Origin of the sequence: Leisingera sp. ANG-S5 (assembly GCF_000813925.1) — a bacterium.
In the GTDB taxonomy this organism is placed as follows: domain Bacteria; phylum Pseudomonadota; class Alphaproteobacteria; order Rhodobacterales; family Rhodobacteraceae; genus Leisingera.
Window position 1 is genome coordinate 331,437 of record NZ_JWLH01000003.1, and the last position, 227,257, is coordinate 558,693.

The window sequence follows — 227,257 nt, forward strand, 5'->3', positions numbered from 1 at the left end:
CTCGCTGTGCAGAGACCTTGGTGCCTCGAGCTGACATTGCTGCCAAGCTGGCGGCCGGTCTGCGGCAGTTTCCACAGAAAAAGTCCCGTTCAGGCAATGAAAACCTGAACGGGTTTCGGAGTTCACCCTACCGTGCTTCCCAGCCAAAGGGTCAGGGCAGGGAAGGCGATCAGCAGAGCCAGCCTGGCTACATCGGCGACGATGAACGGCACCAGCCCTCTGAAGATCTTTACCACCGGGACTTCCGGCAGCACGGCCTTGAGAACAAAGACGTTCATACCGACGGGTGGCGTGACAAGGGCAATTTCAGTCACCACGATCACAATGATGCCGAACCAGACCAGGTCAAAGCCTTGGGAAACCACCACCGGTGCGAACAGAGGCACGAAGATCAGAATGATGGCCATAGAATCCATCACGCAGCCCAGCACAAGGAACACCGCCATGATAACGAAAATCAGCGCGATGCCTTCGAGCCCGGTCGACTCAACGAGCCCCAAAACACCCGCGGCAAGCCCAGACAGAGTGAGCAGCTTAGACAGCATCAGTGCGCCGAAAAGCACAGTGTAAAGCGATACCGAGGTATAGGCGGTATCAATGATAATGGTGCGCAACACGCTCCAGCCGAGCCGCCCGTGAAAAGCCGCTATCAGGATGGCAAGACCAGCTCCCATGCCAGCGGCCTCAGTGGGGGTGAACAGCTTGGCATACAGCCCGCCGATGATCAGCCCAAACAGCAGCAGGAAAGGCCAGACGCCGGACAGCGCACGGAGCTTTTCCGGCCAGGGGGTGTTTTCCCCGCGCGGCGCATGGCTTGGGTCAAGAGCCGCAACGATGCGGATCGCCACCATGTAGGCGACCAGACCGATCAGCCCCGGCACAACTCCGGCGATAAACAAGTCGCCGATGTTGGTCTGGGTCAGAATTCCGTAGACCACCATGATGATCGAGGGCGGGATCAGGATGCCGAGTGTGCCGCCGGCGGCAATGGTGCCGGCCGCCAGCTCGTCGGAGTAGCCGTATTTTTTCATGCTCGGATAGGACACCTTGGCCATGGTGGCGGCGGTGGCATAGCTGGAGCCGCAGACTGCGGAGAAGCCGGAGCAGGCGGCCATGGCGGAAAGCGCCAGCCCGCCGCGCACGTTGCCCACAAAGGCATATGCGGCGCGGAACAGATCGTGGGCGATGCCGGTCTTGGAGATGACGTTGCCCATCAGGATGAACATAGGCACTACGGCAAGGTCATAAGATAGCACCGCGTCCGAGATCGTCAGCGGCACCAGCTGCAGCGCAATGTTCCAGTTGATCGCCAACCCGATACCTATGACCGAAACAGCGAGCAGCGAAAAGGCCAGCGGGATCCTGAGGAAGGCAAGCAGGATGGCCGCAGCCATGGATAGAGAACCGGCAATCATAACACTTCCTCCTTATGGGTGTTTTTGGCGTCGGCCAGCGGCCTGCCGAGGACCACGGCAAAGGCGGCCAGTGCAGACAGTGCGCAGCTCAGTGCCATGAAGAAATAGAGCGGTGCGCGCGGCACCCAGAGCGCCTGGCTGACTTCAGAAATGCTCGAGGCATTGAGGCCGTGCTTGACGAACAACCAGGCCATCAGACCGAGCACAGCTGCCACCAGAAGCCCGGTCAGCACACGCCACCATGCCAACCCAGGGCGGTCCAACAGTTTGTCGAGAAGATCGATTGTCAGATGCGCCCCCGCGGAGGTCACCAAAGGCAGGCCGGAAAAGACTACCAGCGCCATCAGGTGTTCGGTGATGTCGTTTGCACCGTAAACCGGTTCGCCGAACAGGCGCCGTCCGATCACATCGGTGAAGGTTAGGGCCACCATGGCCAGCAGAAACAGTGCCATTGCCGTTTCTACTGTCCGGCGGATTTTCAAAGCTAAAGCACGCATCCTGCGGCCTCCTCTTGCAGAAAGGGGGACGGTCACACCGTCCCCGAGTGGATTGCCCGGAGAGGGCTATTCTGCAGCCAATTCGGTGTAGGTCTCTCTGTAGAAGCCAAGCATCGCAGCCGGGTCTTCCACGCCGGCAGCCTTTGCCTTTTCGGTCCACTCCGACACCATCTCGTCGTAGATACTGTTCACCTCGGTAATCAGCTCGGGAGTGGCTTCGGCAATTTCGTGACCTTCAGCGGCCAGCTTCTCCGATGCAGCTGGGTTTTGGTGATCGAAGTTCTTTCCCCATGCAGCCGACAGGGCCTCACCGGTGACGGCTTCGATCGCCGCTTTGTCGGCATCACTGAGCCGGTCCCATTTGGCGCCATTCATGATCACGAAGAAGGTTGCGTCATAGAAACCGTTCGGAAAAATTGTATGATGCTTGAGGCTGTCCTCGAGCCTGAAGTTGACCACAGATTCCATGGTGTGGAGCGAGCCATCGATGACGCCGCTTTCCAGCATTTCGTAGGCTTTTGTGGCGGGCGCCGCGACGGGAACCGCCCCCAGTTTGGTCAGCAGCTGCTCCTGGATCGGGCCACCCATGCGGAACTTCTGGCCGCTCACATCCTCGGGTGTGGTCACAGCGGCGCTGCCGTGGTGCAGCTGCCCGCCTCCAAACATGCCTACGGCCAGCATCTTGACCCCATCAAAAGCAGGGTTGCCGGCCAGAAACTTCTCGTAGGTTTGCCACAGCGCCCGGCTTTGTGCCTCGGCGTTGGTGCCGGCGTTGGGGAATTCCGCGAACCACAGCGGTACGAAACGCTCCGGCTCGTAAGTGAAATTACCCCAAGTGATGTCGGCGACGCCGTTGCGGGCCAACTCCCAGTGCTGCGGCGGGCTGGCCAGCGGCGCGGGCAGGATGGTTACGGTGACACGGCCTTCGGTGACCTCGGTGACCTTTTCAGTGAAGGGCACGAGAAAGTCGGTATGCACGAAATGGGTCGGCGGCACCCAGGACGACATTGTCAGCGTTTCCGCGCTGGCGGCTTGAACCGTTGCGGTCAGGATTGCGGCGACAGCGGCCGCGCCTTTGAGCAGTTTGATGGCAGGGTTGATCATTTGTTTCCTCCCTTGGATGAATGATCGTGGTTATTCAGGCTTGTGGATGCGGATCGGGCACCCCGCGGGTCCGGCTTTTGGCCAGGTCGGCAAAAATCGCAGCGCCGAGCGGAATGACCGACGGGTCAAATACGAATTCGGGGTGGTGCGGCGCACGTCCGTCCTGGCCGATGAAGAAGTAGCTGCCCGGCACCCGGTTCAGAAATTCTGAGAAATCCTCGGAGGCCATCAGATTTCGGGCATCCGCAATAACTTTGTCTGCTCCGGCGACCCGCCTGGCCGAGGCCGTCACTGCGGCGACGGCGTCACTATTGTTGAAAGTCACAGGAGCAACTTTGGTGACCTGAAGCTCTACCGCGACGCCGTAGAGGTGCTCGGCCGCAGTGGCGGCTTCTTGAAGCAGGGTGGCCAGCCTGTCGCGTACCTCGGGCGCGTTGGTGCGCATTGTGCCTTCGATGGAGACCTCAGCAGGCAACACATTGCGAGCCGTGCCACCCGTGAGAACGCCAAAGGAGATCACACCGGCTTCCCGCGCATCGATGATCCGGGTCGACGTTTGCTGTACCAAACCGATGAAGGCCGAGGCCGCAGCAATGGCGTCCTCGCCAGTATGCGGCATCGAACCGTGGGCACCATTGGCGCGAATGGTGACGTCGATGTTGTCAGCTGAGGCCATTGCTGCAGTTGATGGTATACCGACTTTGCCCGCCGGCAGGCCGGGCAGGTTGTGCAGGGCGTAGATCTCGTCGCAGGGAAAACGCTCGAACAGGCCGTCGGCCAGCATTGCGCGGGCACCGGTCAGCAATTCCTCGGCAGGCTGGAAGATGAAATGCACGGTGCCTTCGAAATCTGGGCTGTGCGCCAGATAGGCGGCTGCAGTGAGCGCGGTGACGGTGTGGCCGTCATGGCCGCAGCCGTGGAACCTCCCTTCCACCTTTGAGCGGTAGGGCACGTCGGCCTCTTCTGCCATCGGCAGTGCATCCAGTTCGGCGCGAAAGCCGATGCGGCGGCCCGGTGCAGCATCACTGGCGCCTGCACCGTGCAAGGTTCCGACGACACCAGTGCCACCGAGGCCAGTGGCAACTTCATAGCCGAATTCCGTTAGACGGCTTGCTACGAAGGCAGCGGTCTTGGTTTCTTCGAAGCCAGTTTCGGGATGGCTGTGAAGATCGTGCAGCCAGCTCTCAGAAATGGGCTTCTGGATGCTATACCACTCTGCAAACATGCGACGGGTCTCCATTATATCTTACGGCAAGATGGTTGTGCCGTGAGATTAAATTTGCAAACTAGTTGGAGTTTAAGAATATTGCTTGATGAAATCAGGGTATCGCTTGATACTTTTCCTGCACCGCGGCTCAGTAAATACGGATCTAAATGAAAATGAACAAAGCCTTCAGGAACGAAAGATTGACTTACCGGCTCGAGCTCGTGGCGCAGGAAGCGATCAGCGCCAATGACGAGATATTCTTGCGCGAAACGGGCTTCCGGATCCGGGAATTGCGGGTTTTAAGGCTAATTGACGACACACCTGGCACCACATTTGCGGAGATAGCCAAGGCGACGGGATTGGAGCGCAGCCTTACGTCGAGGATCATTCGAACCCTGTTGGGCGACGGCCTGATTGCGAGGGAGAACTCTCTCGAAGACGCCCGGGTGTTTCTGCTGACTACAACGCCCAAAGGGCAAAATATCCGTCGCATCGCCCGCCAGTTATCTGACCGTCTTGAGGTAATTCTGACTGAACCTCTGTCGGAACAAGAGCTTGCAACGCTTGACGGAATTCTCGACCGGCTCGGCAGCTGGATCACCTCGGAAGAATACCGGACTGCTTTGGCTATTGATTAGGCAGCCTGTTCTGACGTTTTTCCCATAGAACCCCTCAGTAAACGTTGCTGCTCGATCCAACCGGCCTTGCGGCGGCGCAGCGCCTGCGGTTACCTCCGCGGCGAGGCCATCTCGCGGCGGGCGACGGCAGACAGCCCAGTTGAGGGGCCAGACAACGAACGGTAACCTCTCCGGGCGTCCAAGTAAGGTGGGCAACTTCCAGCTATTTACTGCAAGAGCAAACAGGCCTCTGATCAGAGCAAGAGGCAGACCTTCACAGTGAGTGCGTTAGACTGTTCATTCGCCAGGCAGAACGTGACAATGCTCCGGCAGCCAGTGAACCAGAAGTCTCTGTCCTGCTCTGATGTCTACCGTCTTAAGTTCGTCATGTCCTTTTTGCACTTTAAGTTCCTGACCCTGATCGGTTTCCAGGAAGACAGTGGCAGAGGCCCCTGCAAATTCGCCGCCGACAACCGTGGCTTCAATGCTGTTTGCTGTCCAGGGCGTCCCAATGGCGGCTAAGGACATGTTCTCAGAACTCACCGCAAAAGCCAGCGAAGATCCTTCAGTCTTTTGTACTTCTGAAGACGCTTTCAATGTGAATGCCGAGTGTTCTGATGCGACTTGCCAAACTTCATTTCCGCCCGATTTGAGGCTGCCGGCAAACACGTTGGATGAGCCCAGGAAGTCCGCAACAAAGCGGTTGTGCGGTTCGCGGTATATTTCCTCGGGCGTACCGATCTGTTCAATCTTACCGCGGCTCATGATCACCACCCGGTCGGCCATGGAGAAGGCCTCGGACATCGAATGGGTAACGTAGACGAAAGTGATGCCCAGATCCTTTTGCAGGCCCGAAAGTACCGACTGCATACGGACTTTCAAATGGGCGTCAAGAGCGGAAAGCGGCTCGTCCAGCAGTAGGATCTTAGGTTCGGTCACCAGCGAACGGGCGAGCGCGACACGCTGGCGCTGGCCGCCGGACAGCTGCGAGATGTTGCGGTCAGCAAACTCCAGGATACCAAGCCGGTCCAGCCACTTGCGGGCCCGTTCACGCCGTTCACCCTTAGAAACTTTGCGCATCTTAAGGCTGAATTCGACATTCTCCTGCACCGTAAGGAAAGGGAACAGGGCCAGGCTCTGCCAGACCATCGGCGTGTCCCGCTCCCAAGTCGGCCTGCCGTTGATCTTCTCCCCGTCCAGAAAAATGCTGCCTTCGGTCGGATCCTCAAGTCCGGCCAGCATCCGCAAGGTGGTTGTCTTGCCGCAGCCCGAAGAGCCCATGATTGCCAGGAATTCGCCGCGGGCTATTTGGAAGTCGGCCCTTTCAACAGCGGTGAAGCTGCCGAACTTTTTAACAACGTTGTCAAAATGCACGATTGGAGTGTCCAGCATGGCTCTGTCCTGTCTGTTAAGAGGTTTTGGCGTTTGGATTGCGCATCAGAAGCTGGGCAATCACGATGAAGGAGATTGAGCTGACAAAGGCGAGCGAGCCGATGGCATTGATCCGGGGGCTGACCTGGCCCTGAAGGAAGCCCAAAACCTTGACTGGCAGGGTCTCGTTCAGGCCCGACACAAACCAGGCCACCGCGAACTCGTCAAAGGAAACAGCCATGGTGATGAACAAGGCGGCATAGATTGCGGGTTTGGTAAAGGGGATGATCACATGGCGCATTGTCACCCATTCATTGCCGCCCAGGTTCCAGGCTGCGGCTTCCAGATCCGGGTCCATCTGCGACAGGCGCAATCGGATGATGGCCATGGCAAAGGGGCTGCACATCACGCCGTGGGCAATGACGACTGAGACCACGTTGCCGGAAAGGCTGATACGGGAGAGGAAGGCCAGCATCGCCAGGCCCATGATTACCACCGGGATGGTGGGCGGCAGCAGGGCCAGGGCCAGGTAGGCGGTTTTGCCAAAGAACTTGTAGCGGAAGTCGGTGTAGGCGCCGCCAAATCCCAGCAGCGTGGCAATCGCTGCAACGCAGGCGCCAACCAGCAGAGTGTTGAAGAAGCCGGCCCAGACCAGCGGATCTTCCCAGATTAGCCGGTACCATTCAGTTGAGAACGAGCCGAGCGGCAGCGAAGGAAAGCGGTCCGAGTTTAGTGAGAAAACAAAGCTGCCGACAATCGGTGCAAAGATGAAGATCAGGCACAGCGTGATATGCAGCTTCAGAAGGCCGTCGATAATGGGGTTGCGGTTACCGGTCATTTTCCAGCCTCCCTGTAAGCGAATTTGATGGCGGCAAAGGCTACTGTCAGGAGTGTGGCGATCATCGTTAGAGCCACTACCGCGGCGCGCGGCCATTGCTGCCCGGATTTGGTGATGTCGGTGATCATGATCGAAAGGGTCGGCGGGTTGCCTCCGCCCAGGTAAAGGGGGCTCACAAAGTCGCCAAAGCTGAGGATGAAGGCGAAGAGACCCGCGATCACCAGACCGGCTTTGGCGGAAGGTATGATCACTTCCAATACTGTCCGCAGGCGGCCGCAACGCATGTTGTGGGCGGCCTCGACCAGATCACGGTTCACAAAATTCAGGCTGAAGACTTGCAACAGGATTACCAGCGGCAGGCACAGGGTGGCATAACCGGTGAGGGTGCCAAAGCTGTTGTTGAGCATCGGATACGGGCCGAGGCCAAAGTAACCCAGGAAGGCATTAAGGATGCCCGCGTCGGACAGGAAAACCTGCAGCGAATAGACCCGGACCAGATAGCTGGTGAAGAAAGGGATGATCAGGACGAAGATCATCCAGCGTTTCGCATTTTCGCCCAGTTTGAACGAGATCGCATAAGACGCCGGGAAAGCCGTCAAGCTGATCAGCACCGCACTGGCAGAAGCCAGCAGCAGGGTCCTAAAGTAGGCATCCCAGAACACGCTGCGGGAATAGATCTTGACCCAGTTCACAGTGTCAAAATCGGGCTGCATTTGAAAATTCCGCACCGTCCAGAAACTGAGCGCCACCAGAAACGCCAGAGGAAACAAAAAGAAGGCCAGCTGCCAGATAAGTAGAGGCAGCGAGAACGTCAGTGAAAACAGATTCGGCCGTGTATTCATTGGTCTTTCAGCGCCGGGAGGCAGCTGACCTTCAGTTGGGCACCGGTAGCCGGGGGAAGAGACAGCTCCGGTGCTGGTGGGGTTAGGCGCCTTTGTAATCGGACCAGAAGTCGTTCCAGTCCTCGAGGCTTTGCTGCACTGGCAGCTGGCGGTACTTGATGCGGTCTTCGCGGATCAGGTCCATGGCGTTGTGCTGGCCCAGCACCATGTTCTGCCTCTTGGCTTCGGCCGGGTTCGCCTCATTCAGAACGACCCAGCCCTTCTTGTTGGGGATCAGCGCCGGGTAGGCCGCCATGTCCGCCGATTTCGCCTGACCTTCCGGCGAGGTGATGTACTGGATCCACTTGCGCGCCATCTCCTGATTGCGAGAACCCTTGCCGATCGAGAAGCTCTCGGTCCACTGCAGGCCACCTTCCTCCGGAATGGCGGTGCGCACATTGGCGCCGTTTTTTTCGAGCACGCCGGTGATCCAGTCGCCAATGCCCGCAAAGGCAGTCATCTGACCGTTCTTCAGCGACGAGAAAGTACCGCCATAGTCAAAGAATCCGCCCACCTGGCCGCGCAGCGCCATGGTGCTGTCCTGCACTTGCTGCCAAGCCTCGTCACTCAGGTCGAAGGGATCAGAATTGCCGTTCAACAAGCTGATCTGCCCCAAATTTGGAAGGTGCCAGTCGAAATGGCCTAGCTTGCCAGTCAGACGGCTGTCGCTGAAGATGTTGTAACTGGCTGCATCGCTCTCGCTCAGCACATCGGCGTTATAGGAAATGCCCAGGAAGCCGAACCGGGTGATCACTGAATAGAGCTTGTCGTCTTTCCAGTGGCCTGGGAATTGCTGGAACTCCGGGAAGAAGTCGTCAAAGGCATAGTCATTTGAGTCCAGTTCCTCAATGTAGCCGGCCGCGTTCAACTGCTGCACATATTCGGCGTCGGACAGGATGACGTCATATGTGCCCGGCGGCGACTGGGCGATCAGCCCCAGCATGTTGTCGCCTCCGGTGTAGTATTTCGGGGTGAACTTCACATTGTGCTGCTCTTCAAATTCGCCAACGATATCAGGCTCCGCGTGGCCGTACCAAGCCAGCATCGACAAGTTCACGGTTTCCGCCGCAGCGCGGATGGACAGGAACGGGGTTGCGAGCGCCGCGCCTGCGGCCGACTTCAGCAGCGCCCGCCGGGTGGGATGGGTGAGTTTGGCAGTCATGTCAGTCTCCTTGCTGGTTCTATTGCGCAGCTGTTGCCGCAGCGCTTGCCGGAGAGCGATCTCCGAATTCTTTCCGCAGCGCTTTGACGATCCCTGCGGTGCAGACATTGAGAAGCAGCTCGCCCTTTTCGGCCGAGGCATCCTTGGGGGAAGACAGGGTGCCGGTTGCGGGCGTCCAGTCCTCGTGCGGGGGGTAGACGTCATATGGCGGGAATTCGGCCGGCGCATGGTCGATTGCGTCCTGCAGCCACACCAAATCCGGGTAAAGCTTGAGCATCAGTGAAGTTTCCAACACACCGCCGTGTTCGATGTCCCAACCCAGGAAGCCGTCCGGGTAGAGCTTGGCGATTGAGTCATCGCTGACAAAATCCCAGTAGGACAGCACCACAATTTTCAAATCGGTAATGCCGTCCCAGCGCAGTTCCCGCAGGGCCAGATCGATGCCCTCAACGATGAACCAGGAGTTCTCAAAATGGCCGTTCACCAGGCAGATCTGGCGGTTGCCGTGGCGGGCGAATTCCTTGATCACGTCTTTCAATGCGTTGACCAGACTGCTGCCATCCAGACTGGTAGTGCCGGGAAAGAAGTTCCCGCCTCCGGATTTCTGGTGTGATTTGTATCCATAGGTAAAGGGCGGAGCGACAAGGCTGCCGGTCTCTGACGCCACCCTGCGGGCAAACTCGGTCGGCAGCAGCACGTCTACATGCATTGGCATGTGATGCCCGTGCTGTTCCATCGATCCGATCGGGATCAGAATGGGGGTGCTGCCACCTGTGACGCGCGATTTATACTCCGGCCAAGGCAGCTCGGCGGCAAAAACTGAAGCTTTCTTCATGGGGAGGCTCAATCCGGGAAGTTAAGGTTGGCTTTACTTTGACTCCAGATGCGCCATGTGGGAAATTGATAGTGGCAATGATAGAATAAGATTTGTAAATGTCTCGAAAGTTCACGAACCTGCAAACTGACTTGCTGCGCACCTTTGTGACGGCAGTCGATCTAGGGAATTATACTGAAACCGGACAAACTCTTGGCCGAACCCAGCCGGCGATTTCCTTGCAAATCCGTCGCCTGGAAGAGCTCAGCGGCTGCAAACTGATCGTGCATCAGGGCAAGGAGTTGACGCTTACGGAAGATGGCCATGCTCTGATCGGGTTTGCCCGTGAAATACTGCGGCTGAACGACAGCGCTGTGGCTCGGCTGTCGCGTTCCAGCATTCAGGGCGTGCTGCGGGTCGGCCTGCCGATCGACTATGCAATTGGTTTCTTTCAGGAGATCATTTCGGACTTTGTTTCTGAAAACCCGGCCGTCACGCTGGACATTCGCTGCAATTGGAGCCGCGATCTTTTGAGTAAGCTGCATGCGGACGAGTTGGATATGACAATTGCCATTACCGACTCCATGCCGGCGCCATATGTCTCGCACTACTGGTCTGAACGTCCCAAATGGGTTTGCGCAAAGGGGTTTCATTTCAATCCGGATGAGCCGTTGCCGCTGGTTCTGCACCCGGAGGGATGCGTTTACAGGGGTCGGGTGATCGAAGCGCTGAATGGTGAAGGACGCAAATGGCGGATCGCTTTTGAGAGCCCCGGCATCTCGGCACTGCAGAACGCGGTGGCCAGCGGCTGGGGCATTTCTGCCCTTACAACTAAGACCCTGCTCCCGGGCATGCGTATCCTGACACCGGACATCGGATTTCCGCAGCTGGCGCGAATACATGTCGGGTTGTTCTACAAACATGTGCGCCAGAGTGAGGCTGCACTGAAATTGATCGAACAGATAGCTGGAGGCGTTGGGGGCTTCCGTAAGACTCTGAAGCCGACGTCCGGGTAGGATGGATTTGGGTTATTTATAGTAGGATCATATCTATTAATTTTTTGAGATCTTTTTTCGGTGTTACCGACTGGGACACGCTCCGAAGAAAGGATCAAACATGTCTGAAGATATGCTCCACGTCATGGAATGGCACAATGGCGAGAAGGATTTTTCGCCATTCTCTGACCAGGAAATGAAACGCCGCCAGGACGAGCTGCGCGGCTGGATGGCAAAACAAAACGTCGATGCGGCGCTGTTCACGTCCTACCACTGCATCAACTATTATTCTGGCTGGCTGTACTGCTACTTCGGGCGCAAGTACGGTATGGTAATCGACCAAAAAGATGCGACCACGATTTCCGCGGGCATTGATGGCGGTCAGCCTTGGCGCCGCAGCTTCGGAAACAACATCACCTATACCGACTGGCGCCGCGACAATTTCTATCGGGCTGTGCAGGAGCTTACCAAGGGGGCTAAGCGAGTCGGTATCGAGTTCGACCACGTGTCGCTGGACTATCGCCAAGCGCTGCAGGATGCGCTGCCGGATGTGGAATTCGTCGATGTGTCTGGCCCCTCCATGTGGATGCGGACGATCAAATCCGATGAGGAGCTGAAACTGATTCGCGAAGGCGCGCGGATTTGTGATGTGGGCGGCGCAGCGGTGGCCAATGCGGTGAAGGCAGGTGTGGCCGAGCATGAAGTGGCAATTGCCGGAACCAATGCGATGATCCGTGAAATTGCAGCTTCGTTCCCCTTTGTTGAACTGATGGACACCTGGACCTGGTTCCAGTCCGGCATCAACACCGACGGCGCCCACAACCCCGTCACCAACCGAATTGTGCAGTCCGGCGATATCCTCAGCCTCAACACCTTTCCCATGATCTTTGGCTACTACACTGCGCTGGAGCGGACCTTGTTCTGCGACCATGTGGACGACGCCAGCCTGGACATCTGGAAAAAGAACGTCGCCGTGCATGAGCGCGGGCTGGAGCTGATCAAGCCCGGTGCAAAGTGCAAGGATATCGCGTTGGAGCTAAATGAGATGTACCGGGAGTGGGATCTGCTGAAGTACCGCTCATTCGGTTACGGTCACAGCTTTGGGGTGCTAAGCCACTATTACGGCCGCGAGGCCGGGGTCGAGCTGCGCGAGGATATCGATACCGAGCTGAAGCCCGGCATGGTGGTGTCGATGGAGCCAATGGTCATGCTGCCAGAAGGCACGCCGGGCGCGGGCGGCTATCGCGAGCATGACATTCTGATCGTAGGCGAAGACGGTGCCGAGAATATAACCGGATTCCCCTACGGCCCGGAGCACAACATTGTCGGCGGTAAGGCCTAAGATGCAGGGGAAGGCCGGAATACTGCTGCAGGGGCTGACCTGTTTGGTTGTCCTGGCTGGGTCCATTAGCCTGCTTTCGCTGGCCCCGGATCCGCAGCGGACCAGCGAAAGCGCCGCCAAATGGGTCTATTTGCGTCTGGCCTTCCCCGTCCCGCAATAACAACACACCGCGCCCGCGTGTGCGTTGCTTGAAAATGCCTGAATATCAAAACCCGGACAGAAGCTTGCTTTCTAATGTCCTGGAGACCGCCCATGCAAGACAACCGCTTCCTTCCGAAAGGCGCTGCCACTGTACGCTTCGACAGCGACGCGCCACCGAAGAAATTCCATTTTCTTCTGCTGCCCAAAACTACGATGTTGGCCTTCAGCGCCGCAATCGAACCGCTGCGGATTGCCAATCAGCTAACGCAGAAGGCGCTGTTTGAATGGCATGCGCTCAGCCCGGATGGCCTTCCGGTAACCTGCTCGAACGGCATTCCGATACAGGTTGATTCCGGGCTGGTCGACCTGGACCGCAATGCTTCGCTCTTTGTCTGCGCAGGGACGGAGCCAGCGCAATCCTATGACAGCCGGGTTGTCAGCTGGATCAGTCGCCAGAAAGCACATGGTGCAAGCGTTGGAAGCATCTGCACCGGCGCCTTTGCTTTGGCGGCAACAGGTGTTCTGACCGGTCGGCGGTTTACTCTGCATTGGGAAAATGCCCCGGGTTTTGTCGAGCTGTTTCCTTGTCTCAAGCCGTCCGGCAACTTCTATGAATCCGACCGCGGGCTCTACACCTGTGGTGGTGGCCATGCCGCAACTGACATGATGCTTGAAATCATTGAGGCCCAATGCGGCTCCCACCTTGCTTCCTGCGTTGCCGACATGTGCCTGCACAAACGCCCAGGAGCAGGCATGTCGCGGCAGATTTCGCCGGTGTCATCAATGCTTGGCTGCCGCAATCAGAATCTGATCCGTGCCGTGCGCTTGATGCAGGCGAACCTGGAAGAGCCGCTGGACATGGATAGAATTGCCAGTGCGCTGGCTGTCTCTCGCCGCCAACTGGAGCGCCTGTTCCAGAAATATGTCGGACAGTCGCCCTGGCAGTTCTACTTCGGCCTGCGGCTGGAGCGGGCCTTTTCCTTGCTGAACGAAACCGACCTAAGCGTGCGCGAGGTCGCCATGGCCTCAGGTTTTGAAAATGCCTCGTACTTCTCTAGGCAATTCAAGCGTAAGTTTGACCGTTCACCGCACAGTTTCCGCAAATCCTGGTCGCTTAGCAGCTGCGCGCCATAAGCATCCTTAATCCAGGTATTTGCAGTTCTCATTACCTGCCTCCCCACTGCTCAGCTAAGGTCTCAGGCTGAACATCTATTGCCTGTTGGCGGCTCAGGAGGCCGGTTCATGGCTGGCCCGCCCAGGTTCAGCCGAAACTCAATAACAGGGAGAAACTATGTCACTCGAACAGGGCTTTGACGGCCACTACCCCTATAACGCCGTCGCCAAAGTCGGCCTGTTGAAAGGCGTCCACGCTCGGATGAGCATCGCCTCGAAACTCATGGTCATTGCCTTTGTGTTGTTCACGGTATCCAATGTCGAACTCGCCTCCGGTGTGTTCGACGGGATCAAGCAGTGGATCACCGGCACTCTTAGCTGGTATTACATCCTGATGATCAGCATCTTCCTGCTGTTCAGCATCTGGCTGGCCTTCAGCCGCTACGGCCACATCCGGCTGGGCAAGGACAACGACCGGCCGGAATTCGGAAATTTCTCGTGGTTTGCCATGCTGTTCAGCGCAGGCATGGGCAATGGTGTGCTGTTCTGGAGCATTGCCGAGCCGATGTATCACCTGCAAGGCAACCCGTTCATCGAAATGGCCGGAACTGAGGCGAACTCGGCGCTGGCCGCCAGCACGGCAATGCTGATCACTGCCTTTCACTGGGGCGTCCACGGTTGGGCGGTCTATGTGATTGTTGCATTGTCTCTGGCCTTTTTTGCCTACCGCAAAGGGTTGCCGCTTTCGATGCGGTCCACCCTTTATCCGCTGATCGGCGACCGGATCTACGGGTTCTGGGGCCATGCCGTTGACCTGCTGGCAATCTTTGGCACCATTTTTGGCGTTGCCACCACACTGGGGTTGGGTGTTCAGCAAATGAACACGGGGCTAAACCTGCTTACCGGAATTGCCAATTCAACTACCAATCAGATCATCCTGATTGCTGTAGTGACCGGCATTGCCACGCTTTCGGCCGTCTCGGGCGTGTCCAAAGGTATCCGCATTATCAGTGAATTGAACATGTGGCTGACATTTGCCATCCTTGCCTTCTTCCTCTTTGCCGGCCCGACCGTCTATCTGCTTGGTCAATACGTCAATCTGGTAGGTAACTACGTGCAGAGCTTCGTGCCGATGGGCCTGTGGGTGGACGAAGAGCCGGGGCGGCAATGGCAGGGCTGGTGGAGCGTCTTCTACTGGGGCTGGTGGATAGCCTGGTCGCCGTTTGTCGGCCTGTTCATCGCCCGTGTCTCCAAGGGCAGGACCCTGCGCGAGTTTGTGGTTGCCTTGCTGATCGTCCCACCGCTTGTCACCATGTTCCTGCTGGCCATGTTCGGCGGCAACGCGGTCAGCATCGAATTGCAAGGCGCTGGCGGTATCATCGAAGCGGTTAATGAAAGTCCGACCCTGGCACTTTATGCAACGCTTGAGGGCATGGATGTTGGTCTCTGGGGCACTGCCTTTGCGGCAATCGTCACCTTCCTGATTGCCTCATACTTCATCACCTCGTCGGACTCCGGTACCTTGGTGATCTGCACCATGCTCGCGATGGGCAGCCAGCACCCGCCGCGCCTAGTCCGGATCTTCTGGGGCGTCACCGAAGGCGTTGTCGCCAGCGTGCTGCTGGTCGCAGGGGGACTTGTTGCACTACAAACGGCGTCGATCGCTGCTGCTCTGCCATTCTCCTTTGTGATACTTCTGATGATGATCAGCTTGTATCGGGCTCTGAAGGATGAGCTTCCGCCCAAGTAGCGCAGCCTTTTCAAAGACCCGCACGCCGCATCCCACAGACTGCGGCGTGCAACTTGCGAAGCCGCCTGCAGGACCCCGCTTTTGCTCAGTAACCATTTTTTGAGCCGTGACCATTCTCTCCTGCGGTGCAAGCCGCTGACCGTCTTGCTTAGACGACATATTCTGAAAAACCACTGTTCTGACCCACTGTAAAGCCGCATGCACTTTTAGTGCGGTACCATGCTTGAACTCAGCCCGTGAACAGATGGCATGGCAAGACATTGGTGTTGTTCTCCGTGACTTGCTAGATTTCCACCGCGTCCGCGAATGTCTTCAGGAGAGGGCTGTGAGGGATCTTTCGCGCGTGGTGCATGATCGCACGCGGTGCGCATAAGGTACCATTTGCAAGGTCGGTCTCACTTGGCGTGCCGGATAGCATTGGACGGCCCTTTGCTGCCGTTCGCATTATGCAAAACCAATGACCGCTCCCGGATCAACTCATCAATAGATTTCGCTCTCCAAAGAGCGGTTCACACCGTCCAGCATTGTAGCTGCCCAGTCTCCGAGTACCGCATCACTACCCCAAGAAGCGAGCGGCTCTGTGAAGATCATTAGATGTGGTTTCAGCGAGCCGCTCCAAGAGCTGGGATATATGCGCTGGCGCAAAGCATCACGGAACCGCTTTCTGTCGCCATACAGTTTGGCGAGTTTCTGGAGCGCGGGGTGCCAGGTCCATTTGCCACTCTTCTGTTGGAGTATCGGGAAGAAGGTAAGGAGAAATGTAATGCGACCGTCCGGATCGACCGCAACCCATTCAAGCATCAGTTCGATCGGGATATCGAATAGGGCTCCAGAGCCGATGCGCGAGAGGTCACTTGCGAAGGGCTTGGTAGCGGAAGTGATGGCGTTCATCCGATCACGTTCGACCCGTGTTGCGATCTCGTAAAAGCTTGCGAGTACAGGCCAGACTGCAGCCGGAGCGCGTGGAATTATAGTATCGAGGGCACCGCGTAGCACCTCCGGAGGACCGCGGCGTCTCGATCCTGAGGTTCGGCAGGCAAACACAAGCTGATCGGCAAACCTACGAGCGAAGGTGTCGTCGATCCCGTTAGAGGCGTCGACCAAACGGAGTAACCGATCGTAGGAATGATCGGCCATGGTAGAATTGCCATCTGCTTCTTCGGCGATCGATTGTGAAAGGATCGTGAACTTTACCAGATCGACGATTTTGGGCGGAAGAATCTTCTGGCCGTGTGTATACATGGACAAGATCTCGAGTGCAGCCCATGCTCCTCCGTCAGAGCCACGCTCAACGAGCGCCTCGATAAACGTTGAAAGGGCAGCGTGACCGACTTCCTCGAGGCGACGTCCATAGGAAACCGAGATACTCTGAGCCGGAGTCACTCTGCCGTCTCGAACGTCGTTCGCGAGATTGTTGAGGCGTTCATCAGTGACGCGGAGCGAGTTCACAATATACATCGGATTGGCCGCAAGCACCGCAGATGTCTTGGCGATGTCTTCAAGCTTACCGACGCGATCGGGCCGATGCTGAAGGTGTGAATCGAGAGCAGACAAGAGGGAGGCTACAAAAGTCGCGCCTGCGTGTGTGCCGCTCTCATCCAACGCTGTGACGGCTTGCTTGAACGCATCCAACGGGTCGGGCAATTCGGGGGCTAAGGCAATCGCAAAAGCCTGTGGCGCGTTCATCTCTTCTGTCGCCATGGCGTGGATGGCGCGGTAAAGCTGCTTCGGATTTTTCGCGATCACGGGCGCAAGTTCTCGCACGCGACGCGCCGAATATTCGTAGTCGGGGTCTTCCTGATCCTGGGCGTAGCGTTTCGCGGGATCGTGCAGGTCCGCCCCCCAGAAGCGGCTATGGAGGCGGACCAGATCTACCGGGTCGGTCGGTAGGGTCGCGTCGAACAGCGCTCGCACAGCGAGCGAGAAGTCGTTCGGCTCTTCGGGTCGATCGAAATACAGCCAGTCACCTATCCCGTGAGTGGCGTCGAACCAATGACCAGAGTAGGCAACTACTTCTTTGACGAATATCTCGAGGGTGGGCAAAAGTTCCGGCGAGAGGAGATTGCGGATGTCGCCAACGACATGGTCTTCGATTACCCGGCGCAGTTCGGTGTGCTTGCGCCAAAGTCCGAGCAGGTGCTGGAGAGCCCAGTCGAAATAGGCGTTGATAGTGCCATGATCGGCAGGCACCCATTCCGGGTGATAGGCTTCAGCGCCGATCTGCTCGAACTGTTCTGACCGAGAGACACGGGTCTGGATCATCGCTCCGAGCGCTTCGACACCAACGCGGCGGATACGCGGATCGTCTTCGTCGAGGGCCTGTTCCAGGGCAACACGACGGAGGCGATCATCGGCCTGCGAGCCTGCGAGCGCAACCTGGAAGAGCTGGCGTAACAGCTGCAAGATCGGCTGTGAGCTCTCGAAAGGGGCGACGGCCGCGAGCCGTAGAACCATCTGCGCGGCGGGGCCGAAGCTCTTCTGGCGCGAGGCGAGAAGACGCAGCGCGTCAACGAGTTCTTCAGTGACGTAAATTTCTTCGACATCGGAAAGCGGTACTTGCGCAATCGCCCAATATAGGGATGTCCCTGTGCGATCAGGTTCGACATGAACGAAAGCACTGAGATAGGGCGCGACGTCGGGTTGGACGATGTTTGCGCCAGCGAACCGTGTGCGCAATAGTAAATGGATGGCCTCGCTCAGCGTGCGGGACCGCGCGAGGAAGCGCCAGCGTGAGAGCATGGCGTCTCGGTGATGACACAGCGCGCTATCCAGAAACGCTACCAATGTTGAGGGGCGCAGATAATCGAGGCGGCGCAGCGCGAGGAAGTTAGCGATCGGACGGGGCTGAACGACCATTGCGCCATGATTGCGTTCGACCAGATGCTGCCGAGTGGCGATGACGAGATTCTCGTACATTAGTTCACCCTTCATATGAACCAGCATCTCGGCGAGTTTGTCGAAGGCGGCTGGATCCTCATCGGGCAAAAGGCTGTCGAACAACGAGAGGCATTCGAGCGCCCGCACGGTTTCGCGATCAGTACCGACCGCATCCATGATCTGCTGTGCAACATCGTCGACCGACTTTAGGATCGCTCTTTTCTCGTAGCTCTCGGTGGCGAGTACAGCGATGCGAGGAAACCCGTCGCAAAGGTCCGCGATATAGTCAAGTTCATCGGCCTTGGCCTTGGTTAGCTTGGTCGTAAGGATGCCCCTAATCGTCGTGCGATCGGCCTTGGAGGGCCGAACCATGACGCACTGATCATCATGTTCGAGCCCGTCGGCGCCGATTGTGATGATGCGAAGCTGGCTACCTTCAGTAAGAGCGAGCGCGTTCAGTTCGCGAGCTTTATCGAGCGGGCATCCGTCCACGACAAGAACCGCGGCCGAGCCCTCCTTCACGATCTGGTTCGCTACGTCCCAGAGGCGATCTCCAACCTGGCTAAAGTCGCAGAAAATAAAGTTGGCGGCAGCAAGTCCCTTGAGTAGACCGGTGCCGGTGCGAAGCGCATGATACAGTGCTCGGGTCTTGCCGATTCCTGAGGCACCCCAGATGCGAACAGAAGCCCCAGGCTCTTCCAATTCGACGAAGAGGCGCTCGGCAAGTTGAGAAAACTCGATCGCATCGGCCTCATGGGGGCCGAGCGAGAATTTGCGGTCAGGGCTCTCAATGAACGGTGGCGCAGCGATGTCCGCGCGTTTGCCCCAATGATCGATGGTCGAGAAGCCAGCAAGGTCGATCGCAGCGTGCCGCTGCTTGATCCAGACAGCGACGCCGGGGTGCGCGCTCGCCCATGCGGCGAGCTTATTTCCCTCGTATACATCGACCATCGCGAGATTGGTTGGGTCGCCACCGCCGGTCTTGATACCTTGCTTTATCGCGTTGACGCGATCCGCCGGTTTGTTGCCGACGAGCGCCGTGGTAGTAATGCCGATGTAGCTACCGCCGCGAGCGAGGACATCGCGCACAGTGTCATTTAGAATTTTGGCCGTAACTTTTTTCTTTTGGGTGGGTTTGGTCCAAACCTCTTTTTTCCACTGAGCGTCGCCCGCATCCTTCGCCTTGCATTGAAAGGTGATGTCGCAGCTTGGGAGAAAATTTGTTGATTTTGCGCCACCGGTCCAGGCAATTCTTGCGTCCTGTCCGCCGTCGGCGACGGTGATTTGGAGCGGAACGTCCACGCCTCTCAGTGGAACGTTGGCATTGCGAGCTTCGGCGTAAAGAAGACGGCGCAACAACTCGACGAGCTCGTCTCCAGTGAAGTCTTTGATCTCGTTAGGATGGACTGTAAACATATTGCCTTTCTAATGTGTCTGCATCGTCGGCAAATCGACAAGATGACCTAACAGCAAAGGGTTGGAAGGAATAACGTCGCCGGGGTGGTTGATCTCATGCCAAGGCGTTAGCTTTTAAGCATAGGTTCGTATCAGCAGTCCAATTAAAACGGGCAGAAAAATGAGCTCGTAGGATGAAGAATAATCTGTTTTCAGAAAGTGGTCTCGATCCGCGACAGGCTCTGCTTCGTTCGTGTTGCCGACCTTGGTGGAGAGCGCAGCGAAGGTCCGTTCCCCGCCCTTCCTGGGGGAGAGAAGTAGGTCGGAAGGAAGAAATGGTCGTGTCCGCTTCGGGCTGAGGCTGTGTGAAAACGGGAGCCCGCGATCTCTCTCGTCGAACTCATTTCCGCAAATTATCCAGGGAACCATTCAACTGGACGAGAGATTGCAGACATTTGGAGTTTCCGGCTGAACAAGGGGAACGATCAGAGTTTTCACACAGCCTCCGCTGGTTGCCGCCGTCTGCCGGGGTGTTTGCAACTTGATGTGATGCCCAAGCAAGGTGGTCTAAGCGTTATGCTGCTAGAAGAGCTATTTACGGACGCAGAACCCGAGCATTCGTGAGCTACTCATACATCAGCAGGATTCTCTCGCCGGCTCTGCGTTTAGTTTGTCCATATGGTCACTCCTTCGTACTTTCGCACTTCAAATGGAGCAAACTCGAGTTCGGTCATCTTCTTTGAGACGGTCAGTTTTTTTCTCAATGAGGGGTGACCGCTCTCCATCAAAAGGGCCGTAGGTCACCCCTCATTGCATGCCGCGTAAGCGGCATTCTGTTCAAAAAGACGCAGGCTCTAGCATGTTGGGCTTTTACTGTGGCGATCACTTTGTGAACAAAAACAATGAATGAAGTAGCGCCAGGTATGTTGTTGAATATTAAGTATAAAAAATGGATGTGGGCAAAGTTCAGTTTGTATTTGGCATGGCTGCATCTACTGTTTTGCGCGGCCGACACATGCTTATCTGGGGCTGTCGCCTGGGATGGATTTTGAGACCCGGCTGATCGCACGCCCAAATGCTGCAGCGGTTCTGCGCAAGGAACTGTCGGCGCCGCGCTACAAGGTGGCCGCGATTGCGCTTGGCACCAACACGGACCCCTATCAGCCGTGCGAGCGGGATCTGCGCATTTCGCGCGCCTGCCTGGAGGTGCTGCGCGACTTCAACCACCCGGTGGCCATTGTGACCAAGGGCGCCATGGTGGAGCGGGACCTGGACATCCTGGCGCCGATGGCGGCCAAGGGGCTGGTAAGAGTGGGGATTTCCGTCACCACGCTGGACCCGGATCTGTCCCGCCGGATGGAGCCGCGGGCGCCGCTGCCCGCCCGCCGGCTGGCGGCGATCCGGCGTCTGACGGAGGCCGGGGTGCCGGTGCGGGTGATGACTTCGCCTGTGGTGCCGGGGCTGACGGATCATGAGCTGGAGGCGCTGCTGGCCGCCGGGGCAGAGGCGGGCGCGGATGCTGCCAGCTGGATCATGCTGCGGCTGCCGCGGGAGGTGTCGGAACTGTGGCAGGAATGGCTGTCCGAGCATGAGCCGGGCCGGGCGGCCAAGGTGATGGCGCGGCTGAGGGAAATGCACGGCGGGCGCGATTATGACCCGCGCTGGGGCCACCGGATGCGGGGCGAGGGGCGTTATGCCGAGATGATCGCGCAGCGGTTCAAGGCCGCCTGCAAGCGGCTGGGCCTGCAGGAGCGGACTGGACCGCTGCGCAGCGATCTGTTTGCCCGGCCGCCGCAGCCAGGCGACCAGCTGGCGCTGTTCTGACCGGCTCTTGATCAGCAGGCGCTGCGTTTTTGTGGTATGCTTGGGCCCTTCATGACGGAAAGGAAGGTTCCCAATGACCACTGTTGCTATGAAAGCGCGTGTCACGGGACGCGTGCAAGGCGTGGCCTTCCGCACCTGGGCGCGGGCGGAGGCGCTGCGCCACGGGCTGACGGGCTGGGTCCGCAATGAACCTGATGGATCGGTCCGGGCCTTGCTGATGGGGCCGTCGGACAGCGTCGCGGATATGGTGCGCCACATGGGCCGCGGCCCCGGTGCTGCTTCGGTCAAGGATGTTCTGACGGAACGGACCGATCCGGACCCGGGGATCAGCGGTTTTAGTATCACCGGATAGGCCAGGCCCGCGGGAAAAATTTGGCGCCGCGTTTTAAAAACGCGGCGCCATACGTCATTCCGATGACTGCTGCAGGGTCAGGCGCGGCGGCGTCCGCGGCGTCCGCGGCGCTCGCCGCCAGCGTTCGCATCCTCGCCGGTGCCATCGCTTTCAGAGGTGAAGGGGCCGAGCACCTCGACGATTTTCTCCAGCGCCGGAGCGTCGCCGCGCGGGCGGCTGTCCAGTGCGTCGCGCATGGAGCGCAGATGCGCCGGCATGGTGCCGCAGCAGCCGCCGATGATCTTGGCACCGGAGTCGCGCGCCATCACCGCATATTCACCCATCAGTTCCGGGGTGCCGTCGTAATGGATGTGGCCGTCGACATATTTCGGAATGCCGGCGTTGCCCTTGGAAATAATCGGGCGTTCAGTGCCTTGTGCGGCGAAGCCGAGCACGGTGCGCAGGATGTCGGAGGCGCCGGTGCCGCAGTTGGCGCCAAAGGCCAGAGGCGCATTTTCGAACTCTTCCACCAGCTGCGCCAGGTCTGAGGAGGTCACCCCCATCATGGTGCGGCCCGCGGTGTCAAAGCTCATGGTGCCGCACCAGGGCATGTCCGCCAGCTTGAAAGCCTCCGCTGCGGCGCGGAATTCTTCCGGGGCGGAAATGGTTTCCAGCCACAGCACATCGGCGCCGCCTTCCTTGAGGGCATCGGCCTGCTCGTGGAACATCTCAACCGCCAGGGCGTGGGACATCTCGCCGACCGGTTCGAAGATTTCGCCGGTTGGGCCGACGGAGCCGGCAACGGCGATCTTGCGCTCTGCCTTATCGGCAACCTCGCGGCCCAGTTCGGCGGCGATGCGGTTCAGCTCGCGCACCCGGCCCTGCGCGTCATGCAGTTTCAGGCGCGCGGCGGTGCCGCCAAAGCTGTTGGTCAGGAACAGGTCGCTGCCGGCATCCACCGATCCCTGGTAAAGCGCCAGGATTTTCTTGGGTTCATCGACGTTCCACAGCTCTGGCGCGTCGCCGGACTGCAGGCCCATGGCGAACAGGTTGGTGCCGGTCGCGCCATCCGCCAGCAGCACGTCTTTTGTTTCCAGAAGCTGTTTGAAAGTGTTTGTCATCGGTTGAGTCCCGTGTCAGCAGGCCGCCCCGGCGGACCGGGCGGCAAATTGGTCTGCTTCCCCTGTCTCACGCCGGGCGGGCAAGGGCAATTTCATTTTCTTCATCTTCATTATGAGAGTGCTGCCCGGCTGCCGCAAAGCCGCAGGCACAGGGGCGAATGCGGCGTGGCGCCACGAATTTCGCAACACACCGCGCGGAAAGTTCCGCAGGGGCAGTAAAGAAAATGGCGGAAACAGCCGTTGGCAGGCTTCAGTCTGCCTCGCTCAGGATTTGGTCCTTGGCCTGCGGCAGCAGTTCCGCGCGTTTCGCCCGGATTTCATCGGCAGAGGCTTTTCCTTCCAGCTCGCCTTCCAATTTGCGCACCACGTCCTCGTGGCCGGCTTCTTCCAGATCGGCTGCAACAACCGTTCCGGCAAAGGCATCAGCATCCTTGCCGCTCAGCCCCAGAAGGTTTGCGGCCCACAGGCCCAGCAGCTTGTTGCAGCGCGCCTGCGCATTGAACTGCATCTCCTCATCATGCGCGAACTTCGCTTCAAAGGCCTGCTCACGCTCGTCAAATGTCGTCATATCGCGTCCTCGTTTAACCTGTTGCACCCCTCTGTATGATAGGAGCATGATCCCGGTGCAGGGCAAGAAAAAACTGTTCCTTGCAAGGCCCTTGTGCTGCGGTGGGCAAGGTTCCGGGGGCTGCGCTGCGTCCCCGGGGGAAGGGAACGTCTTTCTGCGGGCAGGGGCGGCGTTCATCTCAGCCGTGCAGCACGCTTGCGGCTGAGGCCCCCTTGCACTATGAGAGCGGCACATCGCAGGGCCGGATTCCCGGCATTGACCCGAAAGGTTCCCAATGGCGCGTCGCAAGAAGATTTACGAAGGCAAGGCCAAGACTTTGTATGAGGGCCCCGAGCCCGGCACCATCGTGCAGTACTTCAAGGATGACGCCACCGCCTTCAACGCTGAAAAACACGACGTGATCGAGGGCAAGGGTGTCCTGAACAACATCCTGAGCGAGTTCTTCATGCTGGGGCTGGCGCAGATCGGCGTGCCGACCCATTTCCTGAAGCGCCTCAACATGCGCGAGCAGCTGGTGCGCAGCTGCGAAATCATTCCGCTGGAAGTGATCGTGCGCAACTATGCGGCCGGCTCGATCTCCAAGCGCCTGGGCATTGACGAGGGCACCCAGCTGCCGCGCCCAGTGGTGGAATACTGCTACAAGGACGACGCCCTGGGCGATCCGCTGGTCACCGAAGAGCACATCGCCGCCTTTGGCTGGGCCAGCCAGCAGGACATGGACGACATCCTGAGCCTGGCGCTGCGCGTGAACGACTTCCTGTCCGGTGTATTCCTGGCTGTGGGCATCCGTTTGGTCGACTTCAAGATCGAGATCGGCCGGATTTACGAGGGCGACTTCCAGCGCCTGGTGATCGCCGATGAGATCAGCCCGGACAGCTGCCGCCTGTGGGACATCAACACCGGCCAGAAGCTGGACAAGGATGTGTTCCGCCGCGATCTGGGCAGCCTGACCGACGCCTACAGCGAAGTGGCACGCCGCCTGGGCGTGATGCCGAACAATCCGCCCGCGCCGGGCAAGCCGACGCTGGTGAACTGAAATAGGGACCCGCAGCGCCTGCCGCGCTGCGGGTCTTTGAGTATTTTTGGAAAGATGAAGCCCGGCAGGGCTTCGCCATCGAAAACCTGAGGGATGATGCGATGAAGGCACGGGTGCATGTGATGCTGAAGAACGGGGTTCTGGATCCGCAGGGCGAGGCTGTGCGCCACGCGCTTGGCGCTCTGGGCTTTGACAAGGTCGAAGGCGTGCGTCAGGGCAAGGTGATTGACCTGGATCTGGCCGAAGGCGCCACCGAGGCCGATGTGACCGCGATGTGCGAGAAGCTGCTGGCCAACACCGTGATCGAATCCTACAGCATCGAGATGGCCTGATGAAGGCGGCGGTAGTAGTCTTCCCGGGTTCGAACTGCGACCGCGATCTGGCGGTGGCGTTTGAACAGGCCGGTTTCGACGTGTCGATGGTCTGGCACAAGGACAGCGCGCTGCCCGAGGGCGTGGACATCGTCGGCGTGCCGGGCGGTTTTTCCTATGGCGATTACCTGCGCTGCGGCGCCATCGCGGCGCAATCGCCGATCTGCAAGGCGGTGATCGCGCACGCGGACCGCGGCGGCTATGCCATCGGCGTTTGCAACGGCTTTCAGATCCTGACCGAAACCGGCGTTCTGCCGGGCGCACTGCTGCGCAATGCGGGGCTGAAGTACATCTGCCGCACCGTGAACCTGAAGGTGACAACGTCCGAGAGCGTCTTTACCCAAGGTTACAACGCCGGTGATGTGATCGGCGTGCCGATTGCCCACCACGACGGCAACTACTTTGCCGATGCGGACACGGTGAAGGCACTGCAGGACCAGGACCGGGTGGCCTTTACCTATGAGGACAACCCCAACGGGTCTGTTGCGGATATCGCGGGCATTCTGTCGGAAAACCGCCGTGTTCTCGGCATGATGCCGCACCCGGAACGGGCGGCGGACGAGGGCCATGGCGGCACCGACGGCGCGGCAGTCTTCCGCGCATTGGCGGGAATGGTCACCGCTGCGTGACTTGAGGATAAGCGGCGGCGGTCATAGGGTAAGTCTATGACCGCGCCGCGAAATGATTTGAGCAAACCCGAACCCAGAACGCGTTCCCGCACGATTTCCTGGCGGGCGCGGCTGGCGCTTGTGCTGTTCATGGCGGTGGCGGCTGTCACGGTCTGGACCACCAATCGGGCGCTGACCCACCGGTTCACCGAAAGCACCCGCAACCGGGCAGAGCTGCGGCTGGCGCTTTATTCCGGCAACCTGCTGAGCGAGCTGCGCCAGCATGCCATCGTGCCGCAGCTGCTGGCCCGCGACCAGACGCTGATCTCGGCGTTGCAATCCAGCGACTTCTCCCTGTCCACCCAGCGGCTGATATCCTTTGTTGACGAAATCGGGGCCGCCTCGATCATGCTGCTGGCGCAGGACGGGCGCACAGTGGCGGCCACCGACCGCAACCGGCTGGGAGAGAGTCACCGCAACGCGGCCTATTTTGTCGATGCGGTGCGCGCCAAGTCGACGGTGTTCTCGGTGATCCCGCGCGAGGTGGGCGGCTACCGCTTTACGTATTCGCGGCGGATAATCGACGCGACCGGCGTGCTGGGTGCAATTGTGGTCGAGGTCGACCTGCAGAAATTCGAACGCGCCTGGGCGGGGATTTCAGACGCGGTGCTGGTCACCGACAGCACCGGCAACATCATCCTTGCAACCGAGGCACGCTGGCGCGGCCTGAAAGAAACCGACGCGCTGACCCTGCAGACGCCGGAGGGGGCCATTCAGCGGGCGATCCGTGCCACCACTGACTGGACGGCGCTGCCGCCCGATGCCTACCTGCAGGGCGAGGCGGTGATGCGGCTGGAAACGCGGGTGCCGTTTCAGGGCTGGCGCATGGCGACCTTCACCACCTATTCCTCTGTCCGCGAGCGGGTGAATGCGGTGCTGGCGCTGGAGATTATGGGATTCGCCATCCTTCTGGCACTGGCGTTCTACTTTCTCAGCCGCAAGACCGCGCTGCGGATGGCGCTCTTTCAGCGCGAGTCGGCAGAGCTTCGCGTATTGAACGCTCGCCTGCAGCGGGAAATTGCCGAGCGGGAACGCATGCAAAAGACCCTTGCTGTGGCCGAGCAGAGCCTGGCGCAAAGCTCCAAACTGGCCGCCTTGGGCGAGATGTCCGCGGCTGTCAGCCACGAGCTGAACCAGCCGCTGGCGGCAATGAAAACCTATCTGGCCGGCGCCCGGCTGCTGCTGAACCGGAACCGCCCGGACGAGGCGCTGGCCTCCTTCGGGCGCATTGATGATCTGATCGAGCGGATGGGCGCGATCACGCGCCAGCTCAAGTCGTATGCGCGCAAGGGCGGCGATGCGTTCAGCCCTGTAAACTTGGGTGATGCGCTGGCTTCCAGCCTGTCGATGATGGAGCCGCAGCTGCGCCAGCGGCATGTGAAAATAACCCGCATCCTGCCGGAAGAACCTGTTATGGTGATGGGCGACCGGATGCGGCTGGAGCAGGTGATGGTCAACCTCTTGCGCAATGCGCTGGACGCCACCAAATCAGTGGCCGACCCGGAGGTGGAGATCCTGCTGGCGGCGGGTGAGACGGCAACCTTGTCGGTGCGTGACAATGGGATGGGTATCAAGGACTTCGACAACCTGTTTGAACCTTTTTACACCACCAAGCAGCCCGGCGACGGGGTTGGATTGGGGCTTGCCATCTCCTCGGGGATCGTCAACGACCTTGGGGGACGGCTGACCGCCCGCAACGGGCAGAACGGCGGGGCGGTCTTTGAAATGCAATTGCCGGTCCTGGTGGACGGTATCGAAGCTGCCGAATAGGCGGCGCGGAGTGATTAGGAGTGAACGCGCATGGCCCAGGCTATGAAAATCGCGATCGTGGACGACGAACAGGATATGCGGCAGTCGATCAGCCAGTGGCTGGCACTGTCAGGCTATGACACGGAGACCTTCTCCAGCGCGGAAGAGGCGCTCAAGGTCCTGGGGCCGGATTACCCGGGCATCGTGATCTCTGACATCAAGATGCCGGGCATGGACGGGATGCAGTTCCTGAAGAAGCTGATGGGCAGCGACAGCGCTTTGCCGGTGATCATGATCACCGGCCACGGTGACGTGCCGATGGCGGTGGAGGCGATGCGCGTCGGCGCTTTCGATTTCCTGGAAAAGCCCTTCAACCCTGACCGCATGTCGGAGCTGGCCAAGCGCGCAACCGGCGCCCGCCGCCTGACGCTCGACAACCGTGCGCTGCGCCGCGAATTGTCCGACGGCGGCCAGATCATGAAAAAGCTGATCGGCCAAAGCCCGGTGATGGAGCGCCTGCGCGAAGATATTCTGGATCTGGGACAGGCTGACGGCCATGTGCTGATCGACGGCGAGACCGGCACCGGCAAGACGCTGGTGGCCCACGCGCTGCACGCGGTTGGCAGCCGGGCAGGCAAGAAGTTCGTGCTGATTTCCTGTGCCGCACTGGAGGAAGAGGCGCTGGCCAAGCGCCTGTTCGGCCCGATGCTGCCGGAAGACAGCATGCTGCCCGCAGTCGAGGAAGCCCGCGGCGGCACGCTGGTGCTGGAAGACATCGACGCGCTGTCGGAAACCCTGCAGGCCAAGCTGCTGAGTGTAATCAACGAACAGGGCACCCCGGCTGAAACCCGGATTGTCGCGATCTCCAACCTGCAGGAAGCGGGCAAGACCTGCGAAGATGCGCTGCGCCCGGATCTGTTCTACCGGCTGGCGGCGTTGCGCATCACCGTGCCGCCGCTGCGCCAGCGGGGTGAGGATATCCTGACCCTGTTCACCCGACTCAGCGAGCAGTTTTCCGAGGAATACGGCTGCGATGCGCCGCAGGTGAGCGCCCAGGAGGCCGCGCAGCTGCTGCAGGCGCCCTGGCCGGGCAACGTGCGCCAGCTGATCAACATCGCCGAACGTGCGGTGCTGCAGTCGCGCCGCGGCTCCGGCACCATCGCATCGCTCCTGATGTCCGATCACGAGGAGATGCAGCCGGTGATGACCACCGAGGGCAAGCCGCTGAAGGAATATGTGGAAGCGTTTGAGCGGATGCTGATCGACAACACCATGCGCCGCCACAAGGGCTCGATCGCCAGCGTGATGGATGAGCTGTGCCTGCCGCGCCGGACCCTGAACGAGAAAATGGCGAAATACGGCCTGCAGCGCTCGGATTATCTGGCCTGAACTGGCAGCAGCCGTTTCCCGGGGCGGGAAACGTCCCGGAAAACACGTGCTTTCCGAGCTGGAATTCGTGCCGAATTCAGCGGCTCCGCGGGAAAACTAACCTGAAATTAACGGCTTGCCTGATAGGGGCAGGCCGTTTGCATTTTCAGGCCCCGTGGTGACGAATGTCCATTGTCATTACCTATCCACAGGCCTTATGCTGGCGCAACGGGCTGGAAACCGGCATTTGGTTCCGCCCGTTCTGATGAGTTTCGCTGGCTTCAGCTTTTGTCCGGCAAGATCCGAGAAAGCTGCAGCCAGACCGATTGGCCCCCTTGACCCAAGGGGGCAGTTTAGCGCCCAAGCCGGAAATCAAGCCGGTGCAGGGATAACAAGGCAGGCACGGGCACACCCCGTCTGCCGGAGAAGAACCGCGATGACGCGCGCGAGAGCGAAGAGCACTGAGGCAGGAAGGCCGGGCACAGCCCCCGGGACCACCTGCTGCACCGCGCCGTCCATTATCGCCCTGACAAGACACCACCCGAAACGCGCGCGGCCGCCTGGAAGCAGGAGGCTTGCGGGCGCACAGGGCAGGTGCACCAAGGACCCATGGCTAAGAAGATGCTTATTGACGCCACCCACGCGGAAGAGACCCGCGTTGTGGTGGTCGATGGAAACAAGGTTGAGGAATTTGACTTTGAATCCGAAAACAAACGCCAGCTTGCTGGCAACATCTACCTCGCAAAAGTAACCCGCGTAGAACCGTCCCTGCAGGCGGCCTTTGTGGACTATGGCGGAAACCGCCATGGTTTCTTGGCGTTTTCCGAGATTCACCCGGATTACTACCAGATCCCCGTCGCGGACCGTGAGGCCCTGATGGAGGAAGAGCGCGCCTATGCCGAGGCGATGCGCGCCCGTGATGAGGACGAGGAAGAGAAACCGGCCAAGCCCAAGCGCTCGCGCCGTTCCAAATCCTCTGCCAAGGCAGCCAAGGCATCGTCCAAGGATGCGGTGGAAACCAAAGAGGTCGAGGCCACTGAACCGGCGGCTGGCGAAATCGCCGGCATGGAAACCATTGACCTGACCGACAGCACTGAGGCTGCGGACGTCCCGGCAGAGCTGGCCGAGGTGCCGGAAGGTTCCTCGCCGATGGAGCGTGTCGCCGAGACCCCGGTTGAAGAACCGGAAGAAGGTGAGGCTGCTGAAACCGCGCCAGCAGCGGAAGCGGAAGAGCCTGCTGCCGCAGCGGTTGAAACTGCTGAAGACGTTCCGGCTGAAGAAGCCACAGCTGAGGCAAGCGAAGAAAGCGGCTCCGAAACAGAGGCCGAAACCGCCTCTGCGGATGCTGAAACGTCTGCCGAGGAAGCCAAGGGCGCTGCTGACAGCGACGAGGATGGCGACGACGACGGTGAAACCAGCCGCGCTGATGCCACCTCGAAGGACGAAAGCATCGAGTCGGTTGCCGACGAGGACGACAGCGAGGACATCCGTCCGCCGCGCAAACCGCGTCCGCGCCGCTACAAGATCCAGGAAGTGATCAAGGTGCGCCAGGTACTGCTGGTGCAGGTCGTCAAAGAAGAGCGCGGCAACAAGGGCGCAGCGCTGACCACCTATTTGTCGCTGGCCGGCCGCTACTGCGTGCTGATGCCCAACACCGCCCGCGGCGGCGGCATCTCCCGCAAGATCACCAACGCAGCCGACCGCAAGAAACTGAAGGACATTGCAACCGAACTGGACGTGCCGACCGGCGCGGGCCTGATCGTGCGCACCGCCGGTGCCAAGCGTACCAAGTCCGAGATCAAGCGCGACTATGAATACCTGCAGCGCCTGTGGGAGCAGATCCGCGAGCTGACGCTGAAATCCATCGCGCCGGCCAAGATCTATGAAGAAGGCGACCTGATCAAACGCTCGATCCGCGACCTCTACAGCCGCGAGATCGACGAGGTTCTGGTGGAAGGCGACCGCGGCTACCGCATCGCCAAGGACTTCATGAAGATGATCATGCCGTCCCATGCCAAGAACGTGAAGCACTACCAGGACGGGCTGCCGCTGTTTGCGCGCTTCCAGGTGGAAAGCTATCTGGCGGGTATGTTCAACCCAACGGTTCAGCTGAAGTCCGGCGGCTACATCGTGATCGGCGTGACCGAGGCGCTGGTGGCGATCGACGTGAACTCCGGCCGCGCCACCAAGGAAGGCTCGATCGAGGAAACCGCGCTCAAGACCAACCTGGAGGCCGCCGAAGAGGTGGCCCGCCAGCTGCGCCTGCGTGACCTCGCCGGCCTGATCGTCATCGACTTCATCGACATGGACGAGCGTAAGAACAACGCCGCCGTCGAAAAGCGCATGAAGGACAAGCTGAAGACCGATCGCGCCCGTATCCAGGTGGGCCGGATCTCCGGATTTGGCCTGATGGAAATGTCGCGTCAGCGCCTGCGCCCCGGCATGATCGAGGCAACCACCGCGCCGTGCCCGCATTGCCATGGCACCGGCCTGATCCGCTCCGACGATTCGATGGCGCTGTCGATCCTGCGCCAGATCGAGGAAGAGGGCACCCGCCGCCGTTCGCGCGAAGTTCTGGTGCGCTGCCCGGTCTCCATCGCCAACTTCCTGATGAACCAGAAGCGCGAGCACATCGCCCAGATCGAGGCGCGGTATGGCCTGTCCGTGCGCATCGAAGGCGACGCGCATCTGGTCAGCCCGGACTTTGTGCTGGAGAAGTTCAAGACCGCGTCGCGTACCGTTCCGGCGGCAACTGCACCTGTGGTTTCTGTGGATACTTCGATCATGGATCAGGTGGACGCGGAAGAGACCAAGCAGGACGAGGAAGAGAGTGCTGCTGTGTCCGAAGCGGAAGCGCCTGAAGACACATCTCAGGATGACAAGCCCAAGCGCAAGCGCCGCCGCCGCCGCCGCCGGAAGGGCGGCAATGGCGAGCAGTCTCAGAATGGCGAGACCGGCGAGACCGGTGAAGAGGCATCCGAGGATCAGGAGCAGCCCAAGGAAGAGGCCGCAGAGGCATCTGAGGCTGCTGTTGAAGGCGAGGAAGCCCCGGCGGAAGAGGTGAAGGAGAAGAAGCGCTCCCGTACCCGCACCCGTTCGCGCAAGCCGAAGACCAAACCCGCAGAGGCGGAAACCACGGCAGGTGAGGAAGCCGCTGCTGACGCTGCAGAGGCCCCGACGGAAGCTGCAGAGGATGCTGTTGCGGCTGTCGAAACTGCCGGTGCTGGTGAAGCAGCCGCGCAGGAAGCAGAAGCTCCGGTGGCGGAAACCGCAGAAGAGGCTCCGGCGGAAGCTGAAGCCGCCCCTGCCGAAGAAGCCGCTGCTGAGGCGGAAGAGGCTGCTGCAGAGACTGTTGGCGGCACACCAGAGGAAGCCGTTTCTGAAGAAGCTGAGGCTGAGCCTGCGGCAGAAGAACCTGTTGCGGAAGAACCCGCTGCGGAAGAGGCAGTAACGGAGGAAACCGAAGCTGCCGAGCCTGCGCCAGCGGTCGAAGAAAAACAGCCTGAGCCTGCCATGGCCGGTGCTGAGGCGGCGCCGGAACCGGCATCACCGCCCAAGCCCAAACGCCGCGGCTGGTGGTCGATGGGCAGCTGAAGCCGGCATATGATTCTGGGGAAGGCAGGCCGTTTGGCCTGCCTTTCTTTTTGTGCGCTCTATTGATTGCGGCAGCCGTTTTCCGGCGCGGAAAACGACCCGGAAAACACGCGTTTTCCGAGCCGGAATTCGGGCGGAATTCCGGTTCCTTCGGTTAAAAGTCTCAACTCTCTCCGGGGTTAGCCGCCCTTGCGGATCAAATAGATCTGGTGGCCGGTGCCGGTGCTGTGGCCAAGAAATTCATGACCCGCCTCATTGCAGAAATGCGGCACGTCAATCACGGCTGCAGGGTCATCCGCCAGCAGTTCCAGAATCTGGCCGGGCTGCAGCGATTTCAGCCGCTTGCGGGCCTTCAGGACGGGCAGGGGGCAAAGCAGCCCGATTGCGTCAACGGTCTCTTTGATCTCGGTCATGGTGTGCAGATAAGCGGGATGTTTCATGCTGTCCACAAGGATGTGACCAGCCGTCCCCGTGACGTTGGTCCGCGGCTGGCATAAGTGTTGGAACATGTTTGGAATCGAGATCATCGACGCAGGGCTGCTCCCTGCCATGCTGGTGGCGCTGCTGGGCGGCGTGATCAGTTTCCTGTCGCCCTGCGTGCTGCCGATTGTGCCGCCTTACCTGGCCTATATGAGCGGTGTCACCATCGGCGAAATGCAGGGCACTGTCGCCGCGCGCCGCAAGGCAATCATCGCCGCGCTGTTCTTTGTTCTCGGGCTGTCCACGGTGTTTCTGCTGCTCGGTTTCACCGCCTCAGCTTTTGGCGCGTTTGTGCTGAAAAATCAGGAGCTTTTCGCGCAGGTCTCAGGCGTCGTTGTGATCGTGTTCGGCCTGCATTTCCTGTCGGTATTCCGCATCCCCCTGCTGGACCGCGAGGCGCGGATGGAAGCGGGCGAGTCGGGTGGTTCCGCGCTCGGCGCCTATGTTCTGGGTCTGGCCTTTGCCTTTGGCTGGACGCCCTGCATCGGCCCGCAATTGGGGGCGATCCTGTCGCTGGCGGCATCGGAAGCCTCGGTCAGCCGCGGCACCATCCTGCTGGGCGTTTATGCCGCGGGGCTGGGGGTGCCCTTCCTGCTGGCGGCGATGTTCCTCAACCGGTCGATGACACTGATGAACAAAATGAAGCGCCACATGGGGCTGATCGAAAAAGTGATGGGCGGACTGCTGCTGTTTGTCGGCATCATGCTGGTCACCGGCTTGTTCACCACCTTCTCCTGGTGGCTGCTGGAAACGTTCCCGGCGCTGGCAGCACTGGGCTGAGACCAAACGATGCGAGGGGCCTTCGGGCCCCTTTTTCTTGAACCTTCCGGGCCTTACTCTTGCCGGATTGCGCTGCTAGTCTGCCCGCAGAATGGCAGAGCAGGTCAGCGTGGAAGAAAGCGGTTCCAATCCCCAGCAGGTGCGCAGGCGGCGGGTGTTCTACATCCCCGGCTATGACCCGATTCATCCGCGACGCTACCGGGAACTGTACCGCAAGGAAGGCGCCGCGCAGGCGGGGATTTCCGGCTACAGCCTGACGCTCTCTCCGAAACAGACCAAAGGCCCCTATGGATGGCATGTTGCCGCGGAGATGGGCGGGCAGCGGACCGAGGCGGACGTTGAGGTGCTGGTCTGGTCCGACATCGTGCGCGGCAGCATGGAGTCGTCGATTCCGGGCACCTACTGGCAATTGGTGCGGACCGCCTGGATCTATACTTCAACCGGCGCGCTGCGGCGGCTGATGCGGTTGCGCAAGGGGCCGGTGATCGCGGCACTCTATCCGGTCGGGATGCTGCTGCTGCAGGCGCTGCTGGCACTGCTGCTGGCCTGGGGCGTGGCCCATGCAATTGGCATTCTTGCCGGTCTGGCCAGCCTTGGCAGCCCGTTGGCCGCACTCATTGGATGGGCCCTGGGCCTTGGCGCTGGCTATGCGCTGCTGCGCTGGTTCAAGAAACGCGATGGCAAGTTCTTTGCCTATTACCTGATGCATGACTATGCCCATTCGGCTGCATCGCGGGGCGCCATCCCGCCCGAAATGGAAGCGCGGATGGACAAATTCCGCACCTTGATCCGCGAGGCGCTGGACGACCGGGGACTGGATGAAGTGCTGGTTGTCGGCCATTCCTCCGGCGCGCATCTTGGCGTTTCAGTGCTGGCGGACCTGGTCCGGGAAGGGCTGCCGCCGGAACGGCCGGTCCTGGGGTTCCTGACATTGGGGCAGGTGGTGCCAATGGTCTCTTTCCTGCCGCGGGCACGGCGGCTGCGAACCGATCTGAAATACCTGTGCCAGCGCGAGGAGCTGGCCTGGGTGGATGTCACCGCGCCCGGTGACGGCTGTGCCTTTGCGCTCTGCGATCCGGTGGCGGTCAGCGGTGTGGCCCCGGAGGGCAAGCGCTGGCCGCTGGTGTTCTCGGCAGCCTTTACCCAAACCCTCAGCCCGGCGCGCTGGAAGGAGTTACGCTGGCGCTTCTTCCGGCTGCATTTTCAGTATCTCTGCGCCTTTGACCGGCCCGGCGACTATGATTATTTCCGCATCACTGCCGGGCCGCTGACGCTGGCGGAACGCTACAGGGACCGCAAGCCCTCCCGGTCACGTATCGACGTGCCGGTCTCGAAATTCACGTCGGTGGCCGCGGAATGAACCAGGCATTGCCGCCGAAACCGCCTGCACGGCCGGACCGGGTGTCATTGTGGCGCTATATAAGGCTGTTCCGCCAGGACATCCTCTCGGCCCAGCCTGCAAAGCTCTACCGCGCCTGGATGGCAGAGTTCCGCACGCCCTTCTTCCGTTCTTTTCTCGTCAACCAGCCGGAGCTGGTGAAGCTGCTGCTGAAAGAGCGTCCGGACGATTTCCCCAAATCGGACCGTATTGCCGAGGGGCTGAAGCCCTTGCTGGGAAATTCGGTGTTCCTGACCAATGGCGAGGCCTGGAAGCGGCAGCGGCGGATCATCGACCCGGCCTTTGAAGGCGGCAGGCTGAAGGACACCTTTCCAGCAATGCGTGCGGCGGCTGAGGCCGCAGTGACGCGCCTGGAAGGGCGGCAGGGACCGGTGGAGATCGAAGAGGAAACCTCGCACGCGGCAGCGGATGTGATTTTCCGCACGCTGTTTTCTATCCCGATAGAGCATGAGGTGGCGGGGAAGGTCTTTACCCGTTTCCGCGACTATCAGCGCAGCCAGCCCTTGCTGAACCTAGCGGCCTTTGTGCCGCTGCCGCGCTGGATGCCGCGGTTCTTCCGCGGCGGCACCCGCCGGAACGCGGCGGAAATCCGGGCGCTGATTGCACAGCTGACGTCCGACCGCATGGCGGCAATCGAGGCAGGAACAGCGCCGGATGATCTGGCGACCAAAATCATGACCACCCGTGACCCGGATACCGGCAGCACCTTTGATGCGGGCGAGATGGTGGACCAGGTCGCGATCTTCTTTCTGGCCGGCCATGAAACCAGCGCCTCGGCCCTGGCCTGGGCGCTGTACCTGATGGCGCTGTACCCGGACTGGCAGGAGAAAGTGGCGGAAGAGGCGGCCGCGCTGGAGGATGACAGTTTTGCAGCGGTGTCAAAGCTGAAGATCAGCCGCGATGTGTTTCGCGAAACCCTGCGGCTCTACCCGCCGGTGCCAATGATGGTGCGCGAAGCCGCCTGTCCGGAACGGTTCAGGGATCGCCATGTGCCGAAAGGCGCGCAGATGGTGCTGAGCCCCTGGCATCTGCACCGGCATGAGCGCCTGTGGGACAATCCGGACGGGTTTGATCCAGCTCGCTGGGGAACGGAGAACGGCAAGCAATGCCAGCGCGACGCCTATATTCCGTTTTCAGCAGGCTCCCGGGTCTGCACCGGGGCAGGGTTCGCCATGGTGGAAGGGCCGCTGATCCTGTCGATGATCCTGCGCCGGTTCCGGATTGAGCCGGTGGCAAGCAGGACGCCGGTTCCCGTGGCGCATCTGACAGTGCGGTCGAAGAACGGGATCTGGCTACAGCTGATCAAAAGATAGCCAAGAAAATTCGAATTTTCTTGGCAAATTTCTTCGAAGAAATTTGCGTCACTGAATGATACGCACGGCATCCTGATTGCAGAAGATGACAACCTGGCCTGCATTCTCCACGGCGTGATAACCGCGGCGTTTCAACTCGAACCGGAAACGGTCCCAGCCAAGCAGCCGTTCAATGTCACGTTTCTTGCGGCGGACCACACCCCCCTTTGCAGCAGCTTGGGACTGAAAAAGCTGCTGCAGCCAAGCATCTGCTGAAAGAGGAGCGGGCATCGTCATCCCGCAAGTGTCCGGGATCGTGGTTAATGCCCTCTTAACCGGCGCAGCACAAACAGCCGGATCGCGGAGGCCAGGCCGCAGTCTTCACCGCGGGTTTCATCAATTTCGGCTGCCAAGTCGTTGATTGCGCGGTCTTCCTGTGCGGCGATCTCGCGGAAGGCATCCCAAAAGTCATCCTCCAGCGACACCGAGGTCCGGTGCCCGCGCAAGGTCAGGGAATGCTTCTTGGGGCGCCCGGTCATTCGTCGCGCTTGTGATCGTCCAGGCGTTGGGCGTCCTGGTCATTGCGCGCCTTGTCCAGGTCTTTCTCTGCCTTGGTCCGCCCGAAGGTCACGGCGTTCCGGTCAGCGCGGGCCTTTTTCTCGGCCCGCGCTTTTTCTTTTCTGTACCGGTTCAGATTGACCGGCTTGCCCATCAGTCCTTGGGCCCGATCATCTGCTCGGGGCGAACCACGGCGTCAAAGGTTGCTTCGTCCACGAAGCCGAGCGCAATTGCCTCTTCCTTTAGCGTGGTGCCGTTTTTGTGGGCGGTTTTGGCGACCTTGGTGGCGTTGTCATAACCGATGGTGGGCGCCAGTGCAGTGACCAGCATCAGCGACTCCTTCATCAGCTTGTCGATGCGTGGCTCATTGGCCTGGATGCCGTTCAGCATCCGCTCGGTAAAGCTGTCCGCGGCGTCGCCCAAGAGCTGGATCGACTGCAGCAGATTATAGGACATCATCGGGTTGTAGACGTTCAACTCGAAGTGCCCTTGCGAGCCTGCAAACTTGATCGCCGCGTCATTACCCATCACATGCGCTGCCACCTGGGTCAGTGCCTCTGCCTGGGTCGGGTTCACCTTGCCCGGCATGATTGAGGAGCCCGGTTCGTTTTCCGGCAGGATCAGCTCGCCCAGGCCAGAGCGCGGGCCGGAGCCGAGGAAGCGGATGTCGTTGGCGATCTTGTAGCAGCTGCCCGCAATGGTCGCGAGCGCGCCGGACAGGAACACCATGGCGTCATGGGCGGCCAGCGCCTCGAACTTGTTGGGGGCGGTGACAAAGGGCAGGCCGGTGATTTCTGCCATGTTGGCGGCCACGGTCTCTCCCCAGCCTTTCTGGGTGTTGAGACCGGTGCCGACAGCGGTGCCGCCCTGTGCCAGTTCATAGATGCCGGGCATTGCCGCCTCGACCCGTGCCAGGCCCTGGCGGATCTGGTGCGCATAGCCGCCGAATTCCTGACCCAGGGTCAGCGGGGTGGCGTCCTGAGTGTGGGTCCGGCCGATTTTGATAATGTCCTTGAACTCTTCCGCCTTGGCCTCCAGCCCTTCAGCCAGTTTGGTCAGGCCCGGCACCAGCACGTCGCGCACGGACATCGCGGTGGCGATATGCATGGCGGTGGGGAAGGTGTCGTTGGAAGACTGGCCCATGTTGCAGTGATCGTTCGGGTGCACCGGATCCTTGGAGCCGATGGTGCCGCCCAGGATTTCGATTGCGCGGTTGGCGATCACTTCGTTGGAGTTCATGTTGGACTGGGTGCCGGAGCCGGTCTGCCAGACCACCAGCGGGAAGTTGTCGTCGAACTTGCCCTCAATCACCTCGCCCGCGGCCTGGATCACCGCATCGGCGATTGTCGCGTCCAGCTTGCCAGAGGCCTTGTTGGCCATGGCGCAGGCCTGTTTGATCACGCCAAGCGCGCGCACGATTGCCACCGGCTGCTTTTCCCAGCCGATCGGGAAGTTCATGATCGAGCGCTGGGTCTGCGCGCCCCAGTATTTCTCTGCCGGGACTTCAAGCGGGCCAAAACTGTCGGTTTCGGTGCGGGTTGCGGACATCCGTCTGTTTCTCCGTTGAGTATGCGATTGTATGCCGTTTAGCCTGTGCCGGGCGAGGGCGCAATTGGCCAGTTGCGCGCAGCATAGCCAAAAGGGCCGCAAGGTATAGTGTTGAATTGGCGCAATCCCGTGCGTGCCATTGTTCGGGAACATGCTATGCTTAAACTGCGGGAAACGGGTTTTGCCGTATCCGGAAAGGAAATGAATGTGCCAATCCGCTTGTCTCTTGAAATGTCATTGAAATCCCTTGCCGCTTTGCTTTTAGCGGGCGGAATTCTCGCGGCTGCAGCAGGGCAGGGGATTGCAGCCGGAATTGCGCAGTTTGCAGGCGAGTATTCCGGCAGTGTCGAAATCGTCAAGGCTGACGGCGACACCGATCCGCGCGATATGAGCGTGGTGATCCGCGAGATGAAAAAAGGGTTCACCATCAAATGGACCTCCACGACGGAGCGGGACGACGGCAGCAGGAAATCCAAAACTTACGAGATTGAATTCCAGACGTCCCGGCGCGACGGTGTCTATTCAGCAGCAATGAAGCGGAATGTATTCGGCCACGAGGTGCCGCTGGATCCGATGGAAGGTGAGCCCTTTGTATGGGGGCGGATCACCGGTGACACTCTGACTGTGTTCTCGCTGTTCATACATCCGAACGGTGATTACGAGATGCAGCAGTACGACCGCACGCTCGCGGAGGGCGGGCTGGATCTGGTCTATATATCGCGCCTGAACGGGGAGCCGAAGCGGCAGCTGCAGACATTCCTCACCCGGCACTGAGATCTGTTCTTGTCCCGCAAACAAAAAGGCAGCCTGCCAGGCTGCCTTGATCGGGGGGGACTGCAGGTGCAGTCTATTTGCGGAAACTGTCGAGGGACACCACGTCCGCGTCCTTTTTCTTGGGTTCCGGCTGATCTTCGGCGCTGAGCGGGTCTTCCTCTGCGTCCGGCTCTGCGGAATAGCCTTCCCCGTCTTCGTCGGCGCTTTCGAACCGCAGCCCGAACTCCACCGAGGGATCCACAAAAGTCCGGATCGCATCATATGGAATGTAGAGCGGCTCGGGTGAATCGCCAAAGTTCAGAGTGACCGCAAAGCCGTCTTCGTCCACGGTCAGATTGTCGAACCAATGCTGCATGACCACGGTCATTTCGCCGGGGTAGCGGTCAGACAGCCAGTCGGCCAATTCAACATCCGGGTGGGCCGTATCGAAGGTGATGAAAAAGTGATGGTTGCCGGGCAAGCCATTCTCGGAGATGTCCTGCAGCACGGTCCGGATCAGGCCGCGCATGGCAGAGTGCATCAGGTTGCCATAGTCGATTTCACGGGACATGCAGTCACCCTTTGTTCATTTGCCGTTAAGCATAGGAGATTCTGCTGGAAACAAAAGAGCAGCCTTGTCGGCTGCTCAAATATTTTTGCCGCGGCGGAAGATTGGAGAAGCGCTGCAGTCAGCTGATTGCAAACGGGAATTCGGAAACGGCCAGGCCTGCCGCTGCCATCACTGCCAGCAGCAGCAGCATATTGCCGCGCACTGCCAGGGCCGCGAGCGGGGCAAGCAGAACCAGCACCACGGCCGGGGTGTTCATGCTGCTCCAGACAGGTGCGGGAATGTGCAGGATGCCGGCGTCGAAGGTTCTTGTTTCGGCAAATGCGACATGGATCAAAAACCACACCGACAGGTTCAGAATGACACCGGCCACCGTGGCCGTCACCGCCTTCAGCGCCATCCCCAGCCGCGGGTGCGATGCGATGCGCTCCACATAGGGCGCAGCGGCAAAGATCCACAGGAAGCAGGGCATGAAGGTGGCCCAAAGCGCAACCGCGCCGGCAGCGAGGAACAGGCCGGAACCGCCCGCCTGCAGTCCTGACAGCATGGCAACGAACTGGGTAACCAGGATCAGCGGGCCGGGGGTGGTTTCCGCCAGCCCCAGCGCGTCGATCATCTGGCCCGCGCTGATCCAGCCGAACTGGCTGACCACGGTCTGGCTGATATAGGCCAGCACTGCGTAGGCCCCGCCAAAGGTGACAACCGCCAGTTTTGAGAAGAACCAGCCGATGTCGGCCAGGAACGCTGCTCCGCCCAGGCTCAGGGCGATCAGCGGCAGCAGCCACAATGCGCCCCACACCAGGATGGCTTGTGCGGTACTGCCATTGCGTGCAGGCGGGTTCGGTGACGGTGCCGCCGTGTTCCCGTCCTTGCGCATCAGTCCCAGGCAGCCGGCGGTCAGAACAACCAGCGGAAACGGCAGGTTCAGCAAGAACAGCGCTGCAAACCCGAAACCCGCCAGAGACCAATCCAGAGGATGTTTCAACGCCTTTCCTGCAAGGCGGCGAAGCGCCTGGAGAATGATGACCACCACAGCTGCTTTTATTCCTAGAAACGCAGACTGAACCGCGGGCAGGGTGCCGTATTGTGCATAGAGCCAGACCAGCGCTGCTATAACGGCCGCCCCTGGCAGCACGAACAAAAGGCCCGCCAGCAGTCCGCCAGCGGTGCCGCGCATCCGCCAGCCTGTATAGGTGGCCAGCTGCATCGCCTCCGGCCCTGGCAGCAGCATGCAAAAGGACAGACCGCGCAGGAAGCTTTCCTCGCTCAGCCAGGGCCTGTCTTCAACCAGTTCCTTGTGCATAACCGCAATCTGGGCCGCTGGGCCGCCAAAGCTGAGCACGCCAATGCGTCCGAAAACACGGAACATCTCCGTCCAGGAGGGCTGACTCATGATTTCCGGTCCGCGGGCCAGTCATGACCTTCGCCGCGCCCGTCGCGGGCCCAGCGGTGTAGCGCGTCATACAATGTCATGCCTGCCTCAAGCTGCTGGTGGTCGTCTTTATACTGGCGCGACAGGCCCACCGAGACAGCCAAAAGCCCTGCCGCCTCCGGTGCTAGATCATGCCGGTTGGTGTCGGCGCCTCTCACAACGCAGGCCAGCGTGTCAAGCGCCGGGGTTCTGAGCCCGAATTCGTCCAGCATGGTGTCAAAGGTGCAAAACTCATTCCTGTGCGACCAGAAAACGCCCTCAACATCAAAAGGGGTGGCGCCGAAGCGTTCTGCCACGCCAGCAACTTCTGATGGCGCCACAAACAGGAAACGGGCCTGGGCGTCCACAAAGCGGCGGATCAGCCAGGGGCAGGCGATGCGGTCGATCTTGGGACGGTGGCGGGTCACCCACAGGGTGCTGCCGCCAACCGGCGCGGGCAGGGCGCTGGCGGGAATGCGCGGCGCGCCTTTGTGGCCGCGCCAGCCATACATGCCGCCCTGCAGATACTCAGCCTCTATCCCGTCATTGCGCAGCCAAGCGGCAACGCCTTGCGACAGTTTCAGGCCTTTCTGGCAGATCACCACACAGGGCCTCCCGCCGAGGCGAGCCTCGAGGCTTTCGATTTCGGTATGGGGATGGCGGAAGGAACCGGGAATCAGAAAGGGGTCTTCGGCAAAGTCTTCATCGGTGCAGATATCCGTAAGAACCGGCGCATTCGGCGTGCCGATCAGGCGCAAGAGCTGGGCAGGGGTGATTTCATTCGGGGCAGCCATGGGCATGTCTCCTCGCGAGCAAGGTTAACATGCGAACCTTGGGCTGTCGCCTCACGGGGCGTTCGCGTCTCTCCCCATGCATTCTTACAAGCGCGTTTGTGCCCCTCTTGTCAAGCAATTGCAGGCTGCGGCTACCGCAACCTTTCCCCGGTCATGCAAACCGCCATCGCCTCAGGCGGCAGCTGGCCAAGCTGTTCGAACATCCTGAAATAGTCCATGTTGGAATGCAGCTCTGCGATCTTTCCGTCCACCACCCGTGCCATGACCTGCCCGGTGATCTGAAAGGCAGTTCCATCCTTGGGATCACTGGTGTCAACCAGCAGCCGGATGGATACCCAGTCCCGGGTTTCCATTGCATGGGTGAAGGCCACCTTCATGGGCCCCACGAGATTGCGCAGCGCCGCCACCACTTCGCCGTAGTCGCATTCCGGCTCGGCGAGGGCTGAGACCGCACCCGAGATCACTGTCTTTGCCGTCATCACCTCGTCAACTGCATCAAGGTTGCCCTTGCACCAGACCTCCTGAAACCAGAAATGCAGAAGACTTGTCAGCGGCATGTCTGTGCAGCTATCCGGGTCGAACGGTGCCGCCATGTTCGGGTATCCCTCTGCAGAAGGCTGAGCCGGGCCGTCCGCCGGGGATGCCCGGCGCGGCGAAACGTGGAGTGTGCTGGCGGTTTTGGTCATGTTCACCCTTCGGGGGACCGGGTCCGGTTTACGGCGCGGCTGCATCCGGTTGCGTTAAACAAGCATAATATCCTGGGAATGGTAAAGTGCAGGTTTCTGTTGCCAGGTACCTGCGAACCCCGCCTTACGCGGCTAGGCGCAAGGACTTAGATTTCGATTCCTCGAACTGCTTACGCAGCCAGAGCAACCGGAGCACGATTGTCGTTTGCAATTGTACTGTTTGGGCCGGTACGGTGGCACCCCGCCGAGACAAAGCAAAACCCCTTTAGACGTCCGTCGATCCTGTTTCGGCCCCATGATCCTCAAACGAAGGATTTTGGTGGAGCCGCCGGGTACCGCCCCCGGGTCCGATCCGCTTATTACGAGCGCGTTTATGTCCATAGTTCCCGAAGGAACAGGAGTCATATAAGCGGCTTCTGCGCGGATGCAAAGGGGAGAACCGGAATCCTGCGAGGATTCCGGCCAGTTTTCCGGTGCGGAAAACTGGTGTCAGCCGAAACCGCAGCCCCCGAAAATCCTCGCAGGATTTTTGGCCGTTTCCCGCGCCGGGAAACGGCGGCGCTAAATCAGTCTGCGGATCAGGGCGCCGTTGCAGAAGATGATGACCTGTTCCCGGTTCTGCACCGCCTGAAATCCGCGGGCGCGCACCTCTGTCAGAAAGGCGTCCATCCCGGCATAGCATTCAATGTCGCGGCACTTGCGGTGGACCACACCGCCGTTCTGCACCGCCTTGCAGGTGAAAATATCGCGCAGCCAGATGTCAGGGGACAGGGCGGAACCGGGTTTGACCATGCCGGAAGTGTCCGGATTCGCGGTTAACATATCCTTACCGTTTAGCTCGTGCCGCAAAGACGTTGCAGGCAAGATTGCGGGTCTCATCTTCCAGGTCCTGCAGTCCTGCCACGGCCGCGCCGCCATCGCCCGCCTCGATGGAATCGGCAATCCGGGTGTGAAGCCCGGTGATCACGGCGCGGTCGCGAGCGGTGAAGGTGATCATGTTCATCAGGGGTTGCATTGCCTCCACCGCGCCGGCCAGCTGATAGGACAATACCGGATTGCATGCCCCGTCCACCAGCGCCCGGTGAAAGGCCACGTCGGAGGCACAGAAGGCCACATCCGTCAGCCCTGGCTGCCCTTGGCGGAAAATCTCTGCCCGCATAGTCGCCAGATGGTCAGCGCTGCGGCGTGCGGCCGACAGCGGCGCGCAAGACCGCTCCAGCGCATAGCGCGCCTCGCAGGCGGTATCAAAGCTCACCTCATTCATACTCAGCAGCAGTGTCGATGTGGTGACCTGCTGCGCATAAGCGTCCTCAAAGCTAATACGATTCACAAAGGCACCGCCGGACGCCCCGCGCTGGGTGCGGATCAGCGATTGCGCCGCCAGCCGTTTCAGCGCTTCGCGCACCGTCGGGCGGGAGACCTGAAAATGATCCGACAACTCCGCCTCCGACGGCAGCCGCTCATCCACGATCAAGTCGCCGGAGATGATGGCATCCTTGATCGCCTGCGCTATCTGAACCGACAGATCGGCGGAACTGCTTGGGTCAATCTGCATACCCGGTGTCCTTGCAAAGTGCGGCCCGGATGCGGTCCGGGCAAGAAATCATTTGTCTGACATTTAAAAGTCTGACATTTAAAACCTAAGGCTTGAGTCGGGGGAGGGCAATGCCTGGATCCTCTGCACGCAGGCTTTTGCGGCAGTGGCTCTGCCGTGTGCAGCCAATTTCCTGAAACGCTCAAACGGAGACTTGAGCATGGCAAGCATTTTTCCCTCCCGCCGCATCCGGCGCACGCCCTTTTCCCCCGGTGTCGAGGCCGCGGGCGTCAAGGGCTATACGGTCTACAACCACATGCTGCTGGCAACGGTGTTTGACAGCCTGGAATACGACTGCGCCCATCTGAAGGAGCATGTGCAGGTCTGGGACGTCGCCTGCGAGCGCCAGGTCAGCATCAAGGGGCCGGACGCGCTGCGGCTGATGAAACTGATCAGCCCGCGCGATATGGACAAGATGGCAGACGACCAGTGCTACTATGTGCCGACGGTCGATCACAACGGCGGCATGCTGAACGATCCGGTGGCGGTGAAACTGGCCGGGGATCATTACTGGCTGTCGCTTGCCGACGGCGACCTGCTGCAATTTGCCCTGGGGATCGCCATCGCCAAAGGATTTGACGTGGAGATCACGGAGCCCGATGTTTCCCCGCTGGCGGTGCAGGGCCCGAAGGCAGATGAGCTGATGGCCCGCGTCTTTGGCGAAGCGGTGCGTGATATCCGTTTCTTCCGCTACAAGCGTCTGGACTTCCAGGGGGCAGAGCTCGTGGTGGCGCGCTCCGGCTGGTCCAAGCAGGGCGGCTTCGAGGTCTATGTCGAAGGCGCTGATCTGGGCATGCCCTTGTGGGACGCGCTGTTTGCGGCAGGTGAAGACCTGAACGTGCGGGCAGGCTGCCCCAATGCGATCGAGCGGGTTGAAAGCGGGCTGCTGAGCTACGGCAATGACATGACCCGCGCAAACACCCCTTATGAATGCGGGCTGGGCAAGTTCTGCAATTCGCCGGAAGACTACATTGGCAAGGCCGCACTGGCAGAGCAGGCGGCCAATGGTCCCGCCCGCCAGATCCGGCCGCTGGTGATCGGCGGGGAGATTCCGCCCTGTCTGGACGCCTGGCCGCTTTTTGCGGACGGCCGCCGGGTCGGAGAGATTGGCTCGGCCATCTTCTCGCCTGAGTTCGGAGTGAACGCGGCCATCGGCATGGTGGACCGGTCTCATTGGGCGCCGGGCACTATGCTGGAGGTTGAGACCCCGGCAGGCATGCGGCCTGCAACAGTGCAGGAGAAATTCTGGCGCTGACGCTGAACACCGGGGGCGCTGCCCCCGCCGCGGCAGGCCGCGGCGCCCCCGGAATATATTGGGCCAGATGAACATGGGATCTGGTCCGCGGTACAGGAAAGGATGGCACGATGTTCAATGCACTGGTGGTGAACAAGGACGAAGACAGCGGCAAGACTTCTGCGGCGGTGGAACAGATCAGTCTGGATCAGCTGCCCGAGGGCGAGGTGACCGTGGCCGTGGAATACTCCACCGTGAACTACAAGGACGGTCTGTGCATCGGGCCGGGCGGCGGGCTGGTGCGCAAGTACCCGCATGTGCCGGGCATCGACTTTGCCGGCACCGTCGAAGCGTCCTCAGATGACCGCTACAAACCGGGCGACAAGGTTGTGCTGACCGGCTGGCGGGTGGGTGAGGCCCATTGGGGCGGCTACAGCCAGAAGGCCAATGTGCGCGCCGACTGGCTTGTGCCGCTGCCTGACGGGCTGGACAGCCGCCAGGCGATGGCCGTGGGCACCGCGGGGTTCACCGCAATGCTGGCGGTAATGGCACTAGAGGATCACGGGCTGGAACCCGGCCATGGCCCGGTGCTGGTGACAGGCGCGGCAGGCGGTGTCGGCTCTGTCGCCACCGCGATTCTGGCAAACCTGGGCTATGAGGTCGCCGGGGTCACCGGCCGTCCGGAAACCGCAGACTACCTGAAATCGCTGGGGGCAACGCAGATTGTTGCGCGGGAGGAGATCAACGAGACCACCAAGCGCCCGCTGGAGAGCGAATCCTGGGCAGGCTGCGTAGACGCGGTGGGCGGGGCTATGCTGGCCCGCGTGCTGGGGCAGATGAAATACGGCGCCTCGGTGGCTGCGGTCGGCCTGGCGGGCGGCGCGGCGCTGCCTGCGACCGTGATCCCCTTCCTGCTGCGCGGCGTGAACCTCTTGGGCATCGACTCGGTCATGCAGCCCTATGACAACCGCGTCCGTGCGTGGCAGCGCATCGCCAGCGACCTGCCGATGGACAAGCTGGAGGCGATGATCCAGCCCGCGGACCTCAGCGATTTGCCGCAATTGGGCGCGGACATCCTCAAGGGTCAGGTCAAGGGCCGGGTGGTGGTGGACGTCAACGCCTAAATCCTTATAATATCTTGCATCTGTCGGAAGACGCGCGGCGATGTCCGCGCGTTTTTCGTTTTGGGGCGCGGTATCGCCTCAGCCATAGGGGCAGAAATCCCGCCACGCCTGGCGGTTGCGTTCCTTGCCTCGCCCGGCGTGCTCTGGACCGTTGTGCCGGAGGCGCTTTAAAATTTACTCGAAAGGAAGGAGATCATGTTTTCCAAAATCATGGTGCCTGTCGATCTGGCCCATGCCGACCGTCTGAACAGGGCGCTGCAAATGGCATCGGATCTCGCGCATCTTTATAAGGCTGAAGTTGTTTTCGTGGGTGTCACCACGTCCCAGCCCAGCTCCGTGGCGCATAATCCGAAGGAGTTCGCAGCTAAGCTTGACAGCTTTGCAACGGAACAGGCCGCCATACACAGAATCACCGCTTTGGGCCACGCTGTGGTCAGCCATGATCCCGCGGTTGATCTGGAGGCAACGCTGCTCAAGGCTTGCGATGATATTGGTGCCGGGCTGATAGTGATGGCAAGCCATGTTCCCGGCGTACGCGACTACCTGTTCCACGCCCATGGCGGCCGGGTAGCTGAAAAGGCGCCCGTTTCAGTGCTGGTCGTGCGCGAAAGCTGACCGGGTAAAATCCCTCAACCGTGCGAACCGAAATTTACCGGTTCAAGTTTACAGGGAAGGAGGCCGCAATGGCTGACGAAACCACCAATCAGGGTATCCCCGCCCCGGAGGGCGAAGCAGATATCATCGACACCGAATATGAGATCGGTCAGGACAATATCGAAACCCAGATCGGCCCGTTCGGGGTCGACATCCACAATCCGGTGTTCCTGGTGTCCGGCCTGGTCATTGTGGCCTTTGTGTTTTACGCGCTGGCGCTGCCGGAACAAGCCGGCGCCTTTTTTAACTGGCTGCGCCCAGCGGTCACCAGCAGTTTTGACTGGTTCTTCTTCGGCGCCGCCGACCTGTTTGTCCTGTTCTGCCTGTTTCTGATCGTCTCCCCCTGGGGCAAGGTCCGCCTGGGCGGCAATGAGGCCACACCGGATTACAACTACCTAGGCTGGTTCGCGATGCTGTTTGCCGCAGGCATGGGCATTGGCCTCATGTTCTATGGCGTCAGCGAACCGATGAGCCATTTCTCCACCGCTTTCGGCGGAACTGCTGTGCCAGAGGGCGGCGGCGCCCGCACCGACTGGGCGCCGCTGGGTGCTGCAGCGGGGGATGAGGCCGAGGCGGTGCGCCTGGGGATGGCCGCGACGATCTTCCATTGGGGGCTTCACCCCTGGGCAATATACGCCATTGTGGCGCTGGCCCTGGCTCTGTTCACCTATAACAAGGGACTGCCGCTCACGATCCGCTCTGCCTTTTACCCGATCTTCGGCGAGCGTGTCTGGGGCTGGACTGGCCACGTCATCGACATCCTGGCGGTTTTTGCCACGCTGTTCGGCCTTGCGACCTCGCTTGGCTTCGGTGCGACCCAGGCCAACGCAGGCCTGAATGAGCTGTTCGGCGTGCCGACCGGCGCCACCACCGAGGTGATCCTGATTACCGCTATTACCGCTGTTGCGCTGATCTCGGTGCTGCGCGGGCTGGACGGCGGTGTGAAGGTGCTGTCGGAGATCAACATGGGGCTGGCCTTCCTGCTGCTGATCTTCGTGCTGCTGGTTGGCCCGACCATGGCCATCCTGACAGGTTTTGCCGCCAGCCTGATGGCCTATGTCGAATATCTGCCGGCACTCTCCAACCCGATCGGGCGCGAGGATGTGAACTTCAGTCAGGGCTGGACCGCCTTCTACTGGGCCTGGTGGATCAGCTGGTCGCCGTTTGTGGGCATGTTCATCGCCCGCGTCAGCCGCGGCCGCACCGTGCGGGAGTTCGTGATCTGCGTGCTGCTGATCCCCAGCCTCGTCTGCGTCCTTTGGATGAGCGTCTTTGGCGGCACCGCTATTCATCAGGTGCTGTCTGACGGCTTCACCGGGGCGCAGGACGCGGCGCTTGAACTCAAACTGTTCAAGATGCTGGGTGAGCTGCCGCTGGCCGGCATCACCTCCTTTGTCGGCATCGTGCTGGTGGTGGTGTTCTTCGTGACCTCGTCGGACTCCGGTTCGCTGGTGATCGACACCATCACAGCAGGCGGCAAGGTCGACGCGCCGGTGCCGCAGCGGGTGTTCTGGTGCATCTTCGAAGGCGCCGTTGCCATCGTGCTGCTGCTCGGCGGCGGTCTTGGCGCGTTGCAGGCGATGGTGATCTCGACCGGGCTGCCGTTCACAGTGGTGCTTCTGCTGATGTGCTGGGCCATCTTCCGGGGCCTGCAGACCGAGGCACGCTGAGGCAGCTTGCCATGAATGACAGAACACCCCGGCAAACCTGCCGGGGTGTTCTCTTTGTCAGCTATTGTACTTGAAGAACCCGAGCGAGTTGCCGTCCGGATCAATGGCATAGAAAAACCGCCCGGGCGGGATCTCGATGGTTTCGGAGACCACCTTGCCGCCGGCATCCGTGATCCGCTCCATCACGTCTTCCAGTTCGCCTTCTGCAGTCAGATGCAGAGTTGGGCCGCGGCCGTCGCCTGCGGGTTTGCCGGGGTAGAGATGCAGTGCAACACCGGTTGTCTCATCAGCAGGCTTGAACATCGCAATCGGATTGGGTCCGCTGCTGTCGATGCTCAGATCGGCGCCGGTCACCTTGCTGTAAAACGTGACCGCTGCGTCCAGGTCGCTGACGGGCAGTTCGCCCCAGACCAGAAAATCTTTGGGAGTAAAGGCCATAATGTATCCTCCATGAGTTGATGCCGCCAGACTGCCATGCCCTGATGACAGTTTCCGGCATCAGCCTTGCCGCTTGACCGGACCTCAGCCGCTACGTTACGACCCTCGTGTCCTGCTATGGCTTTTCCGCCTTGCAGGGCTGCCTGCGATCCCTCAATCCTTGTGCGGGAGCGCGGCTCGGCTGGAAGACCTGCCATGTTCGGGGTGATCCCTGGCATGTGCCGGTCGCCCCCTGAACCGCAGCGATTGAGGAGACACGCGATGAGCGTTTTGGATATTGATTTCGTCCGGGCACAGTTCCCCGCCTTTGCAGAACCCAGCCTTGAAGGGCAGGCGTTCTTTGAAAATGCCGGCGGGTCCTACACCTGCCGCCATGTGATCGACCGGCTGACCCGGTTCTACACCCAGCGCAAGGTCCAGCCCTACGCACCCTATGAGGCGTCCCGCCTGGGCGGCGAGGAAATGGACGAGGCCCGCACCCGCCTGGCCGCGCTGATGGGGGTCGCCACGGATGAGCTGAGCTTTGGCCCCTCGACCACCCAGAACACCTATGTGCTGGCGCAGGCCTTCCGCAAGATGATGAAGCCCGGAGAAGCCATCATCGTCACCAACCAGGACCATGAGGCCAATACCGGCCCTTGGCGGCGCCTGGCCGAGGAGGGGATCGAGGTCCGCGAATGGCAGCTGGACCCGCAGACCGGCCATCTGGACGTGGCGCAGCTGGAAAACCTCTTGGATGAAAACGTCCGCCTGGTCTGTTTCCCGCATTGCTCCAACGTGGTGGGGGAGATCAACCCGGTGGCAGAGATCACCGCAATGGCCCATGCTGCGGGTGCCTTTGTCTGCGTTGATGGTGTCTCCTATGCGCCGCACGGGCTGCCGAACGTGGATGAACTGGGCGCCGACATCTACCTGTTCTCCTCCTACAAGACCTACGGGCCGCATCAGGGCGTCATGGTGATCCGCCGGGCGCTGGGCGAACTGCTGCCGAACCAGGCGCATTACTTCAACGCAGGCGACCTCTACAAACGCTTCACTCCGGCCGGCCCTGACCACGCCCAGGTGGCGGCTTCGGCCGGTATGGCGGATTATTTCGAGGCGCTGGCGGTGCATCACGGCCACAGCGGCAGCGCTGCGGAGACCGGTGCCTTTGTGCATGACCTGATGCGCGCGCATGAAATCAAGCTGCTGCAGCAGCTGCTGGACGCAGTGAAGGACCGCAACGATCTGCGCCTGCTGGGTCCGTCCATCGCCGAAAACCGTGCGCCCACCGTGGCCCTGGCCCTCAGCCGTGCGGCAGAGCCGGTTGCGGCCCAACTGGCAGAACACGGCATCATGGCAGGCGGTGGCGATTTCTACGCCGTGCGCGCGCTGGAAGCGATGGGGGTGGATCCAAGCGAGGGCGTGCTGCGTATCAGCTTTACCCACTACACGTCCGAGGCAGAGGTCGCCAAACTGACTGAGGCCTTGGACCGGGTGCTGTAACAGGAACCGCATAAGGACGAAGACATGAGCAGCCGTGCCCCGGTCATTTGGTGGATCAGGCGGGACCTCCGCCTGGCAGACAATCCGGCCCTTACGGCTGCCGTGAGCAGCGGCGCCCCGGTGCTGCCCGTCTATATCCTCGACGAACAGGAGGCGGCGCTGGGCGCCGTCCCCAAGTTCCGTCTTGGCCTCGGGCTGGAGTGCTTTGCCAGGGCGCTGGAAAAGGCCGGATCGCGCCTGATCCTGCGGCGCGGTTCTGCACTTGCGGTGCTGCGGGAGCTGGCCGAAGAAACCGGCGCAGGGGCGGTGCATTGGTCCCGCCTCTATGACCCGCAGGCGATTGCCCGCGACACGGAAGTCAAGGCGCAGCTCAAGAAGCAGGGCGTCGAGGCCAAATCCCACGGCGGGCGGCTGCTGTTCGAACCCTGGACCGTCGAAACCAAGACCGGCGGCATGTATAAGGTCTTCACCCCGTTCTGGAAGTCCGTGCGGGTGCGCGATGTCTCCAGCCTGCTGCCTGCGCCGGGAAAGCTGCCCGCGCCGGACACGTGGCCCGCCAGTGAGAACCTCACTGCGTGGAACATGGGTGCCGCCATGCGCCGCGGTGCCGATGTGGTGGCCCGCTATTGCCGGGTGGGTGAGGCAGCAGCGCAGGACCGCCTGGACGAATTCCTGCAAGACAAGGTGTCCGCCTACAAGGACCGCCGCGACTTTCCGGGCGAAGATGCAACCTCCGGCCTGTCGGAAAACCTCGCCTGGGGCGAAATCAGCCCGCACCGTTTGTGGCACCGGGGCCGGGCAGCGATGGAACAGGCGAGCCAGGGGGCTGAGACCTTCCTGAAAGAGGTGGTCTGGCGCGAGTTCGCCTATCACCTGATGTACCACTCGCCGCATATCCTGACCGCCAGCTGGCGCGAGGAGTGGCAGGATTTCCCCTGGTCGCAGGAAGTTACGCCGCAAGTGCAGGCCTGGCAGCGTGGCCAGACCGGATACGGCTTTGTCGATGCCGCCATGCGGGAGCTCTATGTGACAGGCAAGATGCACAACCGCGCCCGCATGATCGTCGCAAGTTTCCTGACCAAGCATTTGATGTCGCATTGGAAAATAGGCATGGAGTGGTTCGCGGACACGCTGGTGGACTGGGACCCGGCCTCCAACGCCATGGGCTGGCAATGGGTAGCTGGCTCCGGCCCCGATGCGGCACCTTTCTTCCGCGTGTTCAATCCCTCCGGCCAGCTGGACAGATTCGACCCCTCCGGCGCCTACACCAGCCGCTGGATTGCCGAAGGCCAGGGCAAGCCTCCGCAAACCGCGCTGGATTTCTACGACGCCGCTCCGCGGTCCTGGGACCTCTCACCGGAGATGGCGCGGGTAGAGCCAATCATCAGCCTGCAGGCTGGCCGGGACCGCGCGCTCACGGCTTATCACGACAATCGTGACAGCCGCTAACACACAGTTTTCTTGCCTCAAAGCCCCCTCCGGCCTAGCTTTTTCCCTGTAGCACGCCCGTATCCTGTACAGGGGGAAGCGAATGAAGCTCACGTCCGTTGAGGGCCAGAAGGACCTGCCGCGCTATTTTCCGGCAGTGTTTGCCAAAGTGAAGGCCATGGAGGTTGGGCAGCTGGATATCCAGCTGCCGGACGGGCGCATTTTCACCGCCAAGGGCCGGAACCCAGGTCCGGCTGCAGACCTGATCATCCACCATCCCGACTGTTTTGCCCGCCTGATCCGCGAGGGCGACCTGGGTTTCTCCGACGCCTATCTGGAAGGCTGGTGGAGCACCACGGACCTGCAGGCCTTTATGGACCTGGTGCATATGGGCGCGGATACCGTCTATGACGGGTTCCCGGGTCAGGGGCTGGCGCGGGCTTACGAACGGTTCCGCTTCTGGCTGCACCGCAACCACAAGCGCCAGGCGAAGAAGAACATTTCCTATCACTATGACCTGGGCAATGATTTCTACCGGCTGTGGCTGGATGACACGATGACCTATTCCAGCGCCCTGTTCCGCAGCGGCCAGGACAGCCTGGAGGCGGCGCAAACCGCAAAATACGCCTCTATGGTGGATCAGATGGAGGTGCAGCCCGGCGATCACGTTCTGGAGGTCGGCTGCGGCTGGGGCGGCTTTGCCGAATACGCCGCCAGGGAACGCGGGTTGAAGGTGACCGGCCTGACAATCAGTAAGGAACAGTTAAGGTTTGCCCGGCAGCGCATTGAAAATGCGGGATTGTCTGGCCAAGTGGAGCTGCGCCTGCAGGACTACCGCGACTGCCGCGGCCAATTCGACGGCATCGCCTCGATCGAGATGTTCGAGGCGGTGGGAGAGAAATACTGGCCGGCCTATTTCGGTGCCATCCGCGACCGGCTGAAACCCGGCGGCAAGGCCACCCTGCAGATCATCACCGTCGCCGACCGCAGATGGGAGATTTACCGCAAGGGGGTTGATTTCATCCAGAAACACATCTTCCCCGGCGGCATGCTGCCATCCCCGGCTGTGCTGCGCGGTCAGGTGGAAAGGGCAGGCCTTGGTGTTGTGAAGTCGATCGAATTCGGCAACAGCTATGACCTGACGCTCAGGCGCTGGCACGAGACTTTCAATGCCCGCTGGGAGCAGATCTCAGGCTTGGGGTTTGATGAGCGTTTCCACAAGATGTGGAACTTTTACCTCACTTCCTGCGCGGCTGCCTTTAAGACTGGAAATTGCGACGTGACGCAGATTACAGTTGCTCATCGCTGACTGATCTCCTGCCACGGAACCTGACCACACATGCCCACCGGAGCCCGCCTGACTGCCGCTTTGTCCCTGGCTTTACTGGCGTTTCTCGTTTCCTTCCTGGTCATGCCGCAAATGCCCGAGGGCACGGATTTCGGATACTTCGTTCATGTGAATGTGCTGCTGGGGCTGCTGTGCGGCTGGATATTCATGGGCCGGCGGGCAGGGGGTGGCCTGGTGCCCGCTATCAACAATGGCCTAACTGGTATGGCGGTGATGGTGCTGTGGGCCCTGTTCGTTCAGGGCACCTGGGAAATGTTCCGCCTTGCCATGCGGCACCGCTATGACGGCCCGTTTGAAGCCTTGTCGGCCATTTTCGTGATTGCGCTGGAATACTTCTTTGTTATCGCTGTGCCGTCAGTGCTGATTCCGCTGGTGGTCGGCGGCGTTCTTGCTGGCCTCGCCACTGAAAACGCTTCCCGCCGCTGGCGCTGAAAACTTTATCTAACAATAGGTTACTAATCGTGGCTGATCTGTTTTTCTTTGGCACGCTGCGCCATATCCCTTTGCTTGAGCTGGTTTTGGGTCGCAGCGGGGACGCCCTGAATGCGCAATCCGCGAAACTGCCCGGTCACGGTGTGTATCAGGTGGTGGGACAGCCGTTTCCCGCAATCGAGGAGCGCGCTGGCGCTATCGCGGATGGTGTTCTGGTGCAGGGGCTGTCACCTGCCGACTTGGACGCGCTCAACTTTTACGAAGGCGGCTTTGGCTATGCCCTGAAGCCTGTCACCGTGCAGCTGGCAGATGGCAAACCTGCCGGGGCGGAGGTGTATTTTCCAGAGCCTGGCCTGTGGCAGACAGCCGAGCCTTGGGACCTCGCTGCATGGGTGGCTCAGTGGGGCGCGCTGTCTTTGCGCGCAGCAGAAGAAGTCATGGCCTATCACGGCAGGATGAGCGCCGAAGAGGTGGCCCGCTGCTTCCCTTCCGTCCGCCGCCGGGCCGCTGCCTGGCTGGCCGGGCAGGCCCGGCCCGGCGACGGGGAGCACGACCTGTCCCGCGACGTGATCGTGCACAACCATAAACGCGCCTATCTGAACTTCTTCGCGACGGAGGAGATGGACCTTCAATTCCGCCGGTTCGATGGCAGCATGAGCCCGGTGATGAACCGCTGCGCCTCCATGGCGGGCCACGCAGCGGTGGTATTGCCCTACGACCCGGTGCGTGACCAGGTTCTGCTGGTGGAACAATTCCGCGCACCGCCCTTCATCATGGGCGACGCGCACCCCTGGATGTGGGAGCCGGTTGCCGGGGTGATCGACCCGGGCGAAACGGCTGAGGAAACCGCTGTGCGCGAAGCGGTGGAGGAGGCGGGCGTTACAGTCCAGCATCTGGAAACCGTTGCGCGGGGCTACCCATCCAGCGGGGCGCTAGCGGAATATATCCATATTTTCATAGGTATATCCGACCTTTCTGATGTCTCGGGCGGCGGCGGCGTTGCGGGCGAGGGCGAGGATATCCGCAGCCGGATCCTCGGTTATGATGAATTGATGGCGGGGATTGACGCGCAGGCCTATCAGGACATGCCGCTGATGACGGCTGCGCTGTGGCTGTCACGGCACCGTGAACGGCTGCGCAAAGGCAATAGCTGACCCGCTTCCCGCCTTGTGATCGACGGACCGCTTGGATACACCATGGGGGAACGATCGAAAGGGATACCATGCGCATTGCACGCGATCTGGCTGATGCCGTCGGCCATACACCTCTTATCCGCCTGAACCGCGTCAGCGAAGAGACCGGCTGCGAGATCCTGGGCAAGGCGGAATTCATGAACCCGGGCCAGTCGGTCAAGGACCGCGCCGCGCTCTACATCATCCGCGACGCCATCGCCCGCGGTGATCTGAAGCCGGGCGGCACCATTGTCGAAGGCACCGCCGGCAACACCGGTATTGGCCTCGCGCTGGTCGGCGCTTCGATGGGCTTCAAGACGGTGATTGTGATCCCGGAAACCCAGTCCGAGGAAAAGAAGGACATGCTGCGCCTGGCGGGCGCCCAGCTGGTCCAGGTGCCCGCGGCGCCCTACAAGAACCCCAACAACTACGTCCGCTATTCCCAGCGTCTGGCGGAAAAACTGGCCAAGACCGAACCCAATGGGGCCATCTGGGCCAATCAGTTCGACAACGTCGCCAACCGCCAGGCCCATGTGGAAACCACCGGCCCGGAAATCTGGGAACAGACCGGTGGTAAGGTCGATGGTTTCGTCAGCGCCGTGGGCTCCGGCGGCACCATCGCGGGCGTGGCCGAGGCGCTGCAGCCCAAGGGCGTGAAAATCGCACTGGCCGACCCGATGGGCGCGGCGCTCTTTTCCTACTACACCAAGGGAGAGCTGGCCTCCGAAGGCAGCTCCATCACCGAGGGCATCGGCCAGGGCCGTATCACCAAGAACCTCGAAGGCTTTACCCCGGACTTCAGCTATCAGATTTCCGATGCCGAAGCGGTGCCTTACGTCTTTGACCTGCTGCACGACGAAGGCCTGGTGCTGGGCGGCTCCACCGCGATCAACATCGCCGGTGCGGTGCGCATGGCCAAGGATATGGGACCGGGCAAGACCATTGTCACCGTGCTGTGCGACTACGGCACCCGTTACCAGTCGAAGCTGTTCAACCCGGACTTCCTGCGTGAAAAGAACCTGCCGGTGCCGGAGTGGATGACCCACACACCCGCCTCGATCCCCGGTGTTTTTGAGGACGTATGACACCCATTCTGACCGCATTGCGGACTGCATTGCTGGGGCTGGCCTTTGCGGCCGGCCTCGCTTTGCCTGCGCTGGCCCAGTTCACGGCTGAATCCCGCGCCTACTACCAGGACTGGCTCAAGACCGCGAGCCGCGCGGAAGAGGTGATTGACGCCAGCCGCGCCTCCAGCGCCGCATTTGAGATGCTGCGCAAGGAGCTGACCAGCTACCGCCAGCGGTTCCTGGAAGGGCGCACCAAGAACGCCGATCGCATCCGGACGCTTCAGGGACAGCTCAGCGCCCTTGGCAAGGCGCCGGAAGAGGGCGAGAGCGAGCCGGAAGATATCGCCCGGCTGCGTGCCACGCTGGAAACACAGCTGCGCGACCTAGAAGTGCCGCGCATCGTTTCCGAGGAGGCCTACAGCCGCGCCAACGGCCTGATCTCCGAAATCGACAAGATCATCCGCGAGCGCCGCACCCGCAAGCTGCTGGAGCGCGGCCCCTCGCCGCTGAACCCCGAACACTGGCCCGGCGCCCTGCGCACGCTCAGCCGGTCGGTCAGCTCCATCTGGAATGAAACCGCCTCCAGGATCGGCAGCGCCACCACCGCCGAGCGGGTCAGCAACAGCCTGCCGGCACTGCTTCTGCTGCTGGCAATTGCGGCATTTCTGCTGCTGCGCGGACGTCCCTGGGCCCATGCGGCGGGCGATTACCTGCGCCAGTTCGGCAGCAGCGGCCGCGGCGTCTGGGGCTTTATCGTGTCCCTGCTCGAAGTCATCCTGCCCTTCATCGGCATCATCTGCCTGGCCGCCGCGGTGGAACTGTCGGGCATCCTCGGCAGCCGCGGTTCGCTGCTGCTGGATTACGTCCCGGGCTGGGCACTGCTGATCCTGTCGTTCCACTGGCTGGGCAACCAGCTGTTCTCCAGCCGGCTCGAAAATGATCTGGTGCCGGTGCAGGAGGGGCGGCTCAATGAAACCCGGCTGATGGTGGATATCCTGGCGGTGATCCTGGTGCTCCAGGACGCGCTGGTGAATCTGGAGAATATCGAAACCATTCCCACCTCCGTCCATGCAGTTGCCAGCTTCCCGCTGATCACGGCGGCGGCGCTGGTGATGCTGCGGCTGCACCGCATCGGCGCCAAACGGCGCCAGAAGCAAACTTCGGACGCCGAAGAGGATGGTGCCATCGCTGCCGGGGCCAACCGCATTCTTACACTGGTGCGCCGCGCCTCCTATCTGCTGGGGTTCATTTCACCGCTGCTGGCTGCGCTTGGCTATGTGAATGCCGCCGAGGCGCTGATCTACCCGGCGGTTTCAACCCTGGCGCTGCTGGCCGCGCTGCTGGTTTTCCAGCGGTTCCTGGGCGATCTCTACGGCTGGCTTTCGGGCAAGGGGTCCGAGGCGCGGGATTCTCTCTTTGCGGTGATGATCGGTTTCCTGCTGGCCGCTCTTGCACTGCCGCTTCTGGCGCTGATCTGGGGCGCGCGGGTGGCGGATATGACCGAACTGTGGTCGCGCTTCCTTGAAGGTTTCCAGATCGGTGATACCCGTATATCGCCCACCGCCTTCCTGACCTTTGCCGTGGTCTTTGCCGCCGGTTACGCGCTGACCCGGCTGATCCAGGGGTCCTTGCGCAACTCACTGCTGCCCAAGACCAAGATCGACCCGGGCGGCCAGAACGCCATCACCTCGGGCCTCGGCTATGTCGGCATCTTCCTGTCGGCGGTGATCGCCATTTCCATGGCCGGTCTCGACCTGTCCTCCCTCGCCATCGTTGCCGGTGCGCTGTCGGTCGGCATCGGTTTCGGCCTGCAGACCATCGTCTCCAACTTCGTCTCCGGCATCATCCTGCTGATCGAGCGTCCCATTTCCAAGGGCGACTGGATCGAGGTTGGCGGCCTGATGGGCTATGTGCGCGACATTTCCGTGCGTTCAACCCGGATTGAGACCTTTGACCGCTCTGACGTGATCGTGCCGAACTCGGACCTGATCTCCGGGACCGTCACCAATTACACCCGCGGCAATACCGTGGGCCGGGTGATCGTGCCGGTCGGCGTTGCCTATGGCACCGACCCCCGCAAAGTCGAGGCCATTCTTACCGAGATTGCCAAGGCGCATCCGATGGTGCTGCTCAATCCGGCGCCCTATGTGGTGTTCCAGGGCTTCGGCGCTGACAGCATTGATTTCGAAATCCGGGCGATCCTGCGCGATGTGAACTGGGTGCTGTCGGTGAAATCCGACATGAACTACGAAATCTCCAAGCGGTTCCAGGAGGAGGGGATCGAGATCCCCTTCATGCAGCGCGACATCTGGATCCGCAATCCAGAGGCGCTGACGCCGTCCAAGCCGTCCTCTGCGGGGCAGCCTGCGGCGGCCTCCGCTTCCGCTCCGCCCAAGCCGGATCTGGATGATCTGCAGCAGGACGCAGGAGATGATGCTGATTCCGATGGAGACGCCGATGCCGACAAGTGAACCGCTGTTCCGCAAGGATGCCTATGCCCGGATGACCGAGGCGGAGGTGCTGGCCCATTCCGACCAGGGCGGGATCGTTTTGGACCGGACCTTGTTCTATGCCACCGGCGGCGGCCAGCCCGGCGACAGCGGCCAGCTCCTGTGGGCGGACGGCCAATGCTCCATCGCAACCACGGTCAAGGGCGAGGATGGCGCGATTATTCTGGTTCCGCATGAAGGGGAGGTGCTGCCTGCCGTGGGCACCACCGTGACCCAGACGCTCGACTGGGACCGCCGCTATGGCCACATGCGGATCCACACGGCGCTGCATCTCCTGTCCGTGGTGATTCCGCTGGAAGTGACTGGCGGCTCGATCGGCGCAGAAAAGGGGCGGCTTGACTTCAACATGCCGGAGGCGCCGGAGGACAAGCAGGCGCTGCAGGACCAGCTGCAAGCGCTGATCGACCGCGATCTCGCAGTGACAGAGGACTGGATCACCGACGCCGAACTGGATGCCAACCCGCAGCTGGTCAAGACCATGTCAGTCTCGCCGCCGCGCGGGGAAGGGCAGGTGCGGCTGGTGCGTATCGGCACGGAAGACGAACAGATCGACCTGCAGCCCTGCGGCGGCACCCATGTGAAGCGCACCGGCGAAATCGGCCGCATCCGCCTTGGAAAGGTTGAGAAAAAGGGCAAACAGAACCGCCGCGTGTACCTGCATCTGGAGGCCTGAAAAAGTTTTGGGGGTAAGTGAAGTTTTTGCAGTTTCAGCCCTTGCAATTCCCCGGCTGATCCTTCAAAAGCCCCCTCAACGGAGAGGTGGCCGAGTGGTCGAAGGCGCACGCCTGGAAAGTGTGTAGGCGGGAAACCGTCTCCAGGGTTCGAATCCCTGTCTCTCCGCCATAATCCCAAAATGGCACCCGGATATGCGCTGCGACGCACGCTGTGCGCCCGCGCACTGCGCTTTGCGGACTGTATCCGGTTTAAATAAATTCCCCGGCAATATCTTCTTGCGCCCCAGGCTGCAGCAGCTGGCCGTTTTACCTGTTTGATTCGTGTGCCGCGGAGGCATGTTTTGCTGAAACGCGAAACAAAGCAGTGCGATTTCCGTGATTGTTCGTGAACTTAGCGTTAATCCCGCTGCGGATGAGGAAGAATGCGGCACAGGGCCGATGGCTTGCCTCAAAATCTCCATGTTTCGATTTCGGAAACCCAGGGGCCTCCAAAACAGCCGTTATAGCGCCTTGCAGGCGTGTTTCTTCCCCAAGGGCAGCAATTTGGCCCGGAAAATGGAAACAGTCGGCGGAAAACTGGACCGGTTCAGACCGCATTTTCAAAGCGCAGCGGCGCAATGCGGGGAATTTTAGGCAATTTTTTGGCTTTGTGGCCCGCTGAGGCTAAAGTATGGATGGTTTAGCCCATTGGGGGGGCACGTTCTGCAAGCTGCTGGACTGTGGTGGACTGCTAAAATTTAATTTAAGTCTTTGTGCCGCGACGCGCGCACTCCACTGATCCGAAAAGCTTCTGAAAACCGGCTGCGTGCTGCTTGGCACGCAATCCAGAGCGCATGCGCGGTCTGGCCCTCTGCCTGCATGGGCTGGTGTTTTTGATAACGGCATTCCGCGTGAGTGCCCGGCTGGTCCGAACGATGGGGCTTGGGTCCAGTCCGGCGAGGAGAGGGTGAAGAAAATGAGTGACAACAATCCGAATCCGGAGCTGGACGGAATTGTAGAAGGCACCGCAGGCAATGACCTGATTGACGGCGCCTATACCGGTGATCCCGAAGGCGACATGGTCGACAACGCGGATGCGATCGACCCGTCGGCGGGGCCGGATGATGATGTCATCATCGCGGGCAGCGGCAATGACAGCGTCTATGCCGGTTCGGGCAGCGATACCGTCGATGGCGGCAGCGGCGACGACCTGATCCTCGGCGATGGCGTCTCCGGCGTCTATGAGCCGGTGAAGATCACGATCTCGTCGACCAGCTCGGCCTTTCAGAATGAGGTCTTTGCCTACACCATCGACCCGGCAACCGGAGCGATCAGCAACATTGTGGTGCTGTCGCAGAATGCCAGTGCAGACGTGGGCGAGACCTACACCTACGACGCGCCTGCTGGTGCGGTGGTTGGCGTTGGTATTGTCAGCCCGCATGGCACCTACTACTCCTCGGGTTACGGCGACAATGCGGACCTGAACCCGGATGGTCTGGACCACACCAAGGGAATCTACCAATTCCCGGACGGCTCCGTGCAGCTGGGGTTCGAGGATCTGCACAATCTGGGCGACCGGGATTTCAATGACGTCAAGCTGATCATTGATCTCGGCACCTCCGGCACCACCCTGGATACCGCACATTACGACTATTCTTCCGAGCCGCAGGATCCAGTGGTTCCGGGCGACGACAGCCTGACCGGCGGCGAGGGCGATGACACCATTCTGGGCGGCGGCGGTGATGATACCATCGACGGCGGTGACGGCTCTGATTCCGTGGATGGCGGCGACGGCGACGATGTAATCGACACCTCCAAGGACAGCGGCGTGCCGCTGCCGGACCGCGGATTTCCGGGTTACACTGGCACCGATCCCGATATCCCGTTCATCCCGGCGGATGCAGATCCGTTTGATGACATGGACACCGTTTTCGGCGGTGCCGGGAACGACACCATCTCGACCGGCGATGACGCCGACTTGATCGATGGCGGCACCGGCATGGATGTGATCGACGGCGGCATCGACGACGACACCATCGACGGCGGCGCCGACAATGACCTTCTGATTGGCGGTGAAGGCTCCGATGTCCTGACCGGCAGCGGAGGCGATGACACCATCTATGGCGGCTTGGATCCGGCCTTCCCGGACGGGCTTAACATCACCGACGACGGCAGCGACGGCCGCCCGGCCGACCCCGATCCCACCAACGGTATGGACACCATCAACGGCGGGTCAGGCAATGACGTGATCTTTGGCCAGGATGACGATGATGACATCCGCGGCGGCTCGGGCGATGACACCATCGACGCAGGCATCGACGACGACATCGTGCGCGGCGGCTCCGGCAATGACGTGATCACCGGCGGCCATGGCGCGGATACTCTGATTGGCGGCGCCGACCGCGATACGTTCATCGGCGGCACTGCGGGCGATATTGTTGACGGCGGCTCTGACGGGGACGACTTCGACACCCTGGACCTGCGCGGTTCCGGCCCGTTTGAGCTGACGGATGTCACCGAGGATCCGGATGGCAACAGCCTCTCGGGCACCGTCAACTTCCTTGATGAAGATGGCGCCGTGACCGGCACGATGACCTTTGGCGAGATTGAGCAGATCATTCCCTGCTTCACGCCGGGCACGCTGATTGCAACCCCGCAGGGCGAGCGCAAGGTCGAGGACCTGCAGGCCGGCGACCGGGTGATTACCCGCGACAACGGCATCCAGGAAATCCGCTGGATCGGCGCCCGCTCGCTGGAGGCCGCCGACATGAAGGGGGCCGCGCATCTGCAGCCGGTTCTGATCCGTCAGGGGGCACTGGGCAACGGGCTGCCGGAGCGTGACATGATGGTCAGCCCCAACCACCGGGTGCTGGTCGCCAATGACAAGACCGCGCTCTATTTCGAGGACCGCGAAGTGCTGGTTGCGGCCAAGCACCTGACCGGGCTGGCGGGCGTGGACGTCGTGGAAACCTCTGCCATCACCTATATCCACTTCATGTTCGACCAGCATGAGGTTGTGCTGTCCGATGGTGCCTGGACCGAGAGCTTCCAGCCTGGTGACCAGTCGCTGCGCGGCCTGGACAACGCACAGCGCAACGAGCTGTTCGAGCTGTTCCCGGAACTGAAGTCGCAAAAAGGCCGTGAAGGCTATACCGCGGCGCGCCGGTCTCTGCGCAAACACGAGGCGCATCTGCTTGTGCACTGAAAGGTGCAGCTGTCGTCTTGGGGGAGGCGGCGGGTAAGAGCGTAGCGCAGGAAGGCAGGGTCTTGTGCCCTGCCTTCTCTGCTTTTGTGGGAGTGTCAGCGCTGCTGGCGCCAGGCGGCCCAATCTTCCGGTGTGTCGAGATCCGTCAGCGCGTGGCGGCCGGGCAGGGGAACTGTCCGGACGGTCTCTGCCGTCAGGATGCTGCGGGCGCCCTGATCGCCCTGCAGGCACTGCAGCACCTCGAAACAGCGCCGCGGAAACAGCACCGGGTGGCCGGGTGTTCCGTCCTCCGCAGTGGCGCGCAGGACGGGGCTGTCGGGGCCGCCGAAATGCGCCGCCAGGTGCAGCATGTCCTGCGCCGTTACCTCCGGCATGTCGGCGGGCAAGATCATCACCGCCTGTGTTTGTTCCGGCAGCGCGGCGGTGCCGCGGCGGATCGAGGCGGCCATGCCTTCAGCTGCGTCCGGCACGGGGACCTGGATTGCGTCATCGGCTGCAGCCGCCCGCGGATGGGACGGGCCGGGCAGGGTGACAAAGACCGGCAGGCCGGTCAGCGCGGCACGGCGGCACATCAGGGCGAGCAGGGGCTGGCCGTCCACCTCCTCCATCAGCTTGTCGCGGCCCAGCATCCGGGAGGACGCGCCGGCGGCGAGCAGGAGAATGGCGATAGCGGTCATGCAACCCGGTCCTTGGTTCTTGGCCGCAATGGCGGATGCCTCCGGCGGGAGTATTTTTGCAAAGAAGAAGGGCGGCGGCCAGTGAAAGCCGCATAGGTCAGCAGGGTTGACCAAATGTTTCGCGCGCGAAACATTTGGGTGCCGGCACTGACGTTTGTGTTGCGCAAGTGCCGCGGCGTCAGCGTGCGCAGGGGTGGCAACGGGGTGGATTCAGGTCAGGCGAGCTGACCTGAATCCCGTAGTTTTAGGGCTCAGCCGCGCATCCGGGCGCCGTCGGCGTCGAATAGCGGCTCAGTGATGAGGCGGGCCTTGTACATCTTGCCGAGGATTTCGATTTCCACTTCCAGGTTTTCCCTGGCTGTCCCCGTGGGGACAAACCCCAGCGCGATAGATTTCTGTGCGTGGTGCGAGTAGCCGCCGGAAGTGCAGAAGCCCACAACTGCGCCGTCGAGCCAGATCGGCTCATAGGCGACCACATCGGCATCGTCTGCCGCGACCTCAAAGGCGCAGAGCTGGCGGGCGGGGCCTGCATCGCGTTCGGCCTCAGCCGCGGCGCGGCCGATGAAATCGACGGGTTTCTTGAAGGAGATGAAGCGGTCCAGCCCGGTCTCAGCGGCGGTGTAGTCAGGCGAGAACTCGCGCAGCCAGGAGCCGAAGAACTTGTCCAGGCGCAGCGACATCATTGCCCGCATGCCGAAGGGTTTCATGCCGTGCGGCTGGCCAGCGGACCACAGGGCATCCCACAGGGCGCGCTGGCTGGGCAGGTCGCAGTAGATCTCATACCCCAGATCGCCGGTATAGCTGACCCGCTGCACGATACAGTCGGCCATGCCCACGGTCAGGTGGCGGACATCCATGAAGCGCATGTCCGAGATGTCCTGGCGGGTGCAGGCCTGCAGCACCTCGCGCGCTTTGGGGCCTGCGATCTGGAAACCGTTGCGGGTGTCGGAGATGTTATCGAGGTGAACGCCCTCGTCCAGGTTCTGCAGGAACCAGCGCATGTGATAGGCCTGCGAGCCGTAAGAGGCGGTGAGCTGGAATTCTTCCTCGCTGAGGCAGGAGATGGTGAAATCGCCGATCAACCGGCCCTTGGGGGACAGCATCGGGGTCAGCGACAGGCGGCCCGCCTGCGGCACCCGGCCCGCCATGATGCGGTCGAGCCAGGCGCGCGCACCTGCGCCCTTGACCAGGTATTTGCCGAAGTTGTGGACCTCGTTGATGCCGACGTTTTCTCGCACCGCTTTGACTTCGCGCGCGGTGGCCGCAAAGGCGTTGGAGCGGCGGAAGGAGGGGGTCTCGTACCGCGGTTCGTCCCCTGTCGCGAAGTAGTTCGGGACCTCCATGCCGTATTGCGCGCCCCAGACGGCGCCCATGCCGTCAAAGATGTCGTACATCGGGGTGGTGCGGAACGGGCGGGCGGCGGGCAGTTCCTCGTTCGGGTAGGCGATGGAGAAGCGTTTCTGATAGTTTTCAATGACTTTCGGCCGTGTGTAGCCAGGGGTGATCCAGTCGCCGAAGCGGGCGCAGTCCATCGCAAATGTGTCGCGCTCGCATTCGCCCTCGACCATCCACTGGGCCAGCATCAACCCGACGCCGCCGCCTTGGGAGAAGCCGGCCATCACGGCGCAGGCGGACCAGTAGTTGCGCATGCCGGGCACCGGGCCGACCAGCGGGTTGCCGTCGGGGGCAAAGGTGAAGGGGCCGTGGATCACCGATTTGACGCCTGCGGCCTCCAGCGCCGGGAAGCGGTTGTAGGCAAAGGCGATACTGTCCTCGATCTTGTCGAAGTCATCGGGCAAGAGTTCATGTCCGAAGTCCCACGGCGTGCCATCGACCGCCCAGGGTTTGCAGGGCTGCTCGTAGAATCCGATGCAGAGGCCGCGGCCCTCCTGGCGCAGGTAGCTTTCGCCGGCCGGGTCCATCACATGCGGATGCTCGCCGCCGCCGTCGATGATCTCGGCGATCATCGGCACCTCGTCGGTGACGATATACTGGTGCTCCATCGGGTGCAGCGGGAAGTAGACACCGGCCATGGCGCCGACCTCGCGCGCCCAGAGGCCGCCTGCGTTGACCACATGTTCGGCGTGGATGGTGCCCTTGTTGGTGACCACGTCCCAGGTGCCGTCGGGGCGCTGGTTGGTCTCGATCACCTTGCAGTGGGTCTCGATCGTGGCGCCGCCCATGCGCGCGGCCTTGGCATAGGCGTGGGTGGTGCCTGAGGGGTCGAGGTGGCCGTCCAGCGGGTCGTAGAGGCCGCCGATAATGCCGTCGGTGTTGGTGACGGGGGCGATCTTCTTGATTTCTTCGGGGGAGACGATTTCGGTCTCCAGCCCCATGAAGCGGTGCTTGGCGCGCTCCGCCTTCAGCATGTCGAAGCGTTCCTGGGTTTCGGCCAGGGTGACGCCGCCGACGTGGTGCAGCCCGCAGGACATGCCGGTGATCTCTTCCAGCTCTTTGTAGAGCTTGATGGTGTAGCCCTGCAGCGCCGCCATGTTGGTGTCGCCGTTGAGGGTATGGAAACCGCCCGCCGCGTGCCAGGTGGAGCCGCTGGTCAGCTCCGAGCGTTCGATCAGCATGACATCGGACCAGCCGAGCTTGGTCAGGTGGTAGAGGACAGAGCAGCCGACGACGCCGCCGCCGATCACTGCCACGCGGGTGGTGGTTTTCATGTGGGCCTCCCTGAGTAGGTGTTTCCCGCATTCTGTACAGAAGTGAACAGTAGTCCAGAAGAAAAACGGCACGGTATGCCGCTTCCAGGCCGTCTGCGCCGCTTAGGGTTATTCAGAGGTGCGGAAGCGGCTGTTCTGGATGAGGAAAATTGCTGTCAGCGGGGCGGTGAGGAGAATGATGCCAACCGTGATCAGGAGCATGCCGAGCTGGGAATAGTCGGCGGGCGTGGTGATGGTGCCCGCCGAATCTGTGACTTCGCGGGTCACCACAAAGATCTCGTTCAGGTATTTGGTGCCGAGGCTGGAGGCAGAAAGCGCCAGGTTGGTGAAGGAGGCCATAACCGCAAAGAAGGTGGCCTTGAGACCCGAAGGCGCGTTGCGGGCGATCCAGGCGAGCATCGGGATCATCGCGACCTGGCCCAGCGGCGATTCCACTGCGGTGTCGACAATGGCGATGAAACGGGCGTCGACCACGCCTCCGGTCATGGCGGCGGTCCAGTGGTGGGCGCCGTAGTAGAGCGCGATGTTGGGCAGGCTGAGGACGGCTTCGGTGATTGCCAGAAAGGCGACGATCCAGGCAATCGGGCGGCTGGCCATCAGCGGGCGGAAGATCAGCATGCCGGCAAGCGTCAGCAGCGAGGTGATCAGGGACAGGACCGACAGGAACTGCTGGTCAAAGCCCAGCACGTCAATCTCAAACCAGGTGGCGCCGGGGCCGCGCAAGGGCGTGGCGCGGTAGACAAAGATGATGATGGCGGTGCCGATCAGGGCACGGGCGTGGTCGGTGGGCAGAACTGCGACCAGCTGGCGCATCAGGAACAGCACGATGGCCATGGATCCGGCAAAGACGATTTCCTGCGAGTAGGGCACATCGCCGAGGCCCACGGTGAGCGACAGCGCGACAAAGGCGCCGCCGCCAATGAAATACCAGTGGTTCGGGCTGACCGGCTCTCGCGGGAGGTCTATGCGGCTGCGGATTTCTGCTTCGGCCAGGCCTTCGCGGCGCAGAGCGGCGGCCTTGCGCCATTTCTGCCAGATCGCCAGCGCCACGCCGGACAGCGAAATAACCGGGATCAAAAGGGCGAGGGTGAAGACAAAGCCGTAAAGCGCGCCCTTGTCCGATTGCGGCAGGGCATCGGCACCGTCGAACAGGGCGACGTTCAACGCGGCAGCGGCGCTGGAGCCGCCAATCAGCGCGATGCGGCCGAAGGTCTGCATGGTGGTGTGCAGGGATTTGGTCTCAGCCTCGGGCAAGGGATTGCCTTGTGCGTCAACATGCGGCACAGCCTCTACCGACATCGCATCGGCCACCACGTCCTGCAGCACGAAACCGCAGGGCGCGAGCAGGGCGGCGGTGACGTACCAGGCATTGAGCGGCATCAGGCCGGACATCATGTCCGGGTGCAGTACCATTGCAGCCAGAATGGCGTAGCTGGCACCCATCAGCGCGGCGCCCGCGAGGATCAGCAGGTACTTCCAGCGCCAGATCAGGTCCACGAGATGCCCAAGCGGCATCTTCAGTGCCCAGGGCAGCCCCACCCAGAAGGCCAGTCCGGCCAGAAAGGCGGCGGAAAGGTCGAGGTATTCCTTGACGTAGAACGAGGCGGCGACGGTGCTGATACCCTGTGCGCCATAGGCGAAATAGATCAAGAGCGGCGGCAGGAAGGACCAGCGCAGCTGCCGGAACAGTTCCAGCACGATGCTGTCGAACCAGCCCCAGGCCAGCACTGCCGCGCGAGTCATCGGTGTTCTCCCGTCAAGAGAGCGGCCGGATCTTCAGCTCGGTCACGCGGTTGCCTTCGCGCGCGGTGACTTCGAACCGGAAGCCGTGGAAGGAGAACACCTGGCCCTTGACCGGGATCATCTGCGCCTCGTGGATCACCAGGCCTGCGACGGTATTGGCCTCGTCATCCGGCAAGTTCCATTCAATGGCCCGGTTCAGGTCGCGGATGGTGGTGGCGCCTTCGACCAGATAGGAGCCGTCGGCGGTCTTCCTGGCGACGCTTTCCTCGGCCGGGTCGAATTCGTCTGTGATCTCGCCGACAATCTCTTCAAGGATGTCCTCCAGCGTGATCAGCCCCTGCAGGGCACCGTATTCATCCACCACCAGCGCGAAGTGGGAGCGCATGCGCAGGAACTGGCGCATCTGCTCGTCGAGGGTGGTGGTTTCGGGAATGAAATACGGGGCCTTGGCGACCTGGGCGACGTCGAAGGATTTCAGCTGGTCGGAATCTCCGCCTGCGCCGCCGGCCTGCTCATACATCGCGCGGAACAGGTCCTTTGCGTGAACCACACCGATAATGTTCTCCTGCTCGCCGCGGAACACCGGCAGACGGGTGTGCTGGCTGTGCAGGCATTGTTCCAGGATGGTTTCGGGCTCAGCATCCGCGTCGATCATCTCGATATTGGAGCGGTGCAGCATGATCTCCTCGACAAACCGGTCGGAAAGATCGAGCGCGCCCAGGATACGGTCGCGGTCTTCCTTTTCGACCACGCCTTCGGAATGTCCCAGCTGCAGGGCGCCCGCGATTTCCTCGCGCACAGCCATGATGTGGCTGTCCGGGTCGATCTGCACGCCGAAGACGCTCAGCACGCCGCGCACGAACAGCCGCACCGCGCCCACGACCGGCGAAAGGATCATGACCAGGAGGCTGATCGGCGCCGACACCGCAGAGGCGGCCTTCTCGGCGTTGGAAATGGCGTAGGTCTTGGGCAGGACCTCAGCAAAGACCAGTACCAGCAGGGTCATTACCAGCGTTGCCATCGCGACGCCGCCTTCTCCAAAGATCCGGGTAAAAAGCGCGGTGGCGAGAGAGGCTGCGAGAATGTTGACAACGTTGTTGCCCAGCAGGACCGAACCGATCAGGCGCTCATTGTCTTCGGTGATGACCAGCGCGCGCTGAGCCCCGCGGGAGCCCTTGTCGGCCTGGGCGCGCAGCTTGCCGCGCGACGCGGCGGTCAGCGCCGTTTCCGAGCCTGAAAAGAAGCCTGAAAAGACAAGGAGCAGCACGATGGCCCCGGCAGTGGTCCAGAAGGCGCTGTCGAGAACGGTGGAGGCAGTGTCCATGAGGGGTTCAGATGTCCAGTCTGTTGAAGGTTTGCCGTATTTATGGGGTCTTAGCCCCGCCGCTTCAAGCGTTGCGGTCAGCTGCGCTTGGCCAGCGGGTGGTGTTCCAGCACCAGTTCCTGCAGCCGGGCGTCCAGCACATGGGTGTAAATCTCGGTTGTGGCGATGTCGGCGTGGCCCAAGAGCGCCTGGATCGCGCGCAGGTCGGCGCCGTTTGCCAAGAGGTGGGTGGCAAAGGCGTGGCGCAGAGTGTGCGGTGTCACCTTGTCCGGGGAGATGCCGCCGGTCACCGCAAGTTCCTTGATCAGCAGGTAGAAACGGTGACGGGTCAGATGGCCGGATTTGCCGCGGGAGGGGAACAGGAACCGCGAGGGCGGATGGCCCTTGGTTTCACGCTCAGCATCGGTCTCGTCGCGCACCAGCAGCCATTGCGCCAAGGCTTCGCGCGCAGGCGGGGACAGCGGCACCATGCGTTCCTTGCCGCCCTTGCCCAGGATCAGCAGCATCCGCGGGTCGCCGCGGGCGGCGGACACCGGCAGCGAGACCAGTTCCGTGACCCGCATACCGGTGGCGTAAAGCAGTTCCATCAGGCAGGTGTTGCGCAGCCGGTCGGCCTCAGTCCGGCCGGTTTGGCGGGCGGCGTCCAGCAGGCGGTCGACCTCGATCACTTCCAGCGTTTTGGGCAGGCGCTTTTCCCGCCCCGGGCCGCGTATTTGGATGGCGGGGTTGTCCTCGCGCCAGCCTTCTTCAAACGCGAAACGGTAGATCTGTTTGACCGCCGACAGCCGCCGGGCGCGGGTGGAGCGGGCCAAACCTTGCGCGTCGCAGTTGATCAGATAGGCCTCAATGTCATCCTGGCAGGCGCTTAGGAAACTGAGCTTGCGGTGCTCCAACCAGGCGGTCAGGTCCTTGAGGTCCCGGCCATAGGCCAAAAGCGTGTTCTGCGAGGCGCCGGTTTCTGCCGCCTGGGCGTCGAGGAAGGTGGAGATCCACTGGAAATTGTCGTGCGGTGCGGCCATGTCAGCCGCGCTCCAGCAGCATCAGTTGCAGGGCGGCGCGGCGGGCGGTGTCCTCCAGCCCGACGGCGCGGAAGGCGGCCAGTGCAGTGGTCAGATCGCCAAGGTTGCCGTCGGCGCCCTGGGCAAACAGCACCATGCTGCGCAGGATCGCCTCGCCCAGCTGGCCGTTGTCCAGCAGTTGGCGGATAGATGGCGGCGCGGATGAGCCCGCGGCAAACCCCAGCGCGATTGCTTCTGCCAGCGGCGACGGCGCGGCGGCATCTCCGGGACGGCCCTGAGCCAGGGCGGCCAGGAAATGGTCTGCCGCACCGGAGGCTTTCGCGTCGTGGGCGGCAAGCTCATATGCGGGCGAGAGCAGGCGGATGCGCCAGGCCAGCTCCTCAGCCGGGCCTGTGAGTTTCGCCCGTGCCAGTTGCTCGGCAAAGATGTCGGCAAAGACGGTTTCGGTTCCGGCCTCCTGCATCGCGTCCCAGGCACGGGGCAGGGATTTTGCGATAGCTTCCGTATTCCCGGCGTTCAGGTCGTTCTCCAGCTGCTGCACCGCTGAGACCCGGTCCCAGATGCCGCCGGAGGCGGCGGGTTTTCGGGCGCTGAACAGGCCGAGGTACTGGTTCGGGTTGAGCGCACCGGCGCGGGCCAGCCGCTCTGCGGCTTCCAGCTGGGCCTTCCAGCCTGCAATGTCGCGCAGATCGGCGGCGGCGAAGGCGGGCGGCAGCGGTGCCGTGGGCATGGTCTCGCCAATGGTTTCAAACAGCCGGAAGGTCAGCGGGTCCGGATCAGCAGGGCGGCGCAGCGGCGGTGCCAGTTCAAACAGATCCGGGTTCAGGTACCGGTCCAGCAGGTCCATCTGCTCCTTGGGCAGCAGGTCCAGCGCGTGGGCGGTTTCCAGCATCAGCGCCGCCGTGGGCCAGTCGCTGCGGCGTGCCGCGCAGAAGATCCGGGCGGCATAGCTGTCCGACAGATGCGGTGAGGCGGTGAGGGCCGCGCAGGACGCATCCTCGCTGCCGGTCAGAAGGGTTGCATCGAACCAGCGGGCGAAACGGTCCTTGCTGTCCGTGGGGCCTGCGTGTTCCACCAGCGCCTGCGACGGGTCCGTCGCCCCCAGCGCCAGCAGCCGGTCGAGCCGGGCCAGCAGGATCTGGTCGCCCGTGGCCGCGGGCGGGCGGGTCTCGGACAGCAGCAGGGTGAACAGTAGCGCTTGCATTGCCGGGCTGCCGCGCACCGGCACGGTTTCGATCAGATGAGTGATGTCATCGGCCGCGCTGCCGCGCCACAGGTCTGCCGGCAGGCCGGTGGCCGCGGCCGGCACCAGCCCGATCGGCGGCAGCAAAGCTTCCAGCGGGGTGACGGACACCCGCGGCAATGCAGCAGTGCCCGCAACAGGCGGCTCCAGCAGCACGGTGCCGGGCAGGGCGTCCCTGGGCTGCGGCTGGTTCAGCCAGTCAATTGCCGCCAGCGGCTCATTGGCAAGCGCGCTGCCTGCCAGCATCACCCCGGCGGCAGCCGCCTTAATCCGCATTCAGCACCACCGGCTTGCGCACCTCGGTGGCGGGCGCGCTGAAATCGGCGCCGAACCAAGGACCGACATAGGCATAGCCCACCAGCCCGATTGCAGCCAGAACCAGCAAGTAGACCAAATACTTAATCAATCGCCCCATAGTGCATCCAATGCCTGTTTCCTGCTCTTTTGCCCAAGTTATATATTCCCTTTTCGGCAAGATCACGTCATTCACTGAAGAATGAGCGAAAAAGAGCAAATCAGCGGCCAGAAGGCAGCAGCGCCGGTGCCGGGGAAACTGAAGAAGACCATCGTTATGGTGGGCATGATGGGGGCGGGCAAGACCGCCGTGGGCCGGGCGCTGGCGGCGCGGCTGAACGCCCCTTTCCTGGACAGCGATCACGAGATCGAAGCTGCCGCCAACATGACCATCCCAGAGATTTTCGCCCGCGACGGCGAGCCGTTTTTCCGCCAGAAGGAGCGCCAGGTGATCGCGCGGCTGCTGGAGGAGGAGCGTGGCGTGCTGTCCACCGGCGGCGGCGCCTTTCTGGCAGAGGAAAACCGGCAGGTGATCACTTCAAAAGGTGTCTCTGTCTGGCTGAATGCCGACCTTGAGGTGCTGTGGAACCGGGTGCGCCACCGCGATACCCGGCCGCTGCTGCGCACTGCCGACCCGCGTGCGACACTCAGCAACCTGTATCACCAGCGGGTGCCGCTGTATTCCAAGGCCGATGTGTCGGTGGTCTCGGACGGGCAGGCCTCGATCGAGACCATGGTGGACCGCGTGCTGGACGCCTTGAAGGCACGCCCTGATGTATTGGAGTGGAACTGATGGAGCGCACGGTTCATGTGCCGCTGGGCGAACGCGCCTATGATGTGGTGATCGGTCCCGGCCTGCTGGCGCAGGCGGGGGAGCGGATCAAGCCGCTGCTGAAGCGGCCGCAGGTGGCGGTGCTGACGGATGAAACCGTGGCGGAGAAACACCTGGAAGCCTTGCGTGCCGGGCTGGCCGCTGCGGGTGTTGAGATGACCGCGCTGGCGCTGCCGCCGGGAGAGGCGACCAAGGGCTGGCCGCAGTTCACCCGCGCGGTCGAGTGGCTGCTGGAACAGAAGGTGGAGCGCGGCGACGTGGTTGTGGCCTTCGGCGGCGGAGTGATCGGCGACCTGGCGGGTTTTGCCGCGGCAGTACTGCGCCGGGGGGTGCGGTTCGTGCAGATCCCGACGTCGCTGCTGGCGCAGGTCGACAGTTCGGTGGGCGGCAAGACCGGCATCAACGCGCCGCAGGGCAAGAACCTGATCGGTGCCTTCCACCAGCCGTCGCTGGTGCTGGCGGATACCTCGGTGCTGGAAACCCTGACCGCGCGCGATTTCCTGTCCGGCTATGGCGAAGTGGTGAAATACGGGTTGCTGGGCGACGCGGAGTTCTTTGTCTGGCTGGAACAGAACGGCCCGGCGCTCGCCGAAGGCGATGTGGCTGCACGGGTTGAGGCGGTGGCGCGTTCGGTTCAGATGAAGGCGGACATCGTGGTGCGGGACGAGACCGAGCAGGGCGACCGGGCGCTGCTCAATCTGGGTCATACCTTTTGCCACGCGCTGGAAGCAGCGACGGGCTACTCGGACCGGCTGCTGCATGGCGAGGGCGTTGCGATTGGCTGCGCGCTGGCGTTTGAGCTGTCGTCGAAGCTGGGCCTGTGTTCGCAGGAGGATCCCAGCCGGGTGCGGGCACATCTGAAGGCGATGGGGATGAAGACCGACCTAGCCGACATTCCGGGCGACTTGCCCGGGGCAGAGGCTCTGCTGGATTTGATGGGGCAGGACAAGAAAGTGGTGGCCGGCCAGCTGCGGTTCATCCTGGCGCGCGGCATTGGCGAGGCGTTTGTGACCGGCGAGGTGCCGCCGGACGCGGTGCTGGAGGTGCTGCGCAGCGCCGGCGCCTGAACCGGGGCACAGAGTGCAGAAAATCAAAGGGCAGCCGCTGAGGCTGCCCTTTTTTGATGGCTGCAAATGCCTGCTCAGGCGGCAGTGCTGCTTTCGATGATGTCCTGGTCCCAGCCGTCATCCTCCGCATCGAAGTCGATGGCGAGCGGCGGATGCGCAGCGGGCGCGGGCAGGGCGGCTGTGGCGTTTCCGACAGTGAATTGAGTCACCTGCTCCCGCAGTTCCTGTGCCTGTTCGGACAAGGAGGTCGTCGCTGCAGTGGTCTGTTCGGCCATGGCAGCGTTTTGCTGCGCCATCATCTCCAGTTCGCCCACGGCGGTGTTGACGTCGTTCATCTGCGCCGACTGCTCCTTCATGTTGCCGGCAATCTCCACCACCAGGGAGGAAATCTCGCCAACCTGCTGGTTCACGGTGGCCATCGCCTGGCCGGCCTGATCCACCAGTTCCGCACCGTTCTTGACCTGTTCGGAGCTGCGCGCAGTCAGCTCATCGATCTGCTGCACCGCGTCGGCACAGCGCTGTGCCAGCATCCGCACCTCGGAGGCGACAACCGCAAAACCGCGGCCTGCTTCGCCTGCGCGGGCGGCCTCGACCCCGGCATTCAGCGCCAGCAGGTTGGTCTGGAAGGCGATGTCCTGGATCACCTTGGTGATCTGGGAAATCTCCTGCGAGGATTCCTGAAGCTTGTCCATGGCGGTAATGGTGTCCTTCACCACCGCGTCGCAGGATTTGACGCCGTTCTGGGCGCTGTCTGCAAGTTCTTCGGCGCGGCCGGCGTTTTCGGCGGAGCGCTGCACGTTGCCGGTCAGCTCGCCCATGGCGTGGGTGGTTTTTTCCAGCGTGGCCGATTCCGCCTCGGTGCGGTGGGCCAGGTCCATCGAGGCTTCGGCAATCGACTTGGTGCTTTCGTCGACGCTGCTGGTGAGTTCCGCAATCGTGGAGACCGCAGCGCTCAGCGCATTCAGCGAGTCGTTGAAATCCATCCGGATAGATTTGAATTCGACCGGGAAATGCGCCTCGATCGGGTTGTCCAGCCGCTTGTGCTGCAGGTCGGCAAGAGCTTCGCCGATGCTGCGGGTGACGGTCAGAATCTCCTCGCGGCGCTCCTTCTCTTCCTGCACGCGTTCTTCCTGCTTGCGCTGGGTGACGGTGCGCAGGTCCACAACGTTGCGGGCGACCTCGCCGATTTCGTCGCGCCGGTCTGCACCGGGGACCTCGACCTCCGTCTCGCCGGAGCCTAGCTTTTGCAGCGCCACGTTCAGGACGGCCAGCCCCTTGGTCATGTTGCGGGCGATGACCAGGCTGAGCAGCAGAACGCCCGCCAGCATGACGGCCGCAAAAATGGCCATCTCGATCAGCATCAGCTTGTTGTGCGCATCAAAGGCCGCCATGTCGCGTTCCAGGTGCTCGATCAGCAGCATTTCCTTTTTCTGCAGTACCTCAATCGCCTTGGTGGCTGCGGCAAACCAGTCCTCAGCCGTGACGCCTTCGCCGCCGTTGCCATGCAGGATGGCTTCGCGCATTTCGTCGAATTTCTTCATGGCAGGATCGCTGAACAGAGTCTTGACCGCGTCCCTGTCCTCTGCGGTTGCAAAGTTCTTGAAAGCGCGCAGGCGTTCCTTGAACAATTCGTGGTCGGCAAAGAATTCTTCGCGGTCCTGAGGTTTCCAGCCGTGTTTGAACCCCACGGCGCCCGCTGCACGTTCCAGTCCCGCCGCATCAATTGCCTGCATGAAGAAGGACAGTGCCACGGCTTCCTGCGAGATCTTGGGATTATCAATGCCCTTGGCCATCGCCAGGCCGGTCTGGATCAGCGCTGCGTTCAGGTCCGTGTAATAGGAAATCAGTGCCTTCAGCTTCAGCGAATGGGTGTCGATCTTCTGGCGGATGTCCTTCTTGCGGGCCAGCTCGGATTTCGCAAACGCGATCGCCTCAATGGATTCCCGTGGCAGAAGCTCCATGTCGACCCGGCTGATCTCCTCCAGATAGGCGGCCATCTTGGCATCATTCGCCTGGCGCACCTTGACCAGCTTCTCCGGCGGGGAGCTGGCGGCACTTTCAAGGTAGCTTGCGCTCAGCCCGCGTTCCAGCTGCAGATTGTGAACCAGGCTGCTCATATGTTCCAGCACCTCGCCTGCTTCGGTAGTGTCCACCTGGGCCTTGCGTTGCAGGTCGAGCAGGGTTTGCCCGATGAACCAAAGGCTGAGAAGCAGCGGAGCCGCCAGGAGCATTCCGATCTTGGTGCTGATCGAGAGATGCTGCAAAAAACGCATACCCATATTCCGAATCCTTGATGTACCTTTTTTACGACCGATCCATTCAGCATCCGTGATATGTCTTAATTTTTGCCTAGCCGTGCGGTGCGCTGTGTTAAGGGGCCGTTTAGGATTTGCAGCAGGCACGCAGCATCGCCAAACGGGGCACCCTTACGCATACGATGGGTAGCCCCTTGAAATATAATCTGAAAATCCTGTCCCAGCGTAAGCGGCAGATGCTGCTGAGCAGTCAGGAAGAACAGAATCGGCGCTGACGTAGCGCCGTTTCGCTCCGGTGGCGGAACCTTCGTAAAGCCCGCGAAAATGCTGCGTTAACAGAAAAGCCCTCCACCCCGGTCGGGGCGGAGGGCTGCAGCGCAAAGCTGTCGTAAATTATGATTCGCCCTGGCCGGCTTAGAACGGGATTTCGTCGTCGTCGATGTTGTGGGACGCGCCGCCGCCATAGCTGCCGCCACCGCCGCCGCCTTGCGAGCCGCTGTCATAACCGCCGCCGTAGCCGCCGCCCTGATTGCCGCCGCCATAGCCGCCACCGCTCTGGCCGCCGCCACCGCCGCCTTCACCGCGGCCGTCCAGCATGGTCAGGGTGGAGCCGAAGCCCTGCAGCACGACTTCAGTTGAGTACCGGTCCTGGCCGCTCTGGTCCTGCCACTTGCGGGTCTGCAGCTGGCCTTCGATATAGACCTTGGAGCCCTTGCGCAGGTATTGCTCGCAGACGCGCACCAGACCCTCGCTGAAGACGGCGACGGAGTGCCATTCAGTCTTCTCGCGGCGCTCGCCGGTGTTGCGGTCCTTCCAGGTTTCCGAGGTGGCAATGCGCAGGTTGCACACCTTGCCGCCGTTCTGGAAGCTGCGCACCTCGGGGTCGCGGCCCAGGTTGCCGATGAGCATGACTTTGTTGAGTGAGCCGGCCATGAAGTTCCGTCCTTCCGTCCTGAATTTCTTATCTTGCAGCGGGCTGGGGCGAATCCGGCCGCGCCGCGTTTCAGGCACAGTATAGTTCTGTGCCAACTGTGAAAAGCAGGCATCTGTGGATGGTTTCGGCCGATTTTGCGCTGGCGGAGCGGCGGTTCACGCCTGTGTTGCTTTAAATTTGCTCCGCATCCGCTATATTTGCGCAAAAGGGACAGTGCGGGACAGCATAAATGCGCAAAGCCATTGCGGGTTTGGTTATAGCCATGGTTGGCGCAGGGCAGCCTGCGGCCTCCGATATCCTCAGCACCAAGAACCGCCGTGATCTGTTCGCGGCCCATACCAGGGTGCTGGATGGGCGGGCGGCGTCCCAGTACAAGAACTCCTCCCGGCTGCAGCCCAAGACCTACAGTATCCCGTCCGCCGGCGGCACGCTGCCCTACAGCGGCAAGTACCGGGGCCAGTACCTGGAACTGGCGCGTGATGCGGCGCGCCAGCACGGGGTGCCGGAGGATCTGTTCCTGCGTCTGGTCCAGCAGGAGAGCAACTGGAACCCCAATGCCAAGTCGCACAAGGGGGCGCTGGGGCTGGCGCAGCTGATGCCGGCCACGGCGCGGGCGCTGGGGGTGAACCCGGCGGTGCCGAAGCAGAACCTGGAGGGCGGCGCCCGCTATCTGGCGCGCCAGTTCCGCAAGTTCGGGTCCTGGCGGCTGGCGCTGGCGGCCTATAACGCCGGTCCGGAAGCGGTGCAAAAATATGGCGGGGTGCCGCCTTACAAGGAAACCCAGAACTACGTGCGGAAGATCTGGGGCAGTTGATGCCGCGCAGCTGTTAACGTGTGGATAACTTTCCTTAATGCCCCGTTAACTCCGCCTGAGCGTCAAGCATTTGCCTTAATTTTTCGTAAATCTGTGCGCAGGTTCTGGAGGGAATGCCTTGTATATCAACAGCTTCGACGAACGCCTTGAGCGCATTGACTGGCAGCCGAGCGCGGTGCCGACCCGCCAGATGATCGACAGCGTTCTGGCAAGCCGCCTGCCGCTGCAGCCGCGCAGTGCAGTGCTGAGCCTGGCAGGCGCAGTGACGGGCATTCTGATCGGCGTTGGCGTGAAGGGCATGGGTATCGCGGGTTCGGCCTGGGGGCCGGAAACCGGGCTGGCCGGAACAATTGGCGGCGGGCTGGCGCAGGTTGGGCTTGCGGCGTCGGTGGCTGCGGCTTTGCTGGCCGCCGCCAAGGGCAGCAAGGCGCCGCGGCTGATGCAGTTCGCCTCGATCAACCTGCTGATGATTGCGGTTCTGCTGCTGAGCTGAACCAGGTTTCCCCCGTGGGAGTGGGGGAGTGATGTGGAACCCCATGTGTTGCCGCCTGGCACCGCATGGGGTTTTGCTTTGCGGCGATGCCAGCGCATGAAAAAGCCGGGGTGCTGAAACCCCGGCTTTGTTGTCACGTTTTGATCTGGCGCCTTACTCTGCTGCGACCTTGATCACCGGCTTCATGCGCTCCAGCACGTCGTCGCTGAGGTGGCATTTGATCTGGTGGCCGCCGTCCAGTGTGCGCACCGGCGGAACCTCCTTCTCGCACAATCCGCCCGGCACCTCGGATTTCCAGCGGCAGCGGGTCTGGAACGGGCAGCCCGGCGGCGGGCTCATGGCTGACGGAATGTCGCCTTCCAGAACGATGTGCTCTTTCTCCACGGAGGTGTCGGCAATCGGCACCGCACTGAGCAGCGCCTCGGTGTAGGGGTGGTAGGGCGGTGCAAACACCTGATCGGTGTCGCCCAGCTCCACCACATGGCCGAGGTACATCACCATCACCCGGTCGGAAAGGTAGCGCACGATCGACAGGTCGTGGGAGATGAACAAGAGGGTTGTCTTCTCGTTCCTCTGGATCTCCATCAGAAGGTCGGTGACCGCGGCCTGCACCGAAACGTCGAGCGCCGAGACGGGTTCGTCCGCAACAACGATGCGGGCGCCGCCGGCAAAGGCGCGGGCGATGCCCACACGCTGCTTCTGGCCGCCCGACAGCTGCCGCGGCATCCGGTCGGCAAAGGCGCGGGGCAGTTTCACCAGGTCCAGAAGCTCCAGCATCCGCTTGCGGCGTTCGGCCTCGGAATTGCCAATGCCGAAGATTTCAAGCGCCCGCATGATCTGGCGGCCGACTGTCATCGAGGGGTTCAGCGTATCAAAGGGGTTCTGGAACACCATCTGCACGTCGGAAACAGTTTTGGTGTCGCGTTCCTCGATCGGAATCTGCTCGATGTTGCGGTTGTCGAGCAGGATCTGGCCCTCCGTGGCGGTCTCAAGTCCCATCAGCACCTTGGCGAATGTTGACTTGCCGCAGCCGGACTCGCCGACGATGGCGAGGGTTTCGGACTCGCGGGCCTCGAAGCTCAGCGTCTCGTTGGCTTTCACCACCTTGGTGTCGCCGCCGCCGAACAGGGCGTTGGCAGCCACCTCGTAGTATTTCTTGAGGTTGTCCATCTTCAGGACGACCTTGCCTGGAGCGGTCTTTTCCTTCTGCTCACCCACCGTGATCGGGGCGTTCCAGTCGATTTCCTGGAACTTCAGGCAGCGGGTTTCGTGCCGGTCATTGCCATGCACCGGTGACATCGGGATCACCATGTCCTGATCGCAGCGGCCTTCCTCGAAATAGTCGCAGCGCGGGCCGAAGTTGCAGCCGGGCGGGCGTTCGTGGGGCAGGGGGAAGTTACCGGGGATTGCCACCAGCGGGCGCGAGTTCTTGTCGGCGCCGGGCAGCGGGATCGAGCGGAACAGCGCCTGGGTATAGGGATGCTGCATTTCGTCGAACACATCGTGGATCGAGCCGCGCTCCACCGCCTCGCCGGAATACATCACGCAGAGCCGGTCGCAGGTTTCCAGTACCAGGCCGAGGTTGTGCGAGATGAACAGCATCGAGGTGCCGTATTTCTTGCCCAGGTCCTTGACCAGCTCGACCACCGCGGCCTCCACCGTCACGTCCAGCGCGGTGGTGGGTTCATCGAGGATCAGCAGCGAGGGTTTCGACATCAGCGCCATCGCAATCACGATGCGCTGCTGCTGGCCGCCCGACAGCTGGTGCGGGAAGGAGTTGAGCATCCGCTCCGGGTCGGGCAGGCGCACGTCGGTGACCACTTCAAGCGCGCGGGCATAGGCTTCTTTTTCGCTGACGCCCTCGTGGATCATCGGCACTTCCATCAGCTGCTTGCCGATTTTCATTGCGGGGTTCAGCGAGGCCATCGGCTCCTGATAGATCATTGCGATCTCATTGCCGCGGATATCGCGCAGTTCTTCGGCGCTCATCTCGGCCAGGTCGCGGCCCTTGAACTTGATGGTGCCGCCGACGACGCGGCCGTTCTTGCCCAGATCCTGCATGACGCCAAGCGCCACGGTGGATTTGCCGCAGCCGGATTCGCCGACCAGGCCCACGGCCTCGCCGGGCTGCACGGTGACCGAGAAATCCATCACCGCGGGGATTTCGCGCAGGCGGGTGAAGAAGGAGATCGACAGCTTGTTAATCTCGAGGATCGGGCCGTCGTAGTCTGCCAGTTTGTTCATATTCTTTTCTCCCTGTTGAGGCTGGAAGAGACAGGATCCCTTTCATCTGGCCTCAAATATCCCGGGGGTCCGGGGGCTGGCCCCCGGTCCCGCCGGTTTGGATCAATCCTTCAGGCTTTCCTCGCGCAGGCCGTCGGCCAGCAGGTTTAGGCCCAGAACCAGCGTCAGCAGCGCAAAGGCGGGCGGCAGCGCCGGGTGCAGGTAGATCGACAGCAGCTTGCGCCCGTCATTGATCGTGGAACCCCAATCCGGGCTTTCCGGCGGCAGGCCAAGGCCGAAGAAGCCGAGGGTACCCAAGAGGATGGTGGTGTAGCCGATGCGCAGGCAGAAATCGACGATCAGCGGCCCGCGGGCGTTGGGCAGGATTTCCCACAGCATGATGTACCAGGGGCCCTCGCCGCGGGTCTGGGCAGCCGCCACGTAATCGCGGGTTTTGATGTCCAGCGTCAGGCCGCGCACGATACGGAACACCGTGGGCGAGTTGACGAAGACCACCGAGACGAACACCACCAGGATACCGCCGGGGATGTCGAACATATCCATCACGCGGGGCAGGCCCGGGATCGAATAGGCCGGGGTGTTGATCAGGTAGCCGCCGTTGGAAACCAGCTGCAGGTAGAACCAGATGATGATCCCCAGAACCAGCGGCAGCACCAGGTTGCGCACCTTGGGCCGGGTGTAATAGCGCGAGTTCAGCAGCACCCCGACAAAGACAATCGGGAAGATGAACAGAACGATCGCCATGTAGTTCGGAACACCGGTGGCGACGATTTCAGGCGTGACCAGCAGGTAGAACAGCAGGATCACCGGGAAGGCCAGGATCAGGTTGGCGGCAAAGGACAGCGTGGTGTCCAGGCGTCCGCCGTAGTAGCCCGCAGGCAGGCCCAGGGTAATCCCCACCATGAAGGCAAAGACAGCTGCCATCGGGGCGATCTTGATGACTTCCCAGGCGCCTTTGACCAGGCGGCTGAACACGTCGCGCGCCAGGTTGTCGCCGCCAAGCAGGTAATAGGGGTAGTCCGCTTCGGTGGCGCCGTTCATCGGGGTGCCGGGGACCTTGTTCTTCATGCCCGAGACCTGCACCAGCGGGTCATGGGTAATGATCATGTCCATGGCGCCGTAGATGCCGGTGAACACCCAGAACATCACCAGGCCAAAGCCGATCATGCCGATGGGGCTGTCAAACAGCTTGCCATAAAGGCCAAGCCGCCGTTTGAAGCCGATGGAGGCGGCGTAGAGGATCACCAGTGAAAACCAGACCGGGGACAGCTGGTAGATGATACGCCCCGCAATTTCGAATGTGCTAAGAGGTTCCATGCTCTGCTGCCTTCCTTAAGAGATCCGGATACGCGGGTTCAGATACACATAGCCGATGTCAGAGATCAGCTGGGTGATCAGCACCACGAAGACTGAGACCACGGAAACGGCCAGCAGCAGTTCGATGTCGTTGTTGCCTGCGGCTTCCACCAGGATCCAGCCGAAGCCCTTGTAGTTGAACAGGGTCTCGACGATCACCACGCCGTTCAGCAGCCAGGGGAACTGCAGCATGATGACGGTGAAGGGGGCAATCAGTGCGTTCCGCAGCGCGTGCTTCAGAACGATGTTGTGAAAGCTCACACCTTTTAGGCGGGCGGTGCGGATGTATTGCGCGGTCATAACCTCTGTCATCGAGGCGCGGGTCATCCGGGCGATATAGCCCATGCCGTAAAGCGCGATCGTCAGCACCGGCAGGAAGAAGTTCTCGAAGTTCGGGTTGTCCATCGCCGAGGTGGCGGTGCCCTTGAACCATTTGAGGCCCACGGTGGAGGAGGTGAAGACGGCGATAAAGATCACGCCGGAAACATATTCAGGTGTTGCCGTGGTCAGGATCGAGGCGGTTGAAAGGCTCCGGTCGGTGACAGAGCCTTCGCGCATGCCCGCCAGCACCCCGATGATCAGGGCAGAGGGAACCATCAGCACCAGCACCCAGAACATCAGGCGGCCGGTGTTGCCGAGACGTTCGGCGATGATGGTGGAGACTTCATCCTTGAACCGGGTCGAATAGCCCCAGTCGCCTTGCAGAATGCCGCAGAAGGTCGGCGCTTCGGCGGCTTCCTCAGCGCTGACGGCGCCGGTCATGCAGCGGCCGGTGAACCCTTTCTCGGTCTCGCGGGTCCAGCCCGGCAGAACGCCCAGCCATTGCCCGTATTTCGAAACCATGGAGCCGCCATAGCCGTTGGCGTCCAGCCAGCTGGCCACGGCCTCATCCGACATGCGGAAGTTGCCCTGGGTTTTGGCGAGTTTTTCGAGGTTGGGGTAGAGGTTCGTGAGGAAGAACACGATGAACGTCAGGCACAGGGCCGTCAGCAGCATCACGCCCGAACGGCGGAGAATGAAAAGTCCCATTTGGGTCCCCTGTCAGTCTGGCGGATCGGACCCGGCTCAAAGGGCGGGTCTCTTATCTTTTGAGCTGGAAAGCACCGCCCCGAAAGGGGGCGGTGCAGGAGTCAGGAGCCGGCGGGGCTTAGGCTGCCCAGCCCCACTTGTAGTGGTGATGCTCGAAGGAGATGTGCATGTCGGCACCGACAACACCTTCGCGCATGTGGCGGTAGAGCGAGCGCCAGTAGGGCTGGATGGTCACGCCCTCTTCCTGGATCAGAGCCTGGCCCTTGGCAGAGATTTCGCGGCGCTTGTCAGCGTCAGCAATGGACAGGGCTTCTGCCAGCAGGGCGTCGAACTCCGGGTTTTCCCAGCCGAATTCGTTCCAGGCTTCGCCGGATTTGTAGGCCAGCGCCCAGATCTGAACGCCCAGCGGGCGGTGGTTCCAGTTGGTCGAGGAAAACGGGTATTTGGCCCAGTCGTTCCAGAAAGTCGAGCCCGGCAGAACGGTCCGTTTAACCTTGAAGCCAGCGTCGCGCAGCTGTGCTGCCACCGCGTCGGTGGTGTTCCGGCGCCAGTCGTCGTCGATCGACAGGATCTCATGCTCGAAATCCATCATGCCGGCTTCTTCCATCAGCGCCTTGGCACCGGCGGGATCAACCTTCTGCGGCGGCAGTTCGGCGTATTCCGGGTGGATCGGGCCGACATGGTGGTTTTCCGCAGTTTCGCCGCGGCCGCCGTAGCCAAGCTCCAGGCAGACGGAGTTGTCGACCGCCATCTGGATCGCCTTGCGGACGCGCTTGTCAGCATAGGGTTTCTTGCCGTCGATTTCCGCCAGCTGGTTGGTGCGGATCACGATCGAGGACATGGTCACAACTTCGGACTTCTTGTAGCCGAGGCCGTCCATCACGTCGATGAATTCGCCGACCGATTCATAGAGCATGTCGACTTCGTCGGATTCCAGCGCCGCCAGCCAGGAGGACGGGTCGGTGCCGAAATCGACGTATTCGATGCGGTCCAGTGCCGGCTTGCCATAGATCGCTTCGCCCCACCAGGTGTGGTCGTCGTTGCGTTCCAGAACCGAACGCACGCCGACTTCCAGCTCGGTCAGCAGGAACGGGCCGGTGCCGACGTTCTGGGTGAAGTCGTTGGTCTGGAAGGAGGAATGCACGATGGCCGCCGGATAGTCGGCCATGCCTGCGATCAGCGAAATGTCGGAGGCCGGCAGGTTCAGTTTGACGGTGTGGCTGTCGACCACTTCGATCGCGCCTTCGGCTGCCTGGCCGGTTTCACTGTCAATCAGGGTTGCGAAACGGCCGGCCATGGAGTTGCCTTCCAGGCCCTTGTCGCACCAGCCTGCAATGTTGCGGGCAACATCTTCGGCGGTGAAGTCGTCGCCGTTGTTCCACTTGACGCCCTGGCGGACGTTCAGGGTATAGACGGTGGCGTCCTCGTTGATCTCCCAGCTTTCCAGCAGCATGCCGGTGAAGGAGCCGTCGTTGTTGTATTCCACCAGGTATTCGATGGTACCGCGGGTCTTGTTGGCCATCTGCGACCAGTCAAAGGTGCGCGGGTCCTTCAGCGGGCGGACTTCGGTTTGCACCCGAAGTGTGCCGCCCTGCTTTTTCTCTTCTGCCGCCTTAACCGGGGCGGCCAGGCCGATCATGCCATAGGCAGCGGCGGCAGTGACGCCCAGCGAGGTGGCGCGGGTCAGGAATTCCCTGCGGTCCAGCTTGCCGTCCAGCACTTCCTTGGCGTGCATCTTGGCGGCCCAATGGATCGGGGCTCCGTTGATGGTGTCTTTGGTCATTTAAGTCTCCCTGTCGTACCGTTCGGTCATTTTTGTGCGAAACGGATATTGGCCCGGCGGTGTGCCAGGCGATTTTGGTTCAGGTTTTGGATTAAAGTTTCCCCATGCCTGCATTCCGGCAGAGATACGGCGTTTCGTCAATGCACAGTTTCGTCGTTTCCGTGTAAAAATACGACATTTTCGGCGTCGGTTTTATTATTCCGGACGGCATACGTCCGCATACTGTTCAAAACTGCCCAGTAATAGGGCCGGCATTTTAAGGAATTCCCGGTGCGGCAGGCCATGCGGCGGGATTCTGCTGACGGATCAGGCTATTGCAGTTTTTTGCGGACGGAATCGCGCAATCCGCTGGGGGGCTGGCCGGTATGCTGCGTGATGAAGCGTGTGAAATAGGCGGCGCTGCCAAAGCCCAGCCGGGCGGCAATGTCGCGAATGGGTATATCTGAAGTGATCAGCAGTGTCCGTGCGGCGTGCAGCTGGCGCTCTGTCAGAAGGGTCGCTGCGGTCTTGCCTGCGGCAGCTTTGCAGACCCGTGTCAGATGTGTCGGGGTCACGTTCAGGGCCTCAGCATGCGCAGCCATTGTGGTCTGGCAGCCCTGCACCCCGGAAATGCGCTGGCAGTAGGCCCGGCACAGGCGCAGCGCCGCAGATTGCCGAGGTGCCGTGTCCGGCTGACGTTGCAGAGCGACGGCTGCAAGCTCGCTATGGGCTTGCACGGCGCGGTGCCAATGCTGTCCTTGCCAGCCTGCTCGCGGCTGATCGCCTCGAAGTGCCCGCCCAGGCCGGTTTGTTCCTGCAGGCTGGTGAAGCGCTTGTGCACAGGGGCTTCAGGAAAGGGCGGCAGCAAGGGGCCTGTCATCGATAGCACCTGGCCCAGGCACTGGCGGGAGAATTCGGCCGACCAAAGTGCCCCGGCCGGCACAAAAATGACACTATGCAGGCCGAAGCCGCGCTGCTCCCCATTCAGGAAGAAGCGGCCTTGCCCGCGCGTGATCCAGATCAGCAGGTGTTCGTTTCGGCTGTGGGCCAATGCAGTCTGCCAGCCGCCGTCCGGTGCCAGCCGGACCAGCGGCGCGGCATGGAACTCTCTGGGAAGATCTGAATCAAAGGGCATCAGCAATCTTAAGCAGCAGAACCGGTTTTGGTGGCCGCAGCAGGTCACGGATCGCTGATTCTGGCAAGTTTCCGCTTGCTGAAGGCTGAAATGATGAAAGTTTTAGGGGCTGGCGCGAGACGGTGCGGGCTCAATCGAGCGAGATCTGGTGCCAATCCTTCATCCGGGCGCGGAACCAGCTGCGCTGCCGTTTGGCAAACTGCCGGGTGGCGACGGCGGCGCGCTCTTCCGCTTCCTCAAGCGTCAGGCGGCCGTCGGCGTAGCCCATCAGTTCCGGCACGCCGATGGCTTTGCAGGATGGCAGCGCGGGGTCATAGCGGCTGCGCATGGCGTCGATCTCGGCCATCGCTCCCTGATCCAGCATAAGTCCGAAGCGTTTGCGGATGCGCGCCTCCAGCCATTTCTTATCCGAGTTCAGAACCATTGCCGTGCAGTTCTGCAGCGGCAGCGCCGGGGCAGGGGTATCGTCCTGCCAACTGGCCAGGGGGCGTCCGGTGGCTTTCAGCACTTCCCAGGCGCGCTGCACCCGGGCGCGGTTCATCAGGTCGATACGGCCCGCGGTCTCCGCATCCAGTTCTGCACGCAGCGCATCCAGCGGCAGGCTGTCGCCTTCGGCGCGCACCGCGGGCGGGGTGGCGGGGATTTCGGCCATGCCCTCTGTCAGGGCGGTGAAATAGAGACCGGTGCCGCCGACGATGATCAACCGTTCCGGCCCGTCCAGAAGCGGCTGCACCTCGCGCAGCCAGTGGCCGGCGGAATACTCAGCGTCATAAGGCACATGGCCATAAAGCGCGTGCGGCGCCTGCGCCTCTTCCTCTGCCGAGGGGCGGGCGGTGATAACCCGCCAGCAGTCATAGACCTGGCTGGCGTCTGCGTTGACAATGATTCCGCCCTGACGGGCCGCAATTTCCAGTGCCAGCGCGGACTTTCCAGAGGCCGTGGGGCCTGCGATCAGCACAGGTTTGCCGGGGTCGATGTCGGGCAGGTTCATCGGGGTGCAGTCCATCTTTGATGCCAGTTCCGCAAAACTGCGGGGAAAGCGCGCTGCGTGGATTGAAACTGGCAGCGAATTCCTTCATTTTGCCGCGCAAATTAACCCTCACATCTTCTGGAGCGCAACATGCCTCAACCGCAAGAAAAGCCGGAACTGGATCCGGCCGCCGCCTATAAACGCGTCATGCTGAAAATTTCGGGCGAGGCACTGATGGGCGACCAGGGGTTCGGCCTGCATCCGCCGACCGTGCAGCGCATCGCCCGCGAGGTGAAAACCGTGCACGACATGGGGGTGGAAATCTGCATGGTGATCGGCGGCGGCAACATTTTCCGCGGCCTGTCCGGCTCTGCCCAGGGGATGGAGCGCACCACCGCCGACTACATGGGGATGATGGCCACCGTGATGAACGCGCTGGCAATGCAGTCGGCGCTGGAAGGCCTGGGGGTGTTCACCCGGGTGATCTCCGCGATCCGCATGGATGAGGTCGCTGAACCCTACATCCGCCGCCGCGCTGTGCGCCACCTGGAAAAGAAACGGGTCTGCATCTTTGCGGCCGGCACCGGCAACCCCTATTTCACCACCGACACTGCTGCGACGCTGCGCGCCAACGAGATGGCCTGCGAGGCGATCTTCATGGGCAAGAACGGGGTTGATGGCGTCTACGACAAGGACCCGGCGCAGCACGATGATGCGGTCCGTTATGACGAAATCAGTTATGACGACGTATTTGCCAAGCGGCTGAAGGTGATGGATGCCTCCGCCATCGCGCTTGCCCGCGACAACAACCTGCCTCTGATCGTGTTCCCGCTGGATGAGCCGGGCGGTTTCCGCGGCATTCTGGCGGGCAAGGGGACCTATACCAAGGTTCACGGCTGAGCTGCCGTGCAGCCGGCTGAAACCGCGGGCTGTGATCGCCCGCGGTTTTTTGTGATCTGACCTGAGTGCCTGTGCGGGGCTGATCCCGTGAATTCCGCGGCAGGCAGGCTAGATCGTGCATCACGGAGGGCGCGGCCAAAGCGCGGAGATGCCGCCCCGGCGGCACCAAATCCTCCGCTTGATCGCTATACATCAGCCTTCCAATGGCTTATGAGCCAATGGAAGACCGCCTCAGATAAGGGGAGAGAGCAGCATGTCTGATGATTTTGAACTGGATACCGACGATCTGAAACGCCGCATGGATGGCGCCATGGCCAACCTGCGCACCGAATTTGCGTCGCTGCGCACCGGCCGGGCTTCGGCCTCGATGCTGGAGCCGGTGATGGTGGATGCCTACGGCTCGCCGACGCCGATCAACCAGGTGGGCACCGTCAACGTGCCGGAGCCGCGCATGGTCACCATCAACGTCTGGGACAAGGGCCTGGTCGGCAAGGTGGAGAAGGCGATCCGCGAATCCGGCCTGGGCATCAACCCGCAGCTCAACGGCACCATCATCATGCTGCCGATCCCGGAGCTGAACGAGGAGCGCCGCCGCGAACTGGGCAAGGTGGCCGGCCAGTATGCCGAACACGCCCGGGTGTCGATCCGCAACGTCCGCCGCGATGGCATGGACCAGATCAAGAAGGCCAAGGCCGACGGCATGTCGGAAGACGATCAGAAGTTCTGGGAAGCCGAGGTGCAGGAGCTGACCGACAAGATGATCAAGCATGTGGACGAGGCGCTTGAGACCAAGCAAGCCGAGATCATGCAGGTCTGACGGGCAGTATGCCAGGAGACACAAACCCGCACGCGAGTGCTGCCGGAGAAGTTCCGGCGGCCCGCTCCGGCCCGCGCCATGTGGCCATAATCATGGACGGCAACGGCCGCTGGGCGCAGGCCCGGGGCAGGCCGCGGCTGTTTGGCCACCATGCAGGTGCGCGCCGGGTCCGTGAAGTTGTCGAGTGCTGCCCAAGTCTGGGCGTGGAATACCTGACCATATTTGCCTTCTCGACTGAGAACTGGAAACGGACGCAGACCGAAGTTGCCGGTCTGATGAGCCTGTTCCGCCGCTACATCTCCAAGGAAATGAACGCCTTGGCTGAACAGAACGTCCGTGTGCGCTTTATCGGCGACCGGGTGCGGCTGGATGCCAAGCTGATTGATCTGATGGACAAGCTGGAGCGTAAGACCGAAGGCAACAGCGGCACCCAGCTGACCATTGCGCTGAACTATGGCGGCCGGGATGAGGTCGCACGCGCCACCAAGCGGCTGGCGCGGGATGTGGCCGAAGGCCGGCTGGACCCCGAAAACGTCGATGAAGAAACCCTGCCGCGCTATCTGGACACCCATGTGCTGCCGGATCCGGACCTGGTGATCCGCACCAGCGGCGAGGCGCGGATCTCGAACTTCCTGCTGTGGCAGTCGGCTTATGCGGAATATGAGTTCATCGACACGCTGTGGCCTGATTTCTCGGGCGAGGAGCTGGAACGGCTGTGCAACAGCTATGGCCGCCGCGACCGCCGGTTTGGGGCGGTCAAGACATGAGTGCTGCCAAGGACCGGTGGGCGGATCTTCTGCCGCGGGCTGTATCTGCCATCGTGATGATTGCCGCAGGCGGTTTTGCGGTCTGGGCTGGCGGGTTCATTTTCAATGCTCTGATCGCGCTGTGCTGCGGCGGCATGGTGTGGGAGCTGGTACGGATGCTGATGCCGTCACGCAGCGGCACGGCGCTGCAGCTTGGCGCGATCTCAGCCGTTGCGGTACTGCTGGCGTCGCTGCTGCCCGCCCTGTGGGTGCTGCCGGTGCTGGCCGCACCTGTGGCCGCCGGTTTCAGTCAGATCCGTGAACGGCGGCAGTACTTCACCGGGTTCGCGCTGTGGGTGCTGCTGGCAGGGTTCGGTTTTATCTGGCTGCGCGGCCAGATGGGCATGGCTTGGATGCTGTGGCTGATCTGCATTGTGGTAGCGACAGATGTGGCCGGGTATTTTGCGGGCAAGGCCCTTGGCGGCCCCAAGTTCTGGCCCCGTGTCAGCCCCAAGAAAACCTGGAGCGGCACCGCGTCGGGCTGGATTGCCGCCGCCATTGTCGGGGCTGTCTTCGCCGCGCAGTTGGGGCAGGGCTTTGGCCTTGTCGTGCTGTCGGTTCTTCTGTCGATGGCCAGCCAGGCCGGCGATGTGGCGGAAAGCGCCCTGAAGCGCAAGATGGGCGTCAAGGATTCCAGTGCGCTGATTCCCGGCCATGGCGGGCTGTTTGACCGCTTTGACGGGATGCTGGGCGCAGCGGCCATGTTCCTGGCCGTCGCTGCCTTCTGGGGATAACCAGTCAGGAAAGACCATGCGGAAAATCTCGATCTTCGGCGCCACCGGGTCGATTGGACAGAACACCATCGACCTGATCCGCCGCGCGCCTGACGCCTATGACGTGGTGGCGCTGACCGGCGGAGCGAATATCGCCAGGCTGGCCGAAGACGCCATAGCCTTGCGTGCGGATGTTGCCGTTACCGCCTTTGAAGACCGCCTGCCGGATTTGCGGGCCGCGCTGGCGGGCTCTGATGTCGAAGCGGCAGCGGGGCAGGCGGCGCTGGTTGAGGCGGCGGCGCGCCCGGCAGACTGGATCATGTCGGCGATTGTCGGCGCTGCGGGGCTGGCCCCGGGGCTGGAGGCGCTGAAACACGGCACCACGCTGGCGCTTGCCAACAAGGAATCGCTGGTCTGCGCAGGCAGGCTGCTGCTGGAAACCGCGGAACAACACGGCGCCCGGCTGCTGCCGGTCGACAGCGAGCATTCGGCGGTGTTTCAGGGGCTGGTGGGGGAAGACATTGAAGCGGTTGAGCGGATTGTCATCACCGCATCGGGCGGTGCCTTCCGGGATTGGCCGCTGGAGGATCTGGCGAAGGCAAGCCTGGCGCAGGCGTCCTCGCATCCCAATTGGGACATGGGGCAGCGGATCACCATCGACAGTGCTTCCATGTTCAATAAGGCGCTGGAAGTCATTGAAACCCGGGAATACTTCGGTGTCCGGCCCGATCAGATCGAGGTGCTGGTGCATCCCGAGTCCCTGGTGCACGCGCTGGTCGGCTTCAATGACGGCGCGCTGATGGCGCATCTGGGTGCTGCCGATATGCGCCATGCCATCGGCTATGCGCTGCACTGGCCCGCGCGCCAGAATCTTCCGGTGGAGCGGCTGGACCTGGCCCGCATCGGCCAGTTGAATTTCCGCGCCCCGGACCCGGCCCGCTATCCGGCGCTGCGCCAGGCCTATGAGGTGATGGAGCGGGGCGGGCTGATGGGCGCGGCGTTTAACGCGGCCAAGGAACAGGCGCTGGACGAGTTCATTGCCGGGCGCATTCGGTTCACCGATATGGCCGCCGTGACCGCTGCAGTGCTGGAGCGGATCGAGGCGGATGGCGGCCTCATAGATGCCGCAATGACACTTGATAACGTGACCCGGGTTGACCATGTCGCCAGGAAACAGGCGGCGCGCGCCGCAGAAGAACGCATAGGGTAGAATTTTGGACGTACTTTCTTTTGTCCCGCAGTTTGGCGGTTTTCTCTATACAATCGCCAGCTTTGTCGTCGCTTTGTCGGTGATCGTGGCGGTGCATGAATACGGCCACTATATCGTCGGCCGCTGGTCGGGCATTCATGCCGAGGTGTTCTCCATCGGGTTCGGCCCGGTGCTGTGGAGCCGGATGGACAAGCGCGGCACCCGCTGGCAAGTGGCGGCGCTGCCCTTTGGCGGTTACGTGAAATTCCTGGGCGATTCCGATGCGGCCTCCGGCAAGGATGCGCTGGCGATGGAGGCCGCCGCCGCGGATCCCACCGCCCTGCGCCGGACCATGCACGGTGCGCCCTTGTGGGCGCGGGCGGCGACGGTTGCGGCAGGTCCGGTGTTCAACTTCGTGATGTCCGCCATCATCTTTACCGCTGTAGCGCTGTCGCAGGGCAATATGCGCGAACCTCTGACCATTGGAGCCCTGGCGCCGCTGCCCGGGCTCGAGAACGGTTTGCAGCAGGGGGATGAGCTGATCAGCGCAGGGGGAGTTCCTGTTCCGAACTACCAGGACAGCGATGCGTGGGAGGCATTCCGGCAGGCGCTGCCGCAGCAGCAGCCGCTGGAGTACGCCGTGCGCCGGGGCGGTGACGAGATCGTGGTCGACGGGCCCTTTCTGTATCCGCCTTACGTGCACGGCGTAGTGCCGCGCAGCGCGGCGGCTGATGCAGGGCTGCAGCCGGATGACGTGATTGTTGCAGTGGACGGCACCCCGCTGGTGTCTTTTGAGCAGCTTAAGGAACTGGTTGAAGCGGCTGACGGCAAGGTGCTGGTGCTGGATGTCTGGCGCGGCGGCGAAACCGTCGAAATGGCGCTGGCACCGCGGCGCACCGATGAGCCGCAGCCGGATGGCGGCTTTGCCACCCGCTGGCGGATCGGTATCGTCGGCGGGCTGGCCTTTTCGCCGGCAACCGAAGCCGCGGGATTTGGTGAAGCTCTTGCGGCAGGCAGCTATCAGGTCTGGGCGGTGGTGGAGACCTCGCTGTCTGGCCTGAAGCACATGATCACCGGGGCGATCAGCACCTGTAACCTGTCGGGGCCGATCGGCATTGCCGAAACCTCCGGCGCGATGGCCAGCCAGGGGGCGGAGAGCTTTATCCGCTTCATCGCGGTTCTGTCAACTGCAGTGGGGCTGCTGAACCTGTTTCCCATTCCCGCATTGGATGGCGGCCACCTGGTGTTCTATGCCTATGAGGCCGTTGCAGGGCGTCCGCCCAGCGACCGGGCGGTGCGGGTGCTGATGACCTTTGGCATAGCTGTGGTGCTGTCGCTGATGGTGTTTGCCTTGGGCAACGACCTGTTTTGCTGATCAACGACAGCTGAAGCACTAACAAAGGGCGGCCATAGTGCCGCCCAAGTGCTGCCACATTCCCCCGTTAACTTTTCCTCAACCTGCAGCCCGCGCCGCTGAGCGCCGTGCTTGCGGGCGGGTGAAGAACTGGGGGATATCCGATGCACACACTCTCGCAATCCTATCGCGGCCTTGGCCTCTTGGTGCGCCTGAACTGGGACCGGGCACTGACTGGTTTCGCCATTGCCGGCGCGCTGACCGCAGGCACCTGGCTCGCCACTTTGTGATTCCCGCACCCGGCGCGCCAGCCCGCCGCGCCGGTTGCCCTCAAGTTGCGCCTTAGTTGGTTTTGACAAGCGCTTTCAAACCCGGTACGCACGTCGCAAAGCTGCTATAAAAATCGGGTTCTGAAAAATGGTTTGGGGGAAAATCGCAGGCAAGTCCTGTGTCGAGCGCAAGTCGGGCATCAATATCTTGTACCGCAAAGTTTCTGCTATTTCTCTGGCAGTTGCGCTGGGTTACGCGCTGGCACCGCTGCCGGCAGAAGCGCAAAGCTACCGCTTCAATTCGGTGCAGGTAGAGGGCAATCAGCGCATTCAGACGTCGACCGTTGTCGCTTATACCGGCATCGAGCGCGGCCAGACGGTCAGCGCAGGCGAGCTGAACGACGCCTACCAGCGCATTCTTGACAGTGGCGTATTTGAAACAGTGGAAATCGTGCCGCGCGGCAGCACGCTGGTGATCAAGGTCACTGAGTTCCCGACCATCAATCAGATCAGTTTCGAAGGCAACAAGCGCCTCAAGGACGACGCGCTGGACCAAATCATCGAATCTGCGCCGCGCCGGGTGTTCAACCCTACGCAGGCAGAGCGTGACGCCGCCGCAATTGCCGAAGCCTACAGCGTGCAGGGGCGTTTGGCCTCGCGCGTGACCCCGCGGATCATCCGCCGCAGCAACAATCGCGTTGATCTGGTGTTCGAGATTTCCGAAGGCGACACCATCGAGGTGGAGCGCGTGTCGTTCACCGGCAACCGGGTCTATTCGGACCGCCGTCTGCGCCGGGTGCTGGAAACCAAGCAGGCCGGCCTGCTGCGCGGCTTCATCCGTTCCGACACCCTGATCGAGGACCGGCTGGAATTCGACAAGCAGGTGCTGCGCGACTTCTACCTGTCGCGCGGCTATGTCGACTTCCGGGTGAACAGCGCCAACGCAGAAGTGACCGAGGAACGCGACGCTGTGTTCCTGGTTGTTGACGTGACCGAAGGCCAGCAGTTCAAGTTCGGCAATATCACCGTCACCAGCGAAATGCCGGAAGCGGACGCGGATGAATTTGCCTCCACGCTGAAAATCAAGCCGGGCGTGACTTACACACCGTCCCTGGTCGAAAATGCGATCGACCGGATGGAAGGCCTGGCCGTCCGCAATGAGATCGATTTCCTGCGGGTTGAGCCGCGGGTCACCCGCAATGACCGTGACCTGACCCTGGACATTGAATTCGTGCTGACGCGCGGCCCGCGCGTTTTTGTCGAACGGATCGACATCGAAGGCAACACCACCACCCTGGACCGGGTTGTCCGCCAGCAGTTTGCCTCTGTTGAAGGCGACCCCTTCAACCCGCGCTCCATCCGCAACAGCGCGGAGCGGATCCGCGCGCTGGGTTTCTTTGCCAATGCGGACGTCGAAACCCGCGAAGGCAGCTCCGCCGATCAGGTGATTGTCGATGTGGATGTCGAAGAACAGCCGACCGGCTCGCTGAACCTCGGCGGCGCCTACTCGGTCACCGACGGCTTTGGTCTGAGCATCGGCCTGACGGAAAACAACTTCCTTGGCCGCGGCCAGCGGCTGTCGCTGAATATCGCAACCGCGACGGAATCCGACTCCTACGTGCTGGGCTTCACCGAACCTTACCTGCTGGGCCGGAAACTGCGGTTTGATCTGGACCTGGGCCTCAATGAAACCGACTCCAGTTTCTCCGAATACAAGACCAAGCGAGTCTTCTTCCAGCCAGCTTTGACGTTCGATACCGGTGAGGACACCTCGCTGCAGGTCCGCTACACCTGGGATGCGGACGAGATGCTGTTTGACGACGACGACACCAACCAGAATCTGGCTGGCCCGATTATCCGCAGCGAGATTGGGCAGGGTGAACGGAATGCCAGCGCAATTGGCTTTACCTACCGGTATGACAGCCGCCTGACCGGGCTCGATCCGACTGCTGGTTTCCTGGTTGAAATCGGCGCTGACTATGCAGGTCTGGGCGGGGATTCCGAATACGTCAAGGCAACCACAAAACTCGTTGCTCAGAAACAGATTTGGAACGAAGAAGTCACCATCCGCGCCACGCTGGAGGCTGGTGCATTCCAGTGGGAAGGCAGTGGAAACAGCCGGACGATCGACCGCTTTGTTCTGACACCTTCCGTCATGCGCGGGTTTGAGCCGGGTGGTATCGGGCCGCGGGATCGGTCCTCTGGCGGTCCCAATGGCCCGTACAACGACTTCCTGGGCGGCAACTACTATGCGGTTGCGCGGTTCGATGCGGAATTCCCGCTTGGCCTGCCGGAAGAACTGGGCATGCGCGGCGGCCTGTTCTATGACGTCGGTGGCCTCTGGGGCCTGGAGAATGTTGACACAATTGCAAGCAACAGCATTGTCGGCCACGAAAAGTCTTTCCGCCATGTTGTTGGTGTCTCGCTTCTTTGGACCACCGGGTTCGGCCCGCTGCGGTTCAACTTCTCCAAAGCCCTCAAGAAAGAGGACTTTGACGAGGAGCAGAGCTTTGACCTGACCTTGCAGGCGAGGTTCTGATCTGGTGCGGCAGCCGAAGCCCGGAGCCAGGGCAGCGCTGGGGCTTGTCCTGGCGCTGATCTGCGCCGGCACTGCACCCGTCCGCGCACAGGAGACTGCGGGCAGCAGCGGGGCCGAATTTCAGCTGGGGCTGCCGCAAAGCGGCATCCTCACGATTCAGCCGGACCGGCTGTTCTCGGAAAGCGCTTTTGGCAAGCGGGTGGAACGCGAGATCGAGGCCGAAGGCGCGGTTCTGACCGCGGAGAACCGCCGTATCGAGGCGGAACTGCGTAAGGAGGAGCTGGACCTGACCGAACGGCGCAGCGAGATGGAGCCGGAAGCTTTCCGCGCTCTGGCGGATGCCTTTGATGAGAAAGTCCAGGAAACCCGCCGCCGCCAGGACCAGAAGCTGCGCGAGATAACCCAGATGGGCGAGGATGCCCGGCGGGAGTTCATTAAGGCGTCTCTGCCGGTGCTGCAGCAAATCATGCGGGAAGCCGGGGCTGGAGCGATCCTCGATCATTCCTCGGTGTTTCTGAGTGCCGACGCGGCCGACATCACGGCCTTGGCAATCGCCCGGATCGATGCCGTTCTGGGTGATGGCGCCGCAGATGAGGACGGCGACCGCTGAGCGCGCGAACTTGCCCAAAGCCTGTCCGCTTGCTAGGGACAGCGCAGTATTCTTGACGTAAATGGGAAACCAAGCATGACCACCGAGCTGCAAAGCGCTGACATTCAACTGATCCAGCGGATCCTGCCGCACCGTTATCCGTTCCTGCTGGTCGACAAGGTGGTCGACATCGACAGCTATAAATCGGCGCGCGGCATCAAGAATGTCACCATGAACGAGCCGCATTTCCAGGGACATTTTCCGGGCACGCCGATCATGCCGGGCGTGACCATCGTCGAGGCGATGGCGCAGACCGCCGGCGTGATGCTGGGTGTCGGCATGGATATGGTCGACACCGACCTGCTGATCTATTTCATGAACATCGACAAGTGCAAGTTCCGCCGCAAGGTGGTGCCGGGCGATGTTCTGGAGATGCATGTGGAAACCCTGCGCGGCAAGCCGGGCGGCAAGATCTTCAAGTTCCTGGGCCGCGCGACGGTTGAGGGCGAAGTGGCTGCAGAGGCTGAATTTACCGCAATGGTCGACCGCCAGGCCGAGGAAAGCTGAAATGAGCAAGATCCACCCCAGTGCCGTGATTGAAGAGGGTGCCAAGCTTGGAAAGGACTGCGAGATCGGCCCGTTCTGCGTGGTTGGCCCCGAGGCGGTTCTGGGGGACAGGGTTGTTCTGAAATCCCATGTAGTTGTCACCGGCGATACCGAAATCGGTGACGAGACCGTGGTGTTCCCCTTTGCGGTGCTGGGGGAGATCCCGCAGGACCTGAAGTTCAAAGGCGAGAAGTGCAAGACCGTGATCGGCAAGCGCAACCGCATCCGAGAGCATGTGACGGTGAATGCCGGCACCGAGGGCGGCGGCGGCGTGACGCGTATTGGCGATGACGGTCTTTTCATGGCCGGCTGCCATATCGCCCATGACGCCCAGGTCGGCGACCGGGTGATCGTGGTGAACTCTGCCGCTGTGGCGGGGCACTGCGTGCTGGAGGACGATGTAATCATCGGCGGGTTGTCCGGCATCCATCAATGGGTGCGGATCGGCAAGGGCGCGATCATCGGCGCGGTTACCATGGTGACCAACGACGTGATTCCCTATGGCCTGGTGCAGGCGCAGCGCGGCGAGCTGGACGGCTTGAACCTGGTCGGCCTGAAGCGCCGCGGCGTCGCCCGCAGCGACATCACCGCCTTGCGCGCAGCGTTTCAGATGCTGGCCCAGGGCGAAGGAACCTTCCAAGAGCGCGCCAAGCGGCTGGGGGATGAGACCGACAGTGAATATGTGCAGCGTATTGTTGCCTTCATCACCGGCGGAAGCGACCGCTCCTTCCTGACTCCGGGGGGCTGATGCGATGCTGGCAGTGATTGCAGGCACCGGCGCGCTGCCGGCTGAAGTGGCCGCGCATGCGCCGAGCCGTCCGCTGATCTGCGCGATGGCAGGGGCGGAACCGGATATGGTCGATCCGGAAATCACCTTTCGTTTTGAACAGCTCGGCAGTTTTCTGGAGCGGCTGAAGGCGGCGGAAGTGACCGAGATTTGCCTGGCTGGCGCTGTGCGCCGCCCGCATATTGATCCCTCTTCTATTGATGCGGCCACGATGCCGCTGGTGCCGGTGCTGCAAGCGGCGCTTGCGGCTGGTGACGATGGGGCCTTGCGCGCGATTATCGGGATTTTCGAACAGGCAGGCTTTGCCGTCCGCGCGGCTCATGAGGTGGCGCCGGGGCTTCTGATGGCAGCGGGTGTGCCGACCAAAGTGCAGCCCGGTGAGCTGGACAAGGCAGACGCTGAACGCGGCGCCGAGATCGTCGTGGCCATGTCTGCGGCTGACATCGGCCAGTCCTGCGCCGTGCGCAAAGGGCAGGCGATTGCGGTCGAAAACCTGTTTGGCACTGACTGGATGCTGACCTCGCTGCAGCAGCGTCCGGACGGGCAGGGCGGTCTCTTGTTCAAGGCGCCGAAACCGGCACAGGACCGCCGCGCCGATCTGCCCACCATTGGTGTGGAGACGGTCGAAGCCGCGGCTAAAGCCGGGCTGTCCGGCATTGTGCTGGAGGCGGGCGGTGTCATCGTTCTGGATCAGGACGCGGTGATTGCGGCATGCGACCGGCTGGGCCTGTTCCTCTGGCTGCGCGAGGCATGAGCCTTCGGGTCTTTATCCTGGCGGGCGAGCCTTCGGGCGACCGGCTGGGCGGAGCGCTGATGGCAGGCCTGAAACAACTGTCACCCGGCGTACAATTCGATGGCATCGGCGGGACGCTGATGGCGGAGCAGGGGCTGGTATCGCGCTTTCCAATGGATGAGTTGTCGGTCATGGGGCTGGCGGAGGTGCTGCCCAAGTACCGCCACCTGAAGCGCCGGATCCGGGAAACGGCAGAGGCCGTGATCGAAACAAAGCCGGATGTGCTGATTACCATCGACAGCCCGGACTTTAGTTTGCGCGTTGCGCGGCTGGTCAAGGATCGCAGCAAAATCCGCACCGTGCACTATGTGGCGCCCTCGGTCTGGGCGTGGCGGCCTAAACGGGCCGGGAAAATGGCGGAAGTCATTGATCACGTGCTGGCGCTCTTGCCGTTCGAGCCGCCCTACATGGAAGCGGCGGGCATGGACTGCGATTTCGTCGGCCACCCGGTTGTGTCGGAGCCTCAGGCCACGGATGCAGAGATCCAGGCCTTCCGCAGTGAATTCGGTTTGGGTGATGCGCCGTTTGTCTTGGCACTGCCCGGATCGCGCCGGTCTGAAGTGTCGCGGCTGGCGCCGGACTTTGGCGGGGCCCTGGAGCAATTTTGCGCAAAGCATCCTGATTACCGGATTGTGATTCCTGCCGCCGCGCCCGTCGCGGGTCTGGTGCAAGACGCACTCAAGGATTGGCCGGCGGGCACTGTCATGGTTGATCCGAACCGGTACACTCCGGACCGTGCCAAAGCGCATAAACGCGCCGCCTTTGCCTCCGCCAGCCTGGCGCTGGCTGCCTCTGGTACCGTTTCGCTGGAACTGGCCGCCGCCCGTACGCCGATGGTGATTGCCTATAAGTTTCAATGGCTGACCTGGCAAATCATGAAGCGCATGGCGCTGATCGACACGGTGACGCTGGTCAATCTGGTAAGCGATACGCGGGTGGTGCCGGAATGCCTGGGGCCGGACTGCACGCCGGAGAACATCTCCGCCCGGCTGGAGGAATCTGCCGGAAATCCCAGTGCTCAGCGGGAAGCGATGGAACTGACCATGCAGCGCTTGGGACAGGGCGGAGAAGAGCCCGGTCTGCGCGCCGCCCGTGCGGTTCTTGACCGGTTGCCCGGCAGGTAAGCCGTAAGCGCGCCGGATGCAAAGCCTCCGCCGCGCGGCTTCTGGTTGCGCGGGAGCTGCGCTCCCGCGCGGAGAGCGCCGCTCCGCAGCCGCAGAACGCAGACGGCTGGGAAACACGAGAATTTTGCAGGATATTCTGCTGAGAAGCACCTAAGGGCAGGTCTGCCCTTAAGGCGCTCTTCCGATTTTGTTTTGAAGATGCCGCGTCAAGGACAAGCCGCGCCTGCCGCGCGGAGGTTGCGCCTTCCTTGACAGAAGTGCCTTTTCAGTAGCCGCGCCAGATCCAGCCGCCGCCGAAGATGCGGCTGCCCTCGCTGGCGTAGAACACGCAAGCCTGGCCGGGGGAGACGCCTTCTTCCGGCGTCAGCAGCTCTACCTCGGCAGTGGTCTCAGTCAGCGGCCGGATGATCGCCTCGCGCGGCGGGCGGGTGGAGCGGACCTTGACCTTCAGATGCCATTCTTTGCGGCTTGTGAAGGGGTCATCGCCCAGCCAGTTGATCTCGCGCACCGGGATGGTGCGGGTGGCCAGCAGCTCCTTGGGGCCGACAACCACCTGTTTTGTGTCCACATCCAGTTTCACCACATAAAGCGGTTCGCTGAGCCCGCCGATACCCAGCCCCCGGCGCTGGCCGATGGTGTAGTGGATGACGCCCTCGTGGCTGCCCAGCACCCGGCCGTCGGAATGCACGATCTCGCCCGGCTCCGCTGCGCCGGGGCGCAGCTTCTCGATCACGCTGGCGTAGTTGCCGTCCGGCACAAAGCAGATGTCCTGGCTGTCAGGCTTGTCGGCCACCGCCAGACCGTATTGGGCCGCCATCTCGCGGGTGGCGTCCTTGGAGGGCAGGTGGCCCAGCGGGAAGCGCAGGTAATCGAGCTGCTCCGGCGTGGTGGAGAACAGGAAGTAGCTCTGGTCGCGGTTGGCGTCTTCAGCGGAGTGCAGTTCCGGCCCGTGCGCGCCCATCTTGCGCTGGATGTAATGACCGGTCGCCATGCAGTCGGCCTCCAGATCCTTGGCGGTTTCCAGGAGATCCTTGAACTTCACCCGCTCATTGCAGCGGATGCAGGGTACCGGGGTTGCACCAGCCAAATAGCTGTCGGCGAACTCGTCAATCACCGCATCCTTAAAAATGTTCTCATAATCCAGGACGTAATGCGGGAAGCCGCGTTCCTCTGCCACGCGCCGCGCATCATGGATATCGATGCCCGCGCAGCAGGCGCCTTTTTTCGCCAGCGCCGCGCCGTGATCGTAGAGCTGCAGCGTCACGCCGACCACGTCATAGCCCTGATCGGCCAAATATGCAGCAACAACAGAGCTGTCGACGCCGCCTGACATCGCCACAACCACCCGGGTTTCCGAGGGCGGTTTGGCAAAGCCGAGTGAATTGAGTTCCGTGTCGTGGTCCAGCGCCATGGGGCAGCTCCTGAAGGCAAGGGGGCAGGCGCCGCAGAATATATGAAAATCCTAAGGACTCTCAAGGGGCGTGGTTCATGCGGCGTTAAGCCTGTTGGGAAATTCTGGTGTCAGACCCAACGAACAAGATCTTCAGAGGGAAGAAAGATGTTTTTGAAGAAAGTCGACGGGCCGCGGGCGGTTACCCTGCCGGATGGCACCATCATGACCCGGGCGGATTTGCCGCCGGAAACCACCAAGCGCTGGGTGGCCTCGCGCAAGGCAGCCGTGGTGCGCGGTGTGCTGTATGGGCTGCTGCCGCAGAAGGAGGCGATGCGCCGCTACGGCCTGAGCGAGGAAGAGTTCCGCAGCTGGGTTGCAGCCGTTGCCGATCATGGCGAAGAGGCCCTGAAAACCACACGTCTCAAGAAATTCCGTGACCAGGACGCAAAATAATTCAGGCCGCCCTTGAGTTGAAATTCTAAATTAACCATCATGGTAACGAGGCATTAACTTTTTTCCACCAAGGTTAACGCGACCTGAGGGAAACAGTGTACAGGCGGAGAAAATAATATGCGCATTCTGCTGGTTGAGGATGATCCGACCACGGCAAAAAGCATCGAGCTGATGCTGACCCATGCCAACCTGAACGTTTATACGACGGATCTGGGGGAAGAAGGGATCGATCTGGCCAAACTTTACGACTATGACCTGATCCTCTTGGATCTGGGGCTGCCGGATATGAACGGCCATGAGGTGCTGCGCCAGCTGCGCATGTCCCGCATCGAAACCCCCATTCTGATCCTGTCCGGTGCAGACGATACCGACAACAAGATCAAGGGCTTCGGCTTTGGCGCGGATGACTATCTGACCAAACCCTTCCACCGCGAGGAACTGGTGGCGCGGATCCACGCGATTATCCGCCGGTCCAAGGGCCATTCGCAGTCGATCATCAAGACCGGCAAGATCGCGGTCAATCTGGACGCCAAGACGGTGGAGGCCGGCGGCAAGGCGGTGCATCTGACCGGCAAGGAATACCAGATGCTGGAGCTTCTGTCCCTGCGCAAGGGTACCACGCTGACCAAGGAGATGTTCCTGAACCATCTTTATGGCGGCATGGATGAACCGGAACTGAAAATCATCGATGTTTTCATCTGTAAGTTGCGTAAGAAACTCAGCAACGCGACAGACGGCGAAAACTACATCGAAACTGTCTGGGGCCGCGGCTATGTGCTGCGTGATCCGCAGGAAGATCATATGTCAGGCGGTCAGCGGATGGCTGTCGGCGCCTGAAAGGAAGAACACCCGGGTGGCGCGTGATGATGCGCCACCGGTTGCAAAGACCTGCCTTTGGGCGGGTCTTTTTGTTTTTAACGGCTGCAGTGCGCCGACTGTCAGATGCGCTGGACGCGGCGCGCGTGGAGCCTTATCACCGGAGGGGAGAACGAAGAGGGACCGCGCGTGGCAGAATTGACAGAAAAAGACGTGGCCAGCCTGACAGCAGATGACGCAAAGGCGGAATTTGAGGCGCTTGAAGAGCAGTTGCGGGCGGCTGATCTGGCCTATCACCAGGACGACGCGCCGGAGATCAGTGATGCGGAATATGATTCGCTGAAACGCCGCTACCGGGCTCTTGCGGATGCTTTCCCTGAACTCGCGGAAGCGGCCACCCAGCTGGACGCGGTCGGCGCGCCTGCCGCGTCCGGCTTTGGCAAGATCACTCATTCCGTTCGGATGCTGTCGCTGGGCAATGCCTTTGAGGATGAAGACGTCGCGGATTTCGACCGCAGCATCCGCAAGTACCTCGGCCTCAGCCCGGCGGATGCGCTGGCCTTCACGGCGGAGCCTAAAATTGACGGGCTGTCGCTGTCCCTGCGTTATGAAAACGGCACGCTGATCCAGGCGGCGACCCGCGGCGATGGCAGCATTGGCGAGAACGTGACCGCCAACGCCCGCACCATTGCCGACATCCCGCAGCAATTGGAAGGGGCGCCGGACGTTCTGGAAGTGCGCGGCGAAGTTTACATGAGCCACGCGGATTTCGAGGCGCTGAATGCCCGGCACGAGGAACGCGGCGGCAAGACCTTTGCCAATCCGCGCAATGCGGCTGCGGGCTCCTTGCGGCAGCTGGATGCGGAAATCACCCGTGCGCGGCCCTTGCGGTTCTTTGCCTACAGCTGGGGAGAGCTGAGCGCGCCGCTGGCAGAGACCCAGATAGAGGCAATCGAACGGCTGAAGTCCCTGGGCTTTCAGACCAATCCGCTGACCCGGCTCTGTGCGTCCACCGAAGACATGATCGCGCATTACCGCAGCATCGAGGAGCAGCGAGCTACGCTCGGCTATGACATCGACGGCGTGGTCTACAAGGTCAATGATCTGGCGCTGCAGGCGCGGCTGGGGTTCCGCTCCACCACACCCCGCTGGGCGATTGCGCACAAATTCCCAGCCGAACTTGCCTGGACCCGGCTGGAGGCCATCGACATTCAGGTCGGCCGCACCGGCGCGCTCAGCCCGGTGGCGCGGCTCACCCCGGTGACGGTTGGCGGGGTGGTGGTATCCAACGCCACGCTGCACAATGAGGACTACATTCAGGGGCGCGATTCAAAGGGCGAGGAAATCCGCGGCGGCAAGGACATCCGCATCGGTGATTGGGTGCAGATCTACCGCGCCGGCGATGTGATCCCCAAGGTGGCCGATGTGGATCTGGCCAAACGCCCGGATGGCGCAGAACCTTACCAGTTCCCGCACATCTGCCCGGAGTGCGGAAGCCCGGCGGAACGGGAAGAGGGCGATGCGGTGCGGCGTTGCTCCGGCGGCATCATCTGCCCCGCCCAGGCGGTGGAGAAGCTGAAGCATTTCGTCTCCCGAGCGGCCTTTGACATCGAAGGGCTGGGCGCCAAGCAGGTGGAGCAGTTCCACGGTGATGAATGGATCAAGGAGCCTGCAGATATCTTTGATCTGCAAGCGAATTATGGGTCTGGCTTGCAGCAGCTGAAGAACCGCGAGGGCTGGGGAGAGAAGTCCGCCGAGAACCTGTTCGCGGCGATCGAGGAAAAGCGAACCATCCCGCTGGCCAAGCTGATTTTTGCCCTTGGCATCCGCCACGCCGGCGAGGTCGCTGGCCGTGATCTGGCGTTGCACTACCGGGATTGGCAGGCAATGGCGGAGGCGATTGATACTGCCCGCCCGGCTGCGCTGGCCCACCGGGCCGCGGATGAAGCCGAAGAGGCGGAGCGTCAAGCCGCAGCTGACGAAGGCAGGCGCGCGAAGATCTCTGAAACCCGTGCGGCAGCCGTTGCGGCTTGCAATGTTCCCGCGGACGCCTCGTCTGCCTGGGCCGACCTCATTGGCGTGGACGGGATCGGCGCAGTTTTGGGCCTTTCCCTGTCCGACGCCTTTGCCAACGCAGAGGAGCGCGCGGCGTTTGACCGGCTGGTGGAAAAACTCACCATCGTGCCGCCGGATGCCCCGGCCGCGGACAGCCCGGTGGCTGGAAAGACCGTGGTCTTCACCGGCACGCTGGAGAAGATGACCCGGGCCGAAGCCAAGGCGCGGGCAGAGGCGCTGGGGGCCAAGGTTTCCGGCTCAGTCTCCAAGAAGACCGACATCCTGGTGGCGGGTCCGGGCGCTGGCTCCAAGGCCAAGAAGGCGGCGGAACTAGGTATCCGGACTATGGACGAAGACGGTTGGCTGGAGCTGATCGCAGAGGCATGAGCGGGCGTCCCGAGATCCTGTTTCCGCTGTTTGCCGGCGCTGAGACCCTGCAGGGTGTCGGCCCGAAAACGGCGCAGAGCCTCAGCCAGATTGATATCGAAACGCCGCGGGATCTGCTGTTTTCGCTGCCGTATTCGGTGGTGGACCGGCGCCGCCGCGACACCATCCTCGGGGTAGAGTTGCCCGCCACTGTGACGGTGGAGGTGACCATTGGCCGTCACCGCCCGGCGCGCAACCGCGGCGGGGCCTACCGCATTCATGTGGAGGATTCGGAGACCGAGTTCCAGCTGGTCTTCTTCCACGGCCGTAGCCGCTACCTCGAGGCGCAGTTGCCAGAAGGCGCCCGCCGGGTAGTCTCTGGCAAACTGGAACTGTTTGATGGTCTCGCGCAGATGGTCCATCCGGACCACATGCTGGCGGTGGAAGAGGCACACGGCATCCCGGAGTTTGAGCCGGTTTACAGCCTGACCCACGGGGTCACGCAAAAGACGATGTACAAAGCGGCGCAAAGCGCGCTGGCGCGGATGCCGGAACTGGCAGAGTGGATCGACCTGGCGCAGATGCTGCGGGAAAACTGGCCCGCCTGGCATGAGGCGCTCCAGTTTGCCCATGCGCCGCAAGGGCCGGATGACCTCAGCCCGCAGGCGCCGGCCCGGGCGCGTTTGGCCTATGACGAACTCTTTGCCCATCAGCTGACCCTGGCGCTGGCGCGCCAGAAGGAGCGCAAGGCGCGTGGTATCCAAAGTGCGGCCACCGGACGGTTGCAGTCCAAGGTGCTGCAGGCGCTGCCGTACCGGCCCACAGGCGCACAGGCCCGCGCGATTGAGGAAATCTCTGCCGATATGGCCTCGGACAAGCGCATGAACAGGCTTCTGCAGGGCGATGTGGGTGCTGGAAAAACGCTGGTTGCTTTCATGGCCTTGCTGGTAGCTGTTGAAGCGGGCGGGCAGGGGGTGATGATGGCCCCAACCGGCATTCTGGCGCAGCAGCACATGGAAGGCCTGGCGCCGCTGGCCGAAGACGCGGGCGTGGTGATCGAGATCCTGACGGGCCGCGACAAGGGCGCTGAGCGAAAGGCAAAATTGGCCGCGCTGAAGCGCGGCGATATTCACATTCTGGTCGGCACTCATGCAGTGTTCCAGCATGACGTGGAATTCCGTGACCTGCGCCTTGCGATTGTCGATGAACAGCACCGCTTCGGCGTGCGCCAGCGAATGGAGCTGGCGGAAAAGGGCAAGGGCGCCGATGTTCTGGTGATGACTGCGACACCGATCCCGCGCTCACTGGCGCTGGCGCAGTATGGCGACATGGATGTCTCGGTGCTGGATGAGAAACCGCCGGGGCGCAAGCCGGTCAAGACAGCCGTGATCAGTACGGAGCGGATGCAGGAGGTGGTGGACCACCTGCGCAAGGCGATTGCCGAGGGGCGGCAGTGCTATTGGGTTTGCCCGCTGGTGGACGAATCCGAGCTGAGCGACCTGACCGCGGCGGAAGAACGCTTCAAGCACCTGCGCGCTATTCTCGGCGAAGGAACAGTTGGACTGGTGCACGGCCAGATGCCCCCCTCTGAGAAGGACGCGGCGATGGCGGCGTTTGTTGAAGGAGAGACAAAGGTTCTGGTGGCCACCACGGTGATTGAGGTCGGGGTGAACGTGCCCAATGCCTCGATCATGGTGATTGAGCGGGCAGAGATATTCGGCCTCGCCCAGCTGCACCAGCTGCGCGGGCGGGTGGGGCGTGGAAGTGCCGAGTCGACCTGTCTCCTGATGTACCAGCCGCCGCTGACCGAGGGCGGCCGCAAGCGGCTGGAGGTGCTGCGCGAGACCGAAGACGGTTTCCGGATCTCCGAGACCGACCTGCAGATGCGCGGAGCGGGCGACATGATCGGCACCGCGCAATCCGGGCTGCCGCGATTCCAAATAGCCGACCTGGAACGACAGGCCGGGCTGATGGCAGTGGCGCAAAGCGACGCGCGGGCGCTGCTGGCGGCTGATCCCAAGCTGGAGGGGGAGCGCGGCAAGGCGGCGCGCGTTCTGTTGTGGCTGATGAAACAGGATCAGGCGATCCGTTTGATTTCAGTGGGTTAGTCTCCGCTCCCGCGACTGTTCCGCTGCGGTGTTCTCATGTGTTCGCAAATGTTCTCAAAAAGTTCTTTACAGGCGCGCCTGAAAATGAGAACAAAGAGGCAACAAGATTACCAGAGAGCAGCGACACAGACTGGAGGAGGCCCGAGCCATGATTGCACAGATCAAGACCACCATTCAAAACGCCCATTCAACCCTGCTGCAGGACGCCATCGGTGCGGCCTCGCTGATGGTGATGCTGGTGGCGGCGCTGCACCTGCCGGGGCTGTTCTGACGCCTGTACCGTTTTCCTGAATGCCTCTGCTGTGCCGGGCCGGCCCTTTCCTGTCCCGGACTGTTCTTAGGGGATCAACCGCCTGTACAGATCCCCCTCGGCCCGATCTTCGACTGAATTGCCTCAAGATCCTGCCTGGCCCGCCCGGGTCCCGCACAACAGAGCATGACTGCCGCCGCCATCTGCCCGGATGTGCGGCGGTTTTTTCATTGGTGCGGGGCATAGAAAGCCAAAGCCCTGCAAGAATGCAGGGCAGTCTGGTGCTCCTTGCTGTGAGCGTTTTGTGCCGCGGACCTAGTGCCTCAGGCGCATTGCTCCTTGGCAGCGGTCTGCATCGCTTCCAGAGTTGCCTCCAGCGCCAGCATGATCGAGGCGTGGCGGTTCTTGAATTCCTTTGCAGGCTGCAGAACTTCCAGCCCGTCAAACGGCGCATCAGGGACCGGTCCGTCCTGGGTCAGCATGGCCTTGAGCTGATTGCGGGCGGTTTCAACCTCTTCCTGCGAGCGGCCAATGACATTGGCGCCTACCACCGCGGCAGAGGCCTGACCCAGGGCACAGGCCTTCACGTCCTGACCGAAATCCGTGATCCGGCCATCCTCAACCTTGACGTCGACGGTCACGGCAGAGCCGCACAAGGGCGATCGTTTCTTGACCGTGGCGTCCGGCGCCTGCAACCGGTCGAGGTGCGGAATGTCGGCTGCCAGCGCCAGAATGCGCGAGGAATACAGCTTGATCAGATCACTATCGCCAGACATTGCTTTCCCGGTCTTTCCCATTTTGCAGGTTCCCCATACATAGGGAGCCGAACAGCAGATGCAAAAGGTTTTTAGACATGTCCTTTGATCCCGCCAGCCTGACCTACAACGATGCTGGGCTGATCCCTTGCATTGCGCAGGACGACGCCTCCGGCGAGGTGCTGATGATGGCTTGGATGAATGCCGATGCGGTGGCGAAGACGCTTGAGACCGGCAAAGTCACCTATTGGTCGCGCTCGCGGCAGTCGTTCTGGATCAAGGGCGAGACCTCCGGCCACGTGCAGGAACTGGTGGATCTGCGGATTGACTGCGACCGTGACTGCCTTCTGGCACTGGTGCGCCAGACCGGTGCGGCCTGCCACACCAACCGGCGGACCTGTTTCTATACCGCGGTGCGGGACGGGGAAGAGGTTGAGCTGATGAAGCCGATGGAATAACGGCCCTGGCGGGCCGTGCCTCCGGCGGGGATATTTTCAGCCAGAAAGAAGCGGCAGGCCCACCATTTCGCGGATGTCTTGCGGGGTGGCCCCTTCGGCGCGGTATTTGGCGATGGCGCGGGCGTCGTCGCGTTTGGCGAGGCGTTTGCCGTTCTCATCGCGGATCAGATGGTGGTGGTGGTAAACGGGTGTGGGCAGGCCCAGCAGGCATTGCAGCAGGACGTGGATTTGGGTTGCCTCGAAAAGGTCTGCACCGCGCACCGCATGTGTGATGCCCTGGTCCGCGTCATCCATCACCACCGACAGGTGGTAGGAACTGCCCATGTTGCGGCGCACCAGAATGATGTCGCCAACACCTGAGATCAGCGCGTCAGGGTCCAAAGCATGCGCGCCCTGGAACTCCGGCCCGGTCTCCGCGAAGCTTCGCAAACCGGCGGCGCGGACCGCTTTCTGCATATTCAGGCGGATCACGTCCCGGTCCGCGGTCTCCGATGGCAGGCGGCTGCGGCAGGTGCCAGGGTAGATGCGTCCGTCCGGGCCGAACTGCGGCACCCCTTCCTGCGGCGCGCCGGCAGCCGCCTCAATATCAGCACGGTTGCAGCGGCAGGGATAGGTGAGGCCCATCGCAGTCAGCTGTTTGAGTGCTGCCCGGTAACGGTGCAACCGCTCCGACTGGCGCATCACCGGTTTCGGCCACCTGAGGCCAAGCCAGTGAAGGTCCTCATATATTTGCGCCTCCCATTCGGCACGCGCGCGCGACTGGTCGATGTCTTCGATGCGCAGCAGGAAGGTGCCGCCCTCGGCCACGGCCATGTCATGCGCCAGAAGCGCCGAATAGGCATGGCCCAGGTGCAACGGTCCGGTTGGCGACGGTGCGAAACGTGTGGTGAATGTCACGCTTTCTCAATTACATAAACGGTGGACTTCAGGTTGATGCCGGGGAGGTGATCCCCGTGTTCCCGAAATAGCAGCCGTGCTGCTGAACAGTCCAGCCATTCATTGAGCTTGCCGGTGTAGGCATGGTCCGCCAGCGCGTGATCATTGTAGGAAAAGGCGAACAATCCGCCGCGCGGCAGGGCGTGCATGATCGTGTCGAACACCGCGGGCGGCGCTGCGCCTGTGCCCAGAACGCCGCAGCCGGTGATCAGGCGGTAGGCGCCGTGCGGGATCGGCTGTTTCGCCGCGGGATCGATCCGGGTCAGCGTGCGGTAGGCGTCCTTGCTGCGGGCCTGGGCAAGCATTTCTTCCGACGGCTCCATGCCGTCCACGGTTTCAAACCCCTGCAGCCGCAGCGCAAGGCCGGCCAGACCGGTTCCGCAGCCGAAATCCAGCACGGGCTCGCTCATGTCGGTTTGGTATTTTGCCAAAGCCTGGGCAATCCGCCCCGGTGTTGCGTAACCGTTTTCGGCAATCTCTGCGTCATAGGAAGCGGCCCATTGGTCATAGTGCTCCAGGGTCGCTTCCGGTGTTTCAAGGCCGTACGCCTTGTCCAGAAACTTTTCGCTCATGGAAAAAGTTTAGGCGCGGACACGGCTTTTCGTCTAGGAAAAGTTTTTCAGCCACTCCTGCCAGACATCCTTGGCGCGGTCGGTATAGGCCTTGTAACGGTCCTTGCGGCCGCGGCGGCCGCCCTTGAGGCCGTCCACCGGGCGGAACAGGCCGAAGTTCACGTTCATTGGCTGGAAGGTTTTGGCTTCGGCACCGCCGGTGATGTGGTGGATCAGCGCGCCCATGGCGCTGTCCTGCGGCACTTCCGGCAGCTCCTGCCCAAGGATTTCCGCCGCTGCCAGGCGGCCTGCCAGCAGGCCCATGGCAGCACTTTCCACATAGCCCTCAACCCCGGTGATCTGGCCGGCAAAGCGGATGTTGGGCTTTGACTTCAGCCGCATCTGCGCGTCCAACAGGGTGGGCGAGTTGATGAAAGTATTACGGTGGATGCCGCCGAGCCGGGCAAAACTTGCGTTCTCCAGCCCGGGGATCATCTTGAAGACTTCCGTCTGGGCGCCGTATTTCATCTTGGTCTGGAAGCCGACGATATTGAACAGTGTCCCCAGCGCGTTGTCGCGGCGCAGCTGCACCACGGCGTGTGCTTTGACCTCCGGCTGGTGCGGGTTGGTCAGCCCCACCGGTTTCATCGGGCCGTGGCGCAAGGTCTCGCGGCCGCGTTCGGCCATCACCTCGATCGGCAGGCAGCCGTCGAAGTAGCCCGCGGTCTCGCCCTCGTGGAACTCGGTCTTGTCGGCGGCCAGCAGCGCGTCGATGAAGGCCTCGTACTGGTCCTTGTCCATCGGACAGTTGAGGTAGGCGGTGCGCTCTTCCTCGGTCTCGCCCTTGTCATAGCGCGACTGCATCCAGGCCTGGGACATGTCGATGCTTTCTGCATAGACAATCGGCGCGATGGCATCAAAGAAGGCCAGTGCCTCAGCACCGGTTTCGGCCTGGATCGCCTTGCCCAGTTCCGGCGAGGTCAGCGGGCCGGTGGCAAAGATCCAGTGGCCATCGGTGGGCAGTTCGGTGATTTCTTCATAAGAAACAGTGACATTCGGGTGCGCCTTCAGCTTGGCGGTCACCGTTTCGGCAAAGGGGTCGCGGTCTACCGCCAGGGCGCCGCCGGCAGGCAGGCGGTGCTCATCCGCGGTGGTCATGATCAGCCCGTTTGCGGCGCGCATTTCCCAATGCAGCAGGCCCACGGCGTTCTGCTCGTCGTCATCGGAGCGGAAGGAGTTGGAACACACCATTTCGCCCAGGTTGCCGGTCTGGTGGGCAAAGGTTTCCACCTTGGGGCGCATCTCGTGGATCACCACCTGAACGCCCATGTTTGCCGCCTGCCAGGCCGCTTCCGAGCCGGCCATGCCGCCGCCCACGATATGCAGTGTTTGTGCCGAATGATCTGTCATGCCCGCCACATAGGGCAGGGGGCGGGATCGTGCAACAGGCTTGGCAGTTGCGCAGGCGGATGGCCGGGCGCGGATTGTCTGGGCTGGTTGGGGAAATTTGGGGCCGCCGCTGCGGGGATGGATCGCCGGGTGAGAGACCGGTTGGAGGGACCCTTCCGCAGCAGCAGCCCAAATTGTGCGGGCCGGTGACTGCTCAGCGGCCGTGCCCAATCTTTGCCATCTTTCCGCCCGAATTGAAAGGCGGTCATTTGGCCTATTACGGAAACATTACGTTCCTATTGGTAAACAAAGGCTAAAGCTTTCCGTAAATTTTCGGAAAAACTCATTCCTGCCAGTCAGGGGCACGTTTTTCGATGAACGCGGCCATACCTTCGATGGTGTCACGGTGCATCAGGTTTTCAACAATCACGCCGCTGGTATAGGCATAGGCCTGGTCCAGCGGCATCTGCAGCTGCTCGTAAAACGCCTGTTTGCCGATTTTCACCGCAGCACCAAGCTTGGAGGCGATGGTCTCGGCCAGCCGGTTGGTTTCAGCTTCCAACTGCTCCAGCGGCACGGCGCGGTTGGCGAGGCCTAGGTCGACAGCGCGGGCGGCATCGACGAATTCGCCAGTTGTCAGCAGCTCAAACGCCTGTTTGCGCGGGATGTTCCGCGACAGCGCCACCATCGGGGTGGAGCAGAACAATCCGATGTTCACGCCGTTGACGCCGAATCTGGTGCCCTCAGCCGCCACCGCCAGATCGCAGGAGGCAACCAGCTGGCAGCCCGCCGCGGTGGCGATGCCGTGAACCTGGGCAATCACCGGCTGGGGCAGGGACTGCAGCCCCGTCATCACGCTGGTGCAGCGGGCAAACAGATCCTGGAAGTAAGCCTTGCCGCCGTCCTCAGACGCGCGGCCCGCGGTCATCTGCTTGATGTCATGGCCTGCGCAGAACGCCTTGCCCGCTCCTGACAGAATCACAACCTTGATGCGGCTGTCCTCGCGCAAGGCATCGATCTGTTCCTGCAGCGCAGCCAGCATCTCGTCCGACAGCGCGTTCAGCTTCTCGGGCGTGTTCATGGTGAGCCGCGCAATTGCGCCCGTGTCGTGACGTTCCAGAATTGCCATCTTGCCCTCCTCGCAAATCCGGGGGCAACTCTAGGCGGGGTGAACAGAAAGGGAAAGCATGGCGCTGGCATTTGATGTCGCAGGTCTGACGGAATACCTGCATGAGATTTTTCCGCAGGTGCGGGATGACTTTGCCATCGACGCGATGGAGGAAAACCGTCTGAGGATGCGGCTGTTGACGGCGGAGCGGCACCTGCGCCCCGGCGGCACGGTGTCCGGCCCGTCGATGTTTGCGCTGGCCGATTGCGCGGTCTACGCGCTGATCCTGGCGCATCTGGGGCAGGAGGCGCTGGCAGTGACCACCAACTGCTCGCTCGACTTCATGCGCAAACCTGCGGCTGGGGCAGACCTGATCGGGGAGGCGCGGCTGCTGAAGCTGGGCCGGGTGCTGGCGGTGGCGGATGTGCTGATCTATTCCGAGGGCATGGCAGAGCCGGTGGCGCGTGCCTCGATGACCTATTCAATCCCGCCCAAGCGTTAGGGGGCAGCTTTCACAGGGCGGTGGCGAAAGGCTGGCCCACCTTGACCAGTGTTTCGCGGCCCTTGGCACTGTTTGCCACCAGATCATCGGCGAACCGCACTTTGCCCGGCTCGAACACCACCACCACGGTGGAGCCGCCGAACTTGAAATAGCCTTTCTCGTCCATCTTCTGCACCGCGCCCGAGGTGCGGGTGTTGACGATGGAGCCGACACCGAAGGCGCCGACCTCGACGAAGCAATAGCTGCCCAGGTTTTCGGTTTCGATCAGGGTCCAGGTCCGCTTGTTTTCGCCGAACACATCCGGCCCCGCGCCAAGTGCAATCGGGTTCACCGAATGCAGCGCGCCGGGAATGTCCTGTGCTGCGGTGATGCGGCCCGCGGCGGGGAAGTGGTAGCGGTGGTAGTCTGCCGGGCACAGCCGCACAATTGCCAGCGCGCCGCCAATGAACCGCTCCGCAATGCCGGGCAGCATGGTGCGAACCGACATCGGATAGCCCTTGACCGGCACAAACACGTCCTCTGCCAGTTCCGGGAACACCAGCACCCGGCCATCGGCGGGCGATACAATGTCCTTCGGGTCCGCGCTGAAGGGGCGGGCCTCGGGCCTCAGGTGGCGCACGAAGAAGTCATTGAAACAGCCATAGCTGTCTGCCGGAGCCGTGGCCTCACTCATGTCGATGGACAGTTCGTCGACAACTGCCGCGATTTTGCCCTTGGAGAACCGGGAATCGAACCAGGCGCCCATCAGCCGGCTGATCAGGGATGAGCGGAACAGCAGCTTTTCCACCGGCCGTGCGCTGGCGTTCTGATAGGCCCAGCGGATCCATTTCTCGCCCAGCACGGCCTCTTCAAAGGTCTCACCGGTCTCGCGGTTAACAACAAGAATGGGGTCGCGCTGCATCAAATCTGCCAAATCAGGTTTCGTCCCGCTGCGCCTAGCAAGAAGCGGCGGGCGCGCCAAGAGCGGTTTGCAGCAGGCAGTGCATTAGCCCTGCTTGTCCTGGAACCAGCCAATGCTGTTCCGTGCTTCCAAAATCGCGGATTCAGCGTCGGCAAATACTTGGCTCCCATAGTGGCCGATACTGTACCAGCCGCGACCGTCTTCCGGGTCGCGGCGAAACTCGTCAAATCCAAAAGTGCCGTCCGGACGCTGAAAAATGTCAACGCAAACGAAATCGCCGTCCAGATTGACGGAGTGGATTACCTTGTTGGTGTGCGCCATGTCTGCGTCCTTGTGCGTGGTGCGCTTATCGCCAGGCAAGCGTAAATAAAAAAGGCCGGGGCGAACCCCGGCCGTCAGGTTGTTCCTTTGCCCAGGGGATCACGGGCGCCAGAACGGAAGAGTGGCTTCATAATGGGCGTCCTCACGGCTCAGCCCGATGTCCTTCAGCTGCGTCTCGCTCAGGTGTTTCAAATGGGTTCGGGTGCGATGGCGCAGGCTCCACTTGGTCACCAGCACGGCAAAGGAGACGGCCAACTGCGCCAGCACCGGCAGGGCCGGGCGGCTGTTCAGAAAGGACATGTTCGATTGTGCCATTTGCGTGTGCTGTGCCATGGGAGGCTTCCTTCGTATTGTGTTGATACAATCCTGTTGATTTGTCGTAGTGTTTTGATACAAAGGGGGTGAGATGTTGTCCAAGGATGGATTGTAATGGGTACAATTTGGCCGCAAGCCCTGGGTGAGACAAAAGGTCCCAAGTACAAAAAGGTCGCAGATACAATCCGCTCTGCTGTTGAAGCGGGGAGCCTGAAAATTGGTACAAAGCTGCCGCCGGTCCGCGATCTCGCGTATCAGTTGAGCATAACACCCGGCACTGTCGCCCGCGCCTACAGCATCCTGACCGATGAGGGCGTGCTGGAGGCCGAAGTCGGGCGTGGCACTTTTGTAGCTGAGAAGAAGAAGCCGGTGCCCGATGACGTATGGTCGCGGGAATTGCATCTGCTGGAGGCGCGCGATCCCGGCCATGTCAGCCTGTTCAGCCCGCGGATTGCCGACATGGGGCAGGTGGCTGCCGTCCGCGAGGCGCTGCACAAAGTTGCGGAAGGCGAGGCGCGGAATTTTCTGAACTACCCGACCCGCGATGCATATAAACCGGTACGCCAGGCCGCTGCAGAATGGATTGCCAAGGCGCCGGTTGGCCCAGTCAGCGAAAAGGACGTGGTGCTGACCCATGGCGGCCAAAACGGGCTGATGGTGGTGCTGCAGGCGATTCTGGAAGGCCCCCAGCCAGTGATACTTGTCGAGGACCTGACCTATGCAGGATTCCGCCGTGCGGCTGAGCTTCTGCGGGCGCAGGTGGTCGAGGTGGCGATGGATGAACACGGCATCCGCCCGGATGCGATGGAACTGGCCATCCGCAAATCCGGCGCTTCTGTGATCTGCACCAGCCCCGAAGTGCACAATCCCACCGGACTGTTCACCCCGCTGGAGCGCCGCAAGGAGATTGTCCGCATCGCCCGCCGCCACGGGGTGCAGATTGTCGAGGATGACTGCTACCGCCTGGGCGAGGCGCGTGCCCCCAGCTACCGGGCGCTGGCGCCGGAACTGGCCTGGCACGTGTCCTCGATCTCCAAGATTCTGACGCCGGCCCTGCGCGTCGGTTTTGCCCTTGCGCCGGAGGGGCGGGCGGCGGACCTGCGCCGGGTGGCGGAGTATGGTTATTTCGGCCTCGCCCAGCCGCTTGCGGAACTGGTGCGGATCCTGCTCAGTGACCCGCGCCTGCCCGGGCTGGTGCAATCCGTGCGCAGTGAGATGGCCCGCTATGTGCGGGTGGCTGTCAACGCGCTTGGCGGCTTTGACCTGACCTGGAACCCGGAGGTTCCGTTCCTCTGGCTGAAACTGCCGTCCGGCTGGCGCGCCGCCGCCTTTACCCGCGCGGCAGAGGCCAACGGGGTGCAGATCCGCTCTGCGGATGAGTTCGCCCTGCGCGACGGCCGCGCGCCCCATGCGGTGCGCATTGCCATCAACGCGCATGTGCCGCTGAAACAGTTTGAGGAGGCAATGCTGCGCCTGCGCGCCCTGCTGGACAACCCGCCGGAGCAGATCAGCGTGTGAATTCGTTCAAAAGTGTTCGTTCAAAAAAGAAGGGGTCCAGCGATTGCGGACCCCTTCTTAGATTGGTTTGGTCTGGCGTTACTCAATCGGGATTGAAACACCGGAGGCATGATTGGCATTGAACGACCAGACATCGCGGCCTGCCGCAATACCGGCGGTTACCGCCGCGGCCAAAAGGCCTGCGGCGGATGCGCCGCCGACGACGGTGCCGTTTAGGATCGGTGCCAAAGTCTTTTCACCTGACTGGCTGCCTGCAGCGCACTTTACATAGGCATCCGTCGGCCGCCGTTTCAGCGTCGGTACGTTGACCTTGGCGGGTGTTATGAAGGTCGCTTTGAATTCGGCGCTTTCGATAGTGCACTTGGCACCGGTGACTTCTTGCATGTTGTCGCTGCTCGGATAGCCGCCTGTGGCTTCCAGCTTTTCCTTGTCGAGGATCACATGCGTCCGGAAGGTAAGTTCTTTGTAGCCTTGCACGCGGGGAGCCGTGATCCCTTCGTTCTTGAGTGCAGCGGTAACCGCTGGGGTCGTGACTTCGGCGCTTTGCATGCAGGCGCCGAGCATTACGGGAAGCGTGCAAGTAAATGCAATTTTGCGAAACATGAGTGGCTGTTCTCTTTTTGGTTGATCTTCTCTGCCGGGACTTAATGTTCAACTTCTGTCGAGAGCAACCGCGGTATTCTGGATGGGGGAACCGGCGGCAGTGGTGTGTATTATCGACAACATTGCCGCCCGGGAGAGGGGCGATGTTTGGGGTATTATTATACCTATTTTTTAAAACGTTGTTTTCAAATGATTTATTCTTGTTTGGTGGTGTTGACTGGGGCTTGGGATGCCCGTAAACCCCGTCCATCGAATTCAGGCCGATGACCGATGGGATTCTGCCTTTCACGACAAACAGGATTGACCTGCCATGAAAACCTTCTCTGCTACTCCGGCAGATATCGAGAAGAAGTGGATCATCATCGACGCCGAGGGCGTGGTGCTGGGCCGTCTTGCCTCGATCGTTGCCATGCGCCTGCGCGGCAAGCACAAAGCGTCCTTCACTCCGCATATGGACATGGGCGACAACGTCATCATCATCAACGCCGAAAAGGTGCAGATGACCGGCAAGAAGCGCGATGAGCACTTCTACTGGCACACTGGCCACCCGGGCGGCATCAAGTCGCGCACCAAGCAGGAAATCCTGGAAGGTGCACACCCGGAGCGCGTTGTGACCCAAGCGGTCAAGCGTATGCTGCCGGGCAACCGCCTGTCGCGTCAGCAAATGACCAACCTGCGCGTTTACGCTGGTGCCGAGCACCCGCACGAAGCCCAGGCACCTGAAGTTCTGGACGTCAAATCCATGAACAAGAAAAACACCCGGAGCTGATATTGATGTCTGATCAGATCAACACTCTCGAAGAGCTCGCAGCTGCAACCGGTGTGGAAGCAGTGGCTGAAGAAACCATCGCGCGTGAGCCGGTTCGTGACGAACTGGGCCGCTCCTATGCCACCGGCAAGCGTAAAGACGCTGTTGCCCGCGTCTGGATCAAGCCGGGCTCCGGCAAGGTCGAGGTGAACGGCAAGGAAATCAACAAGTACTTCGCCCGTCCGGTGCTGCAGATGATCCTGCGCCAGCCGTTCCAGGTTGCCGGCGTCGAAGGCGAGTTTGACGTTTACGCCACCGTCAAGGGCGGCGGCCTGTCCGGTCAGGCCGGTGCGGTCAAGCACGGCATCTCCAAAGCGCTGCAGCTGTACGATCCGTCGCTGCGCGGCGCCCTGAAAGCGGCCGGCTTCCTGACCCGCGACAGCCGCGTTGTGGAACGTAAGAAATACGGTAAGGCCAAAGCCCGCCGTTCGTTCCAGTTCTCCAAGCGTTAAGCCGGGAACCATATGGTTTTGGAAGGGCTCGCCACTGGCGGGCCCTTCTTCGTTTCTGGCATTGCGGTTTCCCGGAAACTTTCAGGGTTCCTTTAGAAAGATTTTTTAGGCTGGCACGGAAATCCTAGGACGGGAAACGGAAGGCAGAACAGCATGACATCACCAGACCAATTCAAGACTGCCCCGATCGGCGACGGCAAACTGGAAATCGGCCGCTTCACTCATGGCTATGAAGATATGGAAATCGAAGGGCAGGGCGGCGGTGCCAATGTGGCAGTCGGCTCCTTCTGCTCGATCGGCCGCCGTGTCCGGATCATGCTGGATCAGTCTCCGGCGCTGGACCGGATCTCCGCCTTTCCGTTTGGCGAAGCCTTCACGGAACATCTGGGCGGAGCCGAGACTCATGCGCCGCACTCCGGCAGCCGCGATGTGGTGATCGGAAATGACGTTTGGATTGGCGCCAATGCCACCCTGTTGGGGGGTGTCAAAATCGGCGACGGCGCTGTCATCAGCCCCAATGCCACCGTAACCGGCAATGTGGGCGCTTATGAGGTTTGGGCCGGTAACCCGGCGCAGCTTGTGCGCAAACGCTTTGATGACGCGGTGTGCCAGAAACTGCTGGAACTGCGCTGGTGGGACCTGCCGCTGCCGCTGATCCAGGAAATGGCACCGCTGCTGTCGACGCAGCCGACCGTGGATCTTATCGAAGGTTTGCAGTGTATCGTCAGCGATCTGGTGACCTTCACGGATGAAAGCGCGGCCTGACTCGGGAGGCCGGGATTTTGGCCTTGTTTTGAGCTGTTTCCCGGCCCGGGCGCCCCGAGCGGCCCCCGGGCGTTAACTTTTTCGCAAAATTAGCGTAACATGGGCGGACCGCTTCCTGATGGGGGGACAGCTGTTATGCCGCAAACAATCTATGAGAAATACGGCGGGTTCAGCGCCATTAGCCGGGTTGTGATGACCTTCTACGAGCTGGCGCTCGATTCTGACCAGATCGGCGACTACTTCGCTGATGTCGACATGGCGCGTCTCATTGATCACCAGACCAAGTTCATTTCCTCGCTCCTGGGCGGGCCTGCGTCCTTCAGCGACGACCGGCTGGAGGCAGTGCACAGGGCCCTCGGCATAACCCACGAAGACTTCGACGAGATGGGCGCATTGCTGAAAGAAGCGCTGGAACAGCATGGGCTGTCTGAGCCGGACATCCGCACCACGCTCAGCGCCATCGAGGGCAAACGCAGCATCATCGTTACCCGGGATGCGGCATGAGCATTGCCGCCATCAATGAACAGCTGTTGCGTGCCATTGGTGTCGGCGTAGCCGTAGTGCGGGCATCAGATCTTGGATTTGTCTTTCACAATCAGCCCTTTGCAGAATGGTTCGGAACCCCGGGCGAGGGTGCTTCTCTGACCGATGCCATAGACGGCCTGCAGCCGGAGGACCTGGGGCCGCTCTGCGACGAGGGCCTGCGCTATTCAGCGGAGCTGAAGATCAAGCGCAAGCGCCGCACACTGGTGTTTGCCATCAACATTTCCCAGGCCAGCCACCTGAACGAGGCGCTGCTGGTGGTAGAATGCCAGAACATCACCCGCATCCGCGAGCTGGAGAGCATGATCGACAGCTATTCCACCATGGTGGAGCGCAACACCCGCGAGCTGGAGCGCGAGAAGGAGCGGGTGGAGCGGCTGCTGCTGAACCTGATGCCGCGCTCCGTCTATGAGGAGTTCAAGACCTTCGGCGTCGTCACCCCGCAGCTCTATCCCAAGGTGTCGGTGGTGATGCTGGACTTCGTGAATTTCACCGACTTTGCCTCCCGCACCGATCCGACGGTCACGCTGGGAGAGCTGAACGACATCTTCACTGCGTTTGACCGCATCGTCGAGCAATACGGCTGCGAGCGGATCAAGACCATCGGCGACGCCTATCTGGCGGTTGCCGGCATGCCGGAGCCGACGCCGGACCACGCCACCGCTGTCGCCCATTGCGCCACCCGCTTCCTGCGCTATCTGGACCGCCGCAATCAAAGCCATCAGCACAAGTGGCAGGCCCGGATCGGCCTTGGCACCGGCTCAGCCGTGGGGTCTGTGGTGGGTATTCAGAAGTACGTCTATGATGTCTTCGGTCCTGCAGTGAATCTGGCCTCCCGGCTGCAAGTCTTTGCCAACCCGATGAAAATCGTCGCGCCAGAGGACATGAAGGACGCATTGTCAGAGGAATTCCACGTAACCGACATAGGCCCTGAAGACATCAAGGGCATCGGCGAGGTGAACCTGGTGAACGTCGGCGACGAGCTGAGCGCCCCGCAGCCCAGCGGGCGTTTTTAGCGGCCGGTTCTAATTGTCCGGCCCGATCAGCCCCAAACCGCGCAGGTAGATGCCGATGCCGCTTTCCAGCAGATCCTCCGGCGGAAAGGGTGAGGCAGCTCCGGGTGAGTTGCGCGCATAAAGCTCCACCACCCCGTGGCTCATCGCCAGCACATGCGCAGAGAACATCGAGGCCGGCGGGCGTTTCTCCGCAGGGATATGCTGGCTGAGGTCCGCCGCAGCGCGTTCCAGAATCGCGCGCGCGCGCGCCGCGGCATCTGCCAGTTCCGGCGTGCGGTTCACCGAAATACCGCTTTCGAACATCGCGATATAGTGGCCGGGATGTTTGCGGGCAAAGGCCAAATAGGCCCGCCCGGTTGCCTCAAACGCTGCCAGTGCTGACGGCTGATACTTGTCATAGGCGTGCTGCATCAGATCGGCAAACATCACGTAGCCCTGGCGCGAGGCCTCCGCGATCAGATCCTCGCGGCCCTCAAAATGGCGGTAGACCGCCGCCGGGGTGACCCCCGCCTGCTTGGCCGCTTCCGACAGCGTAAAGCCGGTCGGCCCCTTAGCCTCGATCAGCTGCAGGGCGGCCTCGACCAGCGCCTGGCGCAGGTTGCCGTGATGATAACCGCGTTTAGGCATCCCAGATTTCCGGGCCTCCGCAAATTTCTTGGTCCAGGGCGCCAATCGCCTTGGCGTCCTTCTGAGCGTAGTCAATCGCATGCAGCACGCAGCGCATCGCCGCCAGCCGAGCCCGCCGTTTGTCATCGGAGCGGATGATTGTCCAGGGGGCCTCCGCGCTGTGGCTGCGCGCGAAAGTTTCTGAAATGGCGGCGCTGTAGTCGTCCCATTTCTCCAGCCCCTTCACGTCGATCGGACTCAGCTTCCACTGTTTCAGCGGGTCGGATTCGCGTGCCAGAATGCGGCGCAGCTGCTCGGCACGGCCGACGTTGAGCCAGAATTTGAACAGGTGGATTCCATCTTCAGCCAAAGCCGCTTCAAATCCAGGAGCCTGGTCAAAGAACCGCCCCCGCTGCTGATCCGTACAGAAACCGAACACCTTTTCCACCACACCGCGGTTGTACCAGCTGCGGTCGAAGAACACGATCTCGCCGCCCGACGGCAGCTGCTGAACATAGCGCTGAAAATACCACTGGCTCTGCTCGGCCTCGGTGGGCTTGGACAGCGCCACGATCCGCGCGCCGCGCGGGTTCAGATTCTCGCGGAACCGCTTGATGGTGCCGCCCTTCCCAGCCGCATCGCGGCCCTCAAAGACGATGGCGATCCGCTGGCCCGTGGCCTTGACCCAGGACTGCAGCTTGACCAATTCAATCTGCAGCGCCTCAAGCTCTTTGTCATAAGCCTTGCGCTTCATCAGCTTCCTGTGCGGATAGCTGGGGCTGAGGATTTCATCTTTGTCCGCGCCCTTGATGGCCTCGCGGATCTCCTCCGGTGCGCCGCTCTGGAAAAAGCGGCTGATGGCCCCGTCAAACGGCAGCGGCATGTGCAAAACCCTTCTGTCCTCAACCCCTTATATGGGAAGGAAGTATGGAATGTGAATCGCTTTAACGCAAATGCGCGCGTTCCGCCGCGCGGCGCACCGCATCGGCGACATCTTCTGTTGCGACGTGCTGCGGCATATGGCCAATCCCCTCCAGCCGAGTCAGCCGCGCACTGTCGACATCCCGTGCCAGCCCTTCGGCGTGCAGCTTGAGGTTCACCAGGTCGTCCTCAGTGCCGTGGATCACCTCCAGCGGCAACGTGATGCGGCCGTAATGCTGCGAAAGTTCTGTCACTTCCTCCAGCAGGTTCGCCCGCTGCCGGGCGTTGGCCCGCAGCGACCCGCGCCGCAACGACAGGCTGGTGCCAAAATGCTCTGCATATCCTTCCGGCACTGCCTGCGGGGCAAAAATCTCCTGCAGGGAGCGGCTGACCACCAAGTCCGGGACATAGGCCGCCAGCATCGGCACCGCCACAGCGCTGCCAAAACGAGAGGAGGTGAGACGGTAGAGCGGGTCCAGCGGCGTTGTCCAAGGGTAAGCCACCCCGGACACCGAAACCAGCGCAGAGACGCTTTCGGGGTGATCCACCGCCCAGGCCAGCGCCACTGCACCGCCATAGCTTTGGCCCAGCACAATTGGCTTCACTGCCCCCATCTGCGCCGCGGCCTGGCGCAGCACCTCCGCCTGCTGGCGGATGGTCGCGCCCGTACCGTTGAGCGGGCTGGAATAGCCCAGGCCCGGGCGGTCGAAGATCAGAATCCGGAACTCGTCAGCGAGTGCTGGCGCCAGCCGGAACGTCATGTCGCGGGTGTTTCCGCTGGAGCCATGCAGCAGCACCAGATCCGGCGCGCTGCCCTTGGGCCGTCCCATCTCCACCACATGCACCCGGTGGCTGCCCACCACCAGAACCTGGCCTTGCGGCGGATGGCGGGCCTCAGCTGCGGCCTCGCGCCGGCCCGCCTGCCAAAGCGTGAGGGCAGTCCCCGCTGCCACAGCAAGGCCTGCCCAGACCAGCATTCTAGCGGCCGATCTCATCCATGTCATAAGGCGTTGTCTGGTAAATCTCATTGATCCAGTTGCCATAGAGAAGATGCGCGTGGCTGCGCCAGCGGTTCTGCGGCTGGCGGCTGGGATCATTGTCCGGATAGTAGTTGCCCGGCACGTTGATCGGGGTGCCATTGGCCACGTCGCGGTCGTATTCCTGCTTCAGCGTATCGCTGTCGTACTCAAAATGGTTGAAGATATAGAGCGCCCGGTGCGCCTTGTCCTCAATCAGGCAGGGGCCGACCTCGTCGCTGCCCAGGAGTGTCGTCAGCCCTTCGGCGGCATCGACCTCCGGCTGTTTCATCTCTGTCCAGCGGCTGACCGGGATCACGAAATCATCCGAGAACCCGCGCAAGTAAGGCGAGGCCGGCGCCAGGTTTTGATGCCGGAAGCAGCCGAACGCCTTGTGGTCCAGCATGTGTTTCTTCACGCCATGGAAATGATTGATCATCGCCATGCCGCCCCAGCAGACGCCAAAGGTCGAATGCACGTTGGTCTGGGTCCACTCGAACACCTCGCGCATCTCTTCCCAGTAGGTAACTTCAGGAAAGTCGAGATGCTCAATCGGAGCGCCGGTGATGATCAGCCCGTCGAACTTCTCGTGCTTCACCTCCTGGAAGGAGTGATAGAACTCCTCCATATGCGCAGCCGCAGTGTTCTTGGTCTGATGCTCGGTCATCCGGATCAGGCTCAGCTCGATCTGCAAGGGCGTCGCCCCGATCAGCCGGGCAAACTGGTTCTCCGTCTGGATCTTCTTGGGCATCAGATTGAGCAGCCCGATGCGCAGCGCCCGGATGTCCTGACGTGCCGCCTGATCCGGCGACATGACCATCACGCCTTCGTTCGTCAGAACGTCATAGGCGGGCAGGTCAGCGGGGATCTTGATGGGCATGTCAGTATCCTGATTTGCGGAAAGTTGTGCGATATAGCGGAGGTTGTCAGATAGTCGGCTTAGCCGCGGTCCTCAAGGGCTTCGGCGATCAAATCCACGAAACCAGCCTCATCCTTGACGGCGGAGATCTGGCTGGCGGTCACGGTGACGCCCCAGTTGTCCGCCATCGCCTGATAGCGCGGCTGGCGGTGGGCCAGTGCCTGGGAGTAGGTCCAGCGGATAAATGCATCGGGGTCCACATCCGCCTCAGGTATCTTGTTTTCCTTAAGGTATTCCTGCCAGACGCGGTTCAGGAACTCCGGCTGGTAAGACATCGGCTTGGGCGCCCGGTCAAAGCGCCGGACCAGTTCTGCGGTGTGCTCCTCGCTGCCCTTGATCCAGACCATCAGCGTGTGCTTGCTTAGCTCGGACAGGATCTGGTCGTTCGGGTCATTGGCGTCGACCCATTCGCAGATCGAGCCGCCGGTGTCGCAGATGAAATTCGGGTAGCCGTACAGCTGCTGTGCCCGGTCCGCGAAATACTCGGTGTCCAGCAGAGCGCGGATCTCGGCGACGCGGAACTGCTCCTGGCGGCGCTTGTACTCGGCAATCGGCAGCCCGCCCTTGGCGGTGTCGCCGGGCTTGCCCAGATAGGCAGAGACCGGGCGCAGGTTTTCGAACGTGATGTTGGAGCCGATGAAGATCGAATCCGTCAGCAGAAGTTCGCGCAGGAACGGCACTTTCATCGCCTCGGCCTTGGCATTATCGGCGATGTATTCGCCCATGTAACGGGTGCCGATGCGGTAATCGATCGAGTAGTGGAACCAGCTGCCGGCCCCGCGCAGAACGTTGCTGACATAGGTTTTGCCAAGCCCGGACATGCCAAAGAACAGCACCCGTTTGCTGGGGGCGTCGCGCCAGTCCTGTGCGGAAGAGTAGAGCATGAAAGTCCAAGTCCCTGAAGGTGTCACGCCTTGCTAGCCACCCGCGGGGGCCGGGTCAATTCCATGCGCGCATGCGCCGCGGCAAAAGAAAACCCCGCCCCCAAACGGGAGCGGGGCAAACTGCCCGGCAGGTGCCCGGATCAGAAGTGGAAGCCGACCTTCAGGCCGAAACTGACTGCGTCGTTGTCCTGAAAGTTGGTGACCGGGTTGCCGCCAGGGGAGGCAACCGCATCGCCCAGCTGGGTATAGCGGACACCGGCAGAGACGGTCATGTTGTCCTGCTTGTACTGCACGCCGACGCGGATTGCCTCATACCCGTGGGTCGGCGCCAGCGGCGAGACCAGGTTGTCGCCGTCCGAATCCGAATAGATCAGCGCCACAGAACCGGACCAGTTCTCGTTGAAGGCGCGGCCGACACCCAGTGTGTAGGTGATCGAGTCGTCCAGGTCGATCAGATCAACGGAGCGGCCGGCCAAGGTGCTCAGGCCCGGAACCACCAAATCAGTTACGCTGTGCTCAGCCCAACGGATGCCGCCGAACAGCAGCGTGTCCTGGGCGACGCCGGTCTGGAAGTCCAGGTTCACCGATTGCGGCGTTTTGGTTTTTGTCGTGGTGCTGGCGGTGGCGGTGGTGGCAAAGGTTTCGTTCAGGTTGAAATCATGTTCGATTTCAGAGCTGTAGGTGAGTGCCACGCGCAGGGCGATATCGGGGATCTCATAGGCGACGCCGGCCACCCAGCCAAACGCGCCATCTTTGTCCACTTTCACGTTGTATCTGCCACCGATGGAGCTGTAAGCGCCGCCCTGCAGATTGATCTCGCCGTCAAGCTCCTGGTAGCGGATGCCGCCGTGGACGCTGAAGCGGTCATTGAACTTGTAGCGCAGCATCGCAGTGAGCGAGTTCGAATCCGCCTGTGCAGTCGTGCCGCCAAGCAGCAGCGAACCACTGGTGGGATATGCGACATCCACACCCCACGGCTGGTCGAAGATCAGCGCAAAGGACAGCTGCTCATTGATGTCGCGCTTGTAGCCCGCGCCGAACATGTTGAACCGTTCGCCGACATCACCGGTTGCAGACCCCAGCGGGTTCAGCGAAGTGCGGTCGTTGCCCGACAGGTCCACCGAAGTTGTAGCAAACGAGAACTCGGCGTAGTTGCCTTCTTCGAAGATGATGCCGATCGGCTGGCCGGTGCGGTCCAGACCGCTCGCCATGGCAGAGCCAGATACCAGCGCCAAAGCCGCCGAGGTTGCAAGATAGCGTTTCATTGTTCCTCCCTGAGTTGCGGCCAGTGGAAGCCGCTTTACGCGAACGTAATCGGGCGGATTTCGGCAAATCAACATTAACCGCGCGGCAACTAGCCGGATTCGGTCAGCTTTGAGGGGTTCTGCGCGGCTGGCCTGCAACTATATTAAGATAATTTGCAATGCAGATGATGGCGGCTCCCCCCAGCACCCAGGCGTCCAGCGCCTCTCCGTAGATCACCATGCCAAGGATGGCGATGGCGGGCAGGCGGGCAAAATCCACCGGCACCACCACGCTGGCCGGCGCCAGCGACAAGGCTGTGGTCAGGCAGAAATGCGCAGTCAGCCCGGCAATGCCGATCAGCACCAGCCAGGGCAGGGTGGTTGCGTCCGGCAGCGCCATGTCGCCGTCCCATCCTGCCGCCAGCAGCCCCATCACCAGCTGCATCGAGGTCAGCCAGAACAGGATTGAGGCGGTATGCTCGTGCCGGGTCAGCCGTTTGGTCAGGATCGCGGTGAGGGCAAAGAAGATGGCGCAGCTCGCCGCTGCCGCCAGGCCAAGGTTCAGTGTCTCGGGGCTGGGGCGGGCCACGACCAGAATGCCGGCAAAGCCAAGCGCCGCCGCCAGCATCCGCCGCCGGGTCAGCGCCTCGCCCAGCAACAGCGGCGACAGGATGATCACCCACAGGGGCGAGGTGAACTCCAGCGCAAAGACCTGGGCCAGCGGAATCAGCGTCACCGCCAGAAACCACAGGTTCTGGCCAGTGAAGTGGAATAGGTTGCGCAGCAGATGCACCCCCAGCCGCTGCCGCCGCACCTGATGCCAGCGGCCTGCCGCTGTCAGGACGGCCACCACGATCAGCACCCCCACCAGGCTGCGGTAGGCCATGATTTCAAAGGTATCCAGCGTCAGCCCGGCCTCACGCCCGGCAATCGCCATGGCGGAGAAGGACACAATCGCCCCCACCATCCACAGCGCCGCCAGCCCTGCGCGTGTCTCGCCCTCTGCCATGCCTGCCCCCTTGTTCAGCTGGGGAGAGGAAAGGCGGAATTTTCACCCGGGGTCAAGCGCATGGCGGCGCGGCAGCTGCGATTACAGGCCTGCCAGTTGACAGCGCGGCGCAAGCGAAGGAGGCCGCGCGCCAGTTTCAGGCCGCCGCGCGGTGCGCTTCTTGCGCATCCAGTGAGCGGCCTGACTTGATATAGGCAGAGGCCGCCTCCACCGGGTCGAAGTTCAGCCGGTCCAGCAGAGTGCGGATTTCCGCGGTCAGCTGCTCTGTCACTCCGGAGGAGTCGCGGGTGGCGTTTTTCTTTTCCGGCAGCAAGACCCGGCCGCGGTGGCCCAGGGCCGCCAGCAGTTTGGGGGCACCTGCCGGCTTGGTGGCCTCTTCCAGCATGGCCCCGACAAACTTAATTTGCCCGCCGTATTTCAGCAGGTAGTACGCATAGCGCGCCTCCATCTCCAGCGCGTACCAGATGGCGCAGCCGACCTGACCCAGCGGCAGGAAACGGGCAGGGTCAACGATCAAATTGCTGTAGCCCATGTCCAGGTACCACTGCCACCGGATGGTGATATTCATGAAGTCATTGCGGCCGACATAGCTGGCGCATTGCTTGGCCAGGTCGCGGCGCAGGAGGATCACGGTGGTGCGGCTGCGGATGGGGCTTTCTGCCAGCGCTTCGATCAGCCCGCATTTGCCCAAAGTATGGTTGGACTCGGCATAAGGCGCTTCCAGCGACGCCAGTTTGTCGCTCCAGAACTTCTGCATCCGGGTATTCATGCCATAAGTGTTGAAAGTCCGCATGTGTTTGATTTCCGGCATTTGTGTGCCGAAGTCTTCAATGCTCAGCGGCTCGTGGATGGATTTGATCCGAAGATTGTCACCCAGGAACTGCGCCAGCCAGGCGGTACCGGTGCGCCCGGCCGAAAGAGTGAAGAAAAAGTCGCTTTTGGCAGGCTGTTCATGCTTGGGCTCGGCTGGTGCCGCGCCTGGGCGCTTGTAGCCGAACTTGCGTATTTCGTCGGCGCATTGTTCTGCAACGACATCCGCGGCCCCCGGGTAACGGGCATAGAGCGTTGCGGCATCAGTGCCGGTGCGCGGGCGGACACCTTCCTTGGCACGCAGGCTTGAAAACCGCTCCCACAGGCCTTCGACGCCAAGCGCCGCGATGTCCTCTTCCAGATGCTCGTATCGTAAAAAGACATCGGGTGCAGCCGGCCCTTCCAGCGGTGCGATTTGGACGTTTTCAGTCAGCATGCCGTAGAACTTGTGCACAAACAGCCCGAAGTTCAGGCTCTCAGTCTCGGCCATCTCCCAGTAGTAGCGGGAAATGACCGCGTCATACGGATCGCGCCAGATGGTGACCTTTGTGTAGCTGTCCCAGATGTCCTGCGGGATGAGGGCCTTGGCTTCTGCGGCGGGGATGTGATTGTAGAAATCCCCCTCCGTTTCAGTGCCGTCGGGCCAGGTTTGGCGCTGGTGATTTTGTGCCCCGGGATAGCCCAGGCCTGCGCGGGTTTCTTCGTCCTCGGGAGACACAGGGGTGATCACACTGGTGTCGTCGCAAAAGCTGGACAAGGCGATTTCAAATGACGTGCCGCCTACCTTTTTGGTTTTGATAAAGATGAGTTTCAGCGGGTGGCAAATAATCATTGGGTTCTCCAAGCCGTCGGCGTCCTGGAGACTATTTCAAAAACACCTGACAAATTGGTTAACCAGAAGCCGCAGAAACCCCAGCGGCAGACCGGGTGAACGGTTGGCAAAGGCGGCCGCGGCAGCAAATGGCGGCCCGGTTTATCAAAACAGGCCGCCAGAATTTGCGTTTAATTTCAATTGGGAAAGGGCGCAGGCTAGGGCAGTGCGCCCGACCGGACGCTGCGGGGGCTGCAGAAGCAGCAGGGTTCGCGGCTGCTAGAGGATCTCGCGAAGCAGCTGAGCCTGGGGATAACGGGAAATCGTCTCCTTCGCCTGCACGCCTGCCTGTGCAAGCCGGGCTTCGTCCTGCAGCACATCCGCAATACCCTCTGCCAGCCCTTCGTAGGGAAAGCTCAACAGCCCGTCGCGGTAGAAGTCGTCGATCCGGGTCGTCGGGTTCACCTCTGCAGCGAAGGGAATGCCGTTAGTCATCAGATAAAAGGCGCGCACGATTTCGAAGATCTGCGTGTCATAAAAGTGGTGGTTCAGAACAATCCGCGACCGGGCGATCCAGTCATCGCGGTGATGGCCGTAGGTGCCGTACAGCGTTTTGACCCGCAAGCCGCGGGCTGCGAGATCTTCTAGAACCGCTTCCCGGCGGGGATTGGTGGAACCGTAGAACAGCACATCAATGTCTTTTTCAGCTTGCGGTTCGATGCGGCAAAGCTCTGGCTGGAACCCAAGCTGCAGCTTCTCCACGCGTTTGGCACCGAAGTCCTTGAGGTAGGTGACATTTGCGTCGCTGTAGTCCCAAAGCGTGAAGTCCTGCGAGAACCAGGCGAGTATTTTCTCGTTCCAATGTTCATACGTGCCGCCCAACTGCTCTGTGTTGAGGATTATGGTTCCGGGAGGCATCTGGCTGGCTAGGGCAGGGTCCAGCATATGAACACCGATCAGAATATTGCAGGCCTCAGGATCAATGCCGTTCTTCTTGAACCCAACCTCAAAACCGAGCTCGTGCAACGAGCACATCAGCAGATCAATGATTTCATAGAAGGCGCCTACGTGAACAAAATTCTCAGGCACCACGAGCGAGATATTATACTTTTTTTTCATGCTTCTGACAGCCGGAGCTTATCCCGCTGCGGCATTTGGCAGCGGCTGCGCGGCGGACGGACGTCCATAGCCGAAATTATCGAAGTCCATGCCGTAGATCTTTTCGGCAACGGCCAAGCCTTCGTCGCTCAAAACCAGGTCGCCGGGGTTGAAACCTTCGGGAACGCGCAGGTGGTTGCTGTGCGTCATCTGCTGGCTGGCCGGGTTGCCGAACAGGGCTGCATCAATGAACGCCTTGGCTTTCTCGGCGCCGTTCTCTTCCAGCTTGAAAACCTGGTAGTTGGCGCCGGGATAGAAGAAGCCAGACTGCGGGTAGAAATGACCGTCCATCCAGCCCTTGGTCAGCACATTCTCCAGCAGGCGGGTCTTGACGAACTGGTCCAGGGTTTCATCGCTGCCGATCCGGCGTTCCACCAGCCGCTGGAACTTGTAGGCGCTTTCAAGCCGGGCAATCGGATCGCGCACGATGGTGAAAAAGCCGGTGAAAAAATCCTTGGGAAACAGCCGCGAAATCGATTCCCCGTCGATGTGCTGCGGGGAGGATATGTTCCAGTGCTGCTGGGGCGGATTGGCGACATACTGCTCGTCCACAAACGCCAGGCTGACGCCGTTCAGGCCCTGAATGTAACGCTCAATGGATGTGCCGCCGCACTTGGGAATATGCGCGAAGTGCAGCAGCACGTCTTTGTATTTGATCAAGGGCATTTTGCGCCTCCATTTGCCTCCAAGCAGTTGGCCGCCGTGGTTAAACCGGCGGCCAAGCGTTTGGCTCAAGATGGCGCAAATTGTTTAAACGTTCTTTAAAACAGGCGTGGTTTCCACCGCGGTTTCAAAGCCCGTGAACTGCAGGGATCATTCCCACTCGATGGTTCCCGGAGGTTTCGAGGTGATGTCGTAGGTGCAGCGGTTGATGCCCTTCACTTCGTTGATGATCCTTGTGGCGGTTTCGCCCAGGAACTCGTGGCTGAACGGATAGTAGTCCGCGGTCATGCCATCGACAGATGTCACCGCGCGCAGGGCGCAGGCGTAGTCATAGGTGCGGCCGTCGCCCATCACGCCAACGGTGCGGACCGGCAGAATCGCCACAAAGGCCTGCCAGATGTCATCGTACAGACCGTGCTTGCGGATCTGGTCGATATAGATCGCATCCGCTTCGCGCAGGATCTCCAGCTTTTCGCGGGTGATCTCGCCGGGGCAGCGGATTGCCAGGCCCGGTCCGGGGAAAGGGTGGCGGCCGATGAAGCTCTGCGGCAGACCCAGTTCGCGGCCCAGCGCGCGGACCTCGTCCTTGAACAGCTCGCGCAGCGGTTCCACCAGCTTGAGGCCCATCTTCTCCGGCAGGCCGCCGACGTTGTGGTGCGATTTGATGGTGACCGAAGGCCCGCCCGAGAAGGAGACCGATTCAATCACGTCCGGGTACAGGGTGCCCTGCGCCAGGAACTCGGCGCCGTCGATGGTGTCGGCGTGTTTCTGGAACACGTCGATGAACAGCTTGCCGATGATCTTGCGCTTGGTTTCCGGGTCGGACTGGCCGTCCAGCTCGCCCAGGAACAGATCGCTCTCATCTGCGTGGATCAGCTGGATGTTGTAGTTGTCGCGGAACATCGCGACGACTTCTTCCGCTTCGTTCTTGCGCAAGAGGCCGTGGTCCACAAACACGCAGGTCAGCTGATCGCCGATCGCCTCGTGGATCAGGATCGCCGCAACCGAGCTGTCGACGCCGCCGGACAATCCGCAGATCACCTGCTTGTCGCCGACCTGCTCGCGGATCTTCTCGATCATCTGCTCGCGGTAGGCGCCCATGGTCCAGTCGCCGGAGAAACCCGCCAGTTTGACAAAGTTCTCATAAAGCTTGGCGCCGTTCGGGGTGTGGTGCACCTCGGGGTGGAACTGCACCGCATAGAAATTGCGGCTGACATCGGCGGTGATGGCAAAAGGCGCGTTGGGGGAGGTGCCATAGACCTCGAACCCCGGGGCGATCTTGCTGACGTGGTCGCCATGCGACATCCAGACCTGCTCGCGGTCGTTGTCGTTTGCGAACCAGCCCTCCAGCAGCGGCGGCGTTTCAACCGTGGGGGTCACAAAGGCCCGGCCGAATTCCGCAGTGCCATGGCCGCTTTCCACCTTGCCGCCCAGCTGGTGCATCATCACCTGCTGGCCATAGCAGATGCCCAGGATCGGCACGCCGTAGTCGAAAATCTCCTGCGGCGCCCGCGGGCTGCCCTCGCGGGTCACGCTGTCAGGCCCGCCCGAGAAGATCACCGCCTTGGGCGCCAGTTCGCGCACAAAGTCCATGGTGACATTCTGATAGGGGTGGATTTCGCAATAGACATTCAGCTCGCGCAGGCGGCGCGCAATCAGCTGCGTGACCTGGCTGCCGAAGTCGATGATGAGAAGGCGGTCATGGGTGTCTTGGGTCATGCACGCGCCATAGGCCAAGGAGGTTTTTTTCGCAAGGGCTTTGGTGCTTGCAGTGGCACAGGGTGCCGGGCAAACAGCTCACCCGGCTCTGAAAACCCTCCGGCTGGGTGCGGTGCAGTAAAACTCGGTGCAGAGGCTTGCCTTGCAGGTAAAGCTTCTGCTCTGCTGAACTTCCGGTACAGGGGAGGCATGCACAGTGGTTATCAGGGAAATGCGGGCAGGCGACCGCGCGGCTGTTGCGCAATTGCAGATTGCCAGCTGGCGCAGTGTTTATGCCGGTGTCCTGCCGTCGGCGTATCTGCAGGAGCAGGTCGTGTCCGACCTCGCCCGGCACTGGCAAAAGCTGCAGTTTTCGGACCGTGACGTCGTGCTTGTTGCAGAGGGTGCGGGGATACAGGGCTTTATAACCGTCTGGACCGGTGATGAACCCTATATCGACAACCTGCATGTGTCGGAAACCGCCCGGTCACAAGGTCTTGGCCGCCGCCTGATGAAGGAGGCCGCCCGCCGTTTGCAGGCCCAGGGTGCAAATTCGGCTTATCTGTGGGTCGCAGAGAGTAATTCCCGCGCACTGGCGTTCTATTTCCGGATCGGCGGCAGTGCCGGCGAGCGCAAGGAGATTGACGTTTTCGGATACGCCATGCCCGCGATCCGGGTGCATTGGGACAGTCTTGATCCGCTGCTGAAAGCGTAAAACCGGCTTGGCGGGTGCGAGTTCCGGCGAACTCTGTGCTGCGAATGTCGCTTTTCAACTTGAATGGCCGCAATCCTGCGGCGGCGGCGCGCGCGAGGGCTATAATACCCTTCGCAATGAAATGCCTGTGGTGAGGATAAACCATGACAGAAGCAGCCCCGCGCCGTCGTGCCCGCGGTTCCGGCGGCGGCGCCGCCCGCCGCGCCGAGCGCACCAGCGTCAAGATCGAGACCGCCAAGTACATCGAGCGCAACATTCCGAACTTCGAGATCCTGAATGAGGAAGCGCTGGAGATCATCGAGTACAACGCGGACACGATCCTGGAAGAGGTCGGCGTCAACTTCGTTGATAACCCGGCAGCGCTGCAGCGCTGGCGCGATGCCGGAGCCGATGTCCAGGGCGAGCGCGTGCGCATCCCCCGCGGCCTGGCCCGCAAGCTGTGCGAAACCGCACCTGCGGAATTCACCCAGCACGCCCGCAACCCCGAGAAATCGGTGGTCATCGGCGGCCGCAACCTGGTTCTGGCCCCGGTCTATGGCCCGCCCTTCGTGCGCACCCGCAGCGGCGGCCGCCGCTATGCGACCATGGACGACTTCAACAAGTTCGTGAAGCTGGCCTATATGTCCAAGTGGCTTCACCACTCCGGCGGCACCGTCTGCGAACCCACCGACATTCCGGTGAACAAGCGCCACCTGGACATGCTGATGGCGCATATGACCCTCAGCGACAAACCGTTCATGGGCTCCGTCACCGAACCCAGCCGCGCCCAGGACTCTGTCGATATGGCCGGCATCCTGTTCGGCAAGGAGTTCGTGCAGAACAACACCGTGATGACCTCGCTGACCAACATCAACTCGCCGATGACCTTCGACGACGTGATGATGGGCTCGCTGGAAGTCTACGCCCAGAACAACCAGGCCTGCATCATCTCGCCGTTCATCGTCGGCGGTGCCATGGCGCCTGTGTCGGTGGCAGGCACCCTGACCCAGGTGCTGGCAGAGGTTCTGGCCGGTATCGCCTACAACCAGCTGTGCCGCCCCGGCGCGCCTGCGATCTTCGGCGCCTTCGTGTCCTCGATCGACATGAACTCCGGCGCGCCGACCTTCGGCACCCCCGAAGCATCGCTGGTCACCTATGGCGCAGGCCAGCTGGCCCGCCGCCTGGGCGTGCCGTTCCGTTCGGCCGGCTCCTTCTGCGGCTCCAAGCTGCCGGATGCGCAGGCGGCTTATGAAACCGCCAACTCGCTCAACATGGGCCTGATGTCCGGCGTGAACTTCATGCTGCACTCCTGCGGCTGGCTCGAGGGCGGCCTGGTTGCCGACTTCGAGAAGTTCGTGATGGACGCGGACCAGCTGGGCACCCTGCACGGCCTCGCCAAGGGCGTCCCGGTGGACGAGAACGGCCAGGCGATGGAAGCCATCCGCGAGGTTGGCCCCGGCGGCCATTACCTCGGCTGCGCCCACACCCAGGCCAACTTCAAATCGGCCTTCTGGAAATCCGAAGTGCTCGACTACAAGCCGTTCGAGCAGTGGGAAGAAGAAGGCGCGCGCGACACCTACGCGCTGGCCGAAAGCCGGGTCGAGAAGCTGCTGGCCACCTACGAGCAGCCGGCGCTGGATCCGTCCATCAAGATGGCACTGGACGAGTATGTGGCCGAGAAGAAGGCCTCCATGCCCGACGCCTTCATGTAAGCGCGAGCCTGAAGATCAGGGGCAGGGGGCAGCACCCTCTGCCGCAGCAAAACGGCGGTCCCGCGGGGCCGCCGTTCTTGTTTTCGCACGAGCCTTCAAACAGGCAGCCTCACCGGCCAGTGCGATCAGCACATCCACGTGGCGGATCATCGAATAGCCGGCCTCGCCTGCCTTGCGTTCTGCGTTCAGCGCCTCCTCCAGCTCCAGCAGCCGCATCACGGCGGCAGCAGGCTTGGGCACATCTCCATATCCCAGGATGCGGCGCAGGTCGCGCTTGCGGCAATAATTCCGGGCGCCTAACCGGGCGGCCCGTGCCAGGATCCTCGGGCGCCGGAGCAACGAAACGCGGCTGAAAACATCCTGCATGATCGTCTCCTTTCCTATCTCTGATCTGGCTCTGCTATAACACAACCCTAGGTGGTGTTGCGGAAAGGGGGCGACCGGCGAACGGTCCGTTTTGTGATGATTATGGTTTTTCTGGAAACAATGATGTCCGATCCGCGCTTTTGTCCAAATCCAGCCGGGCGAAATGGGACATGCCGCAGGCACCTTTGAGTGCGGCTGGCCCGGCAGCCTGGCTCACGACCGGGGGTTACGAATGCAAAACATGACACAGGCACCCTTTCCTGGCTGGGTGCCGCTGGAAACTTGCCGCTACCTTCAGCACACCGAGGCTGGCCGCCCGATCCGCCAGCTGGCCCGCAAGGCGGGCTGCCATCCATCCACCATCCTGCGCCAGGTCCGCCGGGTAGAGGTCCTGCGGGACGATCCGCTGATTGACGAGGTGCTGACCTATCTGGCCGGGCGCTACCGGTCCGAAACAGCGAAACCGCGGCAGGAGGAAAAGCCCTCCGCCGCAAGCCGCAGCCTGCGGTCGGGGTTTGAGCGGGAAGCGGCCAGCGTGCTGACCCTGCTTAGCCGCGGCGGCGCAGTTCTGGCCGCAGCAGAAGGCATGGAAATGGCCGTTGTGGTGCGCGAAGGCCAGGAGGCTGACGGGCATAAGGTGGCGGTGTCGCGGCCCTTGGCAGGGGCGCTGGCGCTGACCGGCTGGATCGCCTGCTCCCGCCGGGGCCGGATCAGCCGCTATTCCATCACCGCGGGCGGGCGCACCGCATTGAACCGGATCATCGCCGATCAGGAAAACCGCGCCCGCGCCCGGTTGGAGGGCGGCTTTGCCGAAGCGCAGACACCGTTTGGGGCGCCGGACGCGGGCGAGGGCGGCGGACTGGGCCGCAAATCCCGTTACAGCGGCGCCGAAACCCCGCTGGAAATGCTGTCCCGGCTGTCGGACAAGGACGGCAAGTCCTTCCTGACCCAGCCGATGGTGCGGGCCGGGCGGCGTCTGCGCGAGGATTTCGAACTGGCGCAGATCAGCAGCCACCTGATGCAGGAGGAGCTGTATTTCGCCCAAGCCAGCCACCCGATGCGCAGCACCAGCCACCAAGCGGCGGCAGAAGCCCACCAGCGGATGACTGGGGCGCTGCAGAAGCTCGGGGCCGGCCTCAGCGACATCGCCCTGCGCTGCTGTTGCCACCTTGAGGGGCTGGAAACCGCAGAGCGCAACCTCGGCTGGCCCGCCCGCTCCGGCAAGGTGGTGCTGCGCATCGCCCTGCAGCATCTGGCGGACTACTACGGCGAGGCCAGCCCGCAGCAGGAAGAGATGATCGGTTGAGGCGCACGATGCCTCAAACGAAAACGGGCCCGCAGCGCGGACCCGTTCGAATGCCAGATCGGGCAGTGCAGCTTAGGCTGCGACTTCTGCCTTGGCTTCTTTCAGGTGCTTCAGCACGGTCTCCGGGGAGGACACGCCATAGGGGTCTTCGCCGTGGTTGTCGGACAGGCCCGGCTCTTCGAACCATGCCTCAACAACACCGTTGTTCACGATGGCCGCATAGCGCCAGGAGCGGTTGCCGAAGCCCAGGTTGTCCTTGGCGACCAGCATGCCCATCTTGCGGGTGAACTCGCCGGAGCCATCCGGGATCACTTCCACGTTTTCCAGCTCCTGCGCGCGCGCCCAGGCGTTCATCACAAAGCTGTCGTTCACGGACATGCAGTAGATCGCGTCGATGCCCTCGGCCTGGAAGTCGGCAAAGCCTTTTTCAAAGCCCGGCAGCTGGTAGGTCGAGCAGGTCGGGGTGAAGGCGCCCGGCAGCGAGAACAGCACAACGCGCTTGCCTGCAAAGTAGTCAGCGGTGGTCTTGTCTTCCCAGCGGAACGGGTTCGGGCCCTCGATCGCTTCGTCGCGGACACGGGTGTGGAAGGTCACGTCGGGCAGCTTAACGCCAGCTTTCATCTCAGCTTGCTCCTGATTGCGGATTTCATTCGGCGGGCAGGCTTAAAATGATTCTAAGCTGGCTTCAACACGTCCCGGTGATTTGCGCGCAGGTTTCCGGCGCCAGTCCGCGAACACAGCAGTCCGGCGCCGGAAAATCTCGCAAATACGGCATCTTCGCCCCTGGCAGGGACGTTACGCCGCAGCCTTCTTGATGGTGACCGTGGTGCCGCGGATCTTGCGTTCGGCAGCGGCGGTCAGGTCATTAAACTTCTTGAGCGTCGCCAAAAGCTTCTTCTTGTCCTTGGAATCCTCGATGGCGCCCGGGAACTTCTTCTTGGCAGTCTGGTACTGGTCGTTGATCTTCTTCAGATCCTTGTATTTCGCCGCGGCCTCTTTCAGCTCGGGTGCTGCGGCCTTCAGGTCCTCGCCCGCCTTGTCGATGGCGGTCACGCAATGGGCATTGATCGCCTTGACCAGCGCGCCGACCCGGTTGGTGTATTTCTTCAGGTTGCGGTCCACCAACAGCTGCGGCAGCTCGGTTGCGTCCTTCTTCTTGTCATGGCCTTCTGCCTTTTCCTTCAGGATCTTGTCGACCGTCTTCTGGAAATTCGCCCCGTACAGCTTTTGTGCCGCGTTCAGCTTGCCCTCATACTCAGACGCCTTCTTGACGGCGGCAATCTCCTTTTCCAGATCGCTTTGAAGCGCCTCGATATCCTTCTTCGAGGCTGAGGACTTGCCGCGTTTCTTCAGGTCCTTCTCGATGTCCTTCAAGAGCGCCTGCTGCTTGGCCATATGCGCCTTGGCATCAGCACAGAACCCCTTCATCGCGCCGACTTCCTCCTGATGGATGTCCACCGCCTTGTTCCAGGTGACCAGCCCGTCCTTGAAATGCTTGTTCTTCTGGAAATCGGCCAGCTTCTCCGATTTCACCCCGTCCTTGCGCGCCTTGGCCAGGCTTTCGCGGAAATAATCCTCGCCCTCCCAGGCGTTGCCCAGTGAAATCCCGATCCGCTTCTTCAGCTTGTCGCCCTCTGCGGTGGTGAATTTCTTGGTGCCGGCAGCCAGCTTCTTGTGCTCTGCCTTGAATTTCTCCAGCTCCTTGGCCATGCGTCCCTCCCTGAATGATCTGCAGCGAAATCCTGATGCTTGGTGGAATTATGTGTCCCGCTGCGCCGCTTTGGCAAAGAAAAACGGCACATTTTCGGAGTTTGAGCCATGACAAGGAGGCAAGGCAGGGTTGACGATATGACCGTGCCAAGCCAGATCAGCTGTGTTAAACCGCTCACAAAGCCAAAGGCCGGAAGGGAAACCCACGTGAGAGACCTCAAGATCCCGGAGCAGCGCCACCCCGAAAAGGCGCATCGTCCCGACAATGCTCAGCCCAAAAAGCCAAGCTGGATCCGGGTCAAGGCGCCGGGCGGCAAAGGCTATGCCGAAACCCACAAGATCATGCGCGACAACAAACTGACCACGGTCTGCGAGGAAGCGGGTTGCCCCAATGTCGGCGAATGCTGGAGCCAGGGCCACGCAACCATGATGATCATGGGCGAGGTCTGCACCCGCGCCTGTTCCTTCTGCAACATCGCCACCGGCAAGCCGCCTGAGGCGCTGGATGCGTTTGAGCCGGGCCGCGTCGCGCATGCGGTCGAAAAACTGGGTCTCAACCACGTTGTGATCACCTCCGTGGACCGCGATGATATCGAGGACGGCGGCGCCGAGCATTTTGCCCAGACCATCCGCGCGGTGCGCCACCGCAGCCCGAACACCACCATTGAAATCCTCACCCCGGATTTCCTTAAATGTGATCCGTCGGTGCTGGAAACGGTGGTCGAGGCGCGCCCTGACGTCTTCAACCACAATCTGGAAACCGTGCCGGGCCTCTATCCTGAGGTTCGCGCCGGCGCGCGCTATTTCCACTCCCTGCGCCTGCTTCAACGGGTGAAGGAACTGGATCCGTCGATGTTCACCAAATCCGGCATCATGGTCGGCCTGGGCGAGGACGCGCAGGCGGTGAAGCAGGTGATGGATGACATGCGCGCTGCGGACATCGATTTCCTGACCATCGGCCAGTATCTGCAGCCGACGCCGAAACACCACGCGGTGGACCGCTTCGTGACGCCTGAGGAGTTCAAATCCTACGAGAAAGCCGCCTATGGCAAGGGCTTCCTGATGGTCTCGGCCACCCCGCTGACGCGGTCCTCCTACCATGCAGGCGACGATTTCGCCCGCCTGCGCCAGGCCCGCAACAAGAAGCTGGGCCTGGCATGACGCCGGAGCGTCTGGCGCAGCTGACACGGCTGCGCCATGCTCTGCATCAAATCCCCGAGGTCTCCGGCACCGAGGAAAAGACCGCCGTCATGGTGGCGGGCTACCTGCGCCAGCATCAGCCCGACCAACTGCTGACTGAGCTTGGCGGCCATGGCGTCGCTGCTGTCTATCAGGGCCGGGAAGATGGCCCCACGGTGCTGATCCGCTGCGAGCTGGACGGCTTGCCGATCGAGGAGATGTCGGATCAACCCTACCGCTCCACCCACGCAGGCCGCGGCCACCTGTGCGGTCATGACGGCCATATGACGATGGTGGCGGCGCTGGCCGCGGACCTGTCTGCGCAGCGCACCGCGCGGGGCCGCGCCGTGCTGCTGTTCCAGCCCGCCGAGGAAACCGGCAAGGGCGCAGCGGCGGTGATTGCCGATCCGGGTTTCGCGCAAATCGCGCCGGATTATGCCTTTTCCCTGCACAACCTGCCGGGCTTGCCGGTGGGTCAGGTGGCCTTGTGTTCGGGCGCTGCCAACTGCGCGTCACGCGGAATGCGGATCAAACTGACCGGTAAAACCTCCCACGCTGCCGCGCCGCAGGACGGGGTGTCGCCCGTCGGTGCCATTTCCCAATTGCTGCCGGGCCTTGTTTCCCTGGGGCAAGGTGGCGATCTGGGGCCGGAGTTCGCTCTGGTCACGCTGACCCATGCCCGGCTGGGCGAAGCCACCTTTGGCATTGCACCGGGCGAGGGTGAGGTCTGGGCCACCCTGCGCACCGTCACCGATGCCCGCATGGACCAGCTCATCGCAGAGGCGACCGTACTGGCGGAACAGGTCTGCGCGGCGGAGCGGCTGGGGTTCTCAATAGAATTCGACGACGTGTTTGACGCCTGCACCAACCACCCGGAGGCGGTGGAGCTGTTGCAGGCCGCCTGCGCCGCGGCAGGCCATCCGGCGCAGATGCGGGATTATCCCCAGCGCTGGTCCGAAGATTTCGGCCAGTTCGGCAAGCACGCAAAGGCCGCGATGTTCTGGCTGGGCTCCGGCGAGGCGCAGCCTCAGCTGCACAACCCCGATTTCGACTTCCCGGACGCCGCAATCCCGGCCGGGGCCGGGATCTTTCTGCACACGCTCAGAAACCTGCTGGGCTGATCCTTACTGGGTCAGCGCATTGACGACGGCCACCGCGCCGATGATCGCAAGCGTGTCCTTGACGACCTCAAAGATCTTGTCGCCCTGACGCACATAGCGGTGCCCCTCACGCGGCGGGTTCAGCCCCCAGCGGCCGTAGTCGTCAATATAGACCCAGTCGTCACCGCGGATGCGGCCATCGTACCGGTCGTGATCATGGTCATGATCGTGATCGTGGCTGTGCTTGCGGTGGTGCCGTTTCTTGACCTGGCCCGGCGCATAATGGGCTGCGCTCTTGCTGTGGCCGGGCGCCCATTTCGGCGGCCCCGCGTGGGTGGCTGCGGGGACAAGGGACAGGGTCATTGCGGCTGCCGCTGCTGCGGTCAAAAACTTCTGCATGGCGGATCTCCTGTGATCGCTGCGTTTGGAAATCACATGAGGCAGGTTGCGGCGAAAGGCAAATCCGCTGCGCCGGAAAGCGCCACCCGCTTGGCCGGAACCGGCGGAGGGCCGCCGGTTCCCGATTGCGCTGTGTTTATCGTGGTTTGTGGCAGTTTTGCACAAGCGCCGCCGCAGGCTGCACCAGGGGGTGCACAGGCGGTGTACAGGGGGTGCACCCATGTCACCCCCCGGGTATTGGCTGATTCAGCCCTCGTCGGTGAACCGCACTTTGCCGATATGCGGCAGATTCCGGTTGCGCTGCGCATAGTCGATGCCATAGCCGACGACAAATTCGTCCGGGATTTCAAAGCCAACCCAATCAGAGCGGAAATCCACCTCGCGCCGCGACGGCTTGTCCAAGAGCGCAATGGATTTCAGCCGCGCCGGATTGCGGCTTTGCAGCAGGTGGGTGACATGGTTCAGCGTGTGGCCGGTGTCGACAATGTCTTCAACAACCAGCACGTCACGCCCTTCAATGGCGCCGCGCAAGTCCTTGAGAATGCGCACTTCCCGGCTGCTTTCCATCGAGTCGCCGTAAGAGGACGCCTCCAGGAAATCGACCTCGATCGGCAGGTCCAGCTCGCGCACCAGATCGGCGATGAACACGAAACTTCCGCGCAGCAGGCCAACCACGACCAGCTTGTCGGTATTGCCGAATTCCTTCTGGATTTCCTCGCAAAGCTCCTCGATCCGCGCGGCGATTGCCTTGGCCGAGATCATCACATCAATGACATATGGACGCTGTGTCATGGCTGCCCCCTTGAATTTCCCGCGCGTACATAGGACATCACGCCCGGTAATTGTAGCAGAAAATCAGCGGACAGATGCCCACACACTCGGAAACCCGCCAGATGCCCTATTCGGCACAGCAGATGTACGATCTGGTGGCCGATGTCGCGCAGTACCCGAAATTCCTGCCCTGGTGCGCCGCGGCCCGTATCCGCAGCCGTGCGCCGATGGGTGAGGCAGAAGTGATGGAGGCGGATCTGGTGATCTCCTTCAAGGTCTTCCGCGAACGGTTCGGCAGCCGGGTAACCCTTTATCCGGGCGAGAGAAAAATCGATACTGAGTATCTGGATGGCCCGTTCCGCTACATGAAATCCCACTGGATTTTCACCCCGCGCGAGGATGGCAGCTGCGACGTCGACTTCTTCGTCGATTTCGAATTCAAGAATGCGGTTCTGCAGGGCATCATCGGCGTTGTCTTCAACGAGGCGATGCAGCGCATCGTACGCGCGTTCGAACGCCGCGCTGCGGAGCTGTACAGCTGAGGCATTGCCGCGCGGGATAGCTGTTGACCTTAAGCGCGCTTCAAGTCGTATCACCTTTTGGAAATGATACTTCCAGCTGAAAGGGAAGCTGCAATGGAACAGGAATTCTGGCAGGCGCGCTGGCGCGAGAACCGCATCGGCTTTCACGAAGCGGCGCCGAACTCATTGCTGATCAAGCATTTTTCCCGGCTCGGGATTTCGGTCGGCCAAAGCGTGTTCCTCCCTCTTTGCGGCAAGGCGCTGGACCTGGACTGGCTGCTGTCACAGGGCCTGCGTGTGACTGGTGTGGAGTTCAATCAAGGCGCGGTGGAAGAGGTCTTTGCCCGGCTGGGACTGACACCGGACGTCTCCCAAGCAGAAGGGCTAATCCGCTATCAGTCAGGCGAGCTGGCCCTTTACGCAGGTGATTTCTTTGCCCTTTCCCCGGCACATCTTGGCGCGGTTGAAGCGGTCTATGACCGGGCGGCGCTGGTCGCGGTGAAACCAGAGGACCGGCAGGCCTATGCGGCGCATTTGAACCGGATCACTGGAAACGCAAAACAACTGCTGATCGGGTTCGACTACGATCAATCCCTGATGGACGGGCCGCCGTTTTCGGTGCCGGGATCAGTGGTAGAGGCGCTCTATCAGGGCAGCCATGAAATCACTCGGATCGAGGAGCGAGCTGCGGACGGCCGGATCGGCGAACGCTGCAATGCGCTGGAACAGGCCTGGCTGCTAACTCCCTTCTCCTGAAACAGAAAACGGGTCCCCCAAGGGGACCCGTCCGGTGCGAAATGGCACCGTCTGCCGTGAGTGGTGGCATCCGTCATAGCCGGGGTCAGCTGTTCATGTCGTATGCGCGCTCACCGTGTACAGAAAGATCGAGGCCATTGGTCTCGCTTTCAAGATCCACGCGCAGGGATGTGATCAAAGCGGAGATCTTCACCAGCGCGATGGTTACCACCACGGTGAAGATGCCGACGATCACCAGCGCACCCAGCTGCGCGGCCCAGGCGCCGGCACCGAAGATGGCGATCATGATGGTGCCGAAGATGCCGCCGACGCCGTGCACGGCAAAGACGTCCAGGGTGTCGTCGATCTGCATCTTGTTGCGCACCAGGTTGACCATCTCCTGGCACAGCACGCCGGCAATGGCACCGATGATCAGCGCTTCCATCGGGCCGACAAAGCCGGACGCCGGGGTGATCGAGGCGAGGCCTGCAATGGTGCCAGTGACCAGGCCCACAAGGGAGGCCTTTCCGTATTTGATCTTTTCCCACAGCGCCCAGCTGAGCGACGCGGTGGCGGCGGAGATATGGGTCACGGTCAGTGCCATTGCCGCGCCGCCATCTGCGGCCAGCTGGGAGCCGCCGTTGAAGCCGAACCAGCCGACCCACAGCATTGCGGCACCGATCATCACATAGCCGGGGTTATGCGGCGGGATGGTGCGGTTTTTGCGCGGGCCCAGGAAGAAGGCGATGATCAAGGCTGCGAGGCCTGCGGTCTCATGCACCACGATGCCGCCGGCAAAGTCCTTGACGCCCACGTCGCCAAAGATGCCGCCGTCCGCCAGGAAGCCGCCGCCCCAAATCCAGTGCACCACCGGCGCATAGCACAAGAGCATCCAGAGGCCGGAGAACACCAGCACAAAGCCAAAGCCGACGCGCTCCACATAGGCGCCGACAATCAGCGCAGGGGTGATGATGGCAAAGGTCATCTGGAAGGCAAAGAACAGAACCTCGGGCAGTGTGCCGGACAGGCTGTCGGCGGTGACGCCGTTCAGGAACATCTTGTCCAGACCGCCCCAGATACCGGAGGTGCCGCTTCCGAAGGCAATGCTGTAGCCGAAGGCCAGCCACAGAACGCTCATCAAACAGGCAATGGCGTAGCAATGCATGAAGACGCTGAGCACATTGCGGGCACGCACAAGGCCGCCGTAGAACAGGGCCAGGCCTGGCAATGTCATGAAGAGGACCAGGGCCGTGGCCACAATGATCCATGCGGTATCCGCTCCGTTCATCCGATTGTTCCTTCCCCTCAAAAGCCGGTGAGGTCAGGAGAAAGCGCAGGTTGCGCGCAGAAAAAAGCGGCAGGGGTGCGGGAGGCGCACAAAAACGGGGCTTTTTTGCAAGTGCTGAAAAATTGAGCGCCGTTGCGGGTCAGCTGCCCGTTTCGCGTTCGATTTGGGAAACGGCCTGCGCCAACAGCTCCAGCGCGTGGTCACGGGTGGCGGCGCGAACATTGGCGCGGCCGATGGCGCCGAATTCCACGATTTCTGTTGTGGCAGTCTGGCCTGCGCGGGCCAGGCCAAAGCAGACGCGGCCCTCTGGCTTGAATTCTGAGCCGCCGGGGCCTGCGATGCCGGTGACGGAGACGGCCAGGGTGACGCCAGCGTTCCGCACCGCGCCTGCCGCCATTTCCGCGGCGACCTCCTCGCTGACCGCGCCCACGGCGTCCAGAGTTTCTGCCTTCACCCCCAGCATCTGCATCTTGGCGGCGTTGGAATAGGTGACAAAGCCGCGGTCGACCACGGCGGAGGAGCCCGGGATATCCGTCAGCGCCGCGGCAATCATGCCGCCGGTGCAGCTTTCGGCCGTGGCGATGGTGATGCCGGCAGCGGTTGCGCGCCTGATCAGCTCATCCGCGTCCATGTTCACATCCCCAAAACGCCGTGCGACAGGAAGGCGAGCGCAGCCACGCAGATGGCGGCCAGGATGCCCGCGATGATGTCGTCCATCATCACACCGGTTGCGCCCTTCTGCCGGTCGGCCCAGCCGACGGGGCCGGGTTTCAGGATGTCGAACAGGCGGAACAGCACAAAGGCGGCGATCCAGCCCGGCCACAGCGCGGTGATCTCGATATCATGCGCCCAGGCCGGGTAGGACACGGCCCAGAGCGCGGTGAACTGGCCAGCGACCTCGTCCAGGACAAATTCCGAGGGGTCCATGTTCTCGCGGTTGCGGGTCATCGCTTCCGCCGCCCAGACGCCCACCACCATGCAGATCACGGTCGCCAGCGCCAGCAGCAGGAACCCGCCAAGCTGATGCAGCACATAAGCCATGGGCAGGGCGGCAAGCGAGCCCCAGGTGCCGGGGGCCGGACGCAGGTAGCCGATGCCGCCCACGGTGCCGATCAGGAAGGCCAGGCGTTGTCTCTTCATGATTTCACCAGCGCTGCGGTGGCGATAGCGGCAATGCCCTCGCCGCGGCCGGTGAAGCCCAGGCGTTCCGACGTGGTGGCCTTGATCGACACACGGTCTGCGCCGATGCCCAGGATTTCAGCCATCACCGCGCGCATCTTGGCGGCGTGGGGGCCAACCTTGGGGTATTCGCAGACCAGGGTGCAATCGACGTTCGACAGGGTGAACCCCATCTCGCGCGCCAGATTGGCGGCGTGGCGCAGGAAAATCTCGCTGGCGGCGCCTTTCCATTGCGGGTCGGACGGCGGGAAGTGCTGGCCGATGTCGCCCTGCGCCAGCGCGCCATAGATGGCGTCGGTGACGGCGTGCATGCCCACATCGGCGTCGGAGTGGCCCTGCAGCGTTTTCTCATGCGGGATTTCCACCCCGCACAGGATCACGCTGTCGCCGGGGCCGAACCGGTGCACGTCGTAGCCGTTGCCAAGCCTGATATCCATGTCTGCTCCCAGAATGCGCTCCGCCCGGGTGAAATCCTCGGGGCGGGTGATTTTGATATTGTCCGGCTCCCCCGGAATGATGCGGACGTCAAGCCCTGCAGCGCGCGCCACCTCGACATCATCGGCGGCTCCGCCGGGGTGGGCAAGATGTGCCGCCAGAATGTCCTGAAACCGGAAGCCTTGGGGCGTCTGCGCGGCAAACAGGCCATTGCGGTCCTGGGTGCCGGTGACGCTGCCGTCTGCTCCGGTCCACAGCGCGTCCGTCACCGCCAGCGCCGGGGCTGCGGCAGGTCCGGCGTCCAAGGCATTGAGAATGCTGTGGATCAGGGCAGGGCTGACACAGGGGCGGGCGGCGTCGTGGATCAGCACCTTGTCTACGCCGTGCAGCTCCAGCGCCTTGAGACCGTTCAGGACGGAGGCAGCCCGTTCTGCGCCGCCTTCAGCGAGGATCAGACCGGGGCTGCCGGAGAATTCTCCCCAGGCGGCGGCGTCATCCGGTGACAGCACCAGAACCGTGAGGTCCACACCTGCATTCGCAAAGGCTTCGAGGGTCCAGTCGATCATCCGGCGGCCCTTGAGCGGGCGCCATTGTTTGGGCGTGCCGCCGCCTGCGCGGGTGCCGCGGCCGGCGGCGACGATCAGGGCGGCTGTGGTCATGCGGTCCTCGTCCGATAGGTCCCGCATTGTTTATGAGGTGGCGCGGGAAGTGGCAATCACCCGGCGGAATGTGATTAAAAAATAGGCAAATGAAGTGCGGGAGCGGCTTGCAGAGGCGCAATTCATTGCTGCATAGCAGAAGCTTCGGGTAAAAACCTCTCAGTTGCACAAGGATTAGGCAATTGTCCTTCACGCTTGGAACCACCTCCATGTCCCCGCCCATCGCACTGGCGCCGATGGCGGGAATCACCGACCGGCCGTTCCGGGATCTTGTCCGCTCTTTCGGCGTCGGGCTGATGGTGAGCGAGATGGTGGCAAGCCAGGAGATGGTGCAGGCCAAGCCAGGCGTGCGCGAACGGGCCGAGCTGAGCGCGGATGTGGAGAATACCGCGGTGCAGCTGGCGGGGCGTGACGAATATTGGATCGCCGAGGCTGCGAAACAGGTTGCAGGCCAAGGCGCGCGCATCATCGACATCAACATGGGCTGCCCCGCCAAGAAGGTGACCAACGGCTATTCCGGCTCTGCCTTGCTGAAGACGCCGGATCATGCGCTGAAGCTGATCGAAGCCGTCGTCGGCGCCGTGGATGTGCCGGTGACGCTGAAGACGCGGCTGGGCTGGGACGACAACTGCCTGAACGCGCCGGATGTGGCCCGCCGGGCCTGCGAGGCCGGGGTGCAGATGGTGACGATCCACGGCCGCACCCGCTGCCAGTTCTACAAGGGCTCTGCCGATTGGGCGGCGATCCGGGGCGTCAAGGACGCGGTGACTGTGCCGCTGCTGGCAAATGGCGACATCGTTGATACCGCCTCTGCCCGGCAGGCGCTGGAGCTTTCTGGCGCAGATGGCGTGATGATCGGGCGCGGGGCCGAAGGAAAGCCTTGGCTGCTGGCAGACGTGGCGCATCACCTGTGGGGCACACCGGCGCCGGAGATTCCGCAAGGAGATGCGTTTATTCAAATGGTTTCAGAGCATTACCGGGCAATGCTGGATTTCTACGGGCAGGATCTTGGCGTCCGTGTCGCACGCAAGCACCTGGGCTGGTACATGGATGAGGCCGGAACCACCCCCGCCATGCGCAGGGCGGTGCTGACGGAGAAAAACCCGGAAGAAGTGCTGGCGCTGCTGCCGGAGGCGCTGAGCGCCGAAAGACCGGAGGCCGCCGCATGATGGACAGCGCAGCTCTCTGGGCCTCTTTGCCGGTGCCGGCGTTTCTGATCGACGCCTGGGACAAGATTGCTGATGTGAACGCCGCCGGTGAGGGGTTCCTGAACACCTCGCGCAAGGCGCTGCTGGGGCAGCCGGTCTGGGACACCCTGGCCATCGACGCGCCGATCGAGGAGGCCTTTGCCCGGGCCCGGGTGCAGAGCACGCCATTGTTCGTGAACGACATCGACGTCGGCTCCGGCAGCCGGGCGCCGCTGCAGTGCGGGGTGCAGATCGCACCACTGCAGGGGCAGGAGGGAGTGATGCTGCTGATGGTCACCCCGCGGGAGCTGGCCGGGCGGATGACCCAGACCCATTCGGCCAAATCCGCCGCCGCCTCAGCCATCGGGATGGCAGAAATGCTGGCGCATGAGATCAAGAACCCGCTGGCGGGCATCACCGGCGCAGCGCAGCTTCTGAGCATGGGGCTGGGACCGGAGGACCTGGAGCTGACCGACCTGATCGTCAGCGAAAGCCGCCGCATCGTGAAACTGCTGGAGCAAGTGGAGCAGTTTGGCAACCTGACTGAACCGGCGTTCCAGCCGGTGAACCTGCATGATGTTCTGGACCGCGCGCGGCGGTCTGCGCTCTTGGGTTTTGGTGCCCATATGACCATCACCGAGAGCTACGATCCCTCGCTTCCGATGGCCTGGGGCGATGCGGACCAGCTGCTGCAGGTGGTGCTGAATTTGTTGAGGAATGCCTCGGAAGCTGCTGATCCAAAAGGCGGAAATATTCAGATACGTACTTTCTATGAACATTCCTTCCGGCTGCGCCGCAGTGACGGGACCGGCAAACTGTTGCCCCTTCAGATCGAAATTACCGATGACGGGCCAGGGCTGCCGGACAAGATCAAGGACGATATTTTCGACCCGTTTGTTTCGGGCCGGGAGAACGGCACCGGGCTCGGCCTTGCTTTGGTGAGCAAGATCGTCTCGGAGCATAATGGCTGGATTTCCGTAAGCTCGGTTCCCGGGCGCACGGTGTTCCGGCTGTCGCTGTCGCGCGTGCCGCGTGACGCCAAACCGCAGGAGAGCTGATCCATGGACGGCACCGTTCTGGTCGCTGATGACGACCGCACCATCCGCACCGTTCTGACCCAGGCGCTGACGCGCGCGGGCTGCAAGGTGCATGCGACCTCTTCACTGACGACGCTGATGCGCTGGGTGGGAGAGGGCAAGGGCGATGTCGTCATCTCCGATGTGATGATGCCGGACGGGAACGGGCTGGAGATGCTTCCCAAGATCCAGGCGGACCGGCCCGGGCTGCCGGTGATCGTGATCTCGGCACAGAACACCATCATGACGGCGATCAAGGCGGAGGAGGCAGAGGCCTATGATTACCTGCCCAAGCCTTTTGACCTGCCGGAACTGATGAAGCGCACCGCCAAGGCGCTGGCGGCCAAGCGGGTGGCGCCTGCTGCGCGTCCGGATACAGCGGAACGCCCCGAGGAGCTGCCGCTGATTGGCCGCAGCGAGGTGATGCAGGCGCTGTACCGGCTCATTGCGCGGGTGATGAACACCGATCTGCCGCTCTTGATCACCGGTGAAAGCGGTACCGGCAAGTCGCTGATTGCGCAGGCAATTCATGATTTTTCGGACCGCCGCACCTTGCCCTTTGTGCATGCGGATACGGCGGATCTGATCGCGCTGGAAGGCCCGTCGCGGCTGCTGGCGCAAGTGAAGGGCGGCACACTGGTGATTGATGAGCTGGCCGACCTGCCGGAGGAGGCACAGGCGCGGCTGGTGCGGATGATGGATGTGCCGGGCGATCACGCGCCGCGGTTCATTGCCTCCAGTCAGAAGGATCTGGGGGCGGCGATGGAAGGCGGCGGGTTGCGTCAGGATCTCTACTACCGGATCTGCGGCTCGGAACTGCATGTGCCGGCGCTGCGGGAACGGGTCGAGGATATTCCGCTGCTGGCGGAGCATTTCCTGATCAAGGCCGAAAACGAAGGCGCGCCGCACCGGGTGCTGAGCGAAGCTGCGCGCGAGGTGCTGCGCCGGTTCTCCTGGCCCGGCAATGTGCGGCAGCTTGAAAACACTGTCCGCCGCCTGGCCCTGACTTCGCGCAGCGAAGAAATCACCAAGGCGGATGCCGAGGCGGTGCTGGGGCCGCAAGCCGGACCGCAGCCGGAAGCGGCAGGGTTTACAAATGAGAAGCTGTCGGAAGCAGTGGGCCGCCATTTGCAGAGGTATTTTGACCTGCATGGAGATATGCTGCCGCCGCCGGGATTGTATATGCGGCTGCTGCGCGAGGTGGAGACGCCGCTGATCGAAATTGCCCTGGCGGCGACTGGCGGAAACCAGGCAAAATGCGCGGATTTGCTGGGGATCAACCGGAATACCCTGCGTAAGAAGATTACCGATCTGGATATTGAGGTGACACGCCGCCGCAAACTGATGTAATATCGCCACAGAAATGTGGCCCTGTTGTAAATTTCCTAGGCAGGACCACGAGATATGGCGGTGACTCGCAAAGAGTCGCACATCAGGATGAGGGCAGTAAGTGGCGCATAAGTCACATCTGAGGGCGGCATACGGGCCGTTTGCGGCCTTGGACCGGTGGCGGAGAACCCGCCGGGCGCGCAATATCGGCACCATCGGACTGGTTCTGCTGGGTCCGGTGCTGGCCTTGGCGACGTTTCTTATCATCGGCCCGCTGGGGCAGGGGGCCTCGTCCAGGTCGCTGCGGCTGATTCTGCTGGCCGACCTCGTTTACATCCTGACCATTGCAGCGCTGGTGATGGCGCAGATCGTGCGCCTGTTTGCAGCGCGGCGGTCGAAATCGGCGGGCTCCCGGCTGCACCTGCGGCTGATCGGGGCCTTTGGGTTCCTGGCGCTGATCCCCACTGTGATCGTCGCGGTCTTTGCGGTGCTGACCGTGAATGTCGGGCTTGAGGGCTGGTTCTCGCAGCGGGTGCGGCAGGTGATTGGCAGCTCGCTGGAGGCTGCAGAAGCCTATCAGTCGCAGCAGAAAGGTGATCTGACCGAGGATGCCCGTGCGCTGGCACGCTACCTCGACAGCAGCCGGTCGCGCAGTTTTTTCATCAACGATGCCGAACTGCGGCTGGTGCTGGCCCAAGGCCAGCTGCAGGTTCAGCGGGGACTGCGCGAGGCCTATATTGTTGACAGCGCAGGGCTGATCCGTGCGCGCGGCGAGCGGTCTTATGAGTTCGATTTCGAAAAGCCCAGCGAGCGGCAGCTTGGGGCTGCCCGCGAAGACGGTCTGCTGCTGATCGAGGACTGGGACAACAGCGAGTTCCGCGCACTGGTGCGGCTGGACGCTTTTGTCGACCGGTTCCTGTATATCAGCCGGGACGTGGACGGCGAGCTGCTGAACCTGCTGGATGACACCCAGGAAACTGCGCATCTGTACCAGCAGCTGGAAAGCGAGCGGGGAAGGGTGCTGTTTGAATTTGCGCTCTTGTATATTGGGTTTGCGGTGATCCTGATCCTGGCCGCGATGTGGCTGGGCATGTGGTTTGCAGAACGGCTGTCGCGCCCGGTCGGGCGGCTGACAGTGGCGGCGCAGCGGGTCGGGGCCGGCAATCTGGATGTGCAGGTGCCGATTGAGGACGGCGGTGACGAGATTTCCCAGCTCGGCCAGTACTTCAACCAGATGACCCGGGAGTTGAAGGCCCAGCACGGCAGGCTCTTGGACAACACCCGCCAGATTGAACGGCGGCGGCGGCTGTTCGACTCGGTTCTGTCCTCCGTGACCTCCGGCGTGGTTGGCCTTGATGCTGACGGCCGGGTGACCTTCGTGAACCGCTCTGCCGAACGGCTGCTGGACTGGCAGGAGGATCAGCAATCGCTGGCGCTGGCCGTTGCGGTGCCTGAGTTCGGACCGCTGTTTGCAGAGCTGATCGAGACCGGTGCCGAGGTGGTACAGGAAGAGATCAAGGTGACCCGCCAGGGCCAGCTGGAGAATCTGCTGGTCAGGATGTCGCCGCGCCGCTCCGGCGAGGGCAGGCTGGAAGGCTACGTGGTGGCCTTTGACGATGTGACCGATTTGGTCAGCGCCCAGCGGATGGCGGCTTGGGGTGATGTGGCCCGCCGCATCGCCCATGAGATCAAGAATCCGCTGACCCCGATCCAGCTGAGCGCCGAACGCATCAAGCGCAAGTTCGCCCCCAAGCTGGGCGAGGAGAACAGCGATCAGCTCCAATCCATGACTGATGTGATCGTGCGCCAGACCAATGATCTGCGCAGGATCGTTGATGAGTTTTCGAAATTCGCCCGCATGCCGGAACCGGAACGGCGGGAGGAGGATCTGGTGAAACTGGTGCGGGACGCGGTGATCCTGCAGCAGCAGGGCCAGCCGGATGTCCGGATCAAGGCGGATCTGCCCAAGGCAGCGATGCCCTCGGATCTGGATGCCACCATGATTGGCCAGGCGCTGACCAATCTGATCAAGAACGCAGGTGAAGCCATTGAAAGCCTGCAGCAAAAGGGCGCTCCGGAGGGGCTGGTGCCGGAAATTCGGGTGTCGGTCCAACAGGCAGGCACTGCCTATGAGGTCCGGATTGCGGACAATGGCATCGGTCTGCCGGAAGACCGGGCGCGGCTGTTCGAGCCTTATGTGACCACGCGGGATGCTGGCACCGGGCTGGGGCTGCCGATCGTCAAGAAAATCATCGAAGAGCACGGGGGCACGCTGACGCTGGAAGATGCCCCGGTGTTCGAGGGACACGCGCATAACGGCGCAATGGCGGTGATCCGCCTGCCCGCCGCAGCCCAGAAAGCGGCGGCGCCTAACAAGAGCACAGTGAAAGCAGGTCTGACATGAGTGACATTCTGATTGTTGATGACGAGCGCGACATCCGCGAACTGGTCTCGGACATTCTTGAGGACGAAGGCTATGCCACCCGCAAAGCGGGCAGTTCCGACGAATGCATGGCGCGGCTGGAAGAGGCCCAGCCGGCCCTGATGATCCTGGATATCTGGCTGAAGGACAGCCAGATGGACGGGATCGACATCCTGAAAGCGGTGAAGCGGGACACGCCGGATATTCCGGTGGTGATCATCTCCGGCCACGGCAACATCGAAATTGCGGTCGCGGCGATCAAGCAGGGCGCCTATGACTTCATCGAGAAGCCCTTCAACATCGACCAGCTCATGGTGGTGATCCGGCGTGCGATGGAAACCTCGCGCCTGCGCCGGGAAAATACCGATCTGAAGCGCAAGGACACCGGGCCGGCAGAGATGATCGGTACCTCTGCGGCGTTCCGCACCCTGACCAGCCAGCTCGACAAGGTGACGAAATCCAATGGCCGGGTGATGCTGACCGGGCCGGCGGGCAGCGGCAAGGAGATTGCAGCGCGCTATATCCACGCCAATTCAAACCGCGCGTCGGCTCCCTTTGTCACCGTGAACTGCGCCAGCATTGAACCGGACCGGATGGAAGAGGTTCTGTTCGGCCGCGAATCCTCGGAGCGCGGTGTGGAGCCGGGGCTGCTGGAGCAGGCGCATGGCGGCGTGATGTTTTTTGACGAGGTTGCTGACATGCCGCTGGGCACCCAGTCCAAGATCCTGCGGGTGCTGGTGGACCAGCAGTTCCAGCGGGTCGGCGGTTCGGACAAGATCAAAGTCGACCTTCGGGTGGTGTCCTCCACCAACAAGGATCTGGATGCCGAGATCGAGGCCGGCACGTTCCGCCAGGAGCTGTATCACCGGCTGAACGTGGTGCCTGTTGCGGTGCCCTCACTGGCGGACCGGCGCGAGGATATCCCGTTGCTGGCGGGCCATTTCATCGCCCAGTTCAACGAGGCCCAGGGCCTGCCGTTGCGCGAGCTGACAGATGAGGCCGTGGCGCTGATGCAGACCATGCTGTGGCCGGGCAATGTGCGCCAGCTGAAAAACCTGGTGGAGCGGGTGCTGATCCTGGGCGACGGCAGCGGCCCGATTGAGGCCAAGGATCTGCCGCGCGAGGAAGAAAAGCCGCAGGAGGAGGGCCGGGTGGTGCTGTCCGGCGCGCTGGCGACCCTGCCGCTGCGCGAGGCGCGGGAGGCGTTTGAACGCGAATACCTGCTGACCCAGATCAACCGCTTTGGCGGCAACATCAGCCGCACGGCGTCTTTTGTCGGCATGGAACGCTCAGCACTGCACCGCAAGCTGAAGTCGCTGGGGGTGGTCACCTCCAACAAGGCGGGCGCCCGGGTGGCGCATGTGGAAGCCGAAGAAGAACAGGCCTGAGAATGGCCTCCGCGCGCCCGGAAAGCTCCGGGCGCGCTTTGGTATCAGAACAGGTCCTGGCGGATCGGGTTCAGTGCGAAATGAACCTGTGCTGCCAGTTGAAGCTGGCTGATGGCGTCCTCCGGAACCGTTGCGGGCAGACCAGCCTGGCGGGCCCAGTCGGCCAGTTCCCGGCGGGAGGCCGGGCCGAACTGGCCGTCAACAGAAATGCCGGAGCCGAGCTCACGCAGGACGGACTGGGTGGCGGCGGATATGTCCGCCGTTGTCATACCCGCCAGCAGCTCCCGTGCGGCGGCACGTGCATCCGGGTCGTTCAGCGCCATTGCTTTGCCGGCCCGCGCCGCAGCGGCATGGGCTGGAATGCGGTCTCCCAGCCGGTTCAGCGCAACCCAGGCACCGTTGGCGCCGCCCCAAGCGTCGCCGCGGGCAAGCCCCATGTCATACCATTCCAGCGCCTCGGCGGCATCGCTGCCGGGCAGATCGCCGTTCATGATCATCCTGCCGATCTCACCCGGGGCATGCGGATGGCCCAGCTGCGCGGCCTCGGCAAACAGCGCGCGGGCTTTTTCCTTGTCTACCGCCTTGCCAGCGCCGCCATCCCGGTAGACATAGCCCAGGTTGGCCGTGCCGTAGATGTCGCCGCGCCCGGCGGAGGCTTCCAGATAGGTCAGCCCGCGCTCCGGCTGTGCCAGTTCATCGCCGCTCCACAGGAAGAACACCCCCAGTTCGTTCAGCGCATAGGTATGGCCCAGTTCAACCGCGCGGCTGAGCAGGTCAAAGCCGCGCTGTTTCTCCTCCGCCGTTCCGTTCTTGCGCAGGAGCCGCTTGCCGCGGGCATGCATCGAAAACGGGTCGCCGGCCTCGATCCCCTTGTCCCACAGGGAAAATGCCTTGTCCGGATTGTAGGGGATCGGCACGGTTTCGCGGTCGACATTCGGCGTGACATGCAGGTAGGCGACCGCGTTATAGGCGCGGACATGGCCCAGTTCCGCTGCCTTCTCAAAGGCTTCGTAGGCCTCCATCAGGCGGCCCTGGCCCTGCAGGGCGCGGCCCAGCTGATAATGCAGCCGTCCGAGGTCTGGCGCCGCCTCGACGGCCTCGCGGCAGGCGGTTTCCGCTGCCTTGAGGTCGATTTCATTGGGAAAGCGGAACAGGCCGACGCCTTGCGGATCCAGCAGGTCGCCTGCTTCAAGATCGCATTGGCGGGCAATCATCTCCAGGTTGACGGTGACGTCGCGCACCGTGTCTGCCTGCGCCAGCCGCAGCACCATCCTGTCCTTGCGGACCTGGCCGCCGTCCTTGCGGGCGGGCAGCTCAGTCAGCTTGGGCGCATAGCTGAGGCTGAGGGCACTGCCGTCGCCGGACCGCAGTGAGGTGACACCGGCGGACGGGGTCTCAACAATCGACACCTTGGTGCCGACCTGGACATAGGGGCTGATTTCCGGCGCCAGTTCCAAGGCCCGGCCAAGCGGCACTTTCAAAGACAGCTCTGCCGGGATCTGGTCGAGGCTGGCAGGAGCAGGTTCCGTGGTGGCCTCCGGCTCCGCTGCAGCGACATTCAGCGACCGTTCGGCGGGGCGCAGATATATCTTTTGCATCAAGGTGGAGCTTTCCCAGGGCACCTGGGTGTTGCCGGTGGCGCTGTAGACATCGCTGCGGATGGCCGCCAGCACGGTCATGGCGTCCTCATTGGGGTTGTTGGGAAAATGCCGCACGACAGAGGCGGTGTAGGGGCTGTTGCTGCCGGGCTCCCCATCCAGTGCGGTGGCACCGGGGGAGGTGGAAAACGCCACCAGTGTGTTCAGCGGCGGGCGGAACACGTCAAAACCTTCGCGCGCCTCATAGAGCTGGGCACCGACCTCGGCGTTCAGCTTGGCCTGCGGCACCGGATTGTCGCGGCAGGAATCCAGCATCAGGATCTGGCTCCCGGCCTTGCCGCCCAGAATGGCGGACACGCGGTCCAGCGTCACCGATTGGAACGGCAGATCGTGAATGCCCGAAAGCTCCGCATCGCTGGTCAGCAGATAGTTACGCCGCCCCAGCTGGATGCCGTGGCCTGCGTAATAGAAAAACACCTGGCTGCCATCGCGGATGTTGAGCGCGGCCTGACGCAGCAGCGCCTCAAAGCCGCGTTTGTCCAGGTCGTAGCCCTCGTAGACGGTATACCCGAAGGACTTGAGCATCCCGGCCATCGCCTCAGCGTCCTTGCGGGTATTGGTCAGATCGCTGACGTGGTCGTATTCCTGGATGCCGATGACGATGGCGGTTTCCGGGGCGGCACCCTGTTCGCTGGTTTCATAGGCCGCCTGCGCTGCCGCTGGCGGCAGCGCAAAGGCCAGCAACGCGGCTGCAATCGCTGGATGAAGGGGGGGAAGGGCTGTCATGGCGAGGACAGGGGGTTAACCCCAGCCTCCGCCACCGCCGGAGCCGCCACCACCGCCGCCGGAGCCGCCACCACCGCCGCCGGAACCACCGCCGCCGCCGCCGGCACCAGCGCCGCCACCGCCCGGCGGGCCAACGGGTTCAATGGCTGGCGCCGCCGGTGCTGGAGCCGGTACAGGAGCAGTTGAAGTCGCGGACGCAGGCCGCGTGGCAGGCGCACTGTAGGTTGCGGGAGCAGGGGCCGGTGCGGCTGAAGGCGGCGGCGCTATCGGAGCCGTTGGTTCACAGGCCGCAGTGACGGCTGCCAAGGGCAGCGCTGCAAACAGGAAATGAATCCGCATCGGGTACCTTTCTCTATTGAGAATACAGGTTGCAAATAAAACAATCGGTGTTCAGCCTACTTGATCTTAGGCCGCAAATCAAAACTGTCCTGCCGCAAATTTGCCGCTCAGGTCCGCGGGGAGACTGGATTTCCTAGCCGCCGGTGCGGATGACAATGCTGCCATCCCGGGTCCGCTGCGCGCAGGAAGCTTCGCTCAAGGGGGCCAGCCGCGGCCCTGCGGGCACTGCCGCGTTGCGCTGGGTGCAGCGCTTCAGCGCAATTTGCTGATACCCTTTCGAGGCCATGCAGGATTTTTCCAGCCGTTTGCGCAGGGGCTTGTTCACGTCGACTGTGTAAATGCCGCCGTCCACCCAGTATCCAGGCCGGTAGTAACACTTGCCGCCGTGGCAGACCTGCCTGCCCGGGTAGAAGACAGGGGGATGCTGCCGGATTTCATTTGCGACAGGGGCGTCTTTCAGTGCCTGGGTGGCGCAGGTCAGCTCATCACTTTGCAGGCGGGAAACCTCTGCCCCCTGCTTGTAGTAGACCGGCAGCGGTCCGCAGGCCGTTGCGAAGGCCAGCAAAACAGCGGCTGCCGTGACTGTCAAACTCCGTCGCATGGTGAAAGAATGGCCGCAAACTGAGGAAGTTACAATTAATTTGACCGTGAAAGCGGCATCTGTCATTCACATCGGACAAATCTCTGCCCGAAACTCCGCCAAGGGACATGTAAATGAAGGTCATTATCTGCGGCGCGGGCCAGGTCGGCTGGCAGATCGCCCGGCACCTGTCCGGTGAGCACAATGATGTCACGGTGGTTGACAGCAATGCGGAGCTGGTGCGGCGGGCGACCGACACTTTGGACGTGCAGGGCATTCACGGCTTTGCCTCATATCCGGACGTATTGGACCGGGCCGGGGCACGGGATGCGGACATGATCATCGCCGCCACCCACTCGGATGAGGTCAACATGGTGACCTGCCAAGTGGCGCATTCCGTCTTCAAGGTTCAGCGCAAGATCGCGCGGCTGCGGGCCAAGAGCTATCTGACCGCGATTTATTCCGATCTGTACCAGCGCGAGCATTTGCCGATTGACGTAGTGATCAGCCCGGAGCGGGAGGTTGCCGCGGCGGCGATGCAGCGGCTGTCGGCGCCAGCCGCCTTTGATACCGAGACCTTCATGGGCGGCCAGGCGCAGCTTTTGGGCATCCAGATTGATGCCGAATGCCCGGTGGTAAACACGCCGCTGCGCCAGTTGACGGACCTGTTTTCTACGCTGCGTGCAATTGTGGTGGGGGTCCGCCGCGATGGAACCCTGTTTGCACCGGAGCCGGGCGACCAGCTGTTCGTGGGCGACAGCTGCTATGTGTTCTCGCATGTGGACGACGTGCCGCGCACCATCGAGGTGTTCGGCAAGAAAGAGAAACGCCAGGACCGGGTGGTTGTAGTCGGCGGCGGCAACGTCGGGCTGGAAGTGGCGAAAGCGCTGGAAAGCAGCACCTCGCGGATCCGGGCCAAGGTGATCGAGCGGGACCGCAAATGCGCCGAACGCGCCGCCGAGGCGCTGGAGCGCACAATCGTGCTGAACGGAGACGGTCTGGACCGCTCGCTGATGATCGAGGCGGGCATCGACAAGGCCGACGCGCTGCTAGCGGTGACCGACGACGACAAGGTCAACATGCTGGCGGCAGTGCGCGCCAAGGCCGAGGGCTGCCCGCTGGCAATTGCGCTGATCAATGACCCGACTCTGGTGCCGCTGCTGCCGCACCTCGGGATTGACGCCTATATCAACCCGCGCTCCACCACTGTCAGTTCGATCCTGCGCCACATCCGCTATGGCCGGGTGCGGCAGGTCTACTCGCTGGGCGACGCAGAGGCAGAGATGATCGAGGCCGAGGTGCTGTCGACCTCGCCGATTGCCGGGCAGATGATCCGCGAGACCGACTTTCCCGAGGGCGTGCTGGTTGGCGGCATTCTGAAGGGCGGCGAGATGCTGCGCCCGTCGGGTGAAACCCGGATCGAGGAAGGCGATGTGATCGCGCTGTTTGCAATGGCGGACGACGTGCCCGAGGTGGAGCGGCTCCTGCAGGTGTCGATCGACTACTTCTAGCATGCGCCGCGTGGTCCAAGCCCCCATTGGCGTCCTGCGCCTGCCGCTGTTCCTGCTGATCTGGGGCATCGCTTCCTTGGCGATGTGGCTGCCGGCCATTCATGCGCTGGTGCTGGACGACCATCACACATCGCAGAGCTTTTTCTACTCCGGCCTGGCCGGGCTGATCCTAGTGGTGCTGATTGCCCTGTCGATGGGCAACCGGGTGCCGCGCTACGGGATGCCGGGGCAGCTTTTGTCACTGCTGGCGACCTTCACGGTTCTGCCGCTGTTCCTGGCAGTGCCGGTGCAGGATGCGCTGGTCAGCACCCGCTATGTGAATGCCTATTTCGACATGGTCAGCGCCATCACCACCACCGGCGCCGATATCTGGGCCGATCCCGGCCGCCTGCCGCCCAGCGTGCACCTGTGGCGGGCCATGGTCGGCTGGATGGGCGGGCTATTGATGTGGGTAGCAGCCTCAGCCGTGCTGGCACCAATGTCGCTGGGCGGGTTCGAGGTCACCGCCAAGGGGGAGCCGGGCGGCGGCACTGCGGGGCCTGGCCATATGGAGCGGGCGGACCCGCGGCGCCAGCTGGTGCTTGTCACCCGCACGCTTGCGCCGGTCTATGCCGGGCTGACGATGGTTCTGTGGCTGCTCCTGATGATCACAGGAGAGCAAGCGCTTGCAGGCCTTAGCCATGCGATGTCGGTGATGGCGACCTCGGGGATTTCCGCAACTGGCGGGGTCGAGAACGCAGGCAGCGGCATTGCTGGCGAGATGGTTATGTTCCTGTTCATGTTCTTCGCGCTGTCACGGCTGACTTTCTCCAGCGACACGGTGACATCCGGGCAGGGGCGGCTGGACAAGGACCCGGAATTCCGAACCGGTCTGCTGATTGTCTTTGGTGTGCCGCTGCTTTTGTTCCTGCGCCATTGGGTGGCGGCTTATGAAGTGGACGCGGGCGAGGATCTGCTGCAGGCGCTAAGGGCACTGTGGGGGACGGTGTTCACGGTGATGTCTTTCCTGTCCACCACCGGCTTCGAGAGTGTGCACTGGGAGGCGGCCCGCACCTGGTCCGGGCTGGAAACGCCGGGCATGATCCTGCTTGGGCTGGCGGTGTTCGGCGGCGGCGTGGCGACAACGGCCGGCGGGGTCAAGCTGCTGCGGGTTTACGCACTCTACCTCAACGGGCTGCGCGAAATGGAGCGGCTGGTGCACCCGAGTTCAGTGAGCGGCGAGGGCGACCGCACCAAGCGGCTGCAGAAAAACGGGGCCTTTGTTGCCTGGATCTTTTTCATGCTGTTTGCCCTGTCGCTGGCGCTGGTCAGCACCGCGCTGGCCGCCGTCGGCTCCAGCTTCGAGCAGTCCCTTGTGCTGGCAATTGCCGCGCTGTCGACCACTGGCCCGCTGACCGAAAGCGCCAGCAGCACGCCGATTGTGCTGAACCTGCTGACCGACCCGGCCAAGCTGATCCTGTGTGTCGCCATGGTGCTGGGCCGGCTGGAAACCCTGGCCTTTATCGCGCTGCTGTCCCCGAACCTCTGGCGCAGCTGACCGCCTTGGCAGTGAAAAGTGTTTTTCGGGTGGAAACTTATATTTTCTTTGTTCATACTGAATTTTAACGTGCGTGCTGGTCCGCAGCGCGTGGCAAGAACAAAGGCGAGATAATAAAAAATGGCTTCGGACAGACAGAATCTTCAGGATGCCTTCCTGAATCACGTTCGCAAAACCAAGGTTCCGGTTACAATCTTTCTGATCAACGGGGTCAAACTGCAGGGTGTGATCACCTGGTTCGATAACTTCTGCGTGCTGCTGCGCCGCGACGGACAGTCGCAGCTGGTCTACAAACACGCGATCTCGACCATCATGCCGGCCCAGCCGATCAGTCTCTATGAGGGTGAAGACTCCAATTGATGGAGCATGACAGGAAGCAGACCCGCGCCTGGGTCCTGCATCCGGAAATCAAATCAGACAGCGGGCGCCGCGAGGCTGCTCCCGCGCTTGAGGAGGCCGTTGCGCTGGCAGCGGCCTTGCCCGATCTTGATGTGATCGGATCAAACGTGGTGCGCCTGCCCAAGGCGCATCCAGGAATGCTGTTCGGCTCCGGCAAGATCGAAGAGCTGGCAGGTATCCTGAAGGCGAATGAAATTGAACTGGTCCTGATCGACGGGCCGGTTTCCCCCGTGCAGCAGCGCAACCTGGAGAAGGCCTGGAAGGTCAAGATTCTCGACCGGACCGGGCTGATCCTGGAGATCTTCTCCGACCGTGCAGCGACGCGTGAAGGCGTGCTGCAAGTTGAAATGGCGGCGCTCAGCTATCAGCGGACGCGGCTGGTGCGGGCCTGGACCCACCTGGAGCGCCAGCGCGGCGGCCTGGGGTTTGTCGGCGGACCCGGCGAAACCCAGATCGAGGCTGACCGGCGTGCCATCGACGACCAGCTGGTGCGGCTGCGCCGGCAGCTCGACAAGGTGGTGAAGACCCGGACGCTGCACCGCGCCTCGCGCGCCAAGGTGCCCTATCCGATCGTGGCGCTGGTGGGCTACACCAACGCTGGCAAGTCGACGCTGTTCAACCGGCTGACGGGCGCTGAGGTGATGGCCAAGGACATGCTCTTTGCCACCCTGGACCCGACCATGCGCCGGGTGCAGATCCCCGATGGGCCGGAAGTGATCCTGTCCGACACCGTGGGCTTCATCTCGGACCTGCCGACAGAGCTGGTCGCCGCTTTCCGCGCCACGCTGGAAGAGGTGCTGGCGGCGGATGTGATCCTGCATGTGCGTGACATCAGCCACGACCAAAGCGAAGAGCAGGCAGAGGATGTGGAGGCGATCCTGACGTCGCTGGGCGTGGATGAAAACCGCGCCCGGATCGAGGTCTGGAACAAGCTGGACCAGCTGTCTGAGGAAGAAGCCGAAGCCCGCCGCCAGCGTGCGGCGCGCGAGGAAGGCATCCATGCAATCTCAGCCCTGACGGGCGAAGGTCTGGACGGCCTGCTGGCCGACATTGCGGAGAAGTTGCAGGGCGTGCGGCACGAGGAATTGCTGCAGCTTACCTTCGCGCAGGGCAAGCAGCGGGCCTGGCTGTTCAAGGAAGATCTGGTGCAGCGCGAGGAGCAAACCGAGACCGGGTTTGACATCACCGTGCTGTGGACCGACCGGCAGAAGGCCAAGTTCGAAAGGCTGTGAAGCTTGCACCATTCAGAAAGAAAAACGGGCGCCGCAGCGCCCGTTTTTTATTGCCCCGTTATTATTGGCGGGGGGTGATCCGGGTGATGCCGACAGCCGCGGCGCGGGCCAGTTCTTCGTCCAGCGACATCGGGATGTACTCGCCCCGGCGCCACAGCTGGGCCATGTCGTCATAGTAACGCGACAGCGGATGGCCGGACTGGCCGGTGGCGGTGATGAAGACGGAACTGTCCGGATCGGCAAAGTCATAGACACCGCGGTAGCCGGCAGCGTGGATGTTCTGGAACGGGTCGGGATCCTTGCCGGAGCTTTTACCGCGCTGCAGCGTGTTGTCGCCGCCGCTGGTGGACTGGCGGATGTTCACGAAATAACGCAGCAGCGGCACGTCGCCCAGCACCGCATGGTCCTGCACCGCCTGATGCGCATCCCCCCAGCGCAGCGATTCCAGCGCATCGCCATAACGCTCCTCGATCCAGATCAGCGCATCATCCAGTGCGAGGCGGGCCATGTCGGTGCAGGTCTCCTCCGGCGCGCTCTGGCGCACGTCGCACCAGGCGGCAGCACCGTCGACGTTGCGGAAGACGCGCTCGATGAACAGCGGCTCCACATGGCGGTAGGATTTGGCGACCGGTCCCAGCTCATCGGTGATCAGACGGGCCTGCAGCGCGCGCAGCCAGGCGGCGTAGATCAGCGGCTCCGGCAGATGCTCGTTCATCTCGCCGTTCCACTCCGACAGCAGGGTCAGGGCGATCTGGCGCTGGCGTTCGCGGGTGCCGGCCGGGGCGGCCTCGCCGGTGAACCACAGGTTTGCGCCGATCAGCGGCAGCAGGGTGCGCGCGGTGTAGGACACGGTGTCCAGCTGCGCCTCGATAAAGCTGTCGCGGGTATGCACCTCGCGGTTCTGCATCAGCTTTTCCCAGCGGTGGATGCGCTGGGTATCACCCCAGTCAAAGGAGACATGTTTGGGGAAGGGGCGGTCGAGGATCTTGTTGTTGGTGTTGCCCAGGATGCCGCCGGCAGGGGCAACAAACTCCGGGTTTTCCGCGTAAGGCGCCTGGCCCTGCCAGCGGTTCTCCGGGCGCCAGCCCTGGCTGGGCATCCGCCCTTTGCTTTGGTGGTCTGCGTGGCGCAGCGGGAAGGCGCCAACGGTTTTCAACGCGACTGTGTCCTTGTCCGCCAGCGTCAGGTTCTGCGCCGGGGCAACAAAATCTTCGCCTGCGATGATCGCCTCCTGCACAGAGGCGCTGCGCATCAGACCGATGGTCGCGCTCATCGAGGTGTCCCTGGGGCTGAGCACAGTCCAGCCGAGCGACACCACGTGGCCGGGCGGAGTGATTTCCGCCAGGTTGAACATGGAACCGGGCAGCACCGGGCCGTTGTCGGTCCAGCGCAGGGTCAGAGTGACGGGGGCCTCGTCCTTGATCTTGATGATTGAGGGGCGGGTGACGAATTTCTTGTAGCCGTCAATGCTCAGATATTCCTGCGGATTTTCGGGGTTCAGTTTTTCGATGAACAGGTCCTGATCGTCCATGTAGGAGGAGGTGACCCCCCAGCCCAAGGCGTCGGAGCGGCCGGTGATCACCGCCGGAATGCCGGGGATGGTGCCGCCGATCACACCGCCGGTGCCAAGCTCCAGCCGCGCCAGATACCAAACACCCGGAGCGCTGAGGCCGAGGTGCGGATCGTTTGCCAATAGCGTTCCGCCCGCTGCCGAGCGGCTGGGCGCGGCGGCCCAGGCGTTGGAGGCGCCAGCGAGGCCGCGCGGGGCAACCGGGAACAGAAGACTATCATCCCCTGAGGGCTGCGAAGCCGCAAATTGCCGGGCGCCCGGTACCAATTCGGCGTATTCGGGCAGGGCGGTCACGCCTTTGCCGGGGGCGTCTGGCAGGATGTCCCGGATTCTGTCCGCATCATTCAGCGCCAGCGAGGTGCGGGCGCGCAGGATCTCTTCCCGCATGTGGCCCGAAAGCTGCAGCGCCATCAGCTTCATGATCGCAATGCTGTCGGCAGGCTGCCAGGGGGCTAGCGGCATCTGAAACAGGAACATTTCCGGCGCGCCGCGGCCCAATGCGTCCTCGTTGATTTCCAGCAGCCGGGCGTTCACACCGTCGGCATAGGACTTGAGCGCTGCCAGCGCCTCAGGCGACTGCACCTCCACCGACTGCCGCGCCAGATTGTAGAGATCGAGGCGGCGCAGGTAGGTGTCGGTCTCCACCGTGCGGGTGCCGAAGATTTCCGACAGGCGTCCCTGTGCCGTGCGCCGCATCACTGCCATCTGCCACAGACGGTCCTGCGCGTGGGCATAGCCTAGGCCGAAATAGACATCTTCATCGCTGGCACCGAAGCTGCCGAAGATATGCGGGACATTGGCGTTGTCGCGCACGATTTCGACAGGCGAGGAGAGGCCGGGCAGGGCCAGCTCCTTGTTGTATTCGGGCAGCGACTGCGAAGCCAGGTAATAGACCAGCGCGGCGGCCAGAACGCTCAGCAGAATCAGGCCCGCAGCAAGGCGCAGCAGCCAGCGGAAAAGTTGTCCCATCAGCGGTTGTTTTCCCTTGGGTTTTTGTCATTTCCAGCCGCATGGCAGATTGCGCCCCGCGGCGGCGGTGTTAGGGTTGGCGCCAACATATGCGAAGACAGATCAGGGGAAAAGCAGATGGCAAAAATCGCGTTTCTGGGGCTTGGCGTCATGGGCTATCCGATGGCGGGGCACCTGCAGGCCGCGGGCCATGAGGTCACCGTCTACAACCGCACCGAGGCCAAGGCCAAGGCCTGGGCCAAGGAGCATGGCGGCCACTTTGCGGCGACCCCGCGGGCAGCGGCCTCAGGCGCAGAGTTCGTAATGGCCTGTGTCGGCAATGACGACGACCTGCGCTCGGTCTGCCTGGGCGCGGACGGGGCCTTTGCCGGCATGGCCAAGGGCACGGTCTTTGCCGATCACACCACGGTGTCGGCCAAGGTCACGCGCGAATTGTACGGCGCTGCGGCGGAGCAGGGGATTGCCTTTGTCGATGCGCCGATTTCCGGCGGCCAGGCAGGGGCGGAAAATGGCGTGCTGTCCGTCATGTGCGGCGGTGACGAAGACGCCTATGCCCGCGCAGAGCCGGTGATGAACACCTATGCCAAGATCTGCCGCCGCATAGGCGACAGCAGTGCCGGGCAGATGACCAAGATGTGCAACCAGATAGCCATTGCGGGCCTGGTGCAGGGCCTGAGCGAGGCGCTGCATTTTGCAGAAAAATCCGGCCTGGACGGGCGCGCCGTGGTTGAAGTGATCAGCCAGGGCGCCGCGGGCAGCTGGCAGATGGTGAACCGGCATGAAACCATGCTGGACGATCAATTCGACCATGGTTTTGCGGTGGACTGGATGCGCAAGGACCTGGGCATCTGCATGGATGAGGCAAACCGCAATGGCGCCAGCCTGCCGGTGACGGCGCTGGTGGATCAGTACTATAAGGACGTGCAGAAGATGGGCGGCGGGCGCTGGGACACCTCGTCGCTGTTCAAGCGGCTGCGCAAGCTGGACGGCTGACATGAATGTGGCCTTTCCAATTGGAAAGGCCATGCCTCCGGCGAGGATATTTCAAGCCAGAAGAAAAGGCGGGTTCTGCCGCCTGTTTCCGCTTAGGGAATGATACGGGTGTATTTGGTGCCTTCCAGGGTGGCACCCACACGCAGGCCCGCCTGGGCAAAGACCACGGCCAGCACCGGCGAGGTCAGCGTATTGGTATCGGCCCGCAAAGACTCGCCTTCGTTCATGATGACAAACTCGGCATCGGCGCCAGCTGCCCAGCCCTGCGAGCGGCGGAAGCCGGACAGCGCGTCCTGGGTCATGAAAAACAGCACGTGGGCATATTGCTGGGCGCCGATTTGAATGCCGGCATTGCCCTTGTAGGTGGCGTAGTAGTCGACGGTCACATCATTGATCCGCAGCGCACCGCGGCCGTAGGCGCCGCCAAAGACAAAGCCCGCCTCAGTCACCAGCGGCATCACCAGCATGCCGGAAGCCTTGTCCGCCAGGGTGCGGGTATTGGGGTACTGGTTGTACATGTGGTTCAGCGTGGCATCGACACGGGCGTCGATGGTGGCTGCGTTTGTGTTGCCGACGCCGTTGCCGCAGGCGGCAGTCACGCCTGCGCCGGCCAAAGCGGTCAGGGCAAAACCGCGGCGGGTCATGCGGGTAGAGGAATTATCGCTCATTTTTCAGGTGCCTGTAATGAATTGCTCCAAGGCCGGTTTGGTCCGGCTCTGGGCAGGGTTATACGCGGAAAACCGCTGCCTGTCATCCGCTGCAAAGGCAGATATTGGCGGCTTCCCGCTGAAGTGATCATCACGGCCTGGCTTGGCGGCTCAGCCGTTCAGCAGACGCGCCGCGGCGGGAGCGAAGTAAGTGAGGATGCCGTTGCAGCCGGCGCGCTTGAAGGCCATCAGGCTTTCCATCATCACCTTTTCGCCATCCACCCAGCCGTTTTGCGCCGCGGCCTGGATCATCGCGTATTCACCGGAGACCTGATAGGCGTAGGTCGGCACGCCAAAGGCCGATTTCACCCGCTGGCAGATGTCCAGATAGGCGATACCGGGTTTGACCATAACCATATCGGCGCCTTCCATCAGGTCGCGTTCGATCAGCCGCAGCGCCTCGTCGCTGTTGGCCGGGTCCATCTGATAGGTCTTCTTGTCGCCCTTCAGCGCGCCGGAAGCGCCGACCGCATCGCGGAACGGCCCATAGTAGGCTGAGGCGTATTTGGCAGAATAGGACAGGATCGCCACATTGTGGTGTCCGGCTTGCTCCAATCCGGTGCGCATGGCGCCGATGCGGCCGTCCATCATGTCCGAGGGGCCGATGATGTCGGCGCCGGCATCGGCCTGGGCCAGGGTCATCTTGACCAGCGCCTCGACGGTGGCGTCGTTGACGATTTCGCCATCCACCACATAACCGTCGTGGCCGTTGATATTGTAAGGATCGAGCGCCACGTCGGTCATCACCGCGATCTCCGGCGCCGCATCCTTAATGGCGCGGATGGCGCGGTTGGTCAGGTTGTCCGGGTTCCAGGCCTCGGCGCAGTCCTCGGTCTTGAGCGAGGCATCGGTGTAGGGGAACAGACAGATGGCGGGAATACCCAGTGCCTGGGCCTCCACCGCCGCCTCGGCAATCCTGTCGACCGAACGGCGCATCACGCCCGGCATTGAGGCAACCGGCTCCTCCTGGCCTTCGCCGTCGCGGACAAACACCGGCCAGATGAAATCAGACGGGGTCAGGGTGTTTTCCTGCACCAGGTTGCGGATCGCCTGGCTGGCACGGGTGCGGCGCAGGCGGGCGGCGGGAAAGGGCGCGACGGTGGGCTTCATGGCGGTCTCTCGTTTTGGCTGGCCCATGGGTGGCATGGAAGCCGCCCCGGGAACAAGAGGCACATTCGCCGCGCCGGGAAACTTGTGCGCCCTGCGGGCTTGCCTGCGGGCGCTTCCCGGTTGATATAGGGCCGGTTACAAGAAAAGGCCCCAAGGGCCGGCAGCGGCAGACGGGGGCTTGAGTGGATCTTCTCGAAATTATCTATGAGATGATTGACCTGCGGTCTTTCTCCAACCTGTGGTACTGGATTTCGCTGGCTGTCCTGTGGTCCTCTGCCAGCCATTGGATTCTGGGCGTTCCTTACGACATGGTCTACCGGGCGCGCCGCCGCGGCGGCCAGGCGGAGCGGGACCTGGAGGATATCACCCGGGTCAACGTGAACCGGATGCTCTATATCGCTGAGGTCTCGGGGCCGTGGATTGTGGCGCTGGCCTGTTTCGTGCTGTCGGCACTGGCGACGCTTGGGTTTGTGTATCTGATGGAGATCGCCCAGGCGGTGTTCCTGCTGGCCTTTCCGATGTCGGTTGTGGGGCTGATCAGCTTTTTCACCGCCCGCCGGATCGCGCGGGAGCAGGCCGCGGGGGAGGATCTGCGCAGGCGGCTGGCGTTTTGCCGTCTCTACATTCAGTTTGTCGGAACGGTCTCCATTCTGGTCACGGCGTTCTGGGGGATGTACCAGAACCTGGCAATCGGAGCCCTGTAAGACCCGGGGCCGTCCCGGAGGAAGTCCCGGAAAGGAAACCGTATGGCACAGCGTGCAATCACCATGGGCGGCGCGCCCGAAGGGTTTGACGCCCGGCTGATCCTGAAGGAAGTGCAGAAATCCGGGGCACCGGTGATGCATGTGGCCCGCGATGACAAGCGGATGGAGGCGATGCGCGCGGCATTGGCCTTCTTTGCGCCGGATATGCCGGTATTTGTGTTTCCGGGCTGGGATTGCCTGCCCTATGACCGGGTGTCGCCCAATGCGGACATCTCTGCGGCGCGGATGGCCGCGCTGGCCGCGCTGGTGCACCAGATGCCCAAGCAGTTCGTGCTGCTGACCACGCTCAATGCCGCCAGCCAGCGGGTGCCCGCGCGGGAGGTGCTGCGCGAGGCGGCCTTTACCGCCCGGGTCGATCAGCGGGTGGATGAAGACGCGCTGCGCACCTTTCTGGTCCGTATGGGGTTTTCCCAAAGTCCCACGGTGATGGAGCCGGGCGACTATGCCATTCGCGGTGGTATCATCGACATTTTCCCGCCGGGCGAAAGCGGCCCGGTGCGGCTGGACCTGTTCGGCGATGTGCTGGATGGCGCCCGCCGGTTCGACCCGGCCACCCAGCGTACCACCGAAAAGCTGGAGGTGGTGGAGCTTGCACCGGTTTCCGAGGTGATCCTGGACGAGGCGGCGATCACCCGGTTCCGCCAGAACTACCGGATTGAGTTTGGCGCGGCTGGCACTGATGATCCGCTCTATGAGGCCGTCAGTGCAGGGCGAAAGCACCAGGGGATCGAACACTGGCTGCCGTTCTTTCATGAGAAGCTGGAAACGCTGTTCGACTACCTGCCGCAGGCGACTGTCACGCTGGACGATCAGATGACGCCCGCGCGGCTAGCGCGCTGGGACAGCATCGAGGACCAGTACGGCACCCGCAAACACGCCTTGGAGCAAAAAGGGCGGATCGACACAGTCTATAAACCGACACCGCCGGGCTTGCTGTATCTGGATGATGCGGCATGGGAGGCGGCAGTTTCGGACATGCGGGTGGTGCAGTTCCATCCGCTTCCGCAGGCGTCCGGGCCTGGTGTGGCGGATGCCGGCGGGCGTATCGGACGCAATTTTGCGCCGGAGCGGCAACAGGAAAACATAAGCCTTTTCGGTGCCTTGGCGGCGCACATTAAGGCCCGGATGCAAGAGGGGCCGGTCCTCATCGCCTCATACTCTGAAGGCGCGCGGGAACGTTTGACCGGGCTGATCGAGGATGAGGGATTGGCTGAAGCGATTCCGGTGATGGATGGCACCCGCATCGGCAAATCCGGCCTGCATCTGGCGGTTTGGGCACTGGAGCACGGATTCGAAGCCCCGGACATGACAGTGATCGCGGAACAGGATGTGCTGGGCGACCGGCTGATCCGGGCGCCGAAGAAACGCCGCAAGGCAGAGAACTTCCTGACCGAAACCCAATCGCTGACTCCCGGCGATCTGGTGGTGCACGTAGACCACGGAATTGGCCGCTTCAAGGGGCTGGAAGTGGTGACTGCAGCGGGCGCGGCGCATGAATGCATCCTGCTGGAATACGCCGAACAGGCGAAGCTGTACCTGCCGGTCGAAAACATCGAGCTTCTGTCCAAATACGGACACGACGAAGGGCTGCTGGACCGGCTCGGCGGCGGCGCCTGGCAGGCGAAGAAAGCCAAGCTGAAGGAACGCATCCGTGAGATGGCGGACAAGCTGATCCGCATTGCCGCCGAACGCGCCCTGCGCAAGGCACCGGTGATGGATCCGCCGCCGCACGCGTGGGAGGAGTTCTCGGCCCGCTTCCCCTATCAGGAGACCGACGACCAGCTGCGCGCCATCGAGGATGTGATGGAGGACCTGCACTCCGGCCAGCCGATGGACCGGCTGATCTGCGGCGACGTCGGCTTTGGCAAGACAGAGGTGGCGATGCGCGCGGCCTTTGTTGCTGCGATGTCGGGCCTGCAGGTTGCGGTGGTTGCGCCGACTACGCTGCTGGCGCGCCAGCATGCCGCGTCTTTTGCCGAACGGTTCCGCGGTTTCCCTTTGCAGGTCAGGCAGTTGTCGCGCTTTGTTAGCACCAAGGAAGCGGGCCAGACCCGCGAAGGGCTGGCCAAGGGCACCGTCGACATCGTGGTCGGCACCCACGCGGTGCTGGCCAAGAACATCAAGTTCCAGAACCTCGGCCTGTTGATCATTGACGAGGAACAACACTTTGGCGTGGCCCATAAGGAGCGGCTGAAGCAGCTGCGCAGCGACATCCATGTGCTGACGCTGACGGCAACCCCGATCCCGCGGACCTTGCAGCTTTCCCTGACCGGGGTACGCGACCTGTCGATCATCGGCACGCCCCCGGTGGACCGTCTGGCAATCCGCACCTACGTCAGCGAATTCGATACCGTTACGATCCGCGAGGCGCTGCTGCGAGAGCATTACCGCGGCGGGCAGAGCTTCTATGTGGTGCCGCGCATCACTGATCTGCCAGATGTCGAGGCGTTCCTGAAGGCGCAGCTGCCGGAGCTGACTTACGTGGTGGCGCACGGGCAGATGGCGGCGGGGGAACTCGACGACCGGATGAACGCCTTCTACGACGGCAAATACGATGTGCTGCTGGCCACCACGATCGTCGAAAGCGGCTTGGATATCCCGACCGCCAACACCATGGTGGTGCACCGGGCTGACATGTTCGGCCTGTCGCAGCTATACCAGATCCGCGGCCGCGTCGGGCGCTCCAAGACCCGCGCCTATGCCTATCTCACCACCAAACCGCGCCAGCGGTTGACCCCGGCGGCAGAGAAGCGGCTGCGGGTACTCGGATCGCTCGACACGCTGGGCGCAGGCTTCACCCTCGCCTCGCAAGACCTTGATATTCGGGGCGCAGGCAATCTGCTGGGGGAGGAGCAGTCGGGCCAGATGCGTGACGTTGGCTATGAACTGTACCAGTCGATGCTGGAGGAGGCGATTGCCAAGATCAAGGCGGGCGAGATGGAGGGCTTGTCGGACGCCGACGAGCAATGGGCGCCGCAGATCAATCTGGGCGTTCCGGTGCTGATCCCCGAGGACTATGTGCCGGATCTGGATGTGCGCCTGGGCCTTTACCGCCGCCTGTCGTCACTGTCGACCAAGGTAGAGCTGGAGGGCTTTGCCGCGGAATTGATCGACCGTTTCGGAAAGCTGCCCAAGGAAGTGAACACGCTGATGCTGGTGGTGCGGATCAAGGCGATGTGCAAACGCGCAGGCATCGCCAAGATGGACGGCGGGCCGAAGGGCGCGACAATTCAGTTCCACAACGACAAATTCGCCTCGCCGCAGGGGCTGGTGGAGTTCATCCAGGGTCAGAACGGCCTGGCCAAGGTGAAGGACAACAAGATCGTCGTGCGCCGCGACTGGAAAAAAGATGCCGACAAGATCAAGGGCGCCTTTGCTATCGCACGCGACCTGGCGGAAAAGGTCGTGGCCGAGAAAAAGAAGGCGAAGGCTTGAGTTTAAGCGCCAAGGAAATTCGAATTTCCTTGGCAAATTTCTTCGCAAGAAATTTGCTCAGCCGCAGCAGGGGGTGGGCGTCATAGCTGCCTGAGCACAGAAACAGGAGGCGCCCACGGCCTGGTCAGCCCGCGCCAGCGCCAGGTCCAGCTGCTGTTTAATGTGCCTGATTTCAACGCTTTCGCCGCGGGCCTTCAGGCAATCATGCAGCCCCTTCAGGCTCCAGATATTGCCAGGATGCACAGAGGCGCGAGACAAGGTATCGTCCAGCCCAAGGTCCGCGCGATAGACGGCCTCGGCTTCCTCAGCGTGGCCCTGTTCGAACAGCAGCGCCCCCAGCGCGTGGCGGGTGGGCTGCATCCAGCCCCAGGGTTCGTCATAGGGCAGGTTGTCGTCCAGCTCCGCCGAGCGGCGCAAATGGGCAAAGGCCGCGTCATAGTTCTGCTTTCGGTATTCAATTTCCCCGCGCAGCATTTCTGATGCGATTTCAAGCAAATCACTGACTTTGTTATTATGCAGCCGTCGGCTGCCCGGCACCCGGGACTTGGCTGCCAGAAACAATTGCTCCTCCGCCTCGGCCTGTGCCACCCGGCCCGTCGCGGCATAGGCGATGGCACGCGCGTAATGGGTGTTGGCTGTCAAGGTGCAGTAAAGGTCCTGATCTTCCGGCAGCTCCAGCGCCATCGCCTCCTCCCAGCGCCCGAAGCGGACCAGGATATGCGGGTGCATCGCCAGGTAGCTTTCAAAGAAATCCGCAATGGGCGGGCTTTCGACCAGCAGCATTTCCGGCGGGGTGGTGTCCAGAATCCCCTGATTGGCCGCCAGCGCCGGTTCCAGCTGGCCCAGGAACATCGCGCCGTAAACAACGAAATGGTAGTTGTGCTGGCGGTAGCCGGTGTAGATGTTGAACGCGCCTTCGCGTTCATAGAATTTCAGGTCCGCCTCGGTCGCTTTCTGGTTCCAGTAAACCACACTGCGGTAGTCGCCGCACAGCACGTCGATATGGGTCGGCATATGCACCAGGTGACCCGCGTCCGGAACCAGTGTGCGCAGGGCATCGGCGGCCTTCAGCGCCTTTTCGGGCGTCGGAGACATCTCCATCAGATGCACGTAGAGATGCAGCAGGCCGGGGTGCTTCATGGCGCTAGGGTCGTTTTCCATTGCCCATTCCAGCACCTCCTGTGCTTCCAGCGTAGCAGCACCTTCGGCGGGCAAACCGGTTTTCAGATCCCACATCTTCCAGGGGGTCAGGTTCAGCAGGCTCTCTGCATAGACCGTGCGCAGGTCCGGATGATCCGGGCAGGCAGCAAAGGCCGCGCGCATCGCCTCGGCAAAGTCATAGTCCCAGGCGTGCATGTCCTCACCTGGCTCGCGCTGCGGGTATCGTGTTTGGATGGCGCGGATCAGCTGTTGTTCGGCCTCTGTACAGCCTTCTATGCAGGCCAGGGCGGATTGCGCCGCGTCAAAGGCTTCGGCCAGCGCTTCGGCCCGGCTTTTGGCGTCGCGCAGATCCCAGGGCAGGTTGTAATTCGGACCGGCCGCATAGGCAGCACCCCAATGGGCCATGGCGCAGTCCGGGTCGTGTTCCAGCGCGCGGCGAAAGCAGGCGATGGCTTCTTCGTGGTTGTAGCCATAGGTCCAGACAAGTCCGCGGTCGAACCACAGCTGCGCCTCAGGTGAAGACGTTGTGACCGGGCAAGAATAGCTGCCGAGATCGTAATCATAGCCCATGAAGAACCTCCCCCGTTTCAGGGGAAGGTTATGCAGGGGGCGTTATCTGGGCAAGGCTGTTATTCAGCGGGAAGCCGCGCCTCAGCCTTGGCCATCTGCAGCATCAGCAGGAACGCGATACAGGCCATGATCAGCAGTCCTGCCGCCAGCGGCACCAGCGAGCCGTCAAACAGCAGCCCGACAGGTGCTGCAACGGCGGCAGCCAGAACCGTCGAGATCGCCCCGATCACTGAGGCCGCCATGCCGGCGATATGGCCCATCGGCTCCATCGCCATGGCATTGAGGTTGCCGACCGTGGTGCCCACCATGAAGAAAACGCTGGCCTGCCAGGCCACAAACAGGCCGAACATCCACGGGTCCGGCAGGCTCCAGCCGCTGATCAGCAGCATCGCGCCAGTGATCAGGATCTGGGCGGCCAGCGAAACGGTGACAATGCGGCGCATACCGATCCGGACCACGATAGCCGCGTTCAGCAGGCTGGCGGTGCCGGAAATCACTGCGACCAGCCCGAACCACAAGGGAAAGCTGTCCGCGCGGCCAAAGATGATGTCGTAAACCGGCTGCACCATGGTCAGCATGGTGAACAGCATGCCCAGGCAGAGCGTCTGCACCATGATCGACAGGCGCACCGTCGGGTGAGTGAGCATCTCCTTGACCGCGGCCATCAGCAGCGGCGCGCGAAAGGCTCGGCGGTCGTTTACGGCCAGCGTCTCCGGCAGGCGGAGGCTGGTCCACAGCACAATGATCGCTGCAAACAGGGCAAACAGCAGGAAGATGGCACGCCAGCCGGACAGGGCGATAATGCCGGCCCCCATCAAGGGGGCAATGGCCGGAACAATCATGAAGATCATCATTGCAATCGACATCAGCCGGGCCATTTCGCGACCGGAATAAAGGTCGCGGACAACGGCAACGCCCACAATTCGCGGGCCGGCAGCACCGATCCCCATTAGCACGCGGGAGATCAGCAGAACCTCCAGCGAGGGCGACAGCCAGGCGGTCAGCGCGGCGAGGACATAAAGGGCGCAGCCCGCAGCCACGACCGGCTTACGGCCAAAGGCGTCCGACAGCGGACCGGTAAAGAAAGTGCCAAGCCCCATGCCCAGCACAAAGGACGTCAGCACCAGCTGCGCCCGGTTTATGTTGTCCGGGCTGAGCGTCTGGCCAATTTCCGGCAGGGCAGGCAGCATGGCGTCGATCGACAGCGCAATGGTGGCAAACATCATCGCAATCAGAGCGATGAACTCAGCCTTGGCCATGCCATGGGCCGGGTTGTGAGCCTGGGATTGGGACATCTGAAACCTCTAACAGCTCTTCAGATGGATCCGGGGAATGAGGCCGGTCTGGGAGCTGTTCGGTTCCGCTACCACAATCCTTCCTGCCGTGCTAGCGCCCGGCTGCACAGGTTGCTGTGCATAGTTGCGATGCTAAGTAATTTCCGCCCGCCTATTCGGCCTCTGCGGCCTTCAACTGCTGCAGGATGTCTTCAATCACCTGTTTCCACAGTTCCGGCGGCTGAGCGCCTGGCACTGCGTGCTGGTTGGCAACGATGAAGGTCGGGACCGAACTCACGCCCATTTTGCGGGAATGGGCGTCGCGGTCGCGGATGGCTTGCACATCGCTGTCGCCTTCCAGCAGGCGGGCGGCGACGTCCGCTTCCATGCCTGCCTCTTGCGCGACCTGCGCCAGAACTGCGTGGTTGCCGATATCCTTGGCGTCGACGAAATAGGCCTTGAACAGCCCATCAACGACCTGTGTCTGCTTGCCCTCAACCCCGGCCCAATGGATCAGCCGGTGCGCGTCCAGCGTGTTCGGGGTGCGCTGCATGGCTTCGAAATTGATCGTCAGCCCGGCCTTCTCGGCGTGCTCCACCACTGGGGCATAGGCCTTTACCGCACCCTCCTTGCCGCCGAACTTGCGCTCCAGGTATTCGCGCCGGTCCATGCCCTCACGCGGCATGTCGGGGTTCAGCTGGAAGGGGTGCCATTCGATGACAAACGGATGGTCCGGCACCTCGGCCAGCGCTTTGTCCAAATGGGTCTTGCCGATATAGCACCAGGGGCAGATCGGGTCGGACAGGATGTCGAGCTTGACGGCGGGCATTTGGGTCATCCTTTGAACAGGGCGGGCAGGGCGCGGCGCAGCAGTTTCCCGTTGGCGCCAGTGGGCAGCGCGTCCAGGTGAACATATGCGCGGGGCTGCTTGTAGCGAGCCAGGCGTTCGGATGCAAAGGCCTGCAGGTCTTCGGTCTTCAACTCTTCGGGACCGGTATAGAAGGCGGCAATGATATAAGTGTCTTCCTTCACTTCAACCGCAGCAGCGCCGGCCTGGGTGATGCCGGGATGGGCGGCCAAGGCGGTCTCAACCTCAATCGGCGACACCCGGTAGCCGCCGGCATTCATCATGTCGTCGCTGCGTCCCAGATAGCGGATCTGGCCGTCCGCAGACATTGCCCCCTGATCGCCTGTCAGGAACCAGTCACCCTGATAGCGGGCCGCAGTTTCCTCCGGTGCACCCAGGTAGCCCAGCATCAGGCCGGGGTCAGACCGGTGGATGGCGATGGTCCCTTCCTCACCCATCAGCACCGGGCCATCAACGCCGAGAATGGCAACCTTTCGGCCCGGCTGCGGCTGCCCCAAGGCGCCGTCCTGCGCCGGGCGCGCGGGCGAGGAAGAGATGAAGGTCGAGCACTCCGACATCCCGAAAGCCTCATAGAGGCCGCAGCCGGTGGCAGCTTCCCAGGCTTCGTGAAGATGGCGTGACAGCTTTTCACCAGCGCAAAGCCCGTGCCGCAGATCCGGCAGGTCCAGCGCATTGCCGCTCAGGAACTTGCGGTAGACGCCAGGGGCCGCGGCAAAAATCGTGGCGCGGTGTTCCTTCAGCAAGTCAGGCAGGTCCTCCAGCGGCGTGCCGGGGGCCGGGATCAGCGCGGTGGCGCCTGCCGCCCAAGGGTCCATCAGCCCGGTGCCCAGGGTGTAGGTCCAGTTGAAGGCGCCGGCATGCAGAAGCCGGTCATGCTCTGTCAGCCCGTACCAGCCGTCCACCATCATCTGCCGCGCCCAGACCGCCTGGTGGGCGTGCGCCACCGCACGCGGATTTCCGCTGGTGCCGGAAGTGTAGACCACATAAGCCAGCCGCTTAGGATCGCCCATGGCGTATTCGCACGGCGGCAATCCGTGCATGTCCAGCAGCGCCTCGGTGCTGATCTGTTTCGGGTGACTCGCGCAAGCCACAGCCGGGTCGCGCAGCACCGCCGCCGGATCGAGGTCTGAAATCATCCGCGCGGTTTCCGCCTCTGTCAGCTGCGATGAGGTCGGCACCGGAATCAGCCCGGCGGCAATGGCGCCCAGATAGGCAACCGGAAACTCCACCGTATTCCCCAGCCGCATCAGCACGATGTCACCCGGAACCAGGCCAGCGCGCAGCATCCCGGTGCCGGTGCCGCGCACGGCGGCCTCCAGCCGGGCATAGCTCCAATCATCAGGAGCATCACCGTCAAGTACCGACAACGCGGTCTTGCCCGCCAGCCGCGCGGCATGGCGCAGCACATGGGCGGCAAGGTTGAAGGGCGAAGGGCAGGGCGCAAACGGCCCCTGATCAAAAACCGACAGCATGGCAAAGGGCTAGCCCGCGCTGTGCTGCGTTGCAAGCTTCGCAGGTGCGGCTTATAGAGTTGTTATGAAAAGCCGCGATCCGAAATCCCTGATCACCATCGCCCGCGCGAACGGCGGCGACGATCAAGCAGAACCACTGGACCTGGGCGCCCGCGTGCGCGAGCTGCGCAAGGCGCGCGACTGGACGCTGGAGCATGCGGCCAATCAGGCCGGGCTGGCGCGTTCTACCCTGTCCAAGATCGAAAACGGCCAGATGTCACCGACTTACGAGGCGTTGAAGAAGCTGGCAGAGGGCTTGGAAATCTCCATTCCGCAGCTGTTCACGCCGCCGCAGCGGGACCAGGTGAACGGCCGGATGACGGTGACCAAATCCGGTGACGGCTCCGCCCATGCGACCGCGACATATGAGCACGAGCTGCTGGCCGACGGGCTGACGCGCAAGCAGATGCTGCCGTACCGCGCGCGGGTGCGGGCACGGTCAATGGAAGAGTTTGATGGCTGGGTGCGCCACGACGGCGAGGAGTTCCTCTATGTGCTGACCGGCGTGGTCAAGCTCTATACGGAATTTTATGAGCCGGTGGAGATGCGCCGCGGCGACAGTGCCTACTACGACGCAGCAATGGGCCACAATGTCATTTCCGTCAGTCCTGAGGACGCGACGATCCTCTGGGTGACGTCACTGGCCTGAGTTTGAAACCGGCAGAGGAGTTAGTGCGGGCGGCCGTCCAGCTCTCTCAGCAGGCTTTCGATATACAGGAAATCGTCCACCTCTTCCTTGGCTTCATTCATGGTGAGGTGATGCGTTCGCGCCAAATAGGCAACGAATCTGTCCCGGTCATCCAGTATTGACGGCGCGTTGCTGGCTTTCAGATGCGGAAAGCGCTGTTTGATGCGGGGCATCCTGTCAATCCAGCTGGCAGCTGCTGCTTGTACAGGCATTTGGGGGCACTCCCTGACAAACGGTTGTTTATGGTTCGCAGACCCTCATGGTAACACTTTTCGTGTCATTTTGTAACTTTCGCCCCAGGGTGCTGACCTGGGGCGGCTCATGTGAGCGGATTTTTGCTGATCTCTAGCTTTTCGCGAAGAGCCGCGGCAGCACCAGATGGCCGATGCCAACCGCAATCAGTTGCATCAGAATGAACATCGGTATGTGGCCGGGATAGATGCCGGCAAAGGTGTCGCTGAAGCCGCGGGCGATGGTCACCGCCGGGTTGGCAAAGCTGGTCGAGGAGGTGAACCAATAGGCGCCGGTAATGTAGAGGCCAACCAGCGCAGGCACCGCCTCGGGGCGGGAACGCAGCCCGCCGAAAATCACGAACAAGAGGCCGAAGGTGGCCAGGATTTCGGAAAACCATTGTGCGGTACCGGTCCGGTGCATGGTGGCGGAGCTTTGCAGAATTGCAAGATCGAACATCACGTGGCAGGCCCAAACGCCGAGGATGCCGCCGCCGATCTGCACTATGACATAGGGGGCGACAGCGCTCCAGGAATGCTCGCCGCGCAGGGCAAAGGCCAGCGTCACCGCCGGGTTAAAATGGGCGCCGGAAACGGGTCCAAGCGTGGTGATGATGGCATAAAGCATGCAGCCCGTGGCGATGGCATTGGCCAAGAGTGCCAGGGCCACATTCCCATCCGCCAGCGTCTCTGCCATGATGCCGGAGCCGACGACGCCGATCAGCAGCATGGCGGTGCCCAGACCCTCGGCCAGCAGTTTCTGTGCGGTCATACGATCTCTCCGATCCGCTTGAGCTGTTCGGAAAGCTCCGCTGGCTTCATGTCTTCAAACGGCAGTTCCAGCAGGGCCTTGGCACGCTTCTCCAGCGTGATGTAGGCAGTGCGGAATGCCTTGTCCCACTCCGGCTGATCTGCCGCTGCCGGGTCTTCAACCCCCCAATGGGCGCGCACGGGGGCACCGGGCCAGATCGGGCAGGTCTCGCCAGCGGCAGACGCGCAGACTGTGATCACGATGTCCATTTCCGGCGCATCCGCTTCGGCGAACTCGTCCCAGCTCTTGGAGCGGGCACCGGAAACGTCGTGGCCGAGCTCATTCAGCAGCACCAGCGACTGCGGATGCACCTTGCCGGTGGGATTGGATCCCGCCGAATAGGCGCGGGTTCGGCCAGCGCCCAGCGTGTTGAAAATCGACTCCAGTAGAATGGAGCGCGCGGAATTGCCGGTGCAAAGGACCAGAATGTTCATGTTATATGTCCGTGCTTTTGTTCAGTCGGGGGAGTTCAGGCGGCCGATATCGTCAACCTGATGCTGAAGCGACATGCGGTCGAGTGTTTCAAAGGGCAGCGCCGCAAAGGCTCTGATCCTGTTTCTGAGCAGCCCATAGGCCTGCTGGAAGGCAAGGCGGCGTTCGGCATCGGTGCCCTCTGTCTTGACCGGATCGGCTAGGCCCCAATGTGCGCTCATCGGCTGGCCGGGCCAGGCCGGGCATTCCTCATTGGCGGCGTGGTCGCAGACGGTGAAGATGAAATCCATCTGCGGCGCGTCCGGGCCGGAAAATTCATCCAGGTCCTTCGATCGCAGGCTGCTGGTGTCAATCTCCTTGGCCTGCAGCAGGGCAATCACCTCGGGTCGGGGGCCCGGCGATGGCCGCGTTCCGGCAGAGAAGGCGCGGAACCTGCCGCCGCCCTCGGAGTTCAGAATAGCCTCGGCCAGCAGGGAGCGGGCAGAGTTGCCGGTGCAGATGAACAGCACATTAAACGGGCGTTCAGTTGTCGGCATGGTTTCCACTTCACTGGTGACAGGGGTACAGATATCGGGCCGGTTCTGGCAGCAGCCGGTCAAAAGGCCGTCGAACATGCCGCGCAGGCCCGGCAGGTCGGCGGCATACATCAGCGAGGTGCCGTTGCGCTGCTGGGTGATGAGGCCGGCCTGCTTAAGAACAGACAGGTAAGCTGAGGCAGTGTTTGCCTTGAACTCCAGCGCCTGCGCAATTTCACCCGCCGGCACGCCGTCCGGATAGCGCCGCATCAGCAGCCGGAACAGGGCCAGCCGGTTCGGATGGGCCAGGGCGGCGAGTTTATCTGACAGCTCTATTTCCATATTTCGCGAAATACGGAAATAGATAGCGGCTGTCAACAGGCTTGGTGGTGTGCGCAGAACCGCTTTGCACGGTCAGTCCGCCTGATACCACCAGACGTCCGGCATGAACCCGGTTCGGTCGCCGTAAATCGGCAGCCTGTCCGGGAACCGCATCTCCTTGATGTGGGCGATGCGCCCTGTATCAAAGCTCCAGAATGGAATGACATAGCGCCCGGCGGTCAGCACCCGGTCCAGCGCCCGCACCGCTGCGGTGAAATCCTCAGGCTCGGTTGCGGTCAGCATGGCGTCAATCATCGCCTCGGCTGCCGGGCTGTCCATGCCCATCAGGTTGCGGCTGCCGGGCTGATCCACGCCGTCGCTGCCCCAGTAATAGCGCTGCTCGTTGCCGGGGCTCAGCGACAGTTCCCGGCGGAACCGGGTGAGGTCGAAGTCATAGGCGTTTTCCCGTTCGGCGTATTGCGCATTGTCTACGGTCTCGGCGGTCAGGCTGATACCCAGCCGCTCCAGTGCGCGGGCGTAGATTTCTGTGACCGTCTTCATTTCGCCATCGCCCTGGCGGATCAGCACACTGAGCTCCAGCGCGGTGCCCGCCGCATTGCGCAGCACGCCATCAGTGACGGTCCAGCCGGCCTCTTCCAGCAGTTTCATCGCCTTGCGCAGGTTACCGCGGTTGCGCTTGCTGCCGTCGCCTTGGGGCAGGGTGTAGCCCTCCAGCGTGCCCGGCAGCAGGCTGTCCTGGAATGGTTCCAAAAGCGCGCGCACTTTGTTCTCTGCCTGGCCGGGGCGCATTCCCAGAACCGAGCCGGAGAAATAGGAGGTGATGCGCTGCTGGGCACCGCCCGTCACGGTGCCATTGATGTATTCGAAATTGAACGCCAGCAGCAGCGCCTCGCGCACGCGCCAGTCACCCAGCGGGGCCCGGCGGGTGTTCATCACCAGCCCGGTCATGCCGGAGGGGCGCTGATGCGGGATCTCGCTTTTGACCACATCGCCGCGGGTGATCGCCGGGAAACTGTAGGCGCTTTCCCATTTGTCGGCATTGAACTCGCGCAATGCGCTCAATTCGCCCGCCTTGAAGGCCTCGAACAGAACGGTTTCATCCCCGAAGAAGTCGATCCGCAGCTCGTCGAAATTCTGGGTTCCGCGCTGCAGGGGCAGGTCCGCGCCCCAATAGTCCGGGTTGCGGCGCAGGGTGACAAAGCGGCCGGGCTCATAGGTGCTGACCACATAAGGACCGGTGCCGATGGGCGCGCCCTCAATTGTATCGCTGGCAAAGTCCTTTCCGTCCCACTGCGCCTTCTGGAGGATCGGGCGCATGCCGGCGATCAGCGCAAGCTCGCGGTCCTCAACATTGAAGGTCAGACGCAGGCTGCGTGGACCGGTCTGTTCGATTGTCTCTACCTTGGTCCGGAATCCGCGGTAACGGGGATGTCCCTTGGTACCCAAAGTCTCGTAGGACCAGATCACATCCTCGACCGTCACCGGGCTGCCGTCAGAGAATCGGGCCTCCTGCCGCAGGGTGAATTCGACCCAGGAACGGTCCTCGGGCACCTCAATCGATTCGGCCAGAAGACCGTAAAGGGTGAATGGCTCGTCCCAGGAACGGCCCATCAGACTCTCGTATCCCCAGAACCTCAGCTGCCACGGAGAGGTCCCCTTAAGGGTGAACGGATTGAGGCTGTCAAAACCTCCGGTATTGCCGAACACAACCTTGCCGCCCTTCGGCGCGTCCGGGTTCGCATAGGGTAAAGACACAAAATCCGGTGGCAGTGCGGGGTCGCCGTACATAGCTATGCCATGGGCCGATTCTGCTTGCGCATAATTCGCGGTAATTGCCAGGGTGATTCCAGCCAATGCCGCGCGAAGAGTCCGGAAATTTTCTTTTCGCTGATTCACAACAATCCCGCTCTGCCCTTATTTTCTTGCCTCCGCACGCTACGTGCGCTTTTTCGTCTTTTCAAACTTTTAGCTTGGACGGAAGCCGGAAATTGCTTATAAAGGGGTCACTGCTCGATAGGTTTCTTGCCTGTATGAAACCTGCCTCAATAACTAACGCCCGCCTTGTGCGGGCGTTTTTTTCTGCCCGTTTCTCTCTTTTTGCAAGCTGCGAAAATGGCAGGAATGACCTTCGCGGCATCCGTAGTCTTACGCGTTTCTTTTGCATCTGCAGCATGGCACAGTAACGGCAGTTTCAATCAGCCAAGAGGCAGGACGCGATGACATTGCAAGGCAAGACCGCCGTTATCACCGGATCGAATTCAGGCATCGGCCTGGGGGTGGCCCGAGAGCTGGCACGGGCAGGGGCCAATGTTGTGCTGAACTCCTTTACCGACCGGGAAGAGGATCACGCGCTCGCAGCAGAACTCGCCCGTGAGTTCAGCGTCAAGGCCCAGTACGTCCAGGCCGATATGTCCAAGGGCGCGGACTGCCGCGCGCTGATCGAAAAGGCCGGAGCCTGCGATATCCTGATCAACAACGCCGGCATCCAGCATGTGGCGCCGATTGACGAGTTTCCTCAGGAAAAATGGGATGCGATCATCGCCATCAACATGAACTCGAACTTCCACACCATGGCAGCGGCGCTGCCCAAAATGCGCGCCGCAGGCTGGGGACGGATCGTAAACATTGCGTCAGCGCACGGGCTGACCGCCTCGCCCTACAAAGCCGCCTATGTGGCCGCTAAGCACGGGGTGGTGGGCATGACTAAAACCGTGGCGCTGGAGACCGCGGAGGAGCCGATCACCTGCAACGCGATCTGCCCGGGCTATGTGCTGACACCGCTGGTGGAGGCGCAGATCCCCGACACCATGGAGAAATACAACATGGGCCGGGATGAGGTGATCAAGAAGGTGATGCTGGAACGCCAGCCGAGCCGCGAGTTTGCCACGGTGGAGCAACTGGGCGGCACTGCGGTGTTCCTGTGCTCGGACGCAGCGGCGCAGATCACCGGCACCACCATCAGCGTCGATGGCGGCTGGACCGCGCTGTAAACGCGTGCGGTGACGGCGGGAGGGGGCCAGCCCCCTCTTGCCCCAACGGGGCAATTCACCCCCGGAGTATTTTCACAAAGGTGAAATAGGCAGGTGGCGTTTGGTGACACGGATTAATCTGGCCCTGCAGGGCGGCGGCGCGCATGGGGCCTTCACCTGGGGTGTGCTCGACCGGCTGCTGGAGGACGAGGAGATCGAGGTTGCCGGCATCACCGGGACCTCCGCCGGGGCGCTGAACGGGGCGGCGCTCAAGGCCGGCATGGTGCAGGACGGGCGTGCAGGTGCCAAGGCGGCGCTGGACGGGCTGTGGGCGCGGATGGGCGCCGTGGGCGACATGCGGTTCAATCATTGGCTGACGCGGTTTGATGCGGTGGCCTGGGCCGGCGCACTGGAGGCGGCGATGCCGTTTTCGCCGCTGGAGAGCCTGAGTCAGGTGATCTCGCCCTATCATTATGGCCCGTTCTACAAGAACCCGCTGCGCGAGGTGGTGGAGCAGTTCAATTTTGCCGAGGTCTGCGCAGGCGAAGGCCCGGAGCTGTTCATCTGCGCAACCTGCGTGCGGTCCGGCAAGATCCGCATCTTCGAGGGTGAAGAGATCAGCACCGACGCGATCCTGGCCTCCGCCTGCCTGCCGGACCTGTTCCAGGCGGTGGAGATCGAAGACCCGGAAACAGGCCGCATGGAGGCCTATTGGGACGGTGGCTACACCGGCAACCCGGCGCTGTTTCCGCTGTTCCGCGAGGACCTGCCAGGGGATGTGGTGATCGTCAACATCAACCCGCTGGAGCGCGACGAGATCCCCAAGACGCCGCAGCAGATCCGCAACCGGGTGAATGAGATCAGCTTCAACTCATCCCTGCTGCGGGAGCTCAGGGCGATCAATTTCGTGCAGCGTCTTTTGGCCGATGGCACCATTCAGCAGGGCCGGATGAAACAGGTGCGGGTGCACATGATCGCTGATGACGATCTGATGACGCAGCTGTCGGTCACCACCAAGCTGTTTCCGGTGCCGCAGATCCTGGCGCGGCTGAAACAGGCAGGGCGGGATGCCGCAGAGGCGTTCCTTGCGCGGGACCGGGGAAACCTTGGGGTGCGCTCCTCCGCCGATCTGCCGGCAATGTTCGGTTAGGCGTCTTCTTTTTCCAGGACCTTCGGCTTCTTGCCGTTTTCCACCGGCTTGGTGGGGTCCTTGGGGTTCGGATATACGAGGCCTGCTGAGATCACCAGCTTGGCCGAGTCCTCCACAGACATCTCCAGTTCGATCACGTCTTCCTCCGGCACAAACAGCAGGAAACCGGAGGTGGGGTTCGGCGTGGTCGGAAGGAAAACGCTGACCAGCCCGCCGCTGGTTTCGGCGCGCTTGGCAATCTCACCCTTGGCATGGGTGGAGATGAAGCCAATGGCCCAGATGCCCTTGCGCGGGTATTGCACCAGGCAGGCCTTTTCAAAGCTGCGCTCGGACTGGGCAAAGACGGTCTCGGAGATCTGCTTGATGCCGGAATAAACCGTGCGCACCACCGGCATCCGGTCCACCAGGCCTTCGGCAAAGGTGATCAGCGACCGGCCGATGATGCCCTTGGCAATCCAGCCGACGATGATGGTGAACAACAGGAAGATGATCAGCCCGACGCCGCGCAGGTTGATGCCTATGTATTGCTCAGGGCGGAAGGTGTGCGGCACCAGCGGCAGCACCACGCTGTCGATCCAGCCCATCACCGACCACAGCAGCCAGATGGTCAGCCCCACCGGCGCAATCACGACGATGCCCGTAAAGAAGGAGGCCCGCAGGCTGGCGAACAGGCCGCGGCGGCGTTGGGGTTCTTCGTCGAATGGCGTGGTCATAGATCAGTTTTCCAGGAATTCCGCGTGGAACCTAGGCACTGTTTTGGGGCGGAGCAATGGTTTCCGCCCCAAAAATCAACTCATTGTGCGAGATTGTTGAGTTCCTGTGCGATCTTTGCCGCGAGCCGGGCATTGTTGCGCACCAATGCAATGTTCGCGGTGAGCGAGCGGCCTTCGGTCAGCTCGAAGATACGGCTCAGCAGGAAGGGGGTCACGTCCTTGCCTGCAACACCCTGGGCGTCCGCCTCGGATTGGGCCTGGGCAATCACCGGGGCCAATTCCTCTGCCGCGATCTGGGCGTCTGCCGGGATCGGGTTGGCCACCAGCTGGCCGCCGGGCAGCCCCATGGCCTGGCGCGTGGCATGGGCGCGGGCGATTTCGGCGGGGGTGTCCATGCGCAGCGGTGCCTTCAGCTCCGACTGGGCTGACCAGAACGCGGGGAAGCTGTCCTGCCCGTAGGCAATCACCGGCACGCCCTGGGTTTCCAGCACTTCCAGCGTCTTTGGCAGGTCGAGGATCGCCTTGGCACCCGCGGCCACAACGGTCACCGGGGTTTGCGCCAACTCCATCAGGTCGGCGGAAATGTCGAACGTGGTCTCCGCCCCCTTGTGGACACCGCCGATACCGCCGGTGGCAAAGACGGAAATGCCCGCCAGCCGCGCCGCGATCATGGTGGCTGCAACGGTGGTGGCGCCGGTGCCGCCGGTGGCGATGCAGGCGGGCATGTCGGCGCGGGAGATCTTGGCAACCCCTTTGGCCTGTCCCAGCGCCTGCAGCTGATCGGGTTCAAGCCCCACATGCAGCACGCCCTCAATCACCGCCATGGTGGCGGGCACGGCACCGGCATCGCGGATATCCTGCTCCACCTGCGCTGCGACCTCGACATTTTGCGGATAGGGCATGCCGTGGGTAATGATGGTGCTTTCCAGCGCAACGATGGCCTGTCCTGCGGCCTTGGCGGCCTGGACTTCGGCTGAATACTGAATGTCGATCAAAGCGGGGGTTCTCCTGAAACGTAAGTGGCAGCAGCCTTGAGGGCTGAGGCCAAAGCGGTTTTGCGGTCTTCGCCCCGTGCCTCGGCAACGATATGGGCGGCCATGAATGTATCGCCTGCGCCGGTCACCCGGGCGACGGTAACGCGGGGCGGGTGCAGGGTGATGGCGCCCTCGGCATCAGCGACGGTGGCAGAGGAGCCGCCATCGGTGACCAGCACCCGGGCAGCACCCCGGTCCAGCATCGCCTGCGCGGCGGTTTCGCTGTCGGTGAACTCCGCCTGGCACAGGATGCCGGCCTCTTCCAGGTTCACATAAAGCGTGCCGCGCGTGCGGGTGAGGAACGGGCGCAGCCGTTCCGCCTTGCCGGGCGAGGCAGGCGCCACCCGAAGGTCAGCCCTGGCAAAGGCAGGGCTGGCGACAATGTCGTCCAGCAGCGACAGCGTCAGGTTGCCGTCCAGCGCCACCTGGCCCTCATAAGGCGCAGCCTCGGTGCCGAGCGAACCGTCGGACAGCGGCCGCAGGATCTTGTCGCCCGCGGCCTCCAGCGAATGCGCATCGGCAATGGCGGCAATCAGCCCGTTGGCGCCTTCCACCGCCATGTAGCGGTCGGTGGGCAGATCCTCGGAGCGGTAGATGTGATCGGTGATCAGGCCGAAGTGGCCGCAGGCATGGATCAGTTCGTCGCCTTCGGGATCGCGGCCAACGGCGGTCAGCAGCGCGGGTTTCACGCCAAAGCGCGACAGGGTCATCGCGATGTTCATGGCGACGCCGCCGGGCAGCCGGGTGATGCGCCCGGGCATGTCCGATCCGCGCTGCATTTCACTGGTGCAGCGGCCGATGATGTCCCACAGGACCGACCCGATGCACAGGATGGCGGGTGTCTGAGAGTTTGGGGCTTGTGTCATAGTGACCTATTGCCGCCTTTGGCAGGCCTCTGCAAGCGGCATCACCGGACAGGCACCGCGAATGTCAGCGCCGCCCACAGGCTTTCCCAAACGTAATCCGCGCCCTCCGGGGCAGGGCGCAGAACCACAGCGTCCAGCAGGTAGCTGTGCCCGGGCAAGACGGCAACAGCGGTTTCCCCCTGCGCATCCGTCAGCTGGGTTGTAATGGAAACTGTGCCATCCGGGGCCTTGGCAAATACCTCGACCTGCGCGCCTGCCCGTGGAGCACCCTGATACAGCACCCGGACCGGAAGCCCGCCTGCTGTGTCGTCCGCATAGGGATTGGCCAAGGCCACAATTTCGGTCTCCAGCCCGGTGGCAAGGTCCGAACCGGCACCATCGCCGACCGCCACAAGCGCCTTGGCATAACGGATGTACTGCTCAGTGAAACCCGCATCCGTCAGCCCGCGCGCCTGGTGCCGGGAACGCACGTCACCAAACGCCTTGTGGTCAATGAACGCCTGAAACTCTTCCCAGCTGTCATAGCTGATGGTCTGCGGCTGCGTCTGGTGGATCAGCACCGCCAGCCCGTCCTGCATCACCTCCGCAGAAAAGGCGGGCATATCCCCCATGCGGCCTTCATACGGAGTGGTTGCGCCATCATGTATCACCTCGTAGCGGGCAATCCGATGATCCAGGTAAGGCTGCTCGGCGCCGTTGAACTTCTGGCCATTGCGCAGCTTAGCCACCACCGTTTCCCCGGATTTAACTTGATATTTCTCCGGCTCAATCCAAAACTCGTGGGAGAGAACCGGCGCGGCCCGAAGGGCCAGCCCGGCACAAAGAATTGAGCAGAACAGGCGGTATTGCATGAATGGTTCCTTGGCTGTGAGGCGCGGCGTCACTTGGTTGCAGGGCCTATTTGCGCTGCTGTTCTGCGTGGTTGCAATAGCATCGCCGCCAGCCCGCGCGCATGAGGTCACGCCGGCGATTGCCGATTTCACGGTGAAGGACGGGCAGATCACGCTGAAGCTGCGCCTGAACGTCGAGGCCTTTGTTGCGGGCATCAACCTCGATGGGCTGACGGACACCAACCAGACCGCCCAGGCCGCCGACTATGACGAACTGCGCGCGCTGGGGGGCGATGAACTGGAACCTATGGTGCAGCTGTTCGCCGAGGATTGGCTGGAGACGTTTTCCGTGCAGGCTGGCAGCCCGGTTGCGCTGGTTGTCGCTAGGATCACCATCCCCGAGGTCGGCAACGCCAGCTTGCCGCGGGCGTCCTACCTTGAGCTCACAGGAGAGATCCCGCCCGAAGCCGGAAGCCTGCGCATTACCTGGCCAAAGGGCTCAGGCGGCGTGGTGCTGCGGCAGAACGGAGTCGAAGAACCCTATACCGGCTACCTGCAGGGCGGTGAGACGTCCCCTCCGATCCCGCTGCAGGGCGGCGCAGCCAAGACCCCTGTTGAGGCCTTCATGGAGTACATTCCCGTCGGCTTCACTCACATTCTGCCCAAGGGGCTGGATCACATCCTGTTTGTGCTGGGGCTGTTCTTCCTCAGCCCGCGGGTGAAGCCGCTGCTGCTGCAGGTGAGCCTGTTCACTGTGGCCCATACCATCACCCTGGCGCTGGGCGCGCTGGGCATGGTCAAGGTGGACCCCGCCATCGTTGAGCCGCTGATTGCCCTGTCGATCGTGTTCGTCGCGGTCGAGAACATCTTTGCCCGCAAGCTGCACACCTGGCGCAGCTTTGTGATCTTCGGCTTCGGGCTCTTGCACGGGCTGGGCTTTGCCTCCGTGCTGGGGGAGTTCGGCCTGCCTGCCAGCCAGTTCCTGCCTGCGCTGATCGGCTTCAACGTGGGGGTGGAACTGGGTCAGCTGGTGGTGATTGCCGCCGCCTACCTTGGCGTGCGCCTGTGGTTCGGACGGCATCCGAAATACCGCGGCCGGGTGGCGATCCCGGCCTCTGTCACCATCGCAATGATCGGCGGTTACTGGTTTGTGGAGCGGGTGTTCTTGTGAGTGCGTAACGCCTCAGCCCATCGCCCGCATCAGCACCTTCATCGCCGCCAGCGGGTCTTCCGCGTGCCAAATCTCATCGCCGATGCCAAAGAAGTCGGTAAAGGGCGCAATGCCGCGCACCAGATCCTCAGTCAGGCCGCCTTCGGCCACGACTGGCACCTCGATCATCTGCGACCACCACTGGAACAGGTCGGCCTCCGCCTGTGCACCGTCACCCAGACCGGAGGTGCCCACCGGGCCAAAGCTCACGTAATCCGCGCCCGCCTCACCGGCCACCATGCCGTCATGCTGCGAGGCGCCACAGAAACAGCCGACAATCGCATCCGGCCCCAGCGCCTTGCGCGCGGTGCGGATGGATTTTGACGCATCGGTCAGATGCACGCCGTCCAGGCCCAACCGCTCCGCCAGGATCTGATGGTCAGAGATCACCAGCGCCACGTCGCGCGCCATGGTCACCTCGCGCAGCGCATCGCCTGCGCGGCTCAGGGTGTCCTGATCGCGGCTCGCCAGGTCCAGGCGCACACAAGCCACGTCCACCTCATCCAGCACCCGTGCCAGCTGGCCGGGAAATTTGCCCAGCTCGAAACTCGGCGGGGAGATCAGGTAGATCTGCGGCTGCTCCGGTGCGTCAGAGGGGCTTCCCATGGCGGTGCTCCATTGTTCAGGCGGTTTGACGGTGTTTAGCCGATTTCCGGCCGGACGCAAGGATTTGCGGCGGTGAAGCCCCGGTATTTGCAGCCCAAAGCCGCGCTGGACCTTGCCCCGCCGCCGCGCGGGCAGTACAGCAGGGCCGATTTTGCCGGAGAACACGATGCCCACCGATACGCCCCAGCCCGCCTTTGTCCTTGTCCGCCCGCAGATGGGCGAGAATATCGGTGCCGCGGCGCGGGCGATGTGGAACTTCGGGCTCGACCGGATGCGCATCGTGGCGCCGCGCGACGGCTGGCCCAACCCCAAGGCGGTGGCGATGTCTTCTGGCGCCGGGCGGCTGCTGGATGAGGCGCAGCTGTGCGCCGACGTGCCGGAGGCGCTGGGCGACTGCACCTATGTCTTTGCCACCACCGCCCGCCAGCGCGGCCTGACCAAGCCGGTTTACAGTCCCGAACGCGCCATGCAGATCGCGGCTGAGAAGATCGCGGCAGGCGAGAAGGTCGCGGTGATGTTCGGCCCCGAACGTGCAGGCCTTGAGAATGAGGACATTGCCAAGGCCAATGCCATCATTTCGGTGCCGGTGAACCCGCTTTATGCCTCGCTGAACCTGGGCCAGTGCGTGCTGCTGACCGGATACGAATGGATGCGCCAGTCCAGCGACGTGCTGCATGAGACCACCGATCTGGGCCGCAAGGGCGAATGGGCCACTGGTGTCGAGGTCGAGAAGCTGGTGGAGCACTACGAGGACCGGCTGGACGAAGCAGGCTTCTTCTTTCCGCCGGAAAAGGCCGAAGGCATGAAGACCAACCTGCGCAACCTGTGGAGCCGGATGCGGATGACCCGCTCCGACGTGCAGATGCTGCACGGCATCATGCGCCAGATGGTCCGCTGGAAAGAGCGCGGCGGCGAGTAAGCCGCTCTGGACCTTTAGATTACCCGCCCCTAGCTTGGCACCACAGACAAAGAGGCAAGCATGAGCAAGCGCAGCATTTTCGAAGAGGTTGAGGGCGAGAAGAAAGACGCGCCCGCGGTGCAGCCGGGACTGATCGACCGCGGCCGCGGCGGAGCCCGCAAGGCGATCCGCGCCTGGCTGATGGTGCTGTTTGCGCTGGTCGTCGCTATGATCGTGGTGGGCGGGCTGACGCGCCTCACGGATTCCGGCCTGTCGATCACCGAATGGCGCCCCGTGACCGGGGCCATCCCGCCGATGTCCGAGGCGGAGTGGCAGGCCGAGTTCGACAAGTACAAGGAAATCGACCAGTGGCGCATCCAGAACCAGTGGATGGAGCTGTCTGATTTCAAATCGATCTACTGGTGGGAATGGGGCCACCGCCAGCTGGGCCGTTTCATCGGCGTGGTCTGGGCGCTTGGGTTCCTGGGCTTTCTGGCCGCACGCAAAATCCCGGCCGGCTGGGCTGGCAGGCTGCTGCTGCCCGGTGTTCTGGGCGGGGTGCAGGGCGCCATTGGCTGGTGGATGGTGGCCTCTGGCGTGACCCAGGGCGAGGGGATGACCGCGGTTGCCTCCTACCGCCTTGCCGTGCATCTGGGGCTGGCGTTTGTGATCCTCGGATTTATCGCCTGGTATGTGCTGATGCTGGGCCGCGAGGAACGCGAGCTGATGCAGGCGCGCCGTGCCAAGGAGGCGAAGCTGGTCAGCCTGTCCACCGGCCTGATGCATTTCGCCTTCCTGCAGATCCTGCTGGGCGCGCTGGTGGCGGGCATTGACGCGGGCCGCTCCTATACTGACTGGCCGCTGATGGGCGGGCAGGTGATCCCGCCAAACCCCTTCATGATTGAGCCGGTCTGGAAGAACTTCTTTGAAAACCCCGGGTTGGTGCAATTCATCCACCGGGTTGCGGGTTATCTGCTGTTTGCCTTTGGCGCGGTGGCCTGGCTGCGCGGGCGCGGCTCTGCTCATGCACGCACCCGCTTTGCGTTCAACGCTGTCTTTGCAGCGCTCTCCGTGCAGGTGCTGCTGGGGATCATCACCGTGATCTACGCCGCGCCGCTGCACGCCGCGATCACTCACCAGCTGGTGGCAATTGGTGTCTGGGCACTGATCCTGCGCGCCCGCTTCCTGTCTGCCTATCCCATTGCAACCTCGATCAAGGATCACTGACCTATGAGCGCATTTGACGAACTGATGGCCTTCCAGCGCGAAACCCAGGCGCTGGGGCAGATTGCGGGCCGTCTGGGCTGGGATCAGGAAACCATGATGCCGCGCGGGGCTGCACCGCAACGGGGCGAGGAAATGGCCGCGATGGAGGCGGTGCTGCACGCCCGCCGCAGCGACCCGCGGGTGGCGGAGTGGCTGGAACAGGCGGTGGCCCCGAATGAGGTGGGTGAAGCCCAGCTGCGCGAGATCCGCCGCAGCTATGAGCGTACCGTCAAGGTGCCCGCCGATCTGGCCAAGAAGATCGCTCAGGTCACGTCTGTCGCGCAGGGGCAGTGGGCTGCGGCGCGGGCGGATGAGGATGTGGCGGCCTTTGTGCCGGTGCTGGAGGAAGTTGTCGCACTGAAACGCGAGGAAGGCCTGGCGCTGGCCGCGGGCGGTGACGTCTATGACGCCATGGTCGAGGACTATGAGCACGGCATGACCGGGGCCGCGATCGCGGAAATCTTTGATGCCATGCGCCCCGGACTGGTGGAGCTGCGCGCCAAGGTGCTGGAGAAACCCGCGCCGACGGGGTTGACCGGCAGTTTCGATGAAGCCGCGCAGATGAAGCTGACCCGCAAACTGGCCAAGCAGTTCGGTTATGACATGTCCCATGGCCGGGTCGACAAGGCGGTGCATCCGTTCTGCTCCGGCGCGGGGCTGGACGTGCGGATCACTACGCGGACCAGCGAAACCGACCCGTTCAACTGCTTCTACTCGACCATCCATGAAGTCGGCCACGCGGCCTATGAGCAGAACATCAGCCGAGACTACCTGCTGACGCCGCTGGGCAGCGGCGTGTCGATGGGGGTGCATGAAAGCCAGAGCCGGATCTATGAGAACCAGATCGGCCGCAGCCGCGCCTTTACCGGCTGGCTGCTTGAGGAGATGAAAGACGCCTTTGGCGACTTTGGTGTTGCGGATGCGGATGCCTTCTATGCGGCCGTCAATGCGGTGCATAAGGGCTATATCCGGACAGAAGCGGATGAGCTGCAATACAACCTCCATATCATGATGCGGTTCGGCCTGGAGCGCGCGCTGATGAGCGGCGATCTGGCAGTGAAGGATCTGGAAGCGGCCTGGAACGACCGGTTCGAGGCGGATTTCGGCTATGCCGTGGACAAGCCGTCCAACGGCTGTTTGCAGGATGTGCACTGGTCGGTGGGCCTGTTCGGCTATTTCCCGACCTACACGCTGGGCAATGTCTATGCCGGGTGCCTCTATCAGGCGCTGCGCCGGGATGTGCCGGGGCTGGATGCAGAACTGGCTGTGGGCAACACAGAAGGCGCTACCGCCTGGCTGAAGGAAAACCTGCAGCAGCATGGCGGGTTGCGCAGCCCGCGTGAGACCATCAGGCACGCCTCCGGCATGGAGCCGGGCCACGCGCCGCTGCTGGCCTATCTCGAAGAGAAGTTCAGCCTGCTTTACGATCTCTGAGTCGGCAGTGCATCACGGCTAAGGCCCTCTGGCGGCAGCGGAAAACCCGCTGCCCCGGAAATGCCGCATTTTAACAGTATTCTCTTAATCCTTGGGGGTGTGAGTAAGAGAGTAATGTGATGCATACAGCCGTCGCCTACCTGATCTTTGCCAGTTATGTGCTGGGAACCACCCTGGTCTGAGGCATCTGCCCGTCAGATCAGAGCCATCCGCTCCGCCCGTTCCGGATCCGGGAAGGGCCGGTAGAGGCCGATGTCCGCGGCGGCGATCAGCGCCCTGACGTGGGAGTAGAGTTTCTCCACTTCCTCGTCATGTTCGCCCAGCACCCGGAACGCCTGATCCAGCTGGGTCATGTCCCTGAATTCGATTTCCAGCAGGAAGTCGCGGCAGGTGTCGCTGGCCATGTCCAGTTTGCGGCGCAGCAGCCGCCAGCTTTGGATCACGCCGCGTTCGTGCAGATAGCCCATCCATTGATCGACCGCGCTGGCAAAGGTGAGCGCCTTGGCCTCGTGATGCAGGTCGATGGAGCAGTGGTACAAGTTCATTGGGGTATTCCCTTCATGAGAAATCAGAACTTGCCGTAACACTACCTAAGATCCGTTAGGGGGCCGTTAACGAAGCGAACGCCGCCCCGGCAACGGGACGGCGTTCAATGTTTTCAATGGGTTGGTGTGCGAGGGGGCTTATTCTTCGCCGCCGTCCTCTTCCTCGCCGTTCTCGGCAATCCAGGCGACGGAGACCACTTCTTCACCCTTTCCGGTGTTGAACACCCGCACCCCGCCGGCAGAACGCGAGCGGAAGGAGATGCCATCGACCGGAACCCGGATCGACTGCCCCTTGGAGGTGGCCAGCATGATCTGGTCGTCCATTTCCACCGGGAAGGAGGCCACGATCTCGCCGCCGCGCATCGCCTTGTCCATCGCTGTGACGCCCATGCCGCCGCGGCCGCGCACAGGGTAGTCGTGCGAGGACGACAATTTGCCAGAGCCGCCGGTGGTGATGGTCAGGATCAGGTTCTCGGCTGCCGACATCTCTGCATAGAGCTCGGTCGAGAAGTTCGGATCCTCGGGCGCGTCCTCATCCGAAGCATCGGCGTCGTCGGTCAGACCGGCCATGGCACGGCGCATCTTGAGGTAAGCGGTCCGTTGCTCCGGGGTGTATTTGGAGTGGCGGATCACCGACATCGAGACCACATCGTCCTCACCGGTCAGCTTGATGCCGCGGACACCAGTGGATTCGCGCGAGTTGAACACGCGCACATCGGTGGAGCGGAAGCGGATGGCGCGGCCCGAATTGGTGAACAGCATCACGTCGTCGTCTTCGGAGCAGATGCGCACGTTCACCAGTTTTACGGAGCCGTCCTCCGGCAGCTTCATCGCGATCTTGCCGTTGCGGCGGACGTTGGTGAAGTCCGACAGACGGTTACGGCGCACGTCGCCGCCGGAGGTCGCAAAGACCACCTGCAGGTTTTCCCATTCCTCATCCGGCACATCGACCGGCATGATGGCAGCGATGGAAACCCCGGTCGGGATCGGCAGGATGTTGACGATTGCCTTGCCCTTGGACGTGCGGCCGCCCTGCGGCAGGCGCCAGGTCTTGAGCTTGTAGACCATGCCGTCGGTGGTGAAGAACAGAAGCTGGGTGTGGGTATTGGCCACGAAGAGGGTGGTGATCACATCCTCTTCCTTGGTCTGCATGCCCGAGACACCTTTGCCGCCGCGTTTCTGGGCGCGGAAGTCGGCCAGCGGCGTGCGCTTGATGTAGCCGCCGGAGGTCACGGTCACGACCATGTCCTCGCGCTCGATCAGGTCCTCGTCCTCCATGTCGCCGGACCAGTCGACGATCTCGGTGCGGCGCGGCACGGCGAAGTTGTTGCGCACTTCGCGCAACTCATCGCCGATGATGCCCATGATGCGCTCGCGCGAGGACAGAATCTCAAGGTATTCCTTGATCTTGCGGGCCAGTTCTTCCAGCTCGTCGGTGACCTCCTTGACGCCGATCTGGGTCAGGCGCTGCAGGCGCAGCTCCAGAATGGCACGGGCCTGAGTTTCAGACAGGTTATAGGTCCCGTCGTCGTTCATGGTGTGGGTCGGGTCGTCGATCAGGCGGATGTAGTCCGCGATGTCGGCGGCCGGCCAGCGGCGGGTCATCAGCTTTTCACGCGCCTCAGCCGCGTCGGCGGAGGAGCGGATGGTGGCGACGATTTCATCGACGTTGGAGACGGCAACCGCGAGTCCGCAGAGGATGTGGCTGCGTTCGCGGGCCTTGCGCAGCTCATAAGCTGTGCGGCGGGCGACCACGTCCTCGCGGAAGTCGATGAAGGAGGTCAGGAACCGGCGCAACGTCAGTTGCTCGGGACGGCCGCCGTTTAGCGCCAGCATGTTGCAGCCAAAAGAGGTTTGCATCGGGGTGAAGCGGAACAGCTGGTTCAGCACCACCTCAGGCGTTGCGTCGCGTTTCAGTTCAACGACAACCCGGACGCCGTTGCGGTCGGATTCATCCTGCACATGGGCGACGCCCTCAATCTTTTTCTCGCGGACCTGCTCGGCGATCTTTTCGATCATCGCGGCTTTATTCACCTGATAGGGAATCTCATCCACGACAATGGCATAGCGGTCCTTGCGGATCTCCTCGACGCGGGTTTTCGAGCGGATGATCACACTGCCGCGGCCCTCCAGATAGGCCTTGCGGGCGCCGGAGCGGCCCAGCATCACGCCGCCGGTCGGGAAGTCGGGGCCAGGGATGTAGTCGATCAGCTGTTCGCTGGTCAGATCCGGGTCCTCGATCAGCGCAAGCGTTGCATCGACGACTTCGCCCAGGTTGTGCGGCGGGATATTGGTGGCCATGCCGACCGCGATGCCGCCGGCGCCGTTGACCAGCATGTTCGGGAAGCGGGCCGGGAGCACGGTCGGCTCGCGGTCCTTGCCGTCGTAGTTGTCCTGGAAATCGACGGTCTCTTTCTCGATATCTGCCAGGATCGCCGCGGCGGGCTTGTCCATGCGGACCTCGGTGTAACGCATGGCGGCCGGGTTGTCGCCGTCCATCGAGCCGAAGTTGCCCTGACCGTCCAGAAGCGGCAGCGACATCGAGAAGTCCTGCGCCATCCGCACCAGCGCGTCATAGATCGCGCTGTCGCCGTGCGGGTGGTATTTACCCATTACGTCGCCGACCGGGCGGGCCGACTTGCGGTAGGCCTTGTCATGGGTGTTGCCGGATTCGTGCATTGCATAGAGAATGCGGCGGTGAACCGGTTTCAGACCGTCCCGCAGGTCCGGAATTGCACGGCTGACGATGACCGACATCGCATAGTCGAGATACGAGTTGCGCATCTCGGCTTCGATGGAAACGGTCGGCCCGTCATAGGCCGGGCGTTCCGGCAGGTTTTCGTCCATGTTTTCAGGAGTTTCCGGCGTATCGCTCACGTTGGCTGCCCGCTCTTTCTTCTGGGTCTATATATTGTGTTCGCACCCTATCAGAGACCGTATATGGGGCGCAAGCACACAGCCCCCGAAAGCCGGAATCTGGCCGTTCACGCATCGGTAACGCACTGTTTTTGAGGAAATTAACCAATTGCACCCTAGCATCAATCAGAGGGGGTAAGAATTGGAGGCTAGAGATGGAGACCAGCGAGACCGAGCTGATGCTCAAGGGATACGGGCTGACCACGGCAGAATTCACCTACCACATGCCGGATCATATCCATGTATTGAACACTTTTGTCTGGCAGGAATACGACCTTGCGCCGGACCACCCGCGGCTGTTTGAGTTCATCGAATTCTGGCATCGCGAGATTGAGGGGCCGCTGCATTCGGTGCGGTTCAATCACCGCAAGATGATCGGCCCCGGCGAATGGCGCAATGTGGTCGGAGAGTTCCAGATCCACTGACCAGACCCACTGACTAAATCCATTGTGTCGGATCAGCGCCAGGCATAGACCGCGCAGCCGGTGGAGCCGCTGGAGGTGAAACTGCGCCCGTCCGCCGCCAGGCGGCCGCGCCAGGTGACGGTGATGCCGGGAAAGTAGTCCGTGCCGCTGATCTGCTGGCCGTTCAGGTAGACTTCTGTGTTGGCGTTCTGGCCCAGTGAATCGCTAAGCCGCCCGTGGTATTTGTTGCCGTCTGCATGGGTGTAATGGACGTTCCCCGTGACCTTGACCACCAAGGCGCAGGTGGCCTTGAACTTCCAGGTGCCCGCCAGCGGCGCAGCGGCTTTTGTTGGAGAAGGTGCCGGGGCGGAGGCAGTTCTGGGCGCAGATTTACAGATTTCCCCCGACTTTTGGCGCAGTTCCTCCAGTGCGTGGGCGGTGCCCAGATCATCGGCGCCGAGGGTGCTGTCCGACGCTGCCAGATAGGCAGCAAAGGCGCTGCGGGTGCGCGGGCCGGCAATTCCGTCCGGGCGGCCGGCCTGGCAGCCGATTTCGTTCAGCGCCGCCTGTGTGTCCCGCATCACCGCCTTGGAGTCCGGGATGACCGGAACGTCAGGGGTTCCGGGCGTTTCCCGGGCAGGTGGCTCCGCCTGCGCCTGTTCAGTTTCCAGTCCCTGCCTTAGCTGCAAGGCAACTGTGTAGGTGTATTCGTCCTCGCGGCCTGTGTAGCGTTCCAGAAAGCTATCGAGGGCCTGCGGGGTTCCTATCGAACGGGCGACCTCAAAATCCGTTTGCATTGTACTTGCAGGCAAGGGCGCAGGTTCAGCGGGCAGGGCGGCCTGGGTGAAATAGAATTCCCCCAGCATTTCATCATAATAAGCAGGCACCTGGCGGTGCTGGACGGTCAGCGCCAAGTCACGCACCTCGCGCCGGAGGCCCGCAACCAGCGTGCGCAGCTCAAGCCCCGGTTCGGACAACAGCGGCAGCAGCGCGCGGGTGAAGACGGAGTTTTCCGCCGTGTCGTCTTCGTTCAGACGGTCCAGTGCCAGCTGGCCGGCCCCGGCGGAGAAGATCACGAACGTGCCTTGCGGGGCCGCAATCCGGCCAAGGCCTCGGGTGGTGCCGATGCTGCGGCCCTCGACCAGTTTGAACGGGTTGTTGCGGCAGGCGTCGATGACCACCACGGCAGAGCGCGCGCCGGTTTTGCGGACGCGGTCCAAGAGGTCGGACAGGGCGATGGATTCGGATTTCACAAAATCGCTGCCGCCCGCGCTGGGGGCGGCGATGTCAGTGGGCAGCAGGTAATTCTCGCCGTCGATTTCCACCCCGTGGCCGGCAAAGAAGACAAAGGCCGCATCACCGGGTTCCAGCCGGGCGGTGAACTCAGAAATCTTCTTGTTCAGCCCGCGTCGGTCCTGGTCCAGCGCTGTGGTGACGGTGAAGCCCAGCTCATTCAGTTTTGTGCCAATGGACTGCGCGTCTGCGCGGGCCTTGGCCAGAACGGGAACGTCGGAATAGCTGTTATTGCCAATGACCAGGGCCATCCGGTTCTGCGCGGCTGCGGCGATGGGCAGGAGACAAAGAAACAGAACACTGAGGAAACGCATGACACAACACCCGGCAGACAATATGGCACCATGGTGCCATCCCGCCGTGCACAGGTCAAAGCGTCTTGAGCGCTCAGGCCGAACAGCTGGCGCCGCCGAGGACGCAGAATTTTGCGCAATGGGGGTGGTTCAGCTGCACAGGGCGTTCAGCCTCCGCCAGGGTCGCGCCCATTTCGAACTCAGGGGAATACGGCAGCAGGGTACAGGCCAGAACGGCGGGAGTATCCGCGCCTTTGCGCTTCACGACCATGCGGGAGGAGGCGCACATCACGCTGTCGGGCGATTTGTTCAGGATGCCCCAGCAAGCGGTTGTGATTTCAGGGACTTCGACAGTTTCGTCCATTTCGGGGAACAGCACGGTCTGGCCGGGGTTCTGCGCGTCGATGGCAAAGCCGTATTCGGCAAACAGCGCGGCGTACCCCACGCGGGCCTCGGCATCTGTCTCGCCCCAGACGGTGCGGCCTGCGACGGCCATGCGGAAGCCGTTGTCACGCAGCCATTCCATGCCTTCGATGGTCTTGGCAAAGCTGCCCGCACCGCGTTCTTTGTCGTGCAGTTCGGCGCTGTGGTGGTCGACCGAGATCCGCAGGGTCAGCTTGTCCCCGAAGTCTTCCAGCAGGGCCAGTAAGCCCGCCTTGACCGTCTTGCGCATCATCGGGCGCATGGCGTTGGTGAGGATCAGCACCTCGAACCCGCGCTCCAGCGCGGCGCGGGCCATTGGGATCATGTCCGGGTTCATGAAGGGCTCGCCACCGGTGAAGCCGATTTCCCGGATCGGCCAGTTGCGGTCCGCGATCTGCTCCAGGTAGTCCTGCACTTCCGCTGCAGTCAGATAGACCAGCGCATCATTGCTGGGGGAGCTGAGAATATAGCAGTTGCTGCATTCGATGTTGCACAGAGTGCCGGTATTGAACCAAAGGGTCTCCGGATGGCTGAGCGGCACAGAGGCGCGCTGCTGACCGTCTGCCGTCACAAAGGCGTCTTGGAACTTGCCTAGGTTGGCGGCAGATTTTTGCAGGTCTTTCATGCGGATGTCCTTCGGGGCAGTTCCTTTCGCGGCAAGCTACCTTATACTGGGAACGAATTGAAAGCAGCCGGGCAGGCACATGACAGGGATGTGAGCGGCAGTGTGCCGCGCCTGCACCGGCCGAGACAGGATGAACAAGAATGGTTTCGCGTGTGATACCGGTCGATCCGTTTGACCTGGTGATTTTTGGCGGCACTGGCGATCTGGCGCAGCGCAAGATCCTGCCCGCGCTGTTCCGCCGCCATTGCGCCGGCCAGCTGACCGGGGATGAGCGTATTATAGGCGCTGCGCGCACCAGCCTGACCAGTGACGAATACCGGACAGTCGTGGCGGAAGCCCTGCGCACGCATGCGGGACCCAAGGCCTGCGGCGGCGGTGCGCTGGAGGCGTTTTTGGAGCGTGTGAGCTATGTGGCGCTGGACGCGTTGGGCGAGGAGGGCTGGCAGGAGCTGAGCCAGCAGCTGCGCCCGCCGGAGAGCGTCTCGATCCGAATGTTTTATTTTTCGGTCGGCCCCGGTCTGTTCGGGCCGTTGGCCGAGCGCCTGCACCGGCACGGGCTGGCCAATGCGGACACGCGGATCGTGGTGGAGAAACCCTTTGGCCGCGATCTGGAGACTGCGCGGGAATTGAACCGCACCCTGGCCAGCCACTTTGACGAAGGCCAGATCTACCGGATTGACCATTACCTGGGCAAAGAAACGGTGCAGAACCTGATGGCGGTCCGGTTCGGCAATATGCTGTTTGAGCCATTGTGGAACAGCCAGTATGTCGATCACATCCAGATCACCGTGGCGGAAACCGTCGGGGTGGAAGGGCGCGAGGAGTATTACGAGCGCGCGGGTGCCATGCGCGACATGATGCAGAACCACCTGATGCAGCTCTTGTGCCTCATTGCGATGGAGCCGCCGGCGAAATTCGACCCGGACGCGGTGCGCGATGAGAAGCTGAAGGTGATCCGGGCGCTGGACCCGGTGGAGCCGCATCACATCGTGCGCGGCCAGTATCAGGCCAATCTGGACCCGGAGGCGCCGCACCCGTCTTACCGCGGGCTGGTTGGCAACCCGCGCAGCACCACGGAGAGCTATGTTGCGCTGAAGGCGCATATCAGCAATTGGCGATGGGCGGGCACGCCGTTCTACCTGCGCACGGGCAAGCGTTTGGTGAACCGGTCCTCCGTCATCAACGTGATGTTCAAGGACGCGCCGCATTCGATTTTCGGGGCCGAGGCCGGGCGGCACGCCAACCATCTGAAGATCCGCCTGCAGCCCAATGAAGGCATTACGCTGAGCGTGACCATCAAGGAACCGGGGCAGGGCGGGATGCGGCTGATAGACGTGCCCTTGGACATGAGCTTTGCCGAGGCGCTGGGGCCGGAGGGCGGTGATCCGCCGGATGCCTACGAGCGTTTGATTATGGATGTTGTGCGCGGCAACCAGACGTTGTTTATGAGGGGGGACGAGGTAGAAGCCGCATGGGCCTGGACCGATCCGGTAATTGAGGGCTGGAAATCCCGCGGCGATGTGCCTAAACCCTACGTTAGCGGTACCACCGGTCCGGAGGATGCCAATTTGCTGATGCGCCGCGACGGGCGTGAATGGAGGGGGATCAACCCATGAAATTCAACGAATACCCTGATCAAGACATGCTGGCGATCGAAGTTGCGAATGAAATCGCTGGGGATCTGAAGACCCATCTGCTGCATCATGATGCAGCGTCCTTTGCGGTTGCGGGCGGCACCTCGCCAGGGCTTATCTTTGATGATCTCTGTGCTGCAGACATCGAATGGGACCGGGTGCATGTCCTGGCGACGGATGAGCGCTGGGTGCCGCAGGAGCATGCCCGCTCCAACGCGGCGATGATCCGCAAGCGGCTGCTGCAGAACCGGGCCTCGGGGGCACAGTTCCTGCCGTTTCATGTGCCGGAGCGGGAACCGGAGGAGGTGCTGGCGGAGCTTGAAAGCCGGGTGGTTCCGGAGCTGCCGCTGTCGGTGCTGCTGCTGGGCATGGGTGAGGACATGCACACGGCCTCGCTGTTCCCAGGTGCGGCCGGAATTGAAGAGGCATTGGCGGCTGACGCGCCGCCGCTGGCGGTGATGCGGCCAGACAGCCAGCCCGAAGCGAGGATCAGCCTGACCGCGCGGGTGCTGGACGGAGCGATTGCCAAGCATCTGGTGATCTTCGGAGATGCCAAGCGCAAGGCATTGGAAAAGGCAATGACGCTGCCGCCGGAAGAGGCGCCAATTCAGGCAGTTTTGTCCGAGACGTCCGTCCATTGGGCGCCTTGAACTCAGGAAAGGTAGAAATGTTCACTGCATTGAAGACGCTGCATTCCGAAGTTTGCGGCGAAGACATTGTTGATCTGTTTAAGAAAAACCCGGACCGGGCCGAAGATTTCAGCGTGCGGTTTGAAACCCTGCTGTTTGACTATTCGAAAACCCGGATTTCTGCCAAAGTCCGCACCGCTCTGACGGGCCTGTGCGAAGACCGGAAAGTTGCCGCCAAGCGCGAAGCGATGTTCGAGGGCGGACAAATCAACGAAACCGAACAGCGGGCCGTGTTGCACACGGCGTTGCGCGATCCCGACGGACCGGAGCTGCTGGTCGATGGCGCGGATATCCGCGGACCTTTGCGCAAGACGCTGGAGCGGATGGAGAAATTGGCCGCCGATGTCCGCTCTGGCGTTATGCAGGGGCCGGGCGGCACGTTTACCGACGTGGTCAACATCGGCATTGGCGGTTCGGACCTGGGGCCGGTCATGGCGACGCTGGCGCTGGCACCCTATCATGACGGGCCGCGCTGCCATTTTGTGTCCAACGTGGATGGCGCGCATATTCACGACATCCTGCAACGGCTTGATCCCCAAACAACGTTGGTGATCGTTGCTTCCAAGACCTTCACCACCATTGAAACCATGACCAATGCGGCGACGGCGCGGCGCTGGGTTGAGGCGGGCGGCGGCGATCCTGCTCAGCAGTTCCTGGCCCTGTCGACCTCTGAGGAGGAAACAGCCGCCTTTGGCATTCCGCGCAAGCATGTGTTCGGCTTTGAGGATTGGGTCGGTGGGCGCTATTCGGTCTGGGGGCCGATCGGACTGAGCCTGATGCTGGCTGTCGGGCCGGAGAATTTCCGCGCCTTTCTGGCCGGCGCCAAGGCGATGGATGACCATTTCCGCAGCGCGCCCTGGCAGCAGAACATGCCGGTAATGCTGGCGTTGACCGGGATCTGGCACCGGCAGGTCTGCGGCCATCCGACCCGCGCGGTGCTGCCCTATGACCAGCGGCTTCGGCGGCTGCCGGCCTATCTGCAGCAATTGGAGATGGAGTCAAACGGCAAGATGGTGGCGATGGATGGTACGGTGCTGCCATATCCCTCCGGCCCGGTGGTCTGGGGGGAACCCGGCACCAACGGCCAGCACGCGTTTTATCAGCTGCTGCATCAGGGCACGTCGGTCATTCCTGCCGAGTTTCTGGTGGCGGCCCAGGGGCATGAGCCGGATCTGGCGCATCACCACAAGCTGTTGGTGGCGAACTGCCTGGCCCAGTCTGAGGCGCTGATGCGCGGCCGCAGTCTGGCGGAAGCCTGCGCACTGATGCGGGCCAAAGGCTATGAGGGTGCTGAGCTGGAACGTCAGGCGCAACACCGGGTGTTCCCGGGCAACCGGCCCTCGACAACGCTGGTCTACCCGAAACTGACCCCGTATGTGCTGGGCCAGATCATTGCCCTTTATGAACACCGGGTGTTTGTCGAGGGGGTGATCCTGGGGATCAACTCCTTTGACCAATGGGGGGTGGAGCTGGGCAAGGAACTGGCCAACACGCTGGCTCCGCTGCTGGCGGGGGAGAAGAGCGCAGACGGCAAAGACGGCTCAACCCGCGCTTTGCTGGATTATGTGCGCGGCGCCGGTGGCTAACGTTCACAGTATACCCGCGGGGCGGAAACGCCCCGCGGCAATGATCAGGGCAGCGTTACGCTGCTGGTGATCGTGTTGACGAAGTTACCGCTTGCCGGATCGGTGAGCGAAGAAAACTTGCCGCCGCCCTCAGCTGCCGCCCAGGGCCCGGTTCCGCCGCTCAGTTTCCAGCTGCCGGTGAGGGCGCCGGAGGCATCCATGCCTTCGGCATGCCAATGCAGCACCACCTTGTCGCCGGCCTTGTCGGTGAAGGCGCAGATGCCGCCGCCGGTGACACCGGATGGTGCGGCCTCAACCGCGCCAAAGCACGGCCCGGCGGCGCCGTTCATCGGATGACCAGGGTCTTCCATTTCAACGTTTTCATAGGAACTGCTGGTTTGGATCACCATGTGGCCGTCGGCAATTTCGGTGGGTGTGTTGCTGGCGATGCCTGTTCCGGTGCCGCCCTGTTCCCAGGTTGTGCCCGCACCTGCGGTTCCGGCGCTGAATGCACACAGAAGTGCGGCGGCGAAATAGTGACGTGTCATACTGGTACCCTCCCAAACTGGCCGCCCTTAACAAGCGGGCGTGCCGGGGCAGTTTAGCACAAACAGGCAGCAGGTGCTTGACCTTGGCGGTCAAAGGGCTGCGCCGTGAGAGCGTTCGGCAAGTATTTGAAAATATGGAAGGCTGGAGCGGGTAGCGGGAATCGAACCCGCGCCTTAAGCTTGGGAAGCTCGCATGATACCATTTCACCATACCCGCTCGTGAGGGCAGGATTATGCTGCGGCGCCGGTAAGGTCAAGGGCGCCGCAGCGGAATTTTCAGCCGGGCAGGATCAGCCGCGGCGGCGTCTGCGGCGCCCGCCTGCGCCGTCGCCGTCACCGCCGCCGGTGTTGAAATTCACCTGCGGCAGGGTCACCACGGTTTCCAGGATCGGGAAGGGTTCCGCCGAATTCGGGATTGCCGAGGCGTTTACGAAATGCTCCTGGAAGCGGGGTTCGACGGCGGTCTCGATCTTCTCGATCCGGCGCACGGTTTCTTCAATCTCGCCGCGCGCTTCGGTGTTCAGAAGCGCAATACGGGCGCCGGTGCCTGCGGCGTTGCCGGCCGAGGTGACTTTGTCCAGCACGCAGTCGGGTATCATGCCCAGCACCATCGCGTGTTTCGCTGAGATATGCGCGCCAAAGGCGCCGGCCAGCACCACGCGGTCGACGTTTTGAACGCCGAACTTGTCCATCAAGAGGCGCGCGCCGGAGTAGAGCGCCGCCTTGGCCATCTGGATCGCGCGGATGTCCGGGTTGGTGACGGTGATGGTTGGACCGCCCTCGGCGGAGCCGTCCCACAGCATGTAGGCATTGGTGCGCCCGTCCGCGATGCAGCGGGCGGAGCCGGTCTGCTCTGCCGAGCCGATCAGGCCCGAAGCATCCAGAACACCCGCCAGGCGCATCTCGGCAATCGCCTCAATGATGCCGGAGCCGCAGATTCCGGTGATACCGGTGGTGGCGATGGATTCCGAGAAGCCGTCCTCATCCGACCAGACGTCAGAGCCGATCACCCGGAAGCGCGGTTCCTTGGTCTCCGGGTTGATCTCAACGCGTTCGATGGCGCCGGGGGCGGCGCGTTGGCCGCTGGAGATCTGCGCGCCCTCAAAGGCCGGGCCGGTGGGGGAGGAGCAGGCAAGAACCTTTTCCTTGTTGCCCAGCAGGATCTCTGCGTTGGTGCCGACGTCCACGACCAGCACCAGGTCTTCGGATTTGTCGGGTGCTTCCGACAGCGCCACCGCAGCAGCATCGGCGCCGACGTGGCCGGCAATGCACGGCAGCAGGTAGACGCGGGCGGCGGGGTGGATGTTCAGGTCCAGTTCCACAGCGCGCAGCGCCAGCGCATTGGAGGTCGCCAGCGCAAAGGGCGCCTGGCCCAGCTCGAACGGGTCAATCCCTAGGAACAGGTGGTGCATCACCGGGTTGCAGACAAAGACCGCATCCACGATCAGCGCTTTGTCGATCTCTGCCTCAGCCGCGATCTGAGTGAACAGCGCGTTCATGCCCTCGCGCACCGCGCGGGTCATTTCCTGGTCGCCGCCCTTGTTCATCATCGAATAGGAGACCCGGCTCATCAGGTCTTCGCCAAAACGGATCTGCGGGTTCATGATGCCGGAGGAGGCCACGACCTCGCCGGTCTGAAGGTCGCAGAGGTGCGCGGCGATGGTGGTGGAGCCAAGGTCGACCGCCAAGCCGTAGATCGAGCCCTCATAGAAGCCGGGCCAGATGTGCATGATCTTGGGCGGGTGGTTTTCGTCACCCAGATGCACGGCCACGGTGACCTTCCAGCCTCCTTTGCGCAGGGCAGGCTGAAGCACGCTCAGGATATGGAGGTCGGTTTTGACGCCTTTGAGGTTCCACTGGGCGTCCAGCGCCTCAATCAGCCGCTCCATATCGCCGGTGGGCTTGTGCATGTCGGGCTCTTCCACCTCGACATAGTACAGCCGGGTGGAGGGGTTCATGGTGATGTCGCGGGCCTCGGCGCGCTTGCGCACCACCTGGCGGTGGACCTGGCTTTCCGGCGGCACGTCGATCACGATGTCGCCCTGAACGGTGGCCTGGCAGCCCAGGCGGCGGCCGTCGATCAGGCCGCGCTTGTCCTTGTAGCGCTGCTCAACCTTGTTCCACTCGCTCAGCGCGCCCTCGGCCACGGTCACACCGTGCTTCGGGAATTCGCCGTAGGAGGGCGTAATCTGGCACTTGGAGCAGATGCCGCGGCCGCCGCAGACCGAGTCGAGATCGACACCGAGCTGCCGGGCGGCTGTCAGGATCGGCGTGCCCGCGGGGAAACGCCCGCGCTTGCCGGAGGGGGTAAACACAACGAGGGGTTCGTCAGTCATGCCTGTGGCCTTCTCATTCCGCAATTTAGGCGGAGCATATGGGCTTTTGCGGCAAGCGAAAGGCAATGGGCGGCATTTTCCCGTCTGCGGGCGCCATTTTTGAAGAATTGATGTGTTTGAAATGCGGTTTATGGCCCGGCTTTAGGTTAGCCGCCCGCCTGTGCCTCAACGTCCTCAAGCCACGCCAGAATCTCAGTCCGGTTGCCGTCGAGCTGCGGGGCTGGGCGGCGGGTATCCGGGTCCGGCAGGCCGCTCATCTTGATCGGGTTGCCGGCGGACAGGTTTTCCGGGCGGCCGTCTTCGTCCAGCACATCGACAACCATGTTGCGGGCCAGGATCTGCGGGTCGCGCAGCACCTGATCCACGGTCTGGATCGGGCCGGTGGGAACGCCGGCCTCGCTCAGCACGGCGATCCAGTGGGCTTTGGGCTGATCCAGAGTAATTGCTTCGATCAAGCGCTTCAGAAGGCGCGCGTTTTCGCAGCGCGCCGGGTTGGTGGCAAAGCGCGGGTCCGCGGCCAGCGGCAGCTGCAGAGCTTCGCAGAGCCGGGTAAACAGCGCGTCATTGCCGGCCGCGATCACGAACAGCCCGTCCGCAGCGTGGAAGGTCTCAAACGGGGTGATTGACGGATGCCGCGCACCGGAGGGTTGCGGTGCTTCGCCGGTGACGGAGGTGATGGCGATGGCGTGTTCCAAGAGGGCCAGCTGGCTGTCCAGCATCGCAACGTCGATGAACCGGCCCTTGCCTGTCTTCTGCACGTCCAGGAGTGCCGCGAGAATGCCGTGGCCGAGGAACATGCCCGCAACAATATCGCCGATGGAGGCGCCGACCCGGACCGGCTCGCGGTTTTTCTCTCCGGTGATCGACATGACCCCGCCACGGGCTTGAACCACCATGTCATAGGCCGGTTTCAACGCGTCCGGGCCGGTGTGCCCGAAGCCCGAGACCGCACCGTAGATCAGCCGGGGGAACCGGGCGTGCAGGTCTTCCCAGCCGTAGCCCAGCCGCTGCATCACCCCGGGCCGGTAGTTTTCCAGGAGCACGTCCGCCTGACCTAGCAGGCGTTCGAAGATTTTACGGTCCTCCGGTGCCTTTAGGTCCAATGCGATGCTTCGCTTGCCGTGGTTGATGGTTGCGAAATAGGCGCTGCTGCCGTGTTTGAAGGGTGGGAAGGCGCGGGTGTCGTCGCCGGTGCCGGGCCGTTCCACCTTGATCACCCTGGCGCCGAGGTCTGACAGGATCATCGAGCAATAGGGGCCTGCCAGAACATGGGTCAGGTCCAGAATGGTGATGTTTTCCAAGGGGGCGGACATGGCAAAATCCTGCATCATTTCTGCAGCTTTACTGATAACCGCAGCAGTGCCGCGCGCATTGACCCAGATCAGCCTGCTGCCAAAGAATTGCTGCGCTGCAGGAATTCTTGGCGCCGGCCTCTTTCCACCCGCAAGCTTCTGTGCCATAGGGTCACCGCCAAACGGGGTTATGCATGAGGACGACCAATGCAGATTCGTGAGGCTCTCACCTTTGATGATGTTCTACTGGTGCCAGGCGCGTCGAGCGTTCTGCCCAACACTGCGGATACGCGCACACGGGTGACCCAGTCGATCGCCCTCAACATTCCGCTGCTGAGTTCGGCAATGGACACCGTGACCGAGGCACGGATGGCGATTGCGATGGCGCAGGCCGGCGGCATGGGCGTGATCCACAAGAACCTGAACACCGAGGAACAGGCCCGCGAAGTGCGCCGGGTCAAGCGGTTTGTTTCCGGCATTGTTTACAACCCCATTACCCTGACCCCGGATCAGACCCTGGCCGATGCCCAGGCGCTGCAGGAACGTTACCGCGTCACCGGCTTCCCGGTGGTTGATGGCTCTGGCCGCGTGGTTGGCATCGTCACCAACCGCGACATGCGCTTTGCCAATGATGCCAGCACGCCGGTTTCGGTGATGATGACCTCGAACAACCTGGCGATGCTGCAGGAACCGGCCGATCTGGAAGAGGCCAAGTCGCTGATGAAGGCGCGCCGGATCGAAAAGCTGCTGGTGTCTGACAAGGATGGCAAGCTGACGGGTCTCTTGACCCTCAAGGACACCGAACAGGCAGTTCTGAACCCCACTGCCTGCAAGGACGAGCTGGGCCGTCTGCGCGTTGCGGCTGCCAGCTCTGTCGGTGACAGCGGCTATGAGCGTTCTGAGGCGCTGATCGACGCAGGTGTGGACGTGGTGGTGGTGGACACTGCGCACGGCCACTCCGCCGGCGTGATCGACGCGGTGAAGCGGATCAAGGCGCAGTACAGCAACATTCAGGTGATTGCCGGCAACGTGGCCACCGGTGAGGCGACGCGTGCGCTGATCGACGCAGGCGCGGATGCGGTCAAGGTTGGCATCGGCCCCGGCTCTATCTGCACCACCCGCATGGTGGCGGGCGTTGGTGTGCCGCAGTTGACCGCGATTATGGATTGCGCCGCAGCGGCCGGCGACGTGCCGGTTATCGCGGATGGCGGTATCAAGTTCTCCGGCGACTTTGCCAAGGCAATCGCGGCGGGCGCGTCCTGCGCCATGGTCGGCTCGATGATTGCCGGCACCGATGAGTCGCCGGGAGAGGTGATCCTCTATCAGGGCCGTTCCTTCAAATCCTACCGCGGCATGGGGTCCATGGGCGCCATGGCGCGCGGCTCTGCTGACCGGTATTTCCAGAAGGATGCGGCCAGCGACAAGCTGGTGCCGGAAGGGATCGAAGGCCAGGTGCCTTATAAAGGCGGCGCAAACGCAGTGATCCACCAGCTGGTGGGCGGTCTGCGCGCGGCGATGGGCTATACCGGCTGTGCAACCGTCGACGAGATGCGCAAGAACTGCAACTTCGTCCGCATCACCGGTGCCGGCCTGAAGGAAAGCCACGTCCACGACGTGCAAATTACCCGCGAAGCGCCGAACTACCGGGTGGGCTGAGACTATGATGGCCGCTTGTGATACCGGGGCAGGGGCATGACCCCCGCCGCCCGCCTGCAGGCGGCCATTGAAATCCTGGACCAGGTGCTGGCAGGGGAACCTGCCGAGAAGGCGCTGACTTCCTGGGGGCGCCGCAGCCGTTTTGCCGGTTCCAAGGACCGGGCGGCAGTGCGCGATCATGTGTTTGATGCGGTGCGCTGCCTGCGCTCGCATGCAGCCAACGGCGGTTCCCGCACAGGGCGCGGCCTGGTCCTGGGCGCGCTGCGCGAGGCAGGGCAGAACCCGGATGAGGTGTTCACCGGCCAGAGCCATGCGCCCGCACCTCTGACGGACGGGGAACGGGAACTGCCGTCCGCGCCTGCCGGGGCGGAGGCGCTGGATATCCCTGACTGGCTGTGGCCGGATTTCGCTGCCAGCCTGGGGGATCAGGCTGAGGCTGCTGCGCTGGCGATGCGCAGCCGGGCGCCGGTGCATTTGCGGGTGAACAGCGCGCGCGGAACTGTTGAACAGGCGGTGCAAGCATTGGCTGCGGAAGGCATCATTGCTGAACCGCATCCGGCAGCGGCAACCGCGCTGGAGGTGACCGAAGGCGCGCGGAAATTGCGCAACGCCAAACCGTATCAGGACGGACTGGTAGAACTGCAGGATGCGGCCAGCCAAGCCGTGACGGACCGTTTGCCGCTGACGGACGGCATAAAGGTCCTGGATTATTGCGCCGGCGGCGGCGGCAAGACACTCGCCATGGCGGCCCGGGGCGGCATAAAGAGCTTCGCACATGACGCCGACCCGCGGCGGATGAAGGATCTTCCGGCGCGCGCCGCGCGTGCCGGGGCAAAGGTTTCGCTGCTTTCGACTGCGGATCTGGCAAGCTCCGGGCCGTTTGACCTGGTTTTGTGCGATGTGCCTTGTTCCGGTTCCGGTTCCTGGCGGCGGGCGCCGGAAGGTAAATGGCGTCTGACCGCCGAAGGGCTGGCGGATCTGCAACGCATCCAGGGTGAAATCCTGCGCAAGGCCGCCGGGCTGGTCTCACAGGATGGTGTGCTGGCGTATGCGACCTGCTCCATGCTGGATGGTGAAAACATCGCGCAGGTTCAACGGTTTATGGATGATAATCCCGGCTGGGATCTAGCCGATCAAAACGGCTGGCAGGTGCAGGATGGCACCGACGGCTTTTATGTTGCTGTGTTGACGCGCGCGAAACGCGGTTGATAGGGTTTTGGCTGAAAACCTTTGTGTTTCTTAACGTGGTTTTAACCTAAACCGCCGCGTTATGGCGGCATTCTCTATTGACCATGGAGCCGTAATGTCCGGTCGCCAAGACACCTCCGTTCCGGAACTGCGAGTTTACGCACCTGAGCACGCCAGGCTGGCGGCGACACTGCTGCTGGCGGTGATCCTGATGGCTGGGCCTTTGATGCTGCCGCTGCCGGATTGGATGGGACGTGGTTTTGTCATGGTCGGGCTGACGCTGGCTGCGGTGGCAGTGCTGCTGGTGGTGCAGACCCGGATGCGTCTGAACGCACGGTCGATGGCGGCAGAGCTATTGACCGGTTTCATCGAAAAAGATGCTACGCCCAGTTTTGTCACCGACGGCGACGGTATGATCCATGCCTGCAACGGTGCCGCGGTCAAGCGGTTTCAGGATGCCAGCCGCGATACTCTGGCGGGCACTTTGCGCTCGATCCTGGCGAACCCTTCCGCAGTGCTCTACCGGCTGCAGAGCCGGGCCCGCGTTGATGGCGCGGCGCGTGAGGATATCGTGACCCGCCGGGGCCATGTGCGGCTGGCCGTGCACCAGATGAGCGGCGGCAGTTTCCTGTGGCGGGTCGAGGATATTCTGGACCGCGGCGGCAATGGCCGCGGCGCCGATGCGCTGCCGGTTCCGATGATCACGGTAGGCCGCACCGGCGCGGTATTGTTCATGAACGAAGCCGCCCGCAGCCTGATTGGTGAGCGGGTGAAATCCACTGACCGCCTGTTTCCGGCGCTGCCGGTGCTGCCGGGTCAGATCAACACGCTCAGCACCAAGGAAGGACCGAAGCAGGTTCTGGTCAGCGAGCAAAACCGCACTCAGGGCCGCAGTGAACTGTTCCTGATGGAGGTGGACGAAAGCAGTTTCGACTCTGCCCAGGCCGGGTTTGAGGCGCTGCCGGTGCCTTTCCTGAAGGTGGCGCCGACGGGTGAGATCCTGAGCAGCAACCGGATGGCGCTGCGGCTGCTTGGCGTCGACAACTGCGCCAATCTCAAACTTGGCCAGCTGATGGAGGGCCTGGGCCGCCCGATGTCGGATTGGCTGCGCGACACCGCGGACGGGCTGGCTCCCAACAAGTCGGAGTTCCTGCGGCTGTCCCGCTCGGACAAGGAGGTCTTTGTCCAGGTCACGCTGACCCGCGTGGTGGAAGATGGCACGCCGCTGCTGATTGCGGTTCTGAATGACGCAACTGAGCTGAAGACGCTGGAAGCGCAGTTCGTGCAAAGCCAGAAGATGCAGGCAATCGGCCAGCTGGCAGGTGGGGTTGCGCATGACTTCAACAACCTGCTGACAGCGATCTCCGGACATTGCGACCTGCTGCTGCTGCGCCATGATCAGGGAGATCAGGATTACGGCGATCTGATCCAGATCCATGAAAACGCCAACCGGGCGGCCTCGCTGGTAAGCCAGCTGCTGGCGTTCTCGCGCAAGCAGACATTGCAGCCGGAAACCCTGGATGTGCGGGATACGCTGTCGGACCTGACCCACCTGCTGAACCGCCTGGTGGGGGAAAAGGTCACCCTGACCCTCAGCCACGATCCGGTGATGAAGTCGATCCGAGCCGACAAGCGGCAGCTGGAACAGGTGCTGATGAACCTGGTTGTGAACGCCCGTGATGCGATGCCGCAAGGCGGCGAGATCCGGGTCGAAACAGAGGTCATCTCTCTCGATAAGCCGCTGGAGCGGAACCGGGCTACGGTGCCTGCTGGCGACTGGGTGACGGTGAAGGTTTCTGACGAGGGCGTCGGAATTGCACCGGATAAGCTGCAGAAGGTCTTTGAGCCGTTTTACACCACCAAGCGTACGGGTGAAGGAACCGGCCTGGGCCTGTCCACGGCCTATGGCATCATCAAGCAGACGGGCGGCTATATCTTTGTCGATTCGGTAAAGGGGCACGGCACCCAGTTCACTCTGTTCTTCCCGGTCTATAAGCAGCAATCAGAGCAGATGACTGCTGAGAAGCCGGAAGCGGCGGAAGATAAAACTGTTGCTGCACAGCATGGGGAGGGCGTGGTGCTGCTGGTCGAGGACGAGGCGCCGGTGCGTGCCTTTGCATCCCGTGCGCTCAGGATGCGCGGCTACACGGTGCTGGAGGCGGAGTCGGCTGAGGATGCCCTGCGCACGCTGGAAGATCCGGGCCTGACGGTAGACGTGTTCGTGACCGATGTGGTGATGCCGGGCATGGACGGCCCCAGCTGGGTGCGCGAGGCGCTGAAGGAGCGCCCGGATACCCGCGTGGTGTTCGTCTCCGGCTATGCAGAGGGCGCCTTTGGCGAGGCAGAGCCGGATGTGCCGAACTCAGTGTTCCTGCCAAAACCCTTCTCTCTCAACCAGTTGACCGAGACAGTGCACGCGCAGCTGCATTGACCTGACAACCCGCCGGTTCCGGCAGGTTTTCTTTCAGCGGACCGGAATGCTGCTGTATAATTCGAACTCAGCCGCGCGCTTGCGCCGCAGGTGCGCCTCAGCTTCAGGGCTGAGATCCAGAGGCGCCTGAGGGCTGACGTTCTTGCGGTCCAGGCGGATTTCGGTGTCCAGACGGGATTCAAGAAACCCTTTCAGCGCGTCCTGATCCTCGTAACGGAACAGATGGCTGACTTTGCAGCCGTTTGGCTGCGCTTCCAGGAATTTTGCCTGGCTGCCGACATTGGCAAACGCAGGCGGCTTGCCCTTGCAATAGGCGTGCAGGAAGCCGTCGAAACTGACCCCCTTGGTCGAGTTGGGCTTGCCGTCCAGCGCTGCCCGCTGCCGGTAGCGGTACCAGCTGCCCAGCCAGCTGACAGGTTCGCGCACGACGGCCGCAACCTCCAGTTCAGCGCCGCAGACCTTCTCGAACATCGGCCGGATCCAGCGGTTGTAGCGGTAGAGAGGCGCGTGTTTAAGTTCCGGCGGATCGGAAATCACCAGATCGGCACGGTTTCGCAGGGCCGCCTGAAATGCGGTGGTGCCGGTTTTGGGAACAGACAGAAGTGCCAGCCGTTCCTTAAAAAATATCATCATTCCGTTAACTGCCCGGTAAATAATCTTGCTGCCGATTAACCATAAACCAATCTTTAACATCCCGGTCCCGAAGTGGGTACACCAGAAACTTGTTGCAATGTTCTCTTTTTGATCTCATAAGGAACAAGAGGTGAACAAAGCAGTGATTGCCGCGCGCCCCGGTGTGTGACACATAGAAAAGGACAAGGGACTATGGCGGATCTTTTGACCATGAAAAATAAAGTAAGCGGTGACAAGCAAAAGGCGCTCGACAGCGCGCTTGCCCAGATTGAGCGGCAGTTCGGCAAAGGCTCGATCATGAAGCTCGGCGATGGCACTGCTCTGCAGGAGATCGAGGCAAGCTCGACCGGCTCTCTGGGGCTCGACATCGCGCTGGGTATCGGCGGCCTGCCGATGGGGCGGATCATTGAAATCTACGGCCCGGAAAGCTCGGGCAAGACCACGCTGACCCTGCACTGCATTGCAGAACAGCAGAAGAAGGGCGGCGTTTGCGCCTTTGTCGACGCGGAACACGCGCTGGACCCGCAGTATGCGGCCAAGCTGGGCGTTGATCTGGATGAGCTGCTGATTTCGCAGCCCGACACCGGCGAACAGGCGCTGGAAATCACTGATACCCTGGTGCGCTCTGGCGCGGTCAACATGGTGATCGTCGACTCGGTGGCAGCACTGACCCCGAAGTCGGAGCTTGAGGGCGACATGGGCGATAGCAATGTCGGCGTGCAGGCCCGCCTGATGAGCCAGGCGATGCGCAAGCTGACCGGCTCCATCAGCCGCTCCAAATGCATGGTGATCTTCATCAACCAGATCCGGATGAAGATCGGCGTGATGTTCGGCTCCCCCGAAACCACCACCGGCGGCAACGCGCTGAAATTCTACTCCTCCGTCCGTCTGGACATCCGCCGCATCGGTGCGATCAAGGACCGGGATGAGGTGGTCGGCAACGCAACCCGCGTCAAGGTGGTGAAAAACAAGGTGGCACCTCCGTTCAAGCAGGTTGAGTTTGACATCATGTATGGCGAAGGCATCTCCAAGATGGGCGAACTGCTGGATCTGGGCGTGGCGGCCGGTGTCGTCAACAAGTCCGGCGCCTGGTTCTCCTACGGGGATGAACGGATCGGGCAGGGGCGGGAAAACGCCAAGACCTTTCTGAAGGAAAACCCGTCTGTTGCCTTTGACATTGAGGACAAGATCCGCGCCTCCCACGGGCTGGAATTCGAGCGCCCGGCGACAGACGACGCGGACGATATCCTTGAGGCCTAAACGCCGGAAAATCTGATCAAATCCCGAAACATTTAGGGCGTGGCGCGAGCTGCGCCCTTTTTCGCGGGGTGACGCCGCTTCCCGCTGTGGACAGCGCCCTGGTGCGGGGTTAAACCTGCCCGGAACGCTTAGAAAAGCCCGCAAGAGATCCCGCATATGCCGACGCTCAACGATATCCGCTCAACCTTTCTGAACTACTTTGCCAAACAGGGGCATGAGGTGGTCGATTCCAGCCCGCTGGTGCCGCGCAATGACCCGACCCTGATGTTCACCAACTCGGGCATGGTTCAGTTCAAGAACTGTTTCACCGGAGTGGAAACACGCGACTACAAGCGCGCCACCACTTCGCAGAAATGCGTGCGGGCTGGCGGCAAGCACAACGACCTCGACAACGTCGGTTACACCGCGCGCCACCACACGTTTTTCGAAATGCTCGGTAATTTCTCCTTTGGCGACTACTTCAAGCATGAGGCGATCCCTTTTGCCTGGGAGCTGATCACCAAGGAACTCGAGGTTCCGAAGGACCGGCTTTACACCACCGTTTATCACACCGATGACGAAGCCTTTGACATCTGGAAAAAGATCGGCGTGCCGGAGGACCGGATCATCCGTATCGCCACCTCGGACAATTTCTGGCAGATGGGCGATACCGGCCCCTGCGGCCCCTGCACCGAGATCTTCTATGACCACGGCGACCACATCTGGGGCGGCCCTCCGGGCTCGCCGGAGGAAGATGGCGACCGCTTCATCGAGATCTGGAACCTCGTCTTCATGCAGAACGAGAAGTTCGCGGACGGCTCGATGGTGGATCTGGAGATGCAGTCCATCGACACCGGCATGGGGCTGGAGCGGATCGCGGCGCTGCTGCAGGGCACCCACGACAACTATGAGACCGATCTGTTCAAGTCACTGATCGAAGCCTCGGCGAACGTCACCAACACCGATCCGTTTGGCGATCAGAACGTGCATCACCGGGTGATCGCGGACCACCTGCGCTCCTGCTCCTTCCTGATTGCCGAAGGCGTTCTGCCGTCGAACGAGGGGCGCGGCTATGTGCTGCGCCGGATCATGCGCCGCGCGATGCGCCATGCCTCGCTGCTGGGCGCCACCGATCCGGTGATGCACAAGCTGGTGCCGTCGCTGGTTCAGAAGATGGGCGCAGCCTATCCGGAACTTGGCCAAGGGCAGGCGCTGATCGAGGAGACCTTTGAGCAGGAGGAAACCCGTTTCCTCAAAACCCTGGACCGGGGTCTGAAACTGCTGGACGAAGCCTCTGCCGATCTGGGCAAGGGCGACGTGCTGCCGGGTGAGACTGCGTTCAAGCTGTATGACACCTACGGCTTCCCGCTCGACCTGACGCAGGACGCCCTGCGCGCCAAGGAAATCGAGGTCGACACCGATGGGTTCGACGCTGCGATGAAAGAGCAGAAAGAGAAATCCCGCGCTGGCGGTATTGGTTTGGGCGAGGCCGCGGATGTGAAGGTTTACTTCGACATCGTGGACGCAGCCGGCACCACTGATTTCTTAGGCTATGAGACCGAGAAGGCTGAAGGCCAGATCGTAGCCATCGTCAAGGACGGCGCGCAGGTGCAGTCCGCGGCCAAGGGCGACACGGTGCAGGTGATCCTGAACCAGACGCCGTTTTACGGCGAAAGCGGCGGCCAGGTCGGTGACACCGGCGTGCTGACCGTTGAAGGCGGCGCGGCACGTATCACCGACACCAAGAAGGTGGAGGGCCTGTTCCTGCACATCGCCGAAGTGACCGAGGGCGAAATTGCCGTTGGCAAGGGCGCGGCGATGGGAGTGGATCACGCGCGCCGCAGCAAGATCCGCGCCAACCATTCGGCCACTCACCTGCTGCACGAGGCGCTGCGCAACGCGCTGGGTGAACATGTGGCGCAGAAGGGCTCTTTGAATGCTGAGGACCGCCTGCGGTTTGATTTCAGCCACAACAAGGCGATGAACGCGGATGAACTGGCCAAGGTCGGCTCGGAAGTGAATGATTTCATTCGCCAGAACACACCCGTGTCCACCCGGATCATGACCCCGGATGATGCACGCGAGCTGGGCGCCCAGGCGCTGTTCGGCGAGAAATACGGCGAAGAGGTCCGCGTTGTCTCCATGGGCCGTGCACCGACCGGCAAAGGCCACGATGGCGATACCTATTCGATCGAACTGTGCGGCGGCACCCATGTGAAGCAGACCGGCGACATCGGCACATTTGTTATCCTGGGCGACAGCGCGTCCTCTGCTGGGGTGCGCCGGATCGAGGCGCTGACCGGTGCCGCGGCGGTTGAGCATCTGGAGCGCGAGGCAGGCCGCATGGCTGAGGTCGCTGGTGCGCTGAAGGCGCAGCCTGCGGAGGTTCTGGACCGCCTCAAGGCAATGATGGAAGAGCGCAAAGCGCTGCAGAACGAGATTTCCAACCTCAAGCAGCAGATTGCCATGGGCGGCGGCTCCGGTGGCGGCGCTGAGGCCAAGGACGTCAATGGCAAGAAGTTCCTGGCCCAGGCGCTGCAGGGGGTTTCCGGCAAAGATCTCCGCGGGCTGATTGATGCGCACAAGCAGAACATCGGCTCCGGTGTGATCCTGCTGATCGCGGAGGACGACGGCAAGGTGGCCGTGGCCGCTGGCGTGACCGATGATCTGACCGGCGATATTTCTGCTGTTGACGTGCTGAAGGCCGCGGTTCCTGCTGTGGGCGGCAAGGGGGGCGGCGGCCGTCCTGATATGGCCCAGGGCGGCGGCAAGGACTTCTCTGGCGCCGAGGAAGCCATCAAGGCAGCAGAGGCTTTGCTGGCGGGCTGACCATTTGGTCAAAAAATGCTTGGTCTTTCCGGCAAACTGCCTAAGCTGCCGGAAAGATCATCACTAAGGGAGGCTCTGATGCCCGCACTCTGGATCGCACATGTGACCGTCACCGACGCCGATGCCTATGGCAAATACGCTGAGCTTGCAGGCCCGGCCATCGCCGCGCACGGCGGGGAATTCATTGCCCGAGGCGGCCGGTTCGTGCAGCTGGAGGGCAAGGAGCGCCCGCGCAACGTGGTTGCGAAATTCCCCAGTGTCGAAGCGGCGGTGGATTGCTATCACAGCCCCGAATATCAGGAAGCCCTGAACCATGCGCGCGGCGCGTCTGAGCGCGAGCTGATGGTGGTGGAAACTTCCGAGTAATGGTCACCGCATTTGCGGAAATGCTGAAACGCCACGCGGCCCCGGGCCGGGTGGCGTGGATTGGTGTGCGTCCGGGCAGGCGTGAAGAGGTTCAGGCGCCTGAAGCGACTGGCATCTCCGTTGGTGGTCTAAGTGGGGACCACGCCAAAGAAGGTAAGCGCGCAGTAACCTTGATTCAGGCGGAACACCTCCCGGTGATCGCAAGCCTGGCGGGCCTTGAGACCGTTCATCCGGAGCAGTTGCGGCGAAATCTTCTTGTTTCAGGTATCAACCTTGCAGCCCTGCGCAAAGCTTCGCTGCGGGTCGGCAGTGCGGTGCTGCGTGTCACCGGTCCCTGTCCACCGTGTTCGCGGATGGAGGAAGTGCTGGGCCACGGCGGTTACAATGCGATGCGCGGCCATGGCGGCTGGTATGCCGAAGTACTGGAACCGGGCAGGGTGGCCTTGGGAGACAGGGTTACGCTTTTAACCGTCTCAGAATGAAAAACAACGGCGGCAGATGTCTCTGCCGCCGTCTTCTGTTCATTAGGCGTTTGCCTTGGACATCCGCTTGCGCTCATGCGGGTCCAGGTAACGCTTGCGCAGGCGCACGTTGTTCGGCGTCACCTCAACAAGTTCATCATCGTTGATATAGGCGATGGCCTCTTCCAGCGACAGCGTCATCGGAGTGGTCAGGCGCACGGCGTCGTCGGTGCCGGATGCCCGCACGTTGGTCAGCTTCTTGCCTTTCAGCGGGTTCACTTCCAGGTCGTTGTCGCGCGAATGCTCACCGATGATCATGCCGGTGTAGATGTCGGCCTGGGCGCCGATCATCATCTTGCCGCGCTCTTCCAGATTCCACAGCGCGTAAGCCACGGACTGGCCGTTCTCCATCGAGATCAGCACGCCGGCGCGGCGGCCTGGGATCGCGCCCTTGTGCGGCGCCCAGCCGTGGAAAACGCGGTTCAGCACGCCGGTGCCGCGGGTGTCGGTCAGGAACTCGCCGTGATAGCCGATCAGGCCGCGCGAGGGGACGTGGGCGATGATCCGGGTCTTGCCTGCACCTGCGGGCTTCATCTCGACCAGTTCACCCTTGCGGGCGCCGGTCAGCTTCTCGATCACTGCGCCGGAGTATTCGTCATCCACGTCAATGGTGGCTTCTTCGATCGGCTCCATGCGGACGCCGTCGACTTCCTTCATGATCACCTGCGGGCGGGAGATCGACAGTTCGAAGCCTTCACGGCGCATGTTTTCAATCAGGACGCCCATCTGCAGTTCGCCGCGGCCGGAAACTTCGAACGCTTCGCCGCCGGGGGTGTCCTGGATCTTGATGGCAACGTTGCTTTCGGCCTCTTTCATCAGCCGGTCGCGGATCACGCGGGACTGCACTTTCTTACCGTCGCGGCCAGCGAGAGGGCTGTCGTTGATGCCGAAGGTCACGGTGATGGTCGGCGGGTCGATCGGCTGGGCGTCCAGCGCCTCATCCACGGCGAGGGCGCAGATGGTGTCGGCCACGGTGGCCTTGGACATGCCGGCGATGGAAACGATGTCGCCTGCCTGGGCCTCTTCGATGTCCTGCTGGGCTAGGCCGCGGAAGGCTTGGATGCGGGTCACGCGGAACTGTTCGATCTTCTGGCCGATGCGGGAAATCGCCTGCACGGTGGCGCCGACCTTCAGCTTGCCGGATTCGACGCGGCCGGTCAGCAGGCGGCCCACAAACGGGTCGCTGCCCAGGGTGGTGGCCAGCATCCGGAAATCTTCGTCCTGGCGCTTGATCTGCTTGGGTTCCGGCACGTGGTTCACGATCAGGTTGAACAGCGCGTGCAGGTCCTTGCGCGGGCCATCCAGTTCTGCATCGGCCCAGCCGGAACGGCCGGACGCATACATATGCGGGAAGTCCAGCTGATCCTCGGTGGCGTCCAGCGAGGCAAAGAGGTCAAAGCATTCGTCCAGCGCGCGGTCAGGCTCGGCGTCCGGTTTGTCGACCTTGTTCAGCACCACGATCGGACGCAGACCCAGGGCCAGCGCCTTGGAGGTCACGAACTTGGTCTGCGGCATCGGGCCTTCGGCGGCGTCCACCAGCAGCACCACGCCGTCGACCATCGACAGGATCCGCTCCACCTCGCCGCCAAAGTCGGCGTGGCCGGGGGTGTCGACGATGTTGATGCGGGTGCCGTTCCACTCGACCGAAGTCGGCTTGGCAAAAATGGTGATGCCGCGTTCGCGCTCCAGATCGTTGCTGTCCATGGCGCGTTCCGCCACAGCCTGGTTTTCGCGGAAGGCGCCGGATTGTTTCAGCAGCTCGTCCACAAGCGTGGTTTTGCCGTGGTCAACGTGAGCAATGATCGCAATGTTGCGCAAGTCCATGACGTTCGCCTTTGTAAGGAAGTTGGGCCGCGCATAGCCCGAACCCCGCACAAAGGCCAGAGGAAAACCGCCCGGAAGCCCCGCAAATGCGGATCAATGGCCTGAAGTCTTGGAAAACAGGTGAATGATAATGATGCCGGACATGATCAGACCCATGCCGATCACGGCAGGCAGATCCAGCTTTTGCCCGAAAACGATGAAAGCGATGACCGCGATCAGCAGAATGCCGAGACCGGACCAGATCGCATAGACAATGCCAACCGGCATGAATTTGAGCGTGAGCCCCATCATGTAGAAAGAGAAAGCGTAGGCGACCAGCACGATCAGCGAGGGGCCAAGCTTGCTGAACTGCTGGCTGGCCTGCAGGGCCGTTGTACCGATGGTTTCTGCTGCCACCGCAATGATCAGGTAGACGTAGTGAACCGGCATCTCAGCCTCCCTCAAACGCTTGCCTCAAGTAAACCCGCAGGCCTGATCTCCCGCCTATCCGATCTATGCGTGCCAGGAAAGTCCCGATGCGGCAGCGGCAGGGCGGATTCCGCAAGGAGCGCAGAATGAACACGTCATTGTGCGCAGGCACACTGGACTGTGAATTGGGAAATTCTTAGGAGCTTGTTCCAATAATTGGGATCGGATTGAAACACTGATCTGATTCCCGGAAACGGAATGGGGATTGCCGCATGTGCCGCTGGGCTGCCTACACAGGTGCCGACGTCTTTCTGGAGGACATCATATCAACACCTGCGCATTCGCTGATTGCGCAAAGCCAAAAGGCGGTGGAGTGCAAGACTGCCACCAATGGCGACGGGTTCGGGATTGCCTGGTATGGCCAGCGGGCTGAGCCTGGGCTGTACCGTGATGTTTACCCGGCCTGGTCGGATTGCAACTTGCGGGCGCTGGTTCATCAGGTGCAATCCCGGCTATTCCTGGCGCATGTGCGGGCCTCCACCGGGTCTGCGACCAGCCGCAACAATTGCCATCCGTTTACCGCAGGCAAGTGGAGCTTTATGCATAATGGCCAGGTCGGAGGTTTCGAGAAGTTCCGCCGCCATGCCGATATGTGCATCCCGGACGAGCTGTATGAGCACCGCAGGGGCGCGACCGACAGCGAGGTTCTGTTTCTGCTGGCTTTGCGGGAGGGGCTGGATGCGGATCCGAAAGGGGCGCTGGAGCGCGCTGTGGCTCGAATGGAGGGCCTATCACGGGCGCGGGGCACCACACCGCACATGCGGCTATCGGTGGCGATGTCGGATGGGCAGACATTGTATGCCGCGCGCTATTCCTCCGACAGTATCGCGCCATCGGTCTACTACCGATGGAGCCAGAGCATGCAGGGCTGGGCGGTGGTGTCGGAGCCGCTTGAAGACACCGGAGAGGCCTGGAACGAACTGCAGCCGGGCGAGTTTCTGACGATGACGCCCGAGGGCGCGGAAACCCAGCCGTTTCAACCGTTTCTGGAGTGAAGTGCAGCCCCGCGGCGGGGCTGCTCAAATGTCTACAAGCGGCCTGCTTCGCGGAACCAGGGCTCGATCTGCGCCCGCACATAGGTCCAGACATCCGGCGCGCCACGGCTGACCTTGCCGCCGACCCGGGCATCGAGCTGCGGCAGGCTGACGTCATAATCGACCCAGCTTCCGCCGCCGTTCAGCAGGTTCAACAGCACCGGCTGCACTCGGTCGATTGATTTCGAAAATACGGCATCGGGGCTTTCTGCAGCCTCGAACTCTTCCCAGATTGCCCGAATGGGCTTGCCTTGCTCCGCGGGCAGCATTCCGAACAGGCGGTCTGCGGCGGCTTCTTCCTTGGCAGCCAGCGCTGCAAGGGCGGAAGGATCAATCACCCCGTGGATCGGCGCATCGCCGGCGTCGATCTCTACCAGATCATGCAGCAGCAGCATCTGCAGGACACGATCCACATCAATTGACTCAGTGCTGTGCTCCGCCAGCACCCAAGCATACAGCATGATGTGCCAGCTGTGCTCCGCCGAGTTTTCATGCCTCGACCCGTCGCCGAGCTTGGAGGCACGGGTCACCAGTTTCAGCTTGTCCGCCTCATTCAGGAAGGGCAGGCGGGCGGTCAGGCGGCTGCAATCGTGCCCTGTGTCTTCCCCCAGCAGCGACAGCGCGTGGTGGAATGCCTCTGGCAGTTGTTGCTCCAGAGCTGCCGCCCGGCCGCCAAACAGGTTCTGCCGGACCACATCGACATGCCAGTCCAGCGGTGCGGCGCCATAGAGCGTCTGAAAGATCGGCTGGCAGTGATCCACCCGCTTGGCAAATTGTGCGTCGGGGCTCTCGGCGGCTTCGAACTCGTGCCACAGGGACAAGAATTCAGTGCCTTGGTCGGCTGGCAACAGTCCAAACAGCCGCTGCGCAGCAGCCTGTTCTGCCATTGCAACGGCTTCCCAGTCGACTTCATCGGTAATCGGGTGGTCGCCTGCGTCGATCTCAACCAGATCGTGCAGAAGCAGCATGCGGATGGCGCGGAATACATCCACTTCAGGCGCTGCAAAGGGAGAAAGGACCAGAGCATAAAGCGCCAAGTGCCAGCTGTGCTCGGCGGAGTTTTCGCAGCGGCTGCAATCGATGATCAGGTTCTGGCGCTCAATCCGGCGAAGCTTGTCAGCTTCCAGCAGAAAGGCAAACTGCGCCTCAAGGCGGGCGCTCACGCCTCACCTTTGGCGCTGACCTGTGCCTGCAACTCGGCGACTTTCTTGTTGAGAAAGTCGCGCGCCTTGCGCTCTGCCAGGCGCACCCGGATTTCGGTCAGAAACGCTTCTTCGAGCGATTGGGAGGCGGCGCCGAGAACCTGGCCCACCTCCACATAAAACCGCTCTTCACCACTGGCGTCCTGCACCTTGAGGGTATCGACCGCCAGTTTCTGGGCCAGCGTTTCGATGGTGCCGCTCATCAGCGGGTGTTCTCCGTCAGGCGGCGTTTCACGTAATCGGAAACAGTGCCGATCATCGTGTCCATATGCGGCTCCTGGAAGAAGTGATCCGCACCCTCCACCTCGGTGTGGGTGATGGTGATGCCCTTCTGCTCATGCAGCTTGCCGACCAGGCTGGCAGTGTCCGCGGGCGGGGCCACACGGTCGGAAGTGCCGTTGATGATCAGGCCGGAGGACGGGCAGGGTGCCAGGAAGGAGAAGTCATACATGTTGGCTGGTGGCGCAACGGAGATGAAGCCGGTGATCTCAGGGCGGCGCATCAAGAGCTGCATGCCGATCCAGGCGCCGAAGGAGAATCCCGCAACCCAGCAATGCTTGGAGTTGGAGTTCATCGACTGCAGGTAATCCAGCGCCGAGGCGGCATCGGACAGCTCACCGACGCCCTGGTCGTATTCGCCCTGGCTGCGGCCGACGCCGCGGAAATTGAACCGCAGAACCGTGAAGCCCATGTTGTAGAACGCATAGTGGAGGTTATAGACCACCTTATTGTTCATGGTGCCGCCAAACTGCGGATGCGGGTGCAGCACGATGGCGATCGGGGCGTCTTTTTCTTTTTGCGGGTGGTAGCGGCCTTCGAGGCGGCCTTCGGGTCCAGGAAAGATGACCTCGGGCATGGGCGGTTAAAATCCTACTCTCGTTGTCGGGTCTGCCGGCAGAATACTTGACGGGTTCGGTCAGGCATCTTAGAACAGTTCTAATCACGGGCGCTGGCCTCGCCATACACCGTCAGGCTGAGATACGCACAGTCGGAGGGAAGGTCAATGTTTTCGCACTCGCGCCCTGGTTTCGAGGGGTAAATTATGAAGCTTTCCACCAAAGGGCGCTATGCGATGGTTGCGCTGGCGGATATCGCGCTGCAGCCGCAGGGTGATCTGGTGCCGCTGGGCGACATTTCCAAGCGTCAGGATATCTCGCTGCCATATCTGGAGCAGTTGTTTGTCAAGCTGCGCCGCGCCGGGCTGGTCGAGTCGGTGCGCGGCCCGGGCGGCGGTTACCGGCTGGCGATGCCACCATCCGAGGTGCGGGTGGTGGATGTGCTGTCGGCTGTGGATGAAACCGTAGACGCCATGCACAAGGGGGCAGGGGCATCCGGCGCTTTGTCGGGCAGCCGCGCGCAATCGCTGACCAACCGCCTGTGGGAGGGCTTGAGCGCGCACGTCTATGTGTTCCTGCACCAGACCCGTCTGTCGGATGTGATCAAGAACGATCTGGCTCCTTGCCCGGCTGTGCCCAGCCTGTTTGCGGTGGTGGATGACTGACGTGGAGTGCGCCGTATCCGAAGCAAGCAGCCCGGATAGGGTGTATTCCGCGCAAAAACTGCGCGGAAGCTTTGCCAATTGGGGCAAGGCAGCTTATGACGCGGCAGCTGCCCGCGAAAAGATGACTCTATGAAACGTGTTTACCTCGACCATAATGCCACCGCCCTGCTGCGGCCTGAGGCGAAGGCGGCGATGATTGCGGCGATGGAGGTCTGCGGCAACCCGTCGTCGGTGCATGCCGAAGGCCGGGCTGCAAAGGCGCTGGTGGAGAAGGCGCGGGCGCAGGTGGGTGCAGCTTTTGGTGCGGACGGGGCGGATATCGTGTTCACCTCCGGCTCAACCGAAGGCGCAGCGCTGGCGCTGGCCGGACGCGGACTGCATGGCGCGCCGGTGGAGCATGATGCAGTGCGGGCTTGGTCCGTCGAGGACTTGCAGGTCACTGGTGACGGTGCGGTTCAGATCAGCGATCCGGCGCAATCCACACTTCAGCTGGCCAACTCCGAAACCGGCATTGTGCAGACACTGCCAGAGGGATTGGCCGTCACCGATGCCACCCAGGCCTTTGGCAAACTGCCGGTGGCGTTCAACTGGCTGGGCGCGCAAATGGCGCTGATTTCAGCGCATAAGCTGGGTGGCCCCAAGGGCATCGGCGCCGTGGTGATGAAACGCGGCACAGATCTGCCGGCCCAAATCAAGGGCGGCGGCCAGGAAATGGGGCGCCGCTCCGGCACCGAAAATATCATTGGAATCGCGGGCTTCGGCGCCGCAGCTGAAGCAGCTGCAAAAGATTTGGCAAATGGTGTCTGGGACAGGGTTGCAGAACTTAGAAATATTCTAGAAAAGGCGCTTGTGTCTGGCGTAAGCCATACTATTTTTGTCGGGAAGGATCAGAAGCGGCTGCCGAACACACTGTGTTTCGCAACGCCGGGCTGGAAGGGCGAAACCCAGGTCATGCAGATGGACCTTGCAGGTTTTGCCATCAGCGCCGGCAGCGCCTGCTCCAGCGGCAAGGTGCGCGCCAGCGCGGTGCTGACCGCAATGGGATATGACGAGGCCACAGCCCAAGGCGCCGTACGGGTGTCGCTGGGGCCGGAGACAACGGAAGAAGACGTGCTGCGCTTTGCCGAGGCGTGGCTGCAGAAAGAAAAGAAACATCGCGCCCGCGCGGCGTGAGTGAGGAGATGACAATGGCCGCTTTGGACCAGACCCAAGTCAAGGAAGGTGTTGACCAGGAAACCGTGGATGCGGTGCGCGAGGTCGGCGGTGCTTATAAATACGGCTGGGAAACCGATATCGAGATGGAATACGCGCCCAAGGGCGTGAACCCCGATATCGTCAAGCTGATCTCGGAAAAGAACGAAGAGCCCGAATGGATGACCGAATGGCGCTTGAAGGCTTTCGAACGCTGGGAGCAGATGGACGAGCCGAACTGGGCGATGGTCAGCTACCCGGAAATCGACTTCCAGGACCAGTACTACTATGCCCGTCCCAAGTCGATGGAAACCAAGCCCAAGTCGCTGGATGAGGTCGACCCCAAGCTGCTGGCGACCTACGAAAAGCTCGGTATCCCGCTGAAAGAACAGATGATTCTGGCCGGCGTCGAAGGCGCGGGCGAGACCCCGGAAGAAGGCCGCAAGGTTGCCGTGGACGCGGTGTTCGACTCCGTTTCCGTCGGCACCACCTTCCAGAAGGAGCTTAAAGAGGCGGGCGTCATCTTCTGTTCGATCTCCGAAGCCATCCGCGAGCATCCCGAGCTGGTGAAGAAATACCTCGGCTCCGTTGTTCCGGTCTCCGACAACTTCTATGCGACGCTGAACTCTGCCGTGTTCTCTGACGGTTCCTTTGTCTACGTGCCGCCGGGCGTGCGCTGCCCGATGGAACTGTCGACCTATTTCCGCATCAACGCGGAAAATACGGGCCAGTTCGAGCGCACCCTGATCATTGCTGACAAGGGCTCTTATGTCTCCTACCTCGAAGGCTGCACCGCGCCGCAACGCGACACCGCGCAGCTGCATGCCGCTGTGGTGGAGATCATCATCGAGGAAGACGCCGAGGTGAAATACTCCACCGTCCAGAACTGGTATCCGGGCGACGAGAACGGCAAAGGCGGCATCTACAACTTTGTGACCAAACGCGCCGACTGCCGCGGCGACCGCGCCAAGGTGATGTGGACCCAGGTAGAGACCGGCTCTGCCGTGACCTGGAAATACCCCTCCTGCATCCTGCGCGGCGAGGAAAGCCAGGGCGAGTTCTACTCGATCGCGATTGCCAACAACATGCAACAGGCCGATACCGGCACCAAGATGGTGCATCTGGGCAAGAACACCAAGTCGCGCATCGTCTCCAAGGGCATCAGCGCAGGCAAGGCGCAGAACACCTACCGCGGTCTGGTGTCGATGCACCCGAAGGCCAAGAATTCGCGCAACTACACCCAATGCGACAGCTTGCTGATCGGCGACAAATGCGGGGCGCACACGGTTCCCTACATCGAGGTCAAGAACAACTCCTCCCGCGTGGAGCATGAGGCGACCACTTCCAAAGTGGACGACGACCAGCTGTTCTACTGCCGCCAGCGCGGCATGGACGAGGAAGAGGCGGTGGCTCTGGTGGTCAACGGTTTCTGCAAAGACGTGCTGCAGGCGTTGCCGATGGAGTTCGCCATGGAAGCCCAGCAGCTGGTTGCGATCTCGCTGGAAGGGTCTGTGGGTTAAGTTATGGCCGGCAATGAGATGGATGCACACTCAACGCTGAACGATCTGCGGTACCCGCGAACCGATTGGGGACTGCGGAGCGGAGCGGTTGTTGCGGTCATTCTGTGCACCATCTCTGTTGCAGTACAGCTTAGCAGAACCAGTCCTTTGATGTCCTCAACTGCTGGCTTTGTTATCTCCATCATCGTGAGTTGTTCAATTGGTGCGGCTTTTGGTTTTGCGATCCAAAGATGGGTTGCCAAGAAGGCTGAAAGGGAGGCCGACGAGTTCAGGGATTTGCGAAAGCTTGAAACTGAAAGGCAGCTCGACGAATTCAGAAAGGCAAACAAGAAATGATCGTCACAACCACACCAAACGTCGAAGGCTACCAGATTGCCGAATACAAGGGCATCGTGGTGGGTGAGGCGATCATGGGCGCCAATGTGGTGCGCGATGTCTTTGCGTCCATCACCGATATCGTCGGCGGCCGCTCCGGCGCCTATGAAAGCAAGCTGCAGGATGCGCGCGAAACCGCGCTGGCAGAGCTGGAAGACCGCGCCCGGGCCAAGGGCGCCAACGCCGTGGTGGGCGTCGATCTGGATTACGAAGTGGTCGGGCAGTCCATGCTGATGGTCTCGGCCAGCGGCACCGCAGTGGTGCTGGGATAAGAATGAAACGGCCCCAACGGGCCATGGGAATATCGCGGGCCGCGGGCCTGCTAGACATGTGAGACGAGGAAGAAAATGCTCGAAATCAAGAACCTGCACGTCAAACTGGAAGACGAGGAAAAGCAGATCCTGAAAGGCGTCGATCTGAAGGTCGAAGCCGGCAAGGTGCATGCGATCATGGGACCGAACGGTTCGGGCAAATCCACCCTGTCTTATGTCCTGTCGGGCCGCGACGGCTATGAGGTCACCGATGGCTCGGCTGAGCTGGAAGGCGAAGACATCCTGGAGATGGAGCCGGAAGAGCGCGCCGCAGCGGGCATGTTCCTGGCGTTCCAGTACCCGGTGGAAATCCCCGGCGTCGGCAACATGACCTTCCTGCGCACCGCGGTGAACGCGCAGCGTAAGGCCCGCGGCGAAGAGGAACTGTCGGCCTCCGACTTCCTGAAGGAAGTGCGCGCCAAGGCGAAGACCCTCAAGATCGACGCCGAGATGCTGAAGCGCCCGGTCAACGTCGGCTTCTCCGGCGGTGAGAAGAAGCGCAACGAGATCCTGCAGATGGCGATGCTTGAGCCGAAGCTGTGCATCCTGGACGAAACCGACTCCGGTCTCGACGTCGATGCGATGAAGCTGGTGGCCGAAGGCGTCAACGCCCTGCGTGACGAGGGCCGCGGTTTTCTGGTGATCACCCACTACCAGCGCCTGCTGGACCACATCAAACCCGACGTGGTGCACATCCTGGCGGGTGGCCGCATCGTCAAGACCGGCGGCCCCGAGCTGGCGCTGGAAGTCGAAAACAACGGTTACGCCGGCATCCTGGCAGAGGAGGCGTAAATGGCCCTGCCCGAAGTCAAGCAAAGCGCAACCGAGGCGCGGCTGTCGGCGCTGACCCTGCCCGAAAGCGGCTGCCTCAAGGCGGCCCGCCAGGCAGCGCTGTCGCGGGTCCAGACCATGGGCCTGCCGTCGCGCCGCGATGAATACTGGAAGTACACCAAGCCGGACACGCTGGTGCAGGCGGATGCGCCCAAGGCAGCCGTATTCCACGCAGACGAAGTGCCGATGTTCAATGCGTTTGAGCGTCTGAACATTGTCTTTGTGGACGGTTTGTTCGACGCCGAGGCCTCCGACGATCTAGAGCTTGAAGGCCTGACCATCGACCGGATCGAGGATATCTGCTGCAAGGA

At 62.2% G+C, this 227,257-nt stretch carries 208 protein-coding genes, 2 tRNA genes, 1 other RNA gene and 1 pseudogene (2 of these 212 only partly in view); 107 read left to right on the forward strand and 105 right to left on the reverse strand.

All coding sequences use genetic code 11. From position 1 onward, the window contains the following. Positions 1-34 carry the final stretch of a helix-turn-helix transcriptional regulator gene (locus tag RA25_RS06360; protein ID WP_039170820.1) on the forward strand. Its footprint begins 677 nt before the window's first position, so 34 of the gene's 711 nt are visible here — the last part of the coding sequence; its start codon lies beyond the left edge, outside the window; it ends in the stop codon at positions 32-34. An 88-nt stretch (positions 35-122) separates the two neighbouring features. Here RA25_RS06360 and RA25_RS06365 read toward each other — a convergent pair whose 3' ends face one another. From RA25_RS06365 to RA25_RS06380, 4 genes are all read right to left on the reverse strand, one after another. Continuing rightward, the gene (locus tag RA25_RS06365) at positions 123-1,415 is read right to left on the reverse strand and encodes a TRAP transporter large permease (RefSeq protein WP_039170821.1); all 1,293 of its coding nucleotides are present in this window, start codon (positions 1,413-1,415) and stop codon (positions 123-125) included. Then, positions 1,412-1,867, reverse strand: a complete 456-nt coding sequence (locus RA25_RS06370; RefSeq protein ID WP_241477374.1) for a TRAP transporter small permease — start codon at positions 1,865-1,867, stop codon at positions 1,412-1,414. Before RA25_RS06370 ends, RA25_RS06365 begins: the two co-directional genes overlap by 4 nt. 111 nt (positions 1,868-1,978) lie before the next feature. Next, entirely contained in the window at positions 1,979-3,016 is a 1,038-nt protein-coding gene (locus RA25_RS06375; protein WP_052254179.1) for a TRAP transporter substrate-binding protein, read from the reverse strand. Between the two features lie 34 nt (positions 3,017-3,050). Continuing rightward, a complete protein-coding gene (locus RA25_RS06380; RefSeq protein WP_052254180.1) occupies positions 3,051-4,241 on the reverse strand; it encodes an amidohydrolase in 1,191 nt (396 codons plus the stop codon). A 149-nt stretch (positions 4,242-4,390) separates the two neighbouring features. Between RA25_RS06380 and RA25_RS06385 the strand changes: the two genes are divergently transcribed. Beyond that, positions 4,391-4,861: a MarR family winged helix-turn-helix transcriptional regulator gene (locus tag RA25_RS06385; protein WP_052254181.1), complete on the forward strand. Its 471-nt coding sequence runs from the start codon at positions 4,391-4,393 to the stop codon at positions 4,859-4,861. A 276-nt stretch (positions 4,862-5,137) separates the two neighbouring features. Here the strand turns inward: RA25_RS06385 and RA25_RS06390 are convergent, their stop codons facing one another. From RA25_RS06390 to RA25_RS06410, 5 genes are all read right to left on the reverse strand, one after another. Then, entirely contained in the window at positions 5,138-6,232 is a 1,095-nt protein-coding gene (locus RA25_RS06390) for an ABC transporter ATP-binding protein (protein ID WP_039170826.1), read from the reverse strand. A gap of 16 nt (positions 6,233-6,248) precedes the next feature. After that, complete coding sequence (locus tag RA25_RS06395) at positions 6,249-7,049, reverse strand: ABC transporter permease (RefSeq protein ID WP_039170827.1); 801 nt, start codon at positions 7,047-7,049, stop codon at positions 6,249-6,251. After that, positions 7,046-7,891 (reverse strand): ABC transporter permease, encoded by an 846-nt coding sequence (locus RA25_RS06400; protein WP_027233579.1) that lies wholly within the window; start codon positions 7,889-7,891, stop codon positions 7,046-7,048. The genes RA25_RS06395 and RA25_RS06400 overlap by 4 nt, the downstream gene beginning before the upstream one ends. Positions 7,892-7,973: 82 nt before the next feature. After that, positions 7,974-9,092: a polyamine ABC transporter substrate-binding protein gene (locus RA25_RS06405; protein WP_039170830.1), complete on the reverse strand. Its 1,119-nt coding sequence runs from the start codon at positions 9,090-9,092 to the stop codon at positions 7,974-7,976. 19 nt (positions 9,093-9,111) lie between these two features. Continuing rightward, on the reverse strand, positions 9,112-9,927 hold the full coding sequence (locus RA25_RS06410; RefSeq protein ID WP_039170833.1) for a creatininase: 816 nt from the start codon (positions 9,925-9,927) through the stop codon (positions 9,112-9,114). Positions 9,928-10,025: 98 nt separating this feature from the next. Between RA25_RS06410 and RA25_RS06415 the strand changes: the two genes are divergently transcribed. From RA25_RS06415 to RA25_RS06430, 4 genes are all read left to right on the forward strand, one after another. Next, positions 10,026-10,922: a LysR substrate-binding domain-containing protein gene (locus RA25_RS06415; RefSeq protein WP_027233582.1), complete on the forward strand. Its 897-nt coding sequence runs from the start codon at positions 10,026-10,028 to the stop codon at positions 10,920-10,922. 100 nt (positions 10,923-11,022) lie between these two features. Next, entirely contained in the window at positions 11,023-12,243 is a 1,221-nt protein-coding gene (locus tag RA25_RS06420) for a M24 family metallopeptidase (RefSeq protein WP_039170835.1), read from the forward strand. A gap of 252 nt (positions 12,244-12,495) precedes the next feature. Next, the gene (locus RA25_RS06425) at positions 12,496-13,518 is read left to right on the forward strand and encodes a GlxA family transcriptional regulator (protein ID WP_039170838.1); all 1,023 of its coding nucleotides are present in this window, start codon (positions 12,496-12,498) and stop codon (positions 13,516-13,518) included. Positions 13,519-13,675: 157 nt separating this feature from the next. Continuing rightward, positions 13,676-15,247: a BCCT family transporter gene (locus RA25_RS06430; RefSeq protein ID WP_052254182.1), complete on the forward strand. Its 1,572-nt coding sequence runs from the start codon at positions 13,676-13,678 to the stop codon at positions 15,245-15,247. Positions 15,248-15,727: 480 nt separating this feature from the next. Here RA25_RS06430 and RA25_RS06435 read toward each other — a convergent pair whose 3' ends face one another. Then, positions 15,728-19,540: a hypothetical protein gene (locus RA25_RS06435; protein ID WP_039170841.1), complete on the reverse strand. Its 3,813-nt coding sequence runs from the start codon at positions 19,538-19,540 to the stop codon at positions 15,728-15,730. 960 nt (positions 19,541-20,500) lie between these two features. Here RA25_RS06435 and RA25_RS06440 point away from each other — a divergent pair. Further along, positions 20,501-21,343: pseudogene (locus tag RA25_RS06440) on the forward strand (PA0069 family radical SAM protein); the annotation flags it as partial. A gap of 73 nt (positions 21,344-21,416) precedes the next feature. After that, a complete protein-coding gene (locus tag RA25_RS06445) occupies positions 21,417-21,695 on the forward strand; it encodes an acylphosphatase (protein ID WP_019297456.1) in 279 nt (92 codons plus the stop codon). Positions 21,696-21,772: 77 nt separating this feature from the next. On the opposite strand, the gene bmt is transcribed toward RA25_RS06445, so the two are convergent. After that, the gene (gene bmt, locus RA25_RS06450; RefSeq protein ID WP_039145682.1) at positions 21,773-22,795 is read right to left on the reverse strand and encodes a betaine--homocysteine S-methyltransferase; all 1,023 of its coding nucleotides are present in this window, start codon (positions 22,793-22,795) and stop codon (positions 21,773-21,775) included. Between the two features lie 250 nt (positions 22,796-23,045). After that, positions 23,046-23,363: a DUF1476 domain-containing protein gene (locus RA25_RS06455; protein ID WP_039170843.1), complete on the reverse strand. Its 318-nt coding sequence runs from the start codon at positions 23,361-23,363 to the stop codon at positions 23,046-23,048. A gap of 274 nt (positions 23,364-23,637) precedes the next feature. On the opposite strand from RA25_RS06455, the gene purC reads away from it, so the two are divergent. The 6 genes from purC to RA25_RS06485 all read left to right on the forward strand — a co-directional run bounded on the left by purC (position 23,638) and on the right by RA25_RS06485 (position 32,149). Then, positions 23,638-24,399: a phosphoribosylaminoimidazolesuccinocarboxamide synthase gene (purC, locus tag RA25_RS06460; protein WP_039145684.1), complete on the forward strand. Its 762-nt coding sequence runs from the start codon at positions 23,638-23,640 to the stop codon at positions 24,397-24,399. 101 nt (positions 24,400-24,500) lie between these two features. After that, positions 24,501-24,731, forward strand: coding sequence for a phosphoribosylformylglycinamidine synthase subunit PurS (purS, locus tag RA25_RS06465; protein WP_019297460.1), 231 nt, complete (start codon positions 24,501-24,503; stop codon positions 24,729-24,731). After that, positions 24,731-25,399: a phosphoribosylformylglycinamidine synthase subunit PurQ gene (purQ, locus tag RA25_RS06470; RefSeq protein WP_039170846.1), complete on the forward strand. Its 669-nt coding sequence runs from the start codon at positions 24,731-24,733 to the stop codon at positions 25,397-25,399. Before purS ends, purQ begins: the two co-directional genes overlap by 1 nt. A 36-nt stretch (positions 25,400-25,435) precedes the next feature. Continuing rightward, positions 25,436-27,208: an ATP-binding protein gene (locus tag RA25_RS06475; protein WP_019297462.1), complete on the forward strand. Its 1,773-nt coding sequence runs from the start codon at positions 25,436-25,438 to the stop codon at positions 27,206-27,208. Between the two features lie 30 nt (positions 27,209-27,238). Next, the gene (locus RA25_RS06480; protein WP_019297463.1) at positions 27,239-28,576 is read left to right on the forward strand and encodes a sigma-54-dependent transcriptional regulator; all 1,338 of its coding nucleotides are present in this window, start codon (positions 27,239-27,241) and stop codon (positions 28,574-28,576) included. A gap of 588 nt (positions 28,577-29,164) precedes the next feature. Beyond that, positions 29,165-32,149 carry an Rne/Rng family ribonuclease gene (locus tag RA25_RS06485; protein WP_039170849.1) on the forward strand — a complete coding sequence of 995 codons (2,985 nt, stop codon included), beginning with the start codon at positions 29,165-29,167 and terminating at the stop codon, positions 32,147-32,149. 179 nt (positions 32,150-32,328) lie between these two features. On the opposite strand, the gene RA25_RS06490 is transcribed toward RA25_RS06485, so the two are convergent. Then, positions 32,329-32,562 (reverse strand): sulfurtransferase TusA family protein, encoded by a 234-nt coding sequence (locus RA25_RS06490; RefSeq protein ID WP_029204941.1) that lies wholly within the window; start codon positions 32,560-32,562, stop codon positions 32,329-32,331. A 94-nt stretch (positions 32,563-32,656) separates the two neighbouring features. Between RA25_RS06490 and RA25_RS06495 the strand changes: the two genes are divergently transcribed. The 3 genes from RA25_RS06495 (at position 32,657) to RA25_RS06505 (ending at position 36,121) form a co-directional block, all read left to right on the forward strand. Beyond that, the gene (locus RA25_RS06495; protein ID WP_019297466.1) at positions 32,657-33,409 is read left to right on the forward strand and encodes a cytochrome c biogenesis CcdA family protein; all 753 of its coding nucleotides are present in this window, start codon (positions 32,657-32,659) and stop codon (positions 33,407-33,409) included. Between the two features lie 91 nt (positions 33,410-33,500). Beyond that, entirely contained in the window at positions 33,501-34,769 is a 1,269-nt protein-coding gene (locus RA25_RS06500; RefSeq protein WP_039170852.1) for a hypothetical protein, read from the forward strand. Further along, complete coding sequence (locus RA25_RS06505) at positions 34,766-36,121, forward strand: cytochrome P450 (protein ID WP_039170855.1); 1,356 nt, start codon at positions 34,766-34,768, stop codon at positions 36,119-36,121. Before RA25_RS06500 ends, RA25_RS06505 begins: the two co-directional genes overlap by 4 nt. A gap of 48 nt (positions 36,122-36,169) precedes the next feature. Here the strand turns inward: RA25_RS06505 and RA25_RS06510 are convergent, their stop codons facing one another. Genes RA25_RS06510 through fumC form a run of 4 tightly spaced genes read right to left on the reverse strand, consistent with a single transcriptional unit; the run spans position 36,170 to position 38,206 of the window. Further along, on the reverse strand, positions 36,170-36,397 hold the full coding sequence (locus RA25_RS06510; protein ID WP_039145693.1) for a hypothetical protein: 228 nt from the start codon (positions 36,395-36,397) through the stop codon (positions 36,170-36,172). Between the two features lie 23 nt (positions 36,398-36,420). Continuing rightward, positions 36,421-36,639, reverse strand: coding sequence for a ribbon-helix-helix domain-containing protein (locus RA25_RS06515; protein WP_039170857.1), 219 nt, complete (start codon positions 36,637-36,639; stop codon positions 36,421-36,423). Next, positions 36,636-36,812: a DUF4169 family protein gene (locus tag RA25_RS06520; protein WP_019297471.1), complete on the reverse strand. Its 177-nt coding sequence runs from the start codon at positions 36,810-36,812 to the stop codon at positions 36,636-36,638. Before RA25_RS06520 ends, RA25_RS06515 begins: the two co-directional genes overlap by 4 nt. Continuing rightward, entirely contained in the window at positions 36,812-38,206 is a 1,395-nt protein-coding gene (gene fumC, locus RA25_RS06525) for a class II fumarate hydratase (protein ID WP_039170860.1), read from the reverse strand. Before fumC ends, RA25_RS06520 begins: the two co-directional genes overlap by 1 nt. 201 nt (positions 38,207-38,407) lie before the next feature. On the opposite strand from fumC, the gene RA25_RS06530 reads away from it, so the two are divergent. Continuing rightward, complete coding sequence (locus RA25_RS06530) at positions 38,408-38,980, forward strand: hypothetical protein (protein ID WP_019297473.1); 573 nt, start codon at positions 38,408-38,410, stop codon at positions 38,978-38,980. 73 nt (positions 38,981-39,053) lie between these two features. On the opposite strand, the gene RA25_RS06535 is transcribed toward RA25_RS06530, so the two are convergent. From RA25_RS06535 to RA25_RS06560, 7 genes are all read right to left on the reverse strand, one after another. Beyond that, a complete protein-coding gene (locus RA25_RS06535) occupies positions 39,054-39,530 on the reverse strand; it encodes an SspB family protein (protein WP_019297474.1) in 477 nt (158 codons plus the stop codon). 118 nt (positions 39,531-39,648) lie between these two features. Then, the gene (gene chrA / locus RA25_RS06540; RefSeq protein ID WP_039170863.1) at positions 39,649-40,920 is read right to left on the reverse strand and encodes a chromate efflux transporter; all 1,272 of its coding nucleotides are present in this window, start codon (positions 40,918-40,920) and stop codon (positions 39,649-39,651) included. Continuing rightward, complete coding sequence (locus RA25_RS06545; RefSeq protein WP_039170866.1) at positions 40,917-41,732, reverse strand: chromate resistance protein ChrB domain-containing protein; 816 nt, start codon at positions 41,730-41,732, stop codon at positions 40,917-40,919. Before RA25_RS06545 ends, chrA begins: the two co-directional genes overlap by 4 nt. Positions 41,733-41,863: 131 nt before the next feature. Then, a complete protein-coding gene (locus RA25_RS06550) occupies positions 41,864-42,289 on the reverse strand; it encodes a nuclear transport factor 2 family protein (protein ID WP_039171247.1) in 426 nt (141 codons plus the stop codon). Between the two features lie 214 nt (positions 42,290-42,503). Next, positions 42,504-42,853, reverse strand: a transfer-messenger RNA (tmRNA) gene (gene ssrA / locus RA25_RS22340). Between the two features lie 126 nt (positions 42,854-42,979). Beyond that, on the reverse strand, positions 42,980-43,240 hold the full coding sequence (locus RA25_RS06555) for an aspartate aminotransferase (protein WP_082023045.1): 261 nt from the start codon (positions 43,238-43,240) through the stop codon (positions 42,980-42,982). Between the two features lie 4 nt (positions 43,241-43,244). Beyond that, entirely contained in the window at positions 43,245-43,973 is a 729-nt protein-coding gene (locus RA25_RS06560; RefSeq protein WP_039170870.1) for a FadR/GntR family transcriptional regulator, read from the reverse strand. A 199-nt stretch (positions 43,974-44,172) separates the two neighbouring features. Between RA25_RS06560 and RA25_RS06565 the strand changes: the two genes are divergently transcribed. The 4 genes from RA25_RS06565 to RA25_RS06580 all read left to right on the forward strand — a co-directional run bounded on the left by RA25_RS06565 (position 44,173) and on the right by RA25_RS06580 (position 48,694). Further along, entirely contained in the window at positions 44,173-45,267 is a 1,095-nt protein-coding gene (locus RA25_RS06565; RefSeq protein WP_039170873.1) for a dimethylsulfoniopropionate demethylase, read from the forward strand. 110 nt (positions 45,268-45,377) lie between these two features. Beyond that, positions 45,378-46,370 carry an acryloyl-CoA reductase gene (acuI, locus tag RA25_RS06570; RefSeq protein ID WP_039170876.1) on the forward strand — a complete coding sequence of 331 codons (993 nt, stop codon included), beginning with the start codon at positions 45,378-45,380 and terminating at the stop codon, positions 46,368-46,370. 195 nt (positions 46,371-46,565) lie between these two features. Beyond that, positions 46,566-46,985: a universal stress protein gene (locus tag RA25_RS06575; protein ID WP_039170879.1), complete on the forward strand. Its 420-nt coding sequence runs from the start codon at positions 46,566-46,568 to the stop codon at positions 46,983-46,985. Positions 46,986-47,053: 68 nt separating this feature from the next. Next, on the forward strand, positions 47,054-48,694 hold the full coding sequence (locus tag RA25_RS06580) for a BCCT family transporter (protein ID WP_039145705.1): 1,641 nt from the start codon (positions 47,054-47,056) through the stop codon (positions 48,692-48,694). 57 nt (positions 48,695-48,751) lie between these two features. Here the strand turns inward: RA25_RS06580 and RA25_RS06585 are convergent, their stop codons facing one another. Further along, positions 48,752-49,132, reverse strand: a complete 381-nt coding sequence (locus RA25_RS06585; RefSeq protein ID WP_039170883.1) for a VOC family protein — start codon at positions 49,130-49,132, stop codon at positions 48,752-48,754. 261 nt (positions 49,133-49,393) lie between these two features. Between RA25_RS06585 and RA25_RS06590 the strand changes: the two genes are divergently transcribed. The 10 genes from RA25_RS06590 to RA25_RS06635 all read left to right on the forward strand — a co-directional run bounded on the left by RA25_RS06590 (position 49,394) and on the right by RA25_RS06635 (position 62,432). Then, positions 49,394-50,617: an aminotransferase class V-fold PLP-dependent enzyme gene (locus RA25_RS06590; protein ID WP_039170886.1), complete on the forward strand. Its 1,224-nt coding sequence runs from the start codon at positions 49,394-49,396 to the stop codon at positions 50,615-50,617. Positions 50,618-50,641: 24 nt separating this feature from the next. Further along, a complete protein-coding gene (locus RA25_RS06595) occupies positions 50,642-52,066 on the forward strand; it encodes a cryptochrome/photolyase family protein (protein ID WP_039170888.1) in 1,425 nt (474 codons plus the stop codon). Between the two features lie 82 nt (positions 52,067-52,148). Further along, positions 52,149-53,354, forward strand: a complete 1,206-nt coding sequence (locus RA25_RS06600; RefSeq protein WP_039170891.1) for an SAM-dependent methyltransferase — start codon at positions 52,149-52,151, stop codon at positions 53,352-53,354. Between the two features lie 30 nt (positions 53,355-53,384). After that, positions 53,385-53,825: a TrgA family protein gene (locus tag RA25_RS06605; RefSeq protein WP_019297488.1), complete on the forward strand. Its 441-nt coding sequence runs from the start codon at positions 53,385-53,387 to the stop codon at positions 53,823-53,825. Positions 53,826-53,854: 29 nt separating this feature from the next. Continuing rightward, a complete protein-coding gene (locus tag RA25_RS06610; RefSeq protein ID WP_039170894.1) occupies positions 53,855-54,979 on the forward strand; it encodes an NUDIX domain-containing protein in 1,125 nt (374 codons plus the stop codon). Positions 54,980-55,047: 68 nt separating this feature from the next. Then, complete coding sequence (locus tag RA25_RS06615; protein ID WP_019297490.1) at positions 55,048-56,082, forward strand: cysteine synthase A; 1,035 nt, start codon at positions 55,048-55,050, stop codon at positions 56,080-56,082. Then, the gene (locus tag RA25_RS06620; RefSeq protein ID WP_052254184.1) at positions 56,079-58,535 is read left to right on the forward strand and encodes a DUF3772 domain-containing protein; all 2,457 of its coding nucleotides are present in this window, start codon (positions 56,079-56,081) and stop codon (positions 58,533-58,535) included. The genes RA25_RS06615 and RA25_RS06620 overlap by 4 nt, the downstream gene beginning before the upstream one ends. Continuing rightward, positions 58,495-59,247: an alanyl-tRNA editing protein gene (locus tag RA25_RS06625; RefSeq protein ID WP_193747967.1), complete on the forward strand. Its 753-nt coding sequence runs from the start codon at positions 58,495-58,497 to the stop codon at positions 59,245-59,247. The genes RA25_RS06620 and RA25_RS06625 overlap by 41 nt, the downstream gene beginning before the upstream one ends. Before the next feature lie 80 nt (positions 59,248-59,327). Continuing rightward, positions 59,328-59,417 (forward strand) — tRNA-Ser (locus RA25_RS06630). 786 nt (positions 59,418-60,203) lie between these two features. Beyond that, the gene (locus tag RA25_RS06635) at positions 60,204-62,432 is read left to right on the forward strand and encodes a Hint domain-containing protein (RefSeq protein ID WP_039170896.1); all 2,229 of its coding nucleotides are present in this window, start codon (positions 60,204-60,206) and stop codon (positions 62,430-62,432) included. A 95-nt stretch (positions 62,433-62,527) separates the two neighbouring features. On the opposite strand, the gene RA25_RS06640 is transcribed toward RA25_RS06635, so the two are convergent. From RA25_RS06640 to RA25_RS22970, 7 genes are all read right to left on the reverse strand, one after another. After that, positions 62,528-63,109, reverse strand: coding sequence for a nucleotidyltransferase family protein (locus RA25_RS06640; protein WP_039170898.1), 582 nt, complete (start codon positions 63,107-63,109; stop codon positions 62,528-62,530). Between the two features lie 251 nt (positions 63,110-63,360). After that, on the reverse strand, positions 63,361-65,778 hold the full coding sequence (locus RA25_RS06645; RefSeq protein WP_039170903.1) for a GcvT family protein: 2,418 nt from the start codon (positions 65,776-65,778) through the stop codon (positions 63,361-63,363). Between the two features lie 108 nt (positions 65,779-65,886). Beyond that, a complete protein-coding gene (locus tag RA25_RS06650) occupies positions 65,887-67,521 on the reverse strand; it encodes a membrane protein (RefSeq protein ID WP_039170907.1) in 1,635 nt (544 codons plus the stop codon). 13 nt (positions 67,522-67,534) lie between these two features. After that, the gene (locus tag RA25_RS06655; RefSeq protein ID WP_039136025.1) at positions 67,535-68,845 is read right to left on the reverse strand and encodes an HlyC/CorC family transporter; all 1,311 of its coding nucleotides are present in this window, start codon (positions 68,843-68,845) and stop codon (positions 67,535-67,537) included. A 77-nt stretch (positions 68,846-68,922) separates the two neighbouring features. Then, positions 68,923-69,864 (reverse strand): site-specific tyrosine recombinase XerD, encoded by a 942-nt coding sequence (locus RA25_RS06660; protein WP_019297498.1) that lies wholly within the window; start codon positions 69,862-69,864, stop codon positions 68,923-68,925. A gap of 1 nt (position 69,865) precedes the next feature. Beyond that, a complete protein-coding gene (locus RA25_RS06665; RefSeq protein WP_019297499.1) occupies positions 69,866-71,383 on the reverse strand; it encodes a hypothetical protein in 1,518 nt (505 codons plus the stop codon). Next, positions 71,373-71,522 carry a hypothetical protein gene (locus RA25_RS22970; RefSeq protein ID WP_019297500.1) on the reverse strand — a complete coding sequence of 50 codons (150 nt, stop codon included), beginning with the start codon at positions 71,520-71,522 and terminating at the stop codon, positions 71,373-71,375. Before RA25_RS22970 ends, RA25_RS06665 begins: the two co-directional genes overlap by 11 nt. Before the next feature lie 81 nt (positions 71,523-71,603). Here RA25_RS22970 and RA25_RS06670 point away from each other — a divergent pair, with 81 nt between their 5' ends. Both RA25_RS06670 and aroB read left to right on the forward strand, forming a co-directional pair. Continuing rightward, positions 71,604-72,194, forward strand: coding sequence for a shikimate kinase (locus tag RA25_RS06670; protein WP_039145726.1), 591 nt, complete (start codon positions 71,604-71,606; stop codon positions 72,192-72,194). Beyond that, positions 72,194-73,300 (forward strand): 3-dehydroquinate synthase, encoded by a 1,107-nt coding sequence (aroB, locus tag RA25_RS06675; protein ID WP_039170910.1) that lies wholly within the window; start codon positions 72,194-72,196, stop codon positions 73,298-73,300. Before RA25_RS06670 ends, aroB begins: the two co-directional genes overlap by 1 nt. Positions 73,301-73,374: 74 nt before the next feature. Here aroB and RA25_RS06680 read toward each other — a convergent pair whose 3' ends face one another. Next, positions 73,375-75,579 (reverse strand): methyl-accepting chemotaxis protein, encoded by a 2,205-nt coding sequence (locus RA25_RS06680; protein WP_052254185.1) that lies wholly within the window; start codon positions 75,577-75,579, stop codon positions 73,375-73,377. 390 nt (positions 75,580-75,969) lie between these two features. After that, on the reverse strand, positions 75,970-76,488 hold the full coding sequence (gene ssb / locus RA25_RS06685) for a single-stranded DNA-binding protein (RefSeq protein WP_039170912.1): 519 nt from the start codon (positions 76,486-76,488) through the stop codon (positions 75,970-75,972). A gap of 230 nt (positions 76,489-76,718) precedes the next feature. On the opposite strand from ssb, the gene RA25_RS06690 reads away from it, so the two are divergent. Together RA25_RS06690 and RA25_RS06695 are read left to right on the forward strand one after the other, a co-directional pair. Further along, positions 76,719-77,303 (forward strand): lytic transglycosylase domain-containing protein, encoded by a 585-nt coding sequence (locus RA25_RS06690; RefSeq protein WP_019296147.1) that lies wholly within the window; start codon positions 76,719-76,721, stop codon positions 77,301-77,303. 118 nt (positions 77,304-77,421) lie between these two features. Beyond that, positions 77,422-77,796, forward strand: a complete 375-nt coding sequence (locus RA25_RS06695) for a hypothetical protein (RefSeq protein ID WP_019296148.1) — start codon at positions 77,422-77,424, stop codon at positions 77,794-77,796. 153 nt (positions 77,797-77,949) lie between these two features. Here the strand turns inward: RA25_RS06695 and RA25_RS06700 are convergent, their stop codons facing one another. The 7 genes from RA25_RS06700 to miaA form a co-directional block, all read right to left on the reverse strand. Continuing rightward, positions 77,950-80,040: a dipeptide ABC transporter ATP-binding protein gene (locus RA25_RS06700; protein WP_019296149.1), complete on the reverse strand. Its 2,091-nt coding sequence runs from the start codon at positions 80,038-80,040 to the stop codon at positions 77,950-77,952. A gap of 102 nt (positions 80,041-80,142) precedes the next feature. Next, positions 80,143-81,357, reverse strand: coding sequence for an ABC transporter permease (locus RA25_RS06705; protein WP_019296150.1), 1,215 nt, complete (start codon positions 81,355-81,357; stop codon positions 80,143-80,145). Positions 81,358-81,372: 15 nt separating this feature from the next. Then, positions 81,373-82,425: an ABC transporter permease gene (locus tag RA25_RS06710; protein WP_019296151.1), complete on the reverse strand. Its 1,053-nt coding sequence runs from the start codon at positions 82,423-82,425 to the stop codon at positions 81,373-81,375. Between the two features lie 118 nt (positions 82,426-82,543). Continuing rightward, entirely contained in the window at positions 82,544-84,208 is a 1,665-nt protein-coding gene (locus tag RA25_RS06715) for an ABC transporter substrate-binding protein (RefSeq protein ID WP_019296152.1), read from the reverse strand. 311 nt (positions 84,209-84,519) lie between these two features. Further along, a complete protein-coding gene (locus tag RA25_RS23450) occupies positions 84,520-84,789 on the reverse strand; it encodes a helix-turn-helix transcriptional regulator (RefSeq protein WP_342586125.1) in 270 nt (89 codons plus the stop codon). Next, positions 84,765-85,328, reverse strand: coding sequence for a hypothetical protein (locus tag RA25_RS06720; protein ID WP_342586126.1), 564 nt, complete (start codon positions 85,326-85,328; stop codon positions 84,765-84,767). Before RA25_RS06720 ends, RA25_RS23450 begins: the two co-directional genes overlap by 25 nt. A gap of 124 nt (positions 85,329-85,452) precedes the next feature. Next, positions 85,453-86,328: a tRNA (adenosine(37)-N6)-dimethylallyltransferase MiaA gene (gene miaA, locus RA25_RS06725; protein WP_241477376.1), complete on the reverse strand. Its 876-nt coding sequence runs from the start codon at positions 86,326-86,328 to the stop codon at positions 85,453-85,455. 114 nt (positions 86,329-86,442) lie between these two features. Between miaA and pyrH the strand changes: the two genes are divergently transcribed. From pyrH to lpxB, 13 genes are all read left to right on the forward strand, one after another. Continuing rightward, the gene (pyrH, locus tag RA25_RS06730; RefSeq protein ID WP_019296155.1) at positions 86,443-87,192 is read left to right on the forward strand and encodes a UMP kinase; all 750 of its coding nucleotides are present in this window, start codon (positions 86,443-86,445) and stop codon (positions 87,190-87,192) included. 253 nt (positions 87,193-87,445) lie between these two features. Further along, positions 87,446-88,009, forward strand: a complete 564-nt coding sequence (frr, locus tag RA25_RS06735; RefSeq protein ID WP_019296156.1) for a ribosome recycling factor — start codon at positions 87,446-87,448, stop codon at positions 88,007-88,009. 8 nt (positions 88,010-88,017) lie between these two features. After that, positions 88,018-88,776: an isoprenyl transferase gene (locus RA25_RS06740; protein WP_039170914.1), complete on the forward strand. Its 759-nt coding sequence runs from the start codon at positions 88,018-88,020 to the stop codon at positions 88,774-88,776. After that, positions 88,773-89,549, forward strand: a complete 777-nt coding sequence (locus RA25_RS06745; RefSeq protein ID WP_019296158.1) for a phosphatidate cytidylyltransferase — start codon at positions 88,773-88,775, stop codon at positions 89,547-89,549. The genes RA25_RS06740 and RA25_RS06745 overlap by 4 nt, the downstream gene beginning before the upstream one ends. Positions 89,550-89,565: 16 nt before the next feature. Then, positions 89,566-90,738 carry a 1-deoxy-D-xylulose-5-phosphate reductoisomerase gene (gene dxr, locus RA25_RS06750; RefSeq protein ID WP_019296159.1) on the forward strand — a complete coding sequence of 391 codons (1,173 nt, stop codon included), beginning with the start codon at positions 89,566-89,568 and terminating at the stop codon, positions 90,736-90,738. A gap of 4 nt (positions 90,739-90,742) precedes the next feature. Beyond that, on the forward strand, positions 90,743-92,092 hold the full coding sequence (rseP, locus tag RA25_RS06755) for an RIP metalloprotease RseP (protein ID WP_039170917.1): 1,350 nt from the start codon (positions 90,743-90,745) through the stop codon (positions 92,090-92,092). A gap of 143 nt (positions 92,093-92,235) precedes the next feature. Beyond that, positions 92,236-92,361, forward strand: coding sequence for a hypothetical protein (locus tag RA25_RS23410; protein WP_275041215.1), 126 nt, complete (start codon positions 92,236-92,238; stop codon positions 92,359-92,361). Between the two features lie 127 nt (positions 92,362-92,488). Continuing rightward, positions 92,489-94,879, forward strand: coding sequence for an outer membrane protein assembly factor BamA (bamA, locus tag RA25_RS06760; protein ID WP_039170920.1), 2,391 nt, complete (start codon positions 92,489-92,491; stop codon positions 94,877-94,879). Positions 94,880-94,934: 55 nt separating this feature from the next. Then, positions 94,935-95,489, forward strand: coding sequence for an OmpH family outer membrane protein (locus tag RA25_RS06765; protein ID WP_443136561.1), 555 nt, complete (start codon positions 94,935-94,937; stop codon positions 95,487-95,489). Between the two features lie 75 nt (positions 95,490-95,564). Next, positions 95,565-96,035 (forward strand): 3-hydroxyacyl-ACP dehydratase FabZ, encoded by a 471-nt coding sequence (gene fabZ / locus RA25_RS06770; protein WP_019296164.1) that lies wholly within the window; start codon positions 95,565-95,567, stop codon positions 96,033-96,035. 1 nt (position 96,036) lies between these two features. Then, on the forward strand, positions 96,037-96,822 hold the full coding sequence (gene lpxA, locus RA25_RS06775; protein WP_039145743.1) for an acyl-ACP--UDP-N-acetylglucosamine O-acyltransferase: 786 nt from the start codon (positions 96,037-96,039) through the stop codon (positions 96,820-96,822). Positions 96,823-96,826: 4 nt separating this feature from the next. Continuing rightward, a complete protein-coding gene (locus RA25_RS06780) occupies positions 96,827-97,615 on the forward strand; it encodes an LpxI family protein (protein ID WP_039170924.1) in 789 nt (262 codons plus the stop codon). Continuing rightward, a complete protein-coding gene (lpxB, locus tag RA25_RS06785) occupies positions 97,612-98,778 on the forward strand; it encodes a lipid-A-disaccharide synthase (protein WP_039170926.1) in 1,167 nt (388 codons plus the stop codon). The genes RA25_RS06780 and lpxB overlap by 4 nt, the downstream gene beginning before the upstream one ends. A 265-nt stretch (positions 98,779-99,043) precedes the next feature. On the opposite strand, the gene mnmA is transcribed toward lpxB, so the two are convergent. Further along, positions 99,044-100,189 carry a tRNA 2-thiouridine(34) synthase MnmA gene (mnmA, locus tag RA25_RS06790; RefSeq protein WP_039170930.1) on the reverse strand — a complete coding sequence of 382 codons (1,146 nt, stop codon included), beginning with the start codon at positions 100,187-100,189 and terminating at the stop codon, positions 99,044-99,046. A gap of 147 nt (positions 100,190-100,336) precedes the next feature. Between mnmA and sciP the strand changes: the two genes are divergently transcribed. From sciP to RA25_RS23415, 5 genes are all read left to right on the forward strand, one after another. Beyond that, on the forward strand, positions 100,337-100,624 hold the full coding sequence (gene sciP, locus RA25_RS06795; RefSeq protein WP_019296169.1) for a CtrA inhibitor SciP: 288 nt from the start codon (positions 100,337-100,339) through the stop codon (positions 100,622-100,624). A 117-nt stretch (positions 100,625-100,741) separates the two neighbouring features. After that, a complete protein-coding gene (ctrA, locus tag RA25_RS06800) occupies positions 100,742-101,461 on the forward strand; it encodes a response regulator transcription factor CtrA (RefSeq protein WP_019296170.1) in 720 nt (239 codons plus the stop codon). Positions 101,462-101,629: 168 nt separating this feature from the next. Beyond that, positions 101,630-103,882, forward strand: a complete 2,253-nt coding sequence (gene ligA / locus RA25_RS06805; protein ID WP_052254186.1) for an NAD-dependent DNA ligase LigA — start codon at positions 101,630-101,632, stop codon at positions 103,880-103,882. Then, positions 103,879-105,969, forward strand: coding sequence for an ATP-dependent DNA helicase RecG (recG, locus tag RA25_RS06810; RefSeq protein WP_039170933.1), 2,091 nt, complete (start codon positions 103,879-103,881; stop codon positions 105,967-105,969). Before ligA ends, recG begins: the two co-directional genes overlap by 4 nt. A gap of 148 nt (positions 105,970-106,117) precedes the next feature. After that, the gene (locus tag RA25_RS23415; RefSeq protein WP_019296173.1) at positions 106,118-106,240 is read left to right on the forward strand and encodes a hypothetical protein; all 123 of its coding nucleotides are present in this window, start codon (positions 106,118-106,120) and stop codon (positions 106,238-106,240) included. A gap of 302 nt (positions 106,241-106,542) precedes the next feature. On the opposite strand, the gene RA25_RS06815 is transcribed toward RA25_RS23415, so the two are convergent. Further along, positions 106,543-106,995, reverse strand: a complete 453-nt coding sequence (locus RA25_RS06815) for an iron-sulfur cluster assembly scaffold protein (protein ID WP_019296174.1) — start codon at positions 106,993-106,995, stop codon at positions 106,543-106,545. A gap of 77 nt (positions 106,996-107,072) precedes the next feature. On the opposite strand from RA25_RS06815, the gene hisI reads away from it, so the two are divergent. Then, positions 107,073-107,432, forward strand: coding sequence for a phosphoribosyl-AMP cyclohydrolase (gene hisI / locus RA25_RS06820; protein ID WP_019296175.1), 360 nt, complete (start codon positions 107,073-107,075; stop codon positions 107,430-107,432). A gap of 36 nt (positions 107,433-107,468) precedes the next feature. On the opposite strand, the gene gluQRS is transcribed toward hisI, so the two are convergent. From gluQRS to RA25_RS06840, 4 genes are all read right to left on the reverse strand, one after another. After that, a complete protein-coding gene (gene gluQRS, locus RA25_RS06825; RefSeq protein WP_039170936.1) occupies positions 107,469-108,329 on the reverse strand; it encodes a tRNA glutamyl-Q(34) synthetase GluQRS in 861 nt (286 codons plus the stop codon). Next, complete coding sequence (locus RA25_RS06830; protein WP_039170939.1) at positions 108,326-108,940, reverse strand: class I SAM-dependent DNA methyltransferase; 615 nt, start codon at positions 108,938-108,940, stop codon at positions 108,326-108,328. Before RA25_RS06830 ends, gluQRS begins: the two co-directional genes overlap by 4 nt. Positions 108,941-108,973: 33 nt before the next feature. Next, complete coding sequence (trmFO, locus tag RA25_RS06835) at positions 108,974-110,329, reverse strand: methylenetetrahydrofolate--tRNA-(uracil(54)-C(5))-methyltransferase (FADH(2)-oxidizing) TrmFO (RefSeq protein WP_039170942.1); 1,356 nt, start codon at positions 110,327-110,329, stop codon at positions 108,974-108,976. Positions 110,330-110,651: 322 nt separating this feature from the next. After that, positions 110,652-111,437, reverse strand: coding sequence for an enoyl-CoA hydratase (locus RA25_RS06840; protein WP_039145758.1), 786 nt, complete (start codon positions 111,435-111,437; stop codon positions 110,652-110,654). A 58-nt stretch (positions 111,438-111,495) separates the two neighbouring features. On the opposite strand from RA25_RS06840, the gene RA25_RS06845 reads away from it, so the two are divergent. After that, positions 111,496-111,918: a PaaI family thioesterase gene (locus RA25_RS06845; protein WP_039145759.1), complete on the forward strand. Its 423-nt coding sequence runs from the start codon at positions 111,496-111,498 to the stop codon at positions 111,916-111,918. Between the two features lie 10 nt (positions 111,919-111,928). Here RA25_RS06845 and asd read toward each other — a convergent pair whose 3' ends face one another. From asd to RA25_RS06860, 3 genes are all read right to left on the reverse strand, one after another. After that, positions 111,929-112,819 (reverse strand): archaetidylserine decarboxylase, encoded by an 891-nt coding sequence (gene asd, locus RA25_RS06850; protein ID WP_039170945.1) that lies wholly within the window; start codon positions 112,817-112,819, stop codon positions 111,929-111,931. Between the two features lie 84 nt (positions 112,820-112,903). Next, positions 112,904-113,140 carry a hypothetical protein gene (locus tag RA25_RS06855; protein ID WP_019296182.1) on the reverse strand — a complete coding sequence of 79 codons (237 nt, stop codon included), beginning with the start codon at positions 113,138-113,140 and terminating at the stop codon, positions 112,904-112,906. Positions 113,141-113,239: 99 nt separating this feature from the next. Then, entirely contained in the window at positions 113,240-113,473 is a 234-nt protein-coding gene (locus RA25_RS06860) for a DUF1127 domain-containing protein (RefSeq protein WP_039145766.1), read from the reverse strand. A gap of 96 nt (positions 113,474-113,569) precedes the next feature. Between RA25_RS06860 and RA25_RS06865 the strand changes: the two genes are divergently transcribed. Then, a complete protein-coding gene (locus RA25_RS06865) occupies positions 113,570-114,973 on the forward strand; it encodes an aminotransferase-like domain-containing protein (RefSeq protein WP_039145773.1) in 1,404 nt (467 codons plus the stop codon). 78 nt (positions 114,974-115,051) lie between these two features. Here RA25_RS06865 and RA25_RS06870 read toward each other — a convergent pair whose 3' ends face one another. Next, complete coding sequence (locus RA25_RS06870; RefSeq protein WP_152610459.1) at positions 115,052-115,576, reverse strand: hypothetical protein; 525 nt, start codon at positions 115,574-115,576, stop codon at positions 115,052-115,054. 310 nt (positions 115,577-115,886) lie between these two features. Between RA25_RS06870 and rplM the strand changes: the two genes are divergently transcribed. The 5 genes from rplM (at position 115,887) to RA25_RS06895 (ending at position 119,160) form a co-directional block, all read left to right on the forward strand. Continuing rightward, positions 115,887-116,345, forward strand: a complete 459-nt coding sequence (gene rplM / locus RA25_RS06875) for a 50S ribosomal protein L13 (RefSeq protein WP_019296185.1) — start codon at positions 115,887-115,889, stop codon at positions 116,343-116,345. A gap of 5 nt (positions 116,346-116,350) precedes the next feature. After that, positions 116,351-116,836: a 30S ribosomal protein S9 gene (rpsI, locus tag RA25_RS06880; protein ID WP_019296186.1), complete on the forward strand. Its 486-nt coding sequence runs from the start codon at positions 116,351-116,353 to the stop codon at positions 116,834-116,836. Between the two features lie 153 nt (positions 116,837-116,989). After that, positions 116,990-117,601: a CatB-related O-acetyltransferase gene (locus RA25_RS06885; RefSeq protein ID WP_052254187.1), complete on the forward strand. Its 612-nt coding sequence runs from the start codon at positions 116,990-116,992 to the stop codon at positions 117,599-117,601. Between the two features lie 135 nt (positions 117,602-117,736). Next, positions 117,737-118,105 carry a group I truncated hemoglobin gene (locus RA25_RS06890; protein WP_019296188.1) on the forward strand — a complete coding sequence of 123 codons (369 nt, stop codon included), beginning with the start codon at positions 117,737-117,739 and terminating at the stop codon, positions 118,103-118,105. Next, positions 118,102-119,160: an adenylate/guanylate cyclase domain-containing protein gene (locus RA25_RS06895; protein ID WP_019296189.1), complete on the forward strand. Its 1,059-nt coding sequence runs from the start codon at positions 118,102-118,104 to the stop codon at positions 119,158-119,160. The genes RA25_RS06890 and RA25_RS06895 overlap by 4 nt, the downstream gene beginning before the upstream one ends. Before the next feature lie 9 nt (positions 119,161-119,169). Here RA25_RS06895 and RA25_RS06900 read toward each other — a convergent pair whose 3' ends face one another. The 11 genes from RA25_RS06900 to guaA all read right to left on the reverse strand — a co-directional run bounded on the left by RA25_RS06900 (position 119,170) and on the right by guaA (position 130,920). After that, the gene (locus RA25_RS06900; RefSeq protein ID WP_019296190.1) at positions 119,170-119,787 is read right to left on the reverse strand and encodes a TetR/AcrR family transcriptional regulator; all 618 of its coding nucleotides are present in this window, start codon (positions 119,785-119,787) and stop codon (positions 119,170-119,172) included. Then, positions 119,780-120,649 carry a polyphosphate kinase 2 gene (ppk2, locus tag RA25_RS06905; RefSeq protein WP_039170949.1) on the reverse strand — a complete coding sequence of 290 codons (870 nt, stop codon included), beginning with the start codon at positions 120,647-120,649 and terminating at the stop codon, positions 119,780-119,782. The genes RA25_RS06900 and ppk2 overlap by 8 nt, the downstream gene beginning before the upstream one ends. Before the next feature lie 61 nt (positions 120,650-120,710). After that, positions 120,711-121,664 (reverse strand): alpha/beta fold hydrolase, encoded by a 954-nt coding sequence (locus tag RA25_RS06910; RefSeq protein ID WP_039170954.1) that lies wholly within the window; start codon positions 121,662-121,664, stop codon positions 120,711-120,713. A gap of 1 nt (position 121,665) precedes the next feature. Continuing rightward, the gene (gene metA, locus RA25_RS06915) at positions 121,666-122,583 is read right to left on the reverse strand and encodes a homoserine O-acetyltransferase MetA (RefSeq protein WP_019296193.1); all 918 of its coding nucleotides are present in this window, start codon (positions 122,581-122,583) and stop codon (positions 121,666-121,668) included. 59 nt (positions 122,584-122,642) lie between these two features. Then, entirely contained in the window at positions 122,643-123,506 is an 864-nt protein-coding gene (locus RA25_RS06920; RefSeq protein ID WP_019296194.1) for a hypothetical protein, read from the reverse strand. 140 nt (positions 123,507-123,646) lie between these two features. Continuing rightward, positions 123,647-124,771, reverse strand: a complete 1,125-nt coding sequence (locus RA25_RS06925) for an OmpP1/FadL family transporter (RefSeq protein ID WP_019296195.1) — start codon at positions 124,769-124,771, stop codon at positions 123,647-123,649. 103 nt (positions 124,772-124,874) lie between these two features. Next, on the reverse strand, positions 124,875-125,759 hold the full coding sequence (locus tag RA25_RS06930; RefSeq protein ID WP_019296196.1) for a DMT family transporter: 885 nt from the start codon (positions 125,757-125,759) through the stop codon (positions 124,875-124,877). A gap of 136 nt (positions 125,760-125,895) precedes the next feature. Further along, on the reverse strand, positions 125,896-127,401 hold the full coding sequence (locus tag RA25_RS06935; RefSeq protein WP_039170957.1) for a hypothetical protein: 1,506 nt from the start codon (positions 127,399-127,401) through the stop codon (positions 125,896-125,898). Positions 127,402-127,659: 258 nt separating this feature from the next. Beyond that, complete coding sequence (locus RA25_RS06940; protein WP_039170960.1) at positions 127,660-128,499, reverse strand: hypothetical protein; 840 nt, start codon at positions 128,497-128,499, stop codon at positions 127,660-127,662. A gap of 18 nt (positions 128,500-128,517) precedes the next feature. Beyond that, entirely contained in the window at positions 128,518-129,204 is a 687-nt protein-coding gene (locus tag RA25_RS06945; RefSeq protein ID WP_039170964.1) for a sulfotransferase family protein, read from the reverse strand. 147 nt (positions 129,205-129,351) lie between these two features. Next, positions 129,352-130,920 (reverse strand): glutamine-hydrolyzing GMP synthase, encoded by a 1,569-nt coding sequence (gene guaA, locus RA25_RS06950; RefSeq protein WP_019296200.1) that lies wholly within the window; start codon positions 130,918-130,920, stop codon positions 129,352-129,354. 196 nt (positions 130,921-131,116) lie between these two features. Between guaA and RA25_RS22095 the strand changes: the two genes are divergently transcribed. Together RA25_RS22095 and RA25_RS06960 are read left to right on the forward strand one after the other, a co-directional pair. After that, a complete protein-coding gene (locus RA25_RS22095; protein WP_152612169.1) occupies positions 131,117-131,614 on the forward strand; it encodes a GNAT family N-acetyltransferase in 498 nt (165 codons plus the stop codon). Between the two features lie 143 nt (positions 131,615-131,757). Then, entirely contained in the window at positions 131,758-133,305 is a 1,548-nt protein-coding gene (locus RA25_RS06960; protein WP_019296202.1) for a trimethylamine methyltransferase family protein, read from the forward strand. Positions 133,306-133,320: 15 nt separating this feature from the next. Here RA25_RS06960 and RA25_RS06965 read toward each other — a convergent pair whose 3' ends face one another. Beyond that, positions 133,321-133,671 carry a DUF6477 family protein gene (locus tag RA25_RS06965; RefSeq protein ID WP_039170968.1) on the reverse strand — a complete coding sequence of 117 codons (351 nt, stop codon included), beginning with the start codon at positions 133,669-133,671 and terminating at the stop codon, positions 133,321-133,323. Between the two features lie 232 nt (positions 133,672-133,903). On the opposite strand from RA25_RS06965, the gene RA25_RS06970 reads away from it, so the two are divergent. After that, a complete protein-coding gene (locus RA25_RS06970) occupies positions 133,904-134,977 on the forward strand; it encodes a DUF6456 domain-containing protein (RefSeq protein ID WP_039170971.1) in 1,074 nt (357 codons plus the stop codon). A gap of 72 nt (positions 134,978-135,049) precedes the next feature. Here RA25_RS06970 and RA25_RS06975 read toward each other — a convergent pair whose 3' ends face one another. After that, complete coding sequence (locus RA25_RS06975) at positions 135,050-135,598, reverse strand: peroxiredoxin (RefSeq protein ID WP_019296205.1); 549 nt, start codon at positions 135,596-135,598, stop codon at positions 135,050-135,052. Between the two features lie 174 nt (positions 135,599-135,772). Then, a complete protein-coding gene (locus tag RA25_RS06980; RefSeq protein WP_039170974.1) occupies positions 135,773-136,687 on the reverse strand; it encodes a hypothetical protein in 915 nt (304 codons plus the stop codon). Between the two features lie 207 nt (positions 136,688-136,894). Here RA25_RS06980 and lipA point away from each other — a divergent pair, with 207 nt between their 5' ends. Both lipA and RA25_RS06990 read left to right on the forward strand, forming a co-directional pair. Beyond that, positions 136,895-137,848 (forward strand): lipoyl synthase, encoded by a 954-nt coding sequence (gene lipA, locus RA25_RS06985; RefSeq protein ID WP_020424455.1) that lies wholly within the window; start codon positions 136,895-136,897, stop codon positions 137,846-137,848. Next, positions 137,845-138,987: an amidohydrolase gene (locus RA25_RS06990; RefSeq protein ID WP_039170976.1), complete on the forward strand. Its 1,143-nt coding sequence runs from the start codon at positions 137,845-137,847 to the stop codon at positions 138,985-138,987. The genes lipA and RA25_RS06990 overlap by 4 nt, the downstream gene beginning before the upstream one ends. Positions 138,988-138,990: 3 nt before the next feature. Here RA25_RS06990 and RA25_RS06995 read toward each other — a convergent pair whose 3' ends face one another. Continuing rightward, positions 138,991-139,365, reverse strand: coding sequence for a hypothetical protein (locus RA25_RS06995; RefSeq protein ID WP_019296209.1), 375 nt, complete (start codon positions 139,363-139,365; stop codon positions 138,991-138,993). Between the two features lie 246 nt (positions 139,366-139,611). Beyond that, positions 139,612-140,157, reverse strand: a complete 546-nt coding sequence (gene hpt, locus RA25_RS07000) for a hypoxanthine phosphoribosyltransferase (RefSeq protein ID WP_019296210.1) — start codon at positions 140,155-140,157, stop codon at positions 139,612-139,614. 74 nt (positions 140,158-140,231) lie between these two features. Here hpt and RA25_RS07005 point away from each other — a divergent pair, with 74 nt between their 5' ends. Next, positions 140,232-140,678 carry a type II toxin-antitoxin system RatA family toxin gene (locus tag RA25_RS07005; protein WP_019296211.1) on the forward strand — a complete coding sequence of 149 codons (447 nt, stop codon included), beginning with the start codon at positions 140,232-140,234 and terminating at the stop codon, positions 140,676-140,678. 93 nt (positions 140,679-140,771) lie between these two features. Then, positions 140,772-141,413, forward strand: coding sequence for a thiopurine S-methyltransferase (tmpT, locus tag RA25_RS07010; protein WP_039170980.1), 642 nt, complete (start codon positions 140,772-140,774; stop codon positions 141,411-141,413). Between the two features lie 85 nt (positions 141,414-141,498). Here tmpT and RA25_RS07015 read toward each other — a convergent pair whose 3' ends face one another. From RA25_RS07015 to RA25_RS07030, 4 genes are all read right to left on the reverse strand, one after another. After that, complete coding sequence (locus tag RA25_RS07015; protein ID WP_039170982.1) at positions 141,499-142,680, reverse strand: ammonium transporter; 1,182 nt, start codon at positions 142,678-142,680, stop codon at positions 141,499-141,501. A gap of 139 nt (positions 142,681-142,819) precedes the next feature. After that, positions 142,820-143,311 (reverse strand): CinA family protein, encoded by a 492-nt coding sequence (locus RA25_RS07020; RefSeq protein WP_039170985.1) that lies wholly within the window; start codon positions 143,309-143,311, stop codon positions 142,820-142,822. Positions 143,312-143,313: 2 nt separating this feature from the next. Beyond that, on the reverse strand, positions 143,314-143,820 hold the full coding sequence (locus RA25_RS07025; protein ID WP_039145803.1) for a phosphatidylglycerophosphatase A family protein: 507 nt from the start codon (positions 143,818-143,820) through the stop codon (positions 143,314-143,316). After that, on the reverse strand, positions 143,817-144,953 hold the full coding sequence (locus RA25_RS07030; protein ID WP_039171261.1) for a bifunctional 2-C-methyl-D-erythritol 4-phosphate cytidylyltransferase/2-C-methyl-D-erythritol 2,4-cyclodiphosphate synthase: 1,137 nt from the start codon (positions 144,951-144,953) through the stop codon (positions 143,817-143,819). Before RA25_RS07030 ends, RA25_RS07025 begins: the two co-directional genes overlap by 4 nt. 182 nt (positions 144,954-145,135) lie before the next feature. On the opposite strand from RA25_RS07030, the gene dusB reads away from it, so the two are divergent. The 5 genes from dusB to ntrX all read left to right on the forward strand — a co-directional run bounded on the left by dusB (position 145,136) and on the right by ntrX (position 152,355). After that, a complete protein-coding gene (gene dusB, locus RA25_RS07035; protein ID WP_039145804.1) occupies positions 145,136-146,122 on the forward strand; it encodes a tRNA dihydrouridine synthase DusB in 987 nt (328 codons plus the stop codon). Continuing rightward, positions 146,119-147,198 (forward strand): two-component system sensor histidine kinase NtrB, encoded by a 1,080-nt coding sequence (locus RA25_RS07040; protein WP_019296218.1) that lies wholly within the window; start codon positions 146,119-146,121, stop codon positions 147,196-147,198. The genes dusB and RA25_RS07040 overlap by 4 nt, the downstream gene beginning before the upstream one ends. Positions 147,199-147,201: 3 nt before the next feature. Continuing rightward, a complete protein-coding gene (locus RA25_RS07045) occupies positions 147,202-148,566 on the forward strand; it encodes a sigma-54-dependent Fis family transcriptional regulator (RefSeq protein WP_039170988.1) in 1,365 nt (454 codons plus the stop codon). Between the two features lie 100 nt (positions 148,567-148,666). Beyond that, positions 148,667-150,949: a sensor histidine kinase NtrY-like gene (locus tag RA25_RS07050; RefSeq protein ID WP_039170991.1), complete on the forward strand. Its 2,283-nt coding sequence runs from the start codon at positions 148,667-148,669 to the stop codon at positions 150,947-150,949. Next, positions 150,946-152,355: a nitrogen assimilation response regulator NtrX gene (ntrX, locus tag RA25_RS07055; RefSeq protein ID WP_019296221.1), complete on the forward strand. Its 1,410-nt coding sequence runs from the start codon at positions 150,946-150,948 to the stop codon at positions 152,353-152,355. Before RA25_RS07050 ends, ntrX begins: the two co-directional genes overlap by 4 nt. A 44-nt stretch (positions 152,356-152,399) precedes the next feature. Here the strand turns inward: ntrX and RA25_RS07060 are convergent, their stop codons facing one another. The 3 genes from RA25_RS07060 to RA25_RS07065 form a co-directional block, all read right to left on the reverse strand. Beyond that, entirely contained in the window at positions 152,400-154,739 is a 2,340-nt protein-coding gene (locus tag RA25_RS07060; RefSeq protein WP_052254188.1) for a caspase family protein, read from the reverse strand. Beyond that, positions 154,736-154,882 (reverse strand): hypothetical protein, encoded by a 147-nt coding sequence (locus tag RA25_RS22975; RefSeq protein ID WP_193747140.1) that lies wholly within the window; start codon positions 154,880-154,882, stop codon positions 154,736-154,738. The genes RA25_RS07060 and RA25_RS22975 overlap by 4 nt, the downstream gene beginning before the upstream one ends. Positions 154,883-155,211: 329 nt before the next feature. Next, positions 155,212-155,679 carry a hypothetical protein gene (locus tag RA25_RS07065; RefSeq protein WP_082023049.1) on the reverse strand — a complete coding sequence of 156 codons (468 nt, stop codon included), beginning with the start codon at positions 155,677-155,679 and terminating at the stop codon, positions 155,212-155,214. Between the two features lie 113 nt (positions 155,680-155,792). Here RA25_RS07065 and trkA point away from each other — a divergent pair, with 113 nt between their 5' ends. From trkA to hflX, 4 genes are all read left to right on the forward strand, one after another. Continuing rightward, positions 155,793-157,169, forward strand: a complete 1,377-nt coding sequence (gene trkA, locus RA25_RS07070; protein ID WP_039170998.1) for a Trk system potassium transporter TrkA — start codon at positions 155,793-155,795, stop codon at positions 157,167-157,169. A 1-nt stretch (position 157,170) separates the two neighbouring features. Further along, on the forward strand, positions 157,171-158,706 hold the full coding sequence (locus RA25_RS07075; protein WP_039171003.1) for a TrkH family potassium uptake protein: 1,536 nt from the start codon (positions 157,171-157,173) through the stop codon (positions 158,704-158,706). A gap of 120 nt (positions 158,707-158,826) precedes the next feature. After that, on the forward strand, positions 158,827-159,066 hold the full coding sequence (hfq, locus tag RA25_RS07080) for an RNA chaperone Hfq (RefSeq protein WP_005611588.1): 240 nt from the start codon (positions 158,827-158,829) through the stop codon (positions 159,064-159,066). Continuing rightward, positions 159,066-160,337 carry a GTPase HflX gene (gene hflX, locus RA25_RS07085; RefSeq protein ID WP_039171007.1) on the forward strand — a complete coding sequence of 424 codons (1,272 nt, stop codon included), beginning with the start codon at positions 159,066-159,068 and terminating at the stop codon, positions 160,335-160,337. Before hfq ends, hflX begins: the two co-directional genes overlap by 1 nt. A 61-nt stretch (positions 160,338-160,398) precedes the next feature. Here the strand turns inward: hflX and RA25_RS07090 are convergent, their stop codons facing one another. After that, complete coding sequence (locus RA25_RS07090) at positions 160,399-162,876, reverse strand: penicillin acylase family protein (protein WP_039171009.1); 2,478 nt, start codon at positions 162,874-162,876, stop codon at positions 160,399-160,401. A gap of 24 nt (positions 162,877-162,900) precedes the next feature. On the opposite strand from RA25_RS07090, the gene RA25_RS07095 reads away from it, so the two are divergent. Further along, positions 162,901-163,869 carry an NAD(P)-dependent oxidoreductase gene (locus tag RA25_RS07095; protein WP_275041663.1) on the forward strand — a complete coding sequence of 323 codons (969 nt, stop codon included), beginning with the start codon at positions 162,901-162,903 and terminating at the stop codon, positions 163,867-163,869. 92 nt (positions 163,870-163,961) lie between these two features. On the opposite strand, the gene RA25_RS07100 is transcribed toward RA25_RS07095, so the two are convergent. Both RA25_RS07100 and hemB read right to left on the reverse strand, forming a co-directional pair. Then, complete coding sequence (locus tag RA25_RS07100) at positions 163,962-164,537, reverse strand: lipid-binding SYLF domain-containing protein (protein WP_019296230.1); 576 nt, start codon at positions 164,535-164,537, stop codon at positions 163,962-163,964. 150 nt (positions 164,538-164,687) lie between these two features. Further along, complete coding sequence (hemB, locus tag RA25_RS07105; RefSeq protein ID WP_039145827.1) at positions 164,688-165,686, reverse strand: porphobilinogen synthase; 999 nt, start codon at positions 165,684-165,686, stop codon at positions 164,688-164,690. Positions 165,687-165,868: 182 nt separating this feature from the next. On the opposite strand from hemB, the gene RA25_RS07110 reads away from it, so the two are divergent. After that, positions 165,869-166,390 carry a hypothetical protein gene (locus tag RA25_RS07110; protein ID WP_019296232.1) on the forward strand — a complete coding sequence of 174 codons (522 nt, stop codon included), beginning with the start codon at positions 165,869-165,871 and terminating at the stop codon, positions 166,388-166,390. Between the two features lie 42 nt (positions 166,391-166,432). Next, positions 166,433-169,885 (forward strand): transcription-repair coupling factor, encoded by a 3,453-nt coding sequence (mfd, locus tag RA25_RS07115; RefSeq protein WP_039171015.1) that lies wholly within the window; start codon positions 166,433-166,435, stop codon positions 169,883-169,885. A 57-nt stretch (positions 169,886-169,942) separates the two neighbouring features. Here mfd and RA25_RS07120 read toward each other — a convergent pair whose 3' ends face one another. From RA25_RS07120 to RA25_RS07135, 4 genes are all read right to left on the reverse strand, one after another. Then, positions 169,943-171,616 carry a tetratricopeptide repeat protein gene (locus RA25_RS07120; RefSeq protein WP_039171018.1) on the reverse strand — a complete coding sequence of 558 codons (1,674 nt, stop codon included), beginning with the start codon at positions 171,614-171,616 and terminating at the stop codon, positions 169,943-169,945. Positions 171,617-171,675: 59 nt separating this feature from the next. Then, positions 171,676-172,911 carry a multidrug effflux MFS transporter gene (locus tag RA25_RS07125; RefSeq protein ID WP_082020375.1) on the reverse strand — a complete coding sequence of 412 codons (1,236 nt, stop codon included), beginning with the start codon at positions 172,909-172,911 and terminating at the stop codon, positions 171,676-171,678. Between the two features lie 151 nt (positions 172,912-173,062). Beyond that, positions 173,063-173,728 carry a DsbA family oxidoreductase gene (locus RA25_RS07130; RefSeq protein WP_039171020.1) on the reverse strand — a complete coding sequence of 222 codons (666 nt, stop codon included), beginning with the start codon at positions 173,726-173,728 and terminating at the stop codon, positions 173,063-173,065. Continuing rightward, on the reverse strand, positions 173,725-175,230 hold the full coding sequence (locus RA25_RS07135; RefSeq protein WP_039171023.1) for a class I adenylate-forming enzyme family protein: 1,506 nt from the start codon (positions 175,228-175,230) through the stop codon (positions 173,725-173,727). Before RA25_RS07135 ends, RA25_RS07130 begins: the two co-directional genes overlap by 4 nt. Before the next feature lie 64 nt (positions 175,231-175,294). Between RA25_RS07135 and RA25_RS07140 the strand changes: the two genes are divergently transcribed. Continuing rightward, entirely contained in the window at positions 175,295-175,918 is a 624-nt protein-coding gene (locus tag RA25_RS07140) for a helix-turn-helix domain-containing protein (RefSeq protein WP_039145837.1), read from the forward strand. Between the two features lie 20 nt (positions 175,919-175,938). On the opposite strand, the gene RA25_RS07145 is transcribed toward RA25_RS07140, so the two are convergent. From RA25_RS07145 to RA25_RS07165, 5 genes are all read right to left on the reverse strand, one after another. Further along, a complete protein-coding gene (locus tag RA25_RS07145) occupies positions 175,939-176,130 on the reverse strand; it encodes a hypothetical protein (RefSeq protein WP_443136559.1) in 192 nt (63 codons plus the stop codon). A 172-nt stretch (positions 176,131-176,302) separates the two neighbouring features. Beyond that, on the reverse strand, positions 176,303-176,959 hold the full coding sequence (locus RA25_RS07150; protein WP_039145839.1) for an aquaporin: 657 nt from the start codon (positions 176,957-176,959) through the stop codon (positions 176,303-176,305). Further along, entirely contained in the window at positions 176,956-177,432 is a 477-nt protein-coding gene (locus tag RA25_RS07155) for an arsenate reductase ArsC (RefSeq protein WP_039145841.1), read from the reverse strand. The genes RA25_RS07150 and RA25_RS07155 overlap by 4 nt, the downstream gene beginning before the upstream one ends. A 21-nt stretch (positions 177,433-177,453) precedes the next feature. Next, a complete protein-coding gene (locus RA25_RS07160) occupies positions 177,454-178,287 on the reverse strand; it encodes an arsenate reductase/protein-tyrosine-phosphatase family protein (protein WP_039171026.1) in 834 nt (277 codons plus the stop codon). Positions 178,288-178,359: 72 nt separating this feature from the next. Beyond that, positions 178,360-180,075: an extracellular solute-binding protein gene (locus tag RA25_RS07165; RefSeq protein ID WP_241477377.1), complete on the reverse strand. Its 1,716-nt coding sequence runs from the start codon at positions 180,073-180,075 to the stop codon at positions 178,360-178,362. Between the two features lie 428 nt (positions 180,076-180,503). Here RA25_RS07165 and RA25_RS07170 point away from each other — a divergent pair, with 428 nt between their 5' ends. Continuing rightward, a complete protein-coding gene (locus RA25_RS07170) occupies positions 180,504-181,277 on the forward strand; it encodes a 3-hydroxybutyrate dehydrogenase (RefSeq protein WP_039171031.1) in 774 nt (257 codons plus the stop codon). Positions 181,278-181,377: 100 nt separating this feature from the next. After that, entirely contained in the window at positions 181,378-182,406 is a 1,029-nt protein-coding gene (locus RA25_RS07175) for a patatin-like phospholipase family protein (RefSeq protein WP_039145852.1), read from the forward strand. Here RA25_RS07175 and RA25_RS07180 read toward each other — a convergent pair. The 4 genes from RA25_RS07180 to RA25_RS07195 all read right to left on the reverse strand — a co-directional run bounded on the left by RA25_RS07180 (position 182,403) and on the right by RA25_RS07195 (position 185,870). Beyond that, positions 182,403-183,119, reverse strand: a complete 717-nt coding sequence (locus RA25_RS07180) for a DUF502 domain-containing protein (RefSeq protein ID WP_019296246.1) — start codon at positions 183,117-183,119, stop codon at positions 182,403-182,405. The two genes, RA25_RS07175 and RA25_RS07180, sit on opposite strands and share 4 nt — an antisense overlap. 80 nt (positions 183,120-183,199) lie before the next feature. Then, entirely contained in the window at positions 183,200-184,114 is a 915-nt protein-coding gene (locus tag RA25_RS07185; protein ID WP_019296247.1) for a pseudouridine-5'-phosphate glycosidase, read from the reverse strand. Then, the gene (locus tag RA25_RS07190) at positions 184,111-185,019 is read right to left on the reverse strand and encodes a PfkB family carbohydrate kinase (protein WP_039171032.1); all 909 of its coding nucleotides are present in this window, start codon (positions 185,017-185,019) and stop codon (positions 184,111-184,113) included. The genes RA25_RS07185 and RA25_RS07190 overlap by 4 nt, the downstream gene beginning before the upstream one ends. Before the next feature lie 41 nt (positions 185,020-185,060). Continuing rightward, a complete protein-coding gene (locus RA25_RS07195) occupies positions 185,061-185,870 on the reverse strand; it encodes a DUF4198 domain-containing protein (RefSeq protein ID WP_039171035.1) in 810 nt (269 codons plus the stop codon). On the opposite strand from RA25_RS07195, the gene RA25_RS07200 reads away from it, so the two are divergent. After that, positions 185,869-187,020 carry a HupE/UreJ family protein gene (locus RA25_RS07200; RefSeq protein ID WP_039171037.1) on the forward strand — a complete coding sequence of 384 codons (1,152 nt, stop codon included), beginning with the start codon at positions 185,869-185,871 and terminating at the stop codon, positions 187,018-187,020. The two genes, RA25_RS07195 and RA25_RS07200, sit on opposite strands and share 2 nt — an antisense overlap. Positions 187,021-187,032: 12 nt before the next feature. Here RA25_RS07200 and RA25_RS07205 read toward each other — a convergent pair whose 3' ends face one another. Continuing rightward, complete coding sequence (locus tag RA25_RS07205) at positions 187,033-187,665, reverse strand: thiamine phosphate synthase (protein WP_019296251.1); 633 nt, start codon at positions 187,663-187,665, stop codon at positions 187,033-187,035. Between the two features lie 166 nt (positions 187,666-187,831). Here RA25_RS07205 and RA25_RS07210 point away from each other — a divergent pair, with 166 nt between their 5' ends. From RA25_RS07210 to RA25_RS07220, 3 genes are read left to right on the forward strand one after another with little or no spacing between them, the layout of a single operon-like run. After that, the gene (locus RA25_RS07210; protein WP_039145869.1) at positions 187,832-188,584 is read left to right on the forward strand and encodes an RNA methyltransferase; all 753 of its coding nucleotides are present in this window, start codon (positions 187,832-187,834) and stop codon (positions 188,582-188,584) included. A 60-nt stretch (positions 188,585-188,644) separates the two neighbouring features. Beyond that, positions 188,645-189,790 carry a heme A synthase gene (gene ctaA, locus RA25_RS07215; protein WP_039171040.1) on the forward strand — a complete coding sequence of 382 codons (1,146 nt, stop codon included), beginning with the start codon at positions 188,645-188,647 and terminating at the stop codon, positions 189,788-189,790. A 3-nt stretch (positions 189,791-189,793) separates the two neighbouring features. After that, positions 189,794-191,263, forward strand: coding sequence for a carboxypeptidase M32 (locus RA25_RS07220; protein ID WP_039171043.1), 1,470 nt, complete (start codon positions 189,794-189,796; stop codon positions 191,261-191,263). Positions 191,264-191,457: 194 nt separating this feature from the next. Here the strand turns inward: RA25_RS07220 and RA25_RS07225 are convergent, their stop codons facing one another. Next, the gene (locus RA25_RS07225) at positions 191,458-191,808 is read right to left on the reverse strand and encodes a DUF6614 family protein (protein ID WP_039171046.1); all 351 of its coding nucleotides are present in this window, start codon (positions 191,806-191,808) and stop codon (positions 191,458-191,460) included. 138 nt (positions 191,809-191,946) lie between these two features. Further along, positions 191,947-194,655 carry a DNA gyrase subunit A gene (gene gyrA, locus RA25_RS07230; protein ID WP_039171049.1) on the reverse strand — a complete coding sequence of 903 codons (2,709 nt, stop codon included), beginning with the start codon at positions 194,653-194,655 and terminating at the stop codon, positions 191,947-191,949. 224 nt (positions 194,656-194,879) lie between these two features. Between gyrA and RA25_RS07235 the strand changes: the two genes are divergently transcribed. Next, positions 194,880-195,149, forward strand: a complete 270-nt coding sequence (locus tag RA25_RS07235) for an usg protein (protein ID WP_019296257.1) — start codon at positions 194,880-194,882, stop codon at positions 195,147-195,149. A gap of 32 nt (positions 195,150-195,181) precedes the next feature. Here the strand turns inward: RA25_RS07235 and RA25_RS22100 are convergent, their stop codons facing one another. Then, positions 195,182-196,735 (reverse strand): caspase family protein, encoded by a 1,554-nt coding sequence (locus RA25_RS22100; RefSeq protein ID WP_082023047.1) that lies wholly within the window; start codon positions 196,733-196,735, stop codon positions 195,182-195,184. 73 nt (positions 196,736-196,808) lie between these two features. Next, positions 196,809-197,762 (reverse strand): radical SAM protein, encoded by a 954-nt coding sequence (locus tag RA25_RS07245; protein WP_019296259.1) that lies wholly within the window; start codon positions 197,760-197,762, stop codon positions 196,809-196,811. Positions 197,763-197,902: 140 nt separating this feature from the next. Between RA25_RS07245 and zwf the strand changes: the two genes are divergently transcribed. The 3 genes from zwf to pgi are packed head-to-tail and all read left to right on the forward strand — an operon-like array spanning position 197,903 to position 201,671. Next, positions 197,903-199,378 (forward strand): glucose-6-phosphate dehydrogenase, encoded by a 1,476-nt coding sequence (gene zwf, locus RA25_RS07250; protein WP_019296260.1) that lies wholly within the window; start codon positions 197,903-197,905, stop codon positions 199,376-199,378. Continuing rightward, positions 199,375-200,046 carry a 6-phosphogluconolactonase gene (gene pgl / locus RA25_RS07255; RefSeq protein ID WP_039171052.1) on the forward strand — a complete coding sequence of 224 codons (672 nt, stop codon included), beginning with the start codon at positions 199,375-199,377 and terminating at the stop codon, positions 200,044-200,046. Before zwf ends, pgl begins: the two co-directional genes overlap by 4 nt. 17 nt (positions 200,047-200,063) lie before the next feature. After that, the gene (gene pgi, locus RA25_RS07260) at positions 200,064-201,671 is read left to right on the forward strand and encodes a glucose-6-phosphate isomerase (RefSeq protein ID WP_039171056.1); all 1,608 of its coding nucleotides are present in this window, start codon (positions 200,064-200,066) and stop codon (positions 201,669-201,671) included. A gap of 44 nt (positions 201,672-201,715) precedes the next feature. On the opposite strand, the gene RA25_RS07265 is transcribed toward pgi, so the two are convergent. From RA25_RS07265 to RA25_RS07280, 4 genes are all read right to left on the reverse strand, one after another. Continuing rightward, positions 201,716-202,198, reverse strand: a complete 483-nt coding sequence (locus tag RA25_RS07265) for a hypothetical protein (protein WP_039171058.1) — start codon at positions 202,196-202,198, stop codon at positions 201,716-201,718. A gap of 143 nt (positions 202,199-202,341) precedes the next feature. After that, positions 202,342-202,415 (reverse strand) — tRNA-Gly (locus RA25_RS07270). Positions 202,416-202,488: 73 nt separating this feature from the next. Next, positions 202,489-204,534 (reverse strand): ASKHA domain-containing protein, encoded by a 2,046-nt coding sequence (locus RA25_RS07275; RefSeq protein ID WP_052254192.1) that lies wholly within the window; start codon positions 204,532-204,534, stop codon positions 202,489-202,491. Positions 204,535-204,680: 146 nt separating this feature from the next. Then, positions 204,681-205,847, reverse strand: a complete 1,167-nt coding sequence (locus RA25_RS07280) for a CaiB/BaiF CoA transferase family protein (RefSeq protein ID WP_039171267.1) — start codon at positions 205,845-205,847, stop codon at positions 204,681-204,683. 186 nt (positions 205,848-206,033) lie between these two features. On the opposite strand from RA25_RS07280, the gene guaB reads away from it, so the two are divergent. The 3 genes from guaB (at position 206,034) to RA25_RS07295 (ending at position 211,101) form a co-directional block, all read left to right on the forward strand. After that, entirely contained in the window at positions 206,034-207,482 is a 1,449-nt protein-coding gene (guaB, locus tag RA25_RS07285) for an IMP dehydrogenase (protein WP_019296266.1), read from the forward strand. Between the two features lie 36 nt (positions 207,483-207,518). After that, positions 207,519-208,691, forward strand: coding sequence for an RsmB/NOP family class I SAM-dependent RNA methyltransferase (locus RA25_RS07290; protein ID WP_039171064.1), 1,173 nt, complete (start codon positions 207,519-207,521; stop codon positions 208,689-208,691). A gap of 94 nt (positions 208,692-208,785) precedes the next feature. Beyond that, complete coding sequence (locus RA25_RS07295; RefSeq protein ID WP_039145883.1) at positions 208,786-211,101, forward strand: ATP-binding response regulator; 2,316 nt, start codon at positions 208,786-208,788, stop codon at positions 211,099-211,101. A 33-nt stretch (positions 211,102-211,134) separates the two neighbouring features. On the opposite strand, the gene RA25_RS07300 is transcribed toward RA25_RS07295, so the two are convergent. Beyond that, positions 211,135-211,734, reverse strand: coding sequence for a hypothetical protein (locus RA25_RS07300; RefSeq protein ID WP_039171067.1), 600 nt, complete (start codon positions 211,732-211,734; stop codon positions 211,135-211,137). Between the two features lie 192 nt (positions 211,735-211,926). Here RA25_RS07300 and recA point away from each other — a divergent pair, with 192 nt between their 5' ends. From recA to RA25_RS07320, 4 genes are all read left to right on the forward strand, one after another. Beyond that, on the forward strand, positions 211,927-212,994 hold the full coding sequence (gene recA / locus RA25_RS07305) for a recombinase RecA (protein ID WP_019296270.1): 1,068 nt from the start codon (positions 211,927-211,929) through the stop codon (positions 212,992-212,994). Between the two features lie 156 nt (positions 212,995-213,150). Beyond that, on the forward strand, positions 213,151-215,802 hold the full coding sequence (gene alaS / locus RA25_RS07310) for an alanine--tRNA ligase (RefSeq protein WP_039171070.1): 2,652 nt from the start codon (positions 213,151-213,153) through the stop codon (positions 215,800-215,802). 78 nt (positions 215,803-215,880) lie between these two features. Beyond that, on the forward strand, positions 215,881-216,168 hold the full coding sequence (locus tag RA25_RS07315; RefSeq protein WP_019296272.1) for a DUF1330 domain-containing protein: 288 nt from the start codon (positions 215,881-215,883) through the stop codon (positions 216,166-216,168). Beyond that, complete coding sequence (locus RA25_RS07320) at positions 216,168-216,650, forward strand: MOSC domain-containing protein (RefSeq protein WP_039171072.1); 483 nt, start codon at positions 216,168-216,170, stop codon at positions 216,648-216,650. The genes RA25_RS07315 and RA25_RS07320 overlap by 1 nt, the downstream gene beginning before the upstream one ends. A gap of 42 nt (positions 216,651-216,692) precedes the next feature. Here RA25_RS07320 and typA read toward each other — a convergent pair whose 3' ends face one another. After that, positions 216,693-218,513, reverse strand: a complete 1,821-nt coding sequence (typA, locus tag RA25_RS07325) for a translational GTPase TypA (protein ID WP_019296274.1) — start codon at positions 218,511-218,513, stop codon at positions 216,693-216,695. A 93-nt stretch (positions 218,514-218,606) separates the two neighbouring features. Beyond that, a complete protein-coding gene (locus RA25_RS07330) occupies positions 218,607-218,942 on the reverse strand; it encodes a DMT family transporter (RefSeq protein WP_019296275.1) in 336 nt (111 codons plus the stop codon). Between the two features lie 251 nt (positions 218,943-219,193). On the opposite strand from RA25_RS07330, the gene RA25_RS07335 reads away from it, so the two are divergent. Continuing rightward, the gene (locus tag RA25_RS07335; protein ID WP_039171075.1) at positions 219,194-219,976 is read left to right on the forward strand and encodes a class II glutamine amidotransferase; all 783 of its coding nucleotides are present in this window, start codon (positions 219,194-219,196) and stop codon (positions 219,974-219,976) included. 32 nt (positions 219,977-220,008) lie between these two features. Here the strand turns inward: RA25_RS07335 and RA25_RS07340 are convergent, their stop codons facing one another. The 3 genes from RA25_RS07340 to RA25_RS07350 are packed head-to-tail and all read right to left on the reverse strand — an operon-like array spanning position 220,009 to position 222,073. Continuing rightward, positions 220,009-221,178 (reverse strand): HD domain-containing protein, encoded by a 1,170-nt coding sequence (locus RA25_RS07340; RefSeq protein WP_039171079.1) that lies wholly within the window; start codon positions 221,176-221,178, stop codon positions 220,009-220,011. Further along, positions 221,175-221,420 carry a hypothetical protein gene (locus tag RA25_RS07345; protein ID WP_019296278.1) on the reverse strand — a complete coding sequence of 82 codons (246 nt, stop codon included), beginning with the start codon at positions 221,418-221,420 and terminating at the stop codon, positions 221,175-221,177. Before RA25_RS07345 ends, RA25_RS07340 begins: the two co-directional genes overlap by 4 nt. Continuing rightward, a complete protein-coding gene (locus RA25_RS07350) occupies positions 221,420-222,073 on the reverse strand; it encodes an alpha/beta hydrolase (RefSeq protein ID WP_039145897.1) in 654 nt (217 codons plus the stop codon). The genes RA25_RS07345 and RA25_RS07350 overlap by 1 nt, the downstream gene beginning before the upstream one ends. 186 nt (positions 222,074-222,259) lie before the next feature. Here RA25_RS07350 and RA25_RS07355 point away from each other — a divergent pair, with 186 nt between their 5' ends. The 7 genes from RA25_RS07355 to RA25_RS07385 all read left to right on the forward strand — a co-directional run. Next, positions 222,260-222,718 carry an Rrf2 family transcriptional regulator gene (locus RA25_RS07355; protein ID WP_019296280.1) on the forward strand — a complete coding sequence of 153 codons (459 nt, stop codon included), beginning with the start codon at positions 222,260-222,262 and terminating at the stop codon, positions 222,716-222,718. A gap of 129 nt (positions 222,719-222,847) precedes the next feature. Continuing rightward, a complete protein-coding gene (locus tag RA25_RS07360) occupies positions 222,848-223,891 on the forward strand; it encodes a cysteine desulfurase family protein (protein WP_039171082.1) in 1,044 nt (347 codons plus the stop codon). 14 nt (positions 223,892-223,905) lie between these two features. After that, positions 223,906-225,429 carry a Fe-S cluster assembly protein SufB gene (sufB, locus tag RA25_RS07365; protein ID WP_019296282.1) on the forward strand — a complete coding sequence of 508 codons (1,524 nt, stop codon included), beginning with the start codon at positions 223,906-223,908 and terminating at the stop codon, positions 225,427-225,429. Positions 225,430-225,432: 3 nt separating this feature from the next. Beyond that, positions 225,433-225,765: a hypothetical protein gene (locus tag RA25_RS07370; protein ID WP_039171085.1), complete on the forward strand. Its 333-nt coding sequence runs from the start codon at positions 225,433-225,435 to the stop codon at positions 225,763-225,765. After that, complete coding sequence (locus RA25_RS07375; RefSeq protein WP_008560327.1) at positions 225,762-226,076, forward strand: heavy metal-binding domain-containing protein; 315 nt, start codon at positions 225,762-225,764, stop codon at positions 226,074-226,076. The genes RA25_RS07370 and RA25_RS07375 overlap by 4 nt, the downstream gene beginning before the upstream one ends. 75 nt (positions 226,077-226,151) lie before the next feature. Further along, positions 226,152-226,907 (forward strand): Fe-S cluster assembly ATPase SufC, encoded by a 756-nt coding sequence (gene sufC, locus RA25_RS07380; RefSeq protein ID WP_039171088.1) that lies wholly within the window; start codon positions 226,152-226,154, stop codon positions 226,905-226,907. Next, positions 226,908-227,257 carry the start of a SufB/SufD family protein gene (locus tag RA25_RS07385; RefSeq protein WP_039171091.1) on the forward strand. The gene runs 931 nt beyond the window's last position, so the window shows 350 of its 1,281 coding nt (coding positions 1-350); it begins with the start codon at positions 226,908-226,910; its stop codon lies beyond the right edge, outside the window.

Bases quoted from the DNA above. Each gene is read 5' to 3' on its own strand.
- RA25_RS06365 (WP_039170821.1), bottom strand. From the start codon at position 1,415: ATGATTGCCGGTTCTCTATCCATGGCTGCGGCCATCCTGCTTGCCTTC.
- RA25_RS06370 (WP_241477374.1), bottom strand. From the start codon at position 1,867: ATGGCACTGTTTCTGCTGGCCATGGTGGCCCTAACCTTCACCGATGTG.
- RA25_RS06375 (WP_052254179.1), bottom strand. From the start codon at position 3,016: ATGATCAACCCTGCCATCAAACTGCTCAAAGGCGCGGCCGCTGTCGCC.
- RA25_RS06380 (WP_052254180.1), bottom strand. From the start codon at position 4,241: ATGTTTGCAGAGTGGTATAGCATCCAGAAGCCCATTTCTGAGAGCTGG.
- RA25_RS06385 (WP_052254181.1), top strand. From the start codon at position 4,391: ATGAAAATGAACAAAGCCTTCAGGAACGAAAGATTGACTTACCGGCTC.
- RA25_RS06390 (WP_039170826.1), bottom strand. From the start codon at position 6,232: ATGCTGGACACTCCAATCGTGCATTTTGACAACGTTGTTAAAAAGTTC.
- RA25_RS06395 (WP_039170827.1), bottom strand. From the start codon at position 7,049: ATGACCGGTAACCGCAACCCCATTATCGACGGCCTTCTGAAGCTGCAT.
- RA25_RS06400 (WP_027233579.1), bottom strand. From the start codon at position 7,891: ATGAATACACGGCCGAATCTGTTTTCACTGACGTTCTCGCTGCCTCTA.
- RA25_RS06405 (WP_039170830.1), bottom strand. From the start codon at position 9,092: ATGACTGCCAAACTCACCCATCCCACCCGGCGGGCGCTGCTGAAGTCG.
- RA25_RS06410 (WP_039170833.1), bottom strand. From the start codon at position 9,927: ATGAAGAAAGCTTCAGTTTTTGCCGCCGAGCTGCCTTGGCCGGAGTAT.
- RA25_RS06415 (WP_027233582.1), top strand. From the start codon at position 10,026: ATGTCTCGAAAGTTCACGAACCTGCAAACTGACTTGCTGCGCACCTTT.
- RA25_RS06420 (WP_039170835.1), top strand. From the start codon at position 11,023: ATGTCTGAAGATATGCTCCACGTCATGGAATGGCACAATGGCGAGAAG.
- RA25_RS06425 (WP_039170838.1), top strand. From the start codon at position 12,496: ATGCAAGACAACCGCTTCCTTCCGAAAGGCGCTGCCACTGTACGCTTC.
- RA25_RS06430 (WP_052254182.1), top strand. From the start codon at position 13,676: ATGTCACTCGAACAGGGCTTTGACGGCCACTACCCCTATAACGCCGTC.
- RA25_RS06435 (WP_039170841.1), bottom strand. From the start codon at position 19,540: ATGTTTACAGTCCATCCTAACGAGATCAAAGACTTCACTGGAGACGAG.
- RA25_RS06445 (WP_019297456.1), top strand. From the start codon at position 21,417: ATGACCACTGTTGCTATGAAAGCGCGTGTCACGGGACGCGTGCAAGGC.
- bmt (WP_039145682.1), bottom strand. From the start codon at position 22,795: ATGACAAACACTTTCAAACAGCTTCTGGAAACAAAAGACGTGCTGCTG.
- RA25_RS06455 (WP_039170843.1), bottom strand. From the start codon at position 23,363: ATGACGACATTTGACGAGCGTGAGCAGGCCTTTGAAGCGAAGTTCGCG.
- purC (WP_039145684.1), top strand. From the start codon at position 23,638: ATGGCGCGTCGCAAGAAGATTTACGAAGGCAAGGCCAAGACTTTGTAT.
- purS (WP_019297460.1), top strand. From the start codon at position 24,501: ATGAAGGCACGGGTGCATGTGATGCTGAAGAACGGGGTTCTGGATCCG.
- purQ (WP_039170846.1), top strand. From the start codon at position 24,731: ATGAAGGCGGCGGTAGTAGTCTTCCCGGGTTCGAACTGCGACCGCGAT.
- RA25_RS06475 (WP_019297462.1), top strand. From the start codon at position 25,436: ATGACCGCGCCGCGAAATGATTTGAGCAAACCCGAACCCAGAACGCGT.
- RA25_RS06480 (WP_019297463.1), top strand. From the start codon at position 27,239: ATGGCCCAGGCTATGAAAATCGCGATCGTGGACGACGAACAGGATATG.
- RA25_RS06485 (WP_039170849.1), top strand. From the start codon at position 29,165: ATGGCTAAGAAGATGCTTATTGACGCCACCCACGCGGAAGAGACCCGC.
- RA25_RS06490 (WP_029204941.1), bottom strand. From the start codon at position 32,562: ATGACCGAGATCAAAGAGACCGTTGACGCAATCGGGCTGCTTTGCCCC.
- RA25_RS06495 (WP_019297466.1), top strand. From the start codon at position 32,657: ATGTTTGGAATCGAGATCATCGACGCAGGGCTGCTCCCTGCCATGCTG.
- RA25_RS06500 (WP_039170852.1), top strand. From the start codon at position 33,501: ATGGCAGAGCAGGTCAGCGTGGAAGAAAGCGGTTCCAATCCCCAGCAG.
- RA25_RS06505 (WP_039170855.1), top strand. From the start codon at position 34,766: ATGAACCAGGCATTGCCGCCGAAACCGCCTGCACGGCCGGACCGGGTG.
- RA25_RS06510 (WP_039145693.1), bottom strand. From the start codon at position 36,397: ATGACGATGCCCGCTCCTCTTTCAGCAGATGCTTGGCTGCAGCAGCTT.
- RA25_RS06515 (WP_039170857.1), bottom strand. From the start codon at position 36,639: ATGACCGGGCGCCCCAAGAAGCATTCCCTGACCTTGCGCGGGCACCGG.
- RA25_RS06520 (WP_019297471.1), bottom strand. From the start codon at position 36,812: ATGGGCAAGCCGGTCAATCTGAACCGGTACAGAAAAGAAAAAGCGCGG.
- fumC (WP_039170860.1), bottom strand. From the start codon at position 38,206: ATGTCCGCAACCCGCACCGAAACCGACAGTTTTGGCCCGCTTGAAGTC.
- RA25_RS06530 (WP_019297473.1), top strand. From the start codon at position 38,408: ATGAATGTGCCAATCCGCTTGTCTCTTGAAATGTCATTGAAATCCCTT.
- RA25_RS06535 (WP_019297474.1), bottom strand. From the start codon at position 39,530: ATGTCCCGTGAAATCGACTATGGCAACCTGATGCACTCTGCCATGCGC.
- chrA (WP_039170863.1), bottom strand. From the start codon at position 40,920: ATGAGTCAGCCCTCCTGGACGGAGATGTTCCGTGTTTTCGGACGCATT.
- RA25_RS06545 (WP_039170866.1), bottom strand. From the start codon at position 41,732: ATGGCTGCCCCGAATGAAATCACCCCTGCCCAGCTCTTGCGCCTGATC.
- RA25_RS06550 (WP_039171247.1), bottom strand. From the start codon at position 42,289: ATGCCGCTGACAAGTCTTCTGCATTTCTGGTTTCAGGAGGTCTGGTGC.
- RA25_RS06555 (WP_082023045.1), bottom strand. From the start codon at position 43,240: ATGTTAACCGCGAATCCGGACACTTCCGGCATGGTCAAACCCGGTTCC.
- RA25_RS06560 (WP_039170870.1), bottom strand. From the start codon at position 43,973: ATGCAGATTGACCCAAGCAGTTCCGCCGATCTGTCGGTTCAGATAGCG.
- RA25_RS06565 (WP_039170873.1), top strand. From the start codon at position 44,173: ATGGCAAGCATTTTTCCCTCCCGCCGCATCCGGCGCACGCCCTTTTCC.
- acuI (WP_039170876.1), top strand. From the start codon at position 45,378: ATGTTCAATGCACTGGTGGTGAACAAGGACGAAGACAGCGGCAAGACT.
- RA25_RS06575 (WP_039170879.1), top strand. From the start codon at position 46,566: ATGTTTTCCAAAATCATGGTGCCTGTCGATCTGGCCCATGCCGACCGT.
- RA25_RS06580 (WP_039145705.1), top strand. From the start codon at position 47,054: ATGGCTGACGAAACCACCAATCAGGGTATCCCCGCCCCGGAGGGCGAA.
- RA25_RS06585 (WP_039170883.1), bottom strand. From the start codon at position 49,132: ATGGCCTTTACTCCCAAAGATTTTCTGGTCTGGGGCGAACTGCCCGTC.
- RA25_RS06590 (WP_039170886.1), top strand. From the start codon at position 49,394: ATGAGCGTTTTGGATATTGATTTCGTCCGGGCACAGTTCCCCGCCTTT.
- RA25_RS06595 (WP_039170888.1), top strand. From the start codon at position 50,642: ATGAGCAGCCGTGCCCCGGTCATTTGGTGGATCAGGCGGGACCTCCGC.
- RA25_RS06600 (WP_039170891.1), top strand. From the start codon at position 52,149: ATGAAGCTCACGTCCGTTGAGGGCCAGAAGGACCTGCCGCGCTATTTT.
- RA25_RS06605 (WP_019297488.1), top strand. From the start codon at position 53,385: ATGCCCACCGGAGCCCGCCTGACTGCCGCTTTGTCCCTGGCTTTACTG.
- RA25_RS06615 (WP_019297490.1), top strand. From the start codon at position 55,048: ATGCGCATTGCACGCGATCTGGCTGATGCCGTCGGCCATACACCTCTT.
- RA25_RS06620 (WP_052254184.1), top strand. From the start codon at position 56,079: ATGACACCCATTCTGACCGCATTGCGGACTGCATTGCTGGGGCTGGCC.
- RA25_RS06625 (WP_193747967.1), top strand. From the start codon at position 58,495: ATGATGCTGATTCCGATGGAGACGCCGATGCCGACAAGTGAACCGCTG.
- RA25_RS06635 (WP_039170896.1), top strand. From the start codon at position 60,204: ATGAGTGACAACAATCCGAATCCGGAGCTGGACGGAATTGTAGAAGGC.
- RA25_RS06640 (WP_039170898.1), bottom strand. From the start codon at position 63,109: ATGACCGCTATCGCCATTCTCCTGCTCGCCGCCGGCGCGTCCTCCCGG.
- RA25_RS06645 (WP_039170903.1), bottom strand. From the start codon at position 65,778: ATGAAAACCACCACCCGCGTGGCAGTGATCGGCGGCGGCGTCGTCGGC.
- RA25_RS06650 (WP_039170907.1), bottom strand. From the start codon at position 67,521: ATGACTCGCGCGGCAGTGCTGGCCTGGGGCTGGTTCGACAGCATCGTG.
- RA25_RS06655 (WP_039136025.1), bottom strand. From the start codon at position 68,845: ATGGACACTGCCTCCACCGTTCTCGACAGCGCCTTCTGGACCACTGCC.
- RA25_RS06660 (WP_019297498.1), bottom strand. From the start codon at position 69,864: ATGGCCGCACCGCACGACAATTTCCAGTGGATCTCCACCTTCCTCGAC.
- RA25_RS06665 (WP_019297499.1), bottom strand. From the start codon at position 71,383: ATGCGGATTAAGGCGGCTGCCGCCGGGGTGATGCTGGCAGGCAGCGCG.
- RA25_RS22970 (WP_019297500.1), bottom strand. From the start codon at position 71,522: ATGGGGCGATTGATTAAGTATTTGGTCTACTTGCTGGTTCTGGCTGCA.
- RA25_RS06670 (WP_039145726.1), top strand. From the start codon at position 71,604: ATGAGCGAAAAAGAGCAAATCAGCGGCCAGAAGGCAGCAGCGCCGGTG.
- aroB (WP_039170910.1), top strand. From the start codon at position 72,194: ATGGAGCGCACGGTTCATGTGCCGCTGGGCGAACGCGCCTATGATGTG.
- RA25_RS06680 (WP_052254185.1), bottom strand. From the start codon at position 75,579: ATGGGTATGCGTTTTTTGCAGCATCTCTCGATCAGCACCAAGATCGGA.
- ssb (WP_039170912.1), bottom strand. From the start codon at position 76,488: ATGGCCGGCTCACTCAACAAAGTCATGCTCATCGGCAACCTGGGCCGC.
- RA25_RS06690 (WP_019296147.1), top strand. From the start codon at position 76,719: ATGCGCAAAGCCATTGCGGGTTTGGTTATAGCCATGGTTGGCGCAGGG.
- RA25_RS06700 (WP_019296149.1), bottom strand. From the start codon at position 80,040: ATGAACAAACTGGCAGACTACGACGGCCCGATCCTCGAGATTAACAAG.
- RA25_RS06705 (WP_019296150.1), bottom strand. From the start codon at position 81,357: ATGGAACCTCTTAGCACATTCGAAATTGCGGGGCGTATCATCTACCAG.
- RA25_RS06710 (WP_019296151.1), bottom strand. From the start codon at position 82,425: ATGGGACTTTTCATTCTCCGCCGTTCGGGCGTGATGCTGCTGACGGCC.
- RA25_RS06715 (WP_019296152.1), bottom strand. From the start codon at position 84,208: ATGACCAAAGACACCATCAACGGAGCCCCGATCCATTGGGCCGCCAAG.
- RA25_RS23450 (WP_342586125.1), bottom strand. From the start codon at position 84,789: ATGGCTGCGCATGCTGAGGCCCTGAACGTGACCCCGACACATCTGACA.
- miaA (WP_241477376.1), bottom strand. From the start codon at position 86,328: ATGGACTGCACCCCGATGAACCTGCCCGACATCGACCCCGGCAAACCT.
- pyrH (WP_019296155.1), top strand. From the start codon at position 86,443: ATGCCTCAACCGCAAGAAAAGCCGGAACTGGATCCGGCCGCCGCCTAT.
- frr (WP_019296156.1), top strand. From the start codon at position 87,446: ATGTCTGATGATTTTGAACTGGATACCGACGATCTGAAACGCCGCATG.
- RA25_RS06740 (WP_039170914.1), top strand. From the start codon at position 88,018: ATGCCAGGAGACACAAACCCGCACGCGAGTGCTGCCGGAGAAGTTCCG.
- RA25_RS06745 (WP_019296158.1), top strand. From the start codon at position 88,773: ATGAGTGCTGCCAAGGACCGGTGGGCGGATCTTCTGCCGCGGGCTGTA.
- dxr (WP_019296159.1), top strand. From the start codon at position 89,566: ATGCGGAAAATCTCGATCTTCGGCGCCACCGGGTCGATTGGACAGAAC.
- RA25_RS23410 (WP_275041215.1), top strand. From the start codon at position 92,236: ATGCACACACTCTCGCAATCCTATCGCGGCCTTGGCCTCTTGGTGCGC.
- bamA (WP_039170920.1), top strand. From the start codon at position 92,489: ATGGTTTGGGGGAAAATCGCAGGCAAGTCCTGTGTCGAGCGCAAGTCG.
- fabZ (WP_019296164.1), top strand. From the start codon at position 95,565: ATGACCACCGAGCTGCAAAGCGCTGACATTCAACTGATCCAGCGGATC.
- lpxA (WP_039145743.1), top strand. From the start codon at position 96,037: ATGAGCAAGATCCACCCCAGTGCCGTGATTGAAGAGGGTGCCAAGCTT.
- RA25_RS06780 (WP_039170924.1), top strand. From the start codon at position 96,827: ATGCTGGCAGTGATTGCAGGCACCGGCGCGCTGCCGGCTGAAGTGGCC.
- lpxB (WP_039170926.1), top strand. From the start codon at position 97,612: ATGAGCCTTCGGGTCTTTATCCTGGCGGGCGAGCCTTCGGGCGACCGG.
- mnmA (WP_039170930.1), bottom strand. From the start codon at position 100,189: ATGGCGCTGGACCACGACACGGAACTCAATTCACTCGGCTTTGCCAAA.
- sciP (WP_019296169.1), top strand. From the start codon at position 100,337: ATGTTTTTGAAGAAAGTCGACGGGCCGCGGGCGGTTACCCTGCCGGAT.
- ctrA (WP_019296170.1), top strand. From the start codon at position 100,742: ATGCGCATTCTGCTGGTTGAGGATGATCCGACCACGGCAAAAAGCATC.
- recG (WP_039170933.1), top strand. From the start codon at position 103,879: ATGAGCGGGCGTCCCGAGATCCTGTTTCCGCTGTTTGCCGGCGCTGAG.
- RA25_RS23415 (WP_019296173.1), top strand. From the start codon at position 106,118: ATGATTGCACAGATCAAGACCACCATTCAAAACGCCCATTCAACCCTG.
- RA25_RS06815 (WP_019296174.1), bottom strand. From the start codon at position 106,995: ATGTCTGGCGATAGTGATCTGATCAAGCTGTATTCCTCGCGCATTCTG.
- hisI (WP_019296175.1), top strand. From the start codon at position 107,073: ATGTCCTTTGATCCCGCCAGCCTGACCTACAACGATGCTGGGCTGATC.
- RA25_RS06830 (WP_039170939.1), bottom strand. From the start codon at position 108,940: ATGAGCGAAAAGTTTCTGGACAAGGCGTACGGCCTTGAAACACCGGAA.
- trmFO (WP_039170942.1), bottom strand. From the start codon at position 110,329: ATGACAGATCATTCGGCACAAACACTGCATATCGTGGGCGGCGGCATG.
- RA25_RS06840 (WP_039145758.1), bottom strand. From the start codon at position 111,437: ATGGCAATTCTGGAACGTCACGACACGGGCGCAATTGCGCGGCTCACC.
- RA25_RS06845 (WP_039145759.1), top strand. From the start codon at position 111,496: ATGGCGCTGGCATTTGATGTCGCAGGTCTGACGGAATACCTGCATGAG.
- asd (WP_039170945.1), bottom strand. From the start codon at position 112,819: ATGCAGCGCGACCCCATTCTTGTTGTTAACCGCGAGACCGGTGAGACC.
- RA25_RS06855 (WP_019296182.1), bottom strand. From the start codon at position 113,140: ATGGCGCACACCAACAAGGTAATCCACTCCGTCAATCTGGACGGCGAT.
- RA25_RS06860 (WP_039145766.1), bottom strand. From the start codon at position 113,473: ATGGCACAGCACACGCAAATGGCACAATCGAACATGTCCTTTCTGAAC.
- RA25_RS06865 (WP_039145773.1), top strand. From the start codon at position 113,570: ATGGGTACAATTTGGCCGCAAGCCCTGGGTGAGACAAAAGGTCCCAAG.
- RA25_RS06870 (WP_152610459.1), bottom strand. From the start codon at position 115,576: ATGTTTCGCAAAATTGCATTTACTTGCACGCTTCCCGTAATGCTCGGC.
- rplM (WP_019296185.1), top strand. From the start codon at position 115,887: ATGAAAACCTTCTCTGCTACTCCGGCAGATATCGAGAAGAAGTGGATC.
- rpsI (WP_019296186.1), top strand. From the start codon at position 116,351: ATGTCTGATCAGATCAACACTCTCGAAGAGCTCGCAGCTGCAACCGGT.
- RA25_RS06885 (WP_052254187.1), top strand. From the start codon at position 116,990: ATGACATCACCAGACCAATTCAAGACTGCCCCGATCGGCGACGGCAAA.
- RA25_RS06890 (WP_019296188.1), top strand. From the start codon at position 117,737: ATGCCGCAAACAATCTATGAGAAATACGGCGGGTTCAGCGCCATTAGC.
- RA25_RS06895 (WP_019296189.1), top strand. From the start codon at position 118,102: ATGAGCATTGCCGCCATCAATGAACAGCTGTTGCGTGCCATTGGTGTC.
- RA25_RS06900 (WP_019296190.1), bottom strand. From the start codon at position 119,787: ATGCCTAAACGCGGTTATCATCACGGCAACCTGCGCCAGGCGCTGGTC.
- ppk2 (WP_039170949.1), bottom strand. From the start codon at position 120,649: ATGCCGCTGCCGTTTGACGGGGCCATCAGCCGCTTTTTCCAGAGCGGC.
- RA25_RS06910 (WP_039170954.1), bottom strand. From the start codon at position 121,664: ATGCTGGTCTGGGCAGGCCTTGCTGTGGCAGCGGGGACTGCCCTCACG.
- metA (WP_019296193.1), bottom strand. From the start codon at position 122,583: ATGCCCATCAAGATCCCCGCTGACCTGCCCGCCTATGACGTTCTGACG.
- RA25_RS06920 (WP_019296194.1), bottom strand. From the start codon at position 123,506: ATGCTCTACTCTTCCGCACAGGACTGGCGCGACGCCCCCAGCAAACGG.
- RA25_RS06925 (WP_019296195.1), bottom strand. From the start codon at position 124,771: ATGAAACGCTATCTTGCAACCTCGGCGGCTTTGGCGCTGGTATCTGGC.
- RA25_RS06930 (WP_019296196.1), bottom strand. From the start codon at position 125,759: ATGGCAGAGGGCGAGACACGCGCAGGGCTGGCGGCGCTGTGGATGGTG.
- RA25_RS06935 (WP_039170957.1), bottom strand. From the start codon at position 127,401: ATGATTATTTGCCACCCGCTGAAACTCATCTTTATCAAAACCAAAAAG.
- RA25_RS06940 (WP_039170960.1), bottom strand. From the start codon at position 128,499: ATGAAAAAAAAGTATAATATCTCGCTCGTGGTGCCTGAGAATTTTGTT.
- RA25_RS06945 (WP_039170964.1), bottom strand. From the start codon at position 129,204: ATGCCCTTGATCAAATACAAAGACGTGCTGCTGCACTTCGCGCATATT.
- guaA (WP_019296200.1), bottom strand. From the start codon at position 130,920: ATGACCCAAGACACCCATGACCGCCTTCTCATCATCGACTTCGGCAGC.
- RA25_RS06960 (WP_019296202.1), top strand. From the start codon at position 131,758: ATGACAGAAGCAGCCCCGCGCCGTCGTGCCCGCGGTTCCGGCGGCGGC.
- RA25_RS06965 (WP_039170968.1), bottom strand. From the start codon at position 133,671: ATGCAGGATGTTTTCAGCCGCGTTTCGTTGCTCCGGCGCCCGAGGATC.
- RA25_RS06970 (WP_039170971.1), top strand. From the start codon at position 133,904: ATGCAAAACATGACACAGGCACCCTTTCCTGGCTGGGTGCCGCTGGAA.
- RA25_RS06975 (WP_019296205.1), bottom strand. From the start codon at position 135,598: ATGAAAGCTGGCGTTAAGCTGCCCGACGTGACCTTCCACACCCGTGTC.
- RA25_RS06980 (WP_039170974.1), bottom strand. From the start codon at position 136,687: ATGGCCAAGGAGCTGGAGAAATTCAAGGCAGAGCACAAGAAGCTGGCT.
- RA25_RS06990 (WP_039170976.1), top strand. From the start codon at position 137,845: ATGACGCCGGAGCGTCTGGCGCAGCTGACACGGCTGCGCCATGCTCTG.
- RA25_RS06995 (WP_019296209.1), bottom strand. From the start codon at position 139,365: ATGCAGAAGTTTTTGACCGCAGCAGCGGCAGCCGCAATGACCCTGTCC.
- hpt (WP_019296210.1), bottom strand. From the start codon at position 140,157: ATGACACAGCGTCCATATGTCATTGATGTGATGATCTCGGCCAAGGCA.
- RA25_RS07005 (WP_019296211.1), top strand. From the start codon at position 140,232: ATGCCCACACACTCGGAAACCCGCCAGATGCCCTATTCGGCACAGCAG.
- tmpT (WP_039170980.1), top strand. From the start codon at position 140,772: ATGGAACAGGAATTCTGGCAGGCGCGCTGGCGCGAGAACCGCATCGGC.
- RA25_RS07015 (WP_039170982.1), bottom strand. From the start codon at position 142,680: ATGAACGGAGCGGATACCGCATGGATCATTGTGGCCACGGCCCTGGTC.
- RA25_RS07020 (WP_039170985.1), bottom strand. From the start codon at position 143,311: ATGGACGCGGATGAGCTGATCAGGCGCGCAACCGCTGCCGGCATCACC.
- RA25_RS07025 (WP_039145803.1), bottom strand. From the start codon at position 143,820: ATGAAGAGACAACGCCTGGCCTTCCTGATCGGCACCGTGGGCGGCATC.
- RA25_RS07030 (WP_039171261.1), bottom strand. From the start codon at position 144,953: ATGACCACAGCCGCCCTGATCGTCGCCGCCGGCCGCGGCACCCGCGCA.
- RA25_RS07040 (WP_019296218.1), top strand. From the start codon at position 146,119: ATGATGGACAGCGCAGCTCTCTGGGCCTCTTTGCCGGTGCCGGCGTTT.
- RA25_RS07045 (WP_039170988.1), top strand. From the start codon at position 147,202: ATGGACGGCACCGTTCTGGTCGCTGATGACGACCGCACCATCCGCACC.
- ntrX (WP_019296221.1), top strand. From the start codon at position 150,946: ATGAGTGACATTCTGATTGTTGATGACGAGCGCGACATCCGCGAACTG.
- RA25_RS07060 (WP_052254188.1), bottom strand. From the start codon at position 154,739: ATGACAGCCCTTCCCCCCCTTCATCCAGCGATTGCAGCCGCGTTGCTG.
- RA25_RS07065 (WP_082023049.1), bottom strand. From the start codon at position 155,679: ATGCGACGGAGTTTGACAGTCACGGCAGCCGCTGTTTTGCTGGCCTTC.
- trkA (WP_039170998.1), top strand. From the start codon at position 155,793: ATGAAGGTCATTATCTGCGGCGCGGGCCAGGTCGGCTGGCAGATCGCC.
- RA25_RS07075 (WP_039171003.1), top strand. From the start codon at position 157,171: ATGCGCCGCGTGGTCCAAGCCCCCATTGGCGTCCTGCGCCTGCCGCTG.
- hfq (WP_005611588.1), top strand. From the start codon at position 158,827: ATGGCTTCGGACAGACAGAATCTTCAGGATGCCTTCCTGAATCACGTT.
- hflX (WP_039171007.1), top strand. From the start codon at position 159,066: ATGGAGCATGACAGGAAGCAGACCCGCGCCTGGGTCCTGCATCCGGAA.
- RA25_RS07090 (WP_039171009.1), bottom strand. From the start codon at position 162,876: ATGGGACAACTTTTCCGCTGGCTGCTGCGCCTTGCTGCGGGCCTGATT.
- RA25_RS07100 (WP_019296230.1), bottom strand. From the start codon at position 164,537: ATGAGCGATAATTCCTCTACCCGCATGACCCGCCGCGGTTTTGCCCTG.
- hemB (WP_039145827.1), bottom strand. From the start codon at position 165,686: ATGAAGCCCACCGTCGCGCCCTTTCCCGCCGCCCGCCTGCGCCGCACC.
- mfd (WP_039171015.1), top strand. From the start codon at position 166,433: ATGGCACAGCGTGCAATCACCATGGGCGGCGCGCCCGAAGGGTTTGAC.
- RA25_RS07120 (WP_039171018.1), bottom strand. From the start codon at position 171,616: ATGGGCTATGATTACGATCTCGGCAGCTATTCTTGCCCGGTCACAACG.
- RA25_RS07125 (WP_082020375.1), bottom strand. From the start codon at position 172,911: ATGTCCCAATCCCAGGCTCACAACCCGGCCCATGGCATGGCCAAGGCT.
- RA25_RS07130 (WP_039171020.1), bottom strand. From the start codon at position 173,728: ATGACCCAAATGCCCGCCGTCAAGCTCGACATCCTGTCCGACCCGATC.
- RA25_RS07135 (WP_039171023.1), bottom strand. From the start codon at position 175,230: ATGCTGTCGGTTTTTGATCAGGGGCCGTTTGCGCCCTGCCCTTCGCCC.
- RA25_RS07140 (WP_039145837.1), top strand. From the start codon at position 175,295: ATGAAAAGCCGCGATCCGAAATCCCTGATCACCATCGCCCGCGCGAAC.
- RA25_RS07145 (WP_443136559.1), bottom strand. From the start codon at position 176,130: ATGCCCCGCATCAAACAGCGCTTTCCGCATCTGAAAGCCAGCAACGCG.
- RA25_RS07150 (WP_039145839.1), bottom strand. From the start codon at position 176,959: ATGACCGCACAGAAACTGCTGGCCGAGGGTCTGGGCACCGCCATGCTG.
- RA25_RS07155 (WP_039145841.1), bottom strand. From the start codon at position 177,432: ATGAACATTCTGGTCCTTTGCACCGGCAATTCCGCGCGCTCCATTCTA.
- RA25_RS07160 (WP_039171026.1), bottom strand. From the start codon at position 178,287: ATGGAAATAGAGCTGTCAGATAAACTCGCCGCCCTGGCCCATCCGAAC.
- RA25_RS07165 (WP_241477377.1), bottom strand. From the start codon at position 180,075: ATGTACGGCGACCCCGCACTGCCACCGGATTTTGTGTCTTTACCCTAT.
- RA25_RS07170 (WP_039171031.1), top strand. From the start codon at position 180,504: ATGACATTGCAAGGCAAGACCGCCGTTATCACCGGATCGAATTCAGGC.
- RA25_RS07180 (WP_019296246.1), bottom strand. From the start codon at position 183,119: ATGACCACGCCATTCGACGAAGAACCCCAACGCCGCCGCGGCCTGTTC.
- RA25_RS07190 (WP_039171032.1), bottom strand. From the start codon at position 185,019: ATGACACAAGCCCCAAACTCTCAGACACCCGCCATCCTGTGCATCGGG.
- RA25_RS07200 (WP_039171037.1), top strand. From the start codon at position 185,869: ATGAATGGTTCCTTGGCTGTGAGGCGCGGCGTCACTTGGTTGCAGGGC.
- RA25_RS07195 (WP_039171035.1), bottom strand. From the start codon at position 185,870: ATGCAATACCGCCTGTTCTGCTCAATTCTTTGTGCCGGGCTGGCCCTT.
- RA25_RS07205 (WP_019296251.1), bottom strand. From the start codon at position 187,665: ATGGGAAGCCCCTCTGACGCACCGGAGCAGCCGCAGATCTACCTGATC.
- RA25_RS07210 (WP_039145869.1), top strand. From the start codon at position 187,832: ATGCCCACCGATACGCCCCAGCCCGCCTTTGTCCTTGTCCGCCCGCAG.
- ctaA (WP_039171040.1), top strand. From the start codon at position 188,645: ATGAGCAAGCGCAGCATTTTCGAAGAGGTTGAGGGCGAGAAGAAAGAC.
- RA25_RS07220 (WP_039171043.1), top strand. From the start codon at position 189,794: ATGAGCGCATTTGACGAACTGATGGCCTTCCAGCGCGAAACCCAGGCG.
- RA25_RS07225 (WP_039171046.1), bottom strand. From the start codon at position 191,808: ATGAACTTGTACCACTGCTCCATCGACCTGCATCACGAGGCCAAGGCG.
- gyrA (WP_039171049.1), bottom strand. From the start codon at position 194,655: ATGGACGAAAACCTGCCGGAACGCCCGGCCTATGACGGGCCGACCGTT.
- RA25_RS07235 (WP_019296257.1), top strand. From the start codon at position 194,880: ATGGAGACCAGCGAGACCGAGCTGATGCTCAAGGGATACGGGCTGACC.
- RA25_RS22100 (WP_082023047.1), bottom strand. From the start codon at position 196,735: ATGCGTTTCCTCAGTGTTCTGTTTCTTTGTCTCCTGCCCATCGCCGCA.
- RA25_RS07245 (WP_019296259.1), bottom strand. From the start codon at position 197,762: ATGAAAGACCTGCAAAAATCTGCCGCCAACCTAGGCAAGTTCCAAGAC.
- zwf (WP_019296260.1), top strand. From the start codon at position 197,903: ATGGTTTCGCGTGTGATACCGGTCGATCCGTTTGACCTGGTGATTTTT.
- pgl (WP_039171052.1), top strand. From the start codon at position 199,375: ATGAAATTCAACGAATACCCTGATCAAGACATGCTGGCGATCGAAGTT.
- pgi (WP_039171056.1), top strand. From the start codon at position 200,064: ATGTTCACTGCATTGAAGACGCTGCATTCCGAAGTTTGCGGCGAAGAC.
- RA25_RS07265 (WP_039171058.1), bottom strand. From the start codon at position 202,198: ATGACACGTCACTATTTCGCCGCCGCACTTCTGTGTGCATTCAGCGCC.
- RA25_RS07275 (WP_052254192.1), bottom strand. From the start codon at position 204,534: ATGACTGACGAACCCCTCGTTGTGTTTACCCCCTCCGGCAAGCGCGGG.
- RA25_RS07280 (WP_039171267.1), bottom strand. From the start codon at position 205,847: ATGTCCGCCCCCTTGGAAAACATCACCATTCTGGACCTGACCCATGTT.
- guaB (WP_019296266.1), top strand. From the start codon at position 206,034: ATGCAGATTCGTGAGGCTCTCACCTTTGATGATGTTCTACTGGTGCCA.
- RA25_RS07290 (WP_039171064.1), top strand. From the start codon at position 207,519: ATGACCCCCGCCGCCCGCCTGCAGGCGGCCATTGAAATCCTGGACCAG.
- RA25_RS07295 (WP_039145883.1), top strand. From the start codon at position 208,786: ATGTCCGGTCGCCAAGACACCTCCGTTCCGGAACTGCGAGTTTACGCA.
- RA25_RS07300 (WP_039171067.1), bottom strand. From the start codon at position 211,734: ATGATGATATTTTTTAAGGAACGGCTGGCACTTCTGTCTGTTCCCAAA.
- recA (WP_019296270.1), top strand. From the start codon at position 211,927: ATGGCGGATCTTTTGACCATGAAAAATAAAGTAAGCGGTGACAAGCAA.
- alaS (WP_039171070.1), top strand. From the start codon at position 213,151: ATGCCGACGCTCAACGATATCCGCTCAACCTTTCTGAACTACTTTGCC.
- RA25_RS07315 (WP_019296272.1), top strand. From the start codon at position 215,881: ATGCCCGCACTCTGGATCGCACATGTGACCGTCACCGACGCCGATGCC.
- RA25_RS07320 (WP_039171072.1), top strand. From the start codon at position 216,168: ATGGTCACCGCATTTGCGGAAATGCTGAAACGCCACGCGGCCCCGGGC.
- typA (WP_019296274.1), bottom strand. From the start codon at position 218,513: ATGGACTTGCGCAACATTGCGATCATTGCTCACGTTGACCACGGCAAA.
- RA25_RS07330 (WP_019296275.1), bottom strand. From the start codon at position 218,942: ATGCCGGTTCACTACGTCTACCTGATCATTGCGGTGGCAGCAGAAACC.
- RA25_RS07335 (WP_039171075.1), top strand. From the start codon at position 219,194: ATGTGCCGCTGGGCTGCCTACACAGGTGCCGACGTCTTTCTGGAGGAC.
- RA25_RS07345 (WP_019296278.1), bottom strand. From the start codon at position 221,420: ATGAGCGGCACCATCGAAACGCTGGCCCAGAAACTGGCGGTCGATACC.
- RA25_RS07350 (WP_039145897.1), bottom strand. From the start codon at position 222,073: ATGCCCGAGGTCATCTTTCCTGGACCCGAAGGCCGCCTCGAAGGCCGC.
- RA25_RS07355 (WP_019296280.1), top strand. From the start codon at position 222,260: ATGAAGCTTTCCACCAAAGGGCGCTATGCGATGGTTGCGCTGGCGGAT.
- RA25_RS07360 (WP_039171082.1), top strand. From the start codon at position 222,848: ATGAAACGTGTTTACCTCGACCATAATGCCACCGCCCTGCTGCGGCCT.
- sufB (WP_019296282.1), top strand. From the start codon at position 223,906: ATGGCCGCTTTGGACCAGACCCAAGTCAAGGAAGGTGTTGACCAGGAA.
- RA25_RS07370 (WP_039171085.1), top strand. From the start codon at position 225,433: ATGGCCGGCAATGAGATGGATGCACACTCAACGCTGAACGATCTGCGG.
- RA25_RS07375 (WP_008560327.1), top strand. From the start codon at position 225,762: ATGATCGTCACAACCACACCAAACGTCGAAGGCTACCAGATTGCCGAA.
- sufC (WP_039171088.1), top strand. From the start codon at position 226,152: ATGCTCGAAATCAAGAACCTGCACGTCAAACTGGAAGACGAGGAAAAG.